The organism is Pseudomonas sp. AC463 (genome assembly GCF_979253585.1).
On the sequence record NZ_CEEDDZ010000014.1, the window covers coordinates 1 to 203,865 of the forward strand.

General features: G+C 62.0%; 190 protein-coding genes and 1 riboswitch. Of the genes, 84 read left to right on the forward strand and 106 right to left on the reverse strand.

Annotation, left to right across the window (positions count from 1 at the left end; genetic code table 11):
* The first annotated feature begins 375 nt into the window (after nt 1-375).
* On the forward strand, nt 376-636 hold the full coding sequence (locus tag AC0IYH_RS18170; RefSeq protein ID WP_471835564.1) for a hypothetical protein: 261 nt from the start codon (nt 376-378) through the stop codon (nt 634-636).
* A 54-nt stretch (nt 637-690) separates the two neighbouring features.
* On the opposite strand, the gene fdhA is transcribed toward AC0IYH_RS18170, so the two are convergent.
* The 8 genes from fdhA to AC0IYH_RS18210 form a co-directional block, all read right to left on the reverse strand.
* Nucleotides 691-1,890, reverse strand: a complete 1,200-nt coding sequence (gene fdhA / locus AC0IYH_RS18175) for a formaldehyde dehydrogenase, glutathione-independent (RefSeq protein ID WP_076953248.1) — start codon at nt 1,888-1,890, stop codon at nt 691-693.
* 189 nt (nt 1,891-2,079) lie between these two features.
* A complete protein-coding gene (gene purU, locus AC0IYH_RS18180; protein WP_016977808.1) occupies nt 2,080-2,937 on the reverse strand; it encodes a formyltetrahydrofolate deformylase in 858 nt (285 codons plus the stop codon).
* A gap of 10 nt (nt 2,938-2,947) precedes the next feature.
* Entirely contained in the window at nt 2,948-3,580 is a 633-nt protein-coding gene (locus AC0IYH_RS18185; RefSeq protein WP_471835566.1) for a sarcosine oxidase subunit gamma, read from the reverse strand.
* 121 nt (nt 3,581-3,701) lie between these two features.
* The gene (locus AC0IYH_RS18190) at nt 3,702-6,719 is read right to left on the reverse strand and encodes a sarcosine oxidase subunit alpha (protein ID WP_471835568.1); all 3,018 of its coding nucleotides are present in this window, start codon (nt 6,717-6,719) and stop codon (nt 3,702-3,704) included.
* Nucleotides 6,716-7,018 carry a sarcosine oxidase subunit delta gene (locus tag AC0IYH_RS18195; protein WP_073525868.1) on the reverse strand — a complete coding sequence of 101 codons (303 nt, stop codon included), beginning with the start codon at nt 7,016-7,018 and terminating at the stop codon, nt 6,716-6,718. The genes AC0IYH_RS18190 and AC0IYH_RS18195 overlap by 4 nt, the downstream gene beginning before the upstream one ends.
* A 15-nt stretch (nt 7,019-7,033) precedes the next feature.
* On the reverse strand, nt 7,034-8,284 hold the full coding sequence (locus tag AC0IYH_RS18200; protein ID WP_010207084.1) for a sarcosine oxidase subunit beta: 1,251 nt from the start codon (nt 8,282-8,284) through the stop codon (nt 7,034-7,036).
* Nucleotides 8,285-8,306: 22 nt separating this feature from the next.
* Complete coding sequence (gene glyA / locus AC0IYH_RS18205) at nt 8,307-9,560, reverse strand: serine hydroxymethyltransferase (protein ID WP_116626742.1); 1,254 nt, start codon at nt 9,558-9,560, stop codon at nt 8,307-8,309.
* A gap of 171 nt (nt 9,561-9,731) precedes the next feature.
* Nucleotides 9,732-10,460: a TraX family protein gene (locus tag AC0IYH_RS18210; RefSeq protein ID WP_471835570.1), complete on the reverse strand. Its 729-nt coding sequence runs from the start codon at nt 10,458-10,460 to the stop codon at nt 9,732-9,734.
* A gap of 90 nt (nt 10,461-10,550) precedes the next feature.
* On the opposite strand from AC0IYH_RS18210, the gene AC0IYH_RS18215 reads away from it, so the two are divergent.
* The gene (locus tag AC0IYH_RS18215) at nt 10,551-11,591 is read left to right on the forward strand and encodes a threonine aldolase family protein (RefSeq protein ID WP_116626744.1); all 1,041 of its coding nucleotides are present in this window, start codon (nt 10,551-10,553) and stop codon (nt 11,589-11,591) included.
* A 59-nt stretch (nt 11,592-11,650) separates the two neighbouring features.
* On the opposite strand, the gene gbcB is transcribed toward AC0IYH_RS18215, so the two are convergent.
* Complete coding sequence (gene gbcB / locus AC0IYH_RS18220; protein WP_116626745.1) at nt 11,651-12,751, reverse strand: glycine-betaine demethylase subunit GbcB; 1,101 nt, start codon at nt 12,749-12,751, stop codon at nt 11,651-11,653.
* A 282-nt stretch (nt 12,752-13,033) separates the two neighbouring features.
* Between gbcB and gbcA the strand changes: the two genes are divergently transcribed.
* On the forward strand, nt 13,034-14,329 hold the full coding sequence (gbcA, locus tag AC0IYH_RS18225; RefSeq protein WP_471835572.1) for a glycine-betaine demethylase subunit GbcA: 1,296 nt from the start codon (nt 13,034-13,036) through the stop codon (nt 14,327-14,329).
* A 597-nt stretch (nt 14,330-14,926) separates the two neighbouring features.
* Here the strand turns inward: gbcA and etfB are convergent.
* The 6 genes from etfB to AC0IYH_RS18255 form a co-directional block, all read right to left on the reverse strand.
* Entirely contained in the window at nt 14,927-15,697 is a 771-nt protein-coding gene (gene etfB / locus AC0IYH_RS18230; protein ID WP_116626747.1) for an electron transfer flavoprotein subunit beta, read from the reverse strand.
* A 10-nt stretch (nt 15,698-15,707) separates the two neighbouring features.
* Complete coding sequence (gene etfA / locus AC0IYH_RS18235; protein WP_471835574.1) at nt 15,708-16,928, reverse strand: electron transfer flavoprotein subunit alpha; 1,221 nt, start codon at nt 16,926-16,928, stop codon at nt 15,708-15,710.
* A complete protein-coding gene (gene dgcB / locus AC0IYH_RS18240; RefSeq protein ID WP_471835576.1) occupies nt 16,928-18,871 on the reverse strand; it encodes a dimethylglycine demethylation protein DgcB in 1,944 nt (647 codons plus the stop codon). Before dgcB ends, etfA begins: the two co-directional genes overlap by 1 nt.
* Before the next feature lie 158 nt (nt 18,872-19,029).
* Nucleotides 19,030-21,090: a dimethylglycine demethylation protein DgcA gene (dgcA, locus tag AC0IYH_RS18245; RefSeq protein WP_116626750.1), complete on the reverse strand. Its 2,061-nt coding sequence runs from the start codon at nt 21,088-21,090 to the stop codon at nt 19,030-19,032.
* Nucleotides 21,091-21,106: 16 nt separating this feature from the next.
* Complete coding sequence (locus tag AC0IYH_RS18250; RefSeq protein ID WP_005792152.1) at nt 21,107-21,637, reverse strand: DUF5943 domain-containing protein; 531 nt, start codon at nt 21,635-21,637, stop codon at nt 21,107-21,109.
* A 51-nt stretch (nt 21,638-21,688) separates the two neighbouring features.
* Nucleotides 21,689-22,666, reverse strand: a complete 978-nt coding sequence (locus AC0IYH_RS18255; protein WP_015373138.1) for a dipeptidase — start codon at nt 22,664-22,666, stop codon at nt 21,689-21,691.
* Nucleotides 22,667-22,884: 218 nt separating this feature from the next.
* Here AC0IYH_RS18255 and AC0IYH_RS18260 point away from each other — a divergent pair, with 218 nt between their 5' ends.
* The gene (locus AC0IYH_RS18260; RefSeq protein WP_122774648.1) at nt 22,885-23,286 is read left to right on the forward strand and encodes a lysozyme inhibitor LprI family protein; all 402 of its coding nucleotides are present in this window, start codon (nt 22,885-22,887) and stop codon (nt 23,284-23,286) included.
* 41 nt (nt 23,287-23,327) lie between these two features.
* Entirely contained in the window at nt 23,328-23,744 is a 417-nt protein-coding gene (locus tag AC0IYH_RS18265) for a DUF3010 family protein (protein ID WP_122774647.1), read from the forward strand.
* A gap of 63 nt (nt 23,745-23,807) precedes the next feature.
* Here AC0IYH_RS18265 and AC0IYH_RS18270 read toward each other — a convergent pair whose 3' ends face one another.
* Together AC0IYH_RS18270 and AC0IYH_RS18275 are read right to left on the reverse strand one after the other, a co-directional pair.
* Nucleotides 23,808-24,974 (reverse strand): AAA family ATPase, encoded by a 1,167-nt coding sequence (locus AC0IYH_RS18270; protein WP_471835580.1) that lies wholly within the window; start codon nt 24,972-24,974, stop codon nt 23,808-23,810.
* Nucleotides 24,975-25,042: 68 nt separating this feature from the next.
* Complete coding sequence (locus AC0IYH_RS18275) at nt 25,043-25,987, reverse strand: GlxA family transcriptional regulator (protein WP_101273334.1); 945 nt, start codon at nt 25,985-25,987, stop codon at nt 25,043-25,045.
* 193 nt (nt 25,988-26,180) lie between these two features.
* Between AC0IYH_RS18275 and AC0IYH_RS18280 the strand changes: the two genes are divergently transcribed.
* The 5 genes from AC0IYH_RS18280 (at nt 26,181) to AC0IYH_RS18300 (ending at nt 30,096) form a co-directional block, all read left to right on the forward strand.
* Entirely contained in the window at nt 26,181-27,113 is a 933-nt protein-coding gene (locus AC0IYH_RS18280; RefSeq protein ID WP_116626756.1) for a choline ABC transporter substrate-binding protein, read from the forward strand.
* Between the two features lie 73 nt (nt 27,114-27,186).
* Nucleotides 27,187-28,074 carry a 3-dehydrocarnitine:acetyl-CoA trimethylamine transferase CdhC gene (gene cdhC, locus AC0IYH_RS18285; protein ID WP_471835582.1) on the forward strand — a complete coding sequence of 296 codons (888 nt, stop codon included), beginning with the start codon at nt 27,187-27,189 and terminating at the stop codon, nt 28,072-28,074.
* 62 nt (nt 28,075-28,136) lie between these two features.
* Entirely contained in the window at nt 28,137-29,102 is a 966-nt protein-coding gene (locus AC0IYH_RS18290; protein WP_116626758.1) for an L-carnitine dehydrogenase, read from the forward strand.
* A 13-nt stretch (nt 29,103-29,115) separates the two neighbouring features.
* Nucleotides 29,116-29,607: a thioesterase family protein gene (locus AC0IYH_RS18295; RefSeq protein ID WP_471835586.1), complete on the forward strand. Its 492-nt coding sequence runs from the start codon at nt 29,116-29,118 to the stop codon at nt 29,605-29,607.
* A gap of 225 nt (nt 29,608-29,832) precedes the next feature.
* Entirely contained in the window at nt 29,833-30,096 is a 264-nt protein-coding gene (locus AC0IYH_RS18300; protein ID WP_010207120.1) for a hypothetical protein, read from the forward strand.
* Nucleotides 30,097-30,183: 87 nt separating this feature from the next.
* On the opposite strand, the gene gbdR is transcribed toward AC0IYH_RS18300, so the two are convergent.
* Nucleotides 30,184-31,287, reverse strand: coding sequence for a choline metabolism transcriptional regulator GbdR (gbdR, locus tag AC0IYH_RS18305; RefSeq protein WP_005792167.1), 1,104 nt, complete (start codon nt 31,285-31,287; stop codon nt 30,184-30,186).
* Between the two features lie 494 nt (nt 31,288-31,781).
* Complete coding sequence (locus tag AC0IYH_RS18310; protein ID WP_116626761.1) at nt 31,782-33,158, reverse strand: L-serine ammonia-lyase; 1,377 nt, start codon at nt 33,156-33,158, stop codon at nt 31,782-31,784.
* Between the two features lie 413 nt (nt 33,159-33,571).
* Here AC0IYH_RS18310 and AC0IYH_RS18315 point away from each other — a divergent pair, with 413 nt between their 5' ends.
* From AC0IYH_RS18315 to choV, 3 genes are all read left to right on the forward strand, one after another.
* Entirely contained in the window at nt 33,572-34,519 is a 948-nt protein-coding gene (locus AC0IYH_RS18315; RefSeq protein ID WP_116626762.1) for a choline ABC transporter substrate-binding protein, read from the forward strand.
* Nucleotides 34,520-34,588: 69 nt separating this feature from the next.
* The gene (gene choW / locus AC0IYH_RS18320) at nt 34,589-35,434 is read left to right on the forward strand and encodes a choline ABC transporter permease subunit (protein ID WP_017735985.1); all 846 of its coding nucleotides are present in this window, start codon (nt 34,589-34,591) and stop codon (nt 35,432-35,434) included.
* Nucleotides 35,431-36,609, forward strand: coding sequence for a choline ABC transporter ATP-binding protein (choV, locus tag AC0IYH_RS18325; RefSeq protein WP_116626763.1), 1,179 nt, complete (start codon nt 35,431-35,433; stop codon nt 36,607-36,609). The genes choW and choV overlap by 4 nt, the downstream gene beginning before the upstream one ends.
* Nucleotides 36,610-36,699: 90 nt before the next feature.
* Here the strand turns inward: choV and AC0IYH_RS18330 are convergent, their stop codons facing one another.
* Nucleotides 36,700-38,634, reverse strand: a complete 1,935-nt coding sequence (locus AC0IYH_RS18330; RefSeq protein WP_471835718.1) for a BCCT family transporter — start codon at nt 38,632-38,634, stop codon at nt 36,700-36,702.
* A 391-nt stretch (nt 38,635-39,025) separates the two neighbouring features.
* On the opposite strand from AC0IYH_RS18330, the gene betI reads away from it, so the two are divergent.
* From betI to yccS, 10 genes are all read left to right on the forward strand, one after another.
* Nucleotides 39,026-39,619, forward strand: coding sequence for a transcriptional regulator BetI (gene betI, locus AC0IYH_RS18335; RefSeq protein ID WP_116626765.1), 594 nt, complete (start codon nt 39,026-39,028; stop codon nt 39,617-39,619).
* Nucleotides 39,620-39,729: 110 nt separating this feature from the next.
* A complete protein-coding gene (gene betB / locus AC0IYH_RS18340) occupies nt 39,730-41,202 on the forward strand; it encodes a betaine-aldehyde dehydrogenase (RefSeq protein WP_101273344.1) in 1,473 nt (490 codons plus the stop codon).
* Between the two features lie 142 nt (nt 41,203-41,344).
* Nucleotides 41,345-43,039, forward strand: a complete 1,695-nt coding sequence (gene betA, locus AC0IYH_RS18345; protein WP_471835592.1) for a choline dehydrogenase — start codon at nt 41,345-41,347, stop codon at nt 43,037-43,039.
* Between the two features lie 205 nt (nt 43,040-43,244).
* Nucleotides 43,245-44,687, forward strand: a complete 1,443-nt coding sequence (locus AC0IYH_RS18350) for a TldD/PmbA family protein (RefSeq protein WP_116626768.1) — start codon at nt 43,245-43,247, stop codon at nt 44,685-44,687.
* A complete protein-coding gene (locus AC0IYH_RS18355; RefSeq protein ID WP_471835594.1) occupies nt 44,687-46,003 on the forward strand; it encodes a TldD/PmbA family protein in 1,317 nt (438 codons plus the stop codon). The genes AC0IYH_RS18350 and AC0IYH_RS18355 overlap by 1 nt, the downstream gene beginning before the upstream one ends.
* 192 nt (nt 46,004-46,195) lie before the next feature.
* Nucleotides 46,196-47,086 carry an alpha/beta fold hydrolase gene (locus AC0IYH_RS18360; protein WP_471835596.1) on the forward strand — a complete coding sequence of 297 codons (891 nt, stop codon included), beginning with the start codon at nt 46,196-46,198 and terminating at the stop codon, nt 47,084-47,086.
* A gap of 36 nt (nt 47,087-47,122) precedes the next feature.
* Nucleotides 47,123-48,550, forward strand: coding sequence for a multidrug transporter subunit MdtD (gene mdtD / locus AC0IYH_RS18365; protein ID WP_116626771.1), 1,428 nt, complete (start codon nt 47,123-47,125; stop codon nt 48,548-48,550).
* A gap of 130 nt (nt 48,551-48,680) precedes the next feature.
* Entirely contained in the window at nt 48,681-50,018 is a 1,338-nt protein-coding gene (dbpA, locus tag AC0IYH_RS18370; protein WP_241092348.1) for an ATP-dependent RNA helicase DbpA, read from the forward strand.
* A 158-nt stretch (nt 50,019-50,176) separates the two neighbouring features.
* On the forward strand, nt 50,177-51,355 hold the full coding sequence (locus AC0IYH_RS18375) for a BaiN/RdsA family NAD(P)/FAD-dependent oxidoreductase (RefSeq protein ID WP_471835598.1): 1,179 nt from the start codon (nt 50,177-50,179) through the stop codon (nt 51,353-51,355).
* 124 nt (nt 51,356-51,479) lie between these two features.
* Nucleotides 51,480-53,663 (forward strand): YccS family putative transporter, encoded by a 2,184-nt coding sequence (yccS, locus tag AC0IYH_RS18380; protein WP_116626774.1) that lies wholly within the window; start codon nt 51,480-51,482, stop codon nt 53,661-53,663.
* A gap of 87 nt (nt 53,664-53,750) precedes the next feature.
* On the opposite strand, the gene AC0IYH_RS18385 is transcribed toward yccS, so the two are convergent.
* Nucleotides 53,751-54,488 carry a transporter substrate-binding domain-containing protein gene (locus tag AC0IYH_RS18385; RefSeq protein ID WP_116626775.1) on the reverse strand — a complete coding sequence of 246 codons (738 nt, stop codon included), beginning with the start codon at nt 54,486-54,488 and terminating at the stop codon, nt 53,751-53,753.
* 202 nt (nt 54,489-54,690) lie between these two features.
* On the opposite strand from AC0IYH_RS18385, the gene AC0IYH_RS18390 reads away from it, so the two are divergent.
* The gene (locus AC0IYH_RS18390; RefSeq protein WP_116626776.1) at nt 54,691-55,143 is read left to right on the forward strand and encodes a GNAT family N-acetyltransferase; all 453 of its coding nucleotides are present in this window, start codon (nt 54,691-54,693) and stop codon (nt 55,141-55,143) included.
* A gap of 32 nt (nt 55,144-55,175) precedes the next feature.
* Here AC0IYH_RS18390 and AC0IYH_RS18395 read toward each other — a convergent pair whose 3' ends face one another.
* From AC0IYH_RS18395 to AC0IYH_RS18405, 3 genes are read right to left on the reverse strand one after another with little or no spacing between them, the layout of a single operon-like run.
* Nucleotides 55,176-55,472, reverse strand: coding sequence for a winged helix-turn-helix domain-containing protein (locus AC0IYH_RS18395; protein ID WP_116626777.1), 297 nt, complete (start codon nt 55,470-55,472; stop codon nt 55,176-55,178).
* Between the two features lie 19 nt (nt 55,473-55,491).
* On the reverse strand, nt 55,492-55,992 hold the full coding sequence (locus AC0IYH_RS18400; protein ID WP_471835601.1) for a M48 metallopeptidase family protein: 501 nt from the start codon (nt 55,990-55,992) through the stop codon (nt 55,492-55,494).
* A 42-nt stretch (nt 55,993-56,034) separates the two neighbouring features.
* Nucleotides 56,035-58,140, reverse strand: a complete 2,106-nt coding sequence (locus tag AC0IYH_RS18405; protein ID WP_471835603.1) for a putative bifunctional diguanylate cyclase/phosphodiesterase — start codon at nt 58,138-58,140, stop codon at nt 56,035-56,037.
* Nucleotides 58,141-58,451: 311 nt separating this feature from the next.
* On the opposite strand from AC0IYH_RS18405, the gene AC0IYH_RS18410 reads away from it, so the two are divergent.
* The gene (locus tag AC0IYH_RS18410) at nt 58,452-59,117 is read left to right on the forward strand and encodes a polysaccharide lyase family 7 protein (protein ID WP_116626780.1); all 666 of its coding nucleotides are present in this window, start codon (nt 58,452-58,454) and stop codon (nt 59,115-59,117) included.
* A gap of 243 nt (nt 59,118-59,360) precedes the next feature.
* Here AC0IYH_RS18410 and fba read toward each other — a convergent pair whose 3' ends face one another.
* The 6 genes from fba to tkt all read right to left on the reverse strand — a co-directional run bounded on the left by fba (nt 59,361) and on the right by tkt (nt 65,723).
* Nucleotides 59,361-60,425, reverse strand: coding sequence for a class II fructose-bisphosphate aldolase (gene fba / locus AC0IYH_RS18415; RefSeq protein ID WP_003177554.1), 1,065 nt, complete (start codon nt 60,423-60,425; stop codon nt 59,361-59,363).
* A gap of 267 nt (nt 60,426-60,692) precedes the next feature.
* Complete coding sequence (locus AC0IYH_RS18420) at nt 60,693-61,028, reverse strand: MliC family protein (RefSeq protein ID WP_116626781.1); 336 nt, start codon at nt 61,026-61,028, stop codon at nt 60,693-60,695.
* Between the two features lie 62 nt (nt 61,029-61,090).
* Nucleotides 61,091-61,321, reverse strand: coding sequence for a hypothetical protein (locus AC0IYH_RS18425; protein WP_471835606.1), 231 nt, complete (start codon nt 61,319-61,321; stop codon nt 61,091-61,093).
* A 29-nt stretch (nt 61,322-61,350) separates the two neighbouring features.
* Nucleotides 61,351-62,514, reverse strand: a complete 1,164-nt coding sequence (locus AC0IYH_RS18430) for a phosphoglycerate kinase (RefSeq protein WP_116626783.1) — start codon at nt 62,512-62,514, stop codon at nt 61,351-61,353.
* A 17-nt stretch (nt 62,515-62,531) separates the two neighbouring features.
* A complete protein-coding gene (epd, locus tag AC0IYH_RS18435; protein ID WP_116626784.1) occupies nt 62,532-63,587 on the reverse strand; it encodes an erythrose-4-phosphate dehydrogenase in 1,056 nt (351 codons plus the stop codon).
* A gap of 138 nt (nt 63,588-63,725) precedes the next feature.
* Nucleotides 63,726-65,723: a transketolase gene (gene tkt / locus AC0IYH_RS18440; protein ID WP_122774633.1), complete on the reverse strand. Its 1,998-nt coding sequence runs from the start codon at nt 65,721-65,723 to the stop codon at nt 63,726-63,728.
* Nucleotides 65,724-65,996: 273 nt separating this feature from the next.
* On the opposite strand from tkt, the gene AC0IYH_RS18445 reads away from it, so the two are divergent.
* From AC0IYH_RS18445 to AC0IYH_RS18465, 5 genes are all read left to right on the forward strand, one after another.
* Nucleotides 65,997-66,992 (forward strand): ArsR/SmtB family transcription factor, encoded by a 996-nt coding sequence (locus AC0IYH_RS18445; protein ID WP_471835609.1) that lies wholly within the window; start codon nt 65,997-65,999, stop codon nt 66,990-66,992.
* 19 nt (nt 66,993-67,011) lie between these two features.
* Nucleotides 67,012-68,202, forward strand: coding sequence for a methionine adenosyltransferase (metK, locus tag AC0IYH_RS18450; protein ID WP_116626787.1), 1,191 nt, complete (start codon nt 67,012-67,014; stop codon nt 68,200-68,202).
* A gap of 219 nt (nt 68,203-68,421) precedes the next feature.
* A complete protein-coding gene (locus tag AC0IYH_RS18455; protein ID WP_116626788.1) occupies nt 68,422-68,769 on the forward strand; it encodes a hypothetical protein in 348 nt (115 codons plus the stop codon).
* 95 nt (nt 68,770-68,864) lie between these two features.
* Nucleotides 68,865-70,529: an NAD-dependent DNA ligase LigB gene (gene ligB / locus AC0IYH_RS18460; RefSeq protein WP_471835611.1), complete on the forward strand. Its 1,665-nt coding sequence runs from the start codon at nt 68,865-68,867 to the stop codon at nt 70,527-70,529.
* 70 nt (nt 70,530-70,599) lie between these two features.
* Nucleotides 70,600-70,995 carry a DUF1090 domain-containing protein gene (locus AC0IYH_RS18465; protein WP_122774631.1) on the forward strand — a complete coding sequence of 132 codons (396 nt, stop codon included), beginning with the start codon at nt 70,600-70,602 and terminating at the stop codon, nt 70,993-70,995.
* 6 nt (nt 70,996-71,001) lie between these two features.
* Here the strand turns inward: AC0IYH_RS18465 and AC0IYH_RS18470 are convergent, their stop codons facing one another.
* Nucleotides 71,002-71,451 (reverse strand): cytochrome c, encoded by a 450-nt coding sequence (locus AC0IYH_RS18470; RefSeq protein ID WP_122774630.1) that lies wholly within the window; start codon nt 71,449-71,451, stop codon nt 71,002-71,004.
* 128 nt (nt 71,452-71,579) lie between these two features.
* Between AC0IYH_RS18470 and mltA the strand changes: the two genes are divergently transcribed.
* Nucleotides 71,580-72,767, forward strand: a complete 1,188-nt coding sequence (mltA, locus tag AC0IYH_RS18475; protein WP_116626792.1) for an MltA domain-containing protein — start codon at nt 71,580-71,582, stop codon at nt 72,765-72,767.
* A 140-nt stretch (nt 72,768-72,907) separates the two neighbouring features.
* Here mltA and AC0IYH_RS18480 read toward each other — a convergent pair whose 3' ends face one another.
* A complete protein-coding gene (locus tag AC0IYH_RS18480) occupies nt 72,908-73,294 on the reverse strand; it encodes an MAPEG family protein (RefSeq protein ID WP_116626793.1) in 387 nt (128 codons plus the stop codon).
* Between the two features lie 176 nt (nt 73,295-73,470).
* Between AC0IYH_RS18480 and AC0IYH_RS18485 the strand changes: the two genes are divergently transcribed.
* The gene (locus AC0IYH_RS18485) at nt 73,471-74,730 is read left to right on the forward strand and encodes a cation:proton antiporter (protein WP_471835615.1); all 1,260 of its coding nucleotides are present in this window, start codon (nt 73,471-73,473) and stop codon (nt 74,728-74,730) included.
* Here the strand turns inward: AC0IYH_RS18485 and AC0IYH_RS18490 are convergent.
* Nucleotides 74,724-75,611: a formate/nitrite transporter family protein gene (locus AC0IYH_RS18490; RefSeq protein ID WP_116626795.1), complete on the reverse strand. Its 888-nt coding sequence runs from the start codon at nt 75,609-75,611 to the stop codon at nt 74,724-74,726. The two genes, AC0IYH_RS18485 and AC0IYH_RS18490, sit on opposite strands and share 7 nt — an antisense overlap.
* Nucleotides 75,612-75,688: 77 nt before the next feature.
* Nucleotides 75,689-76,093 (reverse strand): acyl-CoA thioesterase, encoded by a 405-nt coding sequence (locus AC0IYH_RS18495; protein ID WP_065904864.1) that lies wholly within the window; start codon nt 76,091-76,093, stop codon nt 75,689-75,691.
* Between the two features lie 198 nt (nt 76,094-76,291).
* A riboswitch (S-adenosyl-L-homocysteine riboswitch) is annotated at nt 76,292-76,397 on the forward strand.
* Nucleotides 76,398-76,418: 21 nt separating this feature from the next.
* On the opposite strand from AC0IYH_RS18495, the gene ahcY reads away from it, so the two are divergent.
* From ahcY to AC0IYH_RS18520, 5 genes are all read left to right on the forward strand, one after another.
* Nucleotides 76,419-77,828 (forward strand): adenosylhomocysteinase, encoded by a 1,410-nt coding sequence (gene ahcY, locus AC0IYH_RS18500; RefSeq protein ID WP_116626796.1) that lies wholly within the window; start codon nt 76,419-76,421, stop codon nt 77,826-77,828.
* Between the two features lie 192 nt (nt 77,829-78,020).
* Entirely contained in the window at nt 78,021-78,866 is an 846-nt protein-coding gene (gene metF, locus AC0IYH_RS18505; RefSeq protein WP_116626797.1) for a methylenetetrahydrofolate reductase [NAD(P)H], read from the forward strand.
* A gap of 81 nt (nt 78,867-78,947) precedes the next feature.
* A complete protein-coding gene (locus AC0IYH_RS18510; RefSeq protein WP_471835618.1) occupies nt 78,948-80,030 on the forward strand; it encodes a hypothetical protein in 1,083 nt (360 codons plus the stop codon).
* 63 nt (nt 80,031-80,093) lie between these two features.
* Nucleotides 80,094-80,885, forward strand: coding sequence for a substrate-binding periplasmic protein (locus tag AC0IYH_RS18515; protein ID WP_471835619.1), 792 nt, complete (start codon nt 80,094-80,096; stop codon nt 80,883-80,885).
* Between the two features lie 222 nt (nt 80,886-81,107).
* Nucleotides 81,108-83,000, forward strand: coding sequence for a DEAD/DEAH box helicase (locus AC0IYH_RS18520; protein WP_122774626.1), 1,893 nt, complete (start codon nt 81,108-81,110; stop codon nt 82,998-83,000).
* A 123-nt stretch (nt 83,001-83,123) separates the two neighbouring features.
* Here AC0IYH_RS18520 and AC0IYH_RS18525 read toward each other — a convergent pair whose 3' ends face one another.
* Nucleotides 83,124-83,702, reverse strand: coding sequence for a YceI family protein (locus AC0IYH_RS18525; RefSeq protein WP_116626801.1), 579 nt, complete (start codon nt 83,700-83,702; stop codon nt 83,124-83,126).
* A 32-nt stretch (nt 83,703-83,734) separates the two neighbouring features.
* Nucleotides 83,735-84,286 (reverse strand): cytochrome b, encoded by a 552-nt coding sequence (locus AC0IYH_RS18530; protein WP_471835623.1) that lies wholly within the window; start codon nt 84,284-84,286, stop codon nt 83,735-83,737.
* A 273-nt stretch (nt 84,287-84,559) separates the two neighbouring features.
* Here AC0IYH_RS18530 and AC0IYH_RS18535 point away from each other — a divergent pair, with 273 nt between their 5' ends.
* Nucleotides 84,560-85,966: an adenosylmethionine--8-amino-7-oxononanoate transaminase gene (locus AC0IYH_RS18535; protein ID WP_471835625.1), complete on the forward strand. Its 1,407-nt coding sequence runs from the start codon at nt 84,560-84,562 to the stop codon at nt 85,964-85,966.
* Nucleotides 85,967-85,997: 31 nt separating this feature from the next.
* Complete coding sequence (locus tag AC0IYH_RS18540) at nt 85,998-86,717, forward strand: 16S rRNA (uracil(1498)-N(3))-methyltransferase (RefSeq protein ID WP_471835626.1); 720 nt, start codon at nt 85,998-86,000, stop codon at nt 86,715-86,717.
* A 73-nt stretch (nt 86,718-86,790) separates the two neighbouring features.
* Here the strand turns inward: AC0IYH_RS18540 and trhA are convergent, their stop codons facing one another.
* Complete coding sequence (gene trhA, locus AC0IYH_RS18545) at nt 86,791-87,408, reverse strand: PAQR family membrane homeostasis protein TrhA (RefSeq protein ID WP_101273387.1); 618 nt, start codon at nt 87,406-87,408, stop codon at nt 86,791-86,793.
* A 144-nt stretch (nt 87,409-87,552) separates the two neighbouring features.
* Between trhA and AC0IYH_RS18550 the strand changes: the two genes are divergently transcribed.
* A complete protein-coding gene (locus AC0IYH_RS18550; protein WP_122774623.1) occupies nt 87,553-88,467 on the forward strand; it encodes a LysR family transcriptional regulator in 915 nt (304 codons plus the stop codon).
* Between the two features lie 58 nt (nt 88,468-88,525).
* On the opposite strand, the gene madM is transcribed toward AC0IYH_RS18550, so the two are convergent.
* The 13 genes from madM to AC0IYH_RS18615 all read right to left on the reverse strand — a co-directional run bounded on the left by madM (nt 88,526) and on the right by AC0IYH_RS18615 (nt 98,048).
* The gene (gene madM, locus AC0IYH_RS18555; protein WP_058426582.1) at nt 88,526-89,290 is read right to left on the reverse strand and encodes a malonate transporter subunit MadM; all 765 of its coding nucleotides are present in this window, start codon (nt 89,288-89,290) and stop codon (nt 88,526-88,528) included.
* Between the two features lies 1 nt (nt 89,291).
* Nucleotides 89,292-89,696 (reverse strand): malonate transporter subunit MadL, encoded by a 405-nt coding sequence (gene madL, locus AC0IYH_RS18560; RefSeq protein ID WP_110620266.1) that lies wholly within the window; start codon nt 89,694-89,696, stop codon nt 89,292-89,294.
* A 67-nt stretch (nt 89,697-89,763) separates the two neighbouring features.
* The gene (gene mdcH, locus AC0IYH_RS18565; RefSeq protein WP_471835629.1) at nt 89,764-90,663 is read right to left on the reverse strand and encodes a malonate decarboxylase subunit epsilon; all 900 of its coding nucleotides are present in this window, start codon (nt 90,661-90,663) and stop codon (nt 89,764-89,766) included.
* A complete protein-coding gene (locus tag AC0IYH_RS18570) occupies nt 90,660-91,256 on the reverse strand; it encodes a malonate decarboxylase holo-ACP synthase (protein WP_471835631.1) in 597 nt (198 codons plus the stop codon). The genes mdcH and AC0IYH_RS18570 overlap by 4 nt, the downstream gene beginning before the upstream one ends.
* The gene (gene mdcE / locus AC0IYH_RS18575; RefSeq protein WP_116626809.1) at nt 91,250-92,008 is read right to left on the reverse strand and encodes a biotin-independent malonate decarboxylase subunit gamma; all 759 of its coding nucleotides are present in this window, start codon (nt 92,006-92,008) and stop codon (nt 91,250-91,252) included. The genes AC0IYH_RS18570 and mdcE overlap by 7 nt, the downstream gene beginning before the upstream one ends.
* The gene (locus AC0IYH_RS18580; protein ID WP_471835633.1) at nt 92,005-92,847 is read right to left on the reverse strand and encodes a biotin-independent malonate decarboxylase subunit beta; all 843 of its coding nucleotides are present in this window, start codon (nt 92,845-92,847) and stop codon (nt 92,005-92,007) included. Before AC0IYH_RS18580 ends, mdcE begins: the two co-directional genes overlap by 4 nt.
* A complete protein-coding gene (locus AC0IYH_RS18585; RefSeq protein WP_015886328.1) occupies nt 92,840-93,139 on the reverse strand; it encodes a malonate decarboxylase subunit delta in 300 nt (99 codons plus the stop codon). Before AC0IYH_RS18585 ends, AC0IYH_RS18580 begins: the two co-directional genes overlap by 8 nt.
* Nucleotides 93,139-93,972: a triphosphoribosyl-dephospho-CoA synthase gene (locus tag AC0IYH_RS18590; RefSeq protein WP_471835635.1), complete on the reverse strand. Its 834-nt coding sequence runs from the start codon at nt 93,970-93,972 to the stop codon at nt 93,139-93,141. Before AC0IYH_RS18590 ends, AC0IYH_RS18585 begins: the two co-directional genes overlap by 1 nt.
* Nucleotides 93,973-95,643: a malonate decarboxylase subunit alpha gene (mdcA, locus tag AC0IYH_RS18595; RefSeq protein ID WP_471835637.1), complete on the reverse strand. Its 1,671-nt coding sequence runs from the start codon at nt 95,641-95,643 to the stop codon at nt 93,973-93,975.
* Between the two features lie 120 nt (nt 95,644-95,763).
* Nucleotides 95,764-96,486, reverse strand: coding sequence for a hypothetical protein (locus tag AC0IYH_RS18600; RefSeq protein WP_471835638.1), 723 nt, complete (start codon nt 96,484-96,486; stop codon nt 95,764-95,766).
* A gap of 234 nt (nt 96,487-96,720) precedes the next feature.
* Complete coding sequence (locus AC0IYH_RS18605) at nt 96,721-97,155, reverse strand: hypothetical protein (protein WP_471835640.1); 435 nt, start codon at nt 97,153-97,155, stop codon at nt 96,721-96,723.
* Nucleotides 97,118-97,747 (reverse strand): nucleotidyltransferase domain-containing protein, encoded by a 630-nt coding sequence (locus tag AC0IYH_RS18610; protein WP_471835642.1) that lies wholly within the window; start codon nt 97,745-97,747, stop codon nt 97,118-97,120. The genes AC0IYH_RS18605 and AC0IYH_RS18610 overlap by 38 nt, the downstream gene beginning before the upstream one ends.
* A gap of 61 nt (nt 97,748-97,808) precedes the next feature.
* Nucleotides 97,809-98,048, reverse strand: coding sequence for a DUF6124 family protein (locus AC0IYH_RS18615; RefSeq protein WP_116626816.1), 240 nt, complete (start codon nt 98,046-98,048; stop codon nt 97,809-97,811).
* Between the two features lie 454 nt (nt 98,049-98,502).
* Between AC0IYH_RS18615 and AC0IYH_RS18620 the strand changes: the two genes are divergently transcribed.
* Complete coding sequence (locus AC0IYH_RS18620) at nt 98,503-98,790, forward strand: HigA family addiction module antitoxin (protein WP_471835720.1); 288 nt, start codon at nt 98,503-98,505, stop codon at nt 98,788-98,790.
* 63 nt (nt 98,791-98,853) lie between these two features.
* Here the strand turns inward: AC0IYH_RS18620 and AC0IYH_RS18625 are convergent, their stop codons facing one another.
* From AC0IYH_RS18625 to pilG, 6 genes are all read right to left on the reverse strand, one after another.
* Entirely contained in the window at nt 98,854-99,309 is a 456-nt protein-coding gene (locus AC0IYH_RS18625; protein WP_471835644.1) for a chemotaxis protein CheW, read from the reverse strand.
* Entirely contained in the window at nt 99,302-105,115 is a 5,814-nt protein-coding gene (locus AC0IYH_RS18630; protein WP_471835646.1) for an Hpt domain-containing protein, read from the reverse strand. Before AC0IYH_RS18630 ends, AC0IYH_RS18625 begins: the two co-directional genes overlap by 8 nt.
* Nucleotides 105,116-105,214: 99 nt before the next feature.
* The gene (locus AC0IYH_RS18635) at nt 105,215-107,266 is read right to left on the reverse strand and encodes a methyl-accepting chemotaxis protein (RefSeq protein ID WP_122774613.1); all 2,052 of its coding nucleotides are present in this window, start codon (nt 107,264-107,266) and stop codon (nt 105,215-105,217) included.
* Complete coding sequence (locus AC0IYH_RS18640; protein WP_471835648.1) at nt 107,263-107,787, reverse strand: chemotaxis protein CheW; 525 nt, start codon at nt 107,785-107,787, stop codon at nt 107,263-107,265. The genes AC0IYH_RS18635 and AC0IYH_RS18640 overlap by 4 nt, the downstream gene beginning before the upstream one ends.
* Nucleotides 107,788-107,799: 12 nt before the next feature.
* A complete protein-coding gene (pilH, locus tag AC0IYH_RS18645) occupies nt 107,800-108,165 on the reverse strand; it encodes a twitching motility response regulator PilH (protein ID WP_003234583.1) in 366 nt (121 codons plus the stop codon).
* A 46-nt stretch (nt 108,166-108,211) separates the two neighbouring features.
* Complete coding sequence (pilG, locus tag AC0IYH_RS18650) at nt 108,212-108,619, reverse strand: twitching motility response regulator PilG (protein WP_016972942.1); 408 nt, start codon at nt 108,617-108,619, stop codon at nt 108,212-108,214.
* Nucleotides 108,620-108,858: 239 nt separating this feature from the next.
* On the opposite strand from pilG, the gene gshB reads away from it, so the two are divergent.
* The 7 genes from gshB to AC0IYH_RS18685 all read left to right on the forward strand — a co-directional run bounded on the left by gshB (nt 108,859) and on the right by AC0IYH_RS18685 (nt 114,745).
* Nucleotides 108,859-109,812: a glutathione synthase gene (gene gshB, locus AC0IYH_RS18655; protein WP_116626821.1), complete on the forward strand. Its 954-nt coding sequence runs from the start codon at nt 108,859-108,861 to the stop codon at nt 109,810-109,812.
* A 77-nt stretch (nt 109,813-109,889) separates the two neighbouring features.
* Nucleotides 109,890-110,795, forward strand: coding sequence for an energy transducer TonB (locus AC0IYH_RS18660; protein ID WP_471835651.1), 906 nt, complete (start codon nt 109,890-109,892; stop codon nt 110,793-110,795).
* A 67-nt stretch (nt 110,796-110,862) separates the two neighbouring features.
* Complete coding sequence (locus AC0IYH_RS18665; RefSeq protein WP_101273405.1) at nt 110,863-111,432, forward strand: YqgE/AlgH family protein; 570 nt, start codon at nt 110,863-110,865, stop codon at nt 111,430-111,432.
* Complete coding sequence (gene ruvX / locus AC0IYH_RS18670) at nt 111,432-111,869, forward strand: Holliday junction resolvase RuvX (RefSeq protein WP_003176676.1); 438 nt, start codon at nt 111,432-111,434, stop codon at nt 111,867-111,869. The genes AC0IYH_RS18665 and ruvX overlap by 1 nt, the downstream gene beginning before the upstream one ends.
* Before the next feature lie 72 nt (nt 111,870-111,941).
* The gene (gene pyrR, locus AC0IYH_RS18675) at nt 111,942-112,448 is read left to right on the forward strand and encodes a bifunctional pyr operon transcriptional regulator/uracil phosphoribosyltransferase PyrR (protein WP_122774610.1); all 507 of its coding nucleotides are present in this window, start codon (nt 111,942-111,944) and stop codon (nt 112,446-112,448) included.
* 24 nt (nt 112,449-112,472) lie between these two features.
* A complete protein-coding gene (locus AC0IYH_RS18680; protein WP_116626823.1) occupies nt 112,473-113,477 on the forward strand; it encodes an aspartate carbamoyltransferase catalytic subunit in 1,005 nt (334 codons plus the stop codon).
* Entirely contained in the window at nt 113,474-114,745 is a 1,272-nt protein-coding gene (locus tag AC0IYH_RS18685) for a dihydroorotase (protein WP_471835654.1), read from the forward strand. The genes AC0IYH_RS18680 and AC0IYH_RS18685 overlap by 4 nt, the downstream gene beginning before the upstream one ends.
* Nucleotides 114,746-114,818: 73 nt before the next feature.
* Here AC0IYH_RS18685 and AC0IYH_RS18690 read toward each other — a convergent pair whose 3' ends face one another.
* A complete protein-coding gene (locus tag AC0IYH_RS18690; RefSeq protein ID WP_116626825.1) occupies nt 114,819-115,247 on the reverse strand; it encodes a TM2 domain-containing protein in 429 nt (142 codons plus the stop codon).
* Nucleotides 115,248-115,497: 250 nt separating this feature from the next.
* On the opposite strand from AC0IYH_RS18690, the gene AC0IYH_RS18695 reads away from it, so the two are divergent.
* The gene (locus AC0IYH_RS18695) at nt 115,498-116,127 is read left to right on the forward strand and encodes a C40 family peptidase (RefSeq protein WP_471835656.1); all 630 of its coding nucleotides are present in this window, start codon (nt 115,498-115,500) and stop codon (nt 116,125-116,127) included.
* Between the two features lie 127 nt (nt 116,128-116,254).
* Here AC0IYH_RS18695 and AC0IYH_RS18700 read toward each other — a convergent pair whose 3' ends face one another.
* Nucleotides 116,255-117,289 (reverse strand): type IV pilus twitching motility protein PilT, encoded by a 1,035-nt coding sequence (locus AC0IYH_RS18700; RefSeq protein WP_471835657.1) that lies wholly within the window; start codon nt 117,287-117,289, stop codon nt 116,255-116,257.
* A 57-nt stretch (nt 117,290-117,346) separates the two neighbouring features.
* On the opposite strand from AC0IYH_RS18700, the gene AC0IYH_RS18705 reads away from it, so the two are divergent.
* The 9 genes from AC0IYH_RS18705 (at nt 117,347) to AC0IYH_RS18745 (ending at nt 124,047) form a co-directional block, all read left to right on the forward strand.
* Nucleotides 117,347-118,033 (forward strand): YggS family pyridoxal phosphate-dependent enzyme, encoded by a 687-nt coding sequence (locus AC0IYH_RS18705; RefSeq protein WP_116626828.1) that lies wholly within the window; start codon nt 117,347-117,349, stop codon nt 118,031-118,033.
* A gap of 33 nt (nt 118,034-118,066) precedes the next feature.
* Nucleotides 118,067-118,885 carry a pyrroline-5-carboxylate reductase gene (gene proC, locus AC0IYH_RS18710; RefSeq protein WP_471835658.1) on the forward strand — a complete coding sequence of 273 codons (819 nt, stop codon included), beginning with the start codon at nt 118,067-118,069 and terminating at the stop codon, nt 118,883-118,885.
* Nucleotides 118,886-118,909: 24 nt separating this feature from the next.
* Nucleotides 118,910-119,497 (forward strand): YggT family protein, encoded by a 588-nt coding sequence (locus tag AC0IYH_RS18715; protein ID WP_116626830.1) that lies wholly within the window; start codon nt 118,910-118,912, stop codon nt 119,495-119,497.
* A 192-nt stretch (nt 119,498-119,689) separates the two neighbouring features.
* Complete coding sequence (metX, locus tag AC0IYH_RS18720; protein ID WP_116626831.1) at nt 119,690-120,829, forward strand: homoserine O-succinyltransferase MetX; 1,140 nt, start codon at nt 119,690-119,692, stop codon at nt 120,827-120,829.
* A gap of 7 nt (nt 120,830-120,836) precedes the next feature.
* Nucleotides 120,837-121,457, forward strand: coding sequence for a methionine biosynthesis protein MetW (metW, locus tag AC0IYH_RS18725; protein WP_105521094.1), 621 nt, complete (start codon nt 120,837-120,839; stop codon nt 121,455-121,457).
* Nucleotides 121,458-121,478: 21 nt separating this feature from the next.
* Nucleotides 121,479-121,916 (forward strand): DUF4426 domain-containing protein, encoded by a 438-nt coding sequence (locus AC0IYH_RS18730; RefSeq protein ID WP_116626832.1) that lies wholly within the window; start codon nt 121,479-121,481, stop codon nt 121,914-121,916.
* Nucleotides 121,913-122,506 carry an RdgB/HAM1 family non-canonical purine NTP pyrophosphatase gene (gene rdgB / locus AC0IYH_RS18735; RefSeq protein WP_122675431.1) on the forward strand — a complete coding sequence of 198 codons (594 nt, stop codon included), beginning with the start codon at nt 121,913-121,915 and terminating at the stop codon, nt 122,504-122,506. The genes AC0IYH_RS18730 and rdgB overlap by 4 nt, the downstream gene beginning before the upstream one ends.
* Complete coding sequence (hemW, locus tag AC0IYH_RS18740; RefSeq protein ID WP_471835661.1) at nt 122,503-123,705, forward strand: radical SAM family heme chaperone HemW; 1,203 nt, start codon at nt 122,503-122,505, stop codon at nt 123,703-123,705. The genes rdgB and hemW overlap by 4 nt, the downstream gene beginning before the upstream one ends.
* 18 nt (nt 123,706-123,723) lie before the next feature.
* Entirely contained in the window at nt 123,724-124,047 is a 324-nt protein-coding gene (locus AC0IYH_RS18745; protein ID WP_078739576.1) for a DUF3392 domain-containing protein, read from the forward strand.
* Between the two features lie 140 nt (nt 124,048-124,187).
* On the opposite strand, the gene trmB is transcribed toward AC0IYH_RS18745, so the two are convergent.
* The 4 genes from trmB to AC0IYH_RS18765 all read right to left on the reverse strand — a co-directional run bounded on the left by trmB (nt 124,188) and on the right by AC0IYH_RS18765 (nt 126,416).
* Nucleotides 124,188-124,913 carry a tRNA (guanosine(46)-N7)-methyltransferase TrmB gene (gene trmB / locus AC0IYH_RS18750; RefSeq protein WP_471835664.1) on the reverse strand — a complete coding sequence of 242 codons (726 nt, stop codon included), beginning with the start codon at nt 124,911-124,913 and terminating at the stop codon, nt 124,188-124,190.
* A 9-nt stretch (nt 124,914-124,922) separates the two neighbouring features.
* A complete protein-coding gene (locus tag AC0IYH_RS18755; RefSeq protein WP_058426547.1) occupies nt 124,923-125,717 on the reverse strand; it encodes a thiazole synthase in 795 nt (264 codons plus the stop codon).
* 49 nt (nt 125,718-125,766) lie between these two features.
* The gene (gene thiS, locus AC0IYH_RS18760; protein ID WP_471835667.1) at nt 125,767-125,967 is read right to left on the reverse strand and encodes a sulfur carrier protein ThiS; all 201 of its coding nucleotides are present in this window, start codon (nt 125,965-125,967) and stop codon (nt 125,767-125,769) included.
* Nucleotides 125,968-126,038: 71 nt separating this feature from the next.
* Nucleotides 126,039-126,416, reverse strand: coding sequence for a DUF423 domain-containing protein (locus AC0IYH_RS18765; RefSeq protein ID WP_116626838.1), 378 nt, complete (start codon nt 126,414-126,416; stop codon nt 126,039-126,041).
* Nucleotides 126,417-126,490: 74 nt separating this feature from the next.
* Here AC0IYH_RS18765 and mtgA point away from each other — a divergent pair, with 74 nt between their 5' ends.
* Nucleotides 126,491-127,213, forward strand: a complete 723-nt coding sequence (gene mtgA / locus AC0IYH_RS18770; RefSeq protein ID WP_471835668.1) for a monofunctional biosynthetic peptidoglycan transglycosylase — start codon at nt 126,491-126,493, stop codon at nt 127,211-127,213.
* A gap of 132 nt (nt 127,214-127,345) precedes the next feature.
* Here mtgA and rpoH read toward each other — a convergent pair whose 3' ends face one another.
* The 4 genes from rpoH to ftsY all read right to left on the reverse strand — a co-directional run bounded on the left by rpoH (nt 127,346) and on the right by ftsY (nt 131,402).
* A complete protein-coding gene (gene rpoH / locus AC0IYH_RS18775) occupies nt 127,346-128,200 on the reverse strand; it encodes an RNA polymerase sigma factor RpoH (RefSeq protein WP_003176698.1) in 855 nt (284 codons plus the stop codon).
* Nucleotides 128,201-128,326: 126 nt separating this feature from the next.
* On the reverse strand, nt 128,327-129,352 hold the full coding sequence (ftsX, locus tag AC0IYH_RS18780; RefSeq protein WP_116626840.1) for a permease-like cell division protein FtsX: 1,026 nt from the start codon (nt 129,350-129,352) through the stop codon (nt 128,327-128,329).
* Nucleotides 129,349-130,020 carry a cell division ATP-binding protein FtsE gene (gene ftsE / locus AC0IYH_RS18785; RefSeq protein ID WP_017737950.1) on the reverse strand — a complete coding sequence of 224 codons (672 nt, stop codon included), beginning with the start codon at nt 130,018-130,020 and terminating at the stop codon, nt 129,349-129,351. Before ftsE ends, ftsX begins: the two co-directional genes overlap by 4 nt.
* Nucleotides 130,017-131,402: a signal recognition particle-docking protein FtsY gene (ftsY, locus tag AC0IYH_RS18790; RefSeq protein WP_122774604.1), complete on the reverse strand. Its 1,386-nt coding sequence runs from the start codon at nt 131,400-131,402 to the stop codon at nt 130,017-130,019. The genes ftsE and ftsY overlap by 4 nt, the downstream gene beginning before the upstream one ends.
* 232 nt (nt 131,403-131,634) lie before the next feature.
* Between ftsY and AC0IYH_RS18795 the strand changes: the two genes are divergently transcribed.
* The 4 genes from AC0IYH_RS18795 to AC0IYH_RS18810 all read left to right on the forward strand — a co-directional run bounded on the left by AC0IYH_RS18795 (nt 131,635) and on the right by AC0IYH_RS18810 (nt 136,201).
* A complete protein-coding gene (locus AC0IYH_RS18795) occupies nt 131,635-132,990 on the forward strand; it encodes a M16 family metallopeptidase (RefSeq protein WP_116626842.1) in 1,356 nt (451 codons plus the stop codon).
* Nucleotides 132,983-134,473: a M16 family metallopeptidase gene (locus AC0IYH_RS18800; RefSeq protein ID WP_471835670.1), complete on the forward strand. Its 1,491-nt coding sequence runs from the start codon at nt 132,983-132,985 to the stop codon at nt 134,471-134,473. Before AC0IYH_RS18795 ends, AC0IYH_RS18800 begins: the two co-directional genes overlap by 8 nt.
* Nucleotides 134,473-135,090, forward strand: coding sequence for a 16S rRNA (guanine(966)-N(2))-methyltransferase RsmD (gene rsmD / locus AC0IYH_RS18805; protein ID WP_116626844.1), 618 nt, complete (start codon nt 134,473-134,475; stop codon nt 135,088-135,090). The genes AC0IYH_RS18800 and rsmD overlap by 1 nt, the downstream gene beginning before the upstream one ends.
* A 70-nt stretch (nt 135,091-135,160) precedes the next feature.
* Nucleotides 135,161-136,201 (forward strand): hydrolase, encoded by a 1,041-nt coding sequence (locus AC0IYH_RS18810; protein ID WP_471835672.1) that lies wholly within the window; start codon nt 135,161-135,163, stop codon nt 136,199-136,201.
* On the opposite strand, the gene AC0IYH_RS18815 is transcribed toward AC0IYH_RS18810, so the two are convergent.
* Together AC0IYH_RS18815 and AC0IYH_RS18820 are read right to left on the reverse strand one after the other, a co-directional pair.
* Complete coding sequence (locus AC0IYH_RS18815; protein ID WP_471835674.1) at nt 136,188-137,042, reverse strand: sulfurtransferase; 855 nt, start codon at nt 137,040-137,042, stop codon at nt 136,188-136,190. The two genes, AC0IYH_RS18810 and AC0IYH_RS18815, sit on opposite strands and share 14 nt — an antisense overlap.
* Before the next feature lie 33 nt (nt 137,043-137,075).
* Nucleotides 137,076-137,747 (reverse strand): TetR/AcrR family transcriptional regulator, encoded by a 672-nt coding sequence (locus tag AC0IYH_RS18820; protein WP_471835675.1) that lies wholly within the window; start codon nt 137,745-137,747, stop codon nt 137,076-137,078.
* Nucleotides 137,748-137,894: 147 nt separating this feature from the next.
* Here AC0IYH_RS18820 and AC0IYH_RS18825 point away from each other — a divergent pair, with 147 nt between their 5' ends.
* From AC0IYH_RS18825 to AC0IYH_RS18845, 5 genes are all read left to right on the forward strand, one after another.
* The gene (locus AC0IYH_RS18825) at nt 137,895-139,322 is read left to right on the forward strand and encodes a coniferyl aldehyde dehydrogenase (protein ID WP_116626848.1); all 1,428 of its coding nucleotides are present in this window, start codon (nt 137,895-137,897) and stop codon (nt 139,320-139,322) included.
* 28 nt (nt 139,323-139,350) lie between these two features.
* Nucleotides 139,351-139,896, forward strand: a complete 546-nt coding sequence (locus tag AC0IYH_RS18830; RefSeq protein ID WP_116626849.1) for a twin-arginine translocation pathway signal protein — start codon at nt 139,351-139,353, stop codon at nt 139,894-139,896.
* A 37-nt stretch (nt 139,897-139,933) separates the two neighbouring features.
* Nucleotides 139,934-141,529, forward strand: a complete 1,596-nt coding sequence (locus tag AC0IYH_RS18835) for a GMC family oxidoreductase (RefSeq protein WP_471835677.1) — start codon at nt 139,934-139,936, stop codon at nt 141,527-141,529.
* A 103-nt stretch (nt 141,530-141,632) separates the two neighbouring features.
* Nucleotides 141,633-142,112, forward strand: coding sequence for a pantetheine-phosphate adenylyltransferase (gene coaD, locus AC0IYH_RS18840; protein WP_003176711.1), 480 nt, complete (start codon nt 141,633-141,635; stop codon nt 142,110-142,112).
* A gap of 102 nt (nt 142,113-142,214) precedes the next feature.
* Nucleotides 142,215-142,466 carry a YfhL family 4Fe-4S dicluster ferredoxin gene (locus AC0IYH_RS18845; RefSeq protein ID WP_017734768.1) on the forward strand — a complete coding sequence of 84 codons (252 nt, stop codon included), beginning with the start codon at nt 142,215-142,217 and terminating at the stop codon, nt 142,464-142,466.
* Between the two features lie 126 nt (nt 142,467-142,592).
* Here AC0IYH_RS18845 and mutM read toward each other — a convergent pair whose 3' ends face one another.
* The gene (mutM, locus tag AC0IYH_RS18850; RefSeq protein ID WP_116626850.1) at nt 142,593-143,405 is read right to left on the reverse strand and encodes a bifunctional DNA-formamidopyrimidine glycosylase/DNA-(apurinic or apyrimidinic site) lyase; all 813 of its coding nucleotides are present in this window, start codon (nt 143,403-143,405) and stop codon (nt 142,593-142,595) included.
* 21 nt (nt 143,406-143,426) lie between these two features.
* Nucleotides 143,427-144,239, reverse strand: coding sequence for an HDOD domain-containing protein (locus AC0IYH_RS18855; protein ID WP_471835722.1), 813 nt, complete (start codon nt 144,237-144,239; stop codon nt 143,427-143,429).
* Nucleotides 144,240-144,534: 295 nt separating this feature from the next.
* Between AC0IYH_RS18855 and AC0IYH_RS18860 the strand changes: the two genes are divergently transcribed.
* Both AC0IYH_RS18860 and ilvD read left to right on the forward strand, forming a co-directional pair.
* Nucleotides 144,535-145,731 carry a class I SAM-dependent rRNA methyltransferase gene (locus AC0IYH_RS18860; protein ID WP_017734765.1) on the forward strand — a complete coding sequence of 399 codons (1,197 nt, stop codon included), beginning with the start codon at nt 144,535-144,537 and terminating at the stop codon, nt 145,729-145,731.
* A gap of 546 nt (nt 145,732-146,277) precedes the next feature.
* A complete protein-coding gene (ilvD, locus tag AC0IYH_RS18865; RefSeq protein WP_116626852.1) occupies nt 146,278-148,119 on the forward strand; it encodes a dihydroxy-acid dehydratase in 1,842 nt (613 codons plus the stop codon).
* 206 nt (nt 148,120-148,325) lie between these two features.
* Here the strand turns inward: ilvD and AC0IYH_RS18870 are convergent, their stop codons facing one another.
* From AC0IYH_RS18870 to AC0IYH_RS18885, 4 genes are all read right to left on the reverse strand, one after another.
* Nucleotides 148,326-150,785, reverse strand: coding sequence for a TonB-dependent siderophore receptor (locus AC0IYH_RS18870; protein WP_471835681.1), 2,460 nt, complete (start codon nt 150,783-150,785; stop codon nt 148,326-148,328).
* 133 nt (nt 150,786-150,918) lie between these two features.
* Nucleotides 150,919-151,866: a FecR family protein gene (locus AC0IYH_RS18875; protein ID WP_471835683.1), complete on the reverse strand. Its 948-nt coding sequence runs from the start codon at nt 151,864-151,866 to the stop codon at nt 150,919-150,921.
* The gene (locus AC0IYH_RS18880) at nt 151,863-152,396 is read right to left on the reverse strand and encodes an RNA polymerase sigma factor (RefSeq protein ID WP_122774595.1); all 534 of its coding nucleotides are present in this window, start codon (nt 152,394-152,396) and stop codon (nt 151,863-151,865) included. The genes AC0IYH_RS18875 and AC0IYH_RS18880 overlap by 4 nt, the downstream gene beginning before the upstream one ends.
* 202 nt (nt 152,397-152,598) lie before the next feature.
* Complete coding sequence (locus AC0IYH_RS18885) at nt 152,599-153,660, reverse strand: haloacid dehalogenase-like hydrolase (RefSeq protein WP_116626854.1); 1,062 nt, start codon at nt 153,658-153,660, stop codon at nt 152,599-152,601.
* A gap of 242 nt (nt 153,661-153,902) precedes the next feature.
* Between AC0IYH_RS18885 and AC0IYH_RS18890 the strand changes: the two genes are divergently transcribed.
* The gene (locus AC0IYH_RS18890) at nt 153,903-155,294 is read left to right on the forward strand and encodes an L-cystine transporter (protein WP_471835685.1); all 1,392 of its coding nucleotides are present in this window, start codon (nt 153,903-153,905) and stop codon (nt 155,292-155,294) included.
* Between the two features lie 86 nt (nt 155,295-155,380).
* On the opposite strand, the gene AC0IYH_RS18895 is transcribed toward AC0IYH_RS18890, so the two are convergent.
* Complete coding sequence (locus tag AC0IYH_RS18895) at nt 155,381-155,893, reverse strand: dihydrofolate reductase (RefSeq protein ID WP_122774593.1); 513 nt, start codon at nt 155,891-155,893, stop codon at nt 155,381-155,383.
* 69 nt (nt 155,894-155,962) lie between these two features.
* On the opposite strand from AC0IYH_RS18895, the gene AC0IYH_RS18900 reads away from it, so the two are divergent.
* Together AC0IYH_RS18900 and AC0IYH_RS18905 are read left to right on the forward strand one after the other, a co-directional pair.
* Nucleotides 155,963-157,342 carry a DUF2868 domain-containing protein gene (locus AC0IYH_RS18900; protein ID WP_471835687.1) on the forward strand — a complete coding sequence of 460 codons (1,380 nt, stop codon included), beginning with the start codon at nt 155,963-155,965 and terminating at the stop codon, nt 157,340-157,342.
* On the forward strand, nt 157,335-158,702 hold the full coding sequence (locus AC0IYH_RS18905; RefSeq protein ID WP_471835689.1) for a DUF3482 domain-containing protein: 1,368 nt from the start codon (nt 157,335-157,337) through the stop codon (nt 158,700-158,702). The genes AC0IYH_RS18900 and AC0IYH_RS18905 overlap by 8 nt, the downstream gene beginning before the upstream one ends.
* On the opposite strand, the gene AC0IYH_RS18910 is transcribed toward AC0IYH_RS18905, so the two are convergent.
* The 7 genes from AC0IYH_RS18910 to AC0IYH_RS18940 form a co-directional block, all read right to left on the reverse strand.
* On the reverse strand, nt 158,699-159,253 hold the full coding sequence (locus AC0IYH_RS18910) for a phosphonate degradation HD-domain oxygenase (protein ID WP_471835691.1): 555 nt from the start codon (nt 159,251-159,253) through the stop codon (nt 158,699-158,701). The genes AC0IYH_RS18905 and AC0IYH_RS18910 overlap by 4 nt on opposite strands.
* Nucleotides 159,253-160,377, reverse strand: coding sequence for a TIGR03364 family FAD-dependent oxidoreductase (locus AC0IYH_RS18915; RefSeq protein ID WP_122774589.1), 1,125 nt, complete (start codon nt 160,375-160,377; stop codon nt 159,253-159,255). The genes AC0IYH_RS18910 and AC0IYH_RS18915 overlap by 1 nt, the downstream gene beginning before the upstream one ends.
* A 125-nt stretch (nt 160,378-160,502) precedes the next feature.
* Entirely contained in the window at nt 160,503-161,528 is a 1,026-nt protein-coding gene (locus AC0IYH_RS18920; protein WP_116626861.1) for a putative 2-aminoethylphosphonate ABC transporter substrate-binding protein, read from the reverse strand.
* Between the two features lie 23 nt (nt 161,529-161,551).
* A complete protein-coding gene (locus AC0IYH_RS18925) occupies nt 161,552-163,258 on the reverse strand; it encodes a putative 2-aminoethylphosphonate ABC transporter permease subunit (protein ID WP_471835694.1) in 1,707 nt (568 codons plus the stop codon).
* A gap of 1 nt (nt 163,259) precedes the next feature.
* Nucleotides 163,260-164,324, reverse strand: coding sequence for a putative 2-aminoethylphosphonate ABC transporter ATP-binding protein (locus tag AC0IYH_RS18930; protein WP_122774587.1), 1,065 nt, complete (start codon nt 164,322-164,324; stop codon nt 163,260-163,262).
* Between the two features lie 218 nt (nt 164,325-164,542).
* A complete protein-coding gene (locus tag AC0IYH_RS18935; RefSeq protein ID WP_116626864.1) occupies nt 164,543-165,406 on the reverse strand; it encodes a LysR family transcriptional regulator in 864 nt (287 codons plus the stop codon).
* Between the two features lie 16 nt (nt 165,407-165,422).
* Nucleotides 165,423-167,663 (reverse strand): heavy metal translocating P-type ATPase, encoded by a 2,241-nt coding sequence (locus tag AC0IYH_RS18940; RefSeq protein ID WP_471835697.1) that lies wholly within the window; start codon nt 167,661-167,663, stop codon nt 165,423-165,425.
* 85 nt (nt 167,664-167,748) lie between these two features.
* Between AC0IYH_RS18940 and cadR the strand changes: the two genes are divergently transcribed.
* Nucleotides 167,749-168,186 (forward strand): Cd(II)/Pb(II)-responsive transcriptional regulator, encoded by a 438-nt coding sequence (gene cadR / locus AC0IYH_RS18945; protein ID WP_116626866.1) that lies wholly within the window; start codon nt 167,749-167,751, stop codon nt 168,184-168,186.
* 129 nt (nt 168,187-168,315) lie between these two features.
* Here cadR and AC0IYH_RS18950 read toward each other — a convergent pair whose 3' ends face one another.
* The 3 genes from AC0IYH_RS18950 to AC0IYH_RS18960 form a co-directional block, all read right to left on the reverse strand.
* On the reverse strand, nt 168,316-169,149 hold the full coding sequence (locus AC0IYH_RS18950) for a thymidylate synthase (RefSeq protein ID WP_101273883.1): 834 nt from the start codon (nt 169,147-169,149) through the stop codon (nt 168,316-168,318).
* Nucleotides 169,150-169,200: 51 nt separating this feature from the next.
* The gene (lgt, locus tag AC0IYH_RS18955; RefSeq protein WP_116626867.1) at nt 169,201-170,013 is read right to left on the reverse strand and encodes a prolipoprotein diacylglyceryl transferase; all 813 of its coding nucleotides are present in this window, start codon (nt 170,011-170,013) and stop codon (nt 169,201-169,203) included.
* Between the two features lie 66 nt (nt 170,014-170,079).
* The gene (locus AC0IYH_RS18960) at nt 170,080-170,862 is read right to left on the reverse strand and encodes a sulfite exporter TauE/SafE family protein (protein ID WP_116626868.1); all 783 of its coding nucleotides are present in this window, start codon (nt 170,860-170,862) and stop codon (nt 170,080-170,082) included.
* 121 nt (nt 170,863-170,983) lie between these two features.
* On the opposite strand from AC0IYH_RS18960, the gene AC0IYH_RS18965 reads away from it, so the two are divergent.
* On the forward strand, nt 170,984-171,730 hold the full coding sequence (locus AC0IYH_RS18965) for an NRDE family protein (protein ID WP_471835700.1): 747 nt from the start codon (nt 170,984-170,986) through the stop codon (nt 171,728-171,730).
* A gap of 64 nt (nt 171,731-171,794) precedes the next feature.
* Here AC0IYH_RS18965 and ptsP read toward each other — a convergent pair whose 3' ends face one another.
* Both ptsP and AC0IYH_RS18975 read right to left on the reverse strand, forming a co-directional pair.
* Nucleotides 171,795-174,074: a phosphoenolpyruvate--protein phosphotransferase gene (ptsP, locus tag AC0IYH_RS18970; RefSeq protein WP_116626870.1), complete on the reverse strand. Its 2,280-nt coding sequence runs from the start codon at nt 174,072-174,074 to the stop codon at nt 171,795-171,797.
* A gap of 22 nt (nt 174,075-174,096) precedes the next feature.
* Nucleotides 174,097-174,576, reverse strand: a complete 480-nt coding sequence (locus AC0IYH_RS18975; RefSeq protein ID WP_003176750.1) for an RNA pyrophosphohydrolase — start codon at nt 174,574-174,576, stop codon at nt 174,097-174,099.
* A 143-nt stretch (nt 174,577-174,719) separates the two neighbouring features.
* Here AC0IYH_RS18975 and AC0IYH_RS18980 point away from each other — a divergent pair, with 143 nt between their 5' ends.
* Nucleotides 174,720-175,376, forward strand: coding sequence for a histidinol-phosphatase (locus AC0IYH_RS18980; protein WP_116626871.1), 657 nt, complete (start codon nt 174,720-174,722; stop codon nt 175,374-175,376).
* A 99-nt stretch (nt 175,377-175,475) separates the two neighbouring features.
* Here the strand turns inward: AC0IYH_RS18980 and AC0IYH_RS18985 are convergent, their stop codons facing one another.
* Nucleotides 175,476-175,889 carry a DUF2269 family protein gene (locus tag AC0IYH_RS18985; RefSeq protein ID WP_471835703.1) on the reverse strand — a complete coding sequence of 138 codons (414 nt, stop codon included), beginning with the start codon at nt 175,887-175,889 and terminating at the stop codon, nt 175,476-175,478.
* A 41-nt stretch (nt 175,890-175,930) separates the two neighbouring features.
* Complete coding sequence (gene ilvA, locus AC0IYH_RS18990; protein WP_116626873.1) at nt 175,931-177,445, reverse strand: threonine ammonia-lyase, biosynthetic; 1,515 nt, start codon at nt 177,443-177,445, stop codon at nt 175,931-175,933.
* Between the two features lie 136 nt (nt 177,446-177,581).
* Between ilvA and rpiA the strand changes: the two genes are divergently transcribed.
* Nucleotides 177,582-178,253, forward strand: a complete 672-nt coding sequence (gene rpiA / locus AC0IYH_RS18995) for a ribose-5-phosphate isomerase RpiA (protein ID WP_005792336.1) — start codon at nt 177,582-177,584, stop codon at nt 178,251-178,253.
* Nucleotides 178,254-178,315: 62 nt separating this feature from the next.
* On the opposite strand, the gene AC0IYH_RS19000 is transcribed toward rpiA, so the two are convergent.
* The 4 genes from AC0IYH_RS19000 to AC0IYH_RS19015 form a co-directional block, all read right to left on the reverse strand.
* Nucleotides 178,316-179,230, reverse strand: coding sequence for an SdiA-regulated domain-containing protein (locus AC0IYH_RS19000; RefSeq protein ID WP_116626874.1), 915 nt, complete (start codon nt 179,228-179,230; stop codon nt 178,316-178,318).
* 121 nt (nt 179,231-179,351) lie between these two features.
* Nucleotides 179,352-180,278, reverse strand: coding sequence for an SdiA-regulated domain-containing protein (locus AC0IYH_RS19005; RefSeq protein ID WP_471835706.1), 927 nt, complete (start codon nt 180,276-180,278; stop codon nt 179,352-179,354).
* Nucleotides 180,279-180,421: 143 nt separating this feature from the next.
* Nucleotides 180,422-181,087: a fumarylacetoacetate hydrolase family protein gene (locus AC0IYH_RS19010; RefSeq protein ID WP_101273464.1), complete on the reverse strand. Its 666-nt coding sequence runs from the start codon at nt 181,085-181,087 to the stop codon at nt 180,422-180,424.
* Between the two features lie 11 nt (nt 181,088-181,098).
* Nucleotides 181,099-182,493 carry an FAD-binding oxidoreductase gene (locus AC0IYH_RS19015; RefSeq protein ID WP_116626876.1) on the reverse strand — a complete coding sequence of 465 codons (1,395 nt, stop codon included), beginning with the start codon at nt 182,491-182,493 and terminating at the stop codon, nt 181,099-181,101.
* A gap of 205 nt (nt 182,494-182,698) precedes the next feature.
* Between AC0IYH_RS19015 and serA the strand changes: the two genes are divergently transcribed.
* The gene (gene serA, locus AC0IYH_RS19020) at nt 182,699-183,928 is read left to right on the forward strand and encodes a phosphoglycerate dehydrogenase (protein ID WP_116626878.1); all 1,230 of its coding nucleotides are present in this window, start codon (nt 182,699-182,701) and stop codon (nt 183,926-183,928) included.
* A 62-nt stretch (nt 183,929-183,990) separates the two neighbouring features.
* On the opposite strand, the gene AC0IYH_RS19025 is transcribed toward serA, so the two are convergent.
* Nucleotides 183,991-184,431, reverse strand: a complete 441-nt coding sequence (locus AC0IYH_RS19025) for a DUF4399 domain-containing protein (protein WP_122774581.1) — start codon at nt 184,429-184,431, stop codon at nt 183,991-183,993.
* Nucleotides 184,432-184,567: 136 nt separating this feature from the next.
* Here AC0IYH_RS19025 and AC0IYH_RS19030 point away from each other — a divergent pair, with 136 nt between their 5' ends.
* Nucleotides 184,568-185,062, forward strand: coding sequence for a transporter substrate-binding domain-containing protein (locus tag AC0IYH_RS19030; RefSeq protein WP_116626880.1), 495 nt, complete (start codon nt 184,568-184,570; stop codon nt 185,060-185,062).
* Nucleotides 185,063-185,118: 56 nt separating this feature from the next.
* Here the strand turns inward: AC0IYH_RS19030 and AC0IYH_RS19035 are convergent, their stop codons facing one another.
* Together AC0IYH_RS19035 and AC0IYH_RS19040 are read right to left on the reverse strand one after the other, a co-directional pair.
* Nucleotides 185,119-185,613, reverse strand: a complete 495-nt coding sequence (locus tag AC0IYH_RS19035) for a 2-thiouracil desulfurase family protein (protein WP_471835709.1) — start codon at nt 185,611-185,613, stop codon at nt 185,119-185,121.
* 2 nt (nt 185,614-185,615) lie between these two features.
* Entirely contained in the window at nt 185,616-186,248 is a 633-nt protein-coding gene (locus AC0IYH_RS19040) for a 2OG-Fe(II) oxygenase (RefSeq protein WP_471835724.1), read from the reverse strand.
* Between the two features lie 131 nt (nt 186,249-186,379).
* Between AC0IYH_RS19040 and AC0IYH_RS19045 the strand changes: the two genes are divergently transcribed.
* A complete protein-coding gene (locus AC0IYH_RS19045; RefSeq protein WP_122774579.1) occupies nt 186,380-187,132 on the forward strand; it encodes a DUF2059 domain-containing protein in 753 nt (250 codons plus the stop codon).
* 104 nt (nt 187,133-187,236) lie between these two features.
* Here AC0IYH_RS19045 and bipL read toward each other — a convergent pair whose 3' ends face one another.
* Nucleotides 187,237-188,172: a phospholipase BipL gene (bipL, locus tag AC0IYH_RS19050; RefSeq protein ID WP_471835711.1), complete on the reverse strand. Its 936-nt coding sequence runs from the start codon at nt 188,170-188,172 to the stop codon at nt 187,237-187,239.
* A 99-nt stretch (nt 188,173-188,271) separates the two neighbouring features.
* Between bipL and AC0IYH_RS19055 the strand changes: the two genes are divergently transcribed.
* Together AC0IYH_RS19055 and AC0IYH_RS19060 are read left to right on the forward strand one after the other, a co-directional pair.
* The gene (locus AC0IYH_RS19055) at nt 188,272-188,847 is read left to right on the forward strand and encodes a DUF6436 domain-containing protein (RefSeq protein ID WP_116626885.1); all 576 of its coding nucleotides are present in this window, start codon (nt 188,272-188,274) and stop codon (nt 188,845-188,847) included.
* 31 nt (nt 188,848-188,878) lie between these two features.
* A complete protein-coding gene (locus tag AC0IYH_RS19060; protein ID WP_471835712.1) occupies nt 188,879-191,233 on the forward strand; it encodes a penicillin acylase family protein in 2,355 nt (784 codons plus the stop codon).
* Nucleotides 191,234-191,437: 204 nt separating this feature from the next.
* Here the strand turns inward: AC0IYH_RS19060 and AC0IYH_RS19065 are convergent, their stop codons facing one another.
* Entirely contained in the window at nt 191,438-192,403 is a 966-nt protein-coding gene (locus AC0IYH_RS19065) for a GlxA family transcriptional regulator (protein ID WP_471835714.1), read from the reverse strand.
* Nucleotides 192,404-192,643: 240 nt separating this feature from the next.
* On the opposite strand from AC0IYH_RS19065, the gene AC0IYH_RS19070 reads away from it, so the two are divergent.
* The gene (locus AC0IYH_RS19070; RefSeq protein WP_122774575.1) at nt 192,644-193,282 is read left to right on the forward strand and encodes an HD domain-containing protein; all 639 of its coding nucleotides are present in this window, start codon (nt 192,644-192,646) and stop codon (nt 193,280-193,282) included.
* A gap of 135 nt (nt 193,283-193,417) precedes the next feature.
* Here AC0IYH_RS19070 and AC0IYH_RS19075 read toward each other — a convergent pair whose 3' ends face one another.
* The 8 genes from AC0IYH_RS19075 to AC0IYH_RS19110 all read right to left on the reverse strand — a co-directional run bounded on the left by AC0IYH_RS19075 (nt 193,418) and on the right by AC0IYH_RS19110 (nt 201,956).
* The gene (locus tag AC0IYH_RS19075; RefSeq protein WP_116626889.1) at nt 193,418-194,302 is read right to left on the reverse strand and encodes an ABC transporter permease subunit; all 885 of its coding nucleotides are present in this window, start codon (nt 194,300-194,302) and stop codon (nt 193,418-193,420) included.
* Nucleotides 194,299-195,219 carry an ABC transporter permease subunit gene (locus tag AC0IYH_RS19080; RefSeq protein ID WP_116626890.1) on the reverse strand — a complete coding sequence of 307 codons (921 nt, stop codon included), beginning with the start codon at nt 195,217-195,219 and terminating at the stop codon, nt 194,299-194,301. Before AC0IYH_RS19080 ends, AC0IYH_RS19075 begins: the two co-directional genes overlap by 4 nt.
* A complete protein-coding gene (locus AC0IYH_RS19085) occupies nt 195,216-196,358 on the reverse strand; it encodes an ABC transporter ATP-binding protein (RefSeq protein ID WP_034116305.1) in 1,143 nt (380 codons plus the stop codon). Before AC0IYH_RS19085 ends, AC0IYH_RS19080 begins: the two co-directional genes overlap by 4 nt.
* Nucleotides 196,359-196,429: 71 nt before the next feature.
* Complete coding sequence (locus AC0IYH_RS19090) at nt 196,430-197,524, reverse strand: polyamine ABC transporter substrate-binding protein (protein ID WP_116626891.1); 1,095 nt, start codon at nt 197,522-197,524, stop codon at nt 196,430-196,432.
* Between the two features lie 151 nt (nt 197,525-197,675).
* Nucleotides 197,676-198,770 (reverse strand): polyamine ABC transporter substrate-binding protein, encoded by a 1,095-nt coding sequence (locus AC0IYH_RS19095; protein ID WP_116626892.1) that lies wholly within the window; start codon nt 198,768-198,770, stop codon nt 197,676-197,678.
* Nucleotides 198,771-198,854: 84 nt separating this feature from the next.
* A complete protein-coding gene (locus AC0IYH_RS19100) occupies nt 198,855-200,219 on the reverse strand; it encodes an aspartate aminotransferase family protein (RefSeq protein WP_116626893.1) in 1,365 nt (454 codons plus the stop codon).
* A 58-nt stretch (nt 200,220-200,277) separates the two neighbouring features.
* On the reverse strand, nt 200,278-201,636 hold the full coding sequence (locus AC0IYH_RS19105; protein ID WP_083356224.1) for a glutamine synthetase family protein: 1,359 nt from the start codon (nt 201,634-201,636) through the stop codon (nt 200,278-200,280).
* Nucleotides 201,637-201,716: 80 nt separating this feature from the next.
* Nucleotides 201,717-201,956 (reverse strand): hypothetical protein, encoded by a 240-nt coding sequence (locus tag AC0IYH_RS19110; protein WP_116626894.1) that lies wholly within the window; start codon nt 201,954-201,956, stop codon nt 201,717-201,719.
* A 278-nt stretch (nt 201,957-202,234) separates the two neighbouring features.
* On the opposite strand from AC0IYH_RS19110, the gene AC0IYH_RS19115 reads away from it, so the two are divergent.
* Nucleotides 202,235-203,611 (forward strand): glutamine synthetase family protein, encoded by a 1,377-nt coding sequence (locus AC0IYH_RS19115; protein ID WP_003213894.1) that lies wholly within the window; start codon nt 202,235-202,237, stop codon nt 203,609-203,611.
* The last annotated feature ends 254 nt before the right edge of the window (nt 203,612-203,865 follow it).

Here is a 203,865-nt window from a genome sequence, read left to right on the forward strand (position 1 = left end):
GACCCGCGTCCAGGCCTCAAATGTGTAAACGATGTCCCCGGTTTCAGATGTAAACGATGTCTACGGTTCTACACCCCTCCCACATTTGAACCGCATCGGCTGGGCGACTTGCTCATGGCCGAGGATGGCGCTTATAGTTCGGCCGTCGTCCACATGGCGACACGGGTTTGGCGACCCGGTGAATGGTGCAAAAGCTTGTGCTTTTTTGCAGGTTCTTTTGCATCCGCAATAGCTGCTTTCATGGCGGCTGTGCGCGGGAGACCTTCGGGTCTGCCGGTTCCATTCCCGGTTCGCCAACCTGCGTACAGCTGCCACCCAATTCGTTTGGCGACGAATACGTGTGTAGCCCACCTCTACTTGAATGGGTTTTAAAACATGAACCGATACATGCCACTCACCGGCCACGACAGCACCACCCCTTCCCTGCTCATCGACACCCAAGTCCCGCTGGACGTGCTCCACGACGCGGAGCTCTACCGCATCCGCGCCGTCACCCAAGTCATGGAAAACCTGGCCTTTCGCGAAGGTCTGCAAACCGACAACGTCGTCCTCCAGGACTTTGCCCTGCTCTGCGCCATTCCGTTGCGCGATGGTTGTGATTTGCTGGATGTGATCAGCCGGCGGCTACAGGCTTAACCTGCAGACACAAAAAGGGCGACCCGCAGGTCGCCCTTTTCATTTGCCCGGCGTTTACGCCGCGCTGAACAACTTGTGCGGATCAATCACAAACTTCTTCGGCACGCCCGCATCGAACTCGCCGTAACCGCGCGGGGCATCATCCAGGCTGATGACCTGCACGCCGACGATTTCGGCAATGTTGATCCGGTCCCACATGATCGCCTGCATCAGCTGGCGGTTGTACTTCATCACTGGGGTCTGGCCGGTGTGGAAGCTGTGGGATTTGGCCCAGCCCAGGCCAAAGCGGATGCTCAGGCTGCCCATCTTCGCGGCGGCGTCGACGGCGCCTGGGTCTTCGGTAACGTACAGGCCGGGGATGCCGATTTTGCCGGCCACACGCACCACGCCCATCAGCGAGTTGAGCACGGTGGCCGGGGCTTCGGCCTTGACGCCGTCGTGGCCGTGGCCGCGTGCTTCAAAGCCTACGGCATCGACAGCGCAGTCCACTTCGGGCTCGCCGAGCAGCGCAGCAATCTGTTCGTGCAACGGTGTGTCGGTGGACAGGTCGGCAATTTCAAAACCCTGCGCCTTGGCGTGGGCAAGACGGATCGGGTTGACGTCGCCGATGATCACCACGGCCGCGCCGAGCAAACGTGCGGACGCGGCAGCCGCCAGGCCAACCGGGCCGGCACCGGCGATGTAGACGGTGCTGCCCGGGCCAACGCCGGCGGTCACGGCACCGTGATAGCCGGTCGGCAAAATGTCGGAAAGGCAGGTCAGGTCACGGATTTTTTCCATGGCCTTGTCGCGGTCCGGCAGTTTCAGCAGGTTGAAGTCGGCGTAAGGCACCAGCACGTACTCGGCCTGGCCACCGGTCCAGTCGCCCATGTCGACGTAGCCGTAAGCGCCACCTGGGCGGGCCGGGTTGACGCTCAGGCACACGCCGGTGTGTTGCTCCTTGCAGGAGCGGCACAGGCCGCAGGCGACGTTGAACGGTACCGAGACCAGGTCGCCGATTTTCAGGTTTTCGACGCCGCTGCCCATCTCGATCACTTCACCGGTGATTTCGTGACCGAGCACCAGGCCGGTCTGGGCAGTGGTACGGCCGCGCACCATGTGTTGGTCGGAGCCGCAGATATTGGTGGAGACCACGCGCAGGATGACGCCGTGCTCGATCTTCCTGCCACGGGGGTCCTGCATTTTGGGATAGTCGATTTTCTGTACTTCGACTTTGCCGTTGCCGAGATACACGACACCACGATTACCAGACATGCTTTCACCTCGCTGTTGTTTTTATGGAACTGCGTTGCCCCTTTGGGTGGGCAGCGCGTTTAAGTGCTCGGGTACAGATGCTGTTATTGCGTTGTTTGTTGGGGCCTCATCGGGGGCAAGCCCCCTCCCACACTTGATTGGGTTCACACGGTCAACATGTGGGAGGGGGCTTGCCCCCGATGGCGTCAGTCAGAGCACCACCGTCCTATTGGCGTTCAAAAACACCCGCCGTTCAATGTGGTACCCCACCGCCCGGGCCAATGTCAGCCCTTCAATATCCCGCCCCTTGGCAATCAAATCCTCGGGATAGTGGCTGTGATCCACCACCTCCACGCCCTGGGCGATGATCGGGCCTTCGTCCAGGTCGTTGTTGATGTAATGCGCCGTGGCGCCCACCAGCTTCACGCCCTTGTTGTACGCCTGGTGATACGGCTTGGCGCCCTTGAACCCCGGCAGCAACGAGTGATGAATATTGATCGCCTTGCCATCCAGCTTGCGGCACAGCTCCGGCGACAGCACTTGCATGTAGCGCGCAAGGATCACCAATTCAGCACCGGTGTCTTCCACCACTTGCCACACCTGCCGCTCCTGCGACGGTTTGTCGTTGGGGTCGAGGGGGAAATGGTAGTAGGGAATCTGGTGCCAGTCGGCCAAAGGTTTCAAATCAGGGTGGTTGGACACCACCGCGACCACGTCCATCGACAGCTGGCCGATGCGCTGGCGGTACAGCAGGTCGTTGAGGCAGTGATCGGCCTTGGAGACCATGATCACCACTTTTGGCCGGTAGTTCGGCGCCGTCAGCTCGAAGATCATGCCAAAGGCTTCGCCTCGAGTGGCCAGGCCATCGCGGAAACCCTGCTCGTCAAAGCCGTCGGGTTGACGGAATTCCACCCGAATAAAAAACCGGCCCGAGAGGCGGTCATCGAACGAATGGTGCTCGGTAACGTAGCAACCCTGCTCGAACAGGTAGCGGGTAACCGCGTCCACCGTGCCGAGCACGCTGGGGCAGTCGGCGGTCAAAATCCATGTATCAGGGGCGCGGCTCATGGGTCATTCCTCAGGCTTGAACACTCAGGCCGAATTCGGCGGACGCGTCCTGCAACCACAGCCACCAGTAATCCGAGAAGCTGCGACGGATCAGCAGTTCCCAGGTGTCTTCGGCGGTATGGCGGATCACCAGTTGCGACTTGGCGAACACCGTGCCCACCGCCTTGCCCACCGGGAAGTTGTTGGGGTGTACGTCGTAGCTGGTGGATTTCATCAGCACGTCGCGCACGTTCGGGCCGCTGAGTTCGAGGATCTGCTGGCCACCGCTGACGTTGACGACCTGGATATGCAACTCGCCCAGGGCGGCACGCAGGTTCTGCTCGGCGGCGAACTCTTCACCGCTGGGCACGATCAGCAGCCATTCGTCCGGGCCGAGCCATTGCAGGCTGGTTTCGCCTTTGACGATGACCTGCAGTGCGCCGGGCAGTTCTATGCCCAAGGCCTTGTGCACGCCGGCGGCGAAGGCGGCGTCGTGGCCGTCGCCACGCAGGGTCAGGTGGCCGAGGAGTTTCTTTTCACGCACGGTTACGCCGGCGTTTTTGCGGCCCTTGCCGACCAGGCTGGCGAGGTCGGCGTCGTGCAGCGAGGATTCGGCTTTGGCGCCGGTGGTGGGGCGTTGTTGGTAAACATTGGCGGCTGTCATAAAGCACCTGTTTTGAATTCTGTTGTGAGGCTGATGGCCTCATCGGGGGCAAGCCCCCTCCCACATTTAACTGCATTCACAAATCAAAGGTGGGAGGGGGCTTGCCCCCGATGCAGGCGACTCAAATGTTCTGCCGATCACCCTTGGGGTCAAAGAACACCGAGGACACAATCTCCGCCTCGATCACGCTGCCATCCGCCTGCGGTGAGAACACCCGCTCGCCGATGCGCTTCAAGCCGCCCTTCACCACGCCCATGGCAAACGAATAGCCCAGGGAGTTGTGCGCATAACTTGAGGTGACGTGGCCGACCATCTTCATCGGGATCGATTGCTTGGCGTCGAACACCAGCTGCGCGCCTTCCGGCAGCCACACGGTCGGGTCGATTGGCTTCAGGCCCACCAGCTGCTTGCGCTCTTCGCGCACGCAGTCTTCACGGTTCATGCCGCGCCAGCCGATCCACGAGAACGGTTTGGTGCGGCCCACGCACCAGCCCATGTTCAGGTCGTCCGGGGTCATCGAGCCGTCGGTGTCCTGCCCGACGATGATGAAGCCCTTCTCGGCCCGCAGTACGTGCATGGTCTCGGTGCCGTACGGGGTCAGGTTGTACTTTTTGCCGGCCTCGACGATCTGTTCCAGCACGCCCATGGCGTAGTCGGCTTGCACGTTGACTTCATACGACAGCTCACCGGTGAACGAGATACGGAACACCCGCGCCGGTACACCGCCCACCAAGCCTTCTTTCCAGGTCATGAACGGGAAGCCGTCCTTGTCCAGGTCGATGTCGGTGACTTCCGCCAGCAGCTTGCGGCTGTTGGGGCCCGACAGGGTCATGGTCGCCCAGTGGTCGGTGACCGAGGTGAAGTACACCTTGAGGTCCGGCCATTCGGTCTGCTGGTAGATTTCCAGCCACTGCAGTACGCGGGCGGCGCCGCCGGTGGTGGTGGTCATCAGGAAGTGGTTGTCGGCGAGGCAGGCGGTGACGCCGTCGTCGAAGACCATGCCGTCTTCCTTGCACATCAGGCCGTAGCGCGCCTTGCCCACGTCGAGCTTGGTCCAGGCGTTGCTGTAGATGCGGTTGAGGAACTCGCGAGCATCCGGGCCCTGGATGTCGATCTTGCCGAGGGTCGATGCGTCCAGCAGGCCGACGCTGTCGCGCACGGCCAGGCATTCGCGTTTGACGGCGGCGTGCAGGTCTTCACCGTTGCGCGGGAAATACCATGGGCGCTTCCATTGGCCGACGTCTTCAAACTCGGCGCCGTTCTTCACGTGCCAGGCTTGCAGTGCGGTGTAGCGCACCGGCTCGAAGATGTGCCCACAGTGGCGGCCCGCTACCGCGCCGAACGTCACCGGCGTGTAGTTGGGACGGAACATGGTGGTGCCCATTTGCGGGATGGTCACGTTCAGCGAACGCGCGGCAATCGCCAGACCGTTGACGTTACCCAGCTTGCCCTGGTCGGTGCCGAAGCCCAGCGCGGTGTAGCGTTTGACGTGCTCGACCGACTCGAAGCCTTCGCGGGTCGCCAGTTCAATGGCGGCGGCGGTCACGTCATTCTGCAGGTCAACGAACTGCTTCGGCGCTCGTGCAGTCGGTTTGTCGTGGGGTACCTGGTAGATCGCCAGGGTCGGCTCTTCCAGACGGCTCAAGGCTTTTGGCAACGTGCCTTCCACCGGCGCAAAACCGGCGTCGCTGGCCGCGCGAACGCCGCCTTCAAAACCATCGGCCAGGGAATCACCGAGGCCGTAGACGCCATTGATACCGCCGACGCACACGCGTTTCTGCGGCGCTTCGCCCGGTACAAAACCAAGGATGTCTTCGCGCCAGGTCGGCTTGCCGCCCAGGTGCGAGGCCAAGTGCACCACCGGGCTGTAGCCGCCGGAGCTGGCGACCAGGTCACAGTCGAGCCATTCACCGGGGCTGGTGACTTTGTGCGCTTTTACATCAATGGCGGCCACGCGGGCGGCGGTCACGTGCTTGCTGCCACGGGCTTCGACCACGGCGCTGCCGGTGAGGATGCGGATGCCTTTGGCGCGGGCTTCTTCCACCAGCGCGCCACGTGGGTTGTGGCGAACATCAGCCACGGCGACCACTTGCAGGCCAGCGTCGAGCCAGTCCAGGGCAACGCGGTAGGCGTGGTCGTTGTTGGTCGACAGCACCAGTTTTTTACCCGGTGCCACGCCGTAGCGGCGCACATAGGTGGAGACCGCGCCGGCGAGCATATTGCCCGGCACGTCGTTGTTGCCGTACACCAGCGGGCGTTCGCACGCACCGGTAGCGAGGACTACGCGCTTGGCACGTACACGGTGGATACGCTGACGCACCACGCCAATCGGCGCGCGATCACCCAGGTGGTCGGTGAGGCGTTCGTGAATGGTCAGGAAGTTGTGGTCGTGGTAGCCGTTGACGGTGGCACGCGGCAGCAGCACCACGTCCGGCAGGGCTTTGAGTTCGGCGATCACGCTGGCAACCCATTCGGTGGCCGGCTTGCCGTCGAGGCTTTCACGCGAGTCCAGCAACGAGCCGCCGAACTCTTCCTGCTCGTCGGCGATGATCACACGGGCACCGCTGCGCGCGGCGGCCAGTGCAGCGGCCAAACCGGCAGGGCCAGCGCCGACGATCAGCACGTCGCAGTGACGGTTGAAGTTGTCGTAGGTGTCCGGGTCGTTCTCGGTCGGCGAGCGGCCGAGGCCCGCCGCCTTGCGGATGTACTTCTCGTAAGTCATCCAGAACGATTGCGGGTACATGAAGGTTTTGTAGTAGAAACCCGGCGGCATCAGCTTGCCGCCGACCTTGCCGAGGATGCCCATCACGTCGGTGTTGACGTTCGGCCAGCCGTTGGTGCTGGTGGCGACCAGGCCTTGGTACAGCGCCTGTTGCGTGGCACGCACGTTGGGAATCTGGGTGGCTTCGGTGGCGCCGATCTGCAGCACCGCGTTGGGCTCTTCGGCGCCGGCAGCAAAGATGCCGCGTGGGCGCGAGTATTTGAAACTGCGGCCGATGATGTCGACGCCGTTGGCCAGCAGGGCTGCGGCCAAAGTGTCGCCTTCAAAGCCTTTGTAGCTCTGGCCGTTGAAGCTGAAGGTCAGGACCTTGTTGCGGTCGATGCGGCCACCGTTGGACAGGCGATTGATCTGGCTCATACCTTCTCTCCAGAGGCCTTGGCGGTGAATTGTGGCTTCTCACCGATCTTGTAGGTTTCAAGAATTTCGTAGGTCAGGGTGTCGCGGGTGGCGTTGAAGTACTGACGGCAACCGGCGGCGTGAATCCACAGCTCGTGGTGCAGGCCACGGGGGTTGTCACGGAAGAACATGTAGTCGCCCCACTGCTCGTCGGTGCAGGCATTCGGGTCCAGCGGGCGCGGGATGTGCGCTTGGCCGGAGGCGTGGAATTCCTCTTCGGAGCGCAGTTCGCCACAGTGAGGACAGAAGATATGCAACATAGGAAATTTCTCCTGTTAGTGGGCGACGGCCGCAGCGCCGTGTTCGTCGATCAGCGCACCGTTGTGGAAACGGTCGATGGAGAAAGGTGCCGCCAACGGGTGCATTTCACCCTTGGCCAGGCTGGCGGCAAACACGTTGCCTGAGCCCGGGGTGGCCTTGAAGCCACCGGTGCCCCAACCGCAGTTGAAGAACATGTTCGGTACCGGGGTTTTGGAGATGATCGGGCACGCATCCGGCGTGGTGTCGACGATGCCGCCCCACTGGCGGTTCATGCGTACGCGCGAGAGCACCGGGAACATCTCGACGATGGCCTGGATGGTGTGTTCGATCACCGGGTACGAACCACGCTGGCCGTAGCCGTTGTAGCCGTCGATACCGGCGCCGATCACCAGGTCGCCCTTGTCGGACTGGCTGATGTAACCGTGCACGGCGTTGGACATGATCACGCTGTCGATAATCGGCTTGATCGGCTCGGAAACGAGCGCTTGCAGCGGGTGGGATTCGATCGGCAGGCGAAAGCCCGCCAGCGAGGCCATGTGGCCCGAGTTACCGGCGGTGACCACACCGACGCGCTTGGCGCCGATAAAGCCCTTGTTGGTTTCCACGCCGATGCACACGCCGTTTTCCTTGCGAAAACCGATCACTTCGGTCTGCTGGATCAAGTCCACGCCCAAGGCGTCGGCGGCGCGGGCAAAGCCCCAGGCCACGGCGTCGTGACGGGCCACACCGCCGCGCCGTTGCACGGTGGCGCCGAGTACCGGGTAGCGGGTGTTTTTCGAGCAGTCGAGGTACGGGATCTCGTCCGCCACTTGCTTGGCGTTGAGCAGTTCGCCGTCGACGCCGTTGAGGCGGTTGGCGCTCACGCGGCGTTCGGAATCACGGATGTCTTGCAGGGTGTGGCACAGGTTGTAGACGCCACGCTGGGAGAACATCACGTTGTAGTTGAGGTCCTGGGACAGGCCTTCCCACAGTTTCATCGCGTGTTCGTACAGGTGCGCCGACTCGTCCCACAGGTAGTTGGAGCGCACGATGGTGGTGTTGCGCGCGGTGTTACCGCCGCCCAACCAGCCTTTCTCGACCACGGCCACGTTGGTGATCCCGTGTTCCTTGGCCAGGTAGTAGGCGGTCGCCAGACCATGCCCGCCGCCGCCGACGATGACCACGTCGTAGACCTTTTTCGGGGTCGGCGTGCGCCACATCTTCTGCCAGTTTTCGTGATGGCTGAGGGAGTGCTTGAAGAGGCCGAAGCCCGAGTAGCGTTGCATAGTCATTACTCCAAAACCGCGCTCAGCGATAAACCGGGAAATCCGCGCACAGGGCAGACACGTGCTTGGCCACGTTGGCCTCGACGTCGGCGTCGCCGAGGTTGTCGAGGATGTCGCAGATCCAGCCGGCCAACTCGACGCACTGCGCCACTTTGAAACCACGCGTGGTCACCGCCGGGGTGCCGATGCGCAGGCCCGAGGTCACGAACGGCGACTGCGGGTCATTCGGTACGGCATTCTTGTTGACGGTGATGTGGGCGCGACCGAGGGCGGCGTCTGCGTCCTTGCCGGTGAGGCCCTGGCGGATCAGGCTGACCAGGAACAGGTGGTTATCGGTGCCGCCGGACACTACATCGTAGCCGCGTTTGATAAACACGCTGGCCATGGCCTGGGCGTTGTCGATTACCTGCTGTTGATAAGCCTTGAAGCCTGGCTCCATCGCCTCCTTGAAGCACACGGCCTTGCCGGCGATGACGTGCATCAGCGGGCCGCCCTGGGCGCCTGGGAACACGGCGGAGTTGAGTTTCTTCTCAATGGCTTCGTTGGACTTGGCCAGGATCAGGCCGCCACGTGGACCGCGCAGGGTCTTGTGGGTGGTGGTGGTGACCACGTCGGCGTAGGGCAGAGGGTTCGGGTACAGGCCGGCGGCAACCAGGCCGGCGACGTGGGCCATGTCGACGAACAGCAGCGCGCCAACCTTGTCGGCGATCGCACGAAAGCGTGGGAAATCCAGGGTCTTGGAGTAAGCGGAGAAACCGGCCACGATCATCTTCGGCTGGCACTCGACAGCCAGACGCTCGACTTCGTCGTAGTCGATCAGGCCGGTATCGGTGTTGATGCCGTACTGCACGGCGTTGTAGAGCTTGCCCGAGGACGACACTTTGGCGCCGTGGGTCAGGTGGCCGCCGTGGGCCAGGCTCATGCCGAGGATGGTGTCGCCGGCATTGATCAGCGCCAGGTACACCGCGCTGTTGGCGGAGGAACCGGAGTGCGGCTGCACGTTGGCGTAATCGGCGCCGAACAGCTGTTTGGCGCGTTCAATGGCCAGGGTTTCCACCTTGTCGACGTGCTCGCAGCCGCCGTAGTAGCGCTTGCCCGGGTAGCCTTCGGCGTATTTGTTGGTGAGGCCGCTGCCTTGCGCTTCCATCACACGCTTGCTGGTGTAGTTCTCGGACGCGATCAGCTCGATATGATCTTCCTGGCGCTGCTCCTCGGCATTCATGGCCGCCAGCAGTGCGTCGTCATATCCCTGGATCTGGTCTTGTTTGCTGAACATCGCGTCTCTCCCAGCCTTTCGTATTGTTGAGGCCCGTGCAGGGCCCTTTGATGCGATGGTAGGGCTGGCGCAGGCAGGTCAAATGCCTGCGCACGCCACGCAAAGGTGCGTTTACGACATTGTTCAAACAACACCAAAACAAATGTGGAACAGGGCTTGTGTGGGAGGGGGTTAGGCGAGGATTTGGCGCACGAGTAGCAGCAGCAGGAAATGCAGGGGGTAGAGGGTATAGGCCCAGCGGCGCATGGCGGGAGGCGAGACAGTTGTGGCATGTCGCAATAAGACCAATCCCGCCAATGGCGCAATCAGGCATGTCGCCAAGCCCATTAACGCCACAGGCGTACCGCTATTGATCAGGATCTGCAATTGATTAGCCGCCACACACACCAGTCCCGGCAACACGCTGAAATACCATGGCCGACGAAACACCAGCAGCAGCGCCAATGGCAGCACTACACCAAAAAATCCGAACATCAGCTGCGTTGAAAACACCGCCGCCAAAATGAGCGCGATCAGCGCCAATCCTCGATCAACCAGCGCCTTCTGCTGCCATCCTCTGGCAACCAGCAGGCCCAGCGCCAAGGTCGGCAGCACGTTCAACGTATCGGCATCCTCGATAAACAGCCGGTACGGCACCTCGCTGATCACACTGAACAGCAGCAGCCAGCCGAGGTAGCGCCACTGGCCGGTCACCGGTGCATTCCGGGCACGCTGCAAGTTGGCCGCAATAGCCAGGCAAAACCACGGGAACGCCAGGCGCCCCGGCACGTACAGGCCATCGAGGCTCAGGCCGACATAGCGCAAATGGTCGAGCACCATGCAGAGCAGCGCCAGCCACTTGAGCAGATCCAGGGCGCCATCGCGGACGCGTCCGACAGGCATGGTGTGAGTAGCGTGCATAATTCCCCAGTGACTTTGCATTTACAGAGCGTGCGCCCGTCCGACAATCTTGGTTAAAGTGCGCACCAACATCGACCACAGGAATGGGCCATGACCGACAAGAGCCAACAATTCGCCAGTGACAACTATTCCGGCATTTGCCCGGAAGCCTGGGCCGCCATGGAACAAGCCAACCAGGGCCATCAACGCGCCTATGGCGATGATGAATGGACCCACCGCGCCGCCGACGGTTTCCGCAATTTGTTCGAAACCGACTGCGAAGTGTTCTTCGCCTTCAACGGCACCGCCGCCAACTCCCTGGCGCTGTCTTCGCTGTGCCAGAGCTACCATAGCGTGATTTGCTCGGAAACCGCCCACGTCGAAACCGACGAATGCGGCGCGCCGGAATTTTTCTCCAACGGCTCCAAGCTGCTGGTCGCGCGCACTGAAAACGGCAAGCTGACCCCGGAATCGATCCGCGAGATCGCCCTCAAGCGCCAGGATATCCACTACCCCAAACCGCGCGTGGTCACCCTGACCCAAGCCACGGAAGTCGGCAGCGTGTACACCCCGGAAGAAATCCGCGCCATCAGCGCCACCTGCAAAGAGCTGGGCCTGAACCTGCACATGGACGGCGCGCGCTTCTCCAACGCCTGTGCGTTCCTCGGCTGCTCGCCGGCCGACCTGACCTGGAAAGCCGGCGTGGACGTGCTGTGCTTTGGCGGCACCAAAAACGGCATGGCCGTGGGTGAGGCGATCCTGTTCTTCAACCACAAGCTGGCCGAAGACTTCGACTACCGCTGCAAGCAGGCGGGCCAGCTGGCGTCGAAAATGCGCTTCCTCTCCGCCCCGTGGGTGGGTCTGCTGGAAAACGACGCCTGGCTCAAACACGCCCGCCACGCCAACCACTGCGCGCAATTGCTCAGCAGCCTGGTGGCGGATATTCCCGGCGTGGAGCTGATGTTCCCGGTGCAGGCCAACGGTGTGTTCCTGCAACTGTCGGAACCGGCGATTGCCGCGCTGACGGCCAAGGGCTGGCGGTTCTATACCTTTATCGGTAAAGGTGGCGCGCGCTTCATGTGTGCGTGGGATACCGAAGAAGAGCGTGTGCGTGAATTGGCGGCGGATATTCGCGAAGTCATGAACGCCTGAGAACCAATGTGGGAGGGGGCTTGCCCCCTCCCACAGTTGAACACTGTGTATCTGGGCGATCAGAACTCGATCCGCACATCCCCTTTAGGCACGCTGCAGCACGACAGGATGTAACCCTCGGCTTCGTCTTCCTCGGTGATCCCGCCGTTGTGGTCCATCTCGACCTCCCCGCCCAGCTTCATTACCTTGCACGTTCCGCAGATGCCCATGCCGCAGGCTTTCGGGATCAACAGCCCCAGCTTGGCCGCCGCTGCGTGCACGGTTTCGCCCGGCGCCACGCGGATGCTTTTGCCCGAGGCAATGAATTCGACCTGATGCAGGTCCGCCAAGTCGATTTCCGGCGCGTCGGCGGCTTGTTCGGCTTGCTCCACCGCGTCGGCACGTGCTTCCGGCGGAGTGGCGCCGAAGGATTCTTCGTGATAACGCGTCATGTCGAAGCCGGCGACTTCCAGCAGGCGCTTGACCGCATTCATGTAAGGCGTAGGGCCGCAGCAGAACACTTCGCGCTCGAGGAAGTCGGGCACCATCAGCTCGAGCATCTTGTGGTTGAGGTAGCCGCGATAGCCCGCCCAGGGTTCGCCCAGGCCGTGTTTTTCGCAGATCAGGTGCAGGCTGAAGTTGTCGATCCGCGACGCCATGTGCTCCAGCTCGCGGTGGTAGATGATGTCTTTGGGCGAGCGCGCGCTGTGGATAAAGGTCATGTCGACGTTGGCGTTGGTGTCGTAGAACCAGCGCGCCATGGACATCACCGGCGTGATGCCGACGCCGCCGCTGAGGTAGAGCACCTTGGGGCTCGGGAAGTCGATGGCATTGAACAGCCCGACCGGCCCGTGCACCGCCAGCTCCTGGCCCTCGTGCAACGTATCGTGCAGCCAGTTGGAGACCTTGCCGCCCGGCACGCGTTTGATGGTCACCGAGAAGCTGTACGGCACCGATGGCGAGCTGGAAATGGTGTAGGAGCGCATGATCGGCTGGCCTTCGATTTCCAGCTCCAGGGTGACGAATTGCCCGGGCTTGAAAAAGAACAGGATCGGCTGGTCGGCCATGAAGCAGAAGGTGCGCACGTCCCAGGTTTCCTGGATGACTTTGACGCAACGGACGATGTGCCGACCATTGGCCCAGGTCTGGGTGGTTACCGGGTTCAGGAAGCTGTTGGACATGCTGACTCTCCACTGCCGATGTTCGGCTTTATGGTGGCGATTCTGCGTAACGCCGCAACCGCCCATTTACCTATCTGCGACATTCACATACTTATCGCGACCAGCCCCCATACCACGGGGGTTGCGCGTCGGGATCAGAGTGGGCCATGTCGCTCATGGATAAGGTTCTGGCATTCGCCGGCCCCACACTCGCTCCCAACAACGACGCTTTTTTTACGCCTTGCTGCAAACCTGATTAGCCACTTATCTCGGCCACACAGAATGGCCATGAGGACACACACGATGGACGTCACCGCAACCTTAAGCTTGGGCGATCCGCTGGAACCCGCACGCAAGGCCACCGCGCAAATGCTGCAAGAGCGCGAGCGCACCTATTCGCTGCCGCAGCCGTTCTACTCTGATGAGCGGTTGTTTGATATCGACATGCAGGAGATCTTCCAGAAAGAGTGGTTGATTGCCGGCATGACCTGCGAGATCCCTACCAAGGGCAACTACATCACCCTGCAGATCGGCAAGAACCCGATCATCGTGATCCGTGGCGCCGAGGGCGTGGTGCATGCGTTCCACAACGTGTGCCGCCACCGCGGCTCGCGCCTGTGCACCAGCGACAAGGGCAAGGTTGCCAAACTGGTCTGCCATTACCACCAGTGGACCTATGAGCTGGACGGCCGCCTGTTGTTCGCCGGCACCGAGATGGGCGCCGACTTCGACATGAAGCAGTACGGCCTCAAACCCGTGAACGTGAAGACCGCTGGCGGTTACATCTTTATCAGCCTGGCCGAGAACCCGCCGGCCATCGATGACTTCCTGTCGACGCTCAGCCATTACATGGAACCCTACGACATGGAGAACACCAAGGTGGCGATTACCACCACCTTGATGGAGAAAGCCAACTGGAAGCTGGTGCTGGAAAACAACCGCGAGTGCTACCACTGCAACGCGTCGCACCCGGAGCTGCTGAAAACCCTGCTGGAATGGGACGACGTCACCGACCCGCGCGCCGACCAGGCCTTCAAGGACCACGTGGCCGCCTCCGCCGCCGCCTGGGACGCCGAGAAGATCCCTTACGCCCACGCGAGCTTCGGCTTGCGCAACCGCATCGTCCGCATGCCGCTGCTCAAGGGCACCGTGTCGATGACCCTCGACGGCAAGCAAGGCTGCGCCAAGCTGATGGGCCGCATCAAGAACCCGGACCTGGGCTCGATGCGCATCCTGCACCTGCCGCACTCGTGGAACCACTGCATGGGCGACCACATCATTGTGTTCACCGTGTGGCCGATCAGCGCCCAGGAAACCATGGTCACCACCAAGTGGCTGGTGCATAAGGACGCCGTCGAAGGCGTGGATTACGACGTCGACCGCATGCGCCAGGTGTGGGACGCCACCAACGACCAGGACCGTCGCCTGGCCGAAGAGAACCAGCGCGGCATCAACTCCACCGCTTACCAGCCCGGCCCGTACTCCAAGACCTACGAGTTTGGCGTGGTCAACTTTGTGGATTGGTACAGCGAACGCCTGCTGAACAACCTGGGCGCGGCGCCTGCGCCTTACCTCAAGGGTGTGGCGGCACACGAGTAACGCTTTGGGTGTCGGGGTTCTGCGCTGTACAAAAAACAGCCAGAACCCTGACAACCCCCAACTGCCCTGCCCTCCAGCCATTGCCCAACAACTTATCCACAGAGCCACCCACAGCAATTGTGGGCAACTGCTGTTTTTCTCTGAAATAAACTCAAGAAAATCCGTGACTTATTCAAAGTCAGGGGTTTTATCCTCTATTGGTTGTTTTTTGATCTAAAGCCTGTAAGCCACGGTTTGTATGGGCTGTAGAGGAACGCAAACACCTTATCCACAGAAGCGCCAACAGACTTTGGGGGCAACTTTGGGGGATCTGTGGAAAACCGAGTGCGAGTGAGTAAAACCGAGGGTTTCAACGGGATTTGGAGGGGAAAAGCCGGGATTGATCACTTTTTGAACAGAACCCTACAGACCCTTATCTACGTGGCCTGCAGAAGGTAACGAACATCTTATCCACACGCAGGCTAACAGGCATTGTGGGTAAACCTGGACCACCACAAAACACTGTGGGAGGGGGCTTGCCCCCGATGGCTGAGTGTCAGTCAGTACATGGGTAACTGACCCACCGCTATCGGGGGCAAGCCCCCTCCCACATTTTATTCAGCGTACGACGCCTTCTTCTATGAGCAGTTTGAGGATGGCGTCCGCACCGGCTTCCGGGCTGAGGCCCTTGAGCACTTGCCCACCACCCCCACTGGCCTTGGCCGTCGCCGCCTTCATACGGTCCGCGCCGCTCTTGGCCTTTATCACCTTGAGCCGCTTGGGCCTCGGCTTGGCCGGTTGCAGCACGGCGCCTGTGAATAACTCATCCTCTTCAACCTCAACCTCATGCGCCGCCAACTCCCCGCGTTGCGCCGGGCCGTAGGCGCTTTGGCGGGGCTTGGGCGCCGCGTTATCCACAGTCGCCAGAAACGGCAAACGCACTTTCAAGCGCCGCCGCTGGCCACGGGGCAAGGCTTGCAGCACATGAGCCACGCCGCCGTCGATGGACTCAACCTGCGCCAGGCCCACAATCAACGGCCAGCCCAATTGCTCGGCCAGCAGGAACGGCAACATGCCCGAGCCTTCGCCGGTTTCCGCCTGGCTGCCGGTAAGCACAACCTGGGCGCCGGCATCGCGTAAATAATCACTGAGCACCGGCAAGGCATCCGCACCCGCCGGTTGCTCCAGCACGTGCAACTGCGGCAAACCCATGCCCAGGTAGCTGCGCAAGGTCGGCTCCTGGATGTTGCCGGCGTGCAGCACCTGCAACTTATCCCCAGCCAGTTGCAGGCCCAACTCCACGGCACGCGCGTCCTGCTCGGCGCGCCGTGGGCGGCCGGAGGTCGGGTGGGCGCCGATGGACACCAGGCTGATTACAGTGGTCGTCATGGCCATATCCTTAAGCTGCATCGCGCTTGGCGCCGTTGCGATAGGTGTCGACAGCGGCGATCAAGGCCTGCAGGATCGCGGCGCTTTCGCCGATCACCGACAGGTCGGCGCGCTTGATCATGTCGCAACCGGGGTCGAGGTTGATAGCCACCACCTTGTCGCAGGCACCGATGCCTTGCAGGTGCTGGATCGCGCCGGAAATCCCCACCGCCACGTAAACCCGCGCCGTGACCCAGGTACCGCTGGCGCCGACCTGGCGATCACGCGCCATAAAGCCATCGTCCACCGCCACCCGCGACGCGCCTTCGGTGGCGCCCAACGCAGCGGCGGTCTGGTGGAACAGCGCCCAGTCCTTGACCCCGTTGCCGCCGGAGAAAATGAATTCGGCCTCGGCCATCGGGATTGCCCCAGGGTCCACCGCCACCGCACCCAGGTCTTCGATGCGCGACAGGCTGCGTGCCAGGCTTGTGGATAACTCCACCGGCAACACTTCGTGGCGCGTTTCGCTGACCGGCTCGGCGCATTCGACGGCGGCCAGGATCAGGCGTGGCAGCGGCCGGGCCAGGTCTTCCTGGCCGGCACCGGCGCGGCCAATGCATTCGTCGCCCTTGATCTGCCACACCCGCGTGGCCGGGCGTTCCTTGAGGGCCGCGGCAAACCGCCGACCCAGTTCGCCGCCACCGCTGCGGCTGTCCGGCAGCAACCAATGGCGCGGGTTGAACTGGTTATCCACAGCCCGCAGGCCCTGCACGCGTTGCTCCGGTGCATAACCTTCAAACTCATGGCCTTCCAACACCAGCAGGCGATCGACGCCCGCCGTGGCGAACGCACTTTCCTTATGCTCACCAAACACCACCGCCAGCACCGCGCCGTCGTTGCCGGCGAGTTGTCGCGCGAGGCCGAGCAGGTCGCGGTCGTGGCTGCTCAGGCGGCCGCCGACCATGTCCGGCACCACGTTGATGTAGAACGCCGGAGCGGCAACCTGGTGCAGCGGCAATTGCACTTCCACCGCCGCAGTACGCTTGGCTGCGCCACCCTGCTGGGCGCCGCTGCGGTCGATGCGTTTGATGCCGTTGGGGCCGATAAAACCGACACCGTGCACGTTTTTGCGGATAACGCCGTTAGGCCCCATCCAGCTGTGTTGTGCCGGTTGCATCGCCGCGTGCAGCGGGTGCAGGCGGTTACGGGCGATCCATTCGGCCCGTGGGTCGCGGCGGATAATGTCGCTCATCAGTGCACCTCCGCAGGTTCACGTTTGATTGGGGCTTTGACCGGTGCTGCATCTTCCAGCAACGCGTCGGCCACCAGCTCGGCAATGTCTTTAATCAATGGCCGTGGTTCAACCACGCCTTCAAGCATCGCGGTGCATTGCGGGCAACCCACGGCCACCAGCTCGGCGCCGGTTTCGCGGATGTCGTCCATGCGCATATCGGGGATACGTTGCTTGCCGGGGATGTCCGTGATCGGCGCGCCGCCACCGCCGCCGCAGCAGCGTGAACGGAAGCCCGAGCGGTGCATCTCCTTGACTTCGATACCCAGCGCGCGCAGCACCTGGCGCGGCGCCTCGTATTCGCCGTTGTAGCGGCCGAGATAACAAGGGTCGTGATAGGTCACGCTGCTGCCTTTGTGCTGGCCCAGGTTGAGCGCGCCATCGCCGATCAACTCGGCCATGAAGGTGCTGTGGTGCTGCACCACATAGTCGCCGTTGAAGGCGCCGTATTCGTTTTTCAGCACATGGAAGCTGTGCGGGTCGCAGGTGACGATGCGCTTGAAGCTGTACTTGGCCAGGGTCTGGATATTGCGCGTGGCCAGCAGCTGGAAGGTCGCTTCATCGCCCAGCCGCCGGGCGACGTCTCCGCTGTCGCGTTCTTCCAGGCCGAGCACGGCGAAGTCGACCTTGGCCGCCTTGAGCACTTTGACGAAGGCGCGCAGGGTGCGCTGGTTGCGCATGTCGAAGGCACCGTCGCCGACCCAGAACAGTACGTCGCAGCTGCCCTTGTCGCTGAGCAGTGGCAGGTTCAGGTCCGCCGCCCAGTTCAGGCGACCGCCCGGGGCGAAGCCGCCGGGGTTGTCGGTGGCGATCAGGTTTTCCAGGACTTCCGCGCCTTTATTTGGCGTCGCGCCTTTTTCCAGGGTGAGGTGGCGGCGCATGTCGACGATGGCGTCGACGTGCTCGATCATCATCGGGCACTCTTCCACGCAGGCGCGGCAGGTGGTGCACGACCACAGGGTTTCGGCATCGACCAGGCCGTTGACGATCGGCTGGTGCGGGTTGCCGCCGTGTTCGCCGATTGGCTTGCCAGGGTAAGGGCTGCCGGCGAACTTGGCATCGGTGCCGCCGGCGAGGCCGACGACCATGTCCTGGATCAGCTTTTTCGGGTTCAGCGGCTGGCCGGCGGCGAACGCCGGGCACGCCGCCTCGCACTTGCCGCACTGCACGCAGGCGTCGAAGCCGAGCAGTTGGTTCCAGGTGAAATCCTTGGGTTTTTCCACGCCCAGCGGCGCGGTTTTATCGCTGAGGTCCAGCGGTTTCAAACCGGTGGAACGGCCACCGCCAAAACGCTCGGCGCGGCGGTGCCAGGCCAGGTGCAGGGCACCGGCGAAGGCGTGTTTCATCGGGCCGCCCCAGGTCATGCCGAAGAACATCTCGCTCACGCCCCACGCCACGCCCAGGCTTAGCAATGCGGCGAGCAGCCAGCCACCGAAGTCGGCGGGCAGGATCCCGGCCACCGGCAAAGTCACCAGGAAGAAACTCACCGAAAACGCCATGAGGCTTTTCGGCAGGCGCATCCACGGCCCCTTGGACAGGCGCGCGGGCGGGTTGCGCCGACGCAGATACACGAACGTGGCGCCGACAAACATCAGCACCGAGGCCAGCAGCAAGGCGTAGCCGAGGATGCGGTTGTGCAGGCCAAAACCGTGCACCAGGATGGCGAGCAAAGCCGACAGCACAAAGCCCAGCGCCGTGGCGACGTGGGTGTTGGCGATGTATTTGTCGCGGGCGACCACGTGGTGCAGGTCGACCATGTAGCGCTTGGGCATGGCCAGCAGGCCGCCCAGCAGGTCGACCTTGGACGCGCGGCCACGGCGCCACATGTTCACCCGGCGCAGGGCGCCGAGGACGGCGAGGCCCAGGGCGGCAAACAAGAGAATAGGCAGCAAGGTGTTCAACATGGTGAAGCTCCCACAGACCACACAGGTCTACTGTGAAACTGGCTTTTTAATGTGGGAGGGGGCTTGCTCCCGATGGCGGAGTGTCAGTTGATATAGCTGTAGCTGACCCACCGCTATCGGGAGCAAGCCCCCTCCCACATTTGACCGCGTTCACCTCATCAAAAGTCTTTGCAAAGGCGCAGGGCGTCATAGATGGCAGCGTGGGTATTACGCTGGGCCACGCAGTCACCGATGCGGAACAGCAAGTACCCGTCGCCCGGCTCGCTCAGGCACGGCTGCGGCTTGATCGCGAACAAGGCTTCGACGTCGATCTGGCCCTTGTTGCGCGAGCCTTCCTTGAGTGCGTAGTAGATGGCTTCATCCGGGCGCACGCCGTTCTCGACGACTACCTGGTCCACCACCCGCTCCTCTTTGGCGCCGGTGTATTCGTTCTCCAGCACCGCCACCAGCTTGTCGCCTTCGCGGTAGACCTTTTCCAGCATCATGTCGCCGGTCATGATCACTTCCTTGGGGTACATGCTGCGGTAGTAGGTCGGGAACGACGTACCGCCGATGGCCACGCCCGGCTTAATGTCGTCGGTGACGATCTCGACCTGGCAACCTTTGTCCGCAAGAAAATCCGCTACCGACATGCCGGTGAATTCGCAGATGGTGTCGTACACCAGCACGTTCTTGCCCGGCGCGACTTTGCCGTCGAGCACGTCCCAGCTGCTCACCACCAGGCCTTCAGCGGCGCCCCAGTGTTCGTTCTGTTCGATAAAAGGATGGCCGCCGACGGCCAGCACCACCACGTCGGGGCGCAGGTCGAGGATGGTCTCGGCATCGGCCGCCACGCCCAGGCGCAGGTCGACTTTCAGTCGCGCCAGTTCCAGCTGGAACCAGCGCGTGATACCGGCGATCTGGTCACGCTGCGGGGCTTTCGAGGCGGTAGTGATCTGCCCGCCGATAAACTCTTTCTTCTCGAACAGGGTCACGTCGTGGCCCCGTTCGGCCGCCACACGGGCGGCTTCCATCCCGGCCGGGCCGGCCCCCACCACCACGACTTTACGCTTGGCTCCGGTGGATTTTTCGATGATGTGCGGCACGCCCATGTATTCACGCGAGGTCGCGGCGTTCTGGATGCACAACACGTCCAGCCCTTGGTACTGGCGGTCGATGCAGTAGTTGGCGCCCACGCACTGCTTGATCTGGTCGATCTGGCCCATTTTGATCTTGGCGATCAGGTGCGGGTCGGCGATGTGCGCACGGGTCATGCCGACCATGTCCACGTAGCCGCCTTCCAGAATGCGCGTGGCCTGGTTCGGGTCCTTGATGTTTTGCGCATGCAGCACCGGGACCTTGACCACTTCCTTGATACCGGCCGCCAAGTGCAGGAACGGCTCCGGTGGATAACTCATGTTGGGGATAACGTTGGCGAGGGTGTTGTGGGTATCGCAGCCCGAGCCGACCACGCCGATGAAATCGAGCATGCCGGTGTCGTCGTAATACTTGGCGATCTGCTTCATGTCCTCGTGGGACAGGCCGTCCGGGTGGAACTCGTCGCCGCACAGGCGCATGCCCACGCAGAAGTCGTCACCGACCTCGGCGCGCACGGCCTTCAGCACTTCCAGGCCGAACTTCATGCGGCCTTCAAACGTGCCGCCCCATTCGTCGGTACGCTTGTTGACCCGTGGGCTCCAGAACTGGTCGATCATGTGCTGGTGCACGGCGGACAGTTCCACACCGTCCAGGCCACCGGCCTTGGCGCGTTTGGCGGCGCTGGCGTAGTTGCCGATCACGCGCCAGATCTCTTCCGGCTCGATGGTCTTGCAAGTAGCGCGGTGCACCGGCTCACGCACGCCGGACGGCGACATCAGGGTCGGCCAGTTGAAGCCGTCCCAGCGCGAGCGACGGCCCATGTGGGTAATCTGGATCATGATCTTGGCGCCATGCTTGTGCATGGCGTCGGCCAGGTTCTGGAAGTGCGGGATGATGCGGTCGGTCGACAAGTTGACCGAACTCCACCACTCCTGCGGGCTGTCGATGGCCACCACCGACGAGCCGCCGCAGATCGCCAGGCCGATACCGCCCTTGGCTTTCTCTTCGTAATACTTCACATAGCGGTCGGTGGTCATGCCGCCGTCGGTGGCATACACCTCGGCGTGGGCGGTACTGAGCACGCGGTTGCGGATGGTCAGTTTGCCGATCTGGATCGGCGCAAACATTGCTTCGAAAGCCATGGCACGGTTCCTCGACTTACAACGGCTTGACGGTGAACAGGCCGTCGTCGTGGCCCTCTTCGGAGCCTCCGTACACTTGTTCGGCTACAGTGCGAATTTTGCTGCCACGCGCTTCAAGGATCTGGTCCATGGCACCGGCAAACCAGCCGGTGAACATGTAGTCGACTTTGCGCCCGACCTTGCCGTACACGTAGACGAAGGCCGAGTGCTCGAGCTTGACGCTGGCGGTGCCTTTGTCGAGGTCGATGTCCTGGATCTTGAACAGGCCCCAGCCGCGTTGCGACAGGCGCTTCATGTAGTGTTCGAACACCGCAACGCCTTCCAGGCCGTGGCACTCGGCTTCTTTTTCACACCAGTGCCAGGCGGATTTGTAGCCGGCCTTGTAGAGGATCTCGGCGTAGGCGTCGGCCCCCAGGACTTCTTCGATCCCCATGTGGTTGTTGACGAAGAAATGGCGCGGCACGTACAGCATCGGCAGGGCGTCGGAAGTCCAGACACCGGTTTCGCTGTCGACTTCGATTGGCAATTGCGGGGCGATCTTGGCCATGGAAACTTAACTCCAGAAAAATTCGTTGTGGTATGCCCGGGGGTGTTTGGCTTATTCGCCCCAAACGTCCTTCAAGACGTTGACCCAGTTCTCGCCCATGATCTTGCGCACCACGCGCTCGCTGTGGCCGCGCTTGAGCAGGGTTTCGGTGAGGTTGGGGAACTCGCCCACGGTGCGGATGCCCAGCGGGTTGATGATCTTGCCGAAGCTGGTCAGGCGGCGGGCGTAGCCCTTGTCATGGGTCAGCATTTCGAAGAAATCCTGGCCATGGCCCTGGGTGAAGTCGGTGCCGATGCCGATGGCGTCTTCGCCGACGATGTTCATGGTGTATTCGATGGCTTCGGCGTAGTCGTCGATGGTCGAATCGATGCCCTTGGCCAGGAACGGCGCGAACATGGTCACGCCGACAAAGCCACCGTGGTCGGCGATGAACTTCAGTTCTTCATCGGACTTGTTGCGCGGGTGCTCTTTGAGGCCCGACGGCAGGCAGTGGGAGTAGCACACCGGCTTTTTCGATTCGAGGATGACTTCTTCGGAGGTCTTGGAGCCGACGTGGGACAAGTCGCACATGATGCCCACACGGTTCATCTCGCCGACGATCTCGCGGCCAAAGCCCGACAGGCCGCCGTCGCGCTCGTAACAACCGGTGCCGACCAGGTTCTGGGTGTTGTAGCACATCTGCACCACACCGACGCCGAGCTGCTTGAAGATCTCGACGTAGCCGAGCTGGTCTTCAAAGGCGTGGGCATTCTGGAAGCCGAAGATAATGCCGGTCTTGCCCTGCTCCTTGGCTTTGCGGATGTCGGCGGTGGTTTTCACCGGGATCACCAGGTCGCTGTTCTCACGAATCAGGGTCTGGCTGGCCACGATGTTGTTAATGGTGGCCTGGAAGCCTTCCCACACCGACACGGTGCAGTTGGCGGCAGTGAGGCCACCTTTGCGCATGTCCTCGAACAGGTCGCGGTTCCACTTGGCAATAATCAGCCCGTCGATAACGATGCTGTCGGCGTGCAATTCGGCTGGGCTCATCAGGCGTCCCCTTATTGGCGATTCATGCGCCGAATCGTCTGCCGGCGCTTTGGGGCCAGCATATGCCCAGGGGCTGAACCGACCGGGTGCAAAAACGACAGGGGAATTGCCGAAAGCGTCAATCCACGACAAAGGCTGTGTACACATGCCTGACTGGCGGCTGTTCTTTGTCTTACGCTTGAGCCAGAATTCCGCATCACCTGATATGAGACGGCGCAATGAAATCGATTTTCCTGGCTTTGGCACTCATCGCAACCGGCGTCCACGCGGCCGAAGACACCGACAGCACGCCGTGCGACGGCATCGAAAACGACAAGCAAACCCTGGAATGCGCCTCCTACAACAAAACCACCGCCGAGCAGTTGTTGAAAGATAACTATCAGGGCCTGCTCGAACGCATGGGTTCCACCTATGGCAGCGACAAGACCAAGCTGGCCGACATTACCGCTCGTCTGAAGGACGCCCAGCAGAAGTGGGAAAAACTGCGCGACGCCGATTGCGCCGTAGACACCTTCCCGGCGGTGAACGGCAGCAAGGCCTATGCGATTGCGCAGAATGATTGCCTGGCGCGCATGAGTGATGAGCGGTCGGAGTTTTTGGAGTCGATCGGGCAGGAATAAGCGACAATCCCCGCCACTGTTAACCTGAACCAAGGCCATTCATGACTATCTGCGGCATCGAAATCAAAGGCAGCGAAGCGATCATCGCCGTTGCCTCCCTGGACAACCAGGCGCTGGCCCACGTCGCCCTGGCCACCAAGAAAATCGCCCTCGACGATGACGATGAAGCCGCCAACGTCAAAGCCTTCGCCGCCCAGGTGCAGGCGTTTGTGCAGGCCAACGCCATCAGCCGCATCGCGATCAAGAAGCGCAGCAAGAAAGGCGAGTTTGCCGGTGGCCCGACCACGTTCAAGATTGAAGGGGTGTTTCAGCTGTTGGAAGGCGTTGAAGTGACCTTGCTGTCGCCGCAGACCATCAATGCGCAGAACAAGAAGCACAACTTCGAACTGCCGGCGACGCTGAACAAGTATCAGCATGAGGCTTACAAAGCCGCGTGTTCAGCCCTGCTGAAAAAATAAGCCTCACCGAAATCCACTGTGGGAGGGGGCAAGCCCCCTCCCACAGTGGATATTTGTTGCCCTTTAGCGCTTGTGCAGCAGCCAATCACCGAATGACTTGTCCTCAAGGGCATACCCACCCCGGCTCGACTTCCACACCAACTCCTTCTCCCGCAACGCATCGATGCAGGCCTGTATGGTCTGGGTGCCCGGCACCACGTCGCTGCCCATATCCTCCAGCGCCTTACTCACTGCAGTGAGCGTGCTGTCGGTGAACGGCGCGAAGGGCTCATTATGTTGCGAGCGCTCCACCATCACTTGCACCACTGCGCGCTGGGGAACGGTCAGGGCGTTCCAGGCGCTTTCAAACTCGGTCCATACGCCGGCACGCAGCAGTTCGGCGCGGCTGTGCAGCAGTTGTCCCAGGTTGCTGGCCTCACCCAGCTCCAGCGCCACTTCACCGATGATGGTACGCAGCATCTCTGGTCGACGGCCTACCAACTCAAAAGCCTCATCAATATCGGCCGCGTTGAATTGGTTGGTGTTGGCCAAGTGCGTGTTGAGATGCGCGGTGTACGCCTGAGTGAAGTCTTTGCCCAGCAGTGGAAACGGCGTGATGCTGGAGCCAAAAAACGGCTGGCTTTTACCCAACACCAAATGCGCCAGCTTGTCGCGATTTGAGCCGGTGAACACCAAGTGCAAGCCGCTACCGTCCTCGTCACGCCCCTGGTTGAGCTGGTCTCGCGCCGCCTTCAGCGCAAACATTGCGTTGATACCTGATTGGCTGGTTAATGCGTGCTGTGCTTCGTCAATCACCAGCACGACGGGTTTTTCCGCTGCGCTGTGAAGTAACTCCAAGGCCTGGGTCAAGGTCGCGCCAACCGGTAATTGCGGCTTGCTGAAGTCCCAGGACAGGGTCCGCAGAAAGCTCAGTTTCTCGATGCCGATGTTCTTGGCCAGCTTGCGAATGCCCTTTTCATAGGGCACCAGCGCGGCGGCAATGGCGCTGGCGATCAACTCCGCTGGGTCTTTCTCTTTGTCCGCCCACAGGTCGACATACACCGCAAGCCAGCCCCGCAGCTGACACTCCGGGATCAGGTCTTCACGCAAAAAAGTACTCTTGCCCGTGCGGCGCGGCGCCGCGAGAAACAGGCCAGAGGTGAAATCCTGAATACCGGCCCCCACCAGGCCGTCGGCAATGCTGCTTGCCAACGTGGGGCGGCGAAACACAAAGCCGCTGGGCTTGGACATGGTTTTATACTCAATTATGGAAAGAACTATAAATTATAGTCTCAAGTATAATTGACTATAATTCCCCGTCAAACCACCTCCCGTCGCCGATCCTCCCTTGGGCACTTGGCAAACCGCGCCCTGTAGCTGCGGGTGAAGTACGACGGCGACTCAAACCCGCAGGCAATGCTCACCTCCAGCACGCTCATGTCGCTCTGGCGCAATAGCTGCCGGGCTTTCTCCAGGCGCAGGCCGAGGTAGAAGTTGCTTGGGGTGTCGTTCAGGTGCAGGCGAAACAGCCGTTCCAGCTGGCGCCGCGTCACTTTGATGGCTTCGGCCAGGGCCAGGGTGCTCAAGGGCGGCTCGGTGTGCTGCTCCATCTCGCCGATCACTTGCACAAGTTTCTTGTTGTTGATGCCGTAGCGCGTGGCGATCTGCATGCGCTGGTGGTCTTTGCGTGGGCGGATGCGGCCGAGCACGAACTGCTCGGAAACCTGGATCGCCAGGTCGGGGCCGTGGGCCTGGGCGATCAGGTCGAGCATCAGGTCGATGGAGGCGGTGCCGCCGGCGCAGGTGATGCGGCGGCGGTCGATCTCGAACAGTTCCTGGGTCACCGTGAGCTGTGGATAAGATTCCTTGAACGCGTCGATGGCTTCCCAGTGCAGGGTCAGGCGGTGGCCGTCGAGCAGGCCGGCTTCGGCCAGCACGCAGGCGCCGGTGTCGATGGCGCCGAGGGTTACGCCGTCGTGGTCGAGGCGGCGTAGCCAGTGTTCCAGGGCCGGGGTGGCGAACTGCAGCGGTTCGAAGCCGGCCACCACCAATAGCGTCGCACCTTTTTTCAGCGGTTCCAGGGCGGCGTCGGCGTTCACCGACATGCCATTGCTCGCCAGCACCGCGCCGCCGTCGGCGCTCAATACATGCCAGCGGTACAACTCGCCACGAAAGCGGTTGGCCACCCGCAACGGTTCCAGCGCGGAGATAAAACCGATGGCCGAGAAACCCGGCATCAGCAAGAAATAGAAATCCTGGGACATGGTGGCGCTCTCGTCGCACGGACTGCGTGGCACTGTGATACTCCCGTTCAGGGGTGGATTCAAGGGGGCAGGTCGCTGCAGTGCAAGAGCGGGTCGCCGCCGTGCGTTTTGTCGTCCCCGAAGGTACGTAACGTGGCGTCACGGTGCACAAAGACGCCGGCCCCCACAATAACGACCTGCCGAGGGATCCACCATGAACCGACTGTTGCTCGCACTCAGCGCCAGCGCACTCTTGAGCACCAACGTGATGGCCGCCGACGCGGCGTCTTGCCAGAACGTGCGCATGGGCGTGGTGAACTGGACCGACGTGATCGCCACCAGCGCCATGACCCAAGTGTTGCTCGACGGCCTCGGCTACAAAACCAAGCAGACCAGCGCCTCCCAGCAAATCATCTTCGCCGGCATCCGCGACCAGCGCCTGGACCTGTTCCTCGGCTACTGGAACCCGCTGATGACCCAGACCATCACGCCGTTTGTCGACGCCAAGCAAGTCAAAGTCCTCGACAAGCCGAGCCTGGAAGACGCCCGCGCGACCCTCGCCGTGCCGACGTACCTGGCCGACAAGGGCCTGAAAACCTTCGCCGATATCGCCAAGTTCGACAAGGAACTGGGCGGCAAGATCTACGGCATCGAGCCGGGTTCGGGCGCCAACACGCAGATCAAGGCGATGATCGCCAAGAACCAGTTCGGCCTGGGTAAGTTCCAGTTGGTGGAGTCCAGCGAAGCCGGGATGCTCGCCGCCGTCGACCGCGCCGTGCGCCGCAAGGAAGCCGTGGTGTTCTTCGGCTGGGCGCCGCACCCGATGAACGTCAACGTGGCCATGACTTACCTCACTGGCAGCGACGACGCCCTGGGGCCGAACGAAGGCATGGCCACCGTGTGGAGCGTGACCTCGCCGACCTACGCCGAGCAGTGCCCCAACGTGCACAAGCTGCTGACCAACCTGACCTTCACCGCCGCCGACGAGAGCCGGATGATGCAGCCGCTGCTGGATCACAAGGACGCCCTGGAATCCGCCAAGCAGTGGCTCAAGGATCACCCCCAAGACCAGGCGCGCTGGCTCGACGGCGTGACCACCTTCGACGGCAAACCGGCTGCGGCCAACCTGCAACTGACCCGTAAATAACCCATTTTCAATCACCGTTTCGCGGTCGCTTTCGACCGCGAACGGCACCACCACGCCTGTAAGGAACCGCCTCATGAACCACGACGTCATCATCACCTGCGCACTCACCGGTGCTGGCGACACGACCAGCCGCAGCCCACACGTGCCGGTCACCCCCAAGCAAATCGCCGCCGCTGCGGTAGAAGCCGCCAAGGCCGGCGCCACGGTGGTGCACTGCCACGTGCGTGACCCGCAGACCGGCAAGTTCAGCCGCGACGTGGCGCTGTACCGCGAAGTGATGGAGCGCATCCGCGAGGCCGACATCGACATCATCGTCAACCTCACCGCCGGCATGGGCGGCGACCTGGAGATCGGCGGCGGCGAGCACCCGATGGAGTTCGGCCCCAACACCGACCTGGTCGGCCCGCTGACCCGCCTGGCGCATGTGGAAGCACTGCTGCCGGAAATCTGCACCCTGGACTGCGGCACGCTGAACTTCGGCGATGGCGACACCATTTACGTGTCCACCCCGGCGCAATTGCGGGCTGGCGCCAAACGCATCCAGGAGCTGGGCGTTAAGCCTGAGCTGGAAATTTTCGACACCGGCCACCTGTGGTTCGCCAAGCAGATGATCAAGGAAGGCCTGCTGGATAACCCGCTGTTCCAACTGTGCCTGGGCATCCCCTGGGGTGCGCCGGCCGACACCACCACCATGAAAGCCATGGTCGACAACCTGCCCGCCGACGCGGTGTGGGCCGGTTTTGGTATTGGCCGCATGCAAATGCCGATGGCGGCGCAGGCGGTTCTGCTCGGCGGGAATGTGCGGGTTGGGTTGGAAGACAACCTTTGGCTGGACAAGGGCGTGCTGGCTACCAATGGCCAGTTGGTGGAGCGCGCCAGCGAGATCCTCAGCCGGCTGGGTGCGCGGGTCATGACCCCCGCTGAAGGCCGAATCAAGATGGGCCTCACCAAACGCGGTTAAAAAATGTGGGAGGGGCTTGCCCCCTCCCACAGGGAATCACCGAACTCTTTAGGAATGCGCCAATGAGCTTTATCACTGATATCAAAACCTTCGCCGCCCTCGGCAGCGGTGTGATCGGCAGCGGCTGGGTCTCCCGCGCCTTGGCCCACGGCCTCGATGTAGTCGCCTGGGACCCGGCGCCGGGTGCCGAAGCAGCCTTGCGCAAACGTGTCGCCAATGCCTGGGGCGCCCTGGAAAAGCAAGGCCTGGCACTCGGTGCATCCCAGGACCGCCTGCGCTTTGTGCCAACCATTGAAGAGTGCGTGAAAGACGCCGACTTCATCCAGGAAAGCGCCCCGGAACGCCTGGAATTGAAGCTGGAATTGCACAGCAAAATCAGCGCCGCAGCCAAGCCGAATGCGTTGATCGGCTCCAGCACTTCGGGCCTGTTGCCGAGTGAGTTCTACGAGGGTTCCACCCACCCGGAACGCTGCGTGGTCGGCCACCCGTTCAACCCGGTTTACCTGTTGCCATTGGTGGAAGTGGTCGGCGGCAAGAACACTGCGCCAGAAGCGATTCAGGCGGCGATCAAAGTGTACGAAAGCCTCGGCATGCGCCCGCTGCATGTGCGCAAAGAAGTCCCCGGTTTCATCGCCGATCGTTTGCTCGAAGCGTTGTGGCGTGAGGCGCTGCACCTGGTGAATGACGGCGTGGCCACCACCGGCGAAATCGACGATGCCATCCGCTTTGGCGCCGGCTTGCGCTGGTCGTTCATGGGCACCTTCCTCACCTACACCCTGGCCGGCGGCGACGCCGGCATGCGCCACTTCATGGCGCAATTCGGCCCGGCGTTGCAACTGCCATGGACCTACCTGCCAGCCCCTGAGCTGACCGACAAATTGATCGACGACGTGGTGGATGGCACCAGCGATCAACTCGGCAACCACAGCATTTCGGCGCTGGAGCGCTATCGTGATGATTGCCTGTTGGCGGTACTGGAGGCGGTGAAGACCACCAAGGCCAAACACGGCATGACCTTCGCCGAATAACGGGAACCTGACCATGCCTGCATTGACCACTTACACCACCCAAGTCCACTCCGACTGGGTGGACTACAACGGCCATCTGCGCGACGCGTTCTACCTGCTGATTTTCAGCTACGCCACCGACGCGCTGATGGACACCCTGGGCCTGGACAGCCAGAACCGCGAAGCCAGCGGCCACTCGCTGTTCACCCTCGAGCTGCACCTTAATTACCTGCACGAAGTAAAACTCGGCGCCGAGGTTGAGGTGCATACGCAACTGATCGCCCACGACGCCAAGCGCCTGCATCTCTATCACAGCCTTCACTGGGTCGGTGACGAAAAGGAACTGGCCGGCAACGAGCAGATGCTGTTGCATGTCGACCTGGCTGGGCCGCATTCGGCGCCGTTTAGCGAGGCGACGCTGGCACGCCTTAGCGCCATCAGCACTGAGCAGGCCCATCTGCCACGCCCCGCCCTGCTCGGCCGAGTGATTGGCTTGCCCGCAAAAAAAGCCCCGATCCAGCCGTGACTGGATCGGGGCAGAGGTGCCTTGTGAGAGCGGTACATCCTGAGGGTGACCAAACCATCAAGCTGTGTGCCTGGGTTCAGTGTGCCGGTAAGTGCGCGCGGCACATGGCCCGAAAACGACATGCTCATAGCCATCCGAGCCATTCGTGCATTCTGCCCTTGCCGACCGCTTGGGCGGCTACCAGAATCCAGATCAGACCCCGCTCCCCTCACCAGGATAAACGTCATGATGCATGCGGATTTGATTGACCAGGATGACCTGCTGGGCCAACTGCGCTCACTGGGTTTTGAAGTGTCCAGCGGCGCCACCGCCGAGCAGGCGTGCGAGTGCGCGGTGCGCGGGTTGAGCGAGGCGCGGGCCAAGGCGCTCAAGGGCATGGTGGAGCAGATGTACACCGGCAGCGCGACGATTTTGCCGGCGGTGAGGCAGGCGATTGATAAGCAGCTGTTGCCGGCTTTGGTGCAGTTCAAGCAGAACTCTGGGGCCTGATAGATCGCTATCGGGGGCAAGCCCCCTCCCACAGGGGAATGCATTCCAAGTGTGGGAGGGGCTTGCCCCCGATTCAGTCAACTCGGTCTAAAGCCGAACACTGGCAAAAGTCGACTCATTGCGCGCCTGGCTCAACGCCGACATCGGCCCGGACAACGGCGACAACACCAGCGCCTGCGGAATCGGCATCATCGCCACTTGCTGGGTGGTGTTGGAGCCTACGCGCTCATCCCGTGGCGGAATGCCGAAGTACTCGCGGTAGCACTTGGAGAAGTGCGGCGTGGACACAAACCCGCACACCGAGGCCACCTCGATGATCGACATCGGCGTTTGCTTGAGCAACTGCCGGGCACGGATCAGGCGCAGCTTGAGGTAATAGCGCGACGGCGAGCAGTGCAGGTATTTCTGGAACAGCCGCTCCAGCTGGCGCCGCGACACGGCGACATAGACCGCCAGCTCGTCCAGATCGATAGGCTCTTCGAGGTTGGCTTCCATCAGCGCAACGATTTCCTGCAGCTTCGGCTGGTTGGTGCCGAGCATGTGCTTGAGCGGCACGCGCTGGTGATCCTGTTCGTTGCGAATGCGTTCGTACACAAACATCTCGGAGATGGCGGCCGACAGCTCGCGGCCGTGGTCGCGGCTGATCAGGTGCAGCATCATGTCCAGCGGCGCGGTGCCGCCGGAGCTGGTGAAGCGGTTGCGGTCGAGGGTGAACAGGCGAGTGCTCATGGCCACGCGCGGGAAAGCTTCCTGCATCGACGCCAGGCATTCCCAGTGCACGCTGCAATCAAAGCCATCAAGCAGACCGGCGCAGGCCAGCGCCCAACTGCCGGTGCACACCGCACCAAGGCGACGCGACTGGCGCGCCTGGCTTTGCAGCCACGACACATGTTCACGGGTGACGGTGCGCTGAATGCCCACGCCGCCACAGACGATCACGGTGTCCAGGGCCGGGGCTTTGTGCATGGAGGCATCGGGGGTGATTTGCAGACCGTCACTGGCCCAGACCTGGTTGCCGTCGACACTCAGGGTGGTCCAGCGATACAGCTCGCGGCCGGACAATTGGTTGGCCATGCGCAGCGGTTCCACGGCCGACGCCAGGGAAATCAGCGTGAAATTGTCCAGCAGCAAAAAGCCGATGGATTGAGGCGCACGGTTCTGGGGTTGGGCCCCGGAGTTGAACGACGTCATCGCGGTATCTCCTCACACAAAGCGGGTGATGGCCTCAGGCGAGGCTCTTGTTATTGCGGTCGGCCTCAGAAGGCGACGCTTTGAATTGATAGAGCAAATGCCATGCCTAAAATTGAATGGCCGTCCAATAACTCCTAAAAACGACCTGATGAGGCGTCTATATAAGCCCACGCGCGACGTACGGGATATGCCTGAAAATCGAGCCTGCTCAACGGCCGTGAGCAGTTCGGTAGCACTTGTGGGAAGGCGCTTTGCGGGCAGCGGGGGAGTCTGTCACCGCAAGCACGGGTGACGGGTGGTCAGGCGTGGAATCGTTCGCACGCTACTTATCTGTTTGCGACGCGCTAAAAGGTGGCGCTTTTGGTTGGGGTGTTCACTTTATGCGCAGTGTTGGCGGAACACCGCTATCGGGGGCAAGCCCCCTCCCACCTTTTGAATTGTGAATACCTTCAAGTGTGGGAGGGGGCTTGCCCCCAATTAGCCGCACCTCGGTCTCAGCACTCAACCGCACTCACCGCCAACCCACCCCGCGACGTCTCTTTGTACTTGTCATGCATATCCGCCCCGGTATCGCGCATGGTGCGGATCACCCGATCCAGCGAGATAAAGTGCTGGCCATCCCCACGCAACGCCATCTGCGCCGCGTTGATCGCTTTCACCGCCGCAATCGCATTGCGCTCGATGCACGGCACTTGCACCAGCCCGCCCACCGGGTCGCAGGTGAGGCCGAGGTTGTGCTCCAGGCCGATTTCGGCGGCGTTGCACAGTTGCTCCGGGGTGGCGCCGAGAATCTCCGCCAGCCCCGCCGCCGCCATCGCGCAGGCCGAGCCCACTTCGCCCTGGCAACCGACTTCGGCGCCGGAGATCGAGGCGTTCTTCTTGCACAGAATGCCCACCGCCGCCGCGCCGAGCATGTAATCGACCACGTTGGCTTCGGTGACTTCTTCACTGAATTTCATGAAGTAATGCAGCACCGCTGGGATGATCCCCGCCGCGCCGTTGGTGGGCGCGGTGACCATGCGCCCGCCGGCGGCGTTTTCTTCGTTGACCGCCAGGGCGAACAGGTTGACCCACTCCATGGCGCTCAACGTCGAGCCGATCACATTCGGCTTGCCCAACTCCTGCAGGCTGCGGTGCAACTTGGCCGCACGGCGCCGCACATTGAGGCCGCCGGGCAGGATGCCTTCGTGCTTGAGGCCCTGCTCCACGCAATCCTGCATGGCGCGCCAGAGCTTCATCAGGCCGCTGCGGATTTCTTCTTCGGAGCGCCAGACCTTTTCGTTGGCCATCATCAATTCGGCGACGCGCAGGTTATGGGTCTTGCACAGCTGCAACAGCTCTACCGCGCTGGAAAAATCGTAGGGCAGCACGGTGCGGTCCATGTCTGCCACGCCGCTTTGCGCCTGGGCTTCATCCACTACAAAACCGCCGCCGACCGAGTAGTAGGTGTCGCGGTGCAGCTCGCCGTCATCGCCGTACACCACCAGGGTCATGGCGTTGGGGTGGAATGGCAGGTTTTCATCCAGCAAGCGCATGTCGCGTGCCCACACAAACGGCACCGGCAAGCGCCCGTCCAGCAGCAGCGTGTCGGTCTCGCGCAGGGTGTGAATGCGCACGCCGATCTGCGACGGATCGATCGCGTCCGGCCACTCGCCCATCAGGCCCATGATGGTCGCCGTGTCGCTGCCGTGGCCGATGCCGGTGGCCGACAATGAGCCGTAGAGCTGAACTTCGACGCGCCTGACTTGTTCCAACAGTTCACGTTCACGCAAGCCTTGAACGAATAACGCCGCGGCGCGCATGGGGCCGACGGTGTGAGAACTAGAAGGCCCGATGCCGATCTTGAACAGGTCGAAAACGCTGATAGCCATTAACGTGTAACTCCTCGGTGAGCAGGCCGGACACCAAGGAGCTGCTACGCTCAGATCGCCCAGATGGCGGCATCATCAAGCTTTTGCTTGCCCTCACGGCGTCTCACACCGACGTACCCATGCTCACCAGCGTCGCCCCCGTGCGAACGGGCGTTTTGGCCGTTTTTTGCGGTGCAGACGGGCAAAAACTGCAGTTTTGCCGTTGGAAAAATCTGTAAGCGACGTCACCGACACTGGATACGACCATCCCTGTACTGGTTACGACGCCCCCTGTAGGCGTCAGATTTTCACTGGTACATGATCAGTCTCGACTCGTTTGCAAGGCACCGTGCCGTCGCTTAACCGCACACTCCAACCGCAACACTTATAAAGCGCGGCGAAAGCCGCCAGAAAAAACACAGGAGTCTACCCAGATGAAAGGTTCACCCTCGTTGTTGTTGGCCGCCATGCTGAGTCTGCCAGTGATGGCAAACGCTGCAGAACCGGAACAGTGCAAGACCGTCAACTTCTCCGATGTCGGCTGGACCGACATCACCGTCACCACCGCGACCACCAGCGAAGTCCTCAAGGGCCTGGGCTACAAGCCTCGCACCACGATGATTTCGGTACCGGTGACCTACAAGTCCCTGGCCGACGGCAAGAACATGGACATCTTCCTCGGCAACTGGATGCCGACCATGGAAAACGACATCAAGCAGTACCGTGATGCCGGCACCGTGGAAACCGTGCGCGCCAACCTGGAGAACGCCAAGTACACCCTGGCGGTCCCCGAGGCGCTGTATGACAAGGGCCTGAAAGACTTCGCCGACATCGCCAAATTCAAGGACGAGCTGGGCGGCAAGATCTACGGGATCGAGCCGGGCAACGACGGCAACCGCACCATCCAGACCCTCATCGACAAAGACGCCTTCGGCCTGAAAACCGCCGGCTTCAAAGTGGTCGAGTCCAGCGAAGCCGGGATGCTCTCGCAAGTGGAACGCGCCTCCAAGCGCGGCCAGGCCATTGTGTTCCTTGGCTGGGAACCACACCCGATGAACACCCGCTTCAAGATGAAGTACCTGACCGGGGGTGATGATTCGTTCGGCCCCAACTACGGCCAGGCCACCATCTACACCAACGTACGCAAGGGCTACACCCAGGAGTGCAGCAACGTCGGCCAGTTGCTGAAAAACCTGTCGTTCACCCTGAACATGGAAAGCACCCTGATGGGTAAAGTCCTGGATGACAAACAGAAGCCGGATGCCGCAGCCAAGGCCTGGCTGAAAGCCAACCCGCAAATCCTCGACACCTGGCTCGCCGGTGTCACCACCGTTGATGGCAAACCGGGTCTCGACGCCGTCAAGGCTTACCTCGCCAAGTAATCCCTGCTGACCCCGGGCTGGTGCGCTGGCCCGGGATGTTTTCCCCTTCGCATGTGGACATTCACTACCATGCTGACTGAACAGAAAATCCCACTAGGCCAGTACATCGCTGCCTTCGTCGAATGGTTGACCCAACACGGCGCCAACTACTTCGACGCAATCGCATCGACACTGGAAACGATGATTCACGGCGTGACGTTCGCGCTGACCTGGTTCAATCCGCTGGCATTGATCGGTCTGATTGCGCTGCTGGCTCACTTTATCCAACGCAAATGGGGCCTGACCGTATTCGTCATCGCCTCCTTCCTGCTGATCCTCAACCTGGGGTACTGGCAGGAAACCATGGAGACCCTGGCGCAGGTGCTGTTCGCCACCCTGGTCTGCGTGGTCATCGGTGTGCCGCTGGGCATTGTTGCCGCGCACAAACCGCTGTTCTACACCATGATGCGGCCGGTACTCGATCTGATGCAGACCGTACCGACCTTCGTCTACCTCATCCCTACCCTGACCCTCTTCGGGCTGGGTGTGGTACCCGGGCTGATTTCCACGGTGGTGTTCGCGATTGCCGCGCCGATCCGCCTGACCTACCTGGGTATCCGAGACGTACCGCAAGAGTTGCTCGACGCCGGCAAAGCCTTTGGATGCTCGCGTCGCCAGTTGCTCTCGCGCATTGAACTGCCCCACGCCATGCCGAGCATCGCTGCCGGCATTACCCAATGCATCATGCTGTCGTTGTCGATGGTGGTGATCGCGGCCCTGGTGGGCGCCGACGGCCTCGGCAAGCCGGTGGTCAACGCGCTGAACACCGCTGACATCGCCCTGGGCTTTGAAGCCGGCCTGGCGATCGTATTACTGGCCATCATGCTCGACCGCATCTGCAAACAACCCGACGCCAAAGTAGGGGGTGATGCATGAGCATTATCCGATTCGACAATGTCGATGTGATCTTCTCCAAAGACCCGCGCGAGGCCCTCAAGCTGCTCGACCAGGGCATGCATCGCAACGAAATCCTGAAAAAAACCGGGCAGATCGTCGGCGTGGAAAAAGCCAGCCTGGATGTTCAGAAAGGCGAAATCTGCGTGCTGATGGGGCTGTCCGGCTCCGGCAAGTCGAGCCTGTTGCGCTGCATCAACGGCCTCAACACCGTGAGCCGTGGCCAGCTGTTTGTAGAGCATGAAGGGCGCCAGATCGACATCGCTTCGTGCACCCCGGCCGAACTGAAAATGATGCGCACCAAACGCATCGCCATGGTGTTCCAGAAGTTCGCCCTGATGCCTTGGCTGACGGTGCGCGAAAACATCAGCTTCGGCCTCGAAATGCAGGGCCGTCCGGAGAAAGAACGGCGCAAGCTGGTGGACGAAAAACTCGAGCTGGTGGGCCTGACCCAGTGGCGCAACAAGAAGCCGGACGAACTCTCCGGCGGCATGCAGCAGCGCGTCGGCCTGGCCCGCGCGTTGGCGATGGACGCCGATATCTTGCTGATGGATGAACCCTTCTCCGCCCTCGACCCGCTGATCCGCCAGGGCTTGCAGGACGAGCTGCTGGAACTGCAACGCAAGCTGAGCAAGACCATCGTGTTCGTGAGCCACGACCTCGACGAAGCACTCAAATTGGGCAGCCGCATCGCGATCATGAAAGACGGCAAGATCATCCAGTACAGCGTGCCGGAAGAGATCGTGCTGAACCCGGCGGACGACTATGTGCGTACCTTCGTCGCCCACACCAACCCACTGAACGTATTGTGCGGCCGCAGCCTGATGCGCACGCTGGACAACTGCACACGGGTGAACGGTTCGGTCTGCCTGGATCCGGGTGGCGATTCGTGGCTGGACCTGGCCGAAGGCAACACCATCCAGGGCGCGCGCCAGAATGGCGTGGTGATGAACCTGCAGAACTGGGCACCGGGGCAAGCCGTGGAAGGTTTGGGCCGGGTACCGACGCTGGTGGACTCGAATATCGGCATGCGCGATGCGCTGCAGATTCGTTATCACACCGGGAACAAGTTGGTGTTGCATGACAACAACAAGGTGGTGGGGATTCTTGGCGACAGCGAGCTCTACCATGCTCTGCTAGGCAAAAACCTGGGTTAAGCCGACACCGCTAAGCAACTGAAGAAACTGGGTCAATGTGGGAGGGGGCTTGCCCCCTCCCACATTTAAAGCATTGCCAAGCTCAGCAAATCAGCTATAGACACGGCCAAGGAGCTGCCGATGGCTTTCAAACTGATCGAGCACGTCCCGGGTGATCTGTTCCTGGGCGAAGCCCATCAGGTCATATTCCTGAGGCCCGTTGTGCAGGTACACCTCGGCACGGTAGTAGCGGGTGCGTTCTTCTTCAGGCAAGTCATTCGGCGCCGCCGAGTAAGCGTCCAGGCTGACCTCGTAGACAAACGGGTTGCCCTCTTCCATCTCGATCCGCACACCGATGCAGCGCTTGGACTTGCCCAACAGCGTCTGCACTTGGAGCCCCTGGTCACGCAACGCACTCGCAGCTTCTTCCAGCGCCGGCGTGACGTGCTTGTCCATAAAGCGTTGCACGGTGCCCTGGCTCGGTTGCAGGTCCAGCGCGGTCAAGCGCTCGCTGAAACCACGCCGGCCACGCTCGGCCAATTGCGCCTGCTCCTGTTCGATCGCCACATCCTGGCGCATCGCCTTGTGCAAACCGAACATGAAGAAAATCAGCACCACCGAGAACGGCAGCCCCGCCAGCACCACCATGGTTTGCATGGCTTCGAAGTTGCCGGCGAACAGCAGGCCGATGGTCACCAGGGTGATTACCGCCGACCAGAAGATCCGCAGCCAGTGCGGCGCGTCTTCATCCACATTGCCGCCCTTGCAGGACAAATTCGCCATCATCACCGCGCCGGAATCCGCCGGGGTCAGGAACAGCACAAAGCCCACAAAGATCGACACACCGATGACGATTTTCGACGCCGGGTAATGCTCCAGCAACTGGTAGATGGCCATGGACGGCTGCTCAAGCGCCGTCTTGCCCAGCTCCACCGCGCCGTGGTTCAACACCAGGTCCAGGGCCGAGTTACCAAAGATCGACAACCACGCCAGGGTAAAGCCCAGCGGGATCAGCAACACGCCGGCCACCAGTTCACGCACCGTGCGACCACGGGAAATCCGCGCGATGAACATGCCCACGAATGGCGCCCAGGAAATCCACCAGGCCCAGTAGAACAGGGTCCACAGGCCCATCCAGCGCTCGGTTTTCTCACCGTCGCCCTCGTACACATACAGGTCGAAGGTTTTCAGCACGATGCCGTTGAGGTAGTCACCGGTGTTCTGCACCAGGCCGTTGAGCAGGTGCAGGGTCGGGCCAAACAGCAGCACAAAGATCAGCAGGCCGCTGAACAACACGATGTTGAGGTTGGACAGGCGGCGAATGCCGTTCTCCACGCCCGACACGGCGGCGATGGTCGCCACGGTGCTCATCACAATGATCACGATCAGCAGGTTGGTGTTGCTGTGCTGCATGCCGAACAGGTTTTCCAACCCGGACGACACTTGCATCGAGCCAATCCCCAGGTTGGTGACCAGGCCGAGCAGAGTCACGAACATGCCGAAACCATCGACCGCATGGCCGGCCGCGCCTTTCACCCAACGCTCACCCACCAGCGGGTACAGCGCCGAACGCAAGGCCAGCGGCTGGTTGTGACGGTACGCGAAGTACGCCACGGCCAGGCCGACCAGGGCATAAATCGCCCAGCCATGCAGGCCCCAGTGCAGGAACGTCAGTTGCAGCGCCTGGCGTGCCGCGCCATTGCTGGCGGCGGCACCTTCGGGCGGGTTGAAGTAGTGGTCCAGCGGCTCCGAGGCGCCGAAGTACAGCAGCGAAATGCCGATACCCGACGAGAACAGCATGCCGGCCCAGGCGCCGTAGCTGAAGTCCGGGGTGTCGTCCTTGCTGCCCAGTTTCAATTTGCCGTAGGACGAAAACGCCAGGCCGACCACGAACACGAGGTAGGCGGCGATGACCACCATGTAATACCAGCCGAAGCTTTTCGACAGCCACGCCTGGGCTATGCCGAGCATGCGCCCGGCCTCCTGCGGGGCGATGATCAGAATGGCAGTCAACAACAGAATCAGCGCGGTGGAGGTGTAGAACACCCAACCGTTGACCCGGACCTTTTCCGGCGGGGTCTTTATAAGAGAGGCAGAACTCATGGCGCAGATGCTCCGGGCAGTGCGAGAGAGAAACACAAGGCAACGGTTATCCCGGGACATCGATTTATCGGCAGTCGACGGACGGGTGTTATAAAGACACCCCGAAAATTCTTGAGCCGCGCCGAAGCGCTGGCCAGGCCCTGATACGGCCTGTTTCAAGGGTTTTTGCAGGTGTCAGAGGCCACTGCTCTCAGGTAGGAAAAACCTGTAGGCAGCGACCATTTGTCGCAGAGCTTATTCTTTGTTGATTGAACGTTCAATCAAAACAAAATAGACTGGCCCTCAAGCCGACGGACGTTTATCGCCCATCGGCAGGCCTAAGGAGAGGTGCAACATGCCCAAGGTCGGTATGCAACCCATACGCCGCCAGCAGTTGATCGAAGCCACACTGACGGCCATCGATCAGGTCGGAATGGGAGATGCCAGCATTGCGCTGATCGCCCGTTTGGCCGGCGTCTCGAACGGCATCATCAGTCACTACTTCAAGGACAAGAACGGCCTTATTGCAGCGACGATGCGCTACTTGATGAACGCGCTGATCGAGAACGTCCACGAACGCAGGCTTGCGCTCACGGACGACAGCCCACGGGCACACCTTCAGGTGATCATCGAGGGCAACTTCGATGCCAGCCAGGTCAACGGCCCGGCAATGAAAACCTGGTTGGCCTTCTGGGCCACCAGCATGCACCACCCGGCTTTGCACAGGTTGCAGCGGATCAACGATCAACGTCTGTATTCCAACCTGTGCTGCCAGTTCCGCCGAACGCTGCCGCTGCCGCACGCACGCAAAGCAGCCCGAGGCCTGGCGGCCCTGATCGACGGTTTGTGGTTGCGCGGTGCCCTGTCGGGAGACGCTTTCGACACGGAGCAGGCGCAGCGGATCGCTTACGAATACATGGATTTCCAATTGGCCAAGCAGGTGAGTTAGAGCACCTATAACCGCTCAACCCCTGAACGTCTGCCGCTCAGTGTTGCCACACCCTTATGGCCCACTTTGCGGCGGGTAACGCCAACCACTTATGCACTTGCGAGGACTTTATGGCCCGTTTCGACCTGCAAAAACTCTACATTGACGGCGGCTACAGCGACGCTGGCAGCGATGCCACCTTCGAAGCCATCAACCCGGCTAACGGTGAAGTTCTCGCCCAAGTGCAACGCGCTACCAAAGATGACGTTGAACGTGCCGTGGTCAGCGCCGAAAAAGGCCAGAAAATCTGGGCCGCCATGACCGCCATGGAGCGTTCGCGCATCCTGCGTCGTGCCGTCGACATCCTGCGCGAGCGCAACGACGAGCTGGCCGCCCTGGAAACCCTGGACACCGGCAAAGCCTTCTCCGAAACCAAGTACGTCGACATCGTTACCGGCGCCGACGTGCTGGAATACTACGCAGGCCTGGTGCCGGCGATTGAAGGCGAACAGATCCCGCTGCGCGATACCTCGTTCGTCTACACCCGCCGCGAGCCGCTGGGCGTGGTCGCGGGTATCGGCGCGTGGAACTACCCGATCCAGATCGCCCTGTGGAAATCCGCACCGGCCCTGGCTGCCGGCAACGCGATGATCTTCAAGCCCAGCGAAGTCACCTCGCTGACCACCCTGAAGCTGGCCGAGATCTACACCGAAGCCGGCGTACCGGCTGGCGTGTTCAACGTGCTGACCGGCAGCGGCCGTGAAGTCGGCACCTGGCTGACCGAGCACCCGCGCATCGAGAAAGTCTCGTTCACCGGCGGCACCGACACCGGCAAGAAAGTCATGGCCAGCGCTTCGAGCTCCTCGCTCAAGGAAGTCACCATGGAACTGGGCGGCAAGTCGCCGCTGATCGTGTTCGAAGACGCCGACCTCGACCGCGCCGCCGACATCGCGATGATGGCCAACTTCTACAGCTCGGGCCAGGTCTGCACCAACGGCACTCGCGTGTTTGTGCCCAAGCACCTGCAAGCGGCCTTCGAAGCCAAGATCGTTGAACGCGTTGCCCGCATCCGCGTCGGCAGCCCGCAGGACGACAACACCAACTTCGGCCCGCTGGTCAGCTTCGCCCACATGGAAAGCGTGCTCGGCTACATCGCCAAAGGTAAGGAAGAAGGCGCCCGCGTCCTGTGCGGCGGCGACCGCCTGACCGACGGCGAATTCGCCAAAGGCGCCTTCGTGGCCCCGACCGTGTTCACCGACTGCACCGACGAGATGACCATCGTCCGTGAAGAAATCTTCGGCCCGGTGATGAGCATCCTCACCTACGAGACCGAAGAAGAAGTGATCCGCCGCGCTAACGACACCGACTTCGGCCTGGCCGCTGGCCTGGTGACCAAAGACCTGAACCGCGCCCACCGCGTGATTCATCAGCTGGAAGCGGGCATCTGCTGGATCAACGCCTGGGGCGAGTCCGACGCCAAGATGCCGGTCGGTGGCTACAAGCAATCCGGTGTGGGCCGTGAGAACGGCATCAGCTCGCTGAATAACTTCACCCGCATCAAATCGGTACAGGTTGAGTTGGGCGATTACGCCTCGGTGTTCTAAATCCGAGCCTTGTGTTGCCTTTGAGGCCGCCATCGGGGGCAAGCCCCCTCCCACCTTTTGAATTGTGAATACCTTCAAATGTGGGAGGGAGCTTGCTCCCGATGAGGCCCGACCTGACCACACTTCAAAGAGGGTGCATCCAATGTCCCAAGAATACGATTACATCATTGTGGGTGCCGGCTCCGCCGGTAACACCCTGGCGACCCGTCTGACCGAAGACGAAGGCGTCACCGTCCTGCTGCTGGAAGCCGGCGGCCCCGACTACCGTCTCGATTTCCGTACCCAGATGCCCGCCGCCCTGGCCTTCCCGCTGCAAGGCCGCCGCTACAACTGGGCCTACGAAACCGACCCTGAGCCACACATGGACGGCCGCCGGATGGAATGCGGGCGCGGCAAGGGCCTGGGCGGTTCCTCGCTGATCAACGGCATGTGCTACATCCGTGGCAACGCCATGGACTACGACAACTGGTCAAAACTTCCAGGGCTTGAAAACTGGACGTACCTGGACTGCCTGCCCTACTTCAGAAAAGCTGAAACTCGGGACATCGGCGCCAACGACTGGCACGGCGGCGATGGCCCGGTCAGCGTGACCACGCCAAAAGCCGGCAACAACCCGCTGTTCCACGCGATGGTTGAAGCAGGCGTACAGGCCGGCTACCCGCGCACCGAAGATTTGAACGGCTACCAGCAGGAAGGCTTCGGCCCGATGGACCGCACCGTCACGCCAAACGGCCGTCGCGCCAGCACCGCGCGCGGTTACCTGGACACGGCTAAAAAGCGTTCGACCCTGACCATCGTCACCCACGCCCTCACCGACAAAGTGTTGTTCGAAGGCAAGCGGGCCGTTGGCGTGCGTTACCTGATCGGCGCCGCTGAAGAGCGCGTTGAAGCGCGTGCGCGTAAAGAAGTGCTGGTATGCAGCGGCGCCATTGCTTCGCCGCAACTGCTGCAACGTTCCGGTGTTGGCCCGGCCAAACTGCTGGAGAGCCTCGACATCCCGGTGGTCCACGACCTGCCTGGCGTCGGCGAAAACCTGCAGGACCACCTTGAGCTGTACCTGCAATATGCCTGCACCCAACCGGTGTCGCTGTACCCGTCGCTGCTTTGGTACAACCAGCCGGCCATCGGTGCCGAGTGGCTGTTCAACGGCACCGGCATCGGCGCCAGCAACCAGTTCGAGGCCGGCGGTTTTATCCGTTCGCGTCCGGAATTCGAATGGCCGAACATCCAGTATCACTTCCTGCCGGTGGCGATTAACTACAACGGCAGCAACGGTGTGAAAGAGCACGGTTTCCAGGCACACATGGGCTCCATGCGTTCGCCGAGCCGTGGCCGCATCCAGTTGAAGTCGAAGAACCCACGGGACTACCCGAGCATCCTCTTCAACTACATGGCCACCGAGCAGGACTGGCAGGAATTCCGCGACGGCATCCGCCTGACCCGTGAAATCATGCAGCAGCCCGCGCTGGACCAATACCGTGGCCGCGAAATCAGCCCAGGTGTTGAAGTGCAAACCGATGAGCAGCTGGACAAGTTCATCCGCGAGCACGCCGAGACCGCGTTCCACCCGTCCTGCTCATGCAAGATGGGCACCGACGAGATGGCCGTGGTCGATGGCGAAGGCCGCGTGCATGGCATGCAGGGCCTGCGCGTTGTGGATGCGTCGATCATGCCGATCATCACCACCGGCAACCTGAACGCACCGACGATCATGATCGCCGAGAAAATCGCCGACAAGATCCGTGGCCGCCAGCCGCTGCCGCGCAGCACTGCGGATTACTACGTGGCGGGCGATGCGCCGGTGCGGGGTACGCCGCTGCGTGAGATTGCGCAGTAACTGATAGACCGAGGCGCCCTCATCGGGGGCAAGCCCCCTCCCACACTTTGATTTGTGAATACATTCAAATGTGGGAGGGGGCTCGCCCCCGATGAGTCCCTACCAGACACACAAAAACCTCCTACCACACTTTCCTTGATCAGCTCCCCAGCCCAGGCCTACTCTGTTCGCCTGCCCGCACCGAGCCGCCCACAAGGAAGGCCCCATGTTCGACCACCACGCCACACTCAAAAAACACTTCGGTGCCCTGCGCACCAGCGCTGAATTCTTCTCGCTGCGCTACGTGCGCGAATCCGGCCAATACCTGTCGGTACGCAAGAACGTCGCCGAGCCGCCGAGCCTGAGCCAGGACGAAGGCGCGATGCTCACCGTGCGCCTCAACGGCGTCGAGGCCTACGCCGCCACCCACGATATTTCCCTGTCCGGCCTGCAAGCCGCCCTTGAGCGTGCCGAACAGCAAGCCCGGCAGATACGGCCCCACGCCCTGCTCGACCTGCGCGACCAGCAGGTGTCCAGTGACGTCGCCGACTACCTGTCACCCGACCTCAGCCAGCCCTTCCCGTCCTTGAGCGACTGCTACCAATTGCTCGGCGACGAGTCTGCCGCCGTGCCCAAGGACGAGCGCCTGGTGAGCTGGGACGTGAGCCTGGGCCTGACCCACGTTGAACAGATCTACCTCAACAGCGCCGGTGCCGAACTGCGCCAGGCGCAACGCTTTGTGTTCCCCGGTGTAAGCGTCACCGCCTATGACGGCAACGACAGCCAGACCCGCACCCTGGGTGGCACCAACTTCGGCCAGCAAGGCGGCTTCGACGTGATCAGCCGCTTTGGCCTGCAAGGCGCGGCGCCCAAGGTTGCCGACAGCGCCTTGCAATTGCTGCTGGCGCCCAACACCCCGACCGGCCCGCGCGACCTGCTGCTGTTGCCCGACCAAATGATCCTGCAGATCCACGAGTCCATCGGCCACCCGCTGGAGCTGGACCGCATCCTCGGCGACGAGCGCAATTACGCCGGCACCAGTTTTGTGAAGGCCGAAGACTTCGGCCATCTGCAGTACGGCTCCAAGTTGCTCAACGTGACCTTCGACCCGGACATTCCCGAGCAACTGGCCAGCTACAGCCACGACGACGACGGCACCCGCGCCAGCAAGCAGTTCCTGATCCGCGACGGCCTGCTGCTTAAACCACTGGGCGGCGCGCTCTCGCAATTTCGCTCGGGCATGAGCGGCGTGGCCAACAGCCGCGCCAGCAGCTGGAACCGCGCGCCGATCGACCGCATGGCCAACCTCAACATCGAACCCGGCAACCAGAGCATGGCGCAGCTGATCGGCGGCATCGAGCACGGCATCCTGATGTCCACCAACCGCTCCTGGTCGATTGACGACGCGCGCAACAAATTCCAGTTCGGCTGCGAATGGGGCCAGTTGATCGAAAACGGCGAACTCAAGGGCGTGGTCAAAAACCCCAACTACCGGGCGATTTCCGCGCAGTTCTGGGGCAACCTCAGCGCCGTCGGCGATGCCGGCACCTCGCGCGTTTTGGGCACGCCCAACTGCGGCAAGGGTGAGCCGAACCAGGTGATCCGCGTGGGCCATGCCTCGCCGGCCTGTGTATTCAGCAACATTGATGTATTCGGAGGGGATGCCTGATGAACACCTTCAAGGCATTGGTCGATTGGCTCAAGCAGGCCATCACCGAGACAGAACAGTTCCACTTGGGGTTTGCCGCGGAGTCGTCCGAGTTCGTGCGCTTCAACCACGCCAAAGTCCGCCAGGCCGGCCAGGTGCAGCAGGCCAGCCTCAACCTCAAATTGATCGAGGGCGGGCGCCACGCCGACCTGAGCATCACCCTCGCCGGTGAGCCCGAACTGGACCGCCAGCGCCTGGCCGCCGGCCTGCAACAGTTGCGCGAGACCTTGCCGTTGCTGCCGCAGGACCCGTACCTGCTGCTCAACCACAACGCCTGGCAAAGCCAAAACGAACAGGCCCATCCGCTGCCGGACCTGGCCCAGGTGCTGGAAGACATCAGCCAGGCCGCCAACGGCGCAGACCTGGTGGGTATCTACGCCGCCGGCCCGATCAGCCGGGGTTTTGCCAGCTCGGACGGCGCGTTCGGCTGGCACCAGGCCAATAGTTTCAATTTCGATTTCAGCCTGTTCCACGCCAACGGCGAAGCGGTAAAAGCCAGCTACGCCGGCAACCACTGGGACAGCGCCGAATTCGCCCGCCGCGTCCAACTGGCACGCGAGCAACTGGAATTCCTCGGCCGCCCGCTGCACAAGCTGGCACCCGGCGAGTACCGCGCCTACCTCGCCCCGGCGGCGCTGGAAGAGATCATCAGCCTCATCACCTGGGGTGGGTTTTCCGCGCAGTCCATCGCCAGCAAAGGCAGCTCGCTGCAAAAGCTCTACGCCGGTGAGCAGCATTTGAGCCCGCTGGTAACGGTCGATGAACAGATCAGCGGTTCGCTGAGCCAGGCGTTCTCCAGCGAGGGTTACCCGCGCAGTGATGTCACGTTGATCAACGCCGGCAAGGCCGATGGCCAACTGGTGAACTCGCGCAGTGCCGCCGAATACGGCCTCAGCGCCAACGGCGCCGGCAGCGACGAATCCCCCAGCGCCTTGCAGATGGCGGCGGGCAGCCTGGCCCAGGCCGATATCCTCAAGCAATTGGGCACCGGGCTGTACATCAGTAACCTGTGGTACCTCAACTACTCCGACCTGCCCGCCGCCCGCCTGACCGGCATGACACGCTTCGCCACGTTCTGGGTGGAAGACGGCGAGATCAAAGCGCCGGTGAGCACCATGCGTTTCGATGACAGTGTGTATAGCTTGCTGGGTTCGCAGCTGGAGGCACTGACTGCCGAGCGGGAATTGCTGCTGTCGGCCAGTACGTATGGCCAGCGCAACACGTCATCCAACCTGCTCCCCGGCGCCCTGGTAAAACGCCTGACGCTGACCCTCTAAACACCGAAGATCTAATGTGGGAGGGGGCAAGCCCCCTCCCACACTGTCCTTCACTGGTTTCTGATACTTCGTTTCACCAATTCCTACCGCCAAATCCCATCTCACAGCTCTCCCCGTGCAGCCTGTTGTCGCCTGTAAAAAACCTCGTTATAAAGGTTGGTGGCATACCGCCACCGCACAGGAAGTACTGCGATGAACCATGGAAGTTTCGTCCTACACAAGCTGTTCAAGCACTACAACGTACATGTTGAACAGCTAGGCAATGATCCCCACAAAAAAACCGTGCTGATGGTCAACGGCGCGTTGTCCACCACCCGCTCCTTCGCGCGCACCAGCAAGTGCCTGGCCGAGCATTTCAATGTGTTGCTGTTCGACTTGCCGTTCTCCGGCTACTCGCGCGAACACAACACCGACCTGGACCTGGTGACCAAGGACGACGAGGTGCAAATCCTGCGCGCCCTGGTCGAGCGCTTCGAGGTCAACCACCTGGTGTCGGCCTCCTGGGGCGGCATCTCGACGCTGCTGACCCTGGCGCACAACCCGCCCTCCATCGAAAGCTCGGTGGTGATGGCCCTGGCGCCCAACCTCAACCGGGCCATGCTCGAGTATGTGGAGCGCGTGCGCGTGCTGATCGAGGCCGATGACAAATCCGCCGTCGGCCACTTGCTCAATGAAACGGTGGGCAAATACCTGTCGTCGCGCCTCAAGCGCAACAACCATCGCCACCTGTCGACCATGGCCACCACCGAGTACCGCCAGGCGCGTTTTCACATCCACCAGGTACTGGCCCTGGGCGATGGCAACTACCTGCCAGCCCTCAGGCAGATTGAAACGCCGGTGCACTTCCTCAACGGCACGCTGGACGAATACACCCCTGCCGCCGAAGCCCGACTATTCAAGGACTATGTAGGCCGCAGCAGCTTTGCCGTCGCCGAGCACACCGGTCACTTGCTCGACCTGGAGTCTCGCGAGGCGGCCTTGGCGGTGCATAGAGCGCTGTTGGATTTCCTGGTCGGCGAGCACGCAACAGTGTCGGAATTAGACGAACAGCTTGTGGGAAAAGGGGCGACGAATGGCGCATAATCGCCGACACATAGCCTGCTAACAAAAAGGTCCCCCATGCCCAATCGTGTCCCGCTCGACGCCAAGACCGCCCGCTGGCTTCCCTGGGTGGTGGCGATTGCCTTCTTCATGCAATCGCTGGACGGGACGATTCTGAACACCGCACTGCCGGCCATGGCCCGGGACCTGGCGGAAAACCCGCTGCGCATGCAAGGGGTGGTGATCGCCTACATGCTCACCGTCGCCTTGCTGATTCCGGCGTCGGGCTGGATCGCCGACCGCTTCGGCACCAAGAAAATCTTTTTCGGCGCGATCATGCTGTTCAGCATCGGCTCCTTGCTGTGTGCGCTGTCCAGCAGCCTGAGCATGCTGGTCGGCGCGCGGGTGATCCAGGGTTTGGGCGGCGCGCTGATGCTGCCGGTCGGCCGGCTGGTGGTGCTGCGCGCCTACCCGCGCTCCGAACTCGTACGAATCATGGGCTTCATTACCATCCCCGGCCTGCTCGGCCCGTTGCTCGGCCCGACCATGGGCGGCTGGATGGTGCAATACCTGACCTGGCACTGGATCTTCCTGATCAACTTGCCGGTGGGCATGATCGGCTGCTACGCCGTGTGGAAATTCATCCCCGACCTGCGCGGCAGTGAGCGCACGCGCTTTGATGGCGCAGGCTTCCTGCTGTTTGGCGCGGCGATGGTGCTGATCACCATCGCCATGGAAGGCCTGGGCGAACTGCACCTGCCGCACCTGCGGGTGATGTTGCTGCTGTTCGGTGGGCTGGCGTGCCTGGCGGCGTATTGGTTGCGTGCCGGGCACATCGACAATGCACTGTTTTCGCCGGTGCTGTTCAAGACGCGCACCTTTGCCGTGGGTATCCTCGGCAACCTGTTCGCACGCCTGGGCAGCGGCGCGCTGCCGTTCCTGGTGCCGCTGCTGTTGCAGGTGGCGCTGGGTTATTCGCCATCGCAAGCCGGCATGAGCATGCTGCCGCTGGCGGCGGCGGCGATGTTTGCCAAGTCCATCGCCCGGCCGCTGATCGAGCGTCTGGGCTACCGCATCGTGCTCACCGGCAACACCCTGGCCCTGGGGATCATGCTGGCGAGCATGGGCCTGGTCACGGAGCAAACGCCCTACCCGCTGCTGCTGGCGATGCTGGCCGTGCTGGGGGCGATCAACTCGCTGCAATTTACCGCGATGAACACCGTCACCCTGATCGACCTCGACGACGCCCAGGCCAGCAGCGGCAACAGTTTGCTCTCGGTGGTGGCGCAATTGTCCCTGAGCCTGGGCGTGGCCTGCGCCGGTGCGCTGCTGGGCGGGTTTACCGCAGAAACCGGCAACGACGGCGTGAGCACCGTGCTTGGCGCGTTCCAGCTGACCTTCCTCACCGTGGGCATCATGGCGATGCTGGCGGCGGCGATCTTCCTGCAATTGTCGCCAAAAGACGGCAAACGCGTGGCCAGCCCCGAGCAGCATATCGAGCATTAACGGGCTTCTCGTCTAGAACTTGCGGGGAAATTCCCACAGGGCTGGTACACTGCGCGACATTTTGTTTTGCAGAGCCAGTCCCGTGACTACCATCGCCACCGCTTTTAATACTTTGCCGCTCTCCGCCGCCATGCTGGCTAACCTCGACTCGCTGGGTTATGTCGAGATGACGCAGATCCAGGCGCAAAGCTTGCCGGTGATCCTCAAGGGGCTGGACCTGATTGCCCAGGCCAAGACCGGCAGCGGCAAAACCGCTGCCTTCGGCATCGGCCTGTTGAACCCGATCAACCCGCGCTACTTCGGCTGCCAGGCCCTGGTCATGTGCCCGACGCGCGAGCTGGCCGACCAGGTGGCCAAGGAAATCCGCCGCCTGGCCCGTGCCGAAGACAACATCAAGGTGCTGACCCTGTGCGGCGGCGTGTCCCTCGGCCCGCAGATCGCCTCGCTGGAACACGGCGCCCACGTCATCGTCGGCACCCCGGGCCGTATCCAGCAGCACCTGCGCAAAGGTTCGCTGGTGCTGGATGGCTTGAACACGCTGATCCTCGACGAAGCCGACCGCATGCTCGACATGGGTTTCTACGACGCCATCGAAGACATCATCAGCAAGACCCCGGCCCGTCGCCAGACCCTGCTGTTTTCGGCCACCTACCCGGTGAGCATCAAGCAACTGGCGTCCAAGTTCATGCGCGCGCCGCAGCAGGTTAAAGCCGAAGCCTTCCACTCCGACGACCAGATCGAACAGCGCTTCTTCGAAATCTCGCCGGAAGAACGCATGGACGCCGTGACCAAGGTGCTCGCGCACTTCCGTCCGGCCTCCTGCGTGGCGTTCTGCTTTACCAAGCAGCAAGTGCAGGAAACCGTCGACCACCTGACCTCCAAAGGCATTTCCGCCGTCGGCCTGCATGGCGACCTGGAACAGCGCGACCGTGACCAGGTACTGGCGATGTTCGCCAACCGCAGCACCTCGGTGCTGGTGGCCACCGACGTGGCGGCCCGTGGCCTGGACATCGACTCGCTGGACATGGTGATCAACGTCGAACTGGCCCGCGACTCGGAAATCCACATCCACCGTGTAGGCCGTACCGGCCGCGCCGGTGAGACCGGCATCGCGATCAGCCTGGTGGCGCCTTCGGAAGCGCACCGCGCCCAGGCCATCGAGCAACTGCAGAAGTCGCCGCTGAACTGGGATCAACTGGACAACCTCAAGCCGCAAAGCGGCGGCCCGCTGCTGCCGCAGATGAGCACCCTGTGCATCGCCGCCGGCCGTAAAGACAAGGTGCGCCCTGGCGACATCCTCGGCGCACTGACCGGCGACGCCGGCATCCCGGGCGCGCAGGTCGGCAAGATCGCGATCTTTGACTTCCAGGCCTTCGTGGCCGTGGAACGCGGGATCGCCAAGCAGGCGCTGCAGCGTTTGAATGACGGCAAGATCAAAGGCCGCTCGCTGCGCGTGCGCATCCTGTAACACGATCTCCAATCCATTGGAGATCCAATGTGGGAGGGGCGGTGCGACGATTCGACTTGCCCCCGATAGCGGTGTAACTGAACCACCGCTATCGGGGGCACGCCCCCTCCCACATTTTTGACTGAATTCCAATTCTGAATTTGTATGAGGACATCGCTGTGCGCTCGACCGAAGTTGTGATCATTGGCGCCGGCGCCGCAGGCTTGATGTGCGCACTGACCGCCGCCGGGCGTGGGCGCAAGGTGATGTTGATCGACCACGCGAACAAGGCCGGCAAAAAGATCCTGATGTCCGGCGGTGGCCGCTGCAATTTCACCAATATGTACACCGAGCCGGCCAACTTCCTCTCGCACAATGCACACTTCTGCAAGTCGGCACTGGCGCGCTACACCCAGTGGGATTTCATCGGGCTGGTGGCCAAGCACGGCGTGCCGTATCACGAGAAAAAACTCGGCCAGTTGTTCTGCGATAACAAGTCCAGCGACATCCTTGGCATGCTGCTGGACGAGTGCATCCAGGCCGGCGTGAGCATGCACCTGGACACCTCGGTCCAGGAGATTGCCAAGCTGGACGCCGGTTATCAGTTGCAGACCACCTTGGGCGAACTGCGCTGCGAGTCGCTGGTGATCGCCACCGGCGGCCTGTCGATTCCGACCCTGGGCGCCACCGGTTTCGGTTATCAGGTGGCCAAGCAGTTCGGTCATGAGCTGCTGCCGACCCGTGCAGGATTGGTCCCGTTCACCATCACCGACCAGCTCAAGGAGCTGTGCGGCGAGCTGTCGGGCACTTCGGTGGATTGCCTGGTCAGCTGCAACGACGAGAGCTTTCGCGAGAACATCCTGTTTACCCATCGCGGCCTCAGCGGGCCAGCGATTTTGCAGATTTCCTCGTACTGGGAATCCGGCGACACCGTGGAAATCAACCTGCTGCCCGACCATGACGCCCATTCATGGCTACAGGAGCAACAGGTCGAGCGACCCAACAGCGAATTGAAAACCCTGCTGGGTGAAATCTTCACCAAGAAGATGGCCAACCTGCTGGCGGAAACCTGGTTTGTGTCCAAGCCGATGAAGCAGTACACCCACGCCGAAATCGCCGACATCGCCGCCAAGCTGTCCAGCTGGCAGCTGATACCGGCAGGCACCGAAGGCTACCGCACGGCCGAGGTGACGCTGGGCGGGGTGGATACGCGGGAAGTGTCGTCCAAAACCATGGAATCGCTGAAAAGCCCGGGGCTTTACTTTATTGGTGAAGTGCTGGATGTGACCGGGCACTTGGGCGGGTTCAATTTTCAGTGGGCGTGGGCGTCGGGCTACGCGGCGGCTCAGTACGCCTGACCAAAGGATGTACTCAATCAAAATGTGCCTGGGAATAATTTGCTCTCAGATGTGCTCACCACCCTTGCCGTGACGTCATTGATGCCTCAATTTAGCGGCATCGTCCCGGAAGACTCCAGCCTTCATGTCATCGACCTCGTTCAAGCAGTCCATGCGGCGCCTGTGGGCGCTGGATAAATTCAGTTACAGCGTACGGGTATTCATCGCCCTCACCGGCAGCATGGCGCTGTGCTGGTATCAGGATGAAATGACGCTGCTGATCCCGCTGTTCCTGGGGATTATCGCCAGCGCCCTGGCCGAGACGGACGACAGCTGGCAAGGCCGCCTCAATGCCCTGGCGGTGACGCTGGTGTGTTTCAGCATCGCCGCGCTGTCGGTGGAGCTGCTATTCCCCTACCCCTGGATTTTCGCGATTGCCCTGGCGCTCGCCAGCTTCTGCCTGACCATGCTCGGCGCGCTGGGCGAACGCTACGGCGCAATTGCTTCTGCCACCTTGATTCTGTCGGTCTACACCATGATCGGCGTGGACCAGCGCGGTGGCGCGGTGTCCGATTTCTGGCATGAACCCCTGCTGCTGGTGGCCGGCGCCGCCTGGTACGGCGTGCTTTCGGTGCTGTGGCAGGCGTTGTTTTCCAACCAGCCGGTGCAGCAGAGCCTCGCGCGGTTGTTTCGCGAATTGGGGCGTTACCTCAAGCTCAAGTCGTCACTGTTCGAACCGATCCGCCAACTGGATGTGGAAGCACGCCGCCTGGAACTGGCCCAGCAAAATGGCCGGGTAGTGGCGGCGCTGAATGCCGCGAAGGAAATCATCCTGCACCGCGTGGGCAATGGGCGGCCGGGCTCGAAGGTCAGCCGCTACCTCAAGCTGTATTTCCTGGCCCAGGACATCCACGAACGCGCCAGCTCCTCCCACTATCCCTACAACGCCCTGGCCGATGCGTTCTTCCACAGCGACGTGCTGTTCCGCTGCCAGCGCCTGCTGCGCCAGCAAGGCAAGGCCTGCCAGGCCCTGGCCGAGTCGATCCAACTGCGCCAGCCGTTCATCTATGACGACAGCTTCGCCGAAGCCCTCAGTGACCTGAACGCCTCCCTCGAACACCTGCGCATCCAGAGCAACCCGGCCTGGCGCGGCCTGCTGCGCTCGTTGCGCGCCCTGGCGGCCAACCTGTCGACACTCGACCGCCTGCTCGGCGACGCCAGCAACCCCGACGCCCTGGCCGACGCCACCGACAGCAACCTGCTGGACCGTGCGCCGCGCAACCTCAAGGAAATGTGGACGCGCCTGCGCACCCAGCTCACGCCGACGTCGCTGCTGTTCCGCCACGCCTTGCGTTTGTCGCTGGCGCTGACCATCGGTTACGGCACGCTGCACGCGATCCACGCGTCCCAGGGTTACTGGATCATCCTCACCACGCTGTTTGTGTGCCAGCCGAATTACGGCGCAACCCGGCGCAAACTCGGCCAGCGGATCATCGGCACGGCCATTGGCCTGACGGTGGCCTGGGCGCTGTTCGACCTGTTCCCAAGCCCGCTGGTGCAATCGATGTTCGCCATCGCCGCCGGCCTGGTGTTCTTTATCAACCGCACCACCCGCTACACCCTGGCCACGGCGGCCATCACGCTGATGGTGCTGTTCTGCTTCAATCAGGTCGGCGATGGCTACGGGCTGTTCCTGCCGCGGCTGTTCGATACCTTGCTGGGCAGCTTGATCGCGGGCCTCGCGGTATTCCTGTTCCTGCCGGACTGGCAAGGTCGGCGCCTGAACAAAGTGCTGGCCAATACCCTGACCTGCAACAGCATCTACCTGCGCCAGATCATGCAGCAATACGCCGCCGGCAAGAGCGACGACCTCGCGTATCGCCTGGCCCGGCGCAATGCCCACAACGCCGACGCGGCGCTGTCCACCACCCTGGCGAACATGCTGATGGAACCGGGGCATTTCCGTAAGGAGGCGGATGTGGGCTTCCGCTTCCTGGTCTTGTCACACACCTTGCTCAGCTACTTGTCTGGCCTGGGTGCACACCGCGAAACCCAATTGCCGGCCGAGGTGCGTGAACATTTGATCGACGGCGCAGGCAATACCCTGGCAGCGAGCATCGATGAAATCGCCACGGGGCTGGCGAACAAGCAGCCGATTGCGATTCAGAGTGATGCCGAGGAAGCCCTGGCGGCGGACCTGGAGCAGATGCCGGATGAGATCGATGAAGGGCAGCGGCTGGTGCAGACACAGCTGGGGTTGATTTGCCGGCAGTTGGGGCCGTTGCGCACGTTGGCGGCGCATTTGATCAAGGATACCAGCGCGGCTTGAATCGCTATCGGGGGCAAGCCCCCTCCCACAGGGGAACGCATTCCAAGTGTGGGAGGGGGCTTGCCCCCGATGAGGCCCTAAAGACCACTACATCCCATGCGCCTTCATCAACCGCGCATAACTCCCATCCGCCTTCATCCTGGCTATCTCCCGATCAAACCCCGCCACAATCTGCTCATGCTGCGGATTCTTCAGGCTAACCAGAATATGCAGGCTGTTTTCACTCAACGGCTTGGGCAGAAACTCCACCGAATTGCGCACCCGCGGCGATTCGCGCGCCAGGTAATAACGCGCCACATATTCATCCTCCACCGTCAGCCGCACCCGCTGCGCCGCGAGCATGCGCACGGCCATGGCGAAGTTGTGCACAGGGACTTTTTGTAACTGCGCATCTCCATCGAACGCCGCCGAATACGCATAGCCGCGCACCACGGCGATGGGGTAGTCGTGCAACTGCTCAAGGTTCTGGAACTCGATGGGATCATCGCGGCGCTTGATGAAACGCACGCGGTTAACCAGGTATTCGCCGGAGAACTGCCCCAGCTGCGTACGCGCATTGTCGTACCAGGCGTTGACCAGCACGTCATAACGACCGTCGCCCACACCCATCAACGCCCGGGCCCAGGGCACCTGCTCGAAATCACTGGCATAGCCCGCACGGGCCAGGGCGGTGCTGACAATATCGGTGGCCAACCCACCATTGATCAAGGTGGAATCGGTAAAGGGCGGCCAGGCATCCGCGACCAGGCGCAGGCGCTGGGCGAACACCGGCATGGACAGCAACAACACTCCAATCAAAGCAACGGCACGAGAGAATCGCGGCATGCTCAAAGTCCTTGGCAGGCAGGGCGTTGGCCTTAACTCAGGCGGGGCCTGAGGCTGTAACAGTAGCTCAGATTACACAAAGAAACGGCCGGCGAACGCACTCAATGATGGCAAATTGATTTCACTCACAAAAATAGCTGATTTAGACAGAGTCGCCCGCTGCGCTTACTATCCGGCACAGACATTTATAAGAGAACACGCCATGACAGTCGAATGGGTCTGCAAGCATCACGATGACCTGGGCAAGGAGCAGTTGTACGCCATCCTGCGCCTGCGCAACGAGGTGTTTGTTGTCGAGCAGAAATGCGTTTACCAGGATCTCGACGGGCAGGATCTGGAAGGCGACACCCACCACCTGATGGCCTGGCAGGACGACCAGTTGGTGGCCTATCTGCGCCTGCTGGACCCGGAGTCCCAGGGCGGCGACGTGGTGGTCGGCCGGGTGGTTGTGGCGCCCGTGGCGCGCGGTACCGGGCTGGGGCATCAGATGATGGACGAGGCGCTCAAGCAGATTGACGATATCTGGCCGCAGACGCCGATATTTCTGTCAGCCCAGGCGCATCTGCAGGGGTATTACGGGCGGTATGGGTTTGTGGTGGCGGGTGAGGAATACCTGGAGGATGACATTCCGCATATTGGGATGCGGCGCGTCTGAAGCCGCCATCGGGGGCAAGTCACTGCAAGCCTTCAGGGATATCCCAACACCTGCTTGACCACCGCCAGGTTCGCCTCGATCCACCGCCGATCAATCGCCCCCCAACTGCGAATCCGATAGTGCCCCGCATGGTTGCGGGCACCATCCTCCTGCTCAAACTCACACACAATATCCAGGTCGGCCAACGCCGCAATCGTGTCCTGCGCCGTGCGCCTTGGCATGCCGGTGGCGTCGGTCAGTGCCGGCACGCTGCTGGCCTGGCCGCTGTCGATCAGGTAGGCCACATACAGGCGGCGGTAGAAGCTGCTCTTGGTTTTGCTCACATCCATGGTCGGTCGCCTTGTGCGGTCAGGGTTTGCCCTGCAGGTCGCGATACGTGAGGTACACCCGCAGGTCGAATTCCACCTGATGGTAGCCGGGCATCATGTAGTCGCAGAGTTTATAGAACGCCTTGTTGTGGTCCGATTCCTTGAAGTGCGCCAGCTCATGCACCACGATCATGCGCAGAAATTCCGGCGCGGCGTCCTTGAACAGTGACGCGATGCGAATCTCTTTCTTGGATTTGAGATTGCCGCCCTGCACTCGCGAAATAGTGGTGTGCAGGCCCAGGGCGCGGTGGGTCAGGTCCAGGCGGTTATCGAACAGCACTTTGTCGATGGCCGGCGCGTTGCGCAGGTGTTCCTGTTTCAAGGCCAGGGCGTAGGCGTACAGCGCCTTGTCGCTCTGCACCGCGTGGCGCTTGGGGTAGCGCTGCTCCAGATAGGCGCCCAGTTGATCCTTGGCGATCATCTGGCGCACTTGCTCTTGAAGGGCTGCGGGGTAGGCCTGGAGGTATTTCAGCGCGGTCATGGGGTCTGCAACAGGATTCGGATGGCCGCCAGTGTAGCGAATTCAGCGCAGGCGGGCGCGTGACCAGTTGGCGACTTCTTCGGCCATCAACGGCTCGGCTGCCCAGGAGCCCTGGATATACGGGCAGCCATTGGCCTTGAGCCACTGGGCTTGCTCCTGGGTTTCGACGCCCTCGGCCACCACCAGCACATCAAAATGCCCGCACAGTTCGATGATGCTCCGCGCCATCACCGCATCCCGTGCCGAGCCCGGCAGGCGCGCGACCAACTGTGGGTCGAGCTTGAGCGTATCAAACGCCAGGTCACGCAGATGGGCCAGGGAACACTGGCCCATGCCAAAGTCATCCAAAGCGATGCGCACGCCGATCCGGCGCAGCAACTTGAGCTGCTTGGCGGACTCTTCCAGGTTGCTCATCAGGCAGTCTTCGCCGATTTCCACCTCCAGTTGGCGCGCCTGCAGCCCATATCGCTCGAGCACCTGCGTCAGCTGGTTGGCCAGGTTGGGCATGTTGAACTGGCTGCTGCTCAAGCTCACGCTCAATACCAGCTCATCATCGAAGGTGGTTTGCCACGCCTGGCGCTGGGCGGCGACCTGCTGGTAGATCCACGCGCTGAGCTGGCTGATCAAACGCGCTTCTTCCAGCAAGGGCAAAAACAGCCCCGGCGGCACATCACCAACACTGGGGTGCTGCCAGCGCAACAGCGCTTCGACCCCACGCAAACGGCCGTCCTCCAGGGACACCTGGGGCTGGTACACCAGGGTGAATTCCTTGTTTTGAATCGCCGTGCGCACGCTGTCTTCGAGCATCAGCCGCGAGCGGGCGCGGCCGTTCATTTCCTGGTCGTAATAGCGATATTGCTGACGACCCGCGCGCTTGGCTTCGTACATGGCGATGTCGGCAGCGCGCAGCAGGCCATTCAGGTCCGAACCACAGTCCGGGAAGGTGGCGATGCCGATGCTGACGCCGAGCATCACATCCAGGCCTTCCACCTGTTGGCACACCGACACGCGCTCGATCAGTTTTTCCGCAACCTTGGCCGCCTGCTCCGCAAATTCCAGCTCCAGCAACGCGGTAAATTCATCCCCCCCCATGCGCCCGAGAATGTCGCCGGACCCAAGGCAACCCTGCAATTGCTCCGAGACCCAACGCAGCACTCGGTCGCCGGCATCATGACCGAGGGAATCATTCACCCGCTTGAAGCCATCCAGGTCCAGGTACAGCAACACAAGGGCCGGGTCGCCACGCTCGCTGCGCAGCAAGACATTCTCGACCGCCTGATAGAAACCCCGCCGGTTCAGCAGGCCGGTCAGCGGGTCGGTGACCGCCTGGAACTCCAACTGCTGATGCAGGTGGCGCACCTCGGACATGTCCAGCACCGTCACCACCATGGCCTTCTGCTCCGCCGGCAGCGGCGCGCACGACAACGCCACTGGCACTTGCTGGCCGCGCCCGGTGCGCAACAGCGCGTCATGCAGGCGCCAGGTTTCACTCTTGCGATACGCCGCGTACATCTGCGAATCCAGCCAGGCGGGCACGTGAGGCTTTTGCAGAAAACCGAGGAATTCCTGGCCGTGCAACTCATGGGTCGTGGCGTTGAGCAGGCGCGAGATCGCCGGGTTGGCGTATTCGATCACACCGTCCTCGCTGACCACCAGGATGCCTTCGGCGGCGTTATCCAGCACCGAGGCATTGAAGGCGCGCGCGGATTCCAGGTCATGGCTCAAGCGCTGCAACGCCCGGCGATTGCGCTGGTGCTCCAGCAACGCCTGGACCTTGGGCTTGAGGATATGCGGGTCGAAGGGTTTGAACAGGTAGTCGATGGCGCCGCTGGCGTAGCCTTCCAGCACGGCGGCTGGGGACTGCGCGTTGGCACTCAGGAAGATGATCGGCGTCATCCGCGTACGCTGGCTGCCGCGCATCAGACGGGCGACTTCAAAGCCGTCCATGCCGGGCATCTTGACGTCCAGCAGCACCAGGTCGACGTCATGCACCAACAGCAATTCGAGGGCTTCCAGGCCGGAGCCGGCGGTGATCACCTGCCAGTCTTCGCGCTGCAAAAGTGCGCGCATGCTGAGCAGGTTTTCCGGGTAGTCATCGACCACCAGAAGAACCGAACTGCTATCGCCGGGGTGTGGAGCGCATTCCATGCTGCATCTCTTCCTTAGGAGCCACTCCGGTCACTTCTGAGAAAAAACCCGGACAAACACTGAGGCCTCACTCTAGCCCCGGTTCCGAAAAATCAGAAGTAACGTCGGTGCCATCATTGCGCCAAAGTCCAGGAAGCCGACTAACGGTCAGTGCCTGGAGGCCACGGTTCATGGGAAACGTGGCTTTTTGACATTCCTTTGGCGCCAAGAATTTGCCATCGTTTAATTAACAAGCAGGTGACTACCGCCTATAAAGAACCTGTCTGGCCCCAGGGCCATAGCCTACACCCCTCTGTAAAAAGGCCTACGCCATGATTGACCTCTCCACTTGGAACCTGAGCATTCCCGTTGGCTCGCCCCCCGCGACCATCGACACCCCCAAACTGCTGAGCGGCTTCAAGGACCAATACTTCCAGGCCGAAGGCAGTAACGTGCAATTCTGGACACCGGTAACCGGCACCCGCACCGAAAACGCTGTTTACCCACGCAGCGAACTGCGCGAAACCTACGCCGACGGGCGCCTGCGCAACTGGACCTACCCCGACGCCGACAACTTCCTGCGCGCCACCCTGGCCGTCAACCAGGTGCCCTCAAGCGGCAAGATCGTCATCGGCCAGATTCACGCCTACGACAGCCAGAAACCGCTGATCAAGCTGGAATACCAATTCAAGGAAAAAACCCAGACCGGCAACATCGTCGCCAAAGTGCGCATGCGCCCGGACGAGGACGAAGGCCGCGTGATTATCGTCGCCGCCAATGTACCGCTGGAGAAGACCTTTACCTACGTGATCAACCTCAACAAGGCCGGCTTGCTCAGCGTTTACGCCGCCGACGGTGAGTGGAACGAGCGCATTGGCGCGGCATGGGGCGCCAAGCCGCTGTACTTCAAGGCCGGCGCGTATGTGCAGGACAACAGCGGGGATAGCAAGGAAGGTGCGCGGGTGACGTTTGCGAAGTTGGATATTGATCACGACTGAGTGTGTAGGGCTTGTCCGATAAACCCCGGTGAATGTGGGAGGGGGTTTGCTCCCGATGGCGGCGGTTCAGCTGAAGATAAGCTGGCTGACCCACTCCCATCAGCGGCAAGTCGAATCGTCGCACCGCCCTTCCCACATTTGTTCTGTGTAGGCAGACGATTCAGTGTTGGTCGCGTCGCCTGATCAAACTCCAGCCACAAAAAAGCCCGCATCGCTGCGGGCTTCTGTTCAAACGACTAAGGCTTAGTTCACCTTGGCGTTCAACTCACCTTTCAAGTAACGCTGGTACATCGCTTCCAACGAGATTGGCTTGATCTTCGAAGCGTTGCCTGCGGTACCGAAGGCTTCGTAACGGGCGATACACACGTCACGCATGGCGGTCACGGTAGCGCCGAAGAATTTGCGCGGGTCAAATTCGCTCGGGTTGGTGGCCATCAGGCGACGCATCGCACCGGTGGATGCCAGGCGCAGGTCGGTGTCGATGTTGACCTTGCGCACGCCGTACTTGATGCCTTCGACGATTTCTTCAACCGGTACGCCGTAGGTTTCTTTGATGTCGCCGCCGTACTGGTTGATGATCGCCAGCCACTCTTGCGGTACCGAGGAAGAACCGTGCATCACCAGGTGGGTGTTGGGGATGCGCTTGTGGATTTCCTTGATGCGGTCGATGGCCAGCACGTCGCCGGTAGGCGGCTTGGTGAACTTGTAGGCGCCGTGGCTGGTGCCGATGGCGATGGCCAGTGCATCCACTTGGGTCTTCTTGACGAAGTCGGCAGCTTCTTCCGGGTCGGTCAGCATCTGGCTGTGATCGAGCACGCCTTCGGCGCCAATGCCGTCTTCTTCGCCGGCCATACCGGTCTCAAGGGAACCTAGGCAGCCCAGCTCGCCTTCAACCGACACGCCGCAGGCATGAGCCATGGCCACGGTTTGTTGGGTGACGCGCACGTTGTACTCGTAGTCGGTCGGGGTCTTGCCGTCTTCGCCGAGGGAGCCGTCCATCATTACCGAGCTGAAGCCCAGTTGAATGGAACGCTGGCACACGTCAGGGCTGGTGCCGTGGTCCTGGTGCATGCACACCGGGATGTGCGGGAATTCTTCGATCGCCGCGAGGATCAGGTGACGCAGGAACGGGGCGCCAGCGTATTTGCGCGCACCGGCCGAAGCCTGGACGATCACTGGGGAGTCGGTCTTGTCAGCGGCTTCCATGATGGCGCGCATCTGCTCAAGGTTGTTGACGTTAAAGGCTGGGACGCCGTAGCCGAACTCGGCTGCGTGGTCCAGCATTTGACGCATGCTGATAAGTGCCATTGTGTTGTCTCTCCCGGTCGAGGGTCGTTAATCGTGCAAGCCTGCCGTAGCGGCGGCTGCTATTCAAGTTATTGCAGGTCAGGCTTTGCATGCCTGGCTTGCTGAATCGTTATTGCTGATGTGGCCGACTCAAATTCCAATCTGAAACCGAGTTTAATGTGGGAGGGGGCTTGCACCCGATGGCAATCTGTCAGTGATGAATCTGTTGACTGAACCACCGCTATCGGGGGCAAGCCCCCTCCCACATTTGATCTTCAGTGATCGCACTTACTGGGCCTTGCAGCCCCGCCCGATCAAATCATCGGTGGCGACCCAGTAAACCAGGCCTTCCTCACCTTTTGTGTGAAACGCCAACTGGTCGTTGCTGTACAGCACGCCCGAGGCGGCAACGTCCTGTTTCAGGCGATAAACCTGGTCCGAGCCACCAAGGCGTACATCCACCTCGGATTTGGCCTGGTTGGCAAAACGCCAGTTGACCTCGGCCTTGCTGTCGCAGGTCCAGGTGGTCCACTTGTCAGCAGGCTGCGCCTTGCTGTTGAACATGTTCATGCTGCTGCAACCGGCCAGTAGGGCCAGGGCTGCCAGGGCGAAAACGCCTTTCATTGCCAATCCTCGAACGCAGGCCCTGAGAGCCTGCATTGCTGTCGGTTAGTTGATCAGACCCGTCAAGGGCAACCCTGTTCCTGACCGTTGGGCGCGGCGTCGTATTTCTCCAGCCGTTCGTTGCCGATGCGCTTGTTGATCACCGGCATGGTCTCGGCTTGCCAGTCGGCCTGATAGCAGCTTTTTTTCTGCTGCTGCGAGGTTGGTTTCCCGGCCGCAGGCGTTGCGCTTGGCGTGCTGCCGCAGCCGGCCAACAGGCCCACTGCGAGGATCAGTGCCAACGACTTGATCATGGGAATGCTCCTTTTCCGGATCACAAGCCTCAGCCTTTGGCCCGGGTTTCCAGCACTTCAACGGCCGGCAGTACTTTGCCTTCGACGAATTCCAGGAACGCGCCGCCACCGGTAGAAATGTAGGAGATCTGATCGCTAACGCCATATTTATCGATAGCCGCCAGGGTGTCGCCGCCACCGGCGATGGAGAACGCCGAGCTTTCGGCAATCGCCTTGGCCAGTACTTTGGTGCCGTTGCCGAACTGGTCGAACTCGAACACGCCGACCGGGCCGTTCCACAGGATGGTCTGGGAGGCTTTCAGCAGTTCGGCGAAGTTGGCTGCGGTTTGCGGGCCGATATCCAGGATCATGTCGTCGGCGGCCACGTCAGCGATCAGCTTGACGGTGGCTTCGGCGCTTTCAGCGAATTCCTTGGCGACGACCACGTCCACCGGCAGCGGCACGCTGACCTTGGCGGCGATGGCGCGGGCGGTGTCCAGCAGGTCCGGCTCGTAGAGGGACTTGCCCACCGGGTGGCCGGCTGCGGCCAGGAAAGTGTTGGCAATGCCGCCGCCGACGATCAGTTGGTTGCAGATCTGGCTCAAGCTGTTGAGCACGTCCAGCTTGGTCGACACCTTGGAGCCAGCCACGATGGCCGCCATCGGCTGCGCCGGCGCGCCCAGGGCCTTGCCCAGTGCATCCAGTTCAGCCGCCAGCAGTGGGCCAGCCGCAGCAACTTTGGCGAACTTGGCCACGCCGTGGGTCGAGCCTTCGGCGCGGTGAGCGGTGCCGAACGCATCCATCACGAACACGTCGCACAGGGCCGCGTATTGCTGGGCCAGTTCGTCGCTGTTCTTTTTCTCGCCCTTGTTGAAGCGCACGTTTTCGAACAGCACGATGTCGCCGGCTTTAACGTCGACGCCACCCAGGTAATCCGCCACCAGCGGCACGTCGCGGCCCAGGGCCTTGCTCAGGTAGTCGGCTACAGGCTTGAGGCTGTTTTCGGCGGAGAACTCACCTTCGGTCGGGCGACCCAAGTGGGAGCAGACCATCACGGCCGCGCCTTTTTCCAGGGCCAGCTTGATGGTCGGCAGCGAGGCCAGGATTCGCGCATCGCTGGTGACAACACCGTCCTTGACTGGGACGTTGAGGTCTTCGCGAATCAGTACGCGCTTACCTTGCAGATCGAGGTCGGTCATCTTCAACACGGTCATGGGTCGCAGTTCCTGAATTACTGTTGAGGTTGTTTAGAGGCGATGTGCAGATAATGTTCCGCAACATCCAGCATTCGGTTGGCAAACCCCCATTCGTTGTCGAACCAAGCCAGGATATTCACCAGCCTGGGGCCGGAAACGCGGGTCTGGCTGGCATCGACAATCGCCGAATGCGGGTCATGGTTGAAATCACAACTGGCGTGCGGCAACTCGGTGTACGCCAACAAACCTTTGAGCGGGCCGCTGGTGGCGGCGTCGCGCAAAATGCGGTTGACCTCCATGGCGTCAGTGTCGCTGACGGTTTGCATGGTGATGTCCAGGCAGGACACGTTCACCGTCGGCACCCGTACGGCTTTGGCCTGGATTCGCCCGGCAAGTTCCGGCAACAGTCGCTCGATACCACGGGCGAGGCCGGTGGACACCGGAATCACTGACTGGAACGCCGAACGCGTACGGCGCAGGTCTTCGTGGTGATAGGCGTCGATCACCGGCTGGTCGTTCATCGCCGAGTGAATCGTGGTGATCGACACGTAATCGATGCCAATCGCCTGATCCAGCAGGCGCAGCAACGGCACGCTGCAGTTGGTGGTGCAGGAGGCGTTGGACACCAGCAGCTCGGCGCCGGTCAGGCAATCCTGGTTGATGCCGTAGACGATGGTGGCGTCGACATCCGCCTCGCTGGCCATCGGCTGGGAAAACAGCACACGCGGCGCGCCGGCGTCGAGAAAACGCTGGCCGTCGGCACGGGTGTGGTAGACACCGGAACATTCGAGCACTAGGTCAACGCCCAATGCTTTCCAGTCGATGCCCTCGGGGGTGGCACTGCGCAGGACCTGCACGCAGTTGCCATTAATATGCAGACAATCGTCTTCAACCCGCACTTCGCCGGGGAACCGGCCGTGGGTGGAGTCAAAGCGTGTCAGGTATTCGATGCTGGCCATGTCAGCCAGATCGTTGATCGCGACAATTTCAAACCCGGCCGCCGCCCCTCGCTCGAACAGCGCACGCAAGACGCAACGACCAATGCGGCCGTAGCCGTTGAGTGCAACTTTGTAGGGACGCGGTTGGGGCATGGGGTTCTCGATCAAGGTTAGTTCGGTGTTGAATGCTCTGACGCCATCGCGGGCAAGCCCACTCCCACATTAGACCGCGATCCAAATGTGGGAGCGGGCTTGCCCGCGATAGCGCCAGTGCAGACAACGCAGACTGACTTAGTCTTCCAGCAGCTCTTCAGCCTGACCCAGGATGTTTTCCAGGGTGAAACCGAACTCTTCGAACAACGCTGGCGCCGGCGCGGACTCACCGTAGGTGGTCATGCCGATCACGCGGCCTTCCAGGCCCACGTACTTGTACCAGTAGTCGGCGTGAGCCGCTTCGATGGCGATACGCGCGCTGACCTGCAACGGCAGGACCGATTGCTTGTAGCCGGCGTCCTGGGCTTCGAACACGCTGGTGCACGGCATGGACACAACGCGTACGTTGCGGCCTTGCTCGGTCAGCTTGTCATACGCCTGAACGGTCAGGCCCACTTCGGAACCGGTGGAGATCAGGATCAGCTCCGGTTCGCCGATGCAGTCCTTGAGCACGTAGCCGCCACGGCTGATGTCGGCGATCTGCGCGTCGGTACGCACTTGGTGCTGCAGGTTCTGACGCGAGAAGATCAGCGCCGAAGGGCCGTCCTTGCGCTCGATGGCGTGCTTCCAGGCCACCGCGGATTCCACCGCGTCGGCTGGGCGCCAGCAATCCAGGTTCGGCGTGGTGCGCAGGCTGGTCAGTTGCTCGACCGGCTGGTGCGTCGGGCCGTCTTCGCCCAGGCCGATGGAGTCGTGGGTGTACACATGGATCACACGCTTTTTCATCAGCGCCGCCATACGTACCGCGTTACGCGCGTATTCCATGAACATCAGGAAGGTCGCGCCGTAAGGCACCAGGCCGCCGTGCAGGGACACGCCGTTCATGATGGCGCTCATGCCGAACTCGCGCACGCCGTAGTACATGTAGTTGCCGCTGGCGTCTTCGGCCGACACGCCTTTGCAGCCTTTCCACAGGGTCAGGTTGGAACCGGCCAGGTCGGCCGAACCGCCGAGGAACTCAGGCAGCAGCGGGCCAAAGGCGTTCAGGGTGTTCTGGCTGGCTTTACGGCTGGCGATGGTCTCGCCCTTGGCCGCGACTTCGGCGATGTAGGCCGAGGCTTTTTCCGAGAAGTCGGCAGGCAGGTCACCGGCCAGGCGGCGTACCAGTTCGTTGGCCAGCTCCGGGAATTCGGCGGAGTAGGCAGCGAAACGCTGGTCCCACTCGGCTTCGGCGGCCAGGCCTTTTTCCTTGGCGCTCCACTCGGCGTAGATGTCGGCCGGGATTTCGAACGGGCCGTGGGTCCACTTCAACGCTTCGCGGGTCAGGGCGATTTCCGCGTCACCCAGTGGGGCGCCGTGGCAGTCTTCTTTACCTTGCTTGTTCGGCGAGCCGAAACCGATGGTGGTCTTGCAGCAGATCAGGGTCGGCTGCTCGCTCTTGCGCGCGGTGTCGATGGCGGTTTTGATTTCTTCCGGATCGTGGCCGTCGACGTTGCGGATCACTTGCCAGTTGTAGGCTTCGAAACGCTTCGGAGTGTCATCGGTGAACCAGCCTTCGACTTCGCCGTCGATGGAGATGCCGTTGTCATCGTAGAAGGCGATCAGCTTGCCCAGGCCCAGGGTGCCGGCCAGGGAAGCGACTTCGTGGGAAATGCCTTCCATCATGCAGCCATCACCCAGGAACACGTAGGTGTGGTGGTCAACAATGTTGTGGCCAGGACGGTTGAACTGCGCGCCCAGGACTTTTTCAGCCAGCGCAAAACCAACCGCGTTGGCCAGGCCTTGGCCCAGGGGACCGGTGGTGGTCTCGACGCCTGGGGTGTAGCCGAATTCCGGGTGACCCGGGGTGCGGCTGTGCAGCTGGCGGAAGCTCTTGAGGTCATCGATGGTGACGTCGTAGCCGGTCAGGTGCAGCAGCGAATAGATCAGCATCGAGCCGTGGCCGTTGGACAGCACGAAGCGGTCACGGTCGGCGAACGACGGGTTGCTCGGGTTGTGTTTCAGGTAGTCACGCCAAAGTACCTCGGCGATATCCGCCATGCCCATCGGGGCACCGGGATGGCCGCTGTTGGCTTTTTGCACGGCATCCATGCTGAGGGCACGAATGGCGTTGGCACGCTCACGACGGCTGGGCATCGCTGATCTCCTGAGGATATTGAATAGAGAGTGAATAAAAAGAAACGCAAAAAAGGACCGGCATTTTCCCTCAGCCACCGCCTGCGGGCAATGACAGATAGTCACTTGGAGGTGTTTTTCCTCTGGTTTGCGCGCCAATCCCCTGCAGAAATCGGCCACGTGTTCGTCTAAAGGTTATAGCGGCTGCTTATAACCGCCACTTATCGATCAATATCAAAACTTTTTGATATTGGCCTTGCAGGGATTTCCACCCGTCTCTAGACTGCTGGCCTTATGAATCTACCCATGCCCTCCGTACGCCCCGACGACGGCGATGACCTGGCAGCCTTGTGCAAGGCCGCTGGCGATCCGTTGCGTCTGAACGTATTGCGCGCGCTGGCCAACGATTCCTTCGGCGTACTGGAACTGGCGCAGATCTTCGCCATTGGCCAGTCCGGCATGAGCCACCACTTGAAGGTGCTGGCCCAGGCCGACCTGGTGGCCACCCGCCGCGAAGGCAATGCGATTTTCTATCGCCGCGCCCTGCCCCACACCGACCTGCTCGGCGGCAAGCTGCACGCCTCCCTGCTCGACGAAGTGGACGGCCTGAGCCTGCCCGATGACGTGCAATCGCGCATCAACCAGGTCCACGGTCAACGCGCTGCAGCGAGCCAGGACTTCTTCGCACGGGTTGCCGAGAAGTTTCGCGCGCAACAGGACCTGATCGCCGGCCTGCCTCAATACCGCGACAGCGTATTGGCGCTGCTCGACAAGCTGAGCTTCAGTGATGAGGCCACAGCGCTGGAAGTCGGCCCCGGGGATGGCGGCTTCCTGCCGGACCTGGCGCGGCGCTTCCAGCAGGTCACGGCACTGGACAACAGCCCGGCGATGCTCGAACTGGCGCGCCAGCTGTGCGAGCGCGAGGCGCTGGGCAACGTCAGCCTGCAGCTGGCGGACGCCTTGAATGACACCAGCCTGCGGGCCGACTGCGTGGTGCTGAACATGGTCTTGCACCATTTCGCCGCCCCCGCCGACGCCCTCAAGCAAATGGCCGGGCTGCTGCACCCCGGCGGTAGCCTGCTGGTTACAGATTTATGCAGCCACAACCAGAGTTGGGCCAAGGAGGCCTGCGGTGATCTCTGGCTGGGTTTTGAACAGGACGATCTGGCCCGTTGGGCCACCGCTGCGGGGCTCGTCCCCGGGGAAAGCCTCTATGTAGGTTTACGTAATGGTTTCCAGATCCAGGTCCGCCATTTTCAGCGGCCGGCTGGCGACACTCACCATCGGTAAATATCAGGAAAACATCGAGATGAGCGAATACTCCCTTTTCACCTCCGAGTCCGTGTCTGAAGGGCATCCGGACAAAATCGCCGACCAGATTTCTGATGCGGTGCTGGACGCCATCATTGCTGAAGACAAGTTCGCCCGTGTGGCGTGCGAGACTCTGGTGAAAACCGGTGTAGCGATCATCGCTGGCGAAGTGACCACCACTGCCTGGGTTGACCTGGAGCAGATCGTCCGTGACGTGATCACCGACATCGGCTACACCAGCTCCGACGTCGGCTTCGACGGCGCGACCTGCGGCGTGATGAACATCATCGGCAAGCAATCCCCCGACATCAACCAGGGTGTCGACCGCGCCAAGCCGGAAGACCAGGGCGCCGGCGACCAGGGCCTGATGTTCGGCTACGCCAGCAACGAAACCGACGTGCTGATGCCAGCGCCGATCACCTTCTCGCACCAGTTGGTACAACGCCAGGCCGAAGCGCGTAAATCCGGCCTGCTGCCGTGGCTGCGCCCGGATGCCAAGTCCCAGGTGACCTGCCGTTACGAAGGCGGCAAAGTCGTCGGCATCGACGCCGTAGTACTGTCGACCCAGCACAACCCGGACGTTTCCTACGCCGACCTGCGTGAAGGCGTGATGGAGCTGATCGTCAAGCACGTGCTGCCGGCCGAACTGCTGAGCAAGGACACCCAGTTCCACATCAACCCGACTGGCCAGTTCATCATCGGTGGCCCCGTGGGCGACTGCGGCCTCACCGGTCGCAAGATCATCGTCGACAGCTACGGCGGCATGGCCCGTCACGGCGGTGGCGCGTTCTCGGGTAAAGACCCATCCAAGGTTGACCGTTCGGCCGCCTACGCCGGTCGTTACGTGGCCAAGAACATCGTCGCTGCCGGCCTGGCCGAGCGCTGCGAGATTCAGGTTTCCTACGCTATCGGTGTGGCCCAGCCTACGTCGATCTCGCTGAACACCTTCGGCACCGGCAAGATCAGCGATGACAAGATCGTAAAACTGGTGCGCGAGATTTTCGACCTGCGCCCTTACGCGATCACCACCATGCTCGACCTGCTGCACCCGATGTACCAGGAAACCGCAGCCTACGGCCACTTCGGTCGTACCCCTGTGCAGAAGACTGTCGGCGACGACACCTTCACCACCTTCACCTGGGAAAAAACCGACCGCGCCAACGACCTGCGTACTGCCGCCGGCCTGTAATCGCTCGCGTCACCAAAAGCCCTGCCGGGTTCGCCCGGCGGGGCTTTTTATTGCCTGGAGATTCGCGGCAGCGCTCACAATTTTTGGATCCAATGCTTGCAGGCCAAATAATGGCCCACTAGAATCCGCGCCCTCTCGGGCCCTCTACCTTATTTGGATATTGCCCTGCGCCAGCCCGAGACAGACACGCGCGCAGGCAATCGAACATTGAGGTTTTTCATGCGCATCTCCACGCTCGCCCCCGCTGCCCTGCTGCTCAGCCTGTTCGCCCTGCCGGCCCACTCCGCCGACCTGAGCGCACTGAGCGGCCTGACCTCCCAACTGGGTGGCGGCAACTCCGGCGACTGCCAGAAGCAATCCGCTGACCTGCAAACCAAGATCGATGCGGCCGAAGCCAGCAAAGACACCTTGAAAGTGAAGGCCTTCAAAGCCGCGCAAGACCAGATCAACAAAGGTTGTGACAAACTTGCCCAAGCCCAGGCCAAAGCCGACGCCAAGCAGCAAACACAGGAAGCCAAGGCTGATAAGCCCGATGCCGTGAAAGCTCTGGGCGGTCTGTTCAAGTAACTGGAAACACCCGGTAAAAAGCCCCGCCCTGCCGGGGCTTTTTTGTGGGCGCATGGATCATTTAGGCTGGGCACCCTTTTCGGGCAAGGATGCTCATGATGCGTTTATTGATTGCTCTGCTACTCAGTGCGTTACCCCTTTGGACGTGGGCGCAAGGCTGCCCGGAGGACACCCCAACCCAGGTCGACGCCCTGGCCGAACAGATCCACCAGTGGGACCGCAGCTATCATCGGCTCGGCCAATCCCCCGTCAGCGACGACCTCTACGACCAGGCTCGCCAACGCCTTGCGCGATGGCGTGAATGCTTCCCCCAAACCGCACCGGTGCCGGACAACCCACTGGCCAGCGCGCGGGGCACCCTGCCTCACCCTATCGCCCACACCGGCCTGGAAAAACTGCCGGATGAGCAGGCGGTCGGCGCCTGGCTGGGCGAGCGCCAGGAGATCTGGATCCAACCCAAGGTCGACGGCGTGGCGGTGACCCTGGTGTATCGCCAGGGTCGGTTGAGCCAAGTCGTCAGCCGTGGCGATGGCGAACTCGGCCAGGACTGGTCAGCCACCGCGCGCAAGCTCCCCGGTGTCGTCCAGCACCTGCCGGAGCCTGTCGACCTGGTGCTGCAAGGCGAACTCTATTGGCGCCTGGACGACCATGTGCAATCGGCACGCGGCGGGCTCAATGCACGCAGCAAAGTGGCCGGCTTGATGAACCGTCACCATCTCAGCGACGCCGACGCCGCTCATATCGGCCTGTTCGTGTGGGCCTGGCCTGAAGGCCCCGAGTCATTTACCGAACGCCTGGCCAGCCTTGCACGCTGGGGGTTCACCGACAGCCAGCGCTACAGCCAGCCCATCCAGGACATTACCCAGGCTGCGCACTGGCGCACGTACTGGTACAACCATCCGCTGCCTTTTGCCAGTGACGGCGTGGTACTGCACCAGGCCCGGCGCACTCCGGCGAAGCGCTGGCAGGTCGGCACAGCCTACTGGGCCGTGGCCTGGAAGTACCCGGCCGCCAAGGCCCTGGCGCTGGTGCGCGACATACACTTCAAAGTCGGCCGCACCGGCCGTATCACTCCCATGCTGGAACTCGAGCCGGTACGGCTGGATGACCGGCAGATCAGCCGCGTGAGCGTCGGCTCGCTGAAACGCTGGCAAACGCTGGATATCCGCCCGGGCGACCAGGTGGCCATCAGCCTGGCGGGCCAGGTGATCCCACATCTGGATGCCGTGGTTCTGCGCACGCCCACTCGGGCCGAGCTACATGTACCCGACCCGCTGGACTTCCACGCCTTGAGTTGCTGGCAACTGGACCCCGGCTGCGAGGAGCAGTTGCTGGCGCGCCTCACCTGGTTGAGCGGCAGCCAGGGGTTGGCCTTGCCGCAAATAGGCCGCGAAACCTGGAACAGTTTGATCCAGGCCGGTCTAATCGCAGGCTTTCTTGATTGGTTAACCCTGGATGCGGCAGAGCTTGCTAACATTGAAGGCTTCGGCGAGCGCAGCCGTGCACGGCTGCTCGACAGCCTCCAGAGCGCGCGGCAAAGGCCCTTCGCCCAATGGCTCAAGGCCTTGGGCATACCGCCGGCGGCGCGCAACGACCTGCAAGGCGACTGGCAGACGCTGGCCGCCAAAGACACCCAAGCCTGGCTGGCCACTGACGGCATCGGCCCGGGCCGCGCGGCGCAACTGAGCGCCTTTTTTCGCGACCCGCATGTCCAGGCGTTGGCGCAAACACTACACGTGGCCGGGGTCGACGGTTTTTGAACCGGCCTCAACCACCTTTGAACAACGGCAGAATTCACCCTGCCATCAGATTGTGACCTTGGATTTCCCTATGAAATTTCTAGCCCCTTTTGCCTTGTTGACCGTCGCAAGCTTCATGGCCACGCCGTTGCTGGCAGCTGAAGAAGCCCCGCCACTCACCGGCTGCGCCGCCAAGCGCCAAGCCATCAGCACCCAGATCGAACAGGCCAAGGCCCACGGCAACAGCGCGCAACAGGCCGGCCTGGAGAAAGCCCTGAGTGAAGTCACCGCCAACTGCACCGACGCCTCTTTGCGCAAGGAACGCGAGAACAAGGTGCTCGACGCCAAGCACGAAGTCAGCCGCCGTCAGGCCGACCTCGACAAGGCCATGAAAAAGGGCGACGCCGACAAGATCAACAAGCGCAAGGACAAGCTCGCGCAATCACGCAAAGAACTGCAGGACGCCGTGGAAGAACTCGACCAGTAAGACCGGTCAGTGGTCCCGGAACTGTTTATGGCAGGCGCTGCAGGCATCTTCGACTTTCTGCACCGCAGGCGCGAGACGACTGGCCTGGTAAGGCTGGACTTTGCTGGCGATCACCAACTCACCGGTGGCCGCTTCAAGGTTGCGCGCCAGCTCCTGGAAACGTGCCTGTTGTTGCCACACATCGTCCTTGGCGCTGGTGTGGTCCTCTTCGCGCACGCTCGGAAAATGCTTCCACGGCTCATGGGACAGCGCGTCCAGCTTGACCGCGCCCTCAGCGAATTTTGCGCCGTCGAACGGGATGCGCCCACGCAACATGCCGCCCAGGTCTTCGCCGGTCTTGAGCATCTGTTTGAAAATCGCCTTGCGCTGACCCAGCGGGGAATTTGGATCGACACCGCCACAGGCGGACAGGCTCAGGCAGGCCAGCAATACAACCGTCAGTTTTTTAAAAGTCATGGTGGCTTAGGGTCACGGGAAACGGCGGCCAGTATCCTCGCCCCGCCCGTAAAGACCAATAGCCCTATTAACAATAAGGGTTGCCCGGCTGCATTGATGCGCGGGCAATCGCTTCAGGAATTGTGTGCATGAATAGCTTTTTGAACCCCTGGGGCCGCCGCCTGGCGTGGGCCTTGCCGATGATCGCGCTGCTGGCCGGCTGTGATGCGGGCAAAGATCCCGGCAAAGACGCGGCTAAACCGGAGCCGGAAAAACCCCACGCGGTGGCCACCTATGTCAGCGCCCCGTGGGAAGCCCTGCCGGCCGTGTCCGACAGCGACCTGCTGGCCGGCTTTGAATCCTGGCGCAGCGCCTGCCAACGCCTCAAGGCCGACCCGGTGTGGGGCGCAACCTGCGCCGCCGCCACCACGGTGCCGGGCAATGCCGTGGCCGTGCGCGGGTTTCTCAAGGAGCGCCTGGACGTGTTCGGGCTGCGCTCTGCCGACAACACGCCCAATGGCTTGATAACCGGTTACTACGAGCCGGTCTACCCCGGCAGCCTGACCAAAACCGCCACCGCCAACGTTCCGGTGTACGGCGTGCCGGATGACCTGATCATCGTCAACCTCGAAAGCATCTACCCTGAGCTCAAGGGCAAGCGCCTGCGCGGTCGCCTGGAAGGACGCGTGCTAAAGCCCTACGACGACGCCAGCGCGATCAACGGCCAGGGCTCCACCGCCAAGCCGATTGCCTGGCTGACAGACCCGATGGACCTGCAGTTTCTGCAGATCCAGGGCTCGGGCCGGATTCAACTCAAAGGCGGGCGCCAGCTGCGGGTCGGTTATGGCGACCAGAACGGCTACCCCTATCGCCCTATCGGCCGCTGGCTGGTGGAGCAAGGGCAGCTGAAGAAAGAAGACGTGACCATGGGCGCTATCAGCGCCTGGGCCAAGGCCAACCCGCAGCGCATTCCCGAGCTGCTGGCGAGCAACCCGAGCTACGTGTTTTTCAGCGCCCGTCCCGACAGCAATGAAGGCCCGCGCGGCTCGCTGAACGTGCCCTTGACCGCCGGCTACAGCGTAGCGGTGGATCGCAAGGTGATTCCGCTGGGCAGCCTGTTGTGGTTGTCCACCACCAAGCCGGACGGTTCGCCGATTGCCCGGCCGGTCGCGGCACAGGACACCGGGGGGGCAATCATCGGTGAAGTGCGTGCGGACCTGTTCTGGGGCACCGGCGATGCGGCCGGGGAGCTGGCCGGGAACATGAAGCAGCAGGGGCAGATCTGGATGTTGTGGCCCAAGGGTGCGGCGCTGCCTCAGGTGCCCGAGGTGCTCTGAAGGCCACTGAAGATCAAATGTGGGAGGGGCGGTGCGACGATTCGACTTGCCCCCGATAGCAGAGTGTCAGCAAACATATCCATTAACTGACACACAGCAATCGGGGCAAGCCCCCTCCCACAAGGGAACTGTGTCAGGACTTAGATCGAGACAAAGAAGAAACTCGCAATCAGCGCCATCCCCACCGCCCACACCAGCGAACGCAAAATCGCCCAGTCGGCCAGGTAGCAAATGATGTACAGCAGGCGGCTGGTAACGAACAGCACCGCCAGCACATTGATGGTCACCAGCGATGCCGTACCCGCGATGTGCGCGATAATCACCGCCGCCGCAAACGCAGGGGTCACTTCAAAGCCGTTGAGCTGCGCGCTGTGGGCACGCTTGGCAAACCCGTCGAGGCCATCCAGGAAGGCGCGCGGGTCGTGGTTCTGCCGGGGCCCGAATTTACCCTGGCTGAACTTGGCCACCCCCGTGCACAGGTAAGGCAGGAAAATTGCGATCAACACACACCAGAAAGCAGCCGTCATCATGGATTCCTTTTTGTTGTCTCAAGCAGAAATTAGAGTTTTAGCACTAAACATGTAAGACCGCACTATTGAGCCACGGCACAGCCAAAGGTTCTATCGCACACCTTGCAACATCGGGCCGCTGCTGCGGTCCATGCACCCACTAACCAACACTCCCCCACTTCCAAGGACCCCGGATGCTTGAACTTGTCGCCGCCTTCATTTGCCTCACCACTCTGCTCACCTATGTTAACTTCCGTTTTATCGGCCTGCCGCCCACCATCGGTGTGATGGTCACGGCCCTGCTGTTTTCCCTGATCCTGCAAGGCCTGAGCGTGCTCGGCTACCCGGGCCTCGAGGAACGTATCCAGCAACTGATCGGCCAGATCGACTTCGGCGACCTGCTGATGAACTGGATGCTGTCGTTCCTGCTGTTCGCAGGCGCCTTGCACGTCAACCTCAGCGACCTGCGCAGTTACCGCTGGCCCATCGGCCTGCTGGCGACCTTCGGCGTGCTGATCGCCACCGTGGTGATCGGCAGCCTGGCGTACTACATCTTTGCCCTGTTTGGCTGGCACGTGAGCTTCCTCTACTGCCTGCTGTTCGGCGCGCTGATCTCACCCACCGACCCGATTGCGGTACTCGGCGTACTGCGTACCGCCAATGCCTCCAAGCCCTTGAAGACCACCATCGTCGGCGAGTCGCTGTTCAATGACGGTACCGCCGTCGTGGTGTTTACCGTGTTGCTGGGCATCGCGCAGCTGGGGGAAACTCCCACCGTCGGCGCTACCGCCATGCTGTTTGCCCATGAGGCGATTGGCGGCGTGGTGTTCGGTGGGCTGATCGGTTACCTGGTGTACCTGATGATCAAGAGCATCGAGCAGCACCAGATCGAAGTGATGCTGACCCTCGCCCTGGTCATCGGCGGCTCGGCGATGGCCACCGAACTGCACGTCTCCGCACCGATTGCGATGGTGGTGGCCGGGCTGATCATCGGCAACCTGGGGCGCAAGCTGGCGATGAACGACATGACCCGTCGCTACATGGATGGCTTCTGGGAATTGCTCGATGACATGCTCAATGCCCTGCTGTTCGCGCTGATCGGCATGGAGCTGCTGCTGTTGCCATTCAACTGGCTGCATATCTTCGCGGCCAGTTTGCTGGCGGTGGCGATCCTGCTGTCACGCCTGCTCACCGTGGCCCCGGCGATTCTGTTGCTGCGGCGCTGGCGCAGCGTGCCGCGCGGCACCATCCGCATCCTCACCTGGGGCGGCTTGCGCGGCGGGGTTTCCGTGGCGCTGGCCTTGGCCCTGCCGTTGGGCCCGGAACGCGACCTGTTGCTGAGCATCACTTACATCGTGGTGTTGTCGTCGATCCTGTTGCAGGGGTTGAGCATCGGCAAGCTGGTCAAGCACGTGACCCGGGGCGAACCCCAGGCTGCGCCTGAACATCACTGATCCTTTTTGACCAACGGCGGATGCCTCGGGTCCGCCGGCTTTTTACCCGGCAGGCTGCTTTCACTGCGGATCTGTGCGTGGCTGATCAGCGCAAAGATAAAGCTGCCGCCAATGATATTGCCCGCCAGGGTCGGGCCGGCGAACACCAGCCAGAAGTCCTTCCACGGCAGCTCGCCGGCAAACACCAGGTAGGACACTTCCGCCGAGCCCACCACGATATGGGTGAAATCCCCCAGCGCCATCAGGTAGGTAATCAGGATGATGATGAACATCTTGGCGCTTTCCATGGACGGGATCATCCACACCATGGTGGCAATCATCCAACCGGAAATAATGCCCTTGGCGAACATCTGGCCGGGGTCGTTTTCCATGACCTTGCGCCCGATTTCAAGGAAGGCCAGGTCAGTCTTGGTGTCGAAAATCGGCAGGTGCAGCATCACGTAGGCGACCAGCAAGGTGCCGCACAGGTTGCCCACCAGCACCACCGTCCACAACCGCAACAGACGCCCGGCGTTGGCCAGGGTCGGCTTGCTCATCACCGGCAGCACGGCGGTCAGGGTGTTTTCGGTGAACAGTTGCTGGCGCGCGAGGATCACCGCCAAAAAGCCCGCGCAATAGCCGAAGCTGGCGATGACTTTGAATCCCTCACCGTCCGGCAAGCGAGAGTTGAGCAACCCCATGCCCATCAGCGACAAGCCCATGGTCAGTCCGGCAGCCAGCGCCGACCACCACAAGGCGGCCACATTGCGCTCCAGTTCCTGGTCGCCCTGGGTACGGATGATTTCATGCAGCACCGCCGCGCGGGGCGGCTGGTTCTTGTCGACGTCGTGCTGTTCTTCCTGGGACAGGTTGGGGGTCTTGCCGTCTGCTTGCGTGGCCATGGTGATACCTGAACGAGGGGGCGGTGTTCAGGTACGACCTATGGCCAATCAAGAGCGTTCACTGGCCCGGAGCAGGATTATTCCTGGATGCCGTCTTCCTGGAACTGGTCCTTCACGTATTTGATCTCGGTGCGGCCATGGGGCGCCGGCAAACCGTCTTCGCCGAGGTTGACGAAGACCATTTTTTCCACGGTGAGGATGCTTTTGCGCGTGATCTTGTTACGCACTTCGCAGGTCAGGGTGATGGACGTGCGGCCAAACTCGGTGGCAGTGATGCCCAGTTCGATGATGTCGCCCTGGCGCGAGGCGCTGACGAAGTTGATTTCGGAGATGTATTTGGTCACCACGCGCTGGTTGCCCAGTTGCACAATCGCGTAAATCGCCGCTTCTTCGTCGATCCAGCGCAGCAGGCTGCCGCCGAACAGGGTGCCGTTGGGGTTGAGGTCTTCGGGTTTTACCCATTTGCGAGTGTGGAAGTTCATGTTCACTCCAAAGCGTGTTGCGAAATGATGGGCGCCATCATGGCAGAGCCCGGGCCCAAGCTCTATGCGCCATTGCCTATCAGGCCCATGCGCGATCTTCATTTGGCCGACAGAAAGGCTTGGGAAGTGCGGCGCACACGGCTATAATCGCCTCCGCTTCAAAACGGTCATCTTCAATTGATACCGTTCTCCCGCCACCTGTCCGAGGGGCGCTGCAGCAGGTTCAACCTGTCAGGCTCGGATGGGGCGTTGTCTGGCCTGATTACCCGGCCGGATACTAAACGCACAACGGCGCCCATTCGCACACTACGAATGGAGGCTCTTCATGAGCGCTGTCAACACGCCTGCAGATTTCACCGACTACAAAGTCGCCGACATGTCCCTCGCCGCCTGGGGCCGTCGCGAAACTTTTATCGCCGAATCCGAAATGCCTGCCCTGATGGGTCTGCGCCGCAAGTACGCCGCTGAGCAGCCGCTCAAAGGCGCGAAGATCCTCGGCTGCATTCACATGACCATTCAGACTGCCGTGCTGATCGAAACCCTGGTTGCCCTGGGTGCCGAAGTGCGTTGGTCGTCCTGCAACATCTTCTCGACTCAAGACCAGGCCGCTGCCGCCATCGCTGCCGCCGGTATCGCGGTATTCGCCTGGAAAGGCGAAACCGAAGAAGAGTACGAGTGGTGCCTGGAGCAAACCATCCTCAAAGATGGCGCGCCTTGGGATGCCAACATGATCCTCGACGACGGCGGCGACCTGACCGAGCTGCTGCACAAGAAATACCCGGCAATCCTGGACCGCGTCCACGGCGTGACCGAAGAAACCACCACCGGCGTGCACCGCCTGCTGGACATGCTGGCCAAGGGCGAGCTGAAAATCCCGGCCATCAACGTCAACGACTCGGTGACCAAGAGCAAGAACGACAACAAGTACGGCTGCCGTCATAGCCTCAACGATGCCATCAAGCGCGGCACCGACCACCTGCTGTCGGGCAAGCAAGCCCTGGTGATCGGCTACGGTGACGTGGGCAAGGGTTCGTCCCAGTCCCTGCGTCAGGAAGGCATGATCGTTAAAGTCTCCGAAGTTGACCCGATCTGCGCCATGCAAGCCTGCATGGACGGTTTCGAAGTGGTTTCGCCGTTCATCGACGGCCAGAACGACGGCACCGAAGCGAGCATCGACAAAGCCCTGCTGGGCAAGATCGACCTGATCGTGACCACCACCGGCAACGTAAATGTTTGCGACGCGAACATGCTCAAAGCCCTGAAGAAGCGCGCCGTTGTCTGCAACATCGGCCACTTCGACAACGAAATCGACACCGCTTTCATGCGCAAGAACTGGGCATGGGAAGAAGTGAAGCCACAGGTACACAAGGTTCACCGTACCGGCGCTGGCGATTTCGACCCGCAGAACGACGACTACCTGATCCTGCTGGCTGAAGGCCGTCTGGTTAACCTGGGCAACGCCACTGGCCATCCAAGCCGCATCATGGATGGCTCGTTCGCCAACCAGGTTCTGGCGCAGATCTTCCTGTTCGGCCAGAAATACGCCGACCTGTCGCCAGCCCAGAAAGCCGAGCGCCTGACTGTAGAAGTATTGCCGAAGAAACTCGACGAAGAAGTGGCCCTGGAAATGGTCCGCGGCTTTGGCGGCGTCGTGACTCAACTGACCAAGACCCAGGCCGACTACATCGGCGTGACCGTCGAAGGCCCGTTCAAGCCGCACGCTTACCGCTACTGATATGCCTACCACCCGCCGTCCTTGTGAGGGCGGGCTTCTAATGTGGGAGGGCGGTGCGACGATTCGACTTGCCCCCGATGATGATGTATCAGCCGACATATTTGTTAACTGACATTCCGCTCTCGGGGGCAAGCGCCCTCCCACATTGACGGTGTACGCCTTCTAGCTTGATGAGTTTCCATAGGTATTACCATGTCCCAAGACCGTCGCTACAGCTTCGAGTTCTTCCCGACCAAGACCGATGCTGGGCATGAAAAACTGATGGCGACTGCCAAGCAGTTGGCCAGCTACAACCCCGACTTCTTTTCCTGCACCTACGGCGCCGGCGGCTCGACCCGTGATCGCACGATCAACACCGTGTTGCAGCTGGAAAGCGAAGTCAAAGTTCCCGCCGCTCCGCACTTGTCGTGCGTGGGCGACAGCAAGGCCGACCTGCGCGGCCTGCTGACCCAATACAAGCAAGCCGGCATCAAGCGCATCGTCGCCCTGCGTGGCGACCTGCCGTCCGGCATGGGCATGGCCAGCGGTGAGCTGCGCTACGCCAATGACCTGGTGAGCTTCATCCGTGAAGAAAGCGGCGACCACTTCCATATCGAAGTGGCGGCTTACCCGGAGATGCACCCCCAGGCGCGCAATTTCGAAGACGATCTGCAGAACTTCGTGCGCAAGGCCAACGCCGGCGCCGACAGCGCGATCACCCAGTACTTCTTCAACGCCGACAGCTACTTCTACTTCGTCGAGCGCGTACGGGCGATGGGCGTAAACATCCCGATCGTGCCGGGCATCATGCCGATCACCAACTACGCCAAGCTGGCACGTTTTTCTGACGCCTGTGGCGCTGAGATCCCACGCTGGGTACGTAAACAACTGGAAGCCTATGGCGACGACGTCAAGAGCATCCAGGCGTTCGGCGAACAGGTCATCAGCAAAATGTGTGAAGATTTGTTGCAAGGTGGCGCGCCAGGGTTGCACTTCTATACCCTTAACCAGGCTGAGCCGAGCCTCGCAATCTGGAACAACCTCAAGCTGCCGCGCTGAGGTCTGTTCAAGCAGCACCAGGCCCTCGTTTATACGGGGGCTTTTTTTGTCTACCCATCCCGGAATGGAAGCCAGCAGTACATGAATACAGCGTCCCCGACTCCCCGCCCGCAGCTGGTTTACCTGGTATTCGGCGCCGAGACCTACCATCAGGAAGCGGTATTCAGCATCGCCAGCGCCCTGGCCCACCTGGGCGGCCCCCAGGACATGCCGCTGGACATCCAGGTATTCAGTGACAACCCTGCGCCCTACGCCGACCTGCCGGTGCACGTCCACACCCTGGACGACGCCACGCGCAAGGCCTGGAGCGAGCCCCATGGCTACCATTTCCGCACCAAACACGTGCTGTTACGCAAAGTGCTGGAAACTGCCGAACGCGCACTGCTGATCGACACCGATACTTTTTTCCACGACTCGCCCATGGCGCTGTTCGAGCGCGTCGCGCCTGGCACCCTGCTGTGCAACGCCTTCCACGCCAAGTACGGCGACAACCGCGAAAGCGTGCTGCATATAGCCTTGTCCAAGTACCTGGCCGAGCGCGGCCTGGCCGACGACAATATGTGGCTGCTCAACTCCGGCGTAATGGGCATGGCCCGACAGGACGCGCACCTGCTCGACCGCTCGATCGAGCTGATGGACGAGCTGTTCCCCCTGGCCAACGGCGCCTACACCCTCGAAGAGTTCTGCCTGTCGGTGGCGGCGTACCGCACCCTCAACGTGCGCCAGTGCCCTGACCTGATCCACCACTACTGGAGCCGCAAGCAGCTGTTCCGCGCCAAGGTCAAGGCGTGGGTGGCCAAGCACGGCGCCGCCCCCACCTGCACCCATGCGCTGGCCGACACGCGCAAGGTCTCCGCCCACCTGCCGCGCCCACCGCGCCTGCAGCGCCTGATGTACAAGCTCATCACCCTGGCCCTGCCCAAGCGCAAGCAACAGTTCATCCGCGAGATTCTCTACGGCTGCTACGAACACGAAAATGAGTTCGACCAGGCGTGTGGCCCGGTTTGGTGGGACAAGGCCAAGCAGAATCAGGAACAACGCCAGAAATGCCCGGTGGACGCGCACCAATTGGAGCACTGGTTCGCCAACCCTGTCGTGCGCCTGATTCTCGGCGAGCGGCGCGCAGCCATCTACGAACACCTGATGAGCTCGCAAACAAACTAGCGCACCCCGCAGATACCTGTGCCAGAGCTTCTCTTTAAGACAGGAGCGTCGTAATCTCAGGGCATGCCCGTCACTCTGAAGCTGTTGACTGCTGCCCTCTTCACTTGCCTGAGCCTGGCCGCTTATGGCGAGAAACTGCGCATTGTCACCGAGCCCTGGGCGCCCTATGTGTATGACGAACACGGCGCCATGCGCGGGCTGGATTACGAAACCACGGTGATCGTGTTCCAGCGCCTGGGGGTGGAGGTGCAATGGCAATTCCTGCCCTGGAAGCGCTGCCTGGCCATGCTTGAGCAGGGCCAGGCCGACGGCGCGCTGGATATTTTCCACAGCCACGACCGCGACGCCTTGCTGCTCTACCCCAGCGAGCCGTTGTCGCAAGTTGAGTTCGCGCTGTTCTACGCCAACGAGCGACCGCATCCCGCGCAACGCCTGGATGACCTGCGCGGCCTGACCGTAGGTACCTCGCCGGGCTACCTGTATGGCGAGCCTTTCAGCGATTCCAGCCTGTTCAACCGCGAAGCGGCGCCCAGCCACGAAGCCAACTTCGGCAAATTGATGCTCGGGCGCATTGACCTGGTAATCACCGACCGCCGCGTGGGCCAGCATGTGATCGCGGCGATGGGCCTGCAAGGCAAGGTCAGCCAGGCGCCGCTGGTGGTCAGCCGCCAGCCGCAGTTTCTGGCGGTACGCCGTGGCGCCGGCATGGACCTGCTGGTGCAGCGCTTTGCCGCCGAACTCAAACGCTTCAAACAAGAGCCGGCCTACGCCGCGTTGAGCGCCAAATATGGTGGAATCCAAGCCATTACGGCCACAGAAGACACCGTTGAGCGCCAGGAAAGCAGCGCGCAGTGATTGCTCTGTTATACTCCGGCCTTTCCGCCAGGCTTACGCCCGGCCGCTGAGGTCTTGAAAAAGGCACCCAACCCCGCTACTGCGCAGCTTTCAGCCCCGCGCGAGCTGGTGGAGTGCCCGCCAGACGCAGCAGGACCGGACGGGATTGCGCTCCCCTAAGCGTCATTCGCGCCCGGCAAGATTATCCCTTTGGGCCAAGCCCTAACTAAAACAGGATTACTCATGTCCTTTGCTTCCCTCGGTCTCTCCGAGGCTTTAGTCCGCGCCATCGAGGCAGCGGGCTATACCGAGCCTACTCCGGTGCAACAGCGGGCCATTCCCGCCGTGTTGCAAGGTCGCGACCTGATGGTCGCGGCGCAGACAGGTACTGGTAAAACCGGCGGCTTCGCCCTCCCGATTCTGGAGCGGTTGTTCCCCAACGGTCACCCGGACAAATCCCAGCGTCACGGCCCGCGCCAACCGCGCGTACTGGTCCTGACCCCAACCCGCGAACTCGCCGCCCAGGTGCACGACAGCTTCAAGCTGTATGCCCGCGACTTGAAGTTCGTCAGCGCCTGCATCTTCGGCGGCGTCGGCATGAACCCACAGGTTCAGGCCATGTCCCGTGGTGTTGACGTGCTGGTAGCGTGCCCAGGTCGTTTGCTCGACCTGTGCGGCCAAGGCAGCGTCGACTTGTCCCACGTGGAAATCCTCGTGCTGGACGAAGCCGACCGCATGCTCGACATGGGCTTTGTCCATGACGTGAAAAAGGTCCTCGCCCGCCTGCCGGCCAAACGTCAGAACCTGCTGTTCTCGGCAACGTTCTCCCAGGACATCACCGCCCTGGCCGGCAAGCTGCTGCACAACCCGGAACGCATCGAAGTCACGCCGCCGAACACCACGGTCGAGCGTATCGAGCAACGCGTCTTCCGCCTGGCCGCCAGCCACAAGCGCTCGCTGCTGGCGCACCTGATCACCCACGGCGCGTGGGAACAGGTGCTGGTGTTCACCCGCACCAAGCACGGCGCCAACCGCCTGGCCGAGTACCTGGACAAGCACGGCCTCACCGCCGTCGCCATCCACGGTAACAAGAGCCAGAACGCGCGCACTAAAGCCCTGGCCGATTTCAAGGCCGGCACTGTGCGCATCCTGGTCGCCACCGATATCGCCGCGCGCGGCTTGGATATCGACCAACTGCCACACGTGGTCAACTTCGAGCTGCCGAACGTCGATGAAGACTATGTGCACCGTATCGGCCGTACCGGCCGTGCCGGGCGTTCGGGTGAGGCCATTTCCCTGGTCGCTCCGGACGAAGAAAAACTGCTGAAAAGCATCGAGCGCATGACCAAGCAGAAAATCGCCGACGGCGACCTGATGGGCTTCGATGCCAGCGCCGTGGAGGCCGAGAAGCCTGAGGCGCGCGAGCGTCCGGACGTGCGCAACCCACGCAACCCACGCGGTCCGAAGGGCGATGGCCCGAACGGCGGCGGTGGTGGCGGTGGTCGTCGCGACAAGGGCAAGGACAAAGGCGGCAAGGACAAGGCCCCAACCAACGGCCGTGGCGAACGCCCGGCCCGCGAGCAGAAGCCACGTGAAGGCACCCCGGCCCGCGAACAGCGCCAGCCGACCCAGGCGCCACGCGCCGCTGCCGACCGCGCCCCGGACGAGTTCCTCGACGACGACGTGGACAACTTCGGTAACCGCGTCGACTACGTGCCCCAGGCCAAACCGGCCCAAGGCCGTGGCCGTCGCCCAGGTGCTCCCGCACAGGGCGCCGGCGCCGCTACCGGCGCACCACGTGGCGGCCAGCCGCAGGGCGGTCGTCAAAACGGCCCGCGCAACAGCAGCGGCGGCACCACCGGTACCCCGCCTGCCAAGCGCAGCGGCCCGCGCAATGGTGCACCGCGTGACGGCCAGGCGCGTCGCGAAGACTCGCGCAGCAACAACCGTCGCCCAGCCCGTGACGACCAGCCACGCCTGTCCGAGCCAGCGGTGCAAAACCCGCGCGGTGGCCCGGCGCCGAAAATCATCCACAAGGAGTCGAAAGCGGATCGCTTCCCGACACCCGAGCAGTTGGACCAACTGCCAGGCCGTCCTCGTGGTGAAAAACCAGCGCTGCTGACCCGCAACCGCTGAGTTTCAAAGCTGCATAAAAAATGCCCCGCATCGAAAGATGCGGGGCATTTTTGTTGCTGTGGCGAGCGAGCAGGCATAAAAAAACCGGATCTCGCGATCCGGTTTTTTTGTGCGCGGCGAAAATTACTTCGCTTTCACACCTTCCAGCGAGATGTCCAGGTCCACAGTCTGCGAGGACGGGCCTGGGCCTTTGATGCCGAAGTCATTCAGGTTAAGCGTGGTCTTGGCGTTGAAGCCAGCACGTTCGCCGCCCCATGGATCCTTGCCTTCACCGTTGAAAGTGGCCTTGAACACCACTGGCTTGGTGACGCCGTGGAAGGTCAGGTCGCCGGTCACGTCAGCGGTTTTTTCGCCGGTGGATTTAACGGCAGTGGAAACGAACTTGGCATCGGCAAACTTGGCGACGTCCAGGAAGTCCTTGCTGGCGATGTGCTTGTCACGCTCAGCGTGGTTGGACCACAGGCTGGCGGTTTTCACGTCGACGGCGATTTTGCTGGCTTCAGGCTTGGCGGCATCCCAGCTGAACGAACCATCCCAGTCCTTGAAGGTACCGTGGATGAAGCTGTAGCCCAGGTGGCTGATTTTCCAGTCGATGAAGGCGTGCTGGCCTTCCTTGTCGATCTTGTAGTCAGCGGCCATCACTTGGCCTGCGGACAGCAGGGCAGTACCGAGTGCCAGAGCAGCGAGTGTCTTTTTCAACATGCTTTCTATTCCTTGTGAGTCGAGGTTGAACATCAGGCTTTGCGCCCCAGCATTCGCGTGAGGGTCGCATCACGATCGATAAAGTGGTGTTTCAGCGCAGCCACGCCGTGCAAACCGGCGAAGACCACCAATACCCAGGCCAGGTACAGATGCACCAGGCCTGCGTTGTCTGCCTGGTCCGGTAGCCCGGCAACCACGGCAGGAATTTCAAACAGGCCAAACACCGGGATACCGACACCGTCTGCGGTGGAAATCAGGTAACCGGCGATCATCACGGCAAACAGCCCAACATAGAGGAACGCGTGGCCAAACGCGGCACCGATACGGGTCATGCGGCTGTAAGTGGCCAGCGGCGGTGGCGGCGGGCTGATCAGGCGCCAGACAATCCGCACCAGCATGATGGCGAACAGCGTGATGCCAATGCTCTTGTGCAGGTCGGGCGCTTCTTTGCGCCAGGCGCTGTAGTAGTCGAGACCGACCATCCACAAGCCTAGGGCAAACAGACCGAACACCACCAAGGCCACGCCCCAGTGCAAAATAACGCTTATCCAACCATAGCGGGACGGAGAGTTCTGTAGCTGCATTCCTAAGATCCTATAAGAACTGTGCCCAAGACTAGCGATTTACCTATCGAATTAAAGCCGAAAATTTCGCTTTGAAATATCGAGAAATACGATCTTGAGAGTATGCACAGTACGTTAACGATGGATTAAGGACTATTCCTGAGAAACGTGACAGACCGTCCTGCGTTTACCGCCAATTCATCCGTAATGGGTTGTGACACAGCCGCCCATTGCATAGGCTTGCGCGACTGTTTTACCTGCGCCAGTCGCGGGACCGCTTCGAGGAGATCACCGATGGGCTTGAACAACCAGTGGATGCAACGCGACCTCGCGGTGCTGTGGCATCCCTGCACCCAGATGAAAGACCACCAGCAACTGCCGCTGGTCCCGATCAAACGCGGCGAAGGCGTGTGGCTGGAAGACTTCGAAGGCAAGCGCTACCTCGACGCCGTGAGCTCCTGGTGGGTCAACGTGTTTGGCCACGCCAACCCGCGCATCAACCAACGCATCAAGGACCAGGTTGATCAGCTGGAACACGTGATCCTCGCCGGTTTCAGCCACCAGCCGGTGATCGAGCTGTCCGAGCGCCTGGTTGCCATGACGCCCGAGGGCCTGACCCGCTGCTTCTACGCCGACAACGGCTCGTCGTGCATTGAAGTCGCGCTGAAGATGAGCTTCCACTACTGGCTCAACCGTGGCCTGGCGAACAAAAAGCGCTTTGTGACGCTGACCAACAGCTACCACGGCGAAACCATCGCCGCGATGTCGGTGGGCGACGTACCGCTGTTTACCGAGACCTACAAGGCGCTGCTGCTGGACACCATCAAGGTGCCGAGCCCGGATTGCTACCTGCGCCCCGACGGCATGAGCTGGGAAGAACACTCGCGCAACATGTTCCTGGCCATGGAACAGACCCTGGCCGAGAACCACGCCACCGTCGCCGCCGTGATCGTCGAACCGCTGATCCAGGGCGCCGGCGGCATGCGCATGTACCACCCGGTGTACCTCAAGCTGTTGCGTGAAGCCTGCGACCGCTACGGCGTGCACCTGATCCACGACGAAATCGCCGTGGGCTTCGGCCGCACCGGCAGCATGTTCGCCTGCGAGCAAGCCGGCATCCGCCCGGACTTCCTGTGCCTGTCCAAGGCCCTCACCGGCGGCTACCTGCCGCTGGCGGCGGTGGTCACCACCGATGATGTCTACGACGCCTTCTACGACGACTACCCCACCCTGCGCGCCTTCCTGCATTCCCACAGCTACACCGGTAACCCGCTGGCGTGCGCGGCGGCGTTGGCGACGCTGGATATCTTCGAAGAAGACAACGTGATCGAAAACAACAAGGCCCTGGCCCAGCGCATGGCCACCGCCACCGCGCACCTGGTGGACCACCCCCACGTGTCGGAAGTGCGCCAGACCGGCATGGTGCTGGCCATCGAGATGGTCCAGGACAAAGCCACCAAAACCGCCTACCCGTGGCAGGAACGCCGTGGCCTCAAGGTGTTCGAGCACGCCCTGGAACGCGGCGCGCTGTTGCGCCCGTTGGGCAGCGTGGTGTATTTCCTGCCGCCGTATGTGATTACTCCGGAGCAGATCGACTTCCTGGCTGAAGTGGCCAGTGAAGGCATTGATATCGCCACCAACAGCAAAGTCAGCGTCGCCGTGCCAGAAGATTTTCACCCAGGCTTCCGTGATCCGGGTTGATTGCCCACAACATTTTTTCCAGAGAACAGAAATGAGACTGTCCCGCTTTTTCACCGACACCCCGCTGAGCATTGGCGACTTTGAGTTGCCCGAAGCCCAGGCGCACTACATCAGCCGTGTGTTGCGCATGAGCGAAGGCGATGCCGTGCAACTGTTCGACGGCTCCGGCCAGGAGTTTCGCGGCAGCTTGCTGGAAGTCGGTAAAAAGCGCGTCAGCGTGCAACTGACTGAGAGCTTCCCCGGCCAAACCGATTCGCCGCTGCACATCCACCTCGGCCAGGGCCTGTCCCGGGGCGAGCGCATGGACTGGGCGATCCAGAAAGCCACTGAATTGGGCGTGAACGAAATCACGCCGATTTTCAGTGACCGCTGCGAAGTGCGCCTCAAAGACGAACGCGCCGACAAACGCCTGCTGCACTGGCGCCAGGTGGCGATCAGCGCGTGCGAGCAATGCGGGCGTTCGACGGTGCCGGTGATTCATCCACCGCTGCTGTTGGCGGACTGGCTGAAGCAGGCCGAAGCGGATCTGAAGCTGGTGCTGCACCCCGTGGCCGAACCGATGGTCAGCCATGCCAAGCCAGCGAGCCTGGCGTTCCTGATCGGGCCCGAAGGTGGCTTGACCGATGGGGAAGTCGAAACTGCCCAGGACGCCGGTTTCCATGCTGCGCGCCTCGGGCCGCGCGTACTGCGCACCGAAACCGCACCCGTAGTGGCGTTGGCCGTCGCCCAACAGCTCTGGGGCGACTTCTAACCCCTCTCTTTGCAAACCCAATCAAAATGTGGGAGGGGGCAAACCCCCTCCCACATTTTGACCGAGTTGTCTGTTACAGCACGTAATGCATGATCGCCACAAAATGCAGCAAACTGCCGCCGATCACAAACAAATGCCAGATCCCGTGGGAGTGGCGCAACCGGTCCTCCAGGGCAAAAAAGATGATGCCCACGGTGTACAACACCCCGCCCGACGCCAGCCACGTAAACCCCGCCGTACCCAGCGCGGCGAGCAGCGGCTTGACCGCCACCAGCACGATCCAGCCCATCACCGCGTAGATCACGATCGACAGGATGCGCGCCTCCGAGCGCGGCTTGATCTCCTGCAGGATGCCGATCACCGCCAGCCCCCACACAATCCCGAACAGCGTCCAGCCCCATGGCCCGCGTAGCGTCACCAGGCAAAACGGCGTGTAGCTGCCGGCGATCAGCAGGTAGATCGAAAAGTGATCGACCTTCTGCATGATCTCTTTTCGCCGCCCGCGAACGCTGTGGTAAACGGTGGACGCGCTGTACAGCACCATCAAGGTAAAGCCGTAGATCGCCACGCTGACAATCTTCCAGGGGCTGCCGTCCAGGCTCGCCACCACCAACATCCAGACCGCGCCAATACAGGCCGCAACCGCCCCGAGCAAATGGCTCCAGGCGTTGAATCGTTCCCCGTGATACATCTGCCACTGACCTCCTGTAACCCTTGAGAACCGGCCGGTAAGCCTCCGGCCTTGCGCATCAGAGTGCAAGCGGCGTGTGACGTTCCGGCGACGCCGCGTGGTTTTGCGGGCACAATCGACGGCATTCGAACAAGAGCCACGGCCATGCTGATCGACGAAGAATTCACCCTCAAGAAACTGGAAATCTTCCTGGCGTTCATGCGCACCGGCAACCTGGCCCGCGCCGCCGCCGAGCTGCAAACCAGCAACGTCAGCGTGCACCGCGCCATCCACTCGCTGGAAAACGCCCTGCGCTGCCCGCTGTTCAAACACGAAGGGCGCAACCTCACCCCGCTGGAAAGCGCCTACGTACTCGAAGAGCGCGCGCAGAAACTGGTCGCCGATGTGGTCGACAGCGTGCGCCTCACGCGCGAAGCCGCCGGCTTTTCCGCCGAGCGCTTCAAGCTCGGCTCGTTGTATTCGCTCACGGTCAAGACCGTGCCGCAGCTGATCATGGGCCTAAAGATCCGCCGCAGCGAACTCAATATCGACCTGATCCTCGGCTCCAATTTCGACCTGCTCTACAAGCTCAAGAACATGGAAGTGGACGCGATCCTCATCTCCCTCGACGAGCACGCCAACGACCCGGACTGCGAGCAGATAGCGCTGTTCTCCGACGATATCTTCCTCGCCACACCGGCGGATTCACCCTTCGACCGCGAACAGGAAATCGACCTGGCCGACGTGCGCGACGCCACCTTCATCACCCTCACCCAGGGCTTCGCCACCCACCAGGACGGCAACCGAGTGTTCAAGCAGGCGGGGTTCGAACCGAAGGTGGCGATGCAGGTGAATGACATTTTCACGCTGCTGAGCATGGTCAGCTCGGGGGTGGGTTATGCGTTGCTGCCGGGGCGAATTGCGGCGGTGTACGAGAACCGCGTGAAGCTGATACCGCTGCAAGCCAGGTACCGGTTGCAGCAGCACATTGGGGTGGTGTTTTTGAAGGCCAAGGAGCGGGATCCGAATTTGCTCGCTTTGTTGGCTGAATGTCGGATGTACGCCAATCGGCAGGCCTGAGACCGTCATCGGGGGCTTGCCCCCGATGAGGCCCTACCAGCCAACACAACGCCCAAAGCTAGCCCACCAGCCCCCGCACAATGAAGTACAACAACGAAGGCCCCAGCAAACACCCAAGCCCGGTATGGAACGTAGCCGTCAGAGCACCATAAGGCACCAACCGCCGATCCGTCGCCGCCAGCCCCGCCGTCACCCCACTCACCGTCCCGGCCAACCCACCAAACACCATCGCCGAACGCGGGTTATCCAAGCCCATCCAGCGCGCCGCCACCGGCGTGCCGACCATCACCAGAATCGCCTTGATCAACCCCGTGGCAATCGACAGCGCCATCACATCCGAGGTCGCGCCAATCGCCGCGCCGGTCACCGGCCCAACGATGTAAGTCACGGCACCGGCGCCGATGGTGGTCATGCTGATTGCATCGCGATAACCAAACACCCAGGCCATGCTCGCGCCGACGATAAACGGCAGGATGGTGCCGAGCAGCAAGGCAATCACGCCGATCATCCCGGCTTTGCGCGCTTCGGTGGCTTGCACCTCGAACGCCGTGGCGACGATGGCAAAGTCACGCAACATGGCGCCGCCCATCAGGCCGATGCCGGAGAACAACGCCAGGTCGGCCAGGCCCTTTTGCCCGCCGGTGATCGTGCCGCCGACCCAGGCCAGCACCAGGCCGATCACGATGGCAATCGCCGAACCATGGATGCGCCCGAACGTGAGGCGCTTGGACAGCACCACAGAAATCCACATCACCACGCCCACAAAGGCAAACGCGGTGATCAGGCCGTTATGTTCCAAGCCTTTTTCGATGAGGTCCCACATATCAGCGGCCTCCCACTGGAACGATCAGCGGCTCTTCGGCGGGCAAGGGCTCGCCCTTATGCGTACGGCTGATGAGCGCAATGGTGCAGCCACACACCACCACCGAACCAATGGCCGCGAGTACCGCCACCGGCCCGCCGTGCAGGGCCGTGACCACGTTTTGCTGCGCCGCCATGGCGACCACCACCGGGATGTACATGGCGCCCCAGAAGCCCACGCCCATCTCGCATTCCTTGGTCATGCCGCCGCGTTTTTGCATCCACAAGCGCGCGCAGATCAGCAGGATCATGGCGATGCCCACCCCGCCCACGTTGGATTTGACCCCCAGCAACACGCCAAGCATGTCGCCCATGATCACGCCTGCGAGCGTGCAGATCGCCAGCAATGCCACACCGTAAATAATCATTGTTGTTGTCCTCAAAGTGCTCGATCGAAATTGTTGTTTTTGTGCTTCGAAAGCCTTGGGTGGTGCTTTATCGGTGGCGGCGACCCTCCTCTTGCAGCAAGGCCTGCAAGGTGTCCAGGCGCGCGCCTTCGCAGGCGATCACCGTGCCTTGTTCAAACACCCGGCGCGACAGCCCGGTGAGCACGGCGCCCGGGGGCAGTTCGATTTGCAGGCGCACGCCGCGCTCGTAGGCGCTTTGCACGGTGCCGCGCCAGTCGACGATGCGGCACATGTTAAAGGCCAGGTCGTCGCGCAGCTGCTCAGGGTTGTGGATAGGCCGCGCGCGAGTGCTGCTCAGGTAGGTGATGCGCGGGGCTTTGAGTGCAACGAACGCATCCGCCAATGCCTGGGCCGGTTCTTCCAGCAGCGCGCAGTGGGACGGCACGCTCACGGCCAGGCGCCTGGCGATGCCGTTGCCTTTGATGCGTTGCGCGACCTGCTGCATGGCCGCGTCACTGCCAGCGATCACGGTCTGGTTATCGGCGTTGATATTGGCCAGGTACACCGGGGTGTCGGGGCTGTGGATGTCGGCCAGCAGTTGCTCGACGGTGGATAACTCCGGGCCGATCAGCGCGGTCATGCCAAAGCCTTGTGGATAAGCATTTTGCATCAGCTCGCCGCGCAGGCTGACGAGTTTGATCGCGTCGCCAAAGCCCAGCGCACCGGCGATCACCGCCGCCGGGTAGGCGCCGATGGACAGGCCCGCGACATAATCCGGGATGTGTTCCAACAGCCGCGCATGTGCCACACCGGCAATCAACAGGCAGAGCTGAACAGCCCGAGTGTTGGCTAGCGCTTGGGCGGTATCCAGGGCGCGCACGTCTTCGCCCAAGGCATCGCTGGCTTCGTCCAGCACAGCGGCCGGCAGCGCCTGGAGCATCCCCGTGCGCTGGGCGCCCTGCCCCGGAAACACCAGCAGGCTGCTCATGCCACGGCCTGCCAGGGGTCGAGTACCAGGTGCGCGCCGCTGGAGGTTTTCAACAGTACGCGACGGGAACCGCTTGCCCATTCGCGCAGGGCGACGGCGCCAAACGGGGTTTGTAGTTGAAGGTCCACGGCACACGGCGCCGTATCAAGCATCGCCAAAAGATCTTCGGCATCCACGCGGGTCATCGGCTGCGGCGCGCGCAGGATCAAATCCAGATCGCTCTGGGCATGCAGCGCTTCAATGCCAGTGGCCAACTCAAAACCTGCACTGCCAGTGACGCCCCAGGCTTCCTGTGCCAGCACCGCACGCAGTTGAGCCAATGCCTGCAAGGCAGGCAAATCCCGAGGCGAGACGACGCTGCCGAGCGCCTCCGGAATCACACGCCGCAGCACGGCCGCTACAGGCATCACTGCCGCAAAGCGCTGCTCACGCAACCGCCCGCGCACGCCGACCGCCACATAACCAGGCTTGGCGACGGCGCGGCGCACCACCACCGGGTGGCCGGCGCTGAGCGCGTCCACCGCCCAGGCGGGTGCGTCGGCAGGCAGATGCGCCGGGGTCATGCCCCAGAGCAAATCGTGGGCGTTCACCATTGCGCCCGCAGCAGTTGGCGTACATGGCTGGACGCGGCGCGATTGGTCGCGCCGAGACGCCCGCTCAAGTCGGTGCTGGCGATGTCCTTGATCGCACTCACCAGGCACTCGCGAACCCGTGCCACGTCGTCCGGCGTCGGCTGCTCAATCTGGCTGACCGACAAGGTTTCCCACAGCAGGCCGAGGCTGGCATAGCTGTCGATGTCATAGGCCATCGGCGGCACGCTGGCGGCCAGGGCTTCCAGCTCCTCGACGCTGCGCAGGGTCACCCGCGCGGCCGACGCCTTGCCCATGGCGTGCACCATCACACCGGGGTCGCGCAGGGCGATCAGGCGGTTGGCCTGGTAGCCGTGGGCGAGGAACGCACCGGACATGGCCTTGCCCACCAGCAGTGCAATCACCGGGTGCCCTGCCAACCGGGCGCGGGCGTAGCTGTCAGCGGCGGCGGCCAGGGCCTGGTGGATGCCGAGGGCTTCTTCACGACGGCCATAGGCTTGGCTCGGCACATCGACAATGGCGATGATCGGGCGCTTGTCGCCACGGGCGATGGCTTCATCCACCGCCTTGGCCAGGCCCCAGCCTTCCAGCAGGCCAACTTCGCCATTGCGCGCACGCGGGAAGCGGTTTTGTGCGTCGGTGACCACGGCGATAAAACGCCCCAGTTCACCGTCGGCGACTTTCAGCGAGGCCGGCAAGCCTTCCACAGGCGTGGCACCGGCGCTCAATGCGTTAAACCATTGCAAGCCTCTCATGAGCGTTCTCCCTGATACAGATCGCGAACCGTGGCCGGGTCGATTTGCGGCGTGGCGTCCAGCTCGCTCAAGCGCGCGAGGTAATAGTCGGCCTGTTGGCTGCGTTGCCGAGCGGGCAGGCCTTGCTGCAATAACGCCGTAATCGTCTGCTGAATCTGCGCCACATCATCCGCCACATACCGGTCGGCCAAGCTGCTATTGAAACGCTGCTCACCGCCGGTAAGGCTCCAGATGAAAGGCCGGTCGCGGGAGTCGTATTCTTCCAGGCCGGCTTCCTGTTCGATCACTTGCGGGCCGTTCAGCCCCAAGCGCGCTTCACGGGTAACGACGAGGTAACTGCACAACCCGGCCGCGATGGACATGCCGCCAAAGCAACCGACGCTGCCCGCCACCACACCGATCACCGGCTGATACTGGCGCAGGTCGACAATCGCCGCATGGATATCGGCAATCGCCGCCAGGCCCAGGTTGGCTTCCTGCAACCGCACACCGCCGGTTTCCAGCAGCAACACGGCGCGGGTCGGAATGCCGTTGCGGTTGTCTTCGGCCGCCAGTTCCAGGGCACCGGCGATTTTCGCGCCGCCCACTTCCCCGAGGCTGCCACCCTGGAAGTTGCCTTCAATCGCCGCCACCACCACCGGCAAACCGGCGATGCTGCCCTTGGCGATCACCACGCCGTCATCGGCTTGCGGCACCACGCCCTGGCGGCTGAGCCACGGCGACATCACGCGTTGGAACGGGTCGATCAGTTCGCGATAAGTGTCGGCGTCCAACAACGACTTGGCGCGCTGGCGTGCAGCGAGTTCGACAAAGCTGTGTTTGCTCAGCAAGTCAGTCATGGCCGATCTCCTCGAAACCCTGCTCCAGGCGCAAACGCACCACGCCGGGGGTGGCGCCGAAATCGTGGATATCAATGTTCAAGGCCGGCGGCGTCTGCTCCTGGAAGATGCGTTCGAACAGATGCTGCCAGCGTTGCTCGGCGCCATTCACCGAGGTTTGCACCTGGATGGTCAGCGTGCCGGGCGTGCCCGGTTCCAGCAGCACTTCGAGGTCGCCGGAGCCGACGCACCCCACCAGCGCACGGCCTTTGGGCGGCTGCCCGGCGGGGAATTCAAAGGATAAGGTTTCCATCACAGCGCTCCGTCGAGGCGGTCGATAAACAGGCAGGCGGCCAACAGGTCGGCGGCGCCGCCGGGGGAGGCATTCAGGGCCAGCAGTTGCTGGTCCAGCGCGTGCAGTTGGCGGCGGCCGGCGAGCGTGGCGCTGCCGCCGGCGTCGAGCACGGCTTGGGCGCCCTGCTGCATGGCTTGCAGGCCTTCGGTGCCGGCGCGATAGAGCACGCAGGTGTCGGCCAGGTCGGTCATGATCGCGAGCAAGGCATCCAGGCGCGCGTTCTGTTCGCCGGCGTTTTGCTCGCGGCTTTTGCGCAGTCGCGGCAGGCCGCGTTGCATCACCGAGGGGAAGCCGAGCTGCGCTTCTTCACGGGCGCCGCGTGCGCCGTAGCGTTGCGCGACCTGGGCGCCGTGGCTCAGGGGTTGCGGGGCGTAGCGGTCATTGAGCAAGGCCAGCCGGGCGGCGGTCAGCGTGATAGCGCGGGGTTCCAAAGCCGCCGCAGCGGTGAGCAAACCGAGGGCCCAGATTGCGCCGCGATGGGTGTTCACCCCGCCGGTGGTGGCGAGCATCGCTTGCTCGCCTTCACGGCCGATGCGGCCGAGGGCCTCGCGCAGGGGCAAGCCGACTTCACCGAATTCAAGCGCCGCTTCGGCCATTTCCTTGAACATCGGCCACAGCGACAGCGCCGAGGCGTGCATCAGGCCCAGGTGCAAATCGCTGTGGGCGCCGTTGCCACGTCGGTCCACCAGGGCAGGCTTGGGCGACAGGTCAGCCTCATCGATCAACGCGTCGACGGCCATATCCGCCAGGCGATCGGCCAGGCTCAGTTCATGCAATTTAAGGGCGCGCATTTACCAGCTCCTGAATTTGGCGGGCGGGTTGTACAGGCCGCCGGACCAGTCCACCAGATCGGCCACGCTCTTGGCGGCCAGCAGCTCGCGGGTGGCGTCGGTGCGGCGGATGCCGAGGTCTTCGGGCAAGGCGATCAAGCCTTCGCGGCGCATGCGCGCGGTGTCCTTGGGGTTGTGGCGCATGCCGATGGCGGTGACCCCGGCGACGGCGGCGATCATCGCCTGGCGTTCTTCCAGGGAGCGCGCCTTGTACAGGTAGGCGATGCCTTCTTCGGTGAGCAGGTGGGTCACGTCGTCGCCGTAGATCATGATCGGTGCCAGCGGCATGCCGCTTTTGCGTGCGACTTCCACGGCGTCGAGGGTGTCGACGAAGGTGGGTTTGCCGCCTTCCTGGAAGGTCTCGACCATTTGCACGACGAGTTTTTTACCGCGCTCCAGCAGCGCCTCTGGTGCATCGTCGTGGCGCATATCCAGCCACGCCGGGGTGCCATGGCGACGGCCGCGCGGGTCGTGGCCCATGTTCGGCGCGCCGCCGAAACCGGCGAGGCGGCCCCGGGTCACGGTGCTGGAGTGGCCGTCGCCGTCCACTTGCAGGGTGGCGCCGATAAACAGGTCCACGGCGTACTGGCCGGCGAGTTGGCAGAACATGCGGTTGGAACGCATCGAGCCGTCGCGGCCGGTGAAGAACACATCCGGGCGCGCGGCGATGTAGTTTTCCATGCCCAGCTCGGTGCCGAAGCAATGCACGCTTTCGACCCAGCCGCTCTCAATCGCGGGGATCAGCGTGGGGTGCGGGTTGAGGGTCCAGTTACGGCAGATCTTGCCCTTGAGGCCGAGGGATTCGCCGTAGGTGGGCAGGATCAATTCAATAGCAGCGGTGTTGAAACCAATGCCGTGGTTGAGCGACTGCACATTGTGTTTTTCGTAGATGCCACGGATCGCCATCATCGCCATCAGCACGTGTACCGGCTTGATATGGCGCGGGTCGCGGGTGAACAGCGGTTCGATGTAGAACGGCTTGTCGGCCACCACCACAAAATCCACCCAGCTTGCCGGGATGTCGACGCGAGGCAAATCGGTGACGTCATCCACCAACTGGTTGACCTGCACGATGACGATGCCGTCGCTGAAGGCGGCGGGCTCGATCAACGCCGGGGTGTCTTCGGTGCTGGCGCCGGTGTAGATATTGCCGGCGCGGTCGGCCATGAAGCCGGCGGAGAGCACCACGTTGGGGATCAAGTCCACCACCAGCCGCGCATAGAGTTCGATGTAGGTGTGGATCGCGCCGATTTCCAGCAGGCCGTCTTCCAGCAGCTGGCTGATGCGCAGGGATTGGGTGCCGGCGAAGGAGAAATCCAGCTTGCGGGCGATGCCCTTTTCAAACAGGTCCAAGTGCTCGGAACGCCCGACACTGGGCATGATCATGTGCAAATCGTGGAGCTTGGCCGGGTCGGCCTTGGCCAGGGAGCGCGAGAGGAAGTCGGCTTGTTTCTGGTTGTTGCCCTCCAGCACCACGCGGTCGCCGGGGAGGATCAGCGCTTCCAGGGCTTCGACGATTTTGTCGCTGGGCAGCACGGCCCCGTCTGCGTATTTTTTGACCAGCCCGAGGCGCCGCTGCTTCTCGTCGCGCCGCCGCGTCCAGCGCGAGTCGGGGGTAGTTGTTGTTGTCATGGTCGCTCCACGGGGTTTGCTGTCGTGGGCTTACCTTAGGAGTGAAAGCGAGGGGCATCAATCAAGCTGGGCGTTGGACTGTTACGCCCAGGTTAATGATGGCTCAATGAACACGGGGATTCAGGCGTTGCGCCATTCGAGGCGATGGAACCAGATGGTCCGAAGCAGCGCCAATGCCGCAAAAACGTGCAGCCCCAGCACTGCCGGCGCGCTCCAATCCCACAGGCCTGCCAGGGCTTGCGCGTAAACCGGCAGCAGCAGCAAGAGCAGCGCCACCAGCGCGCCGGCACCCAGTTGCTCCCAATTTTTCAAGCGGCTGACACGGGAGGCGATCGCGTAGCCCAGCAGTGCGCCGAGGCACACGATCAGCAGGCTTAGCAGGTCATGTTCATCGATGGGAGGAAAGCCCAGCCAGTTAAACAGCAGGCCAAACGCAAGCAGGGTGAGCGAACAAATTGCGAAAAATACGAAGGCATATTCCAGGGCATCCAGCAGGCGATCCCGGATGAACCTTCGGGCCTGTGTTTCTTCATCCGCGGTCGGCTTCTCGGTTATCGCCACGGCCAGCAGGCCTGAACCGAGCCCACCCAGGGTCATGACCACGAAATTGCTCATTACGCCTTTGATAGCCTGTTCCGCGCCGATGAGATTCAGGCTTTCCAGATACACCAGAATAAACACCGCGCCGGCCGAGGTAATCATGAAGCCCCACAGCTTGCCGCGGTTGGACTGCACGTTCATGGTCACTGCCGCCGTGAGCACCAGCACCGCAAACCACATCAGCAGCACGCCGGTAAAACTATTGAGGTTGTACAGCCAGGCAAACCCGTCCAAAAGCCACATTGCGTCGATACTTCTGTCGAAAAACTCCCCTCGCTATCGGCAGTGGGGTGGGGATCTTTACGGTGGCAAGGGGCGGCATGATGGGTGGCAGTTTTCCAATACAGAACAAATTACCTGTGGGAGGGGGCTTGCTCCCGATGGTGGTGGGTCAGGTGCAGCTGCATCAACTGGCAGTCCGCCATCGGGGGCAAGCCCCCTCCCACATTTGTTCATGTGGTGTTAGAAAAAACTGCGTTATGTCCATTCATGATCAGCTAACAGGCCTTCCACTTGGCTCAGCAGAGCCGTCGCGCTACCCATCAACTGCCCCAACATCGCGTCGTCTTCATCCATATACCCCTCATATTCCGCCAGGTTCCGGCGCTCATGACACAGCGCCAATAGCCTCACTTCCACCTTGCTTGCGTTAGTGGTGTGAAGCAGGCATTGAAAAACCAGATAGCGTTTGTCAGAGCGGTAGCCTCGCAGGCGCAAGGCCGTGAGGGCGATGGCATGGGCGGCGTTGTAAGCCAGGTCGAAACGGCTGGCGAACGATAGTTGTGAATTACCCGCATCCCTCAAGCGGTCCCGGGCTGAACGCATCAGCCCATCACATTCCTTGCGATCCGCAGGCTCAGTCTTCAGGCCGCCACTACGTTGCAGATTCTCCAAGTTTACCTTGTTGTCCATCCGTGGATTCCAGGGGGTTGGCCCCCATCAGGTTGATCTTGTCCTGCTGCACGACCCGCTGCACAAAACTGTTCCCGGCATTCCATTTGCCGATCCAGTCTGCCGGGGTGTAAAGCGTCGGGTTGATGGTGCGGCCCAGTTGCTCTTCCAGCGGCATGAGCTGCTCCATGACTTCACTGTAGTTGAGGCTTTCGCCGATCAGCATCAGATCTATGTCACTGGATGAGTGCGCCTCGCCCTTGGCAATGGAGCCGTAGATAAAAGCCCAAGTCAGCTGCGCGGCGAAGGGTGCCAGTGCAGTGCGCAAGGGTTCATCCAGGCTCAGCGTCTTGCGCACGATGGCCAGCAATTCCGAGTAGATCGGGCATTCAGGGTTGGCTTGATAGTGGATCTGGTTGCCCTGACGGCTCATGGTCAAGATGCCCGCCAACTGCAACCGCTCCAGCTCGCGTGTGAGGCTGCCTTTTCCCACTTGAGCCCAGCGTGCGATTTCATTGGTGAAGAAGCTCTGCTCGGGCTTGGCAAACAGCAAGCCCAGGACTTTTTGCTGGGTGACTGTGAAGAGCGCAGTGCTGAGGGGCAAGGTGTGCATGGCGATGGCCGATAAGTCCCAAAAAGGGAACGATAGGTCCCTTTTTGGGAACGATCAAGTTTTAAGGCGCCGGCGCGGGGGAAATCTGTTCGAGCGCTCTATCCACCAGTAACTGCCCCAACTCCGCCATTTGCTGGATCCCAAGCATGATTGCGCGCTGGGAGGTGTCCAGGTCGAAGGCTAGGTTGCAGGTGAGTGCGTTGAGGGAGGACAGGGTTTCGCTGGCGTTGACCAGCAGGGTTTCGCTGTCCTGATGAGGGTTTACGGTGAAGAGGGGCGGATTAGGGGTAGGTTTGATCATGATGAAACTCCTAAACAGTCAGTAAGGAGCGCCACCGTTCGCTTGCACGCAAATGAGGGTGGCGACCGTGCGCAGGTGTGCAAGACCGGGCCTGTTTAGGACACCCAGCAGGTCCGAAGACCTCCTGCGCGCAGCCGCCATAAAGCAGCGAGCACAAAAAACGCCCGTTGGTTGGCTGGGCGTTTGTACGCCTAAACAGTTTCGTCGGACTTGCACGTCCGTGTCACCGTTTTTTCCGATGACGGAACAAAGACTAGGCGCCCCGACTGCCCGCGACAAGTTCATGCACAGCCCAAAATCCTGCAGGAAAAATCCGAAGCGCCCTCAAAGCGTGTTCATCACAGAGAATATTCCGACAGGGTTTTCAGGTTGTTGCTCGGAACCGGCCTCTCTAGCCTTTTCGGTCCGAATCTCGGTACGAGCGGCCAGCATGAATTCAATCGCCAAACCCAGTATGGGTATGCACAACCCACCTCACCCCGGCGAAATCCTGCTTGAGGATGTGGTCCCTGCCTTGGGCATCACCATCACCGAAATGGCACGACGCCTTGGTTTCGCCCGTGAGACTTTTTCAAGGATTTTGCATGGCCGTGCACCGGTCAGCCCGGATCTGGCCGTGAGGCTTGAACGGGCTGGCGTGAGTACTGCGCGGCTATGGCTGTCGATGCAAAGTGCCTATGACTTGTGGCAGGCCGAGCATCGGGAGCAGCCGGTGATTGAGCGGTTTGCGCGGATTGATTGAGGCACGAATCAGTGTGGGAGGGGGCAAGCCCCCTCCCACACTGGATTTTTGCAAGGCTTAGGATCAGGCCAGGCCGGACTCTACCAGCAGGGCTTCGAGCCCCATGAGGTCGGGCACCTTCGCCACATGCTCGCCCACTTGCACCGCCGCCAGTTCCAGCGGGCACAGCGGCACGTCCACGTAGCTCAATTCGCTGTCGAGCTTGTACGAGCGGGGAATGCCCTGGATCACCAGCGCAATGAACTTCAAGGTCGGGCGGCCGCCCAGCGCATTCAATACCACGATCCGCGAGCGCTCGCCGGTGACGCTGGCTTCGCCGCAGGCGGCTTCGAAGCTGACCAGCGGGATTTGCCAATCGCGCCAGGTCACTTGCCGCAAATACCACGGCGGGGCATCGCTGGCCGGTTCGCCGCGTTGAAAGTCGATCAACTCGGCCACGGCGACGTTGGGCAATACCAGGTGACGATCAGCCAGGGGCAGCAGCAAGCCGGTGAGTTGGCTGGTGCGGTGGTCAAGCATGGGACTTGCTCCAATAGGCGATGCTGTCCAGCAGCACCGACTCCTGGTACGGCTTGCCCAGGTATTCGTTGACGCCGATGGCCATGGCGCGGTCGCGGTGTTTCTGGCCGGTGCGCGAGGTGATCATGATGATCGGCAGGCGCATCAGCCGGGGGTCGTTGCGCACTTGGGTGGCCACTTCAAAGCCGTCCATGCGCGGCATTTCGATGTCGAGCAGCATCAGGTCCGGCGTGTGTTCTTCGAGCACGGCGATGGCGTCGATGCCGTCTTTGGCGGTGAGCACGTTCATGCCGTTGCGCTCCAGCAGGCGACTGGTGACTTTGCGCACGGTCACCGAGTCGTCGACCACCAGCACCAGCAACGGGCGCTTTTTCAGTGGGTCGTTGAGGATCAACGGCGCGTCGACCCGCTGCGCCGGCAAGGCCGGTTGGCGCGCGCGAATATGCGCGAGCAGGTCAATGATCAATACCACGCGGCCATCGCCGAGGATGGTCGCCCCGGACAAACCCTGCACTCCGGCAAACTGCGGGCCCAGGCCCTTGACCACGATCTCCCGCGTGCCGGCCATGGCATCCACATGGATCGCCACGCGCCGCTCGTTGCATTGCACCAGCAGCACCGGTACGGGTTGGTATTGACCCAATAATCTAGGCCGACCGACGGTGTGCAGCAGGTCGCCCAGGTAAAACAATTCGTAGCGCTGGCCGGCGTATTCATAGCGCGGCGGGTCTTGCTGATAGTGCCCGGCCAGCTCATGGGGCAGCACGCGCACCAGGCCTTCGATGGTGTTGAGCGGGATCGCGTATTGGTCGTCCGCGCATTGCACCATCAGCGCGCGGTTGACCGACACGGTGAACGGCAGGCGAATACGAAAGTGCACGCCCTCCCCCGGCGTCGACTCAATAAACATCGAGCCGCCGAGCTGGCGCACTTCTTCATGCACCACGTCCATGCCCACGCCGCGCCCGGAAATCTGGGTGATTTTTTCTGCGGTGGAAAAGCCCGGCTGCAGGATGAATTGCAACACGTCGCGGTCGCTGATCTCCTGCTCAGGCGCGAGCAGCCCGCGCTTGATCGCCTTGCGCCGCACGGCATCGAGGGGCACGCCGGCGCCGTCGTCGCGCATGTCGAAGACGATATCGCCGCCTTCGTGGGTCAGGTCCAGGCTGATGCGGCCCTTCTCGGGTTTGCCCGCCGCCAACCGCGCTTCGCGGGATTCCAGGCCATGGTCGACGGCGTTGCGCAGCATATGTTCGAGTGGCGCCGCCATGCGTTCGAGCACGTTGCGGTCCATCTCGCCCTCGGCATTGCCAACGATGAATTCCACGTCCTTGCCCAGCTCCTGCGCCACCTGGCGCACGATGCGTTTAAGCCGTGGCAGCATGCGTTCAAACGGCACCATGCGCGTGCGCATCAGGCCTTCCTGCAGCTCGGTGTTGATGCGCGCCTGTTGCTGCAACAGGTCGTGGGCGTCCTGATTGCGACGGTCGAGGGTGTCCTTGAGGTCGAGCAGGTCGGAGACCGATTCGGACAGCGCGCGGGACAGCTGCTGCAACTGCGAATGGCGGTCCATTTCCAGCGGGTCGAATTCTTCATAACCCAGGCGCTCGGCCTCGGCCTGCTGGCGGCTGAGGATGCGGCCCTGGGTTTCGGTATCGAGACGGCGCAGTTGGTCGCGCATCCGCTCGATGGTGGTTTCCACCTCGGTGAGGGCGATGCGCGCGTCGTTGACCTGCTGTTCGATACGCCCGCGGAAGATCGAGGTTTCGCCGGCCAGGTTGACCAGGTCATCGAGCAAGTCGGCGGAGATTTTCACCATGTCGGCGGCAGGGTCCACCGCCGCTTCAGCCTTGCCCGCCGGCAGGGCCACCGGCGCTACAGGCTCTGCGCTGGGATGCACCAGGCTTTTGATGCGCTCGATCAGCTTGTCCACCGAGCCCACCGGCAGGCCATCGGCTACCGCGTCGATCATCTGCGCCAGGCGGTCATGGCAACCTTGCAGCAGGGCAAACAGCTCGGCGGACGGCGCGAGCAAGCCGGCGGATAAACCTTCGTAGAGAAATTCCAACTCATGGGCCAGGTCGCCAATCGGCCCGATCTCGACCATGCGCGCGCCACCCTTGAGGGTGTGCAGGTCGCGCAGCAAGGTTTCGACTTCCTGGCGATTGTTCGGCTCGGCCTGCCAGCGCAGAAGTGCGGCGCCGGAGCTGTCGAGAATATCGGCGGCTTCTTCGAGGAAGATATCCAGCAACTCAGGGTCGGCGCCCGAGGCTGGCGGTGCGGCAACCGGCGCGGCCGGCGTGCTGCTCTGGCGCAACGCGCGCAGCTTGGCGACCAGCTCGGCGCTGTCGCTCAGGGGCTGGTGGTGTTGCAGTTCTTCCAGTTGCAGAGCCAGCCGTTCGTGGCTGGCCATCAGCACTTGGGACAGCTCCGTGGAGTAGCTGTAACGGCGGTCTACCAGGCCTTCATAAAGGCATTCCAGCTCATGGGCCAGGTCGCCCACCGGGCCGATTTCGGCCATGCGCGCGCCGCCCTTGAGGGTGTGCAAATCGCGCTGCAGTGACGACAACGGCGCCGCGTTCTCGGGCTCCAGCAACCAGCGCTTGAGGGACTGGCCGGCGCTGTCGAGGATATCAACTGCTTCTTCGAGGAAGATCTCGACGATCTCGTCGTCCATGCTCGTTTCCTGGTCCAACTGCGCGGTGGCGGCGCCCAGTTCCGAGATACTCAGCGCGCGGCTGCCATCGCTTTTGATCAGGCCGGTGGCCGACGGGTCGAGGGCTTCATCCAGCAGCTCGCGCAGTGCCTCGACGCGTGCCGGCGCCGGGTTGATTTCCTGCCCGGCAGCCAGTTGGTCGAGCATGCTGATCAGCGCTTCATGGGCCTGCTCGGCCTCATGGAAAAACTGCTCGCTGACCGCCAGGCTGCTTTCTTCCACGGCGCCATACAGGTCTAGCAGGGCTTCACAGAGTTCATCGATGGGGTGCAGGTCGGCGATGTGCGCGCCCTCCCCCAGGGTGGTCAATTCATCCAGCAGCGCGGTGAGTTCCTGGCGCTCGCCGGGGTGTTGCTGCCAGCGGCGCAACAGGCTTTCGGCGTCGAGCAGGATGTCCATGCCCTGGGCCAGGAAGTTGGTGATCAGCTGCGGGTCACGCTTGATGCGCAGGCCGGTGGTCGGCGCGTCGAGCATGGCTTGCAACTGATGATCGAGCAGGGCCTGGGTGCGGCCGATCAAGTCCGCCGCGCCTTTTATCGGCACCAGCGGGTCGCTGTCCAACTGGCGCAGCCCACGCTGGAACAAGGCCTCGGCCTCCAGCAGCAACTCCACTTCGTCCAGGTCCAGCGGCAGGCGATGGGCCTTGTACTCGCGAGTCAGGTGGTCCAGCGGGCGCGCCAGTTCGGCGATCGGCAACACGCCGGCCATATACGCGCTGCCCTTGAGGGTGTGCAGGGCGCGTTGCAGTTCATCGCTGACTTGCAGCGGCACGTGTTCGGCGGCCTGTTGCAGGAAGTGGTTGAGGCTGTCCAGATGGCTCTGGGCTTCGTTGCGAAAGATCTCCAGCAGCATCGGGTCATGGGGTTCGGCGGCCGCTGTGCCGCTGGCCAGGGCGTGGGCACGGGCGGCCAGGGCGTCGACTTCATCGCGCTGGCGTTGGTCGTCGATGGCGAAATCGGCGATCAGCTCCGGCAGCAGCGCGACGGCCTCGTCCAGCACCTGCTGCACCTCGGCGCCGAGGGCGACGCTGCGTTCCAGCACACGGTTGAGCAGGTTTTCCACAGCCCAGGCCAGCTCGGCCAGCACCAGGGCGCGGACCATGCGGCCACTGCCCTTGAGGGTGTGGAAGGCGCGGCGCATTTCGCCCTGGGCAGTTTTGTCGGCGCTGTTGGGCAGGTGGCGGTGCAGCACCTCCAGCACTTCGTCGGTTTCTTCGAGGAAGACTTCGCGCAGTTCGTCGTCGATGGGTTCTTCATCGGCCGGCGGCGGCAGCAGGCTGCCGGGGCGCTGCAACGCGGGCGGGTTGAGGCGCGAGGTGGGGCTGGCCAGTGCGTCGAATTGGGATTGGCTCGGCGCTTCTTCGGTGGCGAGTGCACCGTCCGGCGCTACCAGGGCCTGGCGCCAGGGTTTCTCGGCAGGCAGGTAGCCGAGCGCGGCCAGGCCTTGGGTCGCCAATTCCAGCACCCGTTCGCCGGCGGCGTCGGGGTCCTGGAGCATGCGTTCCAGGTAGTACTCCAGGCTGCTGATCACGTCGGCGAAATGCGCCAGCTGCGCCTCGGAGGGCGGGCTGTCGTGGCTCATCATCTGTTCGTCGACATAATCGGTGCAACCGCGCATCAGGCTCGCGGCGCGGGGCAGCGGAATCATCGCGAGGGCGCCGCGCACCTGGCTCAGCAGCTCCGGCAGGGATTCCAGGCGCTGGCGGTCCCAGTCGGCTTCGATGCAATCGATCACCAGTTCCTTGGCCTGGCGCAGGCACTGGCAGGATTCGCGGATCACCAGTTGGTGGATCTGGGTTAAATCCGTGGTGGGCAGGCGGCTCTCTTCGCGGCTTTCCGGCTCGACGGTGCCGACCATGCCGGCCAGGGTCGCCTCGACGTAGAGCAAGGCGCCAGCAACGTCCATCAACACCGCGTCATTCGGCTCGCGTTGGCCCTGGGCCAGGCTCAGCACCACGGCGAGCTGGTCGATGATGACTTTGCGCGGCTGGCCGAACCCCAATACCGCCAGGGTATCGGCAATCTGCCGCAGCGGCGCGAGCAAGGCGTCGAGGTCGCTGGTGTGTTGGCGGTCGCTGCGCACGAACAGGTCGAGGCGCTCTTTAACCCGCACCAGTTCTTCACACAACGCACCCAATACCGAGCCCATGGCATTGCGGTCCGGCCCGGCCAGGCGCGCGCGTTCGGCATCGACCACGGCGCTGTCGGGCAGGGCTTCGTCCAGGCCATAGCGTTCCTTGAGGCTTTGCATGCGCGGCGTCGGCCGGGTGACTTTGGCGACGTAGAACAGCAGGCTCTTGAGCAGCTCATCCGGCGCCGACTGGTTGATGCCGCCAATGCCTTGGGCCAGCAGGCGTTTGAGTTGCTTGTCGCTGGCCTTGAGCAGGCTGCGCAGCGCCGGGCTGTTGGCGATGACGCCGGTGAGCATGCCCTCGACCAGCGCCGAGGTGACTTGCCACAAGGGCAGCAGTGGCGCGCCCTGGCACAGGGCTTCGAGGCGCGCGAAGACCCGCGCCATGTCTTCCAGGTTGCTCGGGCCGTGGTCTTCGCGCAGCAACCCGGCCAGGGCCTGTTGCAGCAGTTGGTGCCATTGCAGCAGTTGTTCGTGCAGGTCGGGCTGCGCGCGTTGCGCCAAGGCCTCATCCGGCAAGGGAGCAATCGACAGCAGTTGCGGGCTGAACAGGCTGGTTTCCGACAACAGGCTTTCGCCACGCGCACTGCGCAGGTCGTTGAGCAGCGGCAACACCACCAACGGCAGGTCACGGCGCGCGCTGTGGATGCGGTCCAGGTACAGCGGCAATTGGCCGAGAGCCTGTTGCAGCAGGCGAATGCTTTCGTCGCGCTGGCTGACTTGCCCGGCCTGGAGCGCCAGGGCCAGTTCTTCGATCTCTTCGGCGAGCAGCGCCGCGCCGTAGAACTCGACCATTTGCAGCGCGCCATGCACCTGGTGGATGCCGGCCAGGCACTCGCCGAGCGCATCGCCGTCGGCGGTTTCGACAAACGCATCCAGCGCCGAACGGGCCTGTTTCAGGGTGTCGGCAATGTCGCCCTTGACCCATTCGAGGGCCACGTAGTCGTGCCGGTCAACCATAACTGCTCCGCTTAGAATTCGTGGGTTGCTTGGATCTCAAAAGCCAATGGAGATCTAGTGTGGGAGGGGGCTTGCCCCCTCCCACATTTGGAATGCATTTCAATCATCTGCCTGTTTGGGTGGCGGGAGGGTGAAGCCCGACACCGACCTGCGCAACTGGCTGGCCATTTTCGCCAGATTGCCGATGCTCTCCGCCGTGGCGGTGGAGCCAGACGACGTCTGCGTGGTGATCTGCTGAATCACGTTCATGGTCAACGAAATCTGCCCCGCCGACGACGTCTGCTGCTGCGCCGCATTGGAGATGCTCTGGATCAGCGCCGCCAAGGTTTTCGATACGCCTTCGATCTCTTCCAGCGCCACCCCGGCGTCCTGGGCCAGCCGCGCACCGCGCACCACTTCGGTGGTGGTCTGCTCCATGGAAATAACGGCTTCGTTGGTGTCGGCCTGGATCGCGCGCACCAGGGTTTCGATCTGCCGCGTGGCTGCCGACGAGCGCTCGGCCAGCCGCTGCACTTCATCGGCCACCACCGCAAAACCGCGCCCGGCATCCCCGGCCATGCTCGCCTGGATCGCGGCGTTGAGGGCGAGGATGTTGGTCTGGTCGGCAATGTCGTCGATCAGGCTGACGATGTCGCCAATCTCCTGGGACGACTCGCCCAGGCGCTTGATGCGCTTGGCGGTGTCCTGGATCTGTTCGCGGATGTTGTCCATGCCATGGATGGTGTTGTGCACCACCTCGTTGCCCTTGTTGGCGATTTCCACCGAGCGCTCGGCCACGGCCGAGGACTCGGCGGCGTTGGCCGACACCTGGTCGATGGACTGGGCCATCTGGTTGATCGCCGTGGAGGCTTCGGCGATCTGCTGGGCCTGGTGCTCCGAGGCCTGGGCCAGGTGCATGGCGGTGGCCTGGGTGTCCTGCACCGCGCCGGCGACTTGCCCGGCGGTGAGGTTGATGGTGGCCACCAGGTCGCGCAGTTGGTCGACGGAATAGTTGATGGAGTCGGCGATGGTGCCGGTGAAGTCTTCGGTAACCGAGGCGGTCACGGTGAGGTCGCCGTCGGCCAGGTCTTCGATTTCATCCAGCAGGCGCATGATCGCGTTCTGGTTGCGCTCGTTCTTCTCGGCGGTCTCATGCAGCTGGCGATTGGTTTCGCGCACCATCACCAGGCCAATCAGGATGATCGAGGTCAGCGCCAGCAAGCCCAGCACGTAGCCGCCGATGGTGTCGAAGCTGCGCCCGCTGGCGAGGTTTTCAAAGCCGGTGGCCAGGTGCGAGGCTTCATCGAGCAGGGTTTGCGACAGGTTGAAAATATTGCTCGCCGAGGCGCGTACCTGGAACAGCTGCGGCGAGGTTTCGAGAATTTCATCCACCGAGCCGGACACAAACTCGAACAGCTCGGCGATTTCCGCCAGCCGCGCGCGGGCGTCGCGGTCTTCGACCTGGGTGATGCGCAGGCCCGGGTTGCCGTTGAGCATGCCGTTGAGCACCACGCCGAAGCGGTTGGCATCGCGGCCAAAGGCGTCGGCGGCCTGCACGGCGGTTTCGTCGCCGGCCAGCACGGTGTTCACCGCGCCCAAAATACGTTCGGCGAGCAACGACTGGCGTTGGGCCAGGGCCACCTGGCTGGCCGGGGCGCCGCGTTGCAGCAGGATGTCGACGACCTTTTCCGACTCCATCTGCAACTGCGGCACGGTTTCGGCCAGGGTTGCGGCCACTTGGTGCAGGGACAGCACGGTCTGCTCGCTGGCGAGAATCGCGTCGGTGTTTTTCAGCAACGCTTCCCAGTCGGTCTGCACCGCGCGCATTTCGGCGCGTACCGCGTTGGGCGCGGCGGGCAGGCCGGTTTCCTGGTCGCCTTTTTTCAGGTAGCCCCAGCGCTGGGCAAAGTCGTTGCGCGCATCGCCCAGCAGTTTGAACGCGGCGGCCTTGCCGGCGGCGGCTTCGGTGGCGTTCTTGGCAATGCGCTGGGACAGCACGCGCAGCTCACCGGCGTGGCCGATGTACTGTTTGTCGTAGGTGGACTGGGTGTTGAGGTACGCGAAGTTGGCGAACAACAGCATGATGAACACGATCAGCGCAATAAACAGCACGATGATCTGCGAGCGGCTGCGCGAGCCGGCCTGGGGTTTGGGCGTGGGGGCGGTGCTCATGCGGCAACATCCATGAAGCCTGGGGCCTGGGCCAGGGCGAAGGGGCTGAAGACCTGCCACAGCGGGTCGCCGTCGAACTGGCCCTGGATAAACGCCGCGCCGGGGTTGGCGCTGGCCAGCAGTGCGTCTTGTGCAAAATGTTGCATCCCCACCACCTCGTCCACCAGCAGCCCGACAAACAGGTCGTTATATTCCACCACCAGCACCCGCCGCTGCTTGCGCGGCTTGGACAATGGCATGCCGAGGAACCCGCCCAGGTCCATCACCGGCAGCAAGCGCCCGCGCAGGTTGGCCACGCCCTTGATCCAGGGTTTGACCCCGGGCATCAAGGTGCAGCGCGGCTCATGCAGGACTTCGGCGACTTCGCCCATGGGCGCTACGTACCAATGCTGCCCCAGGCGAAAGCCGATCCCGCTCCAGCGCTGCTGGCGGGTTTCCTGGGACGGCAGGTCGGCGGCCAGCAGGCGGCAGCGGCGGTCGATGTCCAGCAGCAGCTCGAAGGCGGTGTGCGACTCGGTCATGATCGCGTGCCGTCAGCCGGCCAGCACCTTGTTCAAGGTGGCGATCAGGGTGTCTTCATCCACCGGCTTGGTCAGGTAATCCTTGGCGCCCTGGCGCGCGCCCCAGATCTTGTCGGTTTCCTGGTCTTTGGTGGTGATGATGATGATCGGGATGCCGTTGGTTTCCGGCTCCTTGGACAGCTGGCGCGTGGCCTGGAAGCCATTGAGGCCCGGCATCACGATGTCCATCAGCACGGCGTCGGGTTTTTCCTGGCGGGCCAGGGCCACGCCGTCCGCGCCGTTTTCGGCTTTAAGGACCTGGTGGCCGTGCTTTTCGAGCATGCCGGTCAGTTTGTACATTTCAGTCGGCGAATCGTCGACGATCAGAACGCGTGCCATGGTTTTCCCCACTACATTGGTCGGCGCCGGCCCTTGTGAGGCGGCGTCAGTGTGCTTGTTCTACTGCGGCGAAGGCAGGCACGTAGGCCTTGATCGCACCCAGCAGTTCTTCCTTGCTGAAAGGCTTGGTCAAAAACTGATCGACGCCCACGATGCGCCCCTTGGCCTTGTCGAACAGGCCGTCCTTGGAGGACAGCATGATCACCGGGATCGACTTGAACGCCGGGTTGTTCTTCACCAGGGCGCAGGTCTGATAGCCATCCAGGCGCGGCATCATGATGTCGACAAAAATAATGTGCGGGTGATGATCAACAATCCGGGCCAGGGCATCGAAACCGTCGATGGCCGTGATGACATCGCACCCCGCGTTCTTCAACAGCGTCTCGGCGGTGCGGCGGATCGTCTTCGAATCGTCGATCACCATCACTCTCAAGGCGTTGGAATGCTGTTCCATATCTGCTCTACCATCGCCACAGCGAATCGGTTTTCGGTGTGTACTGCCTGATGTTGCACAGGATGAGCGCTAGAAGCCTTGGAATTCAAGGGCTGCTGCGCCGTGGCAGTCTTTTTAGCACAGTCTTGGGGTGCAATCTATCGAGGCACCCGCCAGGTGGTTTTTCCTTGACCCACAACAGCCACAGCGCCACTCTGACGCCACTTTTATGCGCCCTAATTTGCTAGAGGAAATCCCCCATGAGCGTTCGCGTCGGCATTGTCATGGACCCTATCGCCAGCATTTCCTATAAAAAGGACAGCTCGCTGGCCATGCTCCTGGCCGCCCAGGCCCGCGGCTGGACGTTGTTCTATATGGAGCAGCCGGATCTTTACCAGGGCGACGGCGAGGCCCGCGCACGCATGCGCCCGCTGCAGGTGTTTGCCAACCCTGAGAAGTGGTTCGAGCTTTCAGACGAGATCGACAGCCCGCTGAGCGATCTGGACGTGATCCTGATGCGCAAGGACCCGCCGTTCGACATGGAATTCGTCTACTCCACCTACCTGCTGGAGCAGGCCGAGCGCGCCGGCGTGCTGATCGTCAACAAGCCGCAGAGCCTGCGCGACTGCAACGAAAAGCTGTTCGCCACCCTGTTCCCACAGTGCACGCCGCCAACCGTGGTCAGCCGGCGCGCCGATGTGTTGCGTGAATTTGCCGCCAAGCACGGCGATGTGATCCTCAAGCCGCTGGACGGCATGGGCGGCACCTCGATTTTCCGTCATCGCGCCGGCGACCCGAACCTGTCGGTGATCCTCGAAACCCTGACCGTGCTGGGCACCCAGCAGATCATGGGCCAGGCGTACATTCCGGCGATCAAGGACGGCGACAAGCGCATCCTGATGATCGACGGCGAGCCGGTGGATTACTGCCTGGCGCGCATCCCGGCAGCCGGCGAAACCCGTGGCAACCTCGCGGCCGGTGGTCGTGGTGAAGCACGCCCGCTGACCGACAAGGATCGCTGGATCGCAGCTCAGGTCGGCCCGACCCTGCGGGAAAAAGGCCTGCTATTTGTAGGACTAGACGTAATTGGTGAGAACCTCACCGAAATCAACGTCACCAGCCCGACCTGTATCCGCGAGATCGACAACGCGTTTGGCACCAACATCGGCGAAATGCTGATGGCCGCCATTGAGCGCAAGCTACAAGCCAAGTGACATAGAACAGCCGGACACAAACCAACATTGCGTTATCATGCGCCACCTGTGAAACGCGCGATGTTGGTTTTCTTGTCATGACACTCCCGTCCGATCTGCCCCCCGAACTCTCCCACAGCGGCGTGCGCCCGGCTGATCGACTCGGTTTTACCCTGTTCCTGGCAGCACTGCTGCACCTCGCGTTGATCCTCGGCCTGGGCTTCACCATGGTCGAGCCCAAGCAAATCACCAAAACCCTGGAAATCACCCTCGCCACGTTCAAGAGTGAAAAAGCGCCCGAGCAGGCCGACTTTCTCGCCCAGGACAACCAGCAGGGCAGCGGCACCCTCGACAAGAAAGCGGTGCCCAAGACCACCGAAGTGGCGCCGTTCCAGGACAACAAGATCAATAAAGTCACGCCGCCGCCGGCGCCCAAGCCCGAGGTCAAGCAGCCAGCGCCCAAGGCCGCAGTTACCACCGTCGCGCCCAAGCCGCAAAAGGCCCCGACCCAGCGCGAAAAGACCAAGACCGAGCCGCAGCCCGAACCAGTGAAACCTGCGCCGACGTTCGACAGCTCAACGCTGTCCGACGAAATTTCCAGCCTGGAAGCCGAACTGGCCAACGAACAGCAGCTGTACGCCAAGCGCCCGCGCATCTACCGGCTGAACGCAGCCTCGACCATGCGCGACAAAGGCGCCTGGTATAAGGACGAGTGGCGCAAGAAGGTCGAGCGCATCGGCAACCTCAATTACCCGGACGAGGCCCGGCGCCAGCAGATCTACGGTAATTTGCGTCTATTGGTGTCGATCAACCGCGATGGTTCGCTCTATGAGATGCAGGTGCTGGAGTCCTCCGGCCAGCCATTGCTGGACCAGGCCGCCCAGCGCATCGTGCGCCTGGCTGCGCCTTTCGCGCCGTTTACCGGCGACCTGAACGACATCGACCGCCTGGAAATCATCCGCACCTGGAAGTTCGCCAAGGGCGATCGCTTGTCGAGCAATTGATGACAATTACCCCTTGCCACACATCCCCAGCTTGTCAGTTCGCCCCTCCAACGCCACACTAGCGGACATGAAAAATGTCAGCCCGACCTACCTCAAGCACCAATTCCTGATCGCCATGCCCCACATGGCCGACCCGAACTTTGCGCAGACCTTGACCTATATAGTCGAGCACACGGCCAATGGTGCCATGGGGCTGGTGGTGAACCGCCCGCAGGAGCTGAACCTGGCGGACATTCTTGAGCAGTTGCGCCCCGAAATCGACCCGCCGGCCCGCTGCCAGCACGTGCCGATCTACATCGGCGGGCCGGTGCAGACCGATCGCGGTTTTGTGCTGCACCCCACCGGGCCGAAGTTCCAGGCCACGGTCGACCTGGACGGCGTGTCACTGTCCACCTCCCAGGACGTGTTGTTCGCCATCGCCGACGGCGTAGGCCCCGAGCACAGCGTGATCACGCTCGGCTATGCCGGCTGGGACGCGGGCCAGCTGGAGGCGGAACTCGCCAGCAATGCCTGGCTGACGTGCCCGTTCGACGCCGACATCCTGTTCAACACCCCCAGTGAGCTGCGCCTGGAAGCGGCGGCGGCCAAGCTGCGGGTCAACCTCAGCCTGCTGACCAGCCAGGCGGGGCACGCCTGATGGCTTTGCGTCTGATCCTCGGGTTTGATTACGGCACCAAACAGATCGGCGTTGCGGTCGGCCAGGTCATCACCGGCCAGGCCCGCGAGCTGTGCACCCTCAAGGCCCAGAACGGCATACCGGACTGGAACCAGGTCGAGGCCCTGATCAAGGAGTGGAAGCCCGACGCCGTGGTGGTCGGCCTGCCGCTGAACATGGACGGTACCCCGAGCGACATGTGCCTGCGCGCCGAAAAATTCGCCCGTCGCCTCAATGGCCGCTACAACATCCCCTTCTATACCCACGACGAACGCCTGACCACCTTTGAAGCCAAGGGTGAGCGCCGCGACCGTGGCGGGCAGAAGGGCAGTTACCGCGACAACCCCGTGGACGCCATTGCCGCCGCCTTGTTGTTGCAGGGTTGGCTGGATGAAAACACCGCTTTATTTGAATCCTGACTGACGCGGCTTGCCGCGTCTTTTTACGTTTGAGCCCGGATCTTGCCTGCGCGAGACCTAGAAGGAGCACCCATGAGCCTGCCCAATCCCGCCGAACTGATCAGCCAGATGGCGACGAGCCTGACGGCCCACCTGCAACACCGCGCCATCAGCGAGCCACGTTTCATCGGCATTCGCACCGGCGGCGTGTGGGTGGCCCAGGCGTTGCTGGAAGCGCTGGGCAGCGAGTCGCCGCTGGGCACCCTGGACGTGTCCTTCTATCGCGACGACTTCAGCCAGAACGGCCTGCACCCGCAAGTGCAGCCTTCGGCGCTGCCGTTCGAAGTCGAAGGCCAGCACCTGGTGCTGATCGACGACGTGCTGATGAGCGGGCGCACCATCCGCGCCGCCATGAATGAACTGTTCGACTACGGCCGCCCGGCCAGCATCACGCTGGTCTGCCTGCTGGACCTGGACGCCGGCGAACTGCCGATCAGCCCGGATGTGGTCGGCGCCACCCTGTCGCTGCAACCCCAGCAACGGGTAAAATTGTCCGGTCCCACGCCGCTCGAACTCGAACTGCAAGACCTTGCCCTTTAAACCGCCTTGTAAAGAGTCCCCGCGATGACGCCTCTAGATGCCAAGCGCCCGCTGCAGCTCAATGCTCAGGGTCAGTTGCAACACTTCTTGTCCCTCGACGGTTTGCCCCGCGAACTGCTCACCGAAATCCTCGACACCGCCGACTCGTTTCTTGAAGTCGGTGGCCGCGCGGTTAAAAAGGTCCCGCTGCTGCGCGGCAAGACCATCTGCAACGTGTTCTTCGAGAACTCCACCCGCACCCGCACCACCTTTGAACTGGCGGCCCAGCGGCTGTCGGCCGACGTGATCACGCTGAACGTGTCGACCTCGTCGGCAAGCAAGGGCGAGACCCTGCTCGACACCCTGCGCAACCTCGAAGCGATGGCCGCCGACATGTTCGTGGTACGCCACGGCGACTCCGGCGCCGCGCACTTCATCGCCGAGCACGTGTGCCCGCAGGTGGCGATCATCAACGGCGGCGACGGCCGCCACGCCCACCCGACCCAGGGCATGCTCGACATGCTTACCATCCGTCGGCACAAGGGCAGCTTTGAAAACCTCTCGGTGGCCATCGTCGGCGACATCCTGCACTCGCGGGTAGCACGCTCGAACATGCTGGCCCTCAAGGCCCTCGGTTGCCCGGACATCCGCGTGATCGCACCAAAAACCCTGCTGCCGATCGGTATCGAGCAGTATGGCGTCAAGGTCTACACCGACATGGCCGCAGGCCTCAAGGACGTGGACGTGGTGATCATGCTGCGCCTGCAACGCGAGCGCATGGCCGGTGGCCTGCTGCCGAGCGAAGGTGAGTTCTACCGTCTGTTCGGCCTGACCACCGCGCGCCTGGCCGGCGCCAAGCCGGACGCCATCGTGATGCACCCGGGCCCGATAAATCGCGGGGTGGAGATTGAGTCGGCGGTGGCCGACGGCAACCAGTCGGTGATTCTCAACCAGGTGACCTACGGCATCGCCGTACGCATGGCGGTGATGTCCATGGCCATGAGCGGGCAAACCGCGCAACGTCAATTCGAGCAGGAGAACGCCCAGTGAAGCTCAGCATTCTTGGCGCTCGCGTTATCGACCCGGCCAGCGGCCTGGATCAAGTTACCGATCTGCATCTGGAAGCCGGCAAGATCATTGCCATCGGCGCCGCACCCGCAGGTTTCACCCCGACTGAAAGCATCGACGCCAAAGGCCTGGTGGCCGCGCCTGGCCTGGTCGACCTGAACGTCGCCCTGCGCGAGCCGGGCTATAGCCGCAAAGGCACCATCGCCAGCGAAACCCGCGCCGCGGCCGCCGGTGGCGTAACCAGCCTGTGCTGCCCGCCGCACACCAAGCCGATTCTCGACACCTCCGCGGTGACCGAGCTGATCCTCGACCGCGCCCGTGAAGCCGGCAATTGCAAAGTGTTCCCCATCGGCGCCCTGAGCAAAGGCCTGGGAGGCGAACAACTCGCCGAGCTGATCGCCCTGCGCGACGCCGGCTGCGTGGCCTTCGGCAACGGCCTGGAGAGTTTCCGCAGCACCCGCACGCTGTGCCGCGCCCTGGAATACGCGGCCACCTTCGACTTGACGGTGATCTTCCACTCCCAGGACCGCGACCTGGCCGAAGGCGGCCTGGCCCATGAAGGCGCCGTGGCCAGCTTCCTCGGCCTGCCGGGCATCCCGGAAACCGCCGAAACCGTGGCCCTGGCTCGCGACCTGTTGCTGGTGGAGCAGAGCGGCGTACGCGCGCACTTCAGCCAGCTCACCAGCGCACGCGGTGTGGCGCTGATCGCCCAGGCCCAGGCCCGTGGTTTGCCGGTGACGGCGGATGTGGCGCTGTATCAGTTGATTCTGACGGATGAGGCGTTGATCGACTTCTCCAGCCTCTACCACGTGCAGCCGCCGCTGCGTACTCTGGCCGACCGCGAGGGTTTGCGCGCGGCAGTCAAATCCGGAGTGGTGTCGGCGATTTCCAGCCATCACCAGCCCCACGAGCGCGATGCCAAGCTGGCGCCGTTTGGCGCGACAGAGCCGGGCATCAGCAGCGTGGAGCTGTTGCTGCCATTGGCGATGACCTTGGTGGAAGACGGTTTGCTCGACTTGCCGACCTTGCTGGCGCGCCTCAGCGCCGGCCCGGCCGATGCCTTGCGCCTGCCGGCGGGCAAATTGGCGGTGGGTGCGGCGGCGGACCTGGTGTTGTTTGACCCAGCCAGTTCGACGGTTGCCGGGGAGCGTTGGCTGTCGAAGGGTGAGAACTGCCCGTTCATCGGCCATAGCCTGCCGGCGACGGTGCGTTACACCTTGGTAGACGGCCGTATCAGCTACCAGGCCTAAAGCGGGCACAGTAAAAAATGTGGGAGGGGGCAAGCCCCCTCCCACATTTGCATCTCTATGTGGCTAGAGAGACTCAGCGGCCGCCGTTACGCTGCGCATTACGAATCGAAATCTGCGTATTCAACGTCCAGAAGTCATACAGCACCCCAACCAGGAACAAGCCACCGGTCAGCAGGTAGATAAGGCCGCTGATCCATTTGCCCTGGTACATGCGGTGCACGCCGAATACCCCCAGGAACGCCAACAGCACCCAGGCGATGTTGTATTCGATAGGCCCGGCGGTAAAACGCAGGTCGGCTTCACGGTCCATGGCCGGGATCAGGAACAGGTCGATCAGCCAGCCGATACCCAGCAAGCCGAGGGTGAAAAACCAGATCGTGCCGGTCACGGGTTTGCCGTAATAGAAGCGATGCGCGCCGGTAAAACCGAAAATCCAGAGCAGGTAACCGATCACCTTGCTGTGGGTGTCTTGCTGCTGGCCAATCTGTTGATAGGTGTTCATCGCGTACCTCTTTTGCCTCGATAGATAAATTTTTTCACTTTCTTTGTGACTTTTTTACAGGCGCCCGACGTACGGTCAATGGTATCTTCCCTGCCCTGAAAGCCTTATGCCACCTGCCTTGTGTAGGACAATTGTGACGATTTGTCGCATTTTTCCTGATTTTGACGTCAAGGTTCAGTCGACAAACGGCCTGAGAACGACACAAAAAGCTGTTATAAAGTTGCGCGCAAACCCATAAGAGCCACGCCTAATGCGACCATTTTTCAAGACATGGCTAACCATCTGCCTACTAATGCCACTGGCCGCCCACGCCACCAATCGTGAGCAACGTCTTCCTAACGTCAACGGTTTCACCCCTAAAGTCCACAGCACGCCAAGCACCGCCAAATCGGTAAAGCTGACCGTCAACCGCCCGACTCAAGTGAGCAAGGCCCACGGCAGCGCAGCGCTTGTGGGTGTAAACACCAAGCAGAGCAGCAACGTCCTCAGCCGCGCCGTGAACGTACTCGGTACTCCTTATCGTTGGGGCGGCAGCAGCCCAAGTAAAGGGTTCGACTGCAGCGGTTTGGTGAAATATGCATTTAACAACGTCGCTGCGGTGGATTTGCCACGCACCTCCAACGCCATGGCCGCCGGCCACGGGCAGAAGGTTGATCGCAAGGATTTGAAGCCGGGCGACCTGTTGTTCTTCAAGCTCAAGAGCCGCCAGGTTAACCACGTTGCCATCTACCTGGGCAATGACCGCTTTATCCACGCGCCGCGTCGCGGGAAGTCGGTGAGCATTGATACGCTGAAGAAGCCGTTCTGGGATAAGAACTACGTGATTGCCAAGCGGGTTTTGCCGAAAGAGCAGAACACCTTGCGCGTGGTTCAACGCTGACCTAAAGCTGGAATGCAGTAAATGTGGGAGGGGGCTTGCCCCCGATAGCGGTGGATCAGTCAGCTCATCTGTAGCTGACCCATTGCAATCGGGGGCAAGCCCCCTCCCACATTGATATCTGCGTCCTTTAGATATCAGCAGGCACCCTCGCCTGCCCCCGCGCCTGCGCCTGGCTGACCAGCCCCTGCCCCACCAACGCCTTCAAACTCATATCCAGCGTCTTCATCCCCAACGCCCCACCCGTCTGAATCGCCGAGACCAGCTGCGCCGCCTTGTCTTCGCGGATCAGATTGCGAACGGCCGGCGTGCCCAGCAGGATTTCATGCGCCGCCACCCGCCCACCGCCGACTTGCTTGACCAGTACCTGAGACACCACCGCCTGCAACGATTCCGACAGCATCGTGCGCACCATGGCCTTTTCCCCCGCCGGGAACACGTCCACCAGCCGGTCCACGGTCTTTGCCGCCGACGTGGTGTGCAAGGTGCCGAATACCAGGTGGCCGGTCTCTGCCGCCGTCAGCGCGAGGCGGATGGTTTCGAGGTCGCGCAACTCGCCCACCAGGATCACGTCCGGGTCTTCGCGCAATGCCGAACGCAGGGCGGTGGAAAAGCTATGGGTGTCGCGGTGCACCTGGCGCTGGTTGATCAGCGCGGTTTTTGGCGTGTGGATAAATTCGATGGGGTCTTCGAGGGTGAGGATGTGCTGGCGCCGATGCTGATTGAGAAAATCGATCATCGCCGCCAGGGTGGTGGACTTGCCGCAGCCGGTGGGCCCGGTCACCAGCACCAGGCCACGCGGCAACTGGGCGATACGCTGGAACACCTCCCCCAGGCCAAGGCTCTCCAGGCTCTGGACCCTCGAGGGGATGGTGCGAAATACCGCCCCCATGCCGCGGTCCTGCTGAAAGACATTGGCCCGGAACCGCGCGACCCCAGGCAGCTCGAAGGCAAAATCCGTTTCAAGAGATGTTTCGAAATCCTTTTGCTGGTGCTGGTTGAGCAGCGGGCTCAATAAGTCCGCCACTTGCGGGGGTGAAAGCACCGGCCAATCCAGCGGCCAAACCTCGCCATCGATCCTCAGCATCGGCGCCAGCCCGGCCGACAGGTGTAGGTCGGAGGCGCCACGGCGCACGCCGGCCACCAGCAATTCAGTGATATCCATAGGGCTTTCCATTTCCAGTAGAATGCCGCGGACTCCATATCCACGGGCGCATCTTGAATGTCGACGATAGCAGACAACATCGGCCAGGTTAGCCAGCGCATCCGCGCCGCAGCCGACGCCGTGCAACGTGACCCAAGCAGCATCCACCTGCTGGCCGTGAGCAAGACCAAACCCGCGCAAGCCGTACGCGAAGCCTATGCCGCCGGGCAGTTGGAGTTTGGCGAAAACTATCTGCAGGAAGCCTTGGGCAAACAGACCGAATTAACCGACCTGCCCTTGAGTTGGCACTTCATCGGCCCCATTCAATCGAACAAGACGCGCGCTATCGCCGAGAACTTCGCTTGGGTGCATTCCGTGGACCGCCTCAAAATTGCACAACGCCTGTCCGAACAACGCCCGGCCGACCTGCCGGCGCTGAACATCTGCATCCAGGTCAATGTCAGTGGCGAAGCCAGCAAGTCCGGCTGTACGCCCGCCGACCTGCCGGCCCTGGCCAATGCGATCAGCGCACTGCCGCGCCTGAAGCTGCGCGGCCTGATGGCGATCCCTGAGCCGACAGAAGATCGCGCCCAGCAAGACGCAGCGTTCGCCAGCGTTCGCGACCTGCAAGCCCGTTTGAATCTGCCGCTGGACACACTTTCCATGGGCATGAGCCACGACCTTGAGTCGGCCATCGCCCAAGGCGCCACCTGGGTGCGGATCGGTACCGCGCTGTTTGGCGCCCGCGACTACGGCCAGCCATGAAATGGCTGACATCCATCTGAGTAAGGACCTGTCATGAGCAACACGCGTATTGCCTTTATCGGCGCCGGTAACATGGCGGCCAGCCTGATCGGCGGCCTGCGGGCCAAGGGCCTCGACGCCGCGCAGATCCGCGCCAGCGACCCGGGCGCCGAGACCCGCGCCCGCGTCAGCGCCGAACACGGCATTGAAACCTTTGCCGACAACGCCGAGGCCATCCAGGGCGTCGACGTGATCGTGCTGGCGGTCAAGCCGCAAGCCATGAAGGCCGTGTGCGAAAGCCTGCGCCCGAGCCTGCAGCCGCAGCAACTGGTGGTGTCCATCGCCGCCGGCATCACTTGCGCCAGCATGAACGCCTGGCTTGGCGCGCAGCCGATCGTGCGCTGCATGCCCAACACGCCGTCGCTGCTGCGCCAGGGCGTCAGTGGCTTGTACGCCACCGCCGAAGTCAGCGCCGCCCAGCGCGAGCAGGCCCAGGAGCTGTTGTCCGCCGTGGGCATTGCCCTGTGGCTGGAACAAGAGCAGCAACTGGACGCGGTCACCGCTGTGTCCGGCAGCGGCCCGGCGTACTTCTTCCTGTTGATCGAGGCCATGACCGCCGCGGGCGTGAAACTGGGCCTGTCCCACGAAATCGCCGAGCAACTGGCTGAACAGACCGCCCTCGGCGCCGCGAGAATGGCCGTCGCCAGCGACGTGGACGCCGCTGAATTGCGCCGTCGCGTGACCTCCCCGGGCGGCACCACGCAGGCGGCCATCGATACGTTCCAGGCCGGGGGCTTTGAAGCCCTGGTAGAAAAAGCCTTGGGTGCCGCGGCACATCGTTCGGCCGAAATGGCCGAGCAGCTGGGCAAGTAGTCCTACCTTACGAAGGAATCAATAATGCTCGGAATCAATGACGCTGCCGTCTTCATCATCCAGACCCTGGGCAGCCTGTACCTGCTGATCGTGCTGATGCGTTTTATCCTGCAACTGGTGCGGGCGAACTTCTACAACCCGCTCTGCCAATTCGTGGTCAAGGCCACCCAGCCGCTGCTCAAGCCGCTGCGCCGGGTGATCCCGAGCCTGTTCGGCCTGGACATGTCGTCGCTGGTGCTGGCGCTGCTGCTGCAGATCCTGCTGTTTGCGGTGATCCTGATGCTCAATGGCTACCAGGCCTTCACCGTGCTGCTGTTGCCGTGGGCGCTGATCGGGATTTTCTCGCTGTTTTTGAAGATCATTTTCTGGTCGATGATCATCAGCGTGATTCTCTCGTGGGTCGCCCCCGGCAGCCGCAGCCCGGGCGCCGAGCTGGTGTCCCAGATCACCGAGCCGGTGCTGGCGCCGTTCCGCCGCCTGATCCCCAACCTGGGCGGCCTGGATATCTCGCCGATCTTCGCGTTTATCGCAATCCAGCTGCTGCAAAGCTGGGTGATTCCGCGTTTGGCGTTTTATGCGTTCATGCCAAAAGAGCTGTTCGGTCTGATCTGACAATGCGGTAAAAAATGTGGGAGGGGCTTGCTCCCGATTGCGATGCATCAGTCAAATACATGCTGACTGACCCACCGCAATCGGGAGCAAGCCCCCTCCCACATTTGTATCTGTGCACTGGTGCAGGCCTTTGCTTGCCGCTGGGTCCCCCGCTCTTTAGACTTACGCCTCATTTAAACGAGAGCAGGGTCGATGCCAGCTGCCTTCCCCCCCGATTCTGTTGGACTGGTCGTGCCCCAAGTGGCGCACTTCAGCGAACCCCTGGCCCTGGCCTGCGGCCGTTCGCTGCCGGCCTATGACCTGATCTACGAAACCTACGGCCAACTGAACGCCACGGCGAGCAACGCCGTGCTGATCTGCCACGCCCTCTCCGGCCATCACCATGCCGCCGGTTTCCACTCGGCCGACGAGCGCAAGCCCGGCTGGTGGGACAGCTGCATCGGCCCCGGCAAACCCATCGATACCAACAAGTTCTTTGTGGTGAGCCTCAATAACCTCGGCGGCTGCAACGGTTCCACCGGCCCCAGCAGCCTCAACCCGGAAACCGGCAAGCCGTTCGGCGCCGACTTCCCGGTACTCACCGTGGAAGACTGGGTGCACAGCCAGGCCCACCTCGCCGACCTGTTGGGCATCCAGCAATGGGCAGCCGTGATCGGCGGCAGCCTGGGCGGCATGCAAGCGCTGCAATGGACCATCACCTACCCGGACCGCGTGCGCCATTGCCTGGCTATCGCTTCGGCACCCAAACTGTCGGCGCAGAACATCGCCTTCAACGAAGTGGCGCGCCAGGCCATCCTCACCGACCCCGAGTTCCACGGCGGTTCGTTCCAGGAAGCCGGCGTGATCCCCAAGCGCGGCCTGATGCTGGCGCGAATGGTCGGGCATATCACCTACCTGTCCGATGACTCCATGGGCGAGAAATTCGGCCGCGGGCTCAAGAGCGAAAAGCTCAACTACGATTTCCACAGCGTCGAGTTCCAGGTGGAAAGCTACCTGCGTTATCAGGGCGAGGAGTTCTCCGGGCGTTTCGACGCCAACACCTACCTGCTGATGACCAAGGCCCTGGACTACTTCGACCCGGCCGCCAACCACGACGACGACCTGGCGAAAACCTTCGAACACGCCACCGCCAAGTTCTGCGTGATGTCGTTCACCACCGACTGGCGCTTCTCGCCGGCCCGCTCCCGTGAGCTGGTGGACGCCCTGATGGCCGCGCGCAAAGACGTCTGCTACCTGGAGATCGATGCACCGCAAGGCCACGACGCCTTCCTGATCCCGATCCCGCGCTACCTGCAGGCTTTCAGCAATTACATGAACCGCATAACTCTGTGAGAACGCCATGAGAGCCGACCTGGACATCATCCAAGAATGGATCCCCGCCGGCAGCCGCGTGCTCGACCTGGGCTGCGGCGATGGCGAACTGCTGAGCTGGCTGCGCGACAACAAGCAAGTCACCGGCTACGGCCTGGAAAACGACCCGGACAACATCGCCCAGTGCGTGGCCAAGGGCATCAACGTGATCGAGCAGGACCTGGACAAGGGCCTGGGCAACTTTGCCAGCAACAGCTTCGATATCGTAGTGATGACCCAGGCCCTGCAAGCCGTGCACTACCCGGACCGGATCCTCGACGAAATGCTGCGCGTCGGTCGCCAGTGCATCATCACCTTCCCCAACTTCGGGCACTGGCGCTGCCGCTGGTACCTGGCCACCAAGGGCCGCATGCCGGTCTCGGACTTCCTGCCCTACACCTGGTACAACACGCCGAACATCCACTTCTGCACCTTCGAAGACTTCGAAGCGCTGTGTGGCGAGCGTGAAGCCAAGGTGATCAACCGCCTTGCCGTCGATCAACAGCACCGCCACGGCTGGGCGAGTAAACTATGGCCCAACCTGTTGGGCGAAATCGGTATTTACCGGGTCAGCAGCCCTGGCCTGACCGACCACAAAATTGCCGTCTAATCATTTTCAAGAGGGACGCTCATGAGTCGCCTGGCTATTTTTTTACTCACCGCCTGCCTGGGCGCCAGCGCCGTGGCAGCAGACGCCGTCGACGGTAACCGCCAGAAAGAATTTGGCGATATCACCGTACACTACAACACCTTCACTTCGAGCTTCCTGCCACCGGAAACCGCCCAGGCGGCCGGTATCGTGCGCAGCAACGAAAAGGGCCTGATCAATGTGTCGGTGATCAAGGGCGTAACGCCAGTGGCCGCGCAAGTGACCGGCACGATCAAGGACTTGAGCGGCAAGAGCGAAGTGCTGACATTCAAGCAGATCACTGAAAAGGGCGGTATCTCGTACCTGGCGCCCTACTCGGTCACGCAGCAGGAATACCGGACGTTTACCATCAACGTTGAAACCGGTGGCAAGGCCCACGGTTTCAGCTTCGTCCAAGAACTCTTCCCGGGCACCAAATGAACCTTACCCAACTCGTACTGGCCAGCCATAACGCCGGCAAACTCAAAGAACTCCAGGCCATGCTCGGTGAATCCGTGCAACTGCGCTCGATTGGCGAGTTCAGCCAGGTAGAGCCTGAAGAGACCGGCCTGTCGTTCGTCGAAAACGCCATCCTCAAGGCGCGCAATGCCGCACGCATCTCGGGCCTGCCAGCCTTGGCGGATGACTCGGGCCTTGCGGTGGATTTCCTCGGCGGCGCGCCGGGCATCTACTCGGCGCGTTATGCCGACGGCAAGGGCGACGCGGCCAACAACGCCAAGCTGCTCGACGCGCTCAAGGATGTGCCGGACGCCGAGCGCGGTGCGCAGTTCGTCTGCGTGCTGGCCCTGGTGCGGCACGCCGATGACCCGCTGCCGATCCTCTGCGAAGGCCTGTGGCACGGGCGCATCCTGCATGCGGCCAGTGGTGAGCATGGCTTTGGTTACGACCCGCTGTTCTGGGTGCCGGAGCGCAATGTCTCCAGCGCCGAACTGAGCCCGGCCGACAAGAACCAGATCAGCCACCGCGCCCGCGCAATGGACTTGCTGCGCCAACGCCTGAGCCTGAAATGACCCAGAACACCTCTGCGCAGCCGCTGATCCACGGCGGCGCGCAAACACCTCGGGCGGCGCTGCCGGTGCTGCCGCCCCTGGCGCTGTACATCCACATCCCGTGGTGCGTGCGCAAATGCCCTTATTGCGACTTCAACTCTCACACCGCCAGCAAAGTGCTGCCGGAAGAAGAGTATGTGGACGCATTGCTCGCCGACCTTGATCAGGACCTGCACGCGGTGTACAACCGCGAGCTGAGTTCTATCTTCTTCGGTGGCGGCACGCCGAGCCTGTTCAGCGCCGCCGCGCTGGGCCGCTTGCTCGAGGGCGTGGAAGCGCGCATCCGGTTTGCCGCCGACATCGAGATCACCCTGGAAGCCAACCCCGGCACCTTCGAACAAGACAAGTTCGTCGCGTACCGCAAGCTGGGTATCAATCGCCTGTCCATCGGTATCCAGAGCTTCCAGCAGCAAAAGCTCGAGGCCTTGGGCCGTATCCACAATGGCGACGAAGCCGTTCGCGCCGCCGGCATGGCACGCCAGGCCGGGTTCGACAACTTCAACCTGGACCTGATGCACGGTTTGCCCGATCAGTCCCTGGACGACGCCTTGAGCGACCTGCGCCAGGCCATCGCGCTGAAGCCGACGCATTTGTCCTGGTACCAGTTGACCCTGGAACCCAACACCGTGTTCTGGAACCAGCCGCCGGCGCTGCCGGAAGACGACACGCTGTGGGACATTCAGGAAGCCGGCCAGGCGCTGCTCGCCGAGCACGGTTACGCGCAATATGAAGTGTCGGCCTACGCCCAACCGGGTCGCCCGGCGCGGCACAACTTGAACTACTGGAGCTTCGGCGACTTTATCGGCATCGGTGCCGGGGCCCACGGCAAGCTCAGCCACCCGGACGGGCGCATCGTGCGCACCTGGAAGACCCGCGCACCGAAGGACTACCTCAACCAGGCCAAAAGCTTCCAGGCCGGCGCGAAGGAGCTGACCAACGAAGAGTTGCCGTTCGAGTTCCTGATGAACGCCCTGCGTCTTACCGAGGGCGTTGACGCCAAGCTCTACGCCGAACGCACCGGCCTCGACCTGGCGTGCCTCGATGAGGCGCGCCGCGAGGCAGAACAAAGTGGCTTAATGCAGGTCGAACCGTCACGCCTGGCGGCCACCGACCGTGGGCAACTGTTTCTCAATGACCTGTTGCAGAAGTTTTTGAGCTGATCGCTCTAAGGAAATCGAATGGATTTGGTACTCGACCTGCTCGCCACCGTATCCCGCTGGAGCCGTAGCAACCTGTCGGAAATCTCCTTGGCCCTTGTCGGCTGTTTGCTGGTGCTGTTTGGTGCCGATATCAAAGGCTGGGTCGAAGCGCGCTTGGGCAGTGTTGCCGGCGCGTTGCGCGTACCGTTGATGGCACTGGTGTGCATGATCGGCAGCGGGGCCGCGTTGATCTACGCTACGCCGTGGATTGTGCGGGGGTTGAGCCAGTTCAATAACTACAGCCTGGCGCCGGTGCTGGTGGTGGTGCTGGTGTTGATTGGCGTAGTGGCAGACCGCCGCTAACCTCAAACACAACACAAAACAAATGTGGGAGGGGGCTTGCCCCCGATTGCAGTGGATCAGCTACAGATAAGCTGACTGATACACCGCTATCGGGGGCAAGCCCCCTCCCACATTTGATTGCATTTCAAGCCAGCAGCAGGTTAGTCCACCTTTTCGAACTTCAAGTCCCACACCCCATGCCCCAACCGCTCACCACGACGCTCGAACTTGGTGATCGGCCGCTCGGCCGGGCGTGGCACGCATTTGCCGTCTTCCGCCAGGTTGCGGTAGCCAGGCGCTACGTCCATCACTTCCAGCATGTATTCCGCATACGGTTCCCAGTCGGTAGCCATGTGCAGGATGCCGCCGACCTTGAGCTTGCTGCGCACCAGCTCCGCGAAGGAAGCCTGGACGATGCGGCGCTTGTGGTGACGGCTTTTGTGCCATGGGTCCGGAAAAAACAGCATCAGGCGGTCGAGGCTGTTGTCGGCGATGCAGCAGTTGAGTACTTCGATCGCGTCGCAGTCATACACCCGCAGGTTGGTCAGGCCTTGGGTCAACACGCCATTGAGCAGCGCGCCGACACCCGGGCGGTGAACTTCCACACCGATGAAGTCCTGTTCCGGTGCAGCAGCGGCCATTTCCAGCAGGGAGTGGCCCATGCCGAAGCCGATTTCCAGGGAGCGCGGGGCCGAACGGCCAAACACCTGGTCGTAGTCCACCGGCGCGTCGGCCAGCGGTAACACGAACAGCGGCGTACCTTGCTCCAGGCCCTTTTGCTGGCCTTCGGTCATGCGACCGGCGCGCATCACAAAACTCTTGATGCGGCGGTGCTTGGACTCGTCGCCTTCTTCCACGGGGTTCGGCGTTTCGTTTGATTCAGTCATCAATGGCTCTTACTTGATCAGACCATCCAGCGGCGAAGAGGCGCTGGCGTAGAGTTTTTTCGGCATGCGGCCGGCGAGGTAGGCCAGGCGGCCCGCGACGATTGCATGGTTCATGGCTTCGGCCATCAGGATTGGCTGCTGGGCATGGGCAATCGCAGAGTTCATCAGCACCGCGTCGCAGCCCAGCTCCATGGCGATGGTCGCGTCGGAGGCAGTGCCCACGCCCGCATCCACCAGCACCGGAATCTTGGCTTCTTCGAGGATGATCTGCAGGTTGTACGGGTTGCAGATGCCCAGGCCCGAGCCGATCAAACCGGCCAGCGGCATGACCGCGATGCAGCCGATTTCCGCCAGTTGGCGCGCAATGATCGGGTCATCACTGGTGTAGACCATCACGTCGAAACCTTCCTTGACCAGGGTTTCAGCGGCCTTGAGGGTTTCGATCACGTTGGGGAACAGGGTTTTCTGGTCGGCCAGCACTTCCAGCTTGACCAGGTTGTGGCCGTCGAGCAGCTCACGGGCCAGGCGGCAGGTGCGCACGGCTTCGATGGCGTCGTAGCAACCGGCGGTGTTCGGCAGGAAGGTGTAGCGATCCGGCGACAGCACTTCGAGCAGGTTCGGCTCGCCCTCGATCTGGCCGAGGTTGGTGCGGCGCACGGCAAAGGTAACGATTTCGGCACCCGAGGCTTCGATGGCCAGGCGGGTTTCTTCCATGTCGCGGTACTTGCCGGTGCCGACCAGCAGACGGGACTGGTAGGTACGACCGGCCAGGACGAAAGGCTTGTCGCTACGAACGATGCTCATGGGAAATCCTCGTAATGGGGTGAGGTTCTGCAGAATGCGGTGTGGACGACTAACCGCCGCCGATGGCGTGGACCACTTCGACCTGGTCACCTTCGCTGAGGGCGGTGCCTTCGTGCAGGCTACGCGGGACGATATCCAGGTTGAGTTCAACTGCGACGCGACGCCCGGTCAACTCCAGGCGGGTCAGCAGGGCCGCAACGGTTTCACCGTCGGGCAGTTCAAAGGATTCGCCGTTCAACTGAATGCGCATGCCACGGGCCGCCATCGTTTTTAGGGGCCCGCATTCTAGCCCGATTGGCGTAGCGGGCCCAAGCCCCTTGGTCAGGCGGACTGCAAGCGCCAGGCCGCGAGGCCGAGGAAGAACCAGCCGAGCAGGAAGGCAAGCCCGCCAAACGGCGTGATGATGCCGAGCTTGCTGATGCCGGTCATGGTCAGTACATACAGGCTGCCGGAGAACAGCAGTATGCCGACGACAAAGGCGATGCCCGCCCAAGTGACCAGCCGGCCAGGAATATGTGCGGCCAGCAGCGCCACGCCGAACAGCGCCAGGGTGTGCACCAACTGGTAGGTCACGCCGGTGTGGAAGATCGCCAGATACTCGGCGCTCAGGCGGCTTTTCAGGCCATGGGCGGCGAAGGCGCCGAGGGCGACACCGGTGAAGCCGAAAAACGCGGCCAGCATCAGAAAGCTACGCAGCATGAAGAACTCCAGTCAGACTCATCGGGCAGGGTCTGTATAATGGCCCGCTCAACGGGTTCGGCCAAGCCATCTCTATGCTGCGTGTCCTCTTCAAACGCTTTCTCAACGTCGTGAAATGGTTTGCCATCGGCAGTGTGCTGCTGGTGCTGCTGTTTCGTGTCGTGCCGCCGCCGTTCACTGCCTTGATGGTGGAGCGCAAAGTCGAATCCTGGTTCGACGGCGAGCCCATTGACCTGCAACGCACCTGGGTGCCGTGGGACGAGATCTCCGACGACCTCAAAGTGGCGGTGATGGCCGGTGAAGACCAGCGTTTCCCGCAGCACTGGGGGTTCGATTTCGGCGCGATCCAGGCGGCGATCCTGCACAACGAGCGCGGCGGTTCGATTCGCGGCGCCAGCACGCTGAGCCAGCAGGTGTCGAAAAACCTGTTCCTGTGGGCCGGTCGCAGCTACCTGCGCAAGGGCCTGGAAGCGTGGTTTACCGGTTTGATCGAGATACTCTGGCCCAAGCAGCGGATTCTTGAGGTGTACCTCAACAGCGTGGAATGGGATGACGGCGTGTTTGGCGCAGAAGCAGCGGCGCGGCATCACTTCGGGGTGAGTGCCAAGGGGCTTTCGCGGCAACAGGCCAGTTATCTGGCGGCAGTGCTGCCTAACCCACGGGTGTGGAGTGCGAGCCATCCGACGGCGTATGTAGCAAGGCGCGCGGCGTGGATTCGCCAGCAGATGAGTCAACTCGGTGGCGATGGCTACCTGCTTGAGCTGAACAATTCCCGCAAAGCCCCCTGGTCCGACTGACCCGACACAGAAACAAATATGGGAGGGGGCTTGCCCCCGATAGCGGTGGACCAGTCAGCTTATTTGTAGCTGACCCACTGCAATCGGGGGCAAGCCCCCTCCCACATTTTTGACCCAGTGTTGCCCGCTGGATTAGGCGGCGATCGACAACTTCAGCTTGTTCATCGCGCTTTTCTCAAGCTGACGAATACGCTCGGCCGACACGTTGTACTTCTGCGCCAGGTCGTGCAGCGTGGCTTTTTCTTCTGCCAGCCAGCGCTGGTAGAGGATGTCACGGCTGCGGTCGTCCAGCACTTCCAGCGCTTCGTGCAGGTTGTGGTTGGAGTTGTCGCTCCAGTCCGCATCCTCCAGTTGACGCGCCGGGTCGTACCGGTGGTCTTCCAGGTAGTTGGCCGGCGATTGGAAGGCGCTGTCGTCGTCCGCTTCGGCGGCCGGGTCGAAGGCCATGTCATGGCCGGTCAGGCGGCTTTCCATTTCGCGCACTTCACGTGGCTCCACACCGAGGCTTTCGGCCACACGGTGGACTTCCTCGTTGTTGAGCCACGCCAGGCGTTTTTTCTGGCTGCGCAGGTTGAAGAACAGCTTGCGCTGGGCCTTGGTGGTCGCCACTTTCACAATGCGCCAGTTGCGCAGGATGAACTCGTGGATTTCCGCCTTGATCCAGTGCACGGCAAACGACACCAGGCGCACGCCCATCTCAGGGTTGAAGCGCTTTACCGCCTTCATCAGGCCAACGTTGCCTTCCTGGATAAGGTCAGCCTGGGCCAGGCCGTAGCCGCTATAGCTACGGGCGATATGTACAACAAAACGCAGGTGGGCGAGCACCATCTGCCGAGCCGCCCCCAAATCCTGCTCATAATAGAGACTCTCGGCCAGTTCACGCTCCTGCTCGGGCGTCAGCAATGGAATGCTGTTCACCGTGTGCACATAGGCTTCCAGGTTTGCACCCGGGACCAAGGCATACGCAGGTTGCAAAGAAGTGGTCATACGAAACCTCCGACTTACATAACTCGTGCAGTTCAGCACTGCGAAAATTGACCGAGAACCGTAGGACAAGTTCCCTAAACCACTGATACGGCCAATACAAACGAAACCACATTACCCAGACATTAACTACTTCGGCGCCAGCTCGCGTAAATGCCGTGCGACCGCAATCCACGCACCGATATACCCCAACAATACCGCGCCAAGCAAGAGGCTCAGACCATCGGCTACCGGCACCCCGGCCAGGGCGAAATCACTGCCGTACAAGCCGGCAAGCCCTACAACCGCGTCGTTCAGCCAGTCCAGGCCAAAAGCCAGCACGCCCCAGGACAAAATCCCGGCGCCGAAGCCATAAAGCGCGCCCATGTACAGAAAAGGCCGACGCACATAGCTGTCCGTGCCGCCGACGAGTTTAATCACTTCTATCTCGGTGCGGCGGTTTTCAATATGAAGACGAATGGTATTACCTATCACCAAAAGTAATGCAGACACCAACAACACCGTCAAACCGAACACAAAACGGTCGCCCAGCTTGAGGATCGCGGCCAGGCGCTCCACCCACACCAGGTCAAGCTGCGCCTGCTGCACCTTGGGCATTTCGGCCAGTTTCTGGCGCAAGGCTTCCAGCGCCGGCTTGTCGACTTCATTCGGCGTCACCAACACCACGCCTGGCAGCGGGTTCTGCGGCAGCTCTTTAAGCGCCTCGCCCAGGCCGGATTGCTGCTGGAACTCCTCAAGGGCCTGATCGCGGCTGATGTACTCGGCATCCGCCACGCCCGGCAGGTTCTTGATGTCTTCGCGCAGCGCTTCGCCGTCTTTGGCGCTGGCATCCAGGTTCAGGTACAGGGAAATCTGCGCCGCGCGCTGCCAGGAACCGCCCAGGCGCTCCACATTATTAAGCAGCAGCGACAAACCCATCGGCAGGCTCAAGGCCACCGCCATCACCAGGCAGGTGAAAAAGCTACCGATCGGCTGCTTGCCCAGGCGGCGCAGACTGTCGAGCAGGCTGGCGCGATGGCTTTCGATCCAGGCGCGCAGCAGGGTGCTGAAGTCCGGGCCGTCGTCATCGTGATCGTGTTTTTTCTTCTGCGGCTGCGGGTCGGCCGGTTTCGGCGCTACGCGTTCGGAGACTTTAGGGCTGCGTGTGGCACTCATACGCCGGCCTCCCCGTCACCGATCAGGCGGCCGCGTTGCAGGGTGAGCATGCGATGGCGCATACGCGCAATCAACGCCAGGTCGTGGCTGGCGATCAGCACGCTGGTGCCCAGGCGGTTGATGTCTTCGAACACGCCCATGATCTCGGCCGCCAGGCGCGGGTCGAGGTTACCGGTAGGCTCGTCCGCCAGCAGCAAGGCCGGGCGGTGGACGATGGCTCGGGCGATGCCGACGCGCTGCTGCTGGCCGGTGGAGAGGTCGCCGGGGTAGAGGTCGGTCTTGTCCGACAGCGCCACGCGCTCCAGGGCCGAATCCACGCGTTTGACGATCTCGGCCTTGGACAGCCCCAGGATCTGCAGCGGCAAGGCAATGTTGTTGAACACCGTGCGATCGAACAGCAACTGATGGTTCTGGAACACCACGCCGATCTGACGGCGCAGGTAGGGGATCTGCGCATTGCTGATGGTGGCCAGGTCCTGGCCGGCCAGCAGCAACTTGCCGGTGGTCGGGCGCTCCATGGCCAACAGCAGACGCAACAGGGTACTTTTGCCGGCACCGGAGTGGCCGGTTACAAACAAGAACTCGCCACGACGCACTCGAAAGCTCAGCTCATGCAAGCCCACATGCCCGTTGGCATAGCGTTTACCGACCTGTTCGAATCGAATCATGAACGCTCCCGCTCGGCAAAGAGTGCCTGTACAAAGGGTTCGGCTTCAAAGGTGCGCAGGTCGTCGATGCCTTCACCGACGCCGATATAACGAATCGGCAACCCGAACTGTTTGGCCAGGGCGAAAATCACGCCGCCCTTGGCCGTGCCGTCGAGCTTAGTCAATGCCAGGCCGGTCAGTTGCACCGTCTGGTTGAATTGTTTGGCCTGGCTGATGGCGTTCTGGCCGGTACCGGCGTCGAGCACCAGCAGCACTTCGTGCGGGGCGTCTGCATCCAGCTTGCCGATCACACGGCGCACCTTCTTCAGCTCTTCCATCAAATTGTCTTTGGTGTGCAGGCGACCGGCGGTGTCGGCGATCAGCACATCAATGTTGCGCGCCTTGGCGGCTTGCACGGCATCGAAGATCACCGATGCGGAATCGGCGCCGGTGTGCTGGGCGATCACCGGGATCTTGTTGCGCTCGCCCCATACCTGCAATTGCTCCACGGCAGCGGCGCGGAAGGTGTCGCCGGCGGCGAGCATGACTTTCTTGCCTTCCGACTGCAGCTTCTTGGCCAGCTTGCCAATGGTGGTGGTTTTGCCGGCGCCATTGACGCCCACCACCAGGATCACGAACGGTTTGTTCGGCGTGATCACCAGCGGCGCTTCCACCGGTTTGAGCATTGCGGCCAGCTCGGCCTGCAGGGATTTGTAGAGGGCGTCGGCGTCGGTCAGCTGCTTGCGTGCGACCTTCTGAGTCAGGCTCTGGATGATCACTGCGGTGGCTTCAACACCCACGTCGGCGGTCAACAGACGGGTTTCAATGTCTTCCAGCAGTTCGTCATCGATAACCTTCTTGCCCAGGAACAGGCTGGCCATGCCTTCGCCGATGCTGGCGCTGGTCTTGCTCAGGCCCTGCTTGAGGCGGGCGAAGAAGCCGGATTTGCTGGTTTCGGCGGGTACGACGACGGGCTCTGGCTCGATGACGGCGGGAGCAGCGACTACAACCGGCGCCGGCACTTCCACGACAGGCGGCGCTTCGACCGGCTCAACCACCGCAGGGATCGGCGGCGCCACATGCTCGGCCTGCACGTCTTCAACCAGCGCTACAGGCTCTTCGGCCACCGGCAGTTCCGGCCACGGTGTGTGCTCGGGCTCAGGCTCAGGTTCCGGTTCTACCTCGGCAACCGGCTGCAATACCGGCTCAGCCATCGGCAGCACCACCGGCGCCGGCGTTTCGGCAACCGGTTCGGCTTCTACTATAGGCTCGGGGGTCGGTTCGGCTTGAACCTGCGGCTGTTCATCGACGGTTTCCTGCGGCTTTTTGCGCAGCCATCCGAACAGGCCTTTCTTCTCGCCAGCCGCAGCTGGGGTCTTCTTGTCGTCGTTGGAACCAAACATGGAGACGGCTATCTCAAGGTAGCGACGCGCCAGAGGGGCGCGTCGGTAAATAAAATTCGATGCGTAACAGACTGTTTTTTAGCCAGCTCGTTCATGCGCAACATTTTGTAGGCCAAATTAGAGCCTAAACGAGACTGCCGCAGTGGCTGTCCCTAAGTCGGATCAGTATCCTAGCACCTCCTCGCCCGCCGACGCTAAGACCAAGCGGGCAGCCCAACAGGTTTAAAAACGAATGAATGCTCTAGCCCGCCGCGCCGCAGGCCTGCTGTTCAGTACAGTTTGTCTGCCTCTCACAGCCTTGGCTGCCGACCCACAACCCACCCACGAATTCACCCTGGATAACGGCCTCAAGGTCGTCGTACGCGAAGACCATCGCGCGCCAGTGGTGGTTTCCCAGGTCTGGTACAAGGTTGGTTCGAGCTACGAAACCCCGGGCCAGACCGGTTTGTCCCACGCCCTGGAACACATGATGTTCAAGGGCAGCGCCAAGGTCGGCCCCGGCGAAGCCTCGCTGATCCTGCGTGACCTGGGCGCCGAAGAAAACGCCTTCACCAGCGACGACTACACCGCCTACTACCAGGTTTTGGCCCGCGATCGCCTGGGCGTGGCCTTTGAGCTGGAAGCCGACCGCATGGCCAGCCTGCGCCTGCCGGCCGACGAGTTCAGCCGCGAAATCGAGGTCATCAAGGAAGAACGCCGCCTGCGTACCGACGACAACCCAATGTCCAAGGCCTACGAGCGCTTCAAGGCCATGGCCTACCCGGCCAGCGGCTACCACACCCCGACCATCGGCTGGATGGCCGACCTGGACCGCATGAAGGTTGAAGAGCTGCGCCACTGGTACCAATCCTGGTACGTGCCCAACAACGCCACCTTGGTGGTGGTCGGCGACGTGACTCCGGACGAGGTGAAAACCCTGGCCCAGCGCTACTTCGGCCCGATCCCCAAGCGTGACGTGCCACCGGCGAAGATCCCCATGGAGCTGGCCGAACCTGGCGAGCGCCTGTTGACCCTGCACGTGCAGACCCAACTGCCGAGCGTGATCCTGGGCTTTAACGTGCCTGGCCTGGCCACCGCCGAAGACAAACGCTCGGTCCAGGCCCTGCGCCTGATCTCGGCCCTGCTGGACGGCGGCTACAGCGCGCGGATTTCCGAACAGCTGGAGCGCGGTGAAGAGTTGGTGTCCGCTGCTTCCACCAATTACGACGCTTATACCCGTGGCGACTCGCTGTTCATGCTGACGGCCACGCCGAACCAGCAGAAGAAAAAGACCGTCGCCCAAGCCGAAGCCGGCCTGTGGCGCCTGCTGGAAGAATTGAAGGCCAAGCCGCCAACCGCCGAAGAACTGGAGCGTATCCGCGCCCAGGTCATTGCCGGCGTGGTCTACCAGCGTGATTCCATCACCAGCCAGGCCACGGCCATTGGCTCGCTGGAAACCGTCGGCCTGTCCTGGAAACTCATGGACACCGAACTGGCCGACCTGCAAAGCGTGACCCCGGAAGATATCCAAAAGGCCGCGCGCACCTATTTCACCCGCGAACGTCTGAGCGTTGCCCATGTTCTGCCTGAGGAGAACGCTCATGAGTGATCGTAAAAACAGCCGCCTGATCGTGCCCGGCCTGATTGTTGTCACCTTGATCGCCGCGAGTGCCGTGTATTTCCTGCGCCCAAGTGAATCCGTCGCCAGCCAGGCGCTGGACCAGGCCAAGTCCACCAACAAGCTGCAATCCCTGGCGGAGCTGGACGGCAAGGCGCCGACCAACCGCAAGCTCGACGTGCAAACCTGGACCACCGCCGAAGGCGCCAAGGTGCTGTTCGTCGAAGCCCATGAACTGCCGATGTTCGACATGCGCATCCTGTTCGCCGCCGGCAGCAGCCAGGACGGCGACGTGCCCGGCCTGGCGTTGATGACCAACGCCATGCTCAACGAAGGCGTGCCGGGCAAGGATGTGAGCCAGATCGCCAGCGGTTTTGAAGGCCTGGGTGCCGACTTCGGCAATGGCGCCTACCGCGACATGGCGCTAGTGTCCCTGCGCAGCCTGAGCGCCAGCGATAAACGCGACGCCGCGCTTGCACTGTTTGACGAGGTGATCGGCAAGCCGACCTTCCCCGCCGACTCCCTGGCACGAATCAAGAACCAGATCCTCGCCGGCTTTGAGTACCAGAAGCAGAGCCCGGCCAAGCTGGCCAGCCTCGAGTTGTTCAAGCGCCTGTACGGCGACCACCCTTATGCTCACCCAAGCGAAGGCACGCCCGACAGCGTGCCGAAGATCAACCTGGCGCAGTTGCAGGCGTTCCACGCCAAGGCTTACGCAGCAGGCAATGCCGTGATCGCCGTGGTCGGTGACCTGACCCGTGCCGAAGCCGAAGCCATGACGGCCAAGGTGTCGGCGTCGCTGCCCAAAGGCCCGGCGTTGGCCAAGATTGCCCAACCGACCGAACCTAAAGCCGGCCTGAGCCATATCGAGTTCCCGTCCAAGCAGACCCACCTGCTGTTCGCCCAACTGGGTATCGACCGTGCCGATCCGGACTACGCAGCCCTGTCCCTGGGCAACCAGATCCTCGGCGGCGGTGGCTTCGGCACCCGCTTGATGAGCGAAGTGCGCGAAAAACGCGGCCTGACCTACGGCGTCTACTCCGGCTTCTCACCGATGCAGGTGCGCGGCCCGTTCATGATCAACCTGCAGACCCGCGCCGAAATGAGCGGCGGCACCCTGCGCCTGGTCGAGGACGTGCTGGCCGACTACCTCAAGACCGGCCCGACGCAAAAGGAACTGGATGACGCCAAGCGCGAACTGGCAGGCAGCTTCCCGCTCTCTACCGCGAGCAACGCGGATATTGTCGGGCAGCTGGGCGCGATGGGTTTCTACAACCTGCCGCTGAGCTATCTTGAGGATTTCATGAAACAATCCCAGGCCCTGACGGTAGAGCAGGTCAAGGCTGCCTTGAACAAACACTTGAGCGCCGACAAGATGGTCATCGTGACCGCCGGCCCAACGACTGCACAAAAGCCACTACCGCCCCCCACAGATAAACCTGCCGAGCAGCCGCTCGGGGTTCCGGAGCATTAATGGCCAGTTCATCTCGCCCGAAAAAACCTGTCCACAACGTACACAATGGTGTGGGTCAACTGCGCATCATTGGTGGCGAATGGGGCAGCCGCAAGCTGAGCTTCCCCGACGTCGTCGGCCTGCGTCCAACGCCGGATCGCGTACGTGAAACCCTGTTCAACTGGCTGGCGCCGTACATCGGCGGGGCCAAGGTACTGGACCCGTTTGCCGGCAGCGGCGCGCTGTTCCTGGAGGCGCTGTCCCGTGGCGCGGCCATGGGCCAGGCGCTGGACGCCAGCAATGTGGCGGTTTCCAGCCTCAAGGAACACCTCGGCACCCTGCGTTGCACCACCGGCCAGGTGCAAACCGCCGACGCGTTGCGCTACCTGGAAACCCAGGCCGCCAGCGCCTACGACGTGGTGTTCCTCGACCCGCCGTTCAACCAGAACCTGTTGCCGACCGTGTGCACCTTGCTGGAAGAACGCCAGTGGCTGGCGCCGGACGCGTGGATCTACACTGAAAGCGAGACTGCCCCCTCCACCCTCGGCCTGCCAGGCAGCTGGCGGCTGCACCGGGAACAGAAGTCCGGTCGGGTGTATTACGCGCTGTGGCACCGCCTGGTCGAAGACGCTGCTTAAAGCTGTGCCAGCAGGGCTTTTGTGGCGAGCCCACTCGCCACAATTCAAATAGCTCGTCACCGAGAGTTTCATGACCCCTTCCGCCGACCTGTTCACCCCCGCCTTCGGCCTCGGCAACCCCCACTTGCAAACACTGTGGGGCCCGCTGTGGCGCCCAACTACGCATATCGAACGCCAACGCGAACGCCTGTGGCTGGAAGACGGCGACTTCCTCGACCTCGACTGGCACGGCCCCCATGACGCGCAAGCGCCGTTGGTGCTGGTGCTGCACGGGCTGACGGGCTCATCCAACTCACCCTACGTGGCAGGCCTGCAAAAAGTCCTGGCCGTACATGGCTGGGCCAGCGCCGCACTGAACTGGCGCGGCTGCTCGGGCGAGCCGAACCTGTTGGCTCGCAGCTATCACTCGGGCGCCAGCGAGGACTTGGCGGCGGCGATTGCGCACCTGCGCGCCAAGCGGCCATTGGCGCCGCTGTATGCGGTGGGTTATTCGCTGGGGGGCAACGTGTTGCTCAAGCACCTGGGGGAAACCGGCGAGGCGTCGGGGTTGCAGGGCGCAGCGGCGGTATCGGTGCCGTTTCGCCTGGATCAGTGCGCCGACCGCATCGGGCTGGGATTTTCGCGGGTGTATCAAAGGCACTTTATGCGCGAGATGCTGGCGTATATCCGCACCAAGCAGAGCCGCTTTACACAGGATGGCCGCGCGGACGGGCTTAAAACCCTGGAAGCCCTCGGCTCACTGGAAAAAATGCGCACGTTCTGGGACTTCGATGGCCGCGTCACCGCGCCGTTGCACGGTTTCCTCAGCGCCGAAGACTATTACCGCCGCGCGTCGAGCCGCTACTACCTGGGCGCTATCCGCACGCCGACCCTGATTATCCAGGCCGCCGACGACCCGTTCGTGTTCACCCACAGCCTGCCCGAAGTCAGCGAGCTGTCGGCGTGCACCGAGTTCGAGTTGCTGGCCAAGGGCGGGCATGTGGGGTTTGTGGAGGGTTCGTTAAAGCGTCCCGGCTACTACCTGGAGCGCCGAATACCCCAATGGTTGCTGGCACAACACGGTTACAAATGTGGGAGGGGTTTACTCAGCCAAGAACTCAGTCGCCAGTAGCAATCTGTCGCGCCGGATCGGTAATCCACTCACTCCACGACCCCGCATACAGCTTGCCCAACGGGTAACCCGCCAGGCTCAGGGCGAACAAGTTGTGGCACGCCGTCACGCCGGAGCCGCAATACGCCACCAGCTCATCCGGCGAACGCCCCTGCAATTGGGCGGCGAAACGTTGTTTGAGCTGTTCAGCCGGCAGGAACCGCCCGTCACTGCCCAGGTTTTCATTGAACGCCGCGCACTGCGCGCCGGGGATGTGCCCGGCGACCGGGTCGATGGGCTCAACTTCGCCACGAAAACGCGCCTGGGCGCGGGCATCGATCAGGGTCAGGCCCGGCTGGCCCAAGCGTTTTTGCAGGTGTTCGGCATCCAGCACCAGGTGATTGTCGGGCGTGCCGGCAAAGCTGCCCGGCTCGATCTCCGGCGCGTCCAGGCTCAACGGGAAACCGGCGGCGTGCCAGGCCTTGAGGCCACCGTCGATGATAAACACACCATCGCGCTTGCCCAGCCAGGCCAGCAGCCACCAGGCCCGGGCGGCAAACGCGCCGGGGCCATCGTCATACAGCACAACGTCGGTGTCGGCACTGACGCCCCAGGCACCTAGCTGCTCGGCAAAGGCACCGGCCGCTGGCAACGGGTGACGGCCGGTCACGCCCTTGGTCACCGGGCCGCTGAGGTGGCGCTCCAGGTCAGCATATTGCGCGCCTTCGATATGCCCTTCGGCATAACTGCAAAGCCCGTAGTCCGGGTCTTCCAGGGCAAAACGGCAATCCAGGATCACCAGGCCGCCGGCCTTCTGGCGCTCGGCCAATTGCTGGGGGCTGATCAGTTGGGCAAGCGGCATGACGGACTCCTGTAAACAGATTCGAGAAAGGGCCTACTTCACTTCTTCCAGTGCCTGACTCAACGGCACGTAAAACTCTTTGAACAGGGCGTCCACCGCCTCTTTCGCCTGGGGCGTGACAAACCCGGCTTCCAGCACCAGCACCTGGTACACCCCGCGCTTGATCGCCTCGGCGCTCAAGTGGGCGGAATTTTCGTTGGTGGTGCACAGGAAACGCACCCAGGAGGTGAGGATGATCCACGCATTGAGGGTCAGGGCTTCGGTTTGCACCGGGTTCATATTGAGGATGCCGGCATCGACAAACCCCTGGTAAATGGCGTTACCCTGGGCCAGGCAGCGCTGGGAAAAGCGCCGGTAGCCGGTGGCCAGTTCCGGGTCGCTTTCCAGCAGGTGTTCCAGGTCACGGTGCAGAAAGCGGTAGCGCCACATGCCGGCCAGCAAGGCCTGCAGGTAGAAGCGTTTGTCTTCAACGGTCACGGCACGGCCTTGGGGCGGGCGCAGAAACGTGTCCACCAGCGCTTCGTACTCGCGAAACAGCACGGCGATGATCGCCTGCTTGTTCGGGAAGTGGTAGTACAGGTTGCCGGGCGAAATTTCCATGTGGGCGGCGATGTGGTTGGTGCTCACACTGCGCTCGCCCTGCTGGTTAAACAGCTCCAGGCTGGTTTGCACAATGCGCTCGCTGGTCTTTACTCGTGGTGCCATAGGGGAATCAGCTTCTGTACACGTGATGGGGCATCTTACGGCCTATCCTTGCCGGGTTAAATCTGCATGTTGCTGCAATGGCATTTGACAATTTAGAGCAATGACTCTAAAAATCCACGCAGACCTATAACAATCGGGAACTGCGCCATGTCTGCCAACATTGCCTATCTGCAAGATTCCCAGGCGCTGGATCAACTCCAGGACCTGTTCGACGCCCAACGCCGCGCCTACGCCGCCAACCCCATGCCGCCGGCGGGGCAGCGCCAGCAATGGCTCAAGGCCCTGCGCGAGCTGCTCAGCGACGAACGCCAGGCGCTGATCAATGCCATCAGCCAGGATTTCAGCCACCGCAGCGCCGACGAAACCCTGTTCGCCGAACTGATGCCCAGCCTGCATGGCATTCACTACGCCAGCAAACACCTCAAGGGCTGGATGAAACCTTCCCGCCGTGCTGTAGGCATCGCCTTCCAGCCGGCATCGGCCAAGGTCATCTACCAACCCCTGGGCGTGGTCGGGGTGATCGTGCCCTGGAACTACCCGTTGTACCTGGCTATCGGGCCGTTGGTCGGCGCGTTGGCCGCCGGTAACCGGGTGATGCTCAAGCTCAGCGAATCCACCCCCGCCACCGGCGCATTACTCAAGACGCTGCTGGCGAAGATCTTCCCCGAAGACCTGGTGTGTGTGGTGCTCGGCGAGGCCGACGTGGGCATGGCGTTTTCCAGATTGCGCTTCGATCACCTGCTGTTCACCGGCGCCACCAGCATCGGCAAGCATGTGATGCGCGCCGCCGCCGAGCACCTTACGCCGGTGACCCTGGAGCTGGGCGGCAAGTCGCCGGCCATCGTGTCTGCCGACGTGCCGCTCAAGGACGCCGCCGAACGCATCGCCTTCGGCAAAGCCTTGAATGCCGGGCAAACCTGCGTGGCGCCGGATTACGTGCTGGTGCCGGAAGACCGCGTCGAGGGTTTCGTCGCGGCCTACACTCAGGCGATTCGCGGGTTCTATCCGACCTTGAATGACAACCCGGACTACACCGCCATCATCAACGAGCGACAACTGGCCCGGCTCAACGCCTACGTCAAGGACGCCACCGACAAGGGCGCCACCCTGATTGCGCTGTACGACCAAGGCCAGGAAAGGCGCATGGCCCACAGCTTGTTGCTGAATGTCAGCGATGAAATGACCGTGATGCAGGACGAAATCTTCGGCCCCGTGCTGCCGATCGTGCCGTATCGCGGCATCGACCAGGCCTTTGCCTACATCAACCAGCGCCCTCGCCCACTGGCCCTGTATTACTTCGGCTACAACAAGGGCGAGCAGAATCGCGTACTCCACGAAACCCATTCCGGCGGTGTATGCCTGAACGACACCCTGCTGCATGTGGCCCAGGACGACATGCCCTTTGGCGGCATCGGCCCGTCCGGCATGGGCCACTACCACGGCCACGAAGGGTTTCTCACGTTCAGCAAGGCCAAGGGTGTGCTGGTGAAACAGCGCCTGAACGCGGCGAAGTTGATCTACCCGCCCTACGGCAAAGCCATTCAGAAGTTGATCCAGAAGCTGTTCGTTCGCTGAAACCGCCACCCACGGGATAACAATAACAATGAACCCTAGCCTCACGGATTCACCCGCGCTGTCGCGACGCGGCGTCTTGAAAATCGGCCTGTGCGCCAGTGCCTTCCTGGCCACCGCCGGGCTGGGCGCCAGCCTCAGCGGCTGCTCCAGCAGCACCCCGGCCAGCGGCTTTGCCCTGTTGCGCAGCAGTGACTTGCCGTTCCTGCGCGCGGTGATTCCGGTGTTGCTCGAAGGCGTGGCCAGCACCCAGGAAGTGGTCAGCGGGATTGAAGACACCCTGAAAAAACTCGACTTCAGCCTGCAGCACCTGTCGCCGGAGATGTTCAAGCTCACCCAGCAACTGTTCGACGTATTGGGCATGGGCGTCACCCGCGGCCCGTTGACCGGCATCTGGGGCAGCTGGGAAAACGCCAGCGCGGAGCAGATCCGCAACTTCCTGCAGCGCTGGGAAAACAGCTACCTGAACCTGCTGCGCATGGGCCAGGGCTCGCTGCTCAAGCTGGTGATCATGGCCTGGTACTTCCAACCGGCGGCCTGGGCCCAGTGCGGCTATCCCGGCCCGCCGAAGATCTGATTCGCGTCTTCCACAATAAAAACAAGAGATGACCCTGATGCCCGTACCCGATCTGTTCCGCGAAGGCCTGGCCCGTGGCTGGAAAACCCACAATGGCGCCGCCCTCGACTCCGACCTGACGCTGGAAGCCGACGTGGCCATCATCGGCAGCGGCGCCGGGGGCGGCACCACCGCCGAAATCCTCAGCGCCGCCGGTTACAAGGTGTTGCTGATCGAAGAAGGCCCACTCAAGACCAGCAGCGACTTCAAGCTGCTCGAGGACGAGGCCTACACCAGCCTGTACCAGGAAGGCATCGGCCGCATGAGCAAGGACGGCGCGATCACCATCCTGCAAGGCCGTGCGGTGGGCGGCACCACCTTGATCAACTGGACGTCGAGCTTTCGTACACCCGACGCCACCCTTTCCCACTGGGCCAGTGAATACGCGGTGAAGGGCCACAGCAGCGCCGAGATGGCGCCCTGGTTCGAAAAAATGGAACAGCGCCTGGGCATCGCGCCCTGGGCCCTGCCGCCAAATGCCAATAACGATGTGATCCGCAAAGGCTGTGAAGCGCTCGGCTACAGTTGGCACGTGATCCCACGCAATGTGCGCGGCTGCTTCAACCTGGGTTATTGCGGCATGGGCTGCCCGGTAAATGCCAAGCAGTCGATGCTGGTGACCACCATCCCGTCCACCCTGGAAAAAGGCGGCGAGCTGCTTTACCTGGCCCGCGCCGAACGTTTGGTCTACAAGGATGACCACATCAGCAGCCTGGAATGCGTGGCGATGGACGCCCTGTGCGTCGCGCCAACCGGGCGCAAAATTACCGTGAAGGCCAAGCATTACGTGCTGTCTGGCGGCGGCATTAACAGCCCGGCGCTGCTGATGCGCTCCGACGCCCCGGACCCGCATTCGCGGCTGGGCAAGCGCACCTTTCTGCACCTGGTGAATTTCTCTGCCGCATTGTTCGACGAGGTGATCAACCCGTTCTACGGCGCGCCGCAGTCCATCTACTCCGACCATTTCCAATGGCAGGACGGCACTACCGGCAAAATGTCCTACAAACTCGAGGCGCCGCCCTTACACCCGGCGCTCGCCAGTACATTGCTCGGCGGCTACGGCACCCAGAACGCGCTGGACATGAGCCAACTGCCCAACACCCACGCCATGCTTGCCCTGCTGCGCGACGGTTTCCACCCCGACAGCCCGGGCGGCAGCGTGGAACTGCGCGGCGACGGCACGCCGGTGCTCGACTACCAGGTCTCGGACTACGCCTGGGACGGCCTGCGCCGGGCGTTTCACAGCATGGCCGAGATCCAGTTCGCGGCGGGCGCCAAGTCGGTCAAGCCGCTGCACCACGATGCGCGCTACGTGAAAACCCTGGGCGAAGCCCGCACGCTGATCGAAGGCCTCAAGCTGGAGCTGCACCGCACCTGCCTGGGCAGCGCCCACGTGATGGGCGGTTGTGCGATGGGCGAAGACCCGAAAAACGCCGTGGCCGACAGCCTCGGTCGCCATCACCAGCTGCGCAATTTGTCGATCCACGATGGCTCGTTATTCCCCACCAGCATTGGGGCCAACCCGCAATTGTCGGTGTACGGCCTGACCGCGCAATTGGCGACAGCCTTAGCCGAACGTCTGAAAACGGCATGAAAAAACGCGCGATTAGCGGTATGTATCTACATAAGTCGACTTGGCCGACCGGGATGGCTGCGATACCATCCGGTTCCCCAACGGACTCCGCCAGGACGACGCGATGAACCGAGTGTTGTACCCAGGTACCTTCGACCCGATTACCAAAGGCCATGGCGATCTGGTCGAACGCGCCTCTCGCCTGTTCGACCATGTGATCATCGCGGTCGCGGCCAGCCCCAAGAAAAACCCGCTGTTTCCCCTGGAACAGCGCGTGGAGCTGGCGCGTGAGGTCACCAAGCACCTGCCCAACGTAGAGGTTGTGGGCTTTTCGACGCTGCTGGCACACTTCGCCAAAGAGCAGAATGCCAATGTGTTCCTGCGTGGCCTGCGCGCGGTGTCGGACTTCGAGTACGAATTCCAGCTGGCCAACATGAACCGCCAACTGGCGCCGGACGTGGAGAGCCTGTTCCTCACGCCGTCGGAACGTTATTCGTTCATTTCCTCGACGTTGGTCCGTGAAATCGCCGCTTTGGGCGGAGATATCACCAAGTTCGTGCACCCGGCCGTGGCCGACGCGCTGACGCTGCGCTTCAAGAAGTAAGACCGCTCACTCGGCGCCCGCTCGCACTGCGGGCGCCAATGCGGCACAATTGCGCGCATTAGTTTTCAGATGCCCTGGCTGACAGCCCTGGCAGGAGTTTCCATGTCCCTGATCATCACCGACGATTGCATCAATTGCGACGTCTGCGAACCCGAGTGCCCGAACGCTGCGATTTCCCAGGGCGAAGAGATCTACGTGATCGACCCCAACCTGTGTACGCAGTGTGTTGGCCACTATGACGAGCCTCAGTGCCAGCAGGTGTGCCCGGTGGATTGCATTCCCCTGGATGAAGCGCATCCGGAGACTGAGGAGCAGTTGATGGATAAGTACCGGAAGATTACCGGTAAAGCCTGAAGCTCTTTAATGCCTGTTAAGGCCTCATCGGGGGCAAGTCGAATCGTCGCACCGCCCACACTTGGAATGCATTTCAATGTGGGAGGGGGCTTGCCCCCGATGGCTATATCAGCCCTCACACAGCAATCAGCTCTGACACTTGGGGCAAAACACACTCGCCCGCTGCCCCAGCACCACATTGCGCAACTCAGTCCCACAGACCTTGCACCCCTCGCCGCCACGGCCATAGACGAACAGTTCCTGCTGGAAATACCCCGGCTGCCCATCCCCGCCGATAAAGTCGCGCAACGTTGTGCCGCCGCGCTCGATGGCAGCCGCCAGCACGCGCTTGATCTCGATCGCCAACTTCAAATAACGCCCGCGTGAAATGCCACCGGCCGCGCGGCGCGGATCAATCCCGGCCGCAAACAACGCCTCCGTCGCGTAGATATTGCCCACGCCCACCACCACCGCGTTGTCCATGATGAACGGCTTCACCGCCATCGACTTGCCACGCGACAGCTGGAACAAGCGCTCGCCGTCGAACAGGTCGGTCAACGGCTCCGGCCCCAGGCGCAGCAGCAGTTCGTGATTGTGCGGATCCTGGCTCCAGAGCATCGCGCCGAAACGCCGTGGGTCGGTGTAGCGCAGGGCCAAGCCGGATTCGAGTTCGATATCCACATGCTCATGCTTGAGCGCCGGCAGACCGGCTTCCACCAGGCGCAAGTTGCCCGACATGCCCAAGTGGCTGATCAAGGTGCCCACTTCGGCGTTGATCAACAGGTACTTGGCCCGCCGCTCCACCAGCACGATTCGCTGCCCGGACAGGCGCACATCCAGGTCTTCCGGGATCGGCCAGCGCAGGCGACGTTCGCGCACCACCACGCGGCTGACCCGCTGGCCTTCCAGATGTGGCGCAATACCGCGTCGGGTGGTTTCGACTTCAGGTAACTCGGGCATGTGTACCTCGTGAATAACGGCTTAGTGCGCGCCCAGCTCGCGGATCGACAACTTCATGCTTTCGAAGTCGTATTCCGACAGGCCAACGTAGTCCAGCACCAGGTGGCCGACCGCGTTCCACTCATGGTCCACCGCCTGGTTGCCCAGTACCCGATAGGACGAGCAGATGTGCTCAGCCATCTTGAGGATCGCCAGCAGGTTCTTGAGCTGCGAGTTGCGCGACGACTCATCGCTGAAAATCGCCAGGGCGTTGTGGTGGTTGGCGATGGCGTCGGTCACATGCTCCGGCAAGCGCCAGGACTTGGCCGTGTAGTAGCCGACCACGGCGTGGTTGGTGTTGAACGCGTTGTTTTCAGTGTCGACCACGCGGCAGTCAGGGCCGGCGTTGGCGTAGGCCTGCTCGAGCACCGACATGTAGTTGGGGAAGCGCTTGAGCATCAGCGGCACGCCGCAATCGTGGAACAACCCCAAGGCATACGCCTCGTCCACCGCCTGGGCGCCGGTGCGCTTGGCCAGGGTGAGGCAGGTCATGGCCACATCCTGGGCGGTGTCCCAGAAACGGTTGAGGGTGACGATGGTGTCATCGCTCATCTCGCCCTTGATCGACAGGGCGTTGATCAGGTTGATGATCGAACGGCTGCCCAGCAGGTTCACCGCGCGCTGGATCGAGGCGATTTTGTTGCTCAGGCCGTAATACGACGAGTTGACGATCTTCAGCAGCGCGCCGGACAGGCCCGGGTCCTGGGAGATCAACCGCGCGATCACCTCCAGGTCCGGGTCGGGCATGTACTGCTCCATCTGCAAATCCACCATGATTTGCGGCTGGGGCGGCACGCTGATGCCTTGCAGGGCCTGCTGGATCTGTTCGGAGGAGAGTTCTTGGGACATGAGTACTTACTCTGGGCTAGGCGGGGATTCTAACCCTTATGAAGAGGCCGCCGACACCCAAATGCCCGATTGAAATCGGACTAAATGTGGGAGGGGGCTTGCTCCCGATAGCGGTGGGTCAGTAGCAAATGTGCTGAATGACCCACCGCTATCGGGGGCAAGCCCCCTCCCACATGTCCGGCGGCGCGGTCAGTAACGACACAACAGGGTATACTCCCGCTCTTTTTTCCGGAGCGACGTCATGTCCCTGCCAAGCCTGCGTCTCAAAGCCAACGCCGATCGTCGTTTGCGCAACGGCCACCTGTGGGTCTACAGCAACGAAATCGACGTGGCCGCCACCCCACTTCACGGCTTCCAGGCAGGCGACCAGGCTATCCTGGAAGCGGCCGGCGGCAAGACCCTGGGCATCGTGGCCATGAGCCCGAACAACCTGATCTGCGCGCGCTTGCTGTCGCGCGACATCAAGTTGCCGCTGGACAAGTCGCTGCTGGTGCACCGCATCAATGTGGCCCTGTCGCTGCGTGATCGCCTGTTCGACAAGCCGTTCTACCGCCTGGTCTACGGCGATTCCGACCTGCTGCCGGGCCTGGTGGTCGACCGTTTCGGCGACATCCTGGTGGTGCAGATCGCTTCGGCAACCATGGAAGCCCATAAGGCCGACGTGATCGCCGCCCTGACCCAAGTGCTCAAGCCGAGCGGCATCCTGTTCAAGAACGACTCCGCTGCGCGTGACGCCGAAGGCCTCAACCGCTACGTCGAAACCGTGTTCGGCCTGGTGCCGGAGTGGGTTGCGCTGGAAGAAAACGGCGTGAAATTCGAAGCCCCGGTGATCCAGGGCCAGAAAACCGGCTGGTTCTACGACCACCGCATGAACCGCGCCCGCCTGGCCCCGTATGCCAAAGGCAAACGCGTACTCGACCTGTACAGCTACATCGGCGGCTGGGGCGTGCAGGCTGCGGCTTTCGGCGCCAGTGAAGTGTTCTGCGTCGACGCCTCCGCCTTCGCCCTTGATGGCGTAGAGCGCAACGCCGCGCTGAACGGCGTGGCCGAGAAGATGACCTGCATCGAAGGCGACGTGTTTGAAGCGTTGAAAGAACTGAAAGCCAGCGAAGAACGTTTCGACGTGATCGTCGCCGACCCGCCGGCCTTCATCAAACGCAAAAAAGACATGAAAAACGGCGAAGGCGCCTACCGCCGCCTCAACGAGCAAGCCATGCGCCTGCTCAGCAAGGACGGCATCCTGGTGAGCGCGTCGTGCTCCATGCACCTGCCCGAAGACGACCTGCAAAACATCCTGCTGACCAGCGCCCGCCACCTGGACCGCAATATCCAGATGCTCGAACGCGGCGGCCAAGGCCCGGACCATCCGGTGCACCCGGCAATTGCCGAGACGCGGTACATCAAGAGCATTACGTGCCGGTTGTTGCCGAATAGCTAAATAACACCGCACTCCAAATGGAGTGAGGATCAAAATGTGGGAGGGGGCTTGCCCCGATAGCAGGATATCAGTCAACACATCGGGGGCTGATACACCGCTATCGGGGGCATGCCCCCTCCTACATTTGTTTTGGTGGATCGCCGCGCAGGTGCTTGCCGATGACCATCGCCGCAAGCTTCATCATTTTCAGCGTGTGGGGCAGGTGGACGAATGCGCGAGTCGGGCGTTAGAGCCCTCCACTGTGGCGAGCAAGCTTGCTTGTGCTGGGGTGCGAAGCGCCCCCAAAAAAGCCGGCGCCTGCTTCGCCACTGAGCGGGAGCAAGCTCCCTCGCCACAGACGGCCATTCCCTCCAGCCGCCAGCGGTGTAGAATCGGCCCTATTCATCGCCAGTCATCCCCCGGCGGGTTTATGAGCTCAAGGCCCAAGCAAGCGGCGATCCCGCGACGCGAGTGGCAACTTTTGGAAACTCGGCCATTTCTGAGTGTTCCAGACGTCAATAGAAGCTCACTCCCCTTTGATACCTGATTAGCCGCCCGGAGTGCTCCATGCCAGATTACCGCTCGAAAACATCCACCCACGGCCGCAACATGGCCGGCGCGCGCGCACTGTGGCGCGCCACGGGGATGAAAGATGACGACTTCAAAAAGCCGATCATCGCGATTGCCAACTCGTTTACCCAGTTCGTACCGGGCCACGTCCACCTCAAGGACCTCGGCCAACTGGTCGCCCGTGAAATCGAACGCGCCGGCGGCGTGGCCAAGGAATTCAACACCATCGCCGTGGATGACGGCATCGCCATGGGCCATGACGGCATGCTGTATTCCCTGCCGAGCCGCGAGATCATCGCCGACTCCGTGGAATACATGGTCAACGCCCACTGCGCCGACGCCATCGTGTGTATCTCGAACTGCGACAAGATCACCCCCGGCATGCTGATGGCCGCCCTGCGCCTGAACATCCCGGTGATCTTCGTTTCCGGCGGCCCGATGGAAGCCGGCAAGACCAAGCTCGCCTCCCACGGCCTCGACCTGGTCGACGCCATGGTCATCGCCGCCGATTCCAGCGCTTCTGACGAGAAGGTCGCGGAATACGAGCGCAGCGCCTGCCCGACCTGCGGTTCGTGCTCCGGCATGTTCACCGCCAACTCGATGAACTGCCTGGTGGAAGCCCTGGGCCTGGCCTTGCCGGGCAACGGTTCGACCCTGGCCACCCACAGCGACCGCGAGCAGCTGTTCCTGCAGGCCGGCCGCACCATCGTCGAGCTGTGCAAGCGTTACTACACCGAGAACGATGAGTCGGTGTTGCCGCGCAACATCGCCAACTTCAAGGCGTTCGAAAACGCCATGACCCTGGACATCGCCATGGGCGGTTCCACCAACACCATCCTGCACTTGCTGGCCGCCGCCCAGGAAGCCGAGATCGATTTCGACCTGCGCGACATCGACCGTCTGTCCCGCCACGTGCCGCAACTGTGCAAAGTCGCGCCGAACATCCAGAAGTACCACATGGAAGACGTGCACCGCGCCGGCGGGATCTTCTCGATCCTCGGTTCGCTGGCCCGTGGCGGCCTGCTGCACACCGACCTGCCGACCGTGCACAGCAAATCCCTGGCCGAAGGCATCGCCAAGTGGGACATCACCCAGACTGACGACGAAGCGGTACACCACTTCTTCAAGGCCGGCCCGGCAGGCATCCCGACGCAAACTGCGTTCAGCCAGTCGACCCGTTGGGAAACGCTGGACGACGACCGTGAAAACGGCTGCATCCGCAGCGTCGAGCACGCCTACTCGCAAGAAGGCGGCCTGGCCGTGCTGTACGGCAACATCGCCCTCGACGGCTGCGTGGTGAAAACCGCCGGTGTGGATGAATCCATCCACGTGTTCGAAGGTCGCGCCAAGATCTACGAAAGCCAGGACAGCTCGGTTCGCGGCATCCTCGCCGACGAAGTCAAAGAAGGTGACATCGTAATCATCCGCTACGAAGGCCCCAAAGGCGGCCCGGGTATGCAGGAGATGCTCTACCCCACGTCCTACCTGAAATCCAAAGGCCTGGGCAAAGCCTGCGCCCTGCTCACCGACGGCCGTTTCTCCGGCGGCACCTCGGGCCTGTCCATCGGCCACGCTTCGCCGGAAGCCGCAGCCGGTGGCGCAATCGGCCTGGTGCAGGATGGCGACAAGGTGCTGATCGACATTCCGAACCGCTCGATCAACCTGTTGGTCAGCGATGAAGAACTTGCTGCCCGCCGGGTTGAGCAAGACAAAAAAGGCTGGAAGCCAGTGGAGAAACGCCCACGTAAAGTGACCACCGCGCTGAAAGCCTACGCCCTGCTGGCCACCAGTGCCGACAAGGGTGCGGTACGCAACAAGGCGATGCTTGACGGCCTGTAAGCCCCGCCCATAAAAAATGCCCCGCCAAGTGCGGGGCATTTTTTTGCCTGGCCAAACCCCCAACAACAATGAGGATCAAACTGTGGGAGCTGGCTTGCCTGCGATAGCGGTGGACCAGCCAGCACATGTACAACCTGACACTCCGCCATCGCAGGCAAGCCAGCTCCCACACAAGCCGGTTACCACAGGTGGTTTTGTGGGGATGCTTAGAACTGTGGCTTGTAAGTCACACTGAACATCATGTTGCGCGGGTCACCAAAGTAGTTGTTGCCCACCAACTGGCTGTAGGACGGGATGTAGTAACGCTTATCCAAAATGTTGTTCACATTCACCGCCAGGGTCACTTCATCACTGGCCTCATAGGCCACCCGCGAATTGAAGATGGCAAAACCGGCCTGGCCGAAGTTGCGATCGAAGCTGGTGGTTGCCGTTTGCGCGTTAACCCCGGCGCCGAGGCTGACACGGCTGAAATCCCCCGGCAGCTTGTAATCACCCCAGATCCGCAGCATGTGCTTGGGCACCGCCGTACTGAAGACCTTGCCCTTGAGTTCGGTGTCTTTCAAAAACACCGTGGTGTTGTAGGTGTAGCTGCTGCTGACCTGCAAGCCCGGCGCCAGTTGGCCGCTGATTTCAGCCTCCAGCCCCTGGCTGCGCACCTTGCCCGAGGCGGTGGAGCAGTACCAGCCACTGCATGCGTTTGGACCATCGATGTCCGTGCTGAAGTCGGTGACGGCGCGGTTTTCGTGGATATAGCGGAACAGGGCAAGGGAGGTGTTGAGGCGGCCGTCCATCAACTCACCTTTGATACCCACCTCGTAGTTGCGCCCCTCAATGGGCGGCAGGCCAGTCTTTTGCTGGGTCAGTTGGGTCTGCGGGATAAACACTTCGGCGTAACTGCCATACGCCGACCACTGATCGTCCAGCGCATACACCAGGCCAGCAAACGGTGTGACCTTGCCATTGCTCTTGACCGAGTTTTTCTCACCGCCCTCTTCGTACTCACGGGCGTAGTAGTTGTCCTGATCGAAGGCAAAGTCATACCAACTGGTGCGGGCGCCGAGGATCAAGGTCAGGGGCTCGGTCAGGTTGACCCGCCAAGTGCCATAGATGCCTTTCTGGGTGATGTCGTAGGTGCTCAAAGCCAAGTTGGCGCGGTCGGCAATGCTGTTGTAGGACGGCTGCGGACGGTGATGGTCGATAGCGCCAAGATCGGCGCCCGGCGTGAACGCACGGGCATAACCATCATCGGTGTTGTACTTGGAGTAATTGGCGCCCAGCACCAGGCTTTGCTTGAACGACAACGCTTCAAAATCGCCGCGGACGTAAGCATCGATGCCACGGTTCTTGCCGTAGAAGTCCGTGGAATAGTCGGCGTACCTGCCGCTTTGGGTACTGCCCAACGGCACCGCACCGACAATGAATTGATACGTCGCCTCATTGGACTCATTCATCGCCAGCGCCGAAGCCTTGAACTTCCACTGATCATTAAAGCGATGCTCAAGATCCAGATACACCGCCGTCTGGTCATTAAACGAGCGGTTCCAGCTCGCCCCGGTATACGTCGAGCGCGACACATCCAGCGCACTGCCATCGGTGTGGCGCGGCAACGCGATCAGGTACGGGCGCCCGTGGCTCTTCTTGTTGCTGAAACCGACGCCCAGGGTGGTGTCATCGTCCAGGTCAAAGTCCAGCGCACCGTAGACGGTCTGTTCCCAGTTCCACACATAGTCGGTGAAGGAGTGGCCTTTCTCGTAGTTGACCACCGCCCGCCCACGAACCGTGCCGGCTTCGTTCAACGGGCCGCCGACGTCCGCCTGGGACGCATAACGGTCCCAGCTGCCGGCCTTGGCGCTCAAGGTCACGGTGGGCGCGGCCTGCGGGCGCTTGCGCACCAGGTTGACCGCGCCGCCCGGGCTGTTCGCGCCTTGCAACAGGCCAGCGGCTCCGCGCATGACTTCCATACGGTCGTAGATCACCATGTTTTCGGTGATGTAGCTGCCCAGCGCATACACGTTGCGCGGCACCGGGACGCCGTCGTATTGCAGCGATTCGATCTCGAACCCCCGCGCAAACATGAACATCCCCGGTCCCGGCGACTTGACCGACGCCATGCCCGGCACCGCTTCAATTGCCTGGGTCAGGGTGCTGATGTTCTGGTCATCCATGGCCTTGCGGGTCAGCACGCTGACGGACTGCGGGATGTCCTTGAGCTTTTGCGTGCCCTTGCCAATGGTCACGGCGCCGGTGGTGTAGGAACCGCTACCTTCGGTGGTCGTCCCCAGGTGGTCCGCGCTGATGGTGGTGGCACCGACTTCAAGGGCGCCGCCGCTGTCCACGCGCTTTTCCAGGGTCACGGTGTCGGCATTGATAAACGCCGCGTTCAACCCCGTGCCACCCAGCAACAAGCCAAGGGCCTCGCGCTGGCCCACGTTGCCGCGCACACCCGGGGATGTCACGCCTTGCGTCAACTCCCCGGACACCAACACCTGCACCCGCGTCACCGCCGAAAACGCCGCCAACGCGCCGTCCAGGCTTTGCCCCGGAATATCAAAGCGGTAAGTCTGGGCCTGGTTGGTCTCAGCGGCCTGCAAATACAGCGGCGCAATGCCGCTGGCCATGGAAATGGCTAGTGCCAGCAAGGGCCGTGCGGCGTATCGGTGTGCCATGGATGGTGCTCCCCGGTGCAAAAAAAGTCGGTGATCGGCGCCGCACTACTTGAGAGTGCTTACTATTTGCGCCTCAGTGATCAAGGACGATGGCTCACGGAGAAACCCTGAAAATATTTTGAGAAAGTTGCCGTCAGGACGCTTTGCCGTCGCGCAACACCAGCAAATACGGGGTGTAGTGCTCGGCATGCAGGTTGAGGGTGTATTCCAGCGCCTTGATCACCGCGTCGGGTTTGTCGATTTCAAACACGCCGGAGACCACGCGGTTGCGCAGCGCATCGCCGAGCACCAGGGTCTTGCCCGGCCAGTAGCGGTTCAGTTCGCTGACCACTTCCGACAACGGCTGCTGGCGGAATACCAACTGCCGCTGGCGCCAGGCAAAGCCGCTGGCCGGATCGAAACCGTGCACCTCGGCAAGCTGCTGGCCCTGATACTCCACCGCCCGCCCCGGCTCCAGGTACACCGTGTCACCGCTGCCCGCGCTGACCTGCACCTTGCCCTGCGCCACCTGCACCCGCGTCTGCGCATCGCGCCGCGCCACGCTGAACTGGGTGCCGACCACCTTGACCCAGCCATCCCCGGACTGCACCACGAACGGCCGCGCCGGGTCCTTGGTCACCTCGAAGAACCCCTCGCCGCGCAGCAAACGAATCTGCCGCTCACCCGCGCTCATGCGGATTTGCACCGCGCTGTCGGTATTGAGTTGCAGGTGGGAGCCGTCGGCCAGTTCGATGCTGCGCGATTCGCCGGTGCCGGTGGCGTAGTCCGCGCGCAGGCGGTCGAGCCAGGGGGTGTTTTGCACCGAGAGGCCTATCGCCAACAGCACGGCGGCGGCGCAGGCCCAGCGGCGCGCCGGCTTGCGCCAGGCGGCCTGTTCGGCGCGACGAACCACCCGCGCCGGTTCGCGCAGGCCGCCGAGCATGGCCTGCACTTCCTGCCAGGCGTCATCCTGGGCTTGGCCTTGTCCGAGCCAGGCGGCAAACGCGTCCATTTCGGCCGCCGTCACGTCCTCGGCCTGCAGGCGGAAATACCAGCCAGAGGCTTCGGCGAACAGTTCGTCGGCAGTGGGTGTGGCAGTCATGACCGACGTCCTTGTGCATCGCAGGCAAGCCGCGTCTTGATGAAGGCGCGGCATTCAATCAAGGCGCGACGCAATTGGTATTCCACACTGCGCGGGGTGATCGACAGGCGTTCGCCGATCTCGCGATAGGAAAGTTCGTCGACATGATAGAGCAGGAAGATCTGCCGAGTCGCTGCGGGCAGCGCCAGGATTGCATCCTGCATCAGTTGCTCCTGTTGGTAGGCGGCCAATTGTTCGTCGGCGCCGGGGTTGCCACAGGGCAGTTCTTCGCTGGGCTCACCGGCGTCCAGGCGCTCACGGCGGATGGCCTGGCGCTGGTGGTCGCGCACCAGGTTGCTGGCGATGGTGAAGAGGAAGGCTGGGAGGTTGTCGATCTTCTCGCCGGAATCCAGGCGGGCCAGGCGCAGGAAAGATTCCTGGGTCAGGTCGGCAGCCACCTGGGCGCTGCCGGTGCGGCGGGTGACGAAGGCTTCGAGGGCTTTCTTCTGCTCCGCGAACAGGCGCGCAATCTGCGAATTCCAGGAGGACACAGCACTACCTTGAGAAGAACGGAGGGGTCAGGAGGTGTGCACGCTAGCAGAGGATGAGATTGGTTCGCAATTGATATCTATTTTTGCTGGGGTTTTGGGGGGTCTTGAGATAGCCATCGGGGGCAAGCCCCCTCCCACATTTCGATTTGTGAATACTTTTAAATGTGGGAGCTGGCTTGCCTGCGATAAGGGCGACTCGGTCCTACTGAATCTCCTCCGGCTTAACAATCACCCAGTTCTTGTCCGCCGTCACCGGCAAGCCTTCCTTGGCCTGCGCCGCCGCGTGCTTGGCCATCATGCCGTTGAGTTGGGTCATGTATTTGTCCTTGCGGTTGATCCACAAGTGGATGCCGCCCTTGGCCACGTCCACATCGTGGAACAGCATGTAGCCGTCGCTGGTCGGTGTGTCGCCGCCGACGATCACCGGTTTTTTCCATTCGTCGATGTAAGTGAGGATCGCCGCGTGCTTGCCGGCCATCCAGGTCGCCGGGGTCCACAGGTAGGGGGTGAGTTCGAGGCCGAGGTTGGCCTTCTCGTCATATTTGCCGGCGCTGATTTGTTTGCGCGCGGTGGTCAGGTCGCCGGTTTTGCGGTCCTTGAGCATCGTGGTCACGCCGATGACGTTCTCGGGTTTGACGTTGTAGCCGTACTTCGGATCGGCCGCGACCATGCGCACCAATTCTTCCGAGGCGGCGGTCATCACATACACCTCGATGCCGTTTTCCATCAGTTTGTTGTACAGCTCGGCCTGGCCGGTGAAGACCTTGGGTGGCTGCACCTCGGATTTTTTCACCACGTCGCCTTCAAAGTAGCTGACCGGCACCGGCTTGCCGGAAGCCATCAGCTCGTCGACCTGGACCTTAAGTTCCTTGAGGGTGAACCCGGAAAAGATCTGCGCCACCCACGGGTAGCAGACCATGTCGTCGACTTCACACAGGCGGTAGTAGTAGCTGAACAGGCTTTCCTTGTGGTCGGCGGTGTCTTTGAACGGAATCAGCTTCAGCGACGGGTCCATGGTTTCGCGGGTGATCAGGCCCTTGTTTTCCATGTAGGGCAGCAGGGACTCTTCGAGGTCGTAGCGGTAGCTGGTGTTGTCCATGTCGAAGACCGCGTAGTTACCCTTGTTGGCATTGGCGGCGATCATTTCGTTGAGTTGCTTGGCGGCCGGCGCCGGCCAGTGTTTCAACTCGGTGGCGGCGAACGCCTGGCTGGCGAGCCCCAGACAAAGTGCGGCGGATACCAGTAGTTTCGGCGCGAGCTTCATAGGCGTTGTCTCCCTGAGTGAAAGACATCGACGCTAACAAATCCCTGTGACAATTCCCACGTTGAGCGCGACCGCGTGCGTCCTGATCCCGCCAACGGCATACGCCTGAGCGTCAAGCGCTTATTCCAAAAACGACAGTCATCATTCGATATCGGTATTAAATCATTATATTTCAAGCTGTTACGCTTCCCGGTTCGCAATCGCAGGCTCACGCGATTGGCTGCCTTCTCAACGGAGCTTCAATGAATCTGCCCCTGATTCTCAACTTACTGGTGTTCGTGGCCCTGCTGCTGGGCCTGGCACAAACCCGCCGTACTAACTGGAGCCTCGCCAAGAAGGTCTTGTTTGCCCTGGTCCTGGGCGTGCTGTTTGGTACGGCATTGCACACGATTTACGGCGACGGCAACCCGGTGCTCAAGGCCTCCATCGGCTGGTTCGATCTGGTTGGCAATGGTTACGTGCAACTGCTGCAAATGATCGTGATCCCGCTGGTATTTGCCTCGATCCTGAGTGCCGTGGCACGCCTGCATAACGCCGCGTCCCTGGGCAAAATCAGCTTCCTGACCATCGGCACGCTGCTGTTCACCACTGCGATTGCGGCGCTGATCGGTATCGGCCTGACCAACTTGTTCGGCCTCACCGCCGAGGGCCTGGTGGCCGGCACCCAGGAAATGGCGCGCCTGCAAGTGATCCAGAGTGATTACGCGGGCAAGGTCGCCGACCTGAATATCCCGCAGTTGCTGCTGTCGTTCGTGCCGGCCAACCCATTTGCCGACCTGGCCCGGGCCAAGCCGACGTCGATTATCAGCGTGGTGATTTTCGCCGCGTTCCTGGGGGTTGCCGCGCTGCAACTGCTCAAGGACGACGTGGAAAAAGGCCAGAAAGTGCTCAACGCCATCGACACCCTGCAAGCCTGGGTGATGCGCCTGGTGCGCCTGGTGATGAAGCTCACGCCGTACGGCGTATTGGCGCTGATGACCAAGGTGGTCGCCGGCTCCAACCTGCAAGACATCATCAAGCTCGGCAGTTTTGTGCTGGTGTCGTACCTGGCCCTGGGCCTGATGTTTATGGTGCACGGCCTGCTGCTGTCGCTGGCCGGGATCAACCCGCTGCGCTTCTTCCGCAAGGTGTGGCCGGTGCTGACCTTTGCCTTCACCAGCCGCTCCAGCGCAGCGGCGATCCCGCTGAGCATCGAGGCGCAGACCCGCCGCCTGGGCATCCCGCAATCCATCGCCGGTTTCGCCGCCTCGTTCGGCGCGACCATCGGCCAGAACGGTTGCGCGGGCCTCTACCCGGCGATGTTGGCCGTAATGGTTGCGCCGACCGTGGGCATCAACCCGCTGGACCCGCTGTGGATCGCGACCCTGGTGGCGATTGTGACCCTGAGTTCGGCCGGTGTGGCGGGCGTGGGTGGCGGGGCGACGTTTGCCGCGCTGATCGTGCTGCCGGCCATGGGCTTGCCGGTGTCACTGGTGGCGCTGCTGATTTCCGTGGAGCCGCTGATTGATATGGGCCGCACGGCGCTGAACGTGAATGGTTCGATGACGGCGGGGGCGATTACCAGCCAGGTCATGGGGCAGACGGATAAGGCGCTGCTGGATGCGGATGAGCATGCTGAGTTAGCGCAGGCCTGATAGACCGCTATCGGCGGCAAGCCCTCTCCCACACTTTGAAAGTATTCACAGATCAAAATGTGGGAGGGGGCTTGCCCCCGATGCTTTTAGGCCTTTTCCCACACCTCAAAGTTGTAAGCCGGCTTATCTCCCTCAGCCGGATTCTCCAGGTTCGACACCAGCTTCCACTGGCCCCGATCAAACTCCGGAAACCACGCATCCCCTTCCGGGCTCAACGCCACACGCGTCAGATACAGCCGATCCGCCTGCTCCAGCCCCTGCGCATACAACTGCGCGCCGCCGATCAGCATCAGCTCGTCCACGCCCTGCTCCAGCGCCCAGGCTTCGGCCCGCTCAACTGCGGCTTCCAGTGACGGAAAAACTTCCGCACCTTCCAACGCCAAGTCGGTCTGACGGCTAACCACGAGGTTCAAGCGCCCCGGCAGCGGTCGACCCAAGGAATCCCAGGTCTTGCGCCCCATGATGATCGGCTTGCCGAGCGTGGTGGCCTTGAAATATTTGAAATCCCCCGGCAAATGCCAGGGCATGCTGTTGTCGACGCCGATCACACGGTTTTCACCGAGGGCTGCGATCAGGCTTAAAGGGAGAGTTTTTTTCATGCCGACGAGAATACCAGAGCAACGACCCAGCGGTTATGCTCCAACCTCACCAGCTCAACAGGACGGCGCGTGACTGCACTGAACCCGCTGCAAAAACTCTGGCTGACGGAAACCGTGCGCCTGCGTGAAGAACACGCCGGCGCCCTGGAAGACTTGGAAGCCAACCGCCTGGCCCGCACGGCCGGTGGCGACTTGCCCACGCGCATCCAGCAGCGCGCCCTGCACCTGGCCGAGCGCGATGGCCTGACCGCCGCCCTCGCCCGCTGGCTGCAAGGTGCACGGTTGGCGCTGGTGCTGCTGGCGATCGTCGCCGTGGTCAGCGGTGCCGGCCTGGCCTTTGCCGCGCTGGGCAATGGCTTGAACCCGGTCAATGTGTTCTGGGCCCTGGGCAGCCTGCTTGGGTTGAATCTGATTTTGCTGATCAGCTGGGCCCTCGGGCTGCTGTTTGCCGGCGAACACAGCGCCAGCCTCGGTCGCCTATGGTTGTGGCTCAGCGAAAAACTCGCCCGCGACGCCAAGGCCGCCCAGCTGGCGCCCGCGCTGCTCTTGCTGTTGCAGCGCCAGAAGCTCAATCGCTGGGCGGTGGGCGTGCTGGTCAACAGCCTGTGGTTGCTGGCGTTGCTCAGTGCCCTGGTAATTCTTCTTACACTGCTCGCCACCCGCCGCTACGGCTTTGTGTGGGAAACCACCATCCTCGGCGCCGACACCTTTGTGGCCGTGACCCAGGCCCTCGGCGCCCTGCCCGCCTTGCTTGGCTTTAACGTGCCGACGGTGGAGATGATCCGCGCCAGCGGCGACTCCGCGCTGAATATCGAAAGCGCCCGCCAGGCCTGGGCCGCCTGGCTGGTCGGGGTGCTGCTGGTCTACGGCCTGCTGCCCCGGCTGGTACTCGCGCTGCTGTGCCTGTGGCGCTGGAAAACCGGGCGCGACACATTGCACCTGGACCTCAACCTGCCCGGCTACAGCCAATTGCGCGAACGCCTGATGCCGAGCAGCGAGCGCCTGGGGGTCAACGATGCCGCGCCGCAACAGCTGCACCACGTCAGCGGCGGGGTCAGTGAACTGGAAAGCGACGGCGCCCTGTTGGTGGCTATCGAACTGGACGACCAGCACCCCTGGCCTCCCAAATTGCCGGCCAAGGTGAACAACGCCGGCATCCTCGACAGCCGCGAATCACGCAACAAGCTCCTGGAGCAACTTAGCCGCTTCCCGCCCGCACGCCTGGCCATCGCCTGCGACCCAAGGCGCTCGCCGGACCGGGGCAGCCTGGCACTCATCGCCGAACTCGCGCGCAGCGCCACGGCCACCCGCGTGTGGCTGCTGCAGGCCCCGCCCGGCCAGGCGCTGGACGCCGAGCGCCTGGGCGATTGGCACGCCGCGCTGCAACAACTGGAGCTGCCCTTCGCCGACTGCGCGCCGCTGAACTGGCTGGAGACCGGTCATGACTAAACCGCTGAAACTCGCCGTGGTCGGCCACACCAACGTCGGCAAGACCTCGCTGCTGCGTACCCTCACCCGTGACGTCGGCTTCGGCGAAGTCTCCCATCGCCCCAGCACCACGCGGCATGTGGAAGGCGCGCGGCTGTCGGTGGACGGCGACGCCTTGCTGGAGCTCTACGACACGCCCGGCCTGGAAGATGCCATCGCCCTGCTCGACTACCTGGAACGCCTGGACCGCCCCGGCGAACGCCTCGATGGCCCGGCGCGCCTGGCGCGTTTTCTGGAAGGCAGCGAAGCGCGCCAGCGGTTCGAACAGGAAGCCAAGGTGCTGCGCCAACTGCTGGCCTCCGACGCTGGCCTGTATGTGATCGACGCCCGCGAACCGGTACTGGCCAAGTACCGCGACGAGCTGCAAGTGCTGGCCAGTTGCGGCAAGCCGCTGCTGCCGGTGCTCAACTTTGTCAGCAGCAGCGACCACCGCGAGCCGGACTGGCGCGAAGCCCTGGCCCGCCTCGGCCTGCACGCCTTGGTGCGCTTCGACAGCGTGGCCCCACCGGAAGACGGCGAGCGGCGCCTGTATGAAAGCCTGGCCCTGCTGCTGGAAAACGCGCGGCCCCAGCTTGAACGGCTGATCCTTGATCAAGAGGCCCAACGCCAGGCCCGCCAGCAAAGCGCCGCGCGCTTGATCGCCGAACTGTTGATCGACTGCGCGGCGTGCCGACGCAGTGTGGTCACTGAAGATGAGCAACAAGCCATCGGCGATTTGCGCAAGGCCGTGCGCCAGCGTGAACAAAAGTGTGTGGAAGCGTTGCTCAAACTGTTCGGCTTCCGCCCGCAGGACGCCGCCGCCAGCGACTTACCCTTGCTGGACGGGCGCTGGGGCGATGACCTGTTCAACCCCGAAACCCTCAAGCAGCTCGGCGTGCGCGTCGGTGGCGGGATCGCTGCCGGTGCGGCGGCCGGTGCCGGTGTGGATCTGTTGGTCGGTGGCCTGACCCTCGGCGCCGCCGCGCTCGCAGGCGCCATAGCCGGTGGCGCGCTGCAAACCGCGCGCAGCTACGGCAGCCGTCTGCTCGGCAAGCTCAAGGGCCAGCGCGAGCTGACCGTCGACGACAGCGTGTTGCGCCTGCTCGCCCTGCGCCAGCGCCAGCTGCTCAAGGCCTTGAACCTGCGCGGCCATGCGGCGATGCACAGCATCAAGGTCGACACGCCCCAAGACAAAACCTGGCGCGAAGGCAAATTGCCGGACGCGCTGCACAAGGCCCGCGCCCACCCGCAATGGTCGTCCCTCAACCCTCACGCCAGGCTCAGCCATGCCGAGCGCCAGGAACAGGTCGAAGCCCTGGCCCGGCGCCTCGACGAAACCTAGGCCGCGAGCAGCTGCCGAGCCTTGGCCTTGAGTACTTCCAGGTCGAGCAGCGGCACGTGCATGGCCTTGGCCTGCTCGTCCCAGTGGCGCATGCGCAGGCTGACCTGGCACAGCGGGTCTTGCTCAAAGGCCTGGGCCTCCTCGGCCGTCATCACGCCGCCCTGGTAAACCAGGGTGCGGCGGCTGGCCTCGCTCAGGCGCGCGTAGTAGTCCGGTTGGCTGAACGTCAGGTAGCGCTTGGCTTGCACGTGGTATTCCACCAGCTTGGCCATGCGTTCGCTGAAGCCCGCGCGCCGGAGGTAATCGGCGCCCAGCCGCTCATGGCTGACCACGCCGTAACCGCCCATGTTCTCGCCACCCTCGCCACAGATATGCCCGATATCGTGGAAGAACGCCGCCAGCACCACTTCATCGTCAAAGCCCTCGGCCATCGCCAACTGCGCGGCCTGGGACATATGTTCGATTTGCGACACCGGCTCGCCGATGTAATCCGCCGTGCCGTGCTGCTCATACAAGCCGAAGACCTCGGCAATCGCCTGTTCCGGGTTCATCACGCGGCTCCCCACAGTGTTGTGATATTGCGCTCGGCCAGCGCCGGCCCGACGCTCATGCCGACGCCGGTGTGCATCAACGCCGCACTGACGCCGGGGGCCGCTTGCAGGAATGAAAACGGCCCCGGCCCACGCGAACCATAGACGCCCTGCCAGCGCTCGACCACCTGGATCCTGCAGCCCAGGGTTTGTTCGGCCAGCTCGATCATCCAGTCATCGACCTGCTCGGCGTTGAACGGCACGGCATCGCTGCCGTAATGATGGGAGTCCCCGATAATCAGTTCGCCATGGGGCGTGGGGCTGATCAGCAGGTGAATCCCGTGTTCATGCAAGTGCGGCGTCTCGCGCAGGATCTGCGCCTGCACCGGCGCGGCTTGCGGCAGGTCGGCGAAGGCGCCGTAGTGCACGCAGCTCAGGCCCGTGAGCAAGGCGTGTTGCAGGTTCAGGTTGAGCGCAGGCCGCGCGCGCAGCATTTGCAGGCGGCAGATTTGCGGGCTGAGTTCGGCCATCTGCTCGGCCAGCAGGGTCTGGTAGTCGTGGCCGGAGCACACAATGATCTGCTCGCCGCGAAAGCTGCCTGCGGTGCTGTGCAATTGGCCCGGTTCAACATCGCGCACCAGGGTGGAAAAGTGAAACTCTACGTTCATTTCCTGGCTCAGGTAGTTGATCAGCGCCGGGATCGCCTCGCGCGAATACAGCTGCTGATCGTCCTTGCCGTGCAGCGCGGCGCGGTGATGGCGGAATTGGCCGCCGTACAACTCCTTGAGTGCCGCGCCTTGCAGCAGATCGACGTTGTAGCCGTGTTCTCGGGCGCGACCGGCACAGAAGGCTTCAAGCAGATGCTCTTCGGCCTCGGTGCGGGCGAACAAATACGAGCCATTGCGCTTGAGCTGGATGCCGGCCGCCTGCGCCCAGTGGCCCCAGATATCGCGGCTCTGGCGTGCCAGGTCGAGCATCGGGCCGGGGGGTTGGCCGGTGACCAGGGCCTGGCCGAAGTTGCGCACCGAGGCGCCCAACGGCGTGGCGCTGCGTTCGAAGACCTTGACCTTGAGGCCGCGCTTGGCGGCGGCGTAGGCGTGGGAGAGGCCGAGGATGCCGGCGCCGATGATCAGTAGGTGTGTCATGAAGTGATGTCCTGTATTCAAGACCGCTATCGGGGGCAAGCCCCCTCCCACATGTTGATTTGTGAATACCATCAAGTGTGGGAGGGGGCTTGCCCCCGATGAGGCCATCAGCCCTAAAGAAAACCTTACTGCCCCGCCACCTTCTCCGACTTACCGTCATACCGCTTGCGCCACTCAGCCAAAATGCTGTCGCGATTCTTCGACGCCCAGGCAAAGTCATTCTTGATCAACCGCTGCTCATAATCCGCCGGCAATTCAGTCTGCGGCTTGGCAATCCCCGGCTGCGCGAGCACGGCAAAGTTATCCTTGTACAAGTCCATCGCCGCCGCGCTGGCGGAGAAATCCGCAAGCTTTCTGGCGGCGTCAGCATGGGCCGTGCCCTTCATCACCGCAGTGGCTTCAATGTCCCAGCCCAGGCCTTCTTTGGGCAGGATGATGTCCAGCGGCGCGCCCTGGCGCTTGAGCTGCACCGCCGGGTATTCAAACGAAATACCAATCGGGAACTCCCCCGACGCCGCCAGCTTGCACGGCTTGGAACCGGAGTGAACGTACTGGCCGATGTTCTGGTGCAGATCGTCCATGTATTGCCAGCCCTGCTTCTCGCCGAAGGTTTGCAGCCAGGCGCTCACGTCCAGAAAGCCGGTGCCCGACGAGGCCGGGTTGGGCATCACGATCTTGCCCTTGTACTCGGGCTTGGTCAGGTCCTGCCAGCTCACCGGTTTGCTCAGGCCCTGTTTTTCGGCTTCGACGGTGTTGAAGCAGATGGTCGCAGCCCACACGTCCATGCCGACCCAGGCCGGTGGGTTGGCGGCGTCGCGGTAGTTCTTGCCGATCTTGTCCAGATCCTTTGGCGCGTAGTTATCCAGCATGCCCTGCTGGTCGAGGATCGCCAGGCTGGAGGCGGCCAGGCCCCAGACCACGTCGGCCTGCGGGCGGGCTTTTTCGGCCAGCAGCTTGGCGGTGATGATGCCGGTGGAATCGCGTACCCACTTGATTTCAACGTCCGGGTTGGCTTTTTCGAAGGCCTGTTTATAGCTCTTCAACTGCTCGGCTTCGAGGGCCGTGTACACGGTCAGCTCGGTTTTTGCGGCGAAGGCATTCAGGCTGAACGCGGTGAGTACGGCAGCGGCCAGGGCCAGGGGCTTGAACATGGAGCACCTCCTTCAGGGATGTTTTATTGGCCGGGCGCGGTCTGGCGCCAGGCTTGGGAGCGGCGCAACGCGCCACGTGAGGCCCACGCCAGCAGCAGCGATACGCCGGCCGAAGTGAACAGGATCAGGGTCGACATGGCCGCCGCGCCGCCCACGTTGCCGGCGTCGTCCATGTTCAACACGGCGACGGCGGCGAGGATGGTGTCGGGGCTGTAGAGGAAGATCGCGGCGGACACGGTGGTCATCGCCGACACGAACAGGTAGCGCACGATATCCAGCAGCGCCGGCAGGCAGATCGGCACGGTCACTTTCAAGTAATGCCGGTAAAGCGGTGCTTTGAGGGACAACGCGGCGGCTTCGAATTCGGCGTCCAACTGGCGCAGCGCGGTGGTGGCGGTCATCTGTGCGGTGGTCAAATAGTGAGCAATGGTGCACACCACCAGCAGGGTCATGGTCCCGTAGAACACATGCAGCGGGTTGCCGTTGAGATTGAAAAAGAACACGTAGCCCAGGCCCAGCACCAACCCCGGCACGGCCATCGGCACAAAGCTGAGCATGCGCAGCGCCAGGTTGAGGCCCTTTTGGCCCTTGGTTTTTTCCATCAGGTAGGCGCCGGTGAAAATCAACACACTGCCGACCAATGCCGTGCACAGGGCCATGGTCAGGCTGTTGCGATAGGCCAGCCAACCGCCGCCGGCCGTGTCTTCAAACTGGTAATGGCTGAGGGACAGCGACAAGTTGTACGGCCAGAATTTGACCAGCGAGGAGTACACCGCCATGCCGAACACCAGCAGCAACACGGCGCAGATCAGCAGCACGATCGCCAGGTAGCAACCATCCCTTGCGCGCGACGGCGCCGGCTGGAACACCTGGGCGCGGCCGCTCATGGAGTCGCCATGCCGGCGGCGCAGCCAGGCATCCACGGCAAAACTGAACAGCGCCGGCAGCAGCAACACCATGCCAATCAACGCGCCGCGCCCGAACTGCTGCTGGCCGACCACCGCCTTGTAGGCTTCCAGCGCCAGCACTTGATAGTCGCCGCCGACCACCACGGGCACGCCAAAGTCGGTGATGGTCAGGGTGAACACCAGGCAAAACGCGGCGAACACGGCCTGGCGCGTGGCCGGCCAGGTGATGCTGCGAAACGCCCGCGCCGGGCTGGCGCCCATGCTTGAAGCCGCATCGAAAAGACGTGCATCTGCCAGGGACAGCGCCGACAGCAGAATCATCAAGGCGTGTGGGAAGGTGTAGATCACTTCGCCAAGCACAATGCCCCAGAAGCCGTAGATATTGTCCGAGAGCAAGCCGCGCAACATCCCCTGGTTACCGAACAGGTACACCAGCGCGATGCCGGGCAACATTGACGGCGCCATCAGCGGCAACAGCGACAGGCCGCGCCAAATAGCTTTACCGGGGATCAATGTGCGTTGCAGGGCGTAGGCAAACAGGTAGGCCAGCGGTACGACGATGGCCGCCACGCTGAGGGAAACTTTCAGGCTATTGCCCAGCAGCCAGTGAAAGTTTTCGCTGGCGAGCATTTCCCGCGCGGCCACCAGGCCACCGCCCTGCCCGGCCTCGCTGCTGAAGCCACGCCAGAAGATCGCCAGCAACGGCAGCAACACGGCGATGCCCAGCAGCACCAGCCACAACAGCTTGCCGCCGACGACAAAAAGGCGGTCACCGATTTCGGCACGGGACACTTGGCGCGGCGCTGTCATTACAGCGGCCATCTCAGGCAAACACCTGCAGGCTGCGCGGCGGCAAGGCCACCCAGATATCCTGGGCACCCAGGCGTGGCATGGCCTCCGGAGCCAGTTCGGCCAGCAGCGGATGGCCGGGCAGTTGCTCCAGCTCAAAGCTCATGCGGCAACGGTTGCCGAGGAAGGTGATCTCGCGAACCTTGGCCGGGAACAGGTTTTCTTCATGCACCGGCGGGTTGACGCTGATGGCTTCCGGGCGGCAGAACAGGCGGCCGGACTTGGCCACGCCGGCATCGTCGGCCAGGCGCATGTTCATCCCGCCGACCTGGGCGTGGCTGGCGCTGTTGCGGCTGAACGGCAGCCAGTTGCCCTGGCCGACAAACTCCGCCACGAACGGCGTGGCCGGCCGGTCGTAAATCTCCTGGGGCGTGGCGTATTGCTCGACCTTGCCGTTGTTCATCACGGCGATGCGGTCGGCCATCAGCATGGCTTCGTCCTGGTTGTGGGTGACCATCAGCGTGGTGATGCCCAAGCGCCGTTGCAGTTGGCGCAGCTCGGTGCACAGGTGCTCACGCACACGGGCGTCGAGGGCCGACATCGGCTCGTCCAGCAGCAGCAACGAAGGCGCCGGTGCCAGCGCGCGGGCCAGGGCCACGCGTTGCTGCTGGCCGCCGGAGAGTTGGCCGGGGTATTTCTTTTCGCTGCCGAGCAGCCCTACCAGTTCGAGCATCTGGCCGACCCGCTGGCGCACTTCATCGCGACCGCTGCCGGTGAGGCCGTAGCCGATATTCGCTTCCACGCTGAGGTTGGGAAACAGCGCGTAGGACTGGAACAGAATGCCGTAGTCCCGCGCCTGGGGTGGCAGTAGGGAAACGTCGCGGTTGCCCAGGTAAAGTTCGCCGCTGTCCTGGCGCTCCAGGCCGGCGATGCAGCGCAGCAAGGTGGTCTTGCCGCAGCCCGACGGGCCCAGCAGGCACACCAGCTCGCCGGCAGCGACGTCCAGGGACACGTTGTCCAGCGCGGTGAAGGCGCCGAAGCGTTTCTGGATACCGCGCACCTTCATGGGCGCGCCGGGTTGGGTCAGGGCTGTGTGCATGGTGGCACCTCATCGAGCGGATGAAGGCCATGCTAGGGGGGCAATGCTTCCCTGGTGTGGCAGAAAGGCAAAAGGGAGTGATAGTGGTATTGGTGGATTTGGGTAGGGGTCAGGGAGGTGGGGTGTCTGGACTACCGCTATCGGGGGCAAGCCCCCTCCCACATTTTGATCTGCGAACACATTCAAGTGTGGGAGGGGGCTTGCCCCCGATGAGGCCCTCAGAGCGGCGACATCTCCTGCGCCAACCCCAGAAACGCCGCCGGCAGCCGCGCGCCCTTTCTCTCCTTGAGGCAGTACAAATACTCCGGAATCTGCGGCGCATTCTCAATCGTCAGCACCCGCAGCTGCGGATCATGGGGCACTTCCTGGCGGGCAATAATGCTGATGCCGATATTGCGCAGCACCGCCTCGCGAATCGACTCACGGCTGCCGATTTCCAGCAGCGGCCCATGACTCACGCCAGCCCCCTGCAACAACTCTTCGGTCAGCCGCCGCGTGGTGGAGCCCGCTTCGCGCATCAACAAGGTGTGCCCGGCCAATGCGGTGAGCGGCACATGGTCAAGCGCCGCGAGGGGATGGTTACGATGCACTGCCAGCACCAGCGGGTCGGTGCCGAGGACGCGGCGGATCAGGCGCGGGTCTTCCAGAAGTTGCGAGGAGGCGGCGACGTCGACGCGGTAGTCATCCAGCGCTTCCAGCACTTGCTGGGAGTTGCCGATTTCCACCGAGACTTCCACCTGAGGCAGGCGCTCGCGAAAGGCTTTGACCAGATCGAGAATGTAATACGGCGCCGTCGCGGCAATCCGTAAGGCGCCCTGGACCTGGCCGTTGTTGCGCAGGAAAAACTCGATATCCGCTTCCTGCTGCAACAACGCCTTGACCATCGGCAACAGCCGCGCGCCTTCGTCGCTGACGGTGAGGCGGCGCCCGCCGCGGTAGAACAGCTCAACGCCGTACTGGCTTTCCAGGTTGCGAATCTGGGTGGTGACCGTGGGCTGGCTGAGGCCGAGTTTTTTCGCCGCCTGGGTGATGCTGCCCAGGCGGGCGACCATGAAAAACGCCTTCAACTCGGCACTCAGCACAAAACCCTCTCATCCTCTATTTGCGCAACAGGCGCAGGCCATTGAACACCACCAGCAGGGCCACGCCCATGTCGGCGAACACCGCCATCCACATAGTGGCCATGCCCATGAACGTGATCGCCAGGAAGATCGCCTTGGTCACCAGCGCCAGGGTGATGTTCTGCTTGAGGATACTCGACGTTTGCCGCGACAAACGAATGAAAGCCGGAATCTTGCGCAAATCATCGTCCATCAGCGCCACGTCGGCGGTCTCGATGGCGGTGTCGGTGCCGGCGGCAGCCATGGCAAAACCGATCTCGGCGCGGGCCAGGGCCGGGGCGTCGTTGATGCCGTCGCCAACCATGCCGACGCGACGGCCTTGGCCGTAGAGGGCTTCGATGGCTTGCAGTTTGTCGGTGGGCAACAGGTCGCCCTGGGCCTGGTCGATGCCGACCTGGGCGGCAATCGCCTGGGCGGTATGGGTGTTGTCGCCGGTGAGCATCAGGGTCTTGATGCCCAGGTCGTGCAGTTGCTGGATGGCTTCGCGGCTGCTGTCCTTGACCGTATCGGCCACGGCGAACAGCGCCAGCGGGCCGGATTTGTCGAGCAGCAGCACCACGGACTTGCCTTGTTTCTCCAGGGCGAAGAGTTTCTCTTCCAGCTCCGGCGAGCACAGCCCCAGGTCTTCCACCAGGCGGTGGTTGCCCAGGTGGTAGGTTTGCCCGTTGATATCGCCGCGCACCCCGCGACCGGGCAGGGCCTCGAAGTTATCCACAACGTGGCTCGGCAGGTTTTTATCCACAGCCGCCTTGGCAATTGCCAGCGACACCGGGTGGTCGGAACGCCCGGCCAGGCTGGCGGCCAGGGCCGGCGCACTGTCTTCGACGGTGGCAAACAGCGCCAGGTAATCGGTTTGCACCGGCTTGCCGTGGGTGATGGTGCCGGTCTTGTCGAGGGCGAGGTAATCAAGCTTGTAACCGCCCTCCAGGTACACGCCGCCCTTGATCAAAATGCCTTTGCGCGCCGCTGCTGCCAAGCCGCTGACGATGGTCACCGGGGTGGAAATCACCAAGGCGCAAGGGCATGCAACCACCAACAGCACCAGGGCGCGATAGATCCAGTCAAACCAGGCGCCGGCCATGAACAGCGGCGGGATCAGCGCCACGCCGAGGGCAAACAGGAAAACCGCCGGGGTGTAGATTTTCGAGAAGCTGTCGACGAAACGCTGGGTCGGTGCGCGGGCGCCCTGGGCCTGTTCCACGGCGTGAATGATGCGCGCCAGTGTCGAATTGTTGGCCGCTGCCGTGACTCTGTACTCCAGGGAGCCCGCCTGGTTGATGGTGCCGGCGAAGACTTTGTCGCCCACGGTCTTCTCAATCGGCAGGCTTTCACCGGTGATCGGCGCCTGGTCGATGGTGGATTGGCCGGCAGTGACTTCACCGTCCAGGCCGACGCGCTCACCGGGCTTTACTCGGACGATGGCGCCCAACTCGATGCTTTTGACTTCCTTTTCAACCCAGCTGCCGTCAGCCAACTGCACCGTGGCCTGCTCCGGGGCCATCTGCATCAAGCCACTGATGGCATTGCGCGCACGGTCCAGGGACTTGGCTTCGATCAACTCGGCCACGGTAAACAGGAACATCACCATCGCCGCTTCAGGCCACTGGCCAATCAACACCGCGCCGGTGACCGCGATGCTCATCAGCGCGTTGATGTTCAGGTTGAGGTTTTTCAGGGCGATCCAACCCTTTTTATAGGTGGTGAGGCCGCCGCTGAGGATCGACACCAACGCCACGATGGCAATCACCCAAGTAGGCGCGACGCCAGTGAAGTGCAGCACTTCGGCGCCCACCGCCCCCACGCCCGACAACGCCAACGGCCACCAATGTTTCTTGGCCGGTGGCGCGGCAGCAGGCGCGCCCTCTTCGATAGGGTCGGCCTGCATGCCGATGGATTTGATCGCGTCGATGATCGGCGCGGTGCTCGGCAGGTCGTGGGTGACGCCGAGGATGCGGTTGATCAGGTTGAATTCCAGCTGCTGCACACCGGGGAGCTTGCCCAGCTTGTTCTGGATCAGTGTCTGCTCGGTGGGGCAGTCCATGGCTTCGATGCGAAAGGTGCTCAGGCGCGAGCCGGCGGTAGGCGCTTCGCTCAGCGTCACCACAGCGGGTGCGGCCTTGCTTGCACAGCAGGAACCGCCATGGCCGTGATCGTGCACAGGCGTGAGTTTCTTGGGGTCGTGCTCATGTGTATGCGGGGTGTGGATGGAATCGCTCATGGTGTCGCGTCCGTAAAGGTGCCTGTTGCCAAGTAAAGACCCTGTAGCCACTATAGGGTCAAGCACCCATTTGGAGATTGCTGCGATGAAGATCGGCGAACTGGCCAAACTCACCGACTGCCCGGTGGAAACCATCCGTTATTACGAGAAAGAAGGCCTGCTGCCGCCTCCGGCGCGCACCGACGCCAACTACCGCGTGTACACCCAGGCCCACAGCGAACGGCTGATCTTTATCCGCAACTGCCGCAGCCTCGACATGACCCTGGAAGAAATCCGCAGCCTGCTTGGGCTACGTGACAGCCCCCAGGACCAGTGCGAAAACGTGAATGCGTTGATCGACGAGCATATCCACCATGTGAAAGCGCGAATCGACGGGCTGCTGGCCTTGCAGGAACAATTGCTGGACCTGCGCCAGCGCTGCGGCGGCGGGCCGGAATGCGGGATCTTGCAGCGGTTGGAGGTCAGCGGGAGTGTGACCAATGATGCCGAGCATTCACATGTGGGCAGAAGCCACGGGCACTAAACTCAAGTGAACGTAGTTCAAATGTGGGAGGGGGCTTGCCCCCGATGGCAGTAGTTCAGCCAACACATCATTGACTGACCCACCGCTATCGGGGGCAAGCCCCCTCCCACATTTGGAACGAGACCAACTTTAAATCGCCACATCGGCCTTGATGCTTGGGTCGGCGTCGTAGCCAACAATCTCGAAATCTTCGAACTTATAATCGTAGATCGACGCAGGTTTGCGCTTGATCACCAGTTCCGGCAGTTTCTTCGGCGTGCGCGCCAGCTGGGTCTGGATCTGTTCCATATGGTTGCTGTAAGCATGGGTGTCGCCGGTGGTGACGATGATCTCGTGAGGGATCAGGTCGCATTGCTGGGCCAGCATATGGGTCAGCAGCGCCAGCGCGGCGGTGTTGTACGGCAGGCCGAGGAACACGTCGGAGCTGCGGATATATAGCTGCATCGACAAGTGACCGTCATGCACGAACGCCTGGTACAGCAGGTGGCACGGCGGCAGGGCTTGTTTGCCGTTGCGCGCGTTTTCCTGGGGGCTCTGGGTTTCGTCGGGCAGATACTCGACGTTCCAGCCGTGGAACAGGATGCGGCGGCTGTTGGGGTTGGTCTTGAGCGTGTGCACCATGTAGTCGATCTGGTTGATGGTGCCGCCGTCCTTGGTCGGCCAGGCGGTCCACTGCTCGCCGTACACCGGGCCGAGGTCGCCGTCTTCGGTGGCCCATTCGTCCCAGATTTTCACGCCGTTTTCGTTGAGCCACTTGATGTTGGTGTTGCCGCTCAACATCCAGATCAGCTCGTTGGCGATGCTTTTGAAGTGAAGCTTCTTGGTGGTCAGCAGCGGGAAGCCGTCGGCCAAGTTATGCCGATACTGACGGGCGAACACGGCCTTGGTGCCGGTGCCGGTGCGATCGCCCTTGGTCAATCCATTGGTAATGACGTCGTTCAGTAGTTCGAGATATTGCTTCATGTGTTTACCCGTATCGTTGAAGCCGAGGCGCGCACGCCTCGGCATTCGAATTTAAAGCGCGGTGTTCTTGATGCCTTGCGGGCGATTGTACGCCCACCACAGCAGGCCCAGGCCGCCGAGGATCATCGGCAGGCTGAGGATCTGGCCCATGGTCACCCAACCAAACGCCAGGTAGCCCAACTGTGCATCCGGCACGCGGACGAACTCGACGATGAAGCGGAAGATCCCGTAGAACAAGGCGAACATGCCCGACACCGCCATGGTGGGGCGTGGCTTGCGCGAAAAGATGTACAGGATAAGGAACAGCGCCACGCCTTCCAACGCGAACTGGTAAAGCTGCGAGGGGTGGCGCGGCAGTTGCGCCGGGTCGCTGAACGGCGGGAACACCATGGCCCACGGCACGTCGGTCGGCTTGCCCCACAACTCGGCGTTGATGAAGTTACCGATCCGCCCGGCCCCCAGGCCAATCGGCACCATCGGTGCGACGAAGTCCATGAGCTGGAAGAACGACTTGCCGTTGCGACGGCCAAACCACCAGGCGGCGATCATTACGCCGATAAAGCCGCCGTGGAACGCCATGCCGCCCTTCCACACTTCGAAGATCAGCGTCGGGTTGGCGATGTACGCGGACAGATCGTAGAACAGCACATACCCCAGGCGCCCGCCAACGATCACCCCCATCGACAGCCAGAAAATCAGGTCGGAGAGTTTCTCCTTGGTCCAGGTCGGATCGAAACGGTTCAGGCGTCGGGAAGCCAGGAACCAGGCACCGCCGATGCCGATCAGGTACATCAACCCGTACCAGTGGATTTTCAGCGGACCGATGGCCAGGGCCACCGGGTCGATCTGCGGGTAAGGCAGCATTGCGACTCCTCGTTAAATCATGCGTTATGGCGACCCGGACCATGCCCGGGCGCGATTAAGTCTGCGTTACAACAAAAAGTTTAAACCCACGCAAAACAGCAGGCCGGCAAACAGCCGCTTGAGCAGACGCGGCGACAACCGATGCGCCAGGCGTGCGCCGAAGCGCGCAAACACCATGCTGGTCAGGGCGATGCCCAGCAGGGCCGGCAAATACACGAACCCTAGACTATGAGCGGGTAGCAGGGGGTCATGCCAGCCCAGAATCATGAAACTTAATGCACTGGCCAAGGCGATTGGCAGGCCGCAGGCCGATGAGGTGGCCACCGCCTGCTGCATCGGCACGCTGCGCCAGGTCAAAAACGGCACGGTCAGCGAGCCGCCGCCAATCCCGAAAATCGCCGAGGCCCAGCCGATCACCGTGCCGGCCAGGGTCAAACCGACCTTGCCCGGCACCGTGCGGCTGGCCTTGGGCTTGACCTCCAGGGCCAGCTGCACGGCCACCAGCAGGGCGAATACACCAATGATCTTCTGCAGGTGCGGACCGGAAATCGCTTCGGCGGTCAGCGCACCGAAGCCGGCGCCGATCAGGATGCCGACAGTCATCCACACAAAAATCGGCCAGCGCACCGCGCCTCGCCGATGGTGCTCACGCACGGCATTCACCGAGGTAAAGATGATAGTCGCCAAGGACGTGCCCACGGCCAGGTGGGTCAGCACCTGCGGGTCGAAGCCCTGCAAGGTAAAGCTGAACACCAGCACCGGCACGATGATGATCCCGCCACCCACGCCAAACAGCCCGGCGAGCACGCCCGCACAGGCGCCCAGCGCCAAATACAGCAGAAATTCCATGGGAGCCCCCGAATCAAGTCCGGCATGTTAACGGATGGAAGGCATACGACCCAACTGGATACGATGGAACGGCTGTGCCTGAGTGGGTAGAGTGGCTAAAAACACAAAAGGGAACCGCCTGATGTGCCTGATTGTTTTCGCCTGGCGACCGGGCCACGCCCAACCGCTGATCGTCGCGGCCAACCGCGATGAGTTTTACGCCCGCCCCAGCCTGCCGCTGGCCCAGTGGCCGGACGCGCCCCACGTCTACGCCGGCCGCGACCAGGAAGCCGGTGGCACCTGGCTGGGGGTGAACGCCGATGGGCGCTTTGCCGCCCTCACCAACATCCGCGACCCGCACCAGCCGCCGGCCCGCAAGTCCCGGGGTGAACTGGTGGCGCGGTTTCTCAACGGTTCGCTGCCGATTGACGAGTATTTGGCCGAGGTTAACGGCCGTTCGATTGAATATGCCGGGTTTAACCTGCTGGTGGGTACGCGGGATGAGCTGTGGCATTACAACGCCAATGACACCGAGCCGACGTTATTGAAGGCGGGTGTGTATGGGTTATCCAATGCGGGGCTAAATACGCCATGGCCCAAGTTGCTTAAGGCCAGGGCGGCGCTCGTTGCGACGCTGGAGGACCCGCAGCCGGAGGCCTTGCTGAGTCTCTTGAGCGACCCACAGACCGCGCCGTTCGCCGAGTTGCCGGACACCGGGGTGGGGTTGGCGACTGAGAGTTTGTTATCGAGCATATTTATTGCCAGCCCCAGTTACGGGACGCGGGCGAGCACGGCGCTGATTGTGAATGCCGACGGCACGCGGCGGATGGTGGAGCGCAGTTTTGGGCCGCAGGGTGGGAGGTTGGGTGAAGTGACACTCAATTTCTAGCCACACTGTGAAACCCATGTGGGAGGGGGCAAGCCCCCTCCCACATTTTGATCCAAGCCAGGCTTTAGAGGGTTTTCGCCGAGGCAGGGTTGATCATCCGCGTCAGCCCCAGATTCTTCAGCGCCAATTGCAGCGAGCTGTGGATAACTTGCGGGTTGTCGATGGTCATCAACTCGGCGAGCAAATCCTTGGCCATGCTCAACTCCACCTGGCGCAACATCCACTTCACCTTCGGCAAGTTGGTGGCGTTCATCGACAAGCTGTCAAAGCCCATCGCCATCAACAGCACCGCCGCCGCCGGGTCACCGGCCATTTCACCGCAGATACTCACCGGCTTGCCTTCGGCATGGGCGTCGCGCACCACGTGTTGCAGGGCTTGCAGCACCGCCGGGTGCAGGTAGTCGTAAAGGTCGGCCACCCGTGGGTTGTTGCGGTCCACGGCCAGCAGGTACTGGGTCAGGTCGTTGGAGCCCACCGAAAGAAAGTCCACCTGCCGCGCCAGCTCCTTGGCCTGGTACACCGCCGCCGGGATTTCGATCATCACGCCAATCGGCGGCATCGGCACGTCGGCGCCTTCGTCGCGCACTTCGCCCCACGCACGGTGGATAAGGTGCAGCGCCTCTTCCAGCTCATGGGTGCCGGAGATCATCGGCAGCAAAATGCGCAGGTTGTTCAGGCCTTCGCTGGCCTTGAGCATGGCGCGGGTCTGCACCAGGAAGATTTCCGGGTGGTCTAGCGTCACGCGAATGCCGCGCCAGCCGAGGAAGGGGTTGTCTTCCTTGATCGGGAAGTACGACAGCGATTTGTCACCGCCGATGTCCAGGCTGCGCATGGTCACCGGCAACGGGTGGAAGGCGGACAGTTGCTCGCGGTAGATCGCCAGCTGCTCCTTCTCACTCGGGAAGCGCTGGTTGATCATGAACGGCACTTCGGTGCGGTACAGCCCCACGCCTTCAGCACCGCGCTGTTGCGCGCGGGCCACATCGGCGAGCAGGCCGGTGTTGACCAGCAGCGGCACGCGGTGACCGTCGAGGGTCACGCACGGCAGCTCGCGCAGCGAATCAAGGCCCAGGGCCAGTTGCTTCTCTTCTTCCACCACCTCGGCGTATTGCTTGCGCAGCAAGTCGCTGGGGTTGGTGAAGACTTCACCGCGATGGCCATCGACGATCATGTCGATGCCATCGACCTTGGAATACGGCAGGTCCACCAGGCCCATCACCGTCGGAATGCCCATGGCCCGGGCCAGGATCGCGACGTGGGAGTTACCCGAACCGAGTACCGACACCAGGCCCACCAGTTTGCCTTCCGGCACTTCGCCGAGCATGGTGGCGGTCAGTTCTTCACTGATCAGGATGGTGTTGTCGGGGTAGACCAGGTTGGTGGTGCGGTCTTCCTGCAGGTAGGCCAGCAGACGGCGACCGAGATCGCGCACATCCGAGGCGCGCTCACGCAGGTAGGCGTCATCCATCAATTCGAAACGGTTGACGTGATCGGTGACCACCTGGCGCAGCGCGCCCTGGGCCCACTGGCCGGTCTTGATCACGGTTTTGACTTCGTTACCCAGCGACGCGTCATCGAGCATCATCTGGTACACGTCGAACAACGCACGCTCTTCGGGGCGCAGCTGGGTGGCCAGCTTCGTCGACAGGTTGCGCATGTCGGCGCGCACGCCTTCGAGGGCGGTCTTGAACAGTTTGATTTCGGCGTCGATGTCTTTGACGATCTTGTCCGGCACCACATCGAGGTCTGCCGGCGGCAGCATGACCACCGCGGTACCGACCGCCGCGCCCGGCGAACCCGGCACACCGACGAACTTGGCCTCCTGAATGCCTTTACCTTCGCGGCCCAGGCCACGAATCGAACCCGTGGCTTCGGCGTGGGCGATTACGCCGGCGAGCTGCGCACTCATGGTCACCAGGAAGGCTTCTTCACCTTCGTCGAACTGGCGGCGCTCTTTTTGCTGGATGACCAACACGCCGACAACGCGGCGGTGGTGAATGATCGGCGCGCCAAGGAACGAGGCGTAGCGCTCTTCGCCGGTTTCGGCAAAGTAGCGATAACGCGGGTGATCGGCCGCGTTTTCAAGGTTCAGGGGTTCTTCACGCGTCCCCACCAGGCCCACCAGACCTTCATTGGGCGCCATGCTGACCTTGCCGATGGAGCGCTTGTTCAAGCCCTCCGTGGCCATCAGCACAAAACGGTTGGTCTCGGGGTCCAGCAGGTAAACCGAGCAGACCTGGCTGCCCATGGCTTCCTTGACGCGCAACACAATAATCCCCAACGCCGCCTTGAGATCCTTGGCGGAGTTAACTTCCTGGACGATCTTGCGCAGCGTATTGAGCATGGCTCGGGGTCGAACTCCGTCGTCAGTCGCGCGCTAAAAGGCGCGGGGCAAGCTCTTTGAGAGCGCGACGATAAACCTCGCGCTTGAATGTCACCACCTGGCCCAACGGGTACCAATAGCTGACCCAGCGCCAGCCATCGAACTCCGGTTTACCGGTCAAATCCATCCGCACCCGCTGCTCGTTGGAGATCAGGCGCAGGAGAAACCATTTCTGCTTCTGGCCGATGCACAGCGGTTGGCTGTGGGTACGTACCAGGCGTTGCGGCAAACGATAGCGCAACCAGCCACGGGTACAGGCCAGAATTTGCACATCTTCGCGCTCAAGGCCGACTTCTTCATTCAACTCACGGTACAAGGCGTCTTCAGGGGTTTCATCGGGGTTGATTCCGCCTTGAGGAAACTGCCAGGCATCTTGGTTGATTCGGCGAGCCCATAGCACCTGTCCGGCATCATTCGTAAGAATAATCCCGACATTAGGACGGAAACCATCGGGGTCGATCACGGCAACAACCTCGCAAACGCATGTCGCCGCATTGTTCCACAAAGGTTGATGAAGCGGCAACGAGGCTTCTTACCTTATGTGCACTCTTGTGAAAAGACCGTATTCTGGACGCCTTTTTACAGACTTTTCAGCGAGTAACTGCAATGCGCCTGGCTTTATTCGACTTGGACAACACCCTTCTCGGCGGTGACAGCGACCACGCCTGGGGCGATTACCTGTGTGAACGCGGGATTCTCGACCCGGTGGCCTACAAGGCCCGCAACGACGAGTTCTACCAGGATTACCTGGCCGGCAAGCTGGATAACGCCGCCTACCTGAACTTCAGCCTGGAAATCCTCGGCCGCACCGAGAGGGCCCAGTTGGACGAGTGGCACCGTGACTTCATGCGCGACTGCATCGCCCCGCTGATGCTGCCGCTGGCCACAGAGCTTTTGGCCAAGCACCGCGCCGCCGGCGACAAGCTGGTGATCATCACCGCCACCAACCGCTTCGTCACCGCGCCGATTGCCGAGCTGCTGGGCGTGGAAACCCTGATCGCCACCGAGTGCGAGATGGAAAACGGCCGCTACACCGGGCGCAGCACTGACGTGCCGTGCTTCCGTGAAGGCAAGGTGGTGCGCTTGAACCGTTGGCTGGAAGAAACCGGGTACAGCCTGGAAGACAGCTACTTCTATAGTGATTCGATGAATGACTTGCCGTTGCTGGAGCAGGTGACGCATCCGGTGGCGGTGGATCCGGATCCGAATTTGCGGGCTGAGGCTGAAAAGCGTGGCTGGCCGGTGATTACGCTGCGTAGCTGATGGCCCCATCGGGGGCAAGCCCCCTCCCACATTGACTGTGTTCACACATCAAGTGTGGGAGGGGGCTTGCTCCCGATGCAGGCGACGCGGTCTTAAGAACTAAACCGGCTTCGCGCCCATCAACCCCGCAATCGCCACAAACCCAACCAGACTGACCACCGCCAGCACCAGGGTGAAATTCAGGCTGCCGCCCTCACCCTTGCGCAGCCGGTTAAGCCGCGCCACCAGCCAGAACCAGGCCAGCGCCGCCACGGTGTAGACGAGGCTGGAGCCCAGAATCCAGGTCTGCCCCAGCGGCCAGCCAACCAAGTGCACCAGCCACCAGCCGGTAAACGGCATGCTGACCACGCAAATCCCCATCAACAACCACACGAACACCCACGGGCGCTGTACGGTCACGGCCGGGCCGGCGGCGCGTTTGCGCCAGGCCAGCAGCGCCAGGCCGAGGCCGCTGAGCAGTAGCACCACAGTCGCCGCTATGTGGATAACTTTCAGGGTGATCAGGGTTTCCATGTCTCGTTTTCCTTAAAGGCCGCCCCCATCAGCGTAGTCGCTCAACCGAGGAACAGTGTGTAGGCCGGGTTATCGCTTTCATCCCAGTACGGGTAGCCAATCGCCTCCAGGGCTGCCGGTACCAGGTGACGCTCGTTCGCCGGCACTTGCAGGCCGGCAACCACACGGCCATCCGCCGCGCCGTGGTTGCGATAGTGGAACATCGAGATGTTCCAGCGCCCGCCTAATTTGTTAAGAAAGTTGAACAGGGCCCCCGGGCGCTCGGGGAATTCGAAGCGGAACACCACTTCATTACTGACGTGCGCCGCGTGCCCGCCGACCATATGGCGAATGTGCAGCTTGGCCAGTTCGTTCTCGGTCAGGTCCAGCACCGGGAAACCCTGGCTGGTGAGGCTGGCGATCAACGCGCTGCGCGGGTCGGTTTCCGGGTGGGTCTGCACGCCGACAAAAATGTGTGCTTCGCTGCCGGAGTGATAGCGGTAGTTGAATTCGGTGATCTGGCGCTTGCCCACGGCCTCGCAGAATGCCTTGAAGCTGCCCGGCTTCTCGGGGATGGTCACCGCGATGATGGCCTCGCGCCCTTCACCCAGCTCGGCGCGCTCGGCCACGTGGCGCAGGCGGTCGAAGTTGACGTTGGCCCCGGAGTCGATGGCGACAAAAGTCTGGCCGCTGACGCCACGGGTCTCGACGTACTTCTTGATCCCGGCCACGCCCAACGCGCCCGCCGGCTCGGTGATGGAACGGGTGTCATCGTAGATGTCCTTGATCGCCGCGCAGATTTCATCGGTGCTCACGGTGATCACTTCATCTACATAGTCTTTGCAGATATCAAAGGTGTGCTGGCCGATCTGCGCCACCGCCACGCCATCGGCGAAGATGCCCACGGTTGGCAGCACTACGCGCTCGCCCGCGGCCATGGCCGCTTGCAGGCAATTGGAGTCGTCCGGCTCGACGCCGATGATCTTGATCTCCGGGCGCAGGTATTTCACGTACGCCGCGATGCCGGCGATCAGCCCGCCGCCGCCCACCGGCACGAAAATCGCGTCCAGCGGCCCCGGGTGCTGGCGCAGGATTTCCATCGCCACGGTGCCCTGCCCGGCAATGGTGTGCGGATCATCGTAAGGGTGAATGTAGACGTAGCCTTTTTCGTCGACCAGCTTCAGCGAATACGCCAATGCCTCCGGGAACGAATCCCCGTGCAGCACCACTTTGCCGCCACGGGAGCGCACGCCTTCAACCTTGATTTCCGGGGTGGTCTTGGGCATCACGATGGTGGCCTTGACCCCCAGCACCTTGGCCGCCAGGGCCAGGCCCTGGGCGTGGTTGCCCGCCGAAGCCGTGACCACGCCGCGCGCACGTTCCTCGGCGCTCAGCTGCGTCAGCTTGTTGTAGGCGCCGCGAATCTTGAACGAGAACACCGGCTGCAAGTCTTCACGCTTGAGCCAGACCTTGTTGCCCAGCCGCTCGGAAAGCTGGCGGGCGGTCTGCAGCGGGGTTTCTACGGCAACGTCGTAAACGCGCGAGGTGAGGATCTTTTTGACGTACTGTTCAAGCATCGGCAGGCATCACTGGGCGGGTTGGGCAGGGCCAAGGAGTCTAACCCAGCGTTTGGCCGGGAGACCACACGAATCCCAAGGTTTGTTGGGGTATACTCGCGCGCCTCAATAACTCCCCGCCCGTTCCGGAGCCCGCATGACCCAGGATCAACTCAAACAGGCAGTGGCCCAGGCCGCCGTCGATTTAATCCTTCCCAAACTCGACGACAAAAGCATCGTCGGTGTCGGCACCGGCTCCACCGCCAACTGCTTTATCGACGCACTGGCCCAGCACAAGGGCGCGTTCGACGGCGCCGTGGCCAGCTCCGAAGCCACCGCTGCGCGCCTCAAGGGCCATGGCATTCCGGTGTACGAGCTCAACACCGTGAGCGACCTGGAGTTCTACGTCGACGGCGCCGATGAGAGCGACGAGCACCTGAACCTGATCAAGGGCGGCGGCGCCGCCCTGACCCGCGAGAAGATCGTCGCGGCCGTGGCCAAGACCTTTATCTGCATCGCCGACGCCAGCAAGCTGGTGCCGGTGCTCGGCGCGTTCCCGCTGCCGGTGGAAGTGATCCCCATGGCCCGCAGCCACGTGGCCCGCGAACTGGTGAAGCTGGGCGGCGACCCGGTGTACCGCGAAGGCGTGTTGACCGACAACGGCAACATCATCATTGATGTGTTCAACATGCAGATCACCAACCCGGTGGAGCTGGAGACGCAGATCAATGCCATCGTTGGCGTGGTCACCAACGGCTTGTTCGCGGCACGCCCGGCGGATGTGTTGCTGCTCGGCACCTCGGAAGGCGTGAAGACCCTCAAAGCCTGAGAACGCTACAGTTCAAATGTGGGAGGGGGCTTGCCCCCTCCCACATTAGTTATGCAGGGTTCTCAGGGATTGGGTTTCTTGAAGACATAAAACAGGTTCGGCTCGCTGACCAGGTACAACGTACCCTGGTCATCCATGGCGATCCCCTCGGCCTGTGGCACCCGCTTGCTCAGGCCATGGCGGCCGTTGAGCAATGACAGACTGCTCAACGGGCGACCGTCGATATCCAGCTCCAACACCAGAAACGACTCATCCGACAGCGCCAGCAAGTGGCCGCTGCGCTCGTCGTATTGCAGGCTCGACAGGTCGCGCACAAACAATCCGGCATCCCGCTTGGGGTTGTTGATTACATGCACCGAGTAGGTTTTTTCCGGTTTGAAATGCGGGAAGCCGTGAACCTCGTAGATCAGCATCGGGTCGCGCTCCTTGGCCACGAACAGACGCTTGCCCACCGAGTCGTAGGCCAGGCCTTCGAAACCCTTGTTGCCACCGACGTGCAGGCCCAGGGTCATCTGTTCCGCATCGGCGGCATCGAGGAATTGAGTGTCGTCATCGACATGCACCTTGATCAGCCGCTGCTGGCGCTCATCACTGATCACATAAATGTTGTCACTGATAAATTCCACCGCCTCGGCATCGCCAAACCCCACCAGGGGAATGCGCCGCAGGATCTTGCCCTCAAGTGACAGCTCGATCAGTTCGGCGTTTTTATTGGTGACGGTAAACAGGCTTTTGCGCACCGGGTCGTAGGTGAGGGCCGAAACGTCGTCGTCCAAGCCGTCGATCACCTGAGCTTCCAGAGCCACTTTGTAATCGGCCAGGCCAATCGAGCGTTCATCCGCCGGCTGGCGCCAGGCCTGCCAGTTGAACCAGGCGCGTTCGAACAGGCGAAAGTGCTGCGCGGCAGCCCCGGCGATGACCAGGGCGATCAACACAAGAATAAAAACAATGGGTTTGGGGCGAGCAAGTCGGCGCATCGGGCGGGCTCAAAGTCAAAAAGTGGCGAATGAATATCACGCCTGTCTGAATTTAAACTTAAACGCGCGCCGATGTCTGGCGAATGCCGTTTATAGAGAACTGTCCGACGTAATCCGTCGACTATTTCTGCTTCTCGAAGCGATAGAACAGGTTGGGTTCACTGACGATGTACAGCGTGCCCTCCTCGTCCATGGTCACGCCTTCTGCGCGCGGGATGGTGTCCTTGAGGCCGTTGAAACCGCCGAGCAGGGTCATGAAGCTGACTTGCTCGCCCTTTTCATCCAGCTCGAGCAACAGGTGCGAGTCAGCCGAGAGCGCCAGCAAGTGCCCGGTGCGCGGGTCGACGGCCAGGGCCGAGAGGTTGCGCATGTCCAGCTCGGTGCTGGTGAGCTTCTGCTTGTCGCCGGTGAGGGTCTGGCTGCCGTCGCTTTTCCAGGTGAACAACGCCGGCGGGCGCTCTTCGCCCAATACGATCTGCTGATTGCGCTTGTCCCAGGTCACGCCCTCGAAGGCTTTGTTCTGGTTCTTGGACGGGCCCAGGTCATAACTTGGGAAATCGGCCTTGTTCAATTGCTGGGTGGTGGCGTCGACCTTGACGATGGTCAGGCTGTGTTCGCGCTCATCGACCACGACCATCAGCCCGTTTTCCATCACCGTCAGGCCTTCCGGGTTGCTCCAGCCATTGAGCGGCATCTTGCGCAGCACATCCCCCTGCAGGCTCAGCTCCACCAGGAACGGGTTTTTGCCCATCACGGAAAACAGGGTTTTGGTCTGCGGATTGTAGGAAACGTCCGACGCCTCATCCTTCTCCATGCCTGGCAGCAGCTTGCCATCGATGACGGCGTGATAGTCCGGCAGCCATACACTCTCCTGGCGCTCGGCCGGGGTTTCGAAGCGTTCCATTACCCACAATAGGCCGCGATCGTCCCAGTGCATGACCCAGGCGACGCCATAGACGATCACACCGGTCAGCAACAGCCAGGAATACCAGCGCAGGGCGAAACGGGATCGCGGCTTGGAGGTAGCAGAAGGCAGAGGCACGGCCATGGGGCGCTTTTTCCGGAAAGTCAGCGTTAGGGGATAACACAAGGCCGAGGATTATCCGGATGGCGTGTGAAAAAAATGCAAAAGCTCAAACTGTGGGAGGGGGCAAGCCCCCTCCCACAGTTTGAGCACATTTTGCCTGGTGATCAGCGAACGCTGCTTTCGAAGCGGTTCACGCCAGTCAGCTCGAGCACCAGTTCATCCCCCACATTCAGCGGGCCCACGCCGGCCGGAGTGCCGGTGAGGATTACGTCGCCGGCCTGCAGCGAGAAGCAGCCGGCCATGTGCTGGATCATCGGGATGATCGGGTTGAGCATCTGCGCGCTGTTGCCGTCCTGGCGCACTTCGCCGTTGATGCTCAGGCGAATGCCTATGTCGGTCACGTCCGGGAAGGTGCTGCCGACCACAAACGGCGCGATCACCGCCGCACCGTCGAAGGACTTGGCGATTTCCCACGGCAGGCCCTTGGCTTTCAGCTCGGCCTGTTTGTCGCGCAGGGTCAGGTCCAGGGCGGGGGCGAAGCCGGAGATGGCGTCCAGCACTTCTTCGCGGCTGGGTTTGTTCGACAAGGGTTTGCCGATCAATACCGCGATTTCAGCTTCGTAGTGCACCGAACCGCGCTCGGTGGGGATGGCAAAACCGCCTTCCAGGGCCACCACGCAACTGCCCGGCTTGATGAACAGCAATGGCTCGGTCGGCACCGGGTTGTCCAATTCCTTGGCATGTTCGGCGTAGTTGCGCCCGATACAAACCACTTTGCCCAGCGGGAAGTGGATGTTGGTGCCGTCGACGTACTTGTGCTGGTAGCTCATGGAACGACTCCTTAAACAGCGAAGATCTTGCCAGGATTCATGATCCCGTTCGGGTCGAACACCGCTTTCACGGCCTTCATGTATTCGATTTCAACCGGCGAGCGGCTGTAGGTCAGGTAATCGCGCTTGGTCATGCCCACGCCGTGTTCGGCCGAGATCGAGCCGTTGTACTTCTCGACGGTTTCGAACACCCACTTGTTCACGGTGGCGCACTTGGCGAAGAACTCGTCCTTGCTCAGGTTTTCCGGCTTGAGGATGTTCAAGTGCAGGTTGCCGTCGCCGATGTGACCGAACCAGACGATTTCGAAGTCCGGGTAGTGTTCGCCGACGATCGCGTCAATTTCCTTCAAGAACGCCGGCACTTTGGAGACCGTCACCGAAATGTCGTTCTTGTACGGGGTCCAGTGGGAAATGGTCTCGGAGATGTACTCGCGCAGTTTCCACAGGTTGTGCAGCTGGGTTTCGCTCTGGCTCATCACGCCGTCCAGCACCCAGCCCTGCTCGACGCAGTGCTCGAAGGTTTCCAGCGCATGGTTGGCGACTTCTTCGGTGGTGGCTTCGAATTCCAGCAGCGCATAGAACGGGCACTCGGTTTCGAACGGCGCCGGCACATCCCCGCGCCCCATGACCTTGGCCAGGGCCTTGTCGGAGAAGAACTCGAAGGCGGTCAGGTCCAGCTTGCTCTGGAACGCGTGCAGCACCGGCATGATCGAGTCGAAATCGGTGGTGCCGAGGACCATGGCGGTGAGGTTTTTCGGTGCTCGGTCCAGGCGCATGGTGGCTTCAACCACAAAGCCCAGGGTGCCTTCGGCGCCGATGAACAGTTGGCGCATGTCGTAGCCGGTGGCGTTCTTGATCAGGTCGCGGTTCAGTTCCAGCACGTCACCCTTGCCGGTGACAACTTTCATGCCGGCCACCCAGTTACGGGTCATGCCGTAGCGAATGACCTTGATCCCGCCGGCATTGGTGCCGATATTGCCGCCAATCTGGCTCGAACCCGACGAAGCGAAGTCCACAGGGTAGTACAAGCCTTTTTCTTCGGCGACGTTCTGCAATTGCTTGGTGACCACGCCCGGCTGGCACACGGCGGTGCGGTCGGTTAGGTTCACGTCGAGGATCTGGTTCATATAGTCGAACGACACCACCACTTCACCATTGGCGGCAACGGCAGCGGCCGACAGGCCGGTACGACCACCGGATGGCACCAGCGCCACCTTGTGTTCATTGGCCCAACGGACGATGGCCTGGACCTGCTCGGTGGTCTTGGGGAACACGATGGCAGTCGGCGCAGGTGCGAAGTGCTTGGTCCAATCCTTGCCGTAAGCCTCCAGGGAGTCGGCATCGGTCAGCACTTTGCCGGGCTCAACCAGGGTCTTTAGCTCATCAATCAGGGCAGGATGGGTCATCGACAGAACTCTCGAACAATTCATGGTCATCCTGAGAACGCTTCACGTCGCAGGAATGAGTGTTTAGCGGGGCGCGTATGCTAGCATACCGCCCCCGCAGGACAGAGCCCAAGGGCGTTTCTGCGGTGACGGCTTTCCTGCCGTCCGGGTCAGCTTGCGCTGCTCGACTCCCTGCCAATTTTCTCCGGGATACAGGTTTACGCAGATGAGCAAGACTTCTCTCGATAAGAGCAAGATCAAGTTCCTTCTTCTGGAAGGCGTCCACCCATCGGCTGTCGACGTTCTGAAAGCCGCCGGGTACTCCAGCATTGAGTACATCACCAGTTCTCTGCCGGAAGCCCAGCTCAAGGAAAAGATCGCCGATGCACACTTCATCGGCATTCGCTCCCGCACTCAGCTGACCGAAGAGATCTTCGATCACGCCAAGAAACTCGTGGCGGTCGGCTGTTTCTGCATCGGCACCAACCAGGTCGACCTCAACGCAGCGCGCGAGCGCGGCATTGCGGTGTTCAACGCACCGTACTCCAACACCCGTTCCGTTGCGGAGCTGGTTCTGGCCGAGGCGATCCTGTTGCTGCGCGGCATTCCCGAGAAGAACGCTTCCTGCCACCGTGGCGGCTGGATCAAAAGCGCGGCCAACTCCTTCGAAATCCGTGGCAAGAAGCTGGGCATCATCGGTTACGGCTCGATCGGTACTCAGTTGTCGGTCCTGGCTGAAGGCCTGGGCATGCAGGTGTTCTTCTACGACACCCTGACCAAGCTGCCATTGGGCAACGCCACGCAAGTGTCGAGCCTGAACGAGTTGCTGGGCATGTCCGACATCGTGACCCTGCACGTTCCGGAAACCGCTGAGACCCAGTGGATGATGGGCGAGAAGGAAATCCGCGCAATCAAGAAAGGCGGGATCCTGATCAACGCCGCGCGCGGCACCGTGGTCAAGCTGGACGCCCTGGCCGACGCGATCAAGGACAAGCACCTGATCGGCGCCGCCATCGACGTGTTCCCGGTAGAGCCTCGCTCCAACGACGACATCTTCGAAAGCCCGCTGCGTGGCCTGGACAACGTGATCCTGACCCCGCACATCGGCGGTTCTACCGCTGAGGCCCAGGCCAACATCGGCCTGGAAGTGGCAGAGAAGCTGGTCAAGTACAGCGACAACGGTACCTCGGTGTCCTCGGTCAACTTCCCGGAAGTTGCGCTGCCGGCTCACCCTGGCAAGCACCGTCTGCTGCACATCCACCAGAACATCCCTGGCGTGATGATGGAGATCAACAAGGTCTTCGCCGAAAACGGCATCAACATCTCCGGTCAGTTCCTGCAGACCAACGAGAAGGTCGGCTACGTGGTGATCGACGTCGACGCCGAGTACTCGGACCTGGCGCAAGAGAAGCTGCAGCACATCAACGGCACTATCCGCAGCCGCGTGTTGTTCTAAGGTTTCAACCGCACCACGAAAAAGGGAGCCCTTAGGCTCCCTTTTTTGCATCTGAACAAATCTTACTTAACGTTAACCGTGATGACTTTCGAGGCTACAGTCGGATTGAACTGCATGTGCAGTTTGTCGCCGGCCACCAGTTGCAGGGTGTGTTTGCCCGGGGTGAGGGTCAGCTCGGTTTCGGTCTGGGCCTTGCCGTAGTGGATCACGGTGTCGGTGGCCGGGATCGGCAGGCTGGCGTCAGGCAGTTCTTTCTGGTCGATCAGCAGGTGATGGTGGCCGGTGCCTGGGGTCTGGTCGGTGGCCGGAGCCAGCTTCAGGCCTTCCATGCCGAATTTGACGGTGAAGGTTTTATCCACGGTGGCACCGTCTTTGGGCGACACGATAAACACTTTGGCGCCCTCAGGCGGTGCGCTGCGCGGGATGCCGTCGGCAGCAGTGGCCAACATGGAAGCACCCAGCAACAGGCTGGCAATCGTTGCACGGGACATAAAGGCTTTCATTCGCTTCTCCAGTTTTTCTGTGAAATCTGTAGGGTTATGACAACTTCGCGACAAATTGCTGTCCAAGGCACTCACCACCATAGCAAAGCGATGCTGAACGGCGCCTCGCACATATTCGAAATTTCTAGGAGTGACCATGCGCTTTTCGCCTGGCCTGTTACTTTTGCTGCCCCTGCTGAGCCCCTTGGCTCACGCCGAACTGGTCGATGATGTGTTTGATCGCGGCGAACTGCGCATCGCACTGGAAGCCAATACCCCGCCGTTCAACTTCAAGGAAGGCGACAAGCTCACCGGTTTTGAAGTGGAACTGGGCGAGCAACTGGCCAAGGAAATGGACGTACGCCCCTCGTTCATCACCACCGACGATACCGACCTGCTGCCAGGCGTGGAATCCGGCAAGTACGACGTGGCCATCAACCATATCGCTAGGACTGCCGAGCTGCAGGATCGGTTCGATTTCAGTGAGGCTTATAACGAGAAGCCGGAGCTGGCGATTCCGTTCCAGAAGGGTAATCCGGCGTTCAAGGCCAGCTTGGACAAGGCGTTGGAGCGGGTGAAGGCGGATGGGCGGTTGAAGGCACTGGCGCAAAAATGGCTTCAAGATGAACCACCGGCAGCCCAGGCACAGTAAATCAACTGTGGGAGGGGGCAAGTCGAATCGTCGCACCGCCCCTCCCACATTTTGATCTAAGTAAGGCTTGGGAGTCGGGCCAGGGCCACTGCCGCCTCAGGCAGCTCCAACTCACTGAACACCTGCACACCATGCTCCCTGAGCAACGCCGCCGTGACGCCCTCGCCTACCACCTTCACACCGCTGAACGTGCCGTCGTAAGTCAGCAGGTTGCCGCAGGACGGGCTATTGGCCTTGAGCACGGCAATACGAATTTTATGGCGTTGCACCAGCGCCAAGGCCTGGCGGGCACCGTCGAGGAAGGCGGCACTGAAGTCTTCGCCCTCGGCGGTCAGCACCTGGGCGCGGCCTTCCCAGACATCCACGCCCTGCCCGCCCGGAATCTCGGCCGATGGGCGCGGCGTCGGCAAGCCGCCGGCGACTTCGGGGCAGATCGCAACCACACGGCCTTCGGCCTGCCACGCGGCCAGTTGGTCGAACGGCCCGCTGGCCCCGCCGTCGTAGCGCACCTTGTGGCCAAGCAGGCAGCGGCTGATCAGAATTTTCTGCATGGTTAAAACAGCTCGTTGCCCCGCCGGCGAAACCAGCCGGTCAGGGACAGGCGTTCGCGCGTGGCGGGCATGACTTCGTGGGGCACCTCCCCGGACAGGAACACCACCAGGCAACCACCGGTGGGCACCACATCGTATTCGACGCCGCCCTTGAGGTACATGCGCAACTGGCCGCCATGCTCGGGCAGCCAGGCGTCGTTCAAATAGACCACCGCCGAGACCATGCGCCGGTCATCGTCACGGAAACGGTCAAGGTGCTTGAGGTAAAACGCCCCCGGCGGGTACATCGCGAAATGGCTTTCGAAATCTTCCAGGCCCAGGAACAGCCCACGGTTCATCGCCACGCGCAGGCTGTCCATCAACCCCATGTAGCTGTCGCACACCGCCGCGTCGCCGTCTTCGAGCCACTGGATATGATCGCCGCGAATGCCTTCGCGAATCTCCTGGCTCGGCCCGCGCCCCACCGCCGCCGGTGCCAGCTCACCTTCGGCCGCACGTTTACGGCACTCAGCCGCCAGTTCCAGGGTCAGAGCCTGGGGCAGGAAGCCGTTCTGCTGCGACCAGCCTTTTTCGGCCAGGTCGTCGACAATGCGTTGCAGCAGGGGGTGATCAAGGGGTATTTGCATGGCGCGCATAGTATCCATACGCCTGTGAATCCGACAGAGCCGCCGAGCGTCTGAATACACTTTAGTCAGGTGACTGATAGGACTTCTCGACAAATCCTACGCCCGACACGGACAATAGTGGCCGACTGACAGGAGTCCATATGCGTCGTTTGTTTTTTTCCTTGCTGATGTTCTGCGTTTTGCCCGCCTGGGCAGACGGCCATGACCAGTTGTACAAGGTCGCCGGCTGGGCCGAGCAACGTGCGCATTTCAATGACGCCCTCAGTGCGGCCCAGCAGCGTTACCGCAACAGCCTGCCGCCGGCGGTGTACCAGGCGCTGGTCGACAACAGCAATAAACGCTTCGCCGCCCAGGCCATGGACCAGCGTGCCGAAGCGCAATTGCGCAAAAACCTCGCCGACCCCAAGCCTGCTCTGGCGTTTTTCCAGTCGCCGCTGGGGCGCAAGATCGTCGCCGCCGAGTTGCTCGCCACCCGCCGCGACCAGCTGGCGAAAAACGCCCAGGGCCTGCCGCATATCGAAGCCGACGCCACCCGCAGCCTGATCATCGGCCACCTCGCCCAGGCCCTGCCTGCGCGCGAAGCCGGGGCCGAAGTGAGCCTGGCGATTGCCGGTGTGGCCGCTGACAGCTTGAGCCAGATGATCCCCGGCCTGTTGGGCGGCGGCCAGGCCCAGGGTATGTTGAATGGGCAACGTGAGCGGCTGATGCAGCAGATCGATAAGGATCTGAACAATACGTTGCTGTACGTGTACCGGGATTTGTCTGACCCGGAGCTGGAAGAATTCGCGACGTTTGCGGAATCGCCAGAGGGCAAAACCTATTACCAGGCGGCGTTGGCCGCGATTCGCGCCGGTCTTGCTGTGGGCCAGAGCACCTCAAGCTTGACGCAGTAAAAAAATGTGGGAGGGGGCTTGCCCCCGATGGCGGTGGGTCAGCAAAAAATGTTTGTCTGACACACCGCTATCGGGAGCAAGCCCCCTCCCACATTTGAAGCGGGTTACTTCAGGTGGTCCGTGAGGTACTTGAAGTATTCCTCGCGAATCTGTGGAATCTCATTCGCCAAATGATGCCTGCCCCGCTTGAGCATCAACACCTCAGGCTGATCGAACTTGCCCCGCAGCACCTGCAAGTTGTGCTGCCAATCCACCGTCATGTCTTCCTCACCCTGCACAATCACCGGGCGCCTCTGGCTGCGTGGCGCGGCCTCGATTCGCTTGATCCAGCGCGCCAGTGCGCCCACCCAGGCGGTCGGCAATTGGCGCGGCTGCAGCGGGTCGGCTTCCAGGAACGGCTTGAATGCCGGGTCGTTGGTGTTCTCGCTGAAGCGCCGGGCGATGCCTTTGACGAACGGCCGCAGCAGGTAATAGCTGAGCTTCGACCACCCCCACGCACGCGGCCGTACCAACGGCGACAGCAAAAAGGTCTTGCCCTGGGCCGGGCTGTCGGCGCCGTGGTTGAGCAGGTGGTCCACCACCACCGCGCCGCCGGTGCTTTGCCCGAACAAATGCCAGGGCTGTGGCAGTTGCAGCGCCTGGCCTTCAGCGAACAGCGCCTGCACCACTCGTTGATACACCGCAAAATCATCGATGCTGGCCCGCGCGCCACTGGATAAGCCGTGGCCCGGCAGGTCGCAGGCGATCACCACAAAGCCCTGTTCCAGCGCCCAATCCACCACATGGCGATACAGTCCCATATGGTCGTAGAAGCCGTGGAACATGAACATCGTCGCCGCCGGAACCGGCGGCCACCACACTTGCGCCACCACCTCGAACCCATCCACCTCGAAACGGCCCAGGCGGCTCATGACTTTGCGCGCCGGCAGGTCAAGCCCGTAGAACCGCTGGTACACCCGCGCCTCGGCTGAAAGCGGTTGCGCATCCACCAGGGGTCGCAAACTTTCGCGTAGATGATCGGGGTCAAAGGTAACGGGCATAAAGGGTTCCAGACTTGCGGCGAAGATGAATATCGAGCTGCGATATTCATCTGTCAGGGCAAGCATGGCAAGCTACGCGACCTGCGAGGATGCATCTGAATGCGACGACCCTACCGTTCCGCCCTGTTCGCCAGCCTGATCCTGATCATCTGCGCCGGCGTGCTGTGGGCGGCATACGACTGGTTCCAGGGCCGCTACCTGCGCGCCTTCAGCGAACACACGGCGGTGTTCTCCGGCGATGCATTGCGCCTGCCCGCCGAACTCAGCGGCCCCGGCCCGATCCGCCTGGTGCACTTCTGGGACCCGGCGTGCCCGTGCAACGTCGGCAACCAGCAACACCTGGGCGAGTTGATCGAGCACTACGCGCCTCAAGGCGTCGAGTTCTACGCCCTGCAAAAACCCGGCAGCCACGGCAAGCTGCCCGACAACCTGCGCAATATGAAAACCCTCACAGCCCTGCCCGGCGCCGACCAGGTGCCGGCCAGCCCGGCCGTAGGCATTTGGGACCGCACCGGTAAGCTTGCGTATTTCGGGCCGTACAGCGAAGGGCTGACGTGCAATTCTAGTAACAGTTTTATTGAACCCATATTGAAAGCCCTTGAAGATGGCCGCCCGGTGAATGCCACTCACACCTTGGCGGTGGGCTGCTATTGTTCGTGGCCAACAGGTTTGTAACTCGCCGCCCCCATTTTGCTAAGGAATGTTCATGAAGCGCGTCTTGCGGGTTCTCGCGGTTCTGCTGGTGCTGATCGCCCTCGGCGCCGGCTGGTACGTCTACAGCAAGCAACCGACCCGCCAGGGCACGGTTGAATTGGCGAACTTGCAGGGCTCGGTCACCGTGCGCTACGACGACCGTGGCGTGCCGCATATCCGCGCCGAGAACGAGACCGACCTGTACCGCGCCCTCGGGTATGTGCACGCCCAGGACCGGCTGTTCCAGATGGAAATCATGCGGCGCCTGGCCCGTGGCGAGCTGGCCGAGGTGCTGGGGCCCAAGGTGCTGGAGACCGACAAGCTGTTCCGCAGCCTGCGCATTCGCGACCGCGCGGCCACGTATGTGGCGCAGCTGGACCATGAGTCGGCGCACTGGAAAGCCCTGCAAGCCTATCTGGACGGAATCAACCAGTATCAGGACAGCCACGCCAGCCCGATGGAATTCGACGTGCTGGGCATCCCCAAGCGAGCGTTTACCGCCGAGGACACCATCAGCGTCGCCGGGTACATGGCCTACAGCTTTGCCGCCGCGTTTCGCACAGAGCCACTGCTGACTTACGTACGCGACCAATTGGGCAACGACTACCTGAAAGTCTTCGACCTCGACTGGCAGCCCAAGGGCGCGCTCAACCTGGCCGCCAGTGACTGGCAAACCCTCGGCGCCATCGCCTCCCTGAGCGAGCAGGCCCTGGCCGACAACGGCTTGCCGCAGTTCGAAGGCAGCAACGCCTGGGCCATCAGCGGCAGCCGCACCAAAAGTGGCAAGCCGTTGCTGGCGGGCGACCCGCACATTCGTTTTTCGGTGCCGTCGGTGTGGTACGAGGCGCAGCTGTCGGCGCCGGGCTTCGAGTTGTATGGCTATCACAACGCGCTGGTACCGGTGGCGTTCCTGGGGCACAACCTGGATTTCGGCTGGAGCCTGACCATGTTCCAGAACGACGACCTCGACCTGATCGCCGAGAAGGTCAACCCGGACAACCCCAACCAGGTCTGGTACCACGACCAATGGGTCGACATGACCAGCAGCGAGCAACAGATCGCGGTCAAAGGCCAGGCGCCGGTCAGCCTCACGCTGCGCCAGTCGCCCCACGGTCCGATCATCAATGACGTGCTGGGCGACAACGCCGGCAAGACGCCAATCGCCATGTGGTGGGCGTTCCTCGACACCCAGAACCCGATCCTCGAAGGGTTCTACCAGCTCAACCGCGCCGACACGCTGGCCAAGGCACGCGCTGCGGCATCCAAGGTCTCCGCGCCGGGCCTGAACATCGTGTGGGCGAATGCCAAGGGCGATATCGGCTGGTGGGCGGCGGCGCAGTTGCCGATTCGCCCGGCCGGAGCCAACCCCGGTTTTATCCTCGACGGCAGCACCGCCATGGCCGACAAACTCGGCTTCTACCCCTTCAGCGCCAACCCCCAGGAAGAAAACCCGGCGCGCGGTTACGTGGTGTCCGCCAATGCCCAGCCCGTGTCGCCCACCGGCATGGAGATCCCCGGCTATTACAACCTCGCCGACCGTGGCCAGCAGTTGAACGCGCAATTGAGCGACAAAAGCGTGAAGTGGGACGTGAACAACAGCCAGGCCTTGCAACTCGGTACCACCACCGCCTTCGGCCCACGCCTGTTGGCGCCGTTGTTGCCGGTGCTGCGTGAAGTGGTCAAGGACCCGGCGCAGTTGAAACTGGTGGAGCAACTGGCGACCTGGAAAGGCGACTACCCGCTGGATTCCACCAGCGCCACGCTGTTCAACCAGTTCCTGTTCAACCTCGCCGATGCGGCTTTCCACCCGAAGCTCGGCGACGGCATGTTCAAGACCCTGCTCAGCACCCGCGTAGTCGACGCCGCCCTGCCACGCCTGGCCGCCAGCCCCGACTCGCCGTGGTGGGACGGCAAACGCGCCGACACGGTCAAGCTCGCCTGGGACAACAGCCTCGCGCACCTCAAGGCCACCTTCGGCGATGACCCGAGCCAGTGGCAGTGGGGCAAGGCGCACACCCTGACCCACGGCCACCCGCTGGGCTCGCAGAAGCCGCTGGACCTGATCGTCAACGTCGGCCCGTTCCCGGCGCCGGGCACCCATGAAGTACCCAACAACCAATCGGCCAATATCGGCCCCGCGCCGTGGCCGGTGACCTACGGCCCATCGACCCGGCGCCTGATCGACTTTGCCGATGTGGCCCACGCCCTCACCATCAACCCGGTCGGACAAAGCGGCGTACCCTTCGACAAGCACTACGGCGACCAGGCCGAGACGTACATCGAAGGCGGCTACGAGCAGGCGCACTTCAGTGATGAGGAAGTCACGGCGAATACGCGCGGTACGCTGAAGCTACTGCCCGCCCGCTAGCTGCTTGAAATGGGATCAAAATGTGGGAGGGGGCTTGCCCCCGATTGCTGAATGTCAGTCAGCATCTCTGATACTGATACACCGCCATCGGGGGCAAGCCCCCTCCCACATTTGAACTGCAGTGTGGCAGCTAGCGTGCCCGCAATCGCCACGCCGGCGCCGCGTACATCTACTCGCTGCGCGCGCTGGAAGCCTACGACGCGCTTAAACCGGCGCCGCAAAGTTAAGCCGGAACTGTTGTGGCGTGACGCCCAGCCGGCGGTTGAACACACTGCGCATGTGCTGGGCGTCACGAAAGCCGCATTGATAGGCCACTGTTTTCAGCGGAGCGGGGCTGCTTTCGAGCATCACCCGCGCCGCATCCACCCGCGCCCGCTCGACAAATTCCGCCGGCGTTATCCGCGCCTCTCGGGCAAACACCCGGGAGAAATTGCGCGCGCTCATATTGGCCGCCTGGGCCAGGTCGGCGATGGTCAAGTCGCCGGTCAGGTTCGCCAATACGTACAGCTGCACCAGCGCCACCGCCGAGGTGGTTTCGGCGTGGGGCGTCAGAAACGGGCTGAACTGCGACTGCCCGCCCGAGCGTTGGGTGAACACCACCAGGCGTTTGGCCACGCTCAGTGCGACTTCCGGGCCGTGGTCCTGGGCCAGCAGATACAACGACAAGTCGATGCCCGCCGTAACACCGGCCGAGGTGTAGAGGTTGCCGTCCTGCACGTAAAGGCGGTCGGCCTCGACCTGGGCCGAGGGGCACAGGCGTGCCAGGCCGGCCGCATCGTTCCAGTGGGTGGTGACGGTTTTACCGTCCAGCAAACCGGCGCGGGCCAGCATGAAGGCGCCGTTGCAGATCGAGCCGAAGCGCTGCGCACGGGCGGTTGCGCCGCGCAGCCAGTCATCGAACGCCGGGCCGAAATCCTCGAACGGCAACTGCGGCCCGCCCGCCACCAGCAGCAGGTCATAGGCTTGCAGGGCGTCGCTGTAATGCCGGTGAGCCTGGAGTGACAAGCCATTGGACGCGGCCAGGGTGCCGTGGCCGAAACCGATGACTTCCAGCTGGTAATGGTCTGCAGGCGCCAGGAATCGGTTGGCCTCGCAGAACACATCCATGGGCCCGGTCACATCCAGTGACTGGACGCCGGGAAAGATCAGGATGGCGACGGTTTTGTTCATGGAAAACCTTTCTCTCTGAGCTGACGCAAAACCCTGTGGGAGCTGGCTTGCCTGCGATACAGGCGACTCGGTCCAACAGGTATACCGAGGTGATGCTATCGCAGGCAAGCCAGCTCCCACATTTGACCGAGTACCCCCTTGGCACGATGTGACGGCACATTGGCCGGGATCGCATCCCCACCGAGATAGCCCCTTGGCGGGCACGCGACCAGACTGGATGCTTTCCAGAGGAGAACCACCATGACCACCACCATCGCCGGCATCCAGATCCCCGATAGCGCCCTGGCCAAGGCCACCACTGAATATATCCGCGACGTCGAATCCGACCTGCTCTACCACCATTCCCGCCGGGTGTTCCTGTTCGGCGCGTTGAGCGGTGATCGCAAGCAGTTGGCCTACAACCCGGAGCTGCTCTACGTCGGCGCCATGTTCCACGACCTCGGCCTGGTGGCAGGCCATCGCAGTGACGACGAGCGCTTCGAAGTCGACGGCGCCAATGCCGCGGCAGCCTTCCTCAAGCCGTATGGGCTGAGCGATGACGATATCGAACAAGTGTGGCTGTCCATCGCCCTGCACACCACGCCGGGCGTACCGCAACACCTGCGCCCGACCGTTGCGCTGGTGACCGCCGGCGTCGAGATGGACGTGCTTGGCATGGACTACGCCGCGTTTTCCAGCGTGCAGCGCGAAGCCGTGGTGCATGCGCATCCACGCGGTGAGGGGTTCAAGGAATGCATCATCTGCGCGTTTGCCGACGGATTGCGCCATCGCCCGCAGACCACGTTTGGTAACGTGAAGACCGATGTGCTGGTGGATCAGGAGCCGGGGTTCAAGCCGATGAATTTTGTGGAGGTCATCCGCAAATCTCCTTGGGCGTGAAATGCAATCAAATGTGGGAGGGGCGGTGCGACGATTCGACTTGCCCCCGATGGCGGTAGGTCAGTCAATAGATTCAGTGACTGAAACTCAGCTATCGGGGGCAAGCCCCCTCCCACATTTGGACCTCACACAGATTCAGACTGGCGCGGGTGCTCTACGCTTGTCCGGCTGTTTCCAGCCATCCGCGGCGGCTTCTTCAATGGCTTGCTGGATCGCCTTCTTGCGGTGTTCCTCGGCGCGACGGCTGAAGAACCACACCAGGAAGGTCACCAGCGACACCGCCAATAGAATCAAACTCGCCACGGCGTTGATCTCGGGTTTAACCCCCAGGCGCACGGCCGAGAACACTTCCATCGGCAAAGTGGTCGAGCCCGGGCCCGACACGAAGCTGGCCAACACCAGGTCGTCCAGCGACAGCGCGAACGACATCATGCCGCCCGCCGCCAGCGACGGCGCGATCATCGGGATGGTGATCAGGAAGAACACCTTCCATGGCCGCGCGCCTAGGTCCATCGCCGCTTCTTCGATCGACAGGTCCAGTTCACGCAAGCGCGCCGACACCACCACCGCCACATATGCCGCACAGAACGTCGTGTGGGCGATCCAGATGGTGACGATGCCACGCTCCTGGGGCCAACCGATCATCTGCGCCATGGCCACGAACAGCAGCAACAGCGACAGACCGGTGATCACTTCGGGCATCACCAACGGCGCCGTCACCAGGCCGCCGAACAGCGTGCGGCCCTTGAAGTTGCTGATGCGCGTCAGCACGAACGCCGCCAGCGTACCCAGGGCCACTGCGGCAACCGCCGTGTAGCAGGCGATTTCCAGGGAGCGCGCCACCGAGCCCATCAGTTGGGTGTTGTCGAGCAAACCGACGTACCACTTGATCGACCAACCGCCCCACACCGTCACCAGTTTGGATTCGTTGAACGAGTAGATCACCAGAATCAGCATCGGCAGGTAGATGAACAACAACCCCGCCACCAGCATGAAACTCGAGAAACTGAAGCGCTTCATATCTTGCCCTCCATCTCTTTGGCTTGGCTGCGGTTGAACAGGATGATCGGCACGATCAGGATCGCCAGCATCACCACCGCCAGGGCAGAGGCCACCGGCCAGTCACGGTTGTTGAAGAATTCTTGCCACAACACTTTACCGATCATCAGGGTTTCCGGGCCGCCGAGCAGCTCAGGAATCACGAACTCGCCCACCACCGGGATAAACACCAGCATGCAGCCGGCGATGATGCCGTTCTTGGACAGCGGCACAGTGATTTTCCAGAAGCTGTTGAAGGTGCTCGAGCCCAGGTCGGACGCGGCTTCCAGCAGGCTCTGATCGTGCTTCACCAGGTTGGCGTACAGCGGCAGGATCATGAACGGCAGGTACGAATAGACCACGCCGATATACACCGCAATGTTGGTGTTGAGGATCTGCAGCGGTTCGTTGATCAACCCGATGGACATCAGGAAACCATTGAGCAACCCGTTGTTGCTGAGGATGCCCATCCACGCATACACGCGGATCAGGATCGCGGTCCAGGTCGGCATCATGATCAGCAGCACCAGCACGGTCTGCATCTCTTTGCGCGCGCTGGCGATGGCGTAGGCCATCGGGTAGCCGATCAGCAAGCACAGCAGCGTGCTGAAAAACGCCATCTTCAGCGAGCCCAGGTACGCGGCGATGTAGAGCTCGTCGTCGCCGAGCATCGCGTAGTTGCCCAGGTTCAGCACCAGCTGCAGCTTCTGCTCAACGAAGGTGTAGATCTCGGTGTACGGCGGGATCGCCACGTCGGCTTCGGCAAAGCTGATCTTCAAAACGATGAAGAACGGCAGCGCGAAGAACAGGAACAGCCACAGGAAGGGAATCCCGATAACCACCTGCTTGCCATTGGGGATAATGCGGTGCAAGCGGCGCTTGAACTTCTTCATGTTCATGAGCGAAGTACCACGCCGCTGTCGTCTTCCCACCACACGTAAACCTGGTCACCCCAGGTCGGCCGCTGGCCACGGCGCTCGGCGTTGGCCACGAAGGACTGCACCAGCTTGCCGCTCGGCAGCTCCACGTAGAACACCGAGTGGCCGCCCAGGTAGGCGATGTCATGCACCTTGCCGCTGGACCAGTTGTGCTCGCAGGTCGGCATTTCGGTGGTCACCAGCAGTTTTTCCGGGCGGATCGCGTAGGTGACCGATTTGTCTTCCACCGACGTCGCGATGCCGTAACCCACGTAGATATCGCGGTCCAGGTCGGCGCACTTGAGTACCGCGTGGCCTTCGGCGTCGTCCACCACCTGGGTGTCGAAGATGTTGACGTTGCCGATGAACTCGCACACCAGGCGGCTGGTAGGCGTTTCGTAGATGTCGATCGGGCTGCCGATCTGCGCAATCCAGCCCAGGTGCATGATCGCGATGCGCTCGGCCATGGTCATGGCCTCTTCCTGGTCGTGGGTCACCATCACGCAGGTCACACCCACGCGCTCGATGATCTCCACCAGTTCCAGCTGCATCTGCGAGCGCAGTTTCTTGTCCAGCGCGCCCATCGGCTCATCGAGCAGCAGCAGTTTCGGGCGCTTGGCCAGGGAACGCGCCAGGGCCACACGCTGGCGCTGGCCACCGGAGAGCTGATGCGGCTTGCGCTTGGCGTACTGGCTCATCTGTACCAGCTTGAGCATCTCGGCCACGCGGGCGTCGACCTCGGCCTTGGGGATCTTGTCCTGTTGCAGGCCGAAGGCGATGTTCTGCGCCACGGTCATGTGCGGGAACAAGGCGTAGGACTGGAACATCATGTTGATCGGCCGCTCGTAGGGCGGCATGTCGGTGATGTCCACACCGTCGAGGTAGATGCGGCCCTCGGTCGGGCGCTCGAAGCCTGCGAGCATGCGCAGCAAGGTGGATTTGCCCGAACCCGAACCGCCGAGCAAGGCGAAGATTTCGCCTTTCTTGATTTCCAGGGACACGTCGTCCACGGCAATCGTCTCGTCGAACTTCTTCGTGACCCGGTCGATTTTGACCAGCACCTTTTTCGGTGTCTGGTCGCCCTCGAGGGCTTTCTTATAGGCGCCGGAGGCAACTGCCATTTACGAAACTCCCAACAAAATGTGGAGTTCACCCGATACAGGCGAACCCGGGATAGTCTGAGCTTTAAGCCTTATTTGCCCGTCTTGACCTTGGTCCAGCTACGGGTCATCAAACGTTGCACTTTCGGGGGTAGCTCGAAATTGACGAATGTCCGGTCGAGAACCGCCTGCGGTGGGTAAACCGCTTCGTCGGTGCGTATCGATTGCTCCATCAGTTTGTCCGCCCCGGGGTTAGGGTTGGCGTAACCGACGTAATCACTGACCTGGGCGATCACCTCAGGTTGCAGCAAATAGTTGATAAAGGCGTGGGCCTCTTTGACGTTGCTGGCATCCTTGGGGATCGCCAGCACGTCAAACCACAGGTTGCCGCCTTCCTTGGGAATCACGTAGGCGATGTTCACGCCCTTGCCCGCCTCGGCCGCGCGGGCCTTGGCCTGGAACACATCACCGGAGAACCCGGCGGCCACGCAAATGTTGCCGTTGGCCAGGTCGGAGATGTATTTGGAGGAATGGAAATAGGTCACGTAGGGCCGCACTTTCAGCAGCTTTTCTTCGGCCTTCTTGTAGTCGTCCGGGTTGGTGCTGTTGGGGTTCAGGCCCATGTAGTTGAGGACCGCCGGCAGCATTTCATCCGCCGAATCCATGAACGACACGCCGCAGCTCGCGAGCTTCTTCATGTTTTCCGGCTCGAACAGCACGGCCCAGGAGTCGATATGGTCGACGCCCAGCACTTCCTTCACTTTGTCGACGTTGTAACCGATGCCATTGGTGCCCCACAGGTACGGCACGGCGTACCTGTTGCCCGGGTCATTCTTTTCCAGGCGCTTGAGCAGCGCCGGGTCGAGGTTGGCGTAGTTAGTCAGCTGCGACTTGTCGAGCTTCTGGAACGCCCCGGCCTTGATCTGCTTGCCGAGGAAGTGGTTGGACGGCACCACCACGTCGTAGCCGGTACGCCCGGCCAGCAGCTTGCCTTCCAGGGTTTCGTTGGAGTCAAACACGTCATACACGGGCTTGATGCCGCTGGCCTTTTCGAAGTTGGCCAGGGTGTCGGTGCCGATGTAATCCGACCAGTTATAAATATGCACAGTCGGTGCGGCCTGCACGCTCAACGTCAGCGTGATACCTGCACCCACCAGCATGGCTTGGCGAAATAAAGAAATTGGCAAGTGGAGGTCCTCTTAAATAGTTGGGCCCGAAGTTGTTGCCCGGCAACAAAACCGGCGCGCAACTTACCCTCGATAAACCGATCCGGCAAAACTTTCTGTCATTTAATTTGTGTGGGAGCAGGCTTGCTCCCACACAAAAGGTTTCAAGGCTTTATTTGCCCGATTTGATTTTGGTCCAGCTGCGGGTCATTTCACGCTGGGTTGCAGCCGGCAAGTCCGCAATTGCGTAGAGCTTGGCTTGCACGTCCGCTGGCGGGTAGATGCCTGGGTCGCTGGTGATGTCTTTGTCGACCAGAGCGGTGGCTTTCTCGTTACCGTTCGGGAAGTGCACGCTGTTGGTGATCTCGGCCATCACTTGCGGCTTGAGCAGGTAGTTCATGAACTTGTAGGCGGCGTCGACGTTTTCGGCATCTTTAGGGATGGCGACCATGTCGAAGAAGCTGCCAGCGCCTTCTTTCGGAATGTCGTAGGCAACCTTGACCTTGCCACCGGCTTCAGCCGCTCGGGACTTGGCCTGTTCGATGTCACCCGAGTAACCCACGGCCACGCAGATGTTGCCGTTGGCCAGGTCGGAGATGTACTTGGACGAGTGGAAGTAGCCGATCGATGGACGCAGCTTGAGGAACAGGGCCTCGGCTTGCTTGAGGTCTTCTTTCTTCTGGGTGTCGGTCGGCAGGCCCAGGTAATGCAGGGCGACCGGCAGCATTTCGGTTGGCGAATCGAGGAAGCTCACGCCACAGCTTTTCAGCTTGGCGATGTTTTCCGGCTTGAGCAGCACGTCCCACGAATCGATCTTGTCCACGCCCAGCGCAGCCTTGACCTTCTCCGGGTTGTAGCCGATGCCGATCGAACCCCACATGTACGGGAAGGCGTGCTTGTTGTCCGGGTCGCTGACCGACACGGCTTTAAGCAGGGATTTGTTCAGGTTGTCGTAGTTGGACAGCTTGGACTTGTCCAGCTCCTGGTAGACACCGGCCTTGATCTGCTTGGCGAGGAAGTTGTTCGACGGTACGACGATGTCATAACCGGACTTGCCTGCCAGCAACTTGGCTTCCAGGGTTTCGTTGCTGTCGAAAACGTCGTACACCACTTTGATGCCCGACTCTTTTTCAAAGTTGGCGATGGTGTCCGGTGCAATGTAGTCGGACCAGTTGTACACGTGCAGCACTTTATCGTCTGCCTGGGCCGCGCCCGCCATTGCGCCCATCAGGGACAAGGCGAGGAGGGTCTTGCCAGCGTTCTTCAAACCTAATGCCTTCATTTGGTGATGCTCCGAATTTTTCTTTTTAAGCCGCAGCCTGCGTTGTCTGCCGCAGGCTGAGACTAGCACTTAGCCCTGCAATGCCGCCAAGGTCAGGTCCAGGCAGTGGCGAGCCTTGGTCACCAACTCATCGATTTCAGCCAGGGTAATCACCAGCGGCGGCGAAATGATCATGGTGTCGCCCACGGCGCGCATGATCAGCCCGTTATTGAAGCAGAAGTTGCGGCAGATCATGCCCACGCCCTTGCCTTCATAACGTTTGCGGGTGGCCTTGTCCTGCACCAGTTCAATGGCACCGAGCATGCCCACACCGCGCACTTCGCCCACCAGCGGGTGATCCGCCAGTTCCCTCAGACGTTTCTGCAAATACGGTGCCGTTTCGTCGTGCACACGGTTAACGATTTTTTCATCGCGCATGATGCGGATGTTTTCCAGGGCCACCGCAGCCGCCACCGGGTGGCCGGAGTAGGTGAAGCCGTGGTTGAAATCGCCGCCTTCGTTGAGCACCTCGACCACTTCGTCGCGCACGATCAAACCGCCCATGGGGATGTAACCCGAGGTCAGGCCCTTGGCGATGGTCATCATGTGCGGCTTGAGGTCGTAGAAGTCGCTGCCGAACCACTCGCCGGTACGGCCGAAACCGCAGATCACTTCGTCGGCGACAAACAGGATGTCGTACTTGGCGAGGATTTCCTTGATGCGCGGCCAGTAGGTGGCAGGCGGCACGATCACGCCGCCGGCGCCCTGGATCGGCTCGGCAATAAAGGCACCGACGGTGTCCACACCCAGCTCCAGAATCTTTTCTTCCAACTGGTTGGCGGCCCAGATCCCGAACTCTTCGGGGCTCATGTCGCCGCCTTCGCCAAACCAGTACGGCTGGGCGATGTGGGTGATGCCCGGGATCGGCAAGTCGCCCTGTTCGTGCATATAGGTCATGCCGCCCAGGCTGGCGCCAGCCACGGTGGAGCCGTGGTAGCCATTCTTGCGGCTGATGATGGTTTTCTTGTCTGGCTGGCCCTTGATCGCCCAGTAGTGGCGGACCATACGCAACATGGTGTCGTTGCCTTCGGAGCCGGAACCGGTGAAGAACACATGGTTCATGCCGGCAGGCGCGATGTCGGAAATGGCCTTGGCCAGCTCCAGCACCGGCGGGTGTGCGGTCTGGAAGAACAGGTTGTAGTACGGCAGTTCTTTCATCTGCTTGGCGGCGGCGTCAGCCAGTTCATCGCGACCGTAACCGATCGCCACGCACCACAGGCCGGCCATGCCGTCGAGGATCTTGTTGCCTTCGCTGTCCCACAGGTAAACACCGTGGGCTTTGGTGATGATCCGTGGGCCTTTCTCTTTCAATTGCTTGAAGTCGCTGAACGGCGCCAGGTGGTGATCACTGCTCAAGGCTTGCCATTCACGGGTTTGCGGGTTGTTGCTGGACATACCAATCTCCTAGACTTTTCAGTGAAGGGCGCGCCGTTTGAAGGGCGCGCCCGGCGCATCAGACGGCGAAGAGCAGGAATTCCCGCTCCCACGAACTGATCACGCGCTTGAAGTTTTCATGCTCGGCCCGCTTGACCGCGACGTAGCCTGTGATGAATTTCTGACCCAGGTATTTCTCGATGGTCTTGCTGTTTTCCATACGCTCCAGGGCGTCTTCGATGGTCAACGGCAGGCGCAGGTTGCGTCGCTCGTAACCACGACCCACCACCGGCGCGCTCGGGTTATGGCCTTCGACCATGCCGATGTAGCCACACAGCAAACTGGCGGCGATCGCCAGGTACGGGTTGGCGTCGGCGCCCGGCAGGCGGTTTTCCACACGGCGGTTCTGCGGGCCGGCATCCGGTACGCGCAGGCCGACGGTGCGGTTTTCTTCGCCCCACTCCACGTTCACCGGCGCCGAGGTGTCCGGCAGGAAGCGGCGGAACGAGTTCACGTTGGGGGCAAACAGCGGCAGCAATTCAGGGATGAATTTCTGCAGGCCGCCAATGTGGTTGAGGAACAGTTGGCTCATGGTCCCGTCTTCATTGGAGAAGACGTTCTTGCCGGTGGCGATGTCGATGATGCTTTGGTGCAAGTGCATCGCACTGCCGGGCTCGCCGGTCATCGGCTTGGCCATGAAAGTGGCGGCCACATTGTGCTTGAGCGCCGCTTCACGCATGGTGCGCTTGAACACCAGGATCTGGTCGGCCAGGGACAACGCATCGCCGTGACGGAAGTTGATTTCCATCTGCGCCGTGCCGTCTTCGTGGATCAGGGTATCGAGGTCCAGCTCCTGCAGTTCGCACCAGTCGTAGACGTCTTCGAACAACGGGTCGAATTCGTTGGCCGCTTCTATAGAGAAGGATTGGCGACCAGTCTCCGGGCGTCCGGAACGGCCAATCGGCGGTTGCAGCGGGAAGTCCGGGTCTTCGCAGCGTTTGGTCAGGTAGAACTCCATCTCCGGCGCCACGATGGGCTGCCAGCCTTTGTCGGAGTAGAGCTTGAGGACTTTCTTGAGCACGTTGCGCGGCGACAGCTCGATCGGGTTTCCTTGCTTGTCGTACGTGTCGTGGATTACCTGGGCGGTCGGCTCGATGGCCCAAGGCACGAGGAATACCGCGTTCTGGTCGGGGCGGCAGATCATGTCGATGTCGGCCGGGTCGAGCAGTTCGTAATAGATGTCGTCTTCGACGTAGTCGCCGGTCACGGTCTGCAACAGCACGCTCTCGGGCAGGCGCATGCCTTTTTCGGCGATGAACTTGTTGGTCGGCGAGATCTTGCCCCGGGTGATGCCGGTGAGGTCGCCAATCATGCATTCGACTTCTGTGATCTTGTGGTCTTTCAACCAATCGGTGAGCTGGTCGAGGTTGTTACTCATAAATGCCTCTGGGCTGGGTTTCCTGGCGTCCATTAAAAGGCCAGGCGTTGGTTGACGCAGCATCCGCGTCGTCTGTTCATTCAGGGTAGGAGCTTACCTGCCATTTGCTGCAGCGTTGCATTCCTCACGCCAAAGTCGTGCGCAATATTGATCGGCAACGCGGAAAGCGGCCGGTCAGTGGCAGGTGAGGAGGCAAAGAAGAGGTCGGACGGGCCGTCAAGAATATTGGCCGGTGCGTGGGCATTCACGCTGTAGGAATCGACTGCGGACAAAGCCTGGCTGAGGCAGGCAGAGACGCCGGATGGCGGCAGGTGAAACATGAAGCACCCCGGTATTATTGCTGTTATGGGTTTGAATCGAGCTTAGCCTTGTTCATTTTTTTACACAACACCCCCGTAAAAAATACAACACGGCCCGCTCAAGCCTGCGAGTCCCAAGCTCGTCAAAATGAAAAAACCGCCCCAAAAAGCCCCAAAAAAGCCGTCGCGGTGCTTTTTTAGGGCAAAAAAGGCCTCGCTTGACTTCGGCATGCCGTTCGGGTTGACTGAAACCAGAAAAGATCAATGATTGATATTTTTAACAACAAAGGTGTTGCATCATGTCGGTACCCCCGCGTGCCGTTCAGCTTAACGAAGCGAACGCGTTCCTTAAGGATCATCCTGAGGTTCTGTACGTAGACCTTCTAATTGCGGATATGAATGGTGTGGTGCGCGGCAAGCGCATCGAACGCACCAGCCTCCACAAGGTTTACGAGAAGGGCATTAACCTGCCTGCCTCTCTATTTGCCCTGGATATCAACGGCTCGACGGTGGAAAGCACCGGCCTGGGTCTGGACATCGGTGATGCTGACCGAATCTGTTATCCGATCCCCGACACCCTGTGCAATGAGCCCTGGCAAAAGCGCCCTACCGCGCAGCTGCTGATGACCATGCACGAACTTGAAGGTGAACCTTTCTTCGCCGACCCGCGTGAAGTGCTCCGCCAAGTTGTAAGCAAATTTGACGACCTCGGTCTGACCATCTGCGCCGCCTTCGAGCTTGAGTTCTACCTGATCGACCAGGAGAACGTGAACGGCCGCCCACAACCGCCCCGCTCGCCGATCTCCGGCAAACGCCCGCACTCGACACAGGTCTACCTGATCGACGACCTCGACGAATACGTCGACTGCCTCCAGGACATCCTGGAAGGTGCCAAAGAGCAAGGCATCCCGGCCGACGCCATCGTCAAGGAAAGTGCCCCGGCGCAGTTCGAAGTGAACCTGCACCACGTCGCCGACCCGATCAAGGCGTGCGACTACGCGGTACTGCTCAAGCGCCTGATCAAGAACATCGCCTACGACCATGAGATGGACACCACCTTCATGGCCAAGCCTTACCCAGGCCAGGCAGGCAACGGTTTGCACGTACACATTTCGATCCTGGACAAAGACGGCAAGAACATCTTTGCCAGCGAGGATCCCGAGCAGAACGCCGCATTGCGTCACGCGATCGGCGGTGTGCTCGAGACCCTGCCCGCCCAAATGGCGTTCCTGTGCCCTAACGTCAACTCCTACCGTCGTTTCGGCGCACAGTTCTACGTGCCGAACTCGCCGTGCTGGGGCCTGGATAACCGCACCGTGGCGATCCGCGTACCGACCGGCTCGTCCGACGCCGTACGTATCGAACACCGCGTGGCCGGCGCCGACGCCAACCCTTACCTGCTGATGGCTTCGGTCCTGGCAGGCGTGCACCACGGCCTGACCAACAAGATCGAGCCTGGCGCACCGGTGGAAGGCAACAGCTACGAGCAGAACGAACAGAGCCTGCCAAACAACCTGCGCGATGCCCTGCGCGAGTTGGACGACAGCGAGGTGATGGCCAAGTACATCGATCCTAAGTACATCGATATCTTCGTCGCCTGTAAGGAAAGTGAGCTGGAAGAGTTCGAACACTCCATCTCCGACCTTGAGTACAACTGGTATCTGCATACTGTGTAAGCGGGTGCGGTGTTGAAGGAACGCCACAGGCTTTTGGTCTGTGGCGTTTTTTTATGGGTTTATTCGGGGGGACCGAGGTGGATTCATCGGGGGCAAGCCCCCTCCCACATTTTGAAAGTATTCACAGTTCAAGTGTGGGAGGGGGCTTGCCCCGATAGCGGCCTGGCAGACAACACACCCTCCTGCTCATACAATGCCCGCTGCCTTGTAGGAGACTTCCATGACCACCCGCACCTTGCTGGCCGCCGAAGGCG

Bases quoted from the DNA above. Each gene is read 5' to 3' on its own strand.
- AC0IYH_RS18170 (WP_471835564.1), top strand. From the start codon at position 376: ATGAACCGATACATGCCACTCACCGGCCACGACAGCACCACCCCTTCC.
- fdhA (WP_076953248.1), bottom strand. From the start codon at position 1,890: ATGTCTGGTAATCGTGGTGTCGTGTATCTCGGCAACGGCAAAGTCGAA.
- purU (WP_016977808.1), bottom strand. From the start codon at position 2,937: ATGAGCCGCGCCCCTGATACATGGATTTTGACCGCCGACTGCCCCAGC.
- AC0IYH_RS18185 (WP_471835566.1), bottom strand. From the start codon at position 3,580: ATGACAGCCGCCAATGTTTACCAACAACGCCCCACCACCGGCGCCAAA.
- AC0IYH_RS18190 (WP_471835568.1), bottom strand. From the start codon at position 6,719: ATGAGCCAGATCAATCGCCTGTCCAACGGTGGCCGCATCGACCGCAAC.
- AC0IYH_RS18195 (WP_073525868.1), bottom strand. From the start codon at position 7,018: ATGTTGCATATCTTCTGTCCTCACTGTGGCGAACTGCGCTCCGAAGAG.
- AC0IYH_RS18200 (WP_010207084.1), bottom strand. From the start codon at position 8,284: ATGCAACGCTACTCGGGCTTCGGCCTCTTCAAGCACTCCCTCAGCCAT.
- glyA (WP_116626742.1), bottom strand. From the start codon at position 9,560: ATGTTCAGCAAACAAGACCAGATCCAGGGATATGACGACGCACTGCTG.
- AC0IYH_RS18210 (WP_471835570.1), bottom strand. From the start codon at position 10,460: ATGCACGCTACTCACACCATGCCTGTCGGACGCGTCCGCGATGGCGCC.
- AC0IYH_RS18215 (WP_116626744.1), top strand. From the start codon at position 10,551: ATGACCGACAAGAGCCAACAATTCGCCAGTGACAACTATTCCGGCATT.
- gbcB (WP_116626745.1), bottom strand. From the start codon at position 12,751: ATGTCCAACAGCTTCCTGAACCCGGTAACCACCCAGACCTGGGCCAAT.
- gbcA (WP_471835572.1), top strand. From the start codon at position 13,034: ATGGACGTCACCGCAACCTTAAGCTTGGGCGATCCGCTGGAACCCGCA.
- etfB (WP_116626747.1), bottom strand. From the start codon at position 15,697: ATGACGACCACTGTAATCAGCCTGGTGTCCATCGGCGCCCACCCGACC.
- etfA (WP_471835574.1), bottom strand. From the start codon at position 16,928: ATGAGCGACATTATCCGCCGCGACCCACGGGCCGAATGGATCGCCCGT.
- dgcB (WP_471835576.1), bottom strand. From the start codon at position 18,871: ATGTTGAACACCTTGCTGCCTATTCTCTTGTTTGCCGCCCTGGGCCTC.
- dgcA (WP_116626750.1), bottom strand. From the start codon at position 21,090: ATGGCTTTCGAAGCAATGTTTGCGCCGATCCAGATCGGCAAACTGACC.
- AC0IYH_RS18250 (WP_005792152.1), bottom strand. From the start codon at position 21,637: ATGGCCAAGATCGCCCCGCAATTGCCAATCGAAGTCGACAGCGAAACC.
- AC0IYH_RS18255 (WP_015373138.1), bottom strand. From the start codon at position 22,666: ATGAGCCCAGCCGAATTGCACGCCGACAGCATCGTTATCGACGGGCTG.
- AC0IYH_RS18260 (WP_122774648.1), top strand. From the start codon at position 22,885: ATGAAATCGATTTTCCTGGCTTTGGCACTCATCGCAACCGGCGTCCAC.
- AC0IYH_RS18265 (WP_122774647.1), top strand. From the start codon at position 23,328: ATGACTATCTGCGGCATCGAAATCAAAGGCAGCGAAGCGATCATCGCC.
- AC0IYH_RS18270 (WP_471835580.1), bottom strand. From the start codon at position 24,974: ATGTCCAAGCCCAGCGGCTTTGTGTTTCGCCGCCCCACGTTGGCAAGC.
- AC0IYH_RS18275 (WP_101273334.1), bottom strand. From the start codon at position 25,987: ATGTCCCAGGATTTCTATTTCTTGCTGATGCCGGGTTTCTCGGCCATC.
- AC0IYH_RS18280 (WP_116626756.1), top strand. From the start codon at position 26,181: ATGAACCGACTGTTGCTCGCACTCAGCGCCAGCGCACTCTTGAGCACC.
- cdhC (WP_471835582.1), top strand. From the start codon at position 27,187: ATGAACCACGACGTCATCATCACCTGCGCACTCACCGGTGCTGGCGAC.
- AC0IYH_RS18290 (WP_116626758.1), top strand. From the start codon at position 28,137: ATGAGCTTTATCACTGATATCAAAACCTTCGCCGCCCTCGGCAGCGGT.
- AC0IYH_RS18295 (WP_471835586.1), top strand. From the start codon at position 29,116: ATGCCTGCATTGACCACTTACACCACCCAAGTCCACTCCGACTGGGTG.
- AC0IYH_RS18300 (WP_010207120.1), top strand. From the start codon at position 29,833: ATGATGCATGCGGATTTGATTGACCAGGATGACCTGCTGGGCCAACTG.
- gbdR (WP_005792167.1), bottom strand. From the start codon at position 31,287: ATGACGTCGTTCAACTCCGGGGCCCAACCCCAGAACCGTGCGCCTCAA.
- AC0IYH_RS18310 (WP_116626761.1), bottom strand. From the start codon at position 33,158: ATGGCTATCAGCGTTTTCGACCTGTTCAAGATCGGCATCGGGCCTTCT.
- AC0IYH_RS18315 (WP_116626762.1), top strand. From the start codon at position 33,572: ATGAAAGGTTCACCCTCGTTGTTGTTGGCCGCCATGCTGAGTCTGCCA.
- choW (WP_017735985.1), top strand. From the start codon at position 34,589: ATGCTGACTGAACAGAAAATCCCACTAGGCCAGTACATCGCTGCCTTC.
- choV (WP_116626763.1), top strand. From the start codon at position 35,431: ATGAGCATTATCCGATTCGACAATGTCGATGTGATCTTCTCCAAAGAC.
- betI (WP_116626765.1), top strand. From the start codon at position 39,026: ATGCCCAAGGTCGGTATGCAACCCATACGCCGCCAGCAGTTGATCGAA.
- betB (WP_101273344.1), top strand. From the start codon at position 39,730: ATGGCCCGTTTCGACCTGCAAAAACTCTACATTGACGGCGGCTACAGC.
- betA (WP_471835592.1), top strand. From the start codon at position 41,345: ATGTCCCAAGAATACGATTACATCATTGTGGGTGCCGGCTCCGCCGGT.
- AC0IYH_RS18350 (WP_116626768.1), top strand. From the start codon at position 43,245: ATGTTCGACCACCACGCCACACTCAAAAAACACTTCGGTGCCCTGCGC.
- AC0IYH_RS18355 (WP_471835594.1), top strand. From the start codon at position 44,687: ATGAACACCTTCAAGGCATTGGTCGATTGGCTCAAGCAGGCCATCACC.
- AC0IYH_RS18360 (WP_471835596.1), top strand. From the start codon at position 46,196: ATGAACCATGGAAGTTTCGTCCTACACAAGCTGTTCAAGCACTACAAC.
- mdtD (WP_116626771.1), top strand. From the start codon at position 47,123: ATGCCCAATCGTGTCCCGCTCGACGCCAAGACCGCCCGCTGGCTTCCC.
- dbpA (WP_241092348.1), top strand. From the start codon at position 48,681: ATGCTGGCTAACCTCGACTCGCTGGGTTATGTCGAGATGACGCAGATC.
- yccS (WP_116626774.1), top strand. From the start codon at position 51,480: ATGTCATCGACCTCGTTCAAGCAGTCCATGCGGCGCCTGTGGGCGCTG.
- AC0IYH_RS18385 (WP_116626775.1), bottom strand. From the start codon at position 54,488: ATGCCGCGATTCTCTCGTGCCGTTGCTTTGATTGGAGTGTTGTTGCTG.
- AC0IYH_RS18390 (WP_116626776.1), top strand. From the start codon at position 54,691: ATGACAGTCGAATGGGTCTGCAAGCATCACGATGACCTGGGCAAGGAG.
- AC0IYH_RS18395 (WP_116626777.1), bottom strand. From the start codon at position 55,472: ATGGATGTGAGCAAAACCAAGAGCAGCTTCTACCGCCGCCTGTATGTG.
- AC0IYH_RS18400 (WP_471835601.1), bottom strand. From the start codon at position 55,992: ATGACCGCGCTGAAATACCTCCAGGCCTACCCCGCAGCCCTTCAAGAG.
- AC0IYH_RS18405 (WP_471835603.1), bottom strand. From the start codon at position 58,140: ATGGAATGCGCTCCACACCCCGGCGATAGCAGTTCGGTTCTTCTGGTG.
- AC0IYH_RS18410 (WP_116626780.1), top strand. From the start codon at position 58,452: ATGATTGACCTCTCCACTTGGAACCTGAGCATTCCCGTTGGCTCGCCC.
- fba (WP_003177554.1), bottom strand. From the start codon at position 60,425: ATGGCACTTATCAGCATGCGTCAAATGCTGGACCACGCAGCCGAGTTC.
- AC0IYH_RS18420 (WP_116626781.1), bottom strand. From the start codon at position 61,028: ATGAAAGGCGTTTTCGCCCTGGCAGCCCTGGCCCTACTGGCCGGTTGC.
- AC0IYH_RS18425 (WP_471835606.1), bottom strand. From the start codon at position 61,321: ATGATCAAGTCGTTGGCACTGATCCTCGCAGTGGGCCTGTTGGCCGGC.
- AC0IYH_RS18430 (WP_116626783.1), bottom strand. From the start codon at position 62,514: ATGACCGTGTTGAAGATGACCGACCTCGATCTGCAAGGTAAGCGCGTA.
- epd (WP_116626784.1), bottom strand. From the start codon at position 63,587: ATGCCCCAACCGCGTCCCTACAAAGTTGCACTCAACGGCTACGGCCGC.
- tkt (WP_122774633.1), bottom strand. From the start codon at position 65,723: ATGCCCAGCCGTCGTGAGCGTGCCAACGCCATTCGTGCCCTCAGCATG.
- AC0IYH_RS18445 (WP_471835609.1), top strand. From the start codon at position 65,997: ATGAATCTACCCATGCCCTCCGTACGCCCCGACGACGGCGATGACCTG.
- metK (WP_116626787.1), top strand. From the start codon at position 67,012: ATGAGCGAATACTCCCTTTTCACCTCCGAGTCCGTGTCTGAAGGGCAT.
- AC0IYH_RS18455 (WP_116626788.1), top strand. From the start codon at position 68,422: ATGCGCATCTCCACGCTCGCCCCCGCTGCCCTGCTGCTCAGCCTGTTC.
- ligB (WP_471835611.1), top strand. From the start codon at position 68,865: ATGATGCGTTTATTGATTGCTCTGCTACTCAGTGCGTTACCCCTTTGG.
- AC0IYH_RS18465 (WP_122774631.1), top strand. From the start codon at position 70,600: ATGAAATTTCTAGCCCCTTTTGCCTTGTTGACCGTCGCAAGCTTCATG.
- AC0IYH_RS18470 (WP_122774630.1), bottom strand. From the start codon at position 71,451: ATGACTTTTAAAAAACTGACGGTTGTATTGCTGGCCTGCCTGAGCCTG.
- mltA (WP_116626792.1), top strand. From the start codon at position 71,580: ATGAATAGCTTTTTGAACCCCTGGGGCCGCCGCCTGGCGTGGGCCTTG.
- AC0IYH_RS18480 (WP_116626793.1), bottom strand. From the start codon at position 73,294: ATGACGGCTGCTTTCTGGTGTGTGTTGATCGCAATTTTCCTGCCTTAC.
- AC0IYH_RS18485 (WP_471835615.1), top strand. From the start codon at position 73,471: ATGCTTGAACTTGTCGCCGCCTTCATTTGCCTCACCACTCTGCTCACC.
- AC0IYH_RS18490 (WP_116626795.1), bottom strand. From the start codon at position 75,611: ATGGCCACGCAAGCAGACGGCAAGACCCCCAACCTGTCCCAGGAAGAA.
- AC0IYH_RS18495 (WP_065904864.1), bottom strand. From the start codon at position 76,093: ATGAACTTCCACACTCGCAAATGGGTAAAACCCGAAGACCTCAACCCC.
- ahcY (WP_116626796.1), top strand. From the start codon at position 76,419: ATGAGCGCTGTCAACACGCCTGCAGATTTCACCGACTACAAAGTCGCC.
- metF (WP_116626797.1), top strand. From the start codon at position 78,021: ATGTCCCAAGACCGTCGCTACAGCTTCGAGTTCTTCCCGACCAAGACC.
- AC0IYH_RS18510 (WP_471835618.1), top strand. From the start codon at position 78,948: ATGAATACAGCGTCCCCGACTCCCCGCCCGCAGCTGGTTTACCTGGTA.
- AC0IYH_RS18515 (WP_471835619.1), top strand. From the start codon at position 80,094: ATGCCCGTCACTCTGAAGCTGTTGACTGCTGCCCTCTTCACTTGCCTG.
- AC0IYH_RS18520 (WP_122774626.1), top strand. From the start codon at position 81,108: ATGTCCTTTGCTTCCCTCGGTCTCTCCGAGGCTTTAGTCCGCGCCATC.
- AC0IYH_RS18525 (WP_116626801.1), bottom strand. From the start codon at position 83,702: ATGTTGAAAAAGACACTCGCTGCTCTGGCACTCGGTACTGCCCTGCTG.
- AC0IYH_RS18530 (WP_471835623.1), bottom strand. From the start codon at position 84,286: ATGCAGCTACAGAACTCTCCGTCCCGCTATGGTTGGATAAGCGTTATT.
- AC0IYH_RS18535 (WP_471835625.1), top strand. From the start codon at position 84,560: ATGGGCTTGAACAACCAGTGGATGCAACGCGACCTCGCGGTGCTGTGG.
- AC0IYH_RS18540 (WP_471835626.1), top strand. From the start codon at position 85,998: ATGAGACTGTCCCGCTTTTTCACCGACACCCCGCTGAGCATTGGCGAC.
- trhA (WP_101273387.1), bottom strand. From the start codon at position 87,408: ATGTATCACGGGGAACGATTCAACGCCTGGAGCCATTTGCTCGGGGCG.
- AC0IYH_RS18550 (WP_122774623.1), top strand. From the start codon at position 87,553: ATGCTGATCGACGAAGAATTCACCCTCAAGAAACTGGAAATCTTCCTG.
- madM (WP_058426582.1), bottom strand. From the start codon at position 89,290: ATGTGGGACCTCATCGAAAAAGGCTTGGAACATAACGGCCTGATCACC.
- madL (WP_110620266.1), bottom strand. From the start codon at position 89,696: ATGATTATTTACGGTGTGGCATTGCTGGCGATCTGCACGCTCGCAGGC.
- mdcH (WP_471835629.1), bottom strand. From the start codon at position 90,663: ATGAGCAGCCTGCTGGTGTTTCCGGGGCAGGGCGCCCAGCGCACGGGG.
- AC0IYH_RS18570 (WP_471835631.1), bottom strand. From the start codon at position 91,256: ATGGTGAACGCCCACGATTTGCTCTGGGGCATGACCCCGGCGCATCTG.
- mdcE (WP_116626809.1), bottom strand. From the start codon at position 92,008: ATGAGAGGCTTGCAATGGTTTAACGCATTGAGCGCCGGTGCCACGCCT.
- AC0IYH_RS18580 (WP_471835633.1), bottom strand. From the start codon at position 92,847: ATGACTGACTTGCTGAGCAAACACAGCTTTGTCGAACTCGCTGCACGC.
- AC0IYH_RS18585 (WP_015886328.1), bottom strand. From the start codon at position 93,139: ATGGAAACCTTATCCTTTGAATTCCCCGCCGGGCAGCCGCCCAAAGGC.
- AC0IYH_RS18590 (WP_471835635.1), bottom strand. From the start codon at position 93,972: ATGCGCGCCCTTAAATTGCATGAACTGAGCCTGGCCGATCGCCTGGCG.
- mdcA (WP_471835637.1), bottom strand. From the start codon at position 95,643: ATGACAACAACAACTACCCCCGACTCGCGCTGGACGCGGCGGCGCGAC.
- AC0IYH_RS18600 (WP_471835638.1), bottom strand. From the start codon at position 96,486: ATGTGGCTTTTGGACGGGTTTGCCTGGCTGTACAACCTCAATAGTTTT.
- AC0IYH_RS18605 (WP_471835640.1), bottom strand. From the start codon at position 97,155: ATGGACAACAAGGTAAACTTGGAGAATCTGCAACGTAGTGGCGGCCTG.
- AC0IYH_RS18610 (WP_471835642.1), bottom strand. From the start codon at position 97,747: ATGCACACCTTGCCCCTCAGCACTGCGCTCTTCACAGTCACCCAGCAA.
- AC0IYH_RS18615 (WP_116626816.1), bottom strand. From the start codon at position 98,048: ATGATCAAACCTACCCCTAATCCGCCCCTCTTCACCGTAAACCCTCAT.
- AC0IYH_RS18620 (WP_471835720.1), top strand. From the start codon at position 98,503: ATGGGTATGCACAACCCACCTCACCCCGGCGAAATCCTGCTTGAGGAT.
- AC0IYH_RS18625 (WP_471835644.1), bottom strand. From the start codon at position 99,309: ATGCTTGACCACCGCACCAGCCAACTCACCGGCTTGCTGCTGCCCCTG.
- AC0IYH_RS18630 (WP_471835646.1), bottom strand. From the start codon at position 105,115: ATGGTTGACCGGCACGACTACGTGGCCCTCGAATGGGTCAAGGGCGAC.
- AC0IYH_RS18635 (WP_122774613.1), bottom strand. From the start codon at position 107,266: ATGAGCACCGCCCCCACGCCCAAACCCCAGGCCGGCTCGCGCAGCCGC.
- AC0IYH_RS18640 (WP_471835648.1), bottom strand. From the start codon at position 107,787: ATGACCGAGTCGCACACCGCCTTCGAGCTGCTGCTGGACATCGACCGC.
- pilH (WP_003234583.1), bottom strand. From the start codon at position 108,165: ATGGCACGCGTTCTGATCGTCGACGATTCGCCGACTGAAATGTACAAA.
- pilG (WP_016972942.1), bottom strand. From the start codon at position 108,619: ATGGAACAGCATTCCAACGCCTTGAGAGTGATGGTGATCGACGATTCG.
- gshB (WP_116626821.1), top strand. From the start codon at position 108,859: ATGAGCGTTCGCGTCGGCATTGTCATGGACCCTATCGCCAGCATTTCC.
- AC0IYH_RS18660 (WP_471835651.1), top strand. From the start codon at position 109,890: ATGACACTCCCGTCCGATCTGCCCCCCGAACTCTCCCACAGCGGCGTG.
- AC0IYH_RS18665 (WP_101273405.1), top strand. From the start codon at position 110,863: ATGAAAAATGTCAGCCCGACCTACCTCAAGCACCAATTCCTGATCGCC.
- ruvX (WP_003176676.1), top strand. From the start codon at position 111,432: ATGGCTTTGCGTCTGATCCTCGGGTTTGATTACGGCACCAAACAGATC.
- pyrR (WP_122774610.1), top strand. From the start codon at position 111,942: ATGAGCCTGCCCAATCCCGCCGAACTGATCAGCCAGATGGCGACGAGC.
- AC0IYH_RS18680 (WP_116626823.1), top strand. From the start codon at position 112,473: ATGACGCCTCTAGATGCCAAGCGCCCGCTGCAGCTCAATGCTCAGGGT.
- AC0IYH_RS18690 (WP_116626825.1), bottom strand. From the start codon at position 115,247: ATGAACACCTATCAACAGATTGGCCAGCAGCAAGACACCCACAGCAAG.
- AC0IYH_RS18695 (WP_471835656.1), top strand. From the start codon at position 115,498: ATGCGACCATTTTTCAAGACATGGCTAACCATCTGCCTACTAATGCCA.
- AC0IYH_RS18700 (WP_471835657.1), bottom strand. From the start codon at position 117,289: ATGGATATCACTGAATTGCTGGTGGCCGGCGTGCGCCGTGGCGCCTCC.
- AC0IYH_RS18705 (WP_116626828.1), top strand. From the start codon at position 117,347: ATGTCGACGATAGCAGACAACATCGGCCAGGTTAGCCAGCGCATCCGC.
- proC (WP_471835658.1), top strand. From the start codon at position 118,067: ATGAGCAACACGCGTATTGCCTTTATCGGCGCCGGTAACATGGCGGCC.
- AC0IYH_RS18715 (WP_116626830.1), top strand. From the start codon at position 118,910: ATGCTCGGAATCAATGACGCTGCCGTCTTCATCATCCAGACCCTGGGC.
- metX (WP_116626831.1), top strand. From the start codon at position 119,690: ATGCCAGCTGCCTTCCCCCCCGATTCTGTTGGACTGGTCGTGCCCCAA.
- metW (WP_105521094.1), top strand. From the start codon at position 120,837: ATGAGAGCCGACCTGGACATCATCCAAGAATGGATCCCCGCCGGCAGC.
- AC0IYH_RS18730 (WP_116626832.1), top strand. From the start codon at position 121,479: ATGAGTCGCCTGGCTATTTTTTTACTCACCGCCTGCCTGGGCGCCAGC.
- rdgB (WP_122675431.1), top strand. From the start codon at position 121,913: ATGAACCTTACCCAACTCGTACTGGCCAGCCATAACGCCGGCAAACTC.
- hemW (WP_471835661.1), top strand. From the start codon at position 122,503: ATGACCCAGAACACCTCTGCGCAGCCGCTGATCCACGGCGGCGCGCAA.
- AC0IYH_RS18745 (WP_078739576.1), top strand. From the start codon at position 123,724: ATGGATTTGGTACTCGACCTGCTCGCCACCGTATCCCGCTGGAGCCGT.
- trmB (WP_471835664.1), bottom strand. From the start codon at position 124,913: ATGACTGAATCAAACGAAACGCCGAACCCCGTGGAAGAAGGCGACGAG.
- AC0IYH_RS18755 (WP_058426547.1), bottom strand. From the start codon at position 125,717: ATGAGCATCGTTCGTAGCGACAAGCCTTTCGTCCTGGCCGGTCGTACC.
- thiS (WP_471835667.1), bottom strand. From the start codon at position 125,967: ATGCGCATTCAGTTGAACGGCGAATCCTTTGAACTGCCCGACGGTGAA.
- AC0IYH_RS18765 (WP_116626838.1), bottom strand. From the start codon at position 126,416: ATGCTGCGTAGCTTTCTGATGCTGGCCGCGTTTTTCGGCTTCACCGGT.
- mtgA (WP_471835668.1), top strand. From the start codon at position 126,491: ATGCTGCGTGTCCTCTTCAAACGCTTTCTCAACGTCGTGAAATGGTTT.
- rpoH (WP_003176698.1), bottom strand. From the start codon at position 128,200: ATGACCACTTCTTTGCAACCTGCGTATGCCTTGGTCCCGGGTGCAAAC.
- ftsX (WP_116626840.1), bottom strand. From the start codon at position 129,352: ATGAGTGCCACACGCAGCCCTAAAGTCTCCGAACGCGTAGCGCCGAAA.
- ftsE (WP_017737950.1), bottom strand. From the start codon at position 130,020: ATGATTCGATTCGAACAGGTCGGTAAACGCTATGCCAACGGGCATGTG.
- ftsY (WP_122774604.1), bottom strand. From the start codon at position 131,402: ATGTTTGGTTCCAACGACGACAAGAAGACCCCAGCTGCGGCTGGCGAG.
- AC0IYH_RS18795 (WP_116626842.1), top strand. From the start codon at position 131,635: ATGAATGCTCTAGCCCGCCGCGCCGCAGGCCTGCTGTTCAGTACAGTT.
- AC0IYH_RS18800 (WP_471835670.1), top strand. From the start codon at position 132,983: ATGAGTGATCGTAAAAACAGCCGCCTGATCGTGCCCGGCCTGATTGTT.
- rsmD (WP_116626844.1), top strand. From the start codon at position 134,473: ATGGCCAGTTCATCTCGCCCGAAAAAACCTGTCCACAACGTACACAAT.
- AC0IYH_RS18810 (WP_471835672.1), top strand. From the start codon at position 135,161: ATGACCCCTTCCGCCGACCTGTTCACCCCCGCCTTCGGCCTCGGCAAC.
- AC0IYH_RS18815 (WP_471835674.1), bottom strand. From the start codon at position 137,042: ATGCCGCTTGCCCAACTGATCAGCCCCCAGCAATTGGCCGAGCGCCAG.
- AC0IYH_RS18820 (WP_471835675.1), bottom strand. From the start codon at position 137,747: ATGGCACCACGAGTAAAGACCAGCGAGCGCATTGTGCAAACCAGCCTG.
- AC0IYH_RS18825 (WP_116626848.1), top strand. From the start codon at position 137,895: ATGTCTGCCAACATTGCCTATCTGCAAGATTCCCAGGCGCTGGATCAA.
- AC0IYH_RS18830 (WP_116626849.1), top strand. From the start codon at position 139,351: ATGAACCCTAGCCTCACGGATTCACCCGCGCTGTCGCGACGCGGCGTC.
- AC0IYH_RS18835 (WP_471835677.1), top strand. From the start codon at position 139,934: ATGCCCGTACCCGATCTGTTCCGCGAAGGCCTGGCCCGTGGCTGGAAA.
- coaD (WP_003176711.1), top strand. From the start codon at position 141,633: ATGAACCGAGTGTTGTACCCAGGTACCTTCGACCCGATTACCAAAGGC.
- AC0IYH_RS18845 (WP_017734768.1), top strand. From the start codon at position 142,215: ATGTCCCTGATCATCACCGACGATTGCATCAATTGCGACGTCTGCGAA.
- mutM (WP_116626850.1), bottom strand. From the start codon at position 143,405: ATGCCCGAGTTACCTGAAGTCGAAACCACCCGACGCGGTATTGCGCCA.
- AC0IYH_RS18860 (WP_017734765.1), top strand. From the start codon at position 144,535: ATGTCCCTGCCAAGCCTGCGTCTCAAAGCCAACGCCGATCGTCGTTTG.
- ilvD (WP_116626852.1), top strand. From the start codon at position 146,278: ATGCCAGATTACCGCTCGAAAACATCCACCCACGGCCGCAACATGGCC.
- AC0IYH_RS18870 (WP_471835681.1), bottom strand. From the start codon at position 150,785: ATGGCACACCGATACGCCGCACGGCCCTTGCTGGCACTAGCCATTTCC.
- AC0IYH_RS18875 (WP_471835683.1), bottom strand. From the start codon at position 151,866: ATGACTGCCACACCCACTGCCGACGAACTGTTCGCCGAAGCCTCTGGC.
- AC0IYH_RS18885 (WP_116626854.1), bottom strand. From the start codon at position 153,660: ATGAAGCTCGCGCCGAAACTACTGGTATCCGCCGCACTTTGTCTGGGG.
- AC0IYH_RS18890 (WP_471835685.1), top strand. From the start codon at position 153,903: ATGAATCTGCCCCTGATTCTCAACTTACTGGTGTTCGTGGCCCTGCTG.
- AC0IYH_RS18895 (WP_122774593.1), bottom strand. From the start codon at position 155,893: ATGAAAAAAACTCTCCCTTTAAGCCTGATCGCAGCCCTCGGTGAAAAC.
- AC0IYH_RS18905 (WP_471835689.1), top strand. From the start codon at position 157,335: ATGACTAAACCGCTGAAACTCGCCGTGGTCGGCCACACCAACGTCGGC.
- AC0IYH_RS18910 (WP_471835691.1), bottom strand. From the start codon at position 159,253: ATGAACCCGGAACAGGCGATTGCCGAGGTCTTCGGCTTGTATGAGCAG.
- AC0IYH_RS18915 (WP_122774589.1), bottom strand. From the start codon at position 160,377: ATGACACACCTACTGATCATCGGCGCCGGCATCCTCGGCCTCTCCCAC.
- AC0IYH_RS18920 (WP_116626861.1), bottom strand. From the start codon at position 161,528: ATGTTCAAGCCCCTGGCCCTGGCCGCTGCCGTACTCACCGCGTTCAGC.
- AC0IYH_RS18925 (WP_471835694.1), bottom strand. From the start codon at position 163,258: ATGGCCGCTGTAATGACAGCGCCGCGCCAAGTGTCCCGTGCCGAAATC.
- AC0IYH_RS18930 (WP_122774587.1), bottom strand. From the start codon at position 164,324: ATGCACACAGCCCTGACCCAACCCGGCGCGCCCATGAAGGTGCGCGGT.
- AC0IYH_RS18940 (WP_471835697.1), bottom strand. From the start codon at position 167,663: ATGAGCGATTCCATCCACACCCCGCATACACATGAGCACGACCCCAAG.
- cadR (WP_116626866.1), top strand. From the start codon at position 167,749: ATGAAGATCGGCGAACTGGCCAAACTCACCGACTGCCCGGTGGAAACC.
- AC0IYH_RS18950 (WP_101273883.1), bottom strand. From the start codon at position 169,149: ATGAAGCAATATCTCGAACTACTGAACGACGTCATTACCAATGGATTG.
- lgt (WP_116626867.1), bottom strand. From the start codon at position 170,013: ATGCTGCCTTACCCGCAGATCGACCCGGTGGCCCTGGCCATCGGTCCG.
- AC0IYH_RS18960 (WP_116626868.1), bottom strand. From the start codon at position 170,862: ATGGAATTTCTGCTGTATTTGGCGCTGGGCGCCTGTGCGGGCGTGCTC.
- AC0IYH_RS18965 (WP_471835700.1), top strand. From the start codon at position 170,984: ATGTGCCTGATTGTTTTCGCCTGGCGACCGGGCCACGCCCAACCGCTG.
- ptsP (WP_116626870.1), bottom strand. From the start codon at position 174,074: ATGCTCAATACGCTGCGCAAGATCGTCCAGGAAGTTAACTCCGCCAAG.
- AC0IYH_RS18980 (WP_116626871.1), top strand. From the start codon at position 174,720: ATGCGCCTGGCTTTATTCGACTTGGACAACACCCTTCTCGGCGGTGAC.
- AC0IYH_RS18985 (WP_471835703.1), bottom strand. From the start codon at position 175,889: ATGGAAACCCTGATCACCCTGAAAGTTATCCACATAGCGGCGACTGTG.
- ilvA (WP_116626873.1), bottom strand. From the start codon at position 177,445: ATGCTTGAACAGTACGTCAAAAAGATCCTCACCTCGCGCGTTTACGAC.
- rpiA (WP_005792336.1), top strand. From the start codon at position 177,582: ATGACCCAGGATCAACTCAAACAGGCAGTGGCCCAGGCCGCCGTCGAT.
- AC0IYH_RS19000 (WP_116626874.1), bottom strand. From the start codon at position 179,230: ATGCGCCGACTTGCTCGCCCCAAACCCATTGTTTTTATTCTTGTGTTG.
- AC0IYH_RS19005 (WP_471835706.1), bottom strand. From the start codon at position 180,278: ATGGCCGTGCCTCTGCCTTCTGCTACCTCCAAGCCGCGATCCCGTTTC.
- AC0IYH_RS19010 (WP_101273464.1), bottom strand. From the start codon at position 181,087: ATGAGCTACCAGCACAAGTACGTCGACGGCACCAACATCCACTTCCCG.
- AC0IYH_RS19015 (WP_116626876.1), bottom strand. From the start codon at position 182,493: ATGACCCATCCTGCCCTGATTGATGAGCTAAAGACCCTGGTTGAGCCC.
- serA (WP_116626878.1), top strand. From the start codon at position 182,699: ATGAGCAAGACTTCTCTCGATAAGAGCAAGATCAAGTTCCTTCTTCTG.
- AC0IYH_RS19025 (WP_122774581.1), bottom strand. From the start codon at position 184,431: ATGAAAGCCTTTATGTCCCGTGCAACGATTGCCAGCCTGTTGCTGGGT.
- AC0IYH_RS19030 (WP_116626880.1), top strand. From the start codon at position 184,568: ATGCGCTTTTCGCCTGGCCTGTTACTTTTGCTGCCCCTGCTGAGCCCC.
- AC0IYH_RS19035 (WP_471835709.1), bottom strand. From the start codon at position 185,613: ATGCAGAAAATTCTGATCAGCCGCTGCCTGCTTGGCCACAAGGTGCGC.
- AC0IYH_RS19040 (WP_471835724.1), bottom strand. From the start codon at position 186,248: ATGCGCGCCATGCAAATACCCCTTGATCACCCCCTGCTGCAACGCATT.
- AC0IYH_RS19045 (WP_122774579.1), top strand. From the start codon at position 186,380: ATGCGTCGTTTGTTTTTTTCCTTGCTGATGTTCTGCGTTTTGCCCGCC.
- bipL (WP_471835711.1), bottom strand. From the start codon at position 188,172: ATGCCCGTTACCTTTGACCCCGATCATCTACGCGAAAGTTTGCGACCC.
- AC0IYH_RS19055 (WP_116626885.1), top strand. From the start codon at position 188,272: ATGCGACGACCCTACCGTTCCGCCCTGTTCGCCAGCCTGATCCTGATC.
- AC0IYH_RS19060 (WP_471835712.1), top strand. From the start codon at position 188,879: ATGAAGCGCGTCTTGCGGGTTCTCGCGGTTCTGCTGGTGCTGATCGCC.
- AC0IYH_RS19065 (WP_471835714.1), bottom strand. From the start codon at position 192,403: ATGAACAAAACCGTCGCCATCCTGATCTTTCCCGGCGTCCAGTCACTG.
- AC0IYH_RS19070 (WP_122774575.1), top strand. From the start codon at position 192,644: ATGACCACCACCATCGCCGGCATCCAGATCCCCGATAGCGCCCTGGCC.
- AC0IYH_RS19075 (WP_116626889.1), bottom strand. From the start codon at position 194,302: ATGAAGCGCTTCAGTTTCTCGAGTTTCATGCTGGTGGCGGGGTTGTTG.
- AC0IYH_RS19080 (WP_116626890.1), bottom strand. From the start codon at position 195,219: ATGAACATGAAGAAGTTCAAGCGCCGCTTGCACCGCATTATCCCCAAT.
- AC0IYH_RS19085 (WP_034116305.1), bottom strand. From the start codon at position 196,358: ATGGCAGTTGCCTCCGGCGCCTATAAGAAAGCCCTCGAGGGCGACCAG.
- AC0IYH_RS19100 (WP_116626893.1), bottom strand. From the start codon at position 200,219: ATGTCCAGCAACAACCCGCAAACCCGTGAATGGCAAGCCTTGAGCAGT.
- AC0IYH_RS19105 (WP_083356224.1), bottom strand. From the start codon at position 201,636: ATGAGTAACAACCTCGACCAGCTCACCGATTGGTTGAAAGACCACAAG.
- AC0IYH_RS19110 (WP_116626894.1), bottom strand. From the start codon at position 201,956: ATGTTTCACCTGCCGCCATCCGGCGTCTCTGCCTGCCTCAGCCAGGCT.
- AC0IYH_RS19115 (WP_003213894.1), top strand. From the start codon at position 202,235: ATGTCGGTACCCCCGCGTGCCGTTCAGCTTAACGAAGCGAACGCGTTC.